This is a genomic window from Streptomyces sp. YJ-C3 (genome assembly GCF_053891275.1).
On sequence record NZ_CM132685.1, the window covers coordinates 4490621 to 4721306 of the forward strand.

At 70.1% G+C, this 230686-nt stretch carries 166 protein-coding genes, 2 tRNA genes and 11 pseudogenes (2 of these 179 cut by a window edge); 91 read left to right on the forward strand and 88 right to left on the reverse strand.

The features are described 5' to 3' along the window. Positions 1-64, reverse strand: partial view of a hypothetical protein gene (locus tag ACVHNB_RS20165; protein WP_428957347.1) — the beginning only. The gene continues 542 nt to the left of window position 1, outside the view; the window shows 64 of its 606 coding nt (coding positions 1-64); the start codon lies at positions 62-64; the stop codon falls past the left edge of the window. 1337 nt (positions 65-1401) lie between these two features. Here ACVHNB_RS20165 and ACVHNB_RS20170 point away from each other — a divergent pair. Together ACVHNB_RS20170 and ACVHNB_RS20175 are read left to right on the forward strand one after the other, a co-directional pair. Next, entirely contained in the window at positions 1402-2130 is a 729-nt protein-coding gene (locus ACVHNB_RS20170; protein WP_456228816.1) for an alpha/beta hydrolase family protein, read from the forward strand. 428 nt (positions 2131-2558) lie between these two features. Next, positions 2559-3158 (forward strand): hypothetical protein, encoded by a 600-nt coding sequence (locus tag ACVHNB_RS20175; protein WP_456228817.1) that lies wholly within the window; start codon positions 2559-2561, stop codon positions 3156-3158. A gap of 169 nt (positions 3159-3327) precedes the next feature. Here ACVHNB_RS20175 and ACVHNB_RS20180 read toward each other — a convergent pair whose 3' ends face one another. After that, entirely contained in the window at positions 3328-3831 is a 504-nt protein-coding gene (locus tag ACVHNB_RS20180) for a pyridoxamine 5'-phosphate oxidase family protein (protein WP_456228818.1), read from the reverse strand. 59 nt (positions 3832-3890) lie between these two features. Next, complete coding sequence (locus tag ACVHNB_RS20185; RefSeq protein ID WP_456228819.1) at positions 3891-5369, reverse strand: MFS transporter; 1479 nt, start codon at positions 5367-5369, stop codon at positions 3891-3893. A gap of 145 nt (positions 5370-5514) precedes the next feature. Here ACVHNB_RS20185 and ACVHNB_RS20190 point away from each other — a divergent pair, with 145 nt between their 5' ends. The 6 genes from ACVHNB_RS20190 to ACVHNB_RS20215 all read left to right on the forward strand — a co-directional run bounded on the left by ACVHNB_RS20190 (position 5515) and on the right by ACVHNB_RS20215 (position 11933). Further along, on the forward strand, positions 5515-6540 hold the full coding sequence (locus tag ACVHNB_RS20190) for a LysR family transcriptional regulator (protein WP_428957341.1): 1026 nt from the start codon (positions 5515-5517) through the stop codon (positions 6538-6540). Positions 6541-6780: 240 nt separating this feature from the next. Continuing rightward, positions 6781-7800, forward strand: a complete 1020-nt coding sequence (locus tag ACVHNB_RS20195) for a DNA-directed RNA polymerase subunit alpha (protein WP_428949820.1) — start codon at positions 6781-6783, stop codon at positions 7798-7800. A gap of 303 nt (positions 7801-8103) precedes the next feature. Continuing rightward, positions 8104-8388 (forward strand): hypothetical protein, encoded by a 285-nt coding sequence (locus ACVHNB_RS20200; protein ID WP_456228820.1) that lies wholly within the window; start codon positions 8104-8106, stop codon positions 8386-8388. A 362-nt stretch (positions 8389-8750) separates the two neighbouring features. Next, complete coding sequence (locus tag ACVHNB_RS20205; RefSeq protein ID WP_456228821.1) at positions 8751-10664, forward strand: glycoside hydrolase family 15 protein; 1914 nt, start codon at positions 8751-8753, stop codon at positions 10662-10664. Positions 10665-10967: 303 nt separating this feature from the next. Further along, on the forward strand, positions 10968-11357 hold the full coding sequence (locus ACVHNB_RS20210) for a hypothetical protein (protein WP_428957338.1): 390 nt from the start codon (positions 10968-10970) through the stop codon (positions 11355-11357). A gap of 90 nt (positions 11358-11447) precedes the next feature. After that, entirely contained in the window at positions 11448-11933 is a 486-nt protein-coding gene (locus ACVHNB_RS20215) for a hypothetical protein (RefSeq protein ID WP_456228822.1), read from the forward strand. Positions 11934-12403: 470 nt separating this feature from the next. Here ACVHNB_RS20215 and ACVHNB_RS20220 read toward each other — a convergent pair whose 3' ends face one another. Further along, positions 12404-12565 (reverse strand): hypothetical protein, encoded by a 162-nt coding sequence (locus tag ACVHNB_RS20220; RefSeq protein WP_456228823.1) that lies wholly within the window; start codon positions 12563-12565, stop codon positions 12404-12406. 117 nt (positions 12566-12682) lie between these two features. Next, positions 12683-14173, reverse strand: coding sequence for a hypothetical protein (locus ACVHNB_RS20225; protein WP_456228824.1), 1491 nt, complete (start codon positions 14171-14173; stop codon positions 12683-12685). Positions 14174-14594: 421 nt separating this feature from the next. Between ACVHNB_RS20225 and ACVHNB_RS20230 the strand changes: the two genes are divergently transcribed. Together ACVHNB_RS20230 and ACVHNB_RS20235 are read left to right on the forward strand one after the other, a co-directional pair. Next, positions 14595-18809 (forward strand): GH92 family glycosyl hydrolase, encoded by a 4215-nt coding sequence (locus ACVHNB_RS20230; RefSeq protein ID WP_456228825.1) that lies wholly within the window; start codon positions 14595-14597, stop codon positions 18807-18809. A 108-nt stretch (positions 18810-18917) separates the two neighbouring features. After that, positions 18918-22607: a discoidin domain-containing protein gene (locus ACVHNB_RS20235; protein WP_456228826.1), complete on the forward strand. Its 3690-nt coding sequence runs from the start codon at positions 18918-18920 to the stop codon at positions 22605-22607. A 1364-nt stretch (positions 22608-23971) separates the two neighbouring features. On the opposite strand, the gene ACVHNB_RS20240 is transcribed toward ACVHNB_RS20235, so the two are convergent. Continuing rightward, a complete protein-coding gene (locus tag ACVHNB_RS20240; protein ID WP_456225474.1) occupies positions 23972-24430 on the reverse strand; it encodes a hypothetical protein in 459 nt (152 codons plus the stop codon). Between the two features lie 510 nt (positions 24431-24940). On the opposite strand from ACVHNB_RS20240, the gene ACVHNB_RS20245 reads away from it, so the two are divergent. From ACVHNB_RS20245 to ACVHNB_RS20260, 4 genes and pseudogenes are all read left to right on the forward strand, one after another. Continuing rightward, entirely contained in the window at positions 24941-26575 is a 1635-nt protein-coding gene (locus ACVHNB_RS20245) for a CocE/NonD family hydrolase (RefSeq protein WP_456225475.1), read from the forward strand. An 824-nt stretch (positions 26576-27399) separates the two neighbouring features. After that, the gene (locus tag ACVHNB_RS20250) at positions 27400-28806 is read left to right on the forward strand and encodes a sulfatase family protein (protein ID WP_456225476.1); all 1407 of its coding nucleotides are present in this window, start codon (positions 27400-27402) and stop codon (positions 28804-28806) included. A 102-nt stretch (positions 28807-28908) separates the two neighbouring features. Next, positions 28909-29856 (forward strand): annotated as a pseudogene (locus ACVHNB_RS20255) (formylglycine-generating enzyme family protein); the annotation flags it as partial. A gap of 332 nt (positions 29857-30188) precedes the next feature. Beyond that, positions 30189-30461, forward strand: a pseudogene (locus ACVHNB_RS20260) (transposase); the annotation flags it as partial. A 26-nt stretch (positions 30462-30487) separates the two neighbouring features. Here the strand turns inward: ACVHNB_RS20260 and ACVHNB_RS20265 are convergent. Continuing rightward, on the reverse strand, positions 30488-30967 hold the full coding sequence (locus ACVHNB_RS20265) for a hypothetical protein (RefSeq protein WP_456225477.1): 480 nt from the start codon (positions 30965-30967) through the stop codon (positions 30488-30490). Between the two features lie 176 nt (positions 30968-31143). On the opposite strand from ACVHNB_RS20265, the gene ACVHNB_RS20270 reads away from it, so the two are divergent. The 3 genes and pseudogenes from ACVHNB_RS20270 to ACVHNB_RS20280 all read left to right on the forward strand — a co-directional run bounded on the left by ACVHNB_RS20270 (position 31144) and on the right by ACVHNB_RS20280 (position 32765). Beyond that, positions 31144-31725: a hypothetical protein gene (locus ACVHNB_RS20270; protein ID WP_456225478.1), complete on the forward strand. Its 582-nt coding sequence runs from the start codon at positions 31144-31146 to the stop codon at positions 31723-31725. 82 nt (positions 31726-31807) lie between these two features. Next, positions 31808-32150 (forward strand): annotated as a pseudogene (locus tag ACVHNB_RS20275) (transposase); the annotation flags it as partial. Positions 32151-32228: 78 nt separating this feature from the next. Next, positions 32229-32765, forward strand: coding sequence for a GNAT family N-acetyltransferase (locus ACVHNB_RS20280; protein WP_456228916.1), 537 nt, complete (start codon positions 32229-32231; stop codon positions 32763-32765). Positions 32766-32843: 78 nt separating this feature from the next. On the opposite strand, the pseudogene ACVHNB_RS20285 reads toward ACVHNB_RS20280, so the two are convergent. Beyond that, positions 32844-34069: pseudogene (locus ACVHNB_RS20285) on the reverse strand (IS110 family RNA-guided transposase); the annotation flags it as partial. A 469-nt stretch (positions 34070-34538) separates the two neighbouring features. On the opposite strand from ACVHNB_RS20285, the pseudogene ACVHNB_RS20290 reads away from it, so the two are divergent. Next, a pseudogene (locus ACVHNB_RS20290) lies at positions 34539-34912 on the forward strand (transposase); the annotation flags it as partial. 16 nt (positions 34913-34928) lie between these two features. Here ACVHNB_RS20290 and ACVHNB_RS20295 read toward each other — a convergent pair. Next, positions 34929-36590: an alpha-L-fucosidase gene (locus ACVHNB_RS20295; protein ID WP_428957322.1), complete on the reverse strand. Its 1662-nt coding sequence runs from the start codon at positions 36588-36590 to the stop codon at positions 34929-34931. 374 nt (positions 36591-36964) lie between these two features. Between ACVHNB_RS20295 and ACVHNB_RS20300 the strand changes: the two genes are divergently transcribed. The 4 genes from ACVHNB_RS20300 to ACVHNB_RS20315 all read left to right on the forward strand — a co-directional run bounded on the left by ACVHNB_RS20300 (position 36965) and on the right by ACVHNB_RS20315 (position 41519). Further along, positions 36965-38461, forward strand: coding sequence for an MFS transporter (locus ACVHNB_RS20300; protein ID WP_456225479.1), 1497 nt, complete (start codon positions 36965-36967; stop codon positions 38459-38461). A gap of 77 nt (positions 38462-38538) precedes the next feature. After that, on the forward strand, positions 38539-39747 hold the full coding sequence (locus ACVHNB_RS20305) for an FAD-dependent monooxygenase (protein WP_428957320.1): 1209 nt from the start codon (positions 38539-38541) through the stop codon (positions 39745-39747). Between the two features lie 57 nt (positions 39748-39804). After that, positions 39805-40275 (forward strand): MarR family winged helix-turn-helix transcriptional regulator, encoded by a 471-nt coding sequence (locus ACVHNB_RS20310; protein ID WP_456225480.1) that lies wholly within the window; start codon positions 39805-39807, stop codon positions 40273-40275. A gap of 341 nt (positions 40276-40616) precedes the next feature. Next, positions 40617-41519, forward strand: coding sequence for an NAD(P)H-binding protein (locus tag ACVHNB_RS20315; protein ID WP_456225481.1), 903 nt, complete (start codon positions 40617-40619; stop codon positions 41517-41519). A gap of 526 nt (positions 41520-42045) precedes the next feature. On the opposite strand, the gene ACVHNB_RS20320 is transcribed toward ACVHNB_RS20315, so the two are convergent. Together ACVHNB_RS20320 and ACVHNB_RS20325 are read right to left on the reverse strand one after the other, a co-directional pair. Next, on the reverse strand, positions 42046-42918 hold the full coding sequence (locus tag ACVHNB_RS20320; RefSeq protein ID WP_428957314.1) for a SigB/SigF/SigG family RNA polymerase sigma factor: 873 nt from the start codon (positions 42916-42918) through the stop codon (positions 42046-42048). 136 nt (positions 42919-43054) lie between these two features. Next, a complete protein-coding gene (locus tag ACVHNB_RS20325; protein ID WP_428957313.1) occupies positions 43055-43444 on the reverse strand; it encodes an ATP-binding protein in 390 nt (129 codons plus the stop codon). Positions 43445-43684: 240 nt separating this feature from the next. Here ACVHNB_RS20325 and ACVHNB_RS20330 point away from each other — a divergent pair, with 240 nt between their 5' ends. Further along, complete coding sequence (locus tag ACVHNB_RS20330; protein ID WP_428957312.1) at positions 43685-44065, forward strand: STAS domain-containing protein; 381 nt, start codon at positions 43685-43687, stop codon at positions 44063-44065. 313 nt (positions 44066-44378) lie between these two features. On the opposite strand, the gene ACVHNB_RS20335 is transcribed toward ACVHNB_RS20330, so the two are convergent. The 3 genes from ACVHNB_RS20335 to ACVHNB_RS20345 all read right to left on the reverse strand — a co-directional run bounded on the left by ACVHNB_RS20335 (position 44379) and on the right by ACVHNB_RS20345 (position 47533). Beyond that, on the reverse strand, positions 44379-45845 hold the full coding sequence (locus tag ACVHNB_RS20335; RefSeq protein ID WP_428957311.1) for a WGR domain-containing protein: 1467 nt from the start codon (positions 45843-45845) through the stop codon (positions 44379-44381). Positions 45846-46015: 170 nt separating this feature from the next. Beyond that, positions 46016-46774, reverse strand: a complete 759-nt coding sequence (locus ACVHNB_RS20340) for a DUF1838 family protein (RefSeq protein ID WP_456225482.1) — start codon at positions 46772-46774, stop codon at positions 46016-46018. Between the two features lie 132 nt (positions 46775-46906). Further along, positions 46907-47533: a maleylpyruvate isomerase family mycothiol-dependent enzyme gene (locus ACVHNB_RS20345; RefSeq protein ID WP_456225483.1), complete on the reverse strand. Its 627-nt coding sequence runs from the start codon at positions 47531-47533 to the stop codon at positions 46907-46909. Between the two features lie 321 nt (positions 47534-47854). Between ACVHNB_RS20345 and ACVHNB_RS20350 the strand changes: the two genes are divergently transcribed. Both ACVHNB_RS20350 and ACVHNB_RS20355 read left to right on the forward strand, forming a co-directional pair. Beyond that, positions 47855-48274 (forward strand): hypothetical protein, encoded by a 420-nt coding sequence (locus ACVHNB_RS20350; protein WP_428957308.1) that lies wholly within the window; start codon positions 47855-47857, stop codon positions 48272-48274. Beyond that, complete coding sequence (locus tag ACVHNB_RS20355; protein WP_456225484.1) at positions 48271-50484, forward strand: tetratricopeptide repeat protein; 2214 nt, start codon at positions 48271-48273, stop codon at positions 50482-50484. The genes ACVHNB_RS20350 and ACVHNB_RS20355 overlap by 4 nt, the downstream gene beginning before the upstream one ends. Positions 50485-50559: 75 nt before the next feature. On the opposite strand, the gene ACVHNB_RS20360 is transcribed toward ACVHNB_RS20355, so the two are convergent. The 3 genes from ACVHNB_RS20360 to ACVHNB_RS20370 form a co-directional block, all read right to left on the reverse strand. Next, positions 50560-53904: a family 78 glycoside hydrolase catalytic domain gene (locus ACVHNB_RS20360; protein ID WP_456225485.1), complete on the reverse strand. Its 3345-nt coding sequence runs from the start codon at positions 53902-53904 to the stop codon at positions 50560-50562. 495 nt (positions 53905-54399) lie between these two features. Next, positions 54400-56010 carry a DUF885 domain-containing protein gene (locus tag ACVHNB_RS20365; protein ID WP_456225486.1) on the reverse strand — a complete coding sequence of 537 codons (1611 nt, stop codon included), beginning with the start codon at positions 56008-56010 and terminating at the stop codon, positions 54400-54402. 244 nt (positions 56011-56254) lie between these two features. Then, a complete protein-coding gene (locus ACVHNB_RS20370; protein ID WP_428957304.1) occupies positions 56255-56899 on the reverse strand; it encodes a dihydrofolate reductase family protein in 645 nt (214 codons plus the stop codon). A gap of 231 nt (positions 56900-57130) precedes the next feature. Here ACVHNB_RS20370 and ACVHNB_RS20375 point away from each other — a divergent pair, with 231 nt between their 5' ends. Beyond that, entirely contained in the window at positions 57131-57862 is a 732-nt protein-coding gene (locus tag ACVHNB_RS20375; protein WP_428957303.1) for a class I SAM-dependent methyltransferase, read from the forward strand. Positions 57863-57953: 91 nt separating this feature from the next. Here the strand turns inward: ACVHNB_RS20375 and ACVHNB_RS20380 are convergent, their stop codons facing one another. From ACVHNB_RS20380 to ACVHNB_RS20400, 5 genes are all read right to left on the reverse strand, one after another. Next, on the reverse strand, positions 57954-59405 hold the full coding sequence (locus tag ACVHNB_RS20380; RefSeq protein WP_456225487.1) for an arabinose isomerase: 1452 nt from the start codon (positions 59403-59405) through the stop codon (positions 57954-57956). 439 nt (positions 59406-59844) lie between these two features. Then, the gene (locus ACVHNB_RS20385) at positions 59845-60570 is read right to left on the reverse strand and encodes a dienelactone hydrolase family protein (protein WP_428957301.1); all 726 of its coding nucleotides are present in this window, start codon (positions 60568-60570) and stop codon (positions 59845-59847) included. Between the two features lie 298 nt (positions 60571-60868). Beyond that, positions 60869-61897, reverse strand: a complete 1029-nt coding sequence (locus ACVHNB_RS20390) for a LacI family DNA-binding transcriptional regulator (RefSeq protein WP_428957300.1) — start codon at positions 61895-61897, stop codon at positions 60869-60871. Positions 61898-61951: 54 nt separating this feature from the next. Then, positions 61952-63286 (reverse strand): MFS transporter, encoded by a 1335-nt coding sequence (locus tag ACVHNB_RS20395; RefSeq protein WP_456225488.1) that lies wholly within the window; start codon positions 63284-63286, stop codon positions 61952-61954. A gap of 445 nt (positions 63287-63731) precedes the next feature. Further along, positions 63732-64763 (reverse strand): LacI family DNA-binding transcriptional regulator, encoded by a 1032-nt coding sequence (locus ACVHNB_RS20400; protein ID WP_456225489.1) that lies wholly within the window; start codon positions 64761-64763, stop codon positions 63732-63734. Positions 64764-65117: 354 nt separating this feature from the next. Between ACVHNB_RS20400 and ACVHNB_RS20405 the strand changes: the two genes are divergently transcribed. From ACVHNB_RS20405 to ACVHNB_RS20425, 5 genes are all read left to right on the forward strand, one after another. Further along, complete coding sequence (locus ACVHNB_RS20405) at positions 65118-68507, forward strand: glycosylhydrolase-like jelly roll fold domain-containing protein (RefSeq protein WP_456225490.1); 3390 nt, start codon at positions 65118-65120, stop codon at positions 68505-68507. Between the two features lie 164 nt (positions 68508-68671). Then, positions 68672-71383 carry a family 78 glycoside hydrolase catalytic domain gene (locus ACVHNB_RS20410; protein WP_456225491.1) on the forward strand — a complete coding sequence of 904 codons (2712 nt, stop codon included), beginning with the start codon at positions 68672-68674 and terminating at the stop codon, positions 71381-71383. 180 nt (positions 71384-71563) lie between these two features. Next, positions 71564-72259, forward strand: coding sequence for an LmeA family phospholipid-binding protein (locus ACVHNB_RS20415; protein ID WP_428957295.1), 696 nt, complete (start codon positions 71564-71566; stop codon positions 72257-72259). Positions 72260-72387: 128 nt separating this feature from the next. Then, on the forward strand, positions 72388-73188 hold the full coding sequence (locus ACVHNB_RS20420; RefSeq protein ID WP_456225492.1) for an SAM-dependent methyltransferase: 801 nt from the start codon (positions 72388-72390) through the stop codon (positions 73186-73188). Positions 73189-73544: 356 nt separating this feature from the next. Then, positions 73545-74999: an FG-GAP-like repeat-containing protein gene (locus tag ACVHNB_RS20425; protein ID WP_456225493.1), complete on the forward strand. Its 1455-nt coding sequence runs from the start codon at positions 73545-73547 to the stop codon at positions 74997-74999. A 104-nt stretch (positions 75000-75103) separates the two neighbouring features. Here ACVHNB_RS20425 and ACVHNB_RS20430 read toward each other — a convergent pair whose 3' ends face one another. Both ACVHNB_RS20430 and ACVHNB_RS20435 read right to left on the reverse strand, forming a co-directional pair. Then, the gene (locus tag ACVHNB_RS20430; protein WP_428957781.1) at positions 75104-76102 is read right to left on the reverse strand and encodes a D-alanyl-D-alanine carboxypeptidase family protein; all 999 of its coding nucleotides are present in this window, start codon (positions 76100-76102) and stop codon (positions 75104-75106) included. Between the two features lie 312 nt (positions 76103-76414). Next, positions 76415-77308: an NADP-dependent oxidoreductase gene (locus ACVHNB_RS20435; RefSeq protein ID WP_456225494.1), complete on the reverse strand. Its 894-nt coding sequence runs from the start codon at positions 77306-77308 to the stop codon at positions 76415-76417. A gap of 70 nt (positions 77309-77378) precedes the next feature. Here ACVHNB_RS20435 and ACVHNB_RS20440 point away from each other — a divergent pair, with 70 nt between their 5' ends. Then, on the forward strand, positions 77379-77966 hold the full coding sequence (locus ACVHNB_RS20440) for a TetR/AcrR family transcriptional regulator (protein ID WP_456225495.1): 588 nt from the start codon (positions 77379-77381) through the stop codon (positions 77964-77966). A 253-nt stretch (positions 77967-78219) separates the two neighbouring features. After that, positions 78220-78501, forward strand: a complete 282-nt coding sequence (locus tag ACVHNB_RS20445; RefSeq protein WP_428957290.1) for a hypothetical protein — start codon at positions 78220-78222, stop codon at positions 78499-78501. 144 nt (positions 78502-78645) lie between these two features. Here ACVHNB_RS20445 and ACVHNB_RS20450 read toward each other — a convergent pair whose 3' ends face one another. Both ACVHNB_RS20450 and otnK read right to left on the reverse strand, forming a co-directional pair. Then, positions 78646-79281, reverse strand: a complete 636-nt coding sequence (locus ACVHNB_RS20450) for a class II aldolase/adducin family protein (RefSeq protein WP_456225496.1) — start codon at positions 79279-79281, stop codon at positions 78646-78648. Further along, entirely contained in the window at positions 79278-80564 is a 1287-nt protein-coding gene (gene otnK, locus ACVHNB_RS20455) for a 3-oxo-tetronate kinase (RefSeq protein ID WP_456225497.1), read from the reverse strand. Before otnK ends, ACVHNB_RS20450 begins: the two co-directional genes overlap by 4 nt. Positions 80565-80768: 204 nt before the next feature. On the opposite strand from otnK, the gene ACVHNB_RS20460 reads away from it, so the two are divergent. From ACVHNB_RS20460 to ACVHNB_RS20470, 3 genes are all read left to right on the forward strand, one after another. Beyond that, positions 80769-82169 carry a homoserine dehydrogenase gene (locus ACVHNB_RS20460; RefSeq protein ID WP_456225498.1) on the forward strand — a complete coding sequence of 467 codons (1401 nt, stop codon included), beginning with the start codon at positions 80769-80771 and terminating at the stop codon, positions 82167-82169. Next, positions 82166-83524, forward strand: a complete 1359-nt coding sequence (locus ACVHNB_RS20465; protein ID WP_428957286.1) for a GntT/GntP/DsdX family permease — start codon at positions 82166-82168, stop codon at positions 83522-83524. The genes ACVHNB_RS20460 and ACVHNB_RS20465 overlap by 4 nt, the downstream gene beginning before the upstream one ends. 64 nt (positions 83525-83588) lie before the next feature. Next, on the forward strand, positions 83589-84380 hold the full coding sequence (locus ACVHNB_RS20470) for a DeoR/GlpR family DNA-binding transcription regulator (protein ID WP_428957285.1): 792 nt from the start codon (positions 83589-83591) through the stop codon (positions 84378-84380). 63 nt (positions 84381-84443) lie between these two features. Here the strand turns inward: ACVHNB_RS20470 and ACVHNB_RS20475 are convergent, their stop codons facing one another. After that, positions 84444-84785 carry a GNAT family N-acetyltransferase gene (locus ACVHNB_RS20475; protein WP_428957284.1) on the reverse strand — a complete coding sequence of 114 codons (342 nt, stop codon included), beginning with the start codon at positions 84783-84785 and terminating at the stop codon, positions 84444-84446. Positions 84786-84795: 10 nt separating this feature from the next. After that, positions 84796-85755, reverse strand: coding sequence for a pirin family protein (locus ACVHNB_RS20480; protein WP_428957283.1), 960 nt, complete (start codon positions 85753-85755; stop codon positions 84796-84798). A 109-nt stretch (positions 85756-85864) separates the two neighbouring features. On the opposite strand from ACVHNB_RS20480, the gene ACVHNB_RS20485 reads away from it, so the two are divergent. The 6 genes from ACVHNB_RS20485 (at position 85865) to ACVHNB_RS20510 (ending at position 91162) form a co-directional block, all read left to right on the forward strand. Then, a complete protein-coding gene (locus tag ACVHNB_RS20485; protein ID WP_456225499.1) occupies positions 85865-86350 on the forward strand; it encodes a carboxymuconolactone decarboxylase family protein in 486 nt (161 codons plus the stop codon). Positions 86351-86512: 162 nt separating this feature from the next. Beyond that, complete coding sequence (locus ACVHNB_RS20490) at positions 86513-87553, forward strand: LysR family transcriptional regulator (RefSeq protein ID WP_456225500.1); 1041 nt, start codon at positions 86513-86515, stop codon at positions 87551-87553. 39 nt (positions 87554-87592) lie between these two features. Then, positions 87593-87829, forward strand: a complete 237-nt coding sequence (locus tag ACVHNB_RS20495; RefSeq protein ID WP_456225501.1) for a LysR substrate-binding domain-containing protein — start codon at positions 87593-87595, stop codon at positions 87827-87829. A gap of 309 nt (positions 87830-88138) precedes the next feature. Next, positions 88139-88834, forward strand: a complete 696-nt coding sequence (locus ACVHNB_RS20500; protein WP_456225502.1) for a hypothetical protein — start codon at positions 88139-88141, stop codon at positions 88832-88834. Next, entirely contained in the window at positions 88824-89465 is a 642-nt protein-coding gene (locus ACVHNB_RS20505) for a Fic family protein (RefSeq protein WP_428957279.1), read from the forward strand. The genes ACVHNB_RS20500 and ACVHNB_RS20505 overlap by 11 nt, the downstream gene beginning before the upstream one ends. Positions 89466-89686: 221 nt before the next feature. Next, a complete protein-coding gene (locus ACVHNB_RS20510) occupies positions 89687-91162 on the forward strand; it encodes an FG-GAP and VCBS repeat-containing protein (RefSeq protein WP_456225503.1) in 1476 nt (491 codons plus the stop codon). A 71-nt stretch (positions 91163-91233) separates the two neighbouring features. Here the strand turns inward: ACVHNB_RS20510 and ACVHNB_RS20515 are convergent, their stop codons facing one another. Beyond that, a complete protein-coding gene (locus ACVHNB_RS20515; RefSeq protein WP_456225504.1) occupies positions 91234-94857 on the reverse strand; it encodes an ABC transporter ATP-binding protein in 3624 nt (1207 codons plus the stop codon). Between the two features lie 683 nt (positions 94858-95540). Next, positions 95541-96899 carry an NADP-specific glutamate dehydrogenase gene (gdhA, locus tag ACVHNB_RS20520; RefSeq protein ID WP_428957277.1) on the reverse strand — a complete coding sequence of 453 codons (1359 nt, stop codon included), beginning with the start codon at positions 96897-96899 and terminating at the stop codon, positions 95541-95543. 256 nt (positions 96900-97155) lie between these two features. Between gdhA and ACVHNB_RS20525 the strand changes: the two are divergent. Then, positions 97156-98256 (forward strand): annotated as a pseudogene (locus tag ACVHNB_RS20525) (pectate lyase family protein); the annotation flags it as partial. Positions 98257-98331: 75 nt separating this feature from the next. Here the strand turns inward: ACVHNB_RS20525 and ACVHNB_RS20530 are convergent. Both ACVHNB_RS20530 and ACVHNB_RS20535 read right to left on the reverse strand, forming a co-directional pair. Next, the gene (locus ACVHNB_RS20530) at positions 98332-99873 is read right to left on the reverse strand and encodes an N-acetylmuramoyl-L-alanine amidase (protein ID WP_456225505.1); all 1542 of its coding nucleotides are present in this window, start codon (positions 99871-99873) and stop codon (positions 98332-98334) included. A 215-nt stretch (positions 99874-100088) separates the two neighbouring features. Then, positions 100089-100829 (reverse strand): D-Ala-D-Ala carboxypeptidase family metallohydrolase, encoded by a 741-nt coding sequence (locus ACVHNB_RS20535; RefSeq protein WP_456225506.1) that lies wholly within the window; start codon positions 100827-100829, stop codon positions 100089-100091. Between the two features lie 272 nt (positions 100830-101101). Between ACVHNB_RS20535 and ACVHNB_RS20540 the strand changes: the two genes are divergently transcribed. Next, complete coding sequence (locus ACVHNB_RS20540) at positions 101102-102118, forward strand: helix-turn-helix domain-containing protein (protein ID WP_428957274.1); 1017 nt, start codon at positions 101102-101104, stop codon at positions 102116-102118. 47 nt (positions 102119-102165) lie between these two features. Here the strand turns inward: ACVHNB_RS20540 and ACVHNB_RS20545 are convergent, their stop codons facing one another. The 8 genes from ACVHNB_RS20545 to ACVHNB_RS20580 all read right to left on the reverse strand — a co-directional run bounded on the left by ACVHNB_RS20545 (position 102166) and on the right by ACVHNB_RS20580 (position 111386). Then, a complete protein-coding gene (locus ACVHNB_RS20545; RefSeq protein ID WP_428957273.1) occupies positions 102166-102828 on the reverse strand; it encodes a spherulation-specific family 4 protein in 663 nt (220 codons plus the stop codon). Then, positions 102825-103736 (reverse strand): NAD-dependent epimerase/dehydratase family protein, encoded by a 912-nt coding sequence (locus tag ACVHNB_RS20550; protein WP_428957272.1) that lies wholly within the window; start codon positions 103734-103736, stop codon positions 102825-102827. Before ACVHNB_RS20550 ends, ACVHNB_RS20545 begins: the two co-directional genes overlap by 4 nt. Before the next feature lie 7 nt (positions 103737-103743). Further along, positions 103744-104457 (reverse strand): nucleotidyltransferase family protein, encoded by a 714-nt coding sequence (locus ACVHNB_RS20555; RefSeq protein WP_428957271.1) that lies wholly within the window; start codon positions 104455-104457, stop codon positions 103744-103746. Between the two features lie 50 nt (positions 104458-104507). Next, on the reverse strand, positions 104508-105509 hold the full coding sequence (locus tag ACVHNB_RS20560; protein WP_456225507.1) for a GDP-mannose 4,6-dehydratase: 1002 nt from the start codon (positions 105507-105509) through the stop codon (positions 104508-104510). 63 nt (positions 105510-105572) lie between these two features. Beyond that, positions 105573-106934 carry a hypothetical protein gene (locus tag ACVHNB_RS20565; RefSeq protein ID WP_428957269.1) on the reverse strand — a complete coding sequence of 454 codons (1362 nt, stop codon included), beginning with the start codon at positions 106932-106934 and terminating at the stop codon, positions 105573-105575. Continuing rightward, positions 106931-108376 (reverse strand): GT4 family glycosyltransferase PelF, encoded by a 1446-nt coding sequence (gene pelF, locus ACVHNB_RS20570; RefSeq protein WP_456225508.1) that lies wholly within the window; start codon positions 108374-108376, stop codon positions 106931-106933. The genes ACVHNB_RS20565 and pelF overlap by 4 nt, the downstream gene beginning before the upstream one ends. Positions 108377-108460: 84 nt before the next feature. Continuing rightward, complete coding sequence (locus ACVHNB_RS20575; RefSeq protein WP_456225509.1) at positions 108461-110479, reverse strand: hypothetical protein; 2019 nt, start codon at positions 110477-110479, stop codon at positions 108461-108463. 433 nt (positions 110480-110912) lie between these two features. Beyond that, entirely contained in the window at positions 110913-111386 is a 474-nt protein-coding gene (locus ACVHNB_RS20580) for a hypothetical protein (RefSeq protein ID WP_456225510.1), read from the reverse strand. Between the two features lie 228 nt (positions 111387-111614). Between ACVHNB_RS20580 and ACVHNB_RS20585 the strand changes: the two are divergent. Together ACVHNB_RS20585 and ACVHNB_RS20590 are read left to right on the forward strand one after the other, a co-directional pair. Next, positions 111615-111896, forward strand: a pseudogene (locus ACVHNB_RS20585) (hypothetical protein); the annotation flags it as partial. After that, on the forward strand, positions 111893-113152 hold the full coding sequence (locus tag ACVHNB_RS20590) for an ROK family transcriptional regulator (RefSeq protein ID WP_428957265.1): 1260 nt from the start codon (positions 111893-111895) through the stop codon (positions 113150-113152). The pseudogene ACVHNB_RS20585 and the gene ACVHNB_RS20590, both read left to right, overlap by 4 nt. 36 nt (positions 113153-113188) lie before the next feature. Here the strand turns inward: ACVHNB_RS20590 and ACVHNB_RS20595 are convergent, their stop codons facing one another. From ACVHNB_RS20595 to ACVHNB_RS20620, 6 genes are all read right to left on the reverse strand, one after another. Continuing rightward, complete coding sequence (locus tag ACVHNB_RS20595) at positions 113189-114577, reverse strand: GH1 family beta-glucosidase (RefSeq protein ID WP_428957264.1); 1389 nt, start codon at positions 114575-114577, stop codon at positions 113189-113191. An 8-nt stretch (positions 114578-114585) separates the two neighbouring features. Continuing rightward, positions 114586-115422: a carbohydrate ABC transporter permease gene (locus ACVHNB_RS20600; RefSeq protein ID WP_428957263.1), complete on the reverse strand. Its 837-nt coding sequence runs from the start codon at positions 115420-115422 to the stop codon at positions 114586-114588. A 5-nt stretch (positions 115423-115427) separates the two neighbouring features. Continuing rightward, positions 115428-116375: a carbohydrate ABC transporter permease gene (locus tag ACVHNB_RS20605; RefSeq protein ID WP_428957262.1), complete on the reverse strand. Its 948-nt coding sequence runs from the start codon at positions 116373-116375 to the stop codon at positions 115428-115430. A gap of 14 nt (positions 116376-116389) precedes the next feature. After that, positions 116390-117592 carry an ABC transporter substrate-binding protein gene (locus ACVHNB_RS20610; protein ID WP_456228917.1) on the reverse strand — a complete coding sequence of 401 codons (1203 nt, stop codon included), beginning with the start codon at positions 117590-117592 and terminating at the stop codon, positions 116390-116392. A gap of 190 nt (positions 117593-117782) precedes the next feature. Next, positions 117783-118952 carry a xylose isomerase gene (xylA, locus tag ACVHNB_RS20615; protein WP_456225511.1) on the reverse strand — a complete coding sequence of 390 codons (1170 nt, stop codon included), beginning with the start codon at positions 118950-118952 and terminating at the stop codon, positions 117783-117785. Between the two features lie 274 nt (positions 118953-119226). Then, positions 119227-119388 carry a hypothetical protein gene (locus tag ACVHNB_RS20620; RefSeq protein ID WP_428957260.1) on the reverse strand — a complete coding sequence of 54 codons (162 nt, stop codon included), beginning with the start codon at positions 119386-119388 and terminating at the stop codon, positions 119227-119229. A 328-nt stretch (positions 119389-119716) separates the two neighbouring features. Here ACVHNB_RS20620 and yicI point away from each other — a divergent pair, with 328 nt between their 5' ends. After that, positions 119717-121945: an alpha-xylosidase gene (gene yicI / locus ACVHNB_RS20625; protein WP_456225512.1), complete on the forward strand. Its 2229-nt coding sequence runs from the start codon at positions 119717-119719 to the stop codon at positions 121943-121945. Between the two features lie 164 nt (positions 121946-122109). Here the strand turns inward: yicI and ACVHNB_RS20630 are convergent, their stop codons facing one another. The 6 genes from ACVHNB_RS20630 to ACVHNB_RS20655 form a co-directional block, all read right to left on the reverse strand. Further along, the gene (locus ACVHNB_RS20630) at positions 122110-122289 is read right to left on the reverse strand and encodes a DUF6480 family protein (RefSeq protein ID WP_456225513.1); all 180 of its coding nucleotides are present in this window, start codon (positions 122287-122289) and stop codon (positions 122110-122112) included. A 169-nt stretch (positions 122290-122458) separates the two neighbouring features. Next, entirely contained in the window at positions 122459-123277 is an 819-nt protein-coding gene (locus ACVHNB_RS20635; protein ID WP_456228918.1) for a Gfo/Idh/MocA family protein, read from the reverse strand. A 77-nt stretch (positions 123278-123354) separates the two neighbouring features. After that, positions 123355-124596 (reverse strand): ROK family protein, encoded by a 1242-nt coding sequence (locus tag ACVHNB_RS20640; protein WP_456225514.1) that lies wholly within the window; start codon positions 124594-124596, stop codon positions 123355-123357. Positions 124597-124612: 16 nt separating this feature from the next. Continuing rightward, a complete protein-coding gene (locus tag ACVHNB_RS20645; protein WP_428957776.1) occupies positions 124613-125479 on the reverse strand; it encodes a carbohydrate ABC transporter permease in 867 nt (288 codons plus the stop codon). 14 nt (positions 125480-125493) lie between these two features. Then, on the reverse strand, positions 125494-126519 hold the full coding sequence (locus tag ACVHNB_RS20650) for a carbohydrate ABC transporter permease (protein WP_456225515.1): 1026 nt from the start codon (positions 126517-126519) through the stop codon (positions 125494-125496). A gap of 40 nt (positions 126520-126559) precedes the next feature. Continuing rightward, complete coding sequence (locus tag ACVHNB_RS20655) at positions 126560-127963, reverse strand: ABC transporter substrate-binding protein (RefSeq protein WP_456225516.1); 1404 nt, start codon at positions 127961-127963, stop codon at positions 126560-126562. A 131-nt stretch (positions 127964-128094) separates the two neighbouring features. Here ACVHNB_RS20655 and ACVHNB_RS20660 point away from each other — a divergent pair, with 131 nt between their 5' ends. From ACVHNB_RS20660 to ACVHNB_RS20675, 4 genes are read left to right on the forward strand one after another with little or no spacing between them, the layout of a single operon-like run. Beyond that, entirely contained in the window at positions 128095-129141 is a 1047-nt protein-coding gene (locus ACVHNB_RS20660; RefSeq protein WP_428957253.1) for a zinc-dependent alcohol dehydrogenase, read from the forward strand. Positions 129142-129154: 13 nt separating this feature from the next. Next, positions 129155-129955, forward strand: a complete 801-nt coding sequence (locus ACVHNB_RS20665) for a sugar phosphate isomerase/epimerase family protein (protein ID WP_456225517.1) — start codon at positions 129155-129157, stop codon at positions 129953-129955. Then, positions 129952-131301: an MGH1-like glycoside hydrolase domain-containing protein gene (locus ACVHNB_RS20670; protein WP_456225518.1), complete on the forward strand. Its 1350-nt coding sequence runs from the start codon at positions 129952-129954 to the stop codon at positions 131299-131301. The genes ACVHNB_RS20665 and ACVHNB_RS20670 overlap by 4 nt, the downstream gene beginning before the upstream one ends. Beyond that, entirely contained in the window at positions 131298-133214 is a 1917-nt protein-coding gene (locus ACVHNB_RS20675; RefSeq protein ID WP_456225519.1) for an amylo-alpha-1,6-glucosidase, read from the forward strand. Before ACVHNB_RS20670 ends, ACVHNB_RS20675 begins: the two co-directional genes overlap by 4 nt. A gap of 287 nt (positions 133215-133501) precedes the next feature. On the opposite strand, the gene ACVHNB_RS20680 is transcribed toward ACVHNB_RS20675, so the two are convergent. Continuing rightward, positions 133502-134020, reverse strand: a complete 519-nt coding sequence (locus tag ACVHNB_RS20680; RefSeq protein WP_428957249.1) for a hypothetical protein — start codon at positions 134018-134020, stop codon at positions 133502-133504. A 325-nt stretch (positions 134021-134345) separates the two neighbouring features. Between ACVHNB_RS20680 and ACVHNB_RS20685 the strand changes: the two genes are divergently transcribed. Continuing rightward, a complete protein-coding gene (locus tag ACVHNB_RS20685; protein ID WP_456225520.1) occupies positions 134346-136802 on the forward strand; it encodes a GH92 family glycosyl hydrolase in 2457 nt (818 codons plus the stop codon). 62 nt (positions 136803-136864) lie between these two features. Here ACVHNB_RS20685 and ACVHNB_RS20690 read toward each other — a convergent pair whose 3' ends face one another. The 4 genes from ACVHNB_RS20690 to ACVHNB_RS20705 all read right to left on the reverse strand — a co-directional run bounded on the left by ACVHNB_RS20690 (position 136865) and on the right by ACVHNB_RS20705 (position 139383). Then, positions 136865-137299, reverse strand: coding sequence for a hypothetical protein (locus ACVHNB_RS20690; protein ID WP_428957247.1), 435 nt, complete (start codon positions 137297-137299; stop codon positions 136865-136867). A 476-nt stretch (positions 137300-137775) separates the two neighbouring features. Beyond that, positions 137776-138249: a hypothetical protein gene (locus ACVHNB_RS20695; protein ID WP_428957246.1), complete on the reverse strand. Its 474-nt coding sequence runs from the start codon at positions 138247-138249 to the stop codon at positions 137776-137778. 49 nt (positions 138250-138298) lie between these two features. Next, on the reverse strand, positions 138299-138556 hold the full coding sequence (locus ACVHNB_RS20700; protein ID WP_428957245.1) for a hypothetical protein: 258 nt from the start codon (positions 138554-138556) through the stop codon (positions 138299-138301). Between the two features lie 284 nt (positions 138557-138840). Beyond that, a complete protein-coding gene (locus ACVHNB_RS20705) occupies positions 138841-139383 on the reverse strand; it encodes a hypothetical protein (RefSeq protein WP_428957244.1) in 543 nt (180 codons plus the stop codon). A 550-nt stretch (positions 139384-139933) separates the two neighbouring features. On the opposite strand from ACVHNB_RS20705, the gene ACVHNB_RS20710 reads away from it, so the two are divergent. Next, the gene (locus ACVHNB_RS20710) at positions 139934-140824 is read left to right on the forward strand and encodes an endonuclease/exonuclease/phosphatase family protein (protein WP_428957243.1); all 891 of its coding nucleotides are present in this window, start codon (positions 139934-139936) and stop codon (positions 140822-140824) included. A 99-nt stretch (positions 140825-140923) separates the two neighbouring features. Here ACVHNB_RS20710 and ACVHNB_RS20715 read toward each other — a convergent pair whose 3' ends face one another. The 5 genes from ACVHNB_RS20715 to ACVHNB_RS20735 all read right to left on the reverse strand — a co-directional run bounded on the left by ACVHNB_RS20715 (position 140924) and on the right by ACVHNB_RS20735 (position 143714). After that, complete coding sequence (locus ACVHNB_RS20715) at positions 140924-141604, reverse strand: GNAT family N-acetyltransferase (protein ID WP_428957242.1); 681 nt, start codon at positions 141602-141604, stop codon at positions 140924-140926. Positions 141605-141739: 135 nt separating this feature from the next. Then, positions 141740-142192, reverse strand: coding sequence for a hypothetical protein (locus tag ACVHNB_RS20720; RefSeq protein WP_428957241.1), 453 nt, complete (start codon positions 142190-142192; stop codon positions 141740-141742). Between the two features lie 65 nt (positions 142193-142257). Beyond that, a complete protein-coding gene (locus ACVHNB_RS20725; RefSeq protein ID WP_428957240.1) occupies positions 142258-142836 on the reverse strand; it encodes a dihydrofolate reductase family protein in 579 nt (192 codons plus the stop codon). Between the two features lie 91 nt (positions 142837-142927). Next, entirely contained in the window at positions 142928-143278 is a 351-nt protein-coding gene (locus tag ACVHNB_RS20730; RefSeq protein WP_428957239.1) for a PRC-barrel domain-containing protein, read from the reverse strand. A gap of 265 nt (positions 143279-143543) precedes the next feature. Then, a complete protein-coding gene (locus ACVHNB_RS20735; RefSeq protein ID WP_428949812.1) occupies positions 143544-143714 on the reverse strand; it encodes a hydrophobic protein in 171 nt (56 codons plus the stop codon). Positions 143715-143956: 242 nt separating this feature from the next. Here ACVHNB_RS20735 and ACVHNB_RS20740 point away from each other — a divergent pair, with 242 nt between their 5' ends. Further along, positions 143957-144130, forward strand: coding sequence for a CsbD family protein (locus ACVHNB_RS20740; RefSeq protein WP_456225521.1), 174 nt, complete (start codon positions 143957-143959; stop codon positions 144128-144130). 168 nt (positions 144131-144298) lie between these two features. On the opposite strand, the gene ACVHNB_RS20745 is transcribed toward ACVHNB_RS20740, so the two are convergent. Then, positions 144299-145171, reverse strand: a complete 873-nt coding sequence (locus ACVHNB_RS20745; RefSeq protein ID WP_456225522.1) for a hypothetical protein — start codon at positions 145169-145171, stop codon at positions 144299-144301. 172 nt (positions 145172-145343) lie between these two features. Between ACVHNB_RS20745 and ACVHNB_RS20750 the strand changes: the two are divergent. Beyond that, positions 145344-146802 (forward strand): annotated as a pseudogene (locus tag ACVHNB_RS20750) (oxidoreductase). An 87-nt stretch (positions 146803-146889) separates the two neighbouring features. Here ACVHNB_RS20750 and ACVHNB_RS20755 read toward each other — a convergent pair. The 3 genes from ACVHNB_RS20755 to ACVHNB_RS20765 all read right to left on the reverse strand — a co-directional run bounded on the left by ACVHNB_RS20755 (position 146890) and on the right by ACVHNB_RS20765 (position 149056). Continuing rightward, positions 146890-147312 (reverse strand): ATP-binding protein, encoded by a 423-nt coding sequence (locus ACVHNB_RS20755; RefSeq protein ID WP_428957236.1) that lies wholly within the window; start codon positions 147310-147312, stop codon positions 146890-146892. A 143-nt stretch (positions 147313-147455) separates the two neighbouring features. Further along, positions 147456-147740, reverse strand: coding sequence for a WhiB family transcriptional regulator (locus tag ACVHNB_RS20760; RefSeq protein WP_456225523.1), 285 nt, complete (start codon positions 147738-147740; stop codon positions 147456-147458). 446 nt (positions 147741-148186) lie between these two features. Next, positions 148187-149056, reverse strand: coding sequence for an RNA polymerase sigma factor SigF (locus ACVHNB_RS20765; RefSeq protein WP_428957234.1), 870 nt, complete (start codon positions 149054-149056; stop codon positions 148187-148189). Positions 149057-149535: 479 nt separating this feature from the next. Between ACVHNB_RS20765 and ACVHNB_RS20770 the strand changes: the two are divergent. Beyond that, a pseudogene (locus ACVHNB_RS20770) lies at positions 149536-149580 on the forward strand (hypothetical protein); the annotation flags it as partial. Between the two features lie 101 nt (positions 149581-149681). Further along, positions 149682-149775 (forward strand): annotated as a pseudogene (locus ACVHNB_RS20775) (SMI1/KNR4 family protein); the annotation flags it as partial. 49 nt (positions 149776-149824) lie between these two features. Here the strand turns inward: ACVHNB_RS20775 and ACVHNB_RS20780 are convergent. Continuing rightward, entirely contained in the window at positions 149825-150826 is a 1002-nt protein-coding gene (locus ACVHNB_RS20780) for a helix-turn-helix transcriptional regulator (RefSeq protein ID WP_428957233.1), read from the reverse strand. 93 nt (positions 150827-150919) lie between these two features. On the opposite strand from ACVHNB_RS20780, the gene ACVHNB_RS20785 reads away from it, so the two are divergent. Beyond that, a complete protein-coding gene (locus ACVHNB_RS20785; protein WP_456225524.1) occupies positions 150920-151318 on the forward strand; it encodes a VOC family protein in 399 nt (132 codons plus the stop codon). Between the two features lie 89 nt (positions 151319-151407). Here the strand turns inward: ACVHNB_RS20785 and ACVHNB_RS20790 are convergent, their stop codons facing one another. Beyond that, positions 151408-152292 (reverse strand): aldo/keto reductase, encoded by an 885-nt coding sequence (locus tag ACVHNB_RS20790; protein ID WP_456225525.1) that lies wholly within the window; start codon positions 152290-152292, stop codon positions 151408-151410. Continuing rightward, complete coding sequence (locus tag ACVHNB_RS20795; RefSeq protein ID WP_456225526.1) at positions 152292-153533, reverse strand: MFS transporter; 1242 nt, start codon at positions 153531-153533, stop codon at positions 152292-152294. The genes ACVHNB_RS20790 and ACVHNB_RS20795 overlap by 1 nt, the downstream gene beginning before the upstream one ends. Positions 153534-153867: 334 nt before the next feature. On the opposite strand from ACVHNB_RS20795, the gene ACVHNB_RS20800 reads away from it, so the two are divergent. The 3 genes from ACVHNB_RS20800 to ACVHNB_RS20810 all read left to right on the forward strand — a co-directional run bounded on the left by ACVHNB_RS20800 (position 153868) and on the right by ACVHNB_RS20810 (position 156645). Next, positions 153868-154764 carry a helix-turn-helix transcriptional regulator gene (locus tag ACVHNB_RS20800; RefSeq protein WP_456225527.1) on the forward strand — a complete coding sequence of 299 codons (897 nt, stop codon included), beginning with the start codon at positions 153868-153870 and terminating at the stop codon, positions 154762-154764. Positions 154765-154787: 23 nt separating this feature from the next. Beyond that, a complete protein-coding gene (locus ACVHNB_RS20805; protein WP_428957228.1) occupies positions 154788-155807 on the forward strand; it encodes an aldo/keto reductase in 1020 nt (339 codons plus the stop codon). A 148-nt stretch (positions 155808-155955) separates the two neighbouring features. Beyond that, on the forward strand, positions 155956-156645 hold the full coding sequence (locus tag ACVHNB_RS20810; RefSeq protein WP_428957227.1) for a TetR/AcrR family transcriptional regulator: 690 nt from the start codon (positions 155956-155958) through the stop codon (positions 156643-156645). Positions 156646-156748: 103 nt separating this feature from the next. Here the strand turns inward: ACVHNB_RS20810 and ACVHNB_RS20815 are convergent, their stop codons facing one another. The 7 genes from ACVHNB_RS20815 to ACVHNB_RS20845 form a co-directional block, all read right to left on the reverse strand. Beyond that, the gene (locus ACVHNB_RS20815) at positions 156749-158356 is read right to left on the reverse strand and encodes an FAD-dependent oxidoreductase (protein WP_456225528.1); all 1608 of its coding nucleotides are present in this window, start codon (positions 158354-158356) and stop codon (positions 156749-156751) included. A 49-nt stretch (positions 158357-158405) separates the two neighbouring features. Next, positions 158406-159374 (reverse strand): AurF N-oxygenase family protein, encoded by a 969-nt coding sequence (locus ACVHNB_RS20820; RefSeq protein ID WP_428957225.1) that lies wholly within the window; start codon positions 159372-159374, stop codon positions 158406-158408. A 120-nt stretch (positions 159375-159494) separates the two neighbouring features. Then, on the reverse strand, positions 159495-161030 hold the full coding sequence (locus tag ACVHNB_RS20825; protein WP_428957224.1) for a flavin-containing monooxygenase: 1536 nt from the start codon (positions 161028-161030) through the stop codon (positions 159495-159497). Between the two features lie 240 nt (positions 161031-161270). After that, the gene (locus tag ACVHNB_RS20830; protein ID WP_456225529.1) at positions 161271-161858 is read right to left on the reverse strand and encodes a YbhB/YbcL family Raf kinase inhibitor-like protein; all 588 of its coding nucleotides are present in this window, start codon (positions 161856-161858) and stop codon (positions 161271-161273) included. A 44-nt stretch (positions 161859-161902) separates the two neighbouring features. Continuing rightward, complete coding sequence (locus ACVHNB_RS20835) at positions 161903-162367, reverse strand: MarR family winged helix-turn-helix transcriptional regulator (protein WP_456225530.1); 465 nt, start codon at positions 162365-162367, stop codon at positions 161903-161905. A gap of 847 nt (positions 162368-163214) precedes the next feature. Continuing rightward, entirely contained in the window at positions 163215-164063 is an 849-nt protein-coding gene (locus ACVHNB_RS20840) for an NmrA family NAD(P)-binding protein (RefSeq protein ID WP_456225531.1), read from the reverse strand. Continuing rightward, on the reverse strand, positions 164063-164485 hold the full coding sequence (locus tag ACVHNB_RS20845; RefSeq protein ID WP_428957220.1) for a nuclear transport factor 2 family protein: 423 nt from the start codon (positions 164483-164485) through the stop codon (positions 164063-164065). The genes ACVHNB_RS20840 and ACVHNB_RS20845 overlap by 1 nt, the downstream gene beginning before the upstream one ends. Positions 164486-164575: 90 nt before the next feature. On the opposite strand from ACVHNB_RS20845, the gene ACVHNB_RS20850 reads away from it, so the two are divergent. Continuing rightward, the gene (locus tag ACVHNB_RS20850) at positions 164576-165166 is read left to right on the forward strand and encodes a TetR family transcriptional regulator (protein ID WP_456225532.1); all 591 of its coding nucleotides are present in this window, start codon (positions 164576-164578) and stop codon (positions 165164-165166) included. Positions 165167-165372: 206 nt separating this feature from the next. Here the strand turns inward: ACVHNB_RS20850 and ACVHNB_RS20855 are convergent, their stop codons facing one another. Further along, positions 165373-166260, reverse strand: a complete 888-nt coding sequence (locus tag ACVHNB_RS20855; protein WP_456225533.1) for a hypothetical protein — start codon at positions 166258-166260, stop codon at positions 165373-165375. 316 nt (positions 166261-166576) lie between these two features. On the opposite strand from ACVHNB_RS20855, the gene ACVHNB_RS20860 reads away from it, so the two are divergent. From ACVHNB_RS20860 to ACVHNB_RS20880, 5 genes are all read left to right on the forward strand, one after another. Further along, positions 166577-167017: a VOC family protein gene (locus tag ACVHNB_RS20860; RefSeq protein ID WP_456225534.1), complete on the forward strand. Its 441-nt coding sequence runs from the start codon at positions 166577-166579 to the stop codon at positions 167015-167017. Positions 167018-167270: 253 nt separating this feature from the next. Next, positions 167271-168062, forward strand: a complete 792-nt coding sequence (locus ACVHNB_RS20865; RefSeq protein ID WP_428957216.1) for a type VII secretion system-associated protein — start codon at positions 167271-167273, stop codon at positions 168060-168062. Then, positions 168059-169225: a ricin-type beta-trefoil lectin domain protein gene (locus tag ACVHNB_RS20870; RefSeq protein ID WP_456225535.1), complete on the forward strand. Its 1167-nt coding sequence runs from the start codon at positions 168059-168061 to the stop codon at positions 169223-169225. Before ACVHNB_RS20865 ends, ACVHNB_RS20870 begins: the two co-directional genes overlap by 4 nt. Positions 169226-169357: 132 nt before the next feature. After that, complete coding sequence (locus ACVHNB_RS20875) at positions 169358-172666, forward strand: right-handed parallel beta-helix repeat-containing protein (protein ID WP_456225536.1); 3309 nt, start codon at positions 169358-169360, stop codon at positions 172664-172666. A gap of 29 nt (positions 172667-172695) precedes the next feature. Next, on the forward strand, positions 172696-173889 hold the full coding sequence (locus ACVHNB_RS20880) for a S8 family serine peptidase (protein ID WP_456225537.1): 1194 nt from the start codon (positions 172696-172698) through the stop codon (positions 173887-173889). A gap of 54 nt (positions 173890-173943) precedes the next feature. Here ACVHNB_RS20880 and eccCa read toward each other — a convergent pair whose 3' ends face one another. After that, positions 173944-177888, reverse strand: coding sequence for a type VII secretion protein EccCa (gene eccCa / locus ACVHNB_RS20885; RefSeq protein ID WP_456225538.1), 3945 nt, complete (start codon positions 177886-177888; stop codon positions 173944-173946). Positions 177889-178374: 486 nt separating this feature from the next. Between eccCa and eccD the strand changes: the two genes are divergently transcribed. The 11 genes from eccD (at position 178375) to ACVHNB_RS20940 (ending at position 204162) form a co-directional block, all read left to right on the forward strand. Beyond that, on the forward strand, positions 178375-179775 hold the full coding sequence (eccD, locus tag ACVHNB_RS20890) for a type VII secretion integral membrane protein EccD (protein ID WP_428957211.1): 1401 nt from the start codon (positions 178375-178377) through the stop codon (positions 179773-179775). A gap of 60 nt (positions 179776-179835) precedes the next feature. Then, positions 179836-181374: a type VII secretion protein EccB gene (eccB, locus tag ACVHNB_RS20895; protein WP_428957210.1), complete on the forward strand. Its 1539-nt coding sequence runs from the start codon at positions 179836-179838 to the stop codon at positions 181372-181374. A 456-nt stretch (positions 181375-181830) separates the two neighbouring features. After that, on the forward strand, positions 181831-182154 hold the full coding sequence (locus ACVHNB_RS20900; protein WP_428957209.1) for a WXG100 family type VII secretion target: 324 nt from the start codon (positions 181831-181833) through the stop codon (positions 182152-182154). Positions 182155-182263: 109 nt separating this feature from the next. Beyond that, a complete protein-coding gene (locus ACVHNB_RS20905; protein ID WP_428957208.1) occupies positions 182264-182587 on the forward strand; it encodes a WXG100 family type VII secretion target in 324 nt (107 codons plus the stop codon). Between the two features lie 104 nt (positions 182588-182691). Further along, entirely contained in the window at positions 182692-183147 is a 456-nt protein-coding gene (locus ACVHNB_RS20910) for a type VII secretion system-associated protein (RefSeq protein ID WP_456225539.1), read from the forward strand. Positions 183148-183214: 67 nt separating this feature from the next. After that, positions 183215-186580: an AAWKG family protein gene (locus ACVHNB_RS20915; protein ID WP_456225540.1), complete on the forward strand. Its 3366-nt coding sequence runs from the start codon at positions 183215-183217 to the stop codon at positions 186578-186580. A 71-nt stretch (positions 186581-186651) separates the two neighbouring features. After that, positions 186652-187101 (forward strand): YbaB/EbfC family nucleoid-associated protein, encoded by a 450-nt coding sequence (locus ACVHNB_RS20920; protein ID WP_456225541.1) that lies wholly within the window; start codon positions 186652-186654, stop codon positions 187099-187101. A 2-nt stretch (positions 187102-187103) separates the two neighbouring features. Beyond that, complete coding sequence (locus tag ACVHNB_RS20925; protein ID WP_456225542.1) at positions 187104-187460, forward strand: hypothetical protein; 357 nt, start codon at positions 187104-187106, stop codon at positions 187458-187460. A gap of 27 nt (positions 187461-187487) precedes the next feature. Next, a complete protein-coding gene (locus ACVHNB_RS20930; protein WP_456225543.1) occupies positions 187488-202799 on the forward strand; it encodes a scabin-related ADP-ribosyltransferase in 15312 nt (5103 codons plus the stop codon). Between the two features lie 175 nt (positions 202800-202974). Beyond that, positions 202975-203736 carry a polysaccharide deacetylase family protein gene (locus tag ACVHNB_RS20935; RefSeq protein ID WP_428957202.1) on the forward strand — a complete coding sequence of 254 codons (762 nt, stop codon included), beginning with the start codon at positions 202975-202977 and terminating at the stop codon, positions 203734-203736. 60 nt (positions 203737-203796) lie between these two features. Next, complete coding sequence (locus tag ACVHNB_RS20940; RefSeq protein WP_428957201.1) at positions 203797-204162, forward strand: VOC family protein; 366 nt, start codon at positions 203797-203799, stop codon at positions 204160-204162. A 92-nt stretch (positions 204163-204254) separates the two neighbouring features. Here the strand turns inward: ACVHNB_RS20940 and ACVHNB_RS20945 are convergent, their stop codons facing one another. Beyond that, positions 204255-204989 (reverse strand): D-Ala-D-Ala carboxypeptidase family metallohydrolase, encoded by a 735-nt coding sequence (locus ACVHNB_RS20945; RefSeq protein WP_456225544.1) that lies wholly within the window; start codon positions 204987-204989, stop codon positions 204255-204257. A gap of 278 nt (positions 204990-205267) precedes the next feature. On the opposite strand from ACVHNB_RS20945, the gene ACVHNB_RS20950 reads away from it, so the two are divergent. Both ACVHNB_RS20950 and ACVHNB_RS20955 read left to right on the forward strand, forming a co-directional pair. Further along, positions 205268-205792, forward strand: coding sequence for a cupin domain-containing protein (locus ACVHNB_RS20950; RefSeq protein WP_428957775.1), 525 nt, complete (start codon positions 205268-205270; stop codon positions 205790-205792). Positions 205793-205937: 145 nt separating this feature from the next. Then, positions 205938-206013, forward strand: a tRNA-Trp gene (locus tag ACVHNB_RS20955). Between the two features lie 42 nt (positions 206014-206055). On the opposite strand, the gene ACVHNB_RS20960 is transcribed toward ACVHNB_RS20955, so the two are convergent. The 4 genes from ACVHNB_RS20960 to ACVHNB_RS20975 form a co-directional block, all read right to left on the reverse strand. Further along, positions 206056-207192 carry a cobalamin B12-binding domain-containing protein gene (locus tag ACVHNB_RS20960; RefSeq protein ID WP_456225545.1) on the reverse strand — a complete coding sequence of 379 codons (1137 nt, stop codon included), beginning with the start codon at positions 207190-207192 and terminating at the stop codon, positions 206056-206058. A gap of 5 nt (positions 207193-207197) precedes the next feature. Beyond that, positions 207198-208853 (reverse strand): PP2C family protein-serine/threonine phosphatase, encoded by a 1656-nt coding sequence (locus ACVHNB_RS20965; protein ID WP_456225546.1) that lies wholly within the window; start codon positions 208851-208853, stop codon positions 207198-207200. Between the two features lie 604 nt (positions 208854-209457). Next, positions 209458-210717 (reverse strand): glycoside hydrolase family 3 protein, encoded by a 1260-nt coding sequence (locus ACVHNB_RS20970; protein WP_456225547.1) that lies wholly within the window; start codon positions 210715-210717, stop codon positions 209458-209460. Positions 210718-210766: 49 nt separating this feature from the next. Beyond that, a complete protein-coding gene (locus tag ACVHNB_RS20975; protein ID WP_456228919.1) occupies positions 210767-213808 on the reverse strand; it encodes a glycosyl hydrolase in 3042 nt (1013 codons plus the stop codon). A 336-nt stretch (positions 213809-214144) separates the two neighbouring features. Between ACVHNB_RS20975 and ACVHNB_RS20980 the strand changes: the two genes are divergently transcribed. Both ACVHNB_RS20980 and ACVHNB_RS20985 read left to right on the forward strand, forming a co-directional pair. Beyond that, on the forward strand, positions 214145-214924 hold the full coding sequence (locus ACVHNB_RS20980; protein WP_456225548.1) for a class I SAM-dependent methyltransferase: 780 nt from the start codon (positions 214145-214147) through the stop codon (positions 214922-214924). A gap of 522 nt (positions 214925-215446) precedes the next feature. Then, positions 215447-216210 (forward strand): annotated as a pseudogene (locus ACVHNB_RS20985) (IS5 family transposase). A 327-nt stretch (positions 216211-216537) separates the two neighbouring features. On the opposite strand, the gene ACVHNB_RS20990 reads toward ACVHNB_RS20985, so the two are convergent. Further along, a complete protein-coding gene (locus tag ACVHNB_RS20990; RefSeq protein ID WP_428957195.1) occupies positions 216538-218181 on the reverse strand; it encodes a GMC family oxidoreductase in 1644 nt (547 codons plus the stop codon). A gap of 888 nt (positions 218182-219069) precedes the next feature. On the opposite strand from ACVHNB_RS20990, the gene ACVHNB_RS20995 reads away from it, so the two are divergent. Further along, positions 219070-219147, forward strand: a tRNA-Ser gene (locus tag ACVHNB_RS20995). Positions 219148-219510: 363 nt separating this feature from the next. On the opposite strand, the gene ACVHNB_RS21000 is transcribed toward ACVHNB_RS20995, so the two are convergent. Next, a complete protein-coding gene (locus tag ACVHNB_RS21000; RefSeq protein WP_428957194.1) occupies positions 219511-219738 on the reverse strand; it encodes a hypothetical protein in 228 nt (75 codons plus the stop codon). Between the two features lie 304 nt (positions 219739-220042). On the opposite strand from ACVHNB_RS21000, the gene ACVHNB_RS21005 reads away from it, so the two are divergent. Beyond that, positions 220043-221071, forward strand: a complete 1029-nt coding sequence (locus tag ACVHNB_RS21005) for a hypothetical protein (RefSeq protein ID WP_428957193.1) — start codon at positions 220043-220045, stop codon at positions 221069-221071. Between the two features lie 205 nt (positions 221072-221276). Beyond that, entirely contained in the window at positions 221277-222641 is a 1365-nt protein-coding gene (locus ACVHNB_RS21010; protein WP_456225549.1) for a PucR family transcriptional regulator, read from the forward strand. Between the two features lie 7 nt (positions 222642-222648). On the opposite strand, the gene ACVHNB_RS21015 is transcribed toward ACVHNB_RS21010, so the two are convergent. Further along, positions 222649-223857, reverse strand: coding sequence for an acyl-CoA dehydrogenase family protein (locus tag ACVHNB_RS21015; protein WP_428957191.1), 1209 nt, complete (start codon positions 223855-223857; stop codon positions 222649-222651). A gap of 312 nt (positions 223858-224169) precedes the next feature. On the opposite strand from ACVHNB_RS21015, the gene ACVHNB_RS21020 reads away from it, so the two are divergent. After that, positions 224170-224730 (forward strand): flavin reductase family protein, encoded by a 561-nt coding sequence (locus ACVHNB_RS21020; protein ID WP_428957190.1) that lies wholly within the window; start codon positions 224170-224172, stop codon positions 224728-224730. A gap of 118 nt (positions 224731-224848) precedes the next feature. Here ACVHNB_RS21020 and ACVHNB_RS21025 read toward each other — a convergent pair whose 3' ends face one another. Next, positions 224849-225637: an IclR family transcriptional regulator gene (locus tag ACVHNB_RS21025; protein ID WP_456225550.1), complete on the reverse strand. Its 789-nt coding sequence runs from the start codon at positions 225635-225637 to the stop codon at positions 224849-224851. A 130-nt stretch (positions 225638-225767) separates the two neighbouring features. On the opposite strand from ACVHNB_RS21025, the gene ACVHNB_RS21030 reads away from it, so the two are divergent. From ACVHNB_RS21030 to ACVHNB_RS21040, 3 genes are all read left to right on the forward strand, one after another. After that, complete coding sequence (locus ACVHNB_RS21030) at positions 225768-226721, forward strand: amidohydrolase family protein (RefSeq protein ID WP_456225551.1); 954 nt, start codon at positions 225768-225770, stop codon at positions 226719-226721. A gap of 54 nt (positions 226722-226775) precedes the next feature. Then, complete coding sequence (locus ACVHNB_RS21035; protein ID WP_456225552.1) at positions 226776-228206, forward strand: amidohydrolase family protein; 1431 nt, start codon at positions 226776-226778, stop codon at positions 228204-228206. A 72-nt stretch (positions 228207-228278) separates the two neighbouring features. Continuing rightward, entirely contained in the window at positions 228279-228860 is a 582-nt protein-coding gene (locus tag ACVHNB_RS21040) for a nuclear transport factor 2 family protein (RefSeq protein WP_456225553.1), read from the forward strand. A gap of 17 nt (positions 228861-228877) precedes the next feature. On the opposite strand, the gene ACVHNB_RS21045 is transcribed toward ACVHNB_RS21040, so the two are convergent. Then, positions 228878-229558 carry a GntR family transcriptional regulator gene (locus ACVHNB_RS21045; protein ID WP_456225554.1) on the reverse strand — a complete coding sequence of 227 codons (681 nt, stop codon included), beginning with the start codon at positions 229556-229558 and terminating at the stop codon, positions 228878-228880. 121 nt (positions 229559-229679) lie between these two features. On the opposite strand from ACVHNB_RS21045, the gene ACVHNB_RS21050 reads away from it, so the two are divergent. Together ACVHNB_RS21050 and ACVHNB_RS21055 are read left to right on the forward strand one after the other, a co-directional pair. Further along, positions 229680-230534, forward strand: coding sequence for a fumarylacetoacetate hydrolase family protein (locus tag ACVHNB_RS21050; RefSeq protein ID WP_428957184.1), 855 nt, complete (start codon positions 229680-229682; stop codon positions 230532-230534). Positions 230535-230606: 72 nt separating this feature from the next. Then, positions 230607-230686: the 5' portion of a VOC family protein gene (locus ACVHNB_RS21055; protein ID WP_456225555.1), read on the forward strand. The gene runs 862 nt beyond the window's last position; the window shows 80 of its 942 coding nt (coding positions 1-80); its start codon is at positions 230607-230609; its stop codon lies beyond the right edge, outside the window.

Genomic DNA, 230686 nt, shown 5'->3' on the forward strand with positions numbered 1-230686 from the left:
GAGCAATCAGGTCCGCGACCAGCTGACGACTCCGGCGCGCAGGGGTTTGGGCGTAAAGACGCATGGACGGTACTCCCGTTCCGACGCTGGTATCGATGAAGGCCGACTCCGGCCCCTGTACCCGGCACAATGGCGTCCTGCACCATCGCACCGATGAATACCCGCACAACAGGCCGCCGTGCCCTCCTGCCCGAGACAGCCGTCTCGGACACAACACCATTAGCTGGATGAGGCGATGAGTGCCTCATCAAAACGGGGACATCACCCGCCGCGGCTCGGATCATCGGCTGGCGGAGCGAGCACGTGAGATGGAGCAGGCGTCATACGCCGTGGACCTCGACGAGTACCGAGCCCAACGAGACAAGACAACGCGACAGAACTGTCCCAACTTCATCAAGCGCCCGGAAACGCTCCCCGCCGACCGGATTTTCCTGCTCCCTCAAGGCGCCGCTCCTGCCTCCGGCCGCTCCACATCGGCTGCGGCGACGCTTCTCTTGGGGACTTGCACTTACGTGTCGATGTGGCCTGTCATGATCGATGCCTGCTGCCCCTTCGCGCCATCGTCCGCGCCACGACGACGGAGGTCGTCTGGTCCGGCTTCTACCCGCCCCAACGGCCGGAACGGGGAGACCTACCCCCAGGGCCCTACGTCTTCTCACGCCCGGCCTGCGACGAGACCCTGGCCGCGCCGGTCCCGCTCCCCCAGGCTCTCTCGCCCCGCCGCTGGGTAAGCGACAGCTACCAGCAGGTGGCCCGCCGTCATCGCCCCTTCACGCCGTCGACGGTTGATCCAGGACCCCTGAAGTTCCTCAACTTGCACAGCGGCACTTCTGCCAGCGGCCGCGTGGACAATCAGCGGCGCGACCTGCATTTGGACTGTGGGCAGTTGCCAACGTTGGTCACCGCTGAGCGTCCGTGGGAGACCGGCGCCCCTGTGCCACGCGCGTCTCTGCGTGGATCATGAGGGGCACCACCACCTCGTGCGGGGAGACATCCAGCTCCGCCGTCCGCTCGGTGGTCACCGGCGGATCCTCACACCCCGCCTCACTCCGCGGTCGGCTCTCCGACAGTCACGCTTCATCGTCACCGTGTGCGGCCGGACTTCGCACACAAGAGGGCTGCGCCGAGATCGACGACCGCCGCAGTGCGAGCACACCGTGCAGCCAGGCTGCTGGCCACACAACCGACCGCGAAGCAGAAGAGCGCACGCCAGGGCGGAGACCCAGCACTCAGGACAGGCGACCTCCCTACGATGCCGCTATGCCGAACTCCGAACAGACGCAGCCGCTGATACGTGTCCTGCACGACGAATCCCGACCCGACCTGCGGGATCCGACTCGTCCGCGCCCGATCCGTCTCTACCTGTGGGAGCAAAGCCGCCCACAGGATGGGCCTGCTCCGGTGGTCGTCGTCTCGCACGGCACCGGAGGTTCGGGCAGCAGCATGGAGTGGCTCGTACGGCCGCTGTACGAGGCGGGTTTCCAGGTCCTCGCCCTTGATCACCACGGCAACAATTACGTCGACGGCTACGAGCCGGAGGGCTTTCTCCACGTATGGGAACGGCCCCGGGACGTCTCCTTCGCCCTCGATGAACTGGCCCGGGAACAGGTGCTTGGTCCGGTCGGTGTGGCGGGCTTCTCCCTCGGCGGTTACACGGCGGCGGCCCTTGCCGGGGCCCGTGTCGATCTGCAGATGCTGTGGGCTGTACTGACGGGAACCCTCCCTCTGCCGGAGATCCCCGAGTTCCCCGGCGCACTGGAGGCGCTGCGGAAGAAGTATCCGCTGGACGAATCGTCACGCCATGCGCTGGATGCCGCCGCCGCGGACCTCTCCGATCCACGGGTGCGGGCGATCTTCCAGGTAGCCCCCGGAGTCGGGGGTCTCGTGACCCCGGAAAGCCTGGCAACCGTGCGAGTGCCCGTGGGCATCCGCTGGGGCGGAGCAGACACGGTCAACCCGTACGACGTCGACACCAGGCCGTACCTGGAGCACATCCCCACAGCGAGAGGCTGCTCGGCCGGCCCCGATGTCCGCCACGACGACTTCTTCGCCCCGGAACCTGCCGACCCGACCGTCCGCATTCGCGTCGGCAGAGAGGCGGCCGCCTTCTTCCAGCAGCACCTGGGCTGACCTCTCAAACCCTGCCCACAGCGTCCACAAGGTCATCTTCCGCAGCCGCCTGCAGGAAGGAGAACCCTCAGTGGACCGCGCTGCGCAAGTTCTACGGCTTCACCGCCGTCATTTGCGAGCCGGGGCTGCGCGGCTTCCAAGAGAAGGGCGAAGTGGAAGGGCTGCTTGGCTACTTCGCCGAACGGACCTTCGCCCCGCTTCACCAGTTCAAGCGCCTGTCCGTGCGATGGGAACGACGCCTCCAACTCTTCGACTCCTTCGTCTTGTTCGCCTGCAGCCGCATCAATTGGCGACGCCTCAACAGGACCCACACACGAACGGGCAGCGGGACATCACTGTGACGTCGATCCCGCGCGCCCCGCCAAAACTAGCGGGCGTACGAGGAACGGAAGATGAGAGGTTCCGGTTCGATCCGGGACAGGGGAAGCATGGGACTGATCTATAGCTACGACATCTATCTGCATCCTAGGAATGTCGCCAGAGCGCTGGTCAAACTGGCCGAGCTGTCGCCACCGGCCCGTGCTGTGCCGCCGCTTGAGATCACTTTGCCCGGTGGTGACTTGCTCGTCCTGCCGTTCACGTCCCATTGCGCGAGCGAGCCGGTGGACTGCACCACAAGCGGCACGCTGGAGCTCGACACGTCCCTCATGTTCGACCTCGATGATGCACTGCGCGAGTTCGCGCGGACGAGCGGCCCTGAACCCGAGCCGGACGGGCGCATTCAGATCGGGTACGTCTACGCGACGATCCGGTTCGAATCCTTCTTGCACCCTGGTTACGCGTCGGTGGAGTGCTGGGCAGCGACGTCAGGGATGAGCCGCCTGTTCGCGCGGTCGACCAACATCAAAGAGACGTTCATGGGCCTTGCCGCCGACAGCGGCGGAGTGTGCTGCCTGTTCGACACCGGCGACGGCGCCCCGGCACAAGTGTGCTGGCTCAACGGTGAACCCTCCCAAGAGAACGTCTCCGGTCCCCGTTTTCCAGACTTGCGCGCACTGGTGGCAACTTGGCCCGACCCCGAGAAGTAGGCACGGGTGCTGAACACACTTTCCTCCCTGGGGATCAGGCAGGAGGAGCGCCCGCTGCGGCCAGGGCGTCGGCCACCTGCTGGACGTAGGGCGCGGTGGCCCGGTCTGGAGCGCTCCGGGCCAGGGACGGCTTGACGGTGAGCCCACCGCGCCCGCCGCGTAGGCGACCTCACCCGCCGGGCACCCCCGCCGGGACCGCTCTCCAGACAGTGCTGCCCAGGTCCGAGCCCCGTACCAGCTGGATGCGCCGGGGCTCGATGTGGATCACGTGGTACTCGGGATCCTGCGGATCGTCTCTCCAGTAGTGCACCGGGTCGCATCCCACCCCGGGCGGCCCGCCCTTGAGATACAGGTCCCAGGCATGGCGCCGGGCGGCCTCATCGTCGCCCCAGGTGGAGAGAGCGTCGACGTGGACAGTGTTCTGGCGGGGGCTCCAGTAGGCATACGTGGTGTGCGGGCTGTGCGCCAGGTGGGCCGTCTTCACCGGGGTCTTGTAGGTCGCGAGCCAGCCTACGGGGCGGCCGTCGACGACCTCCCAGACCGGGAGCAGCACCCGGGCGCGGGGCCGGTTCTCGCGGTCGACGGTGATCATCGTGGCGTACTTGATGTCGCGGATGTAGCGGAAGAAGGTGTCCTGGAGGTCGGCGAACGGGGCGACTTCGGTGTTGGGCACAGCGAGTGCTCCTCTCGGCCTCTCGGCTCGTGTGTGGCAGGTCGGCGGGAAACGGGAGGTCAGTGGGGTGTGGGCAGTCCGGCGGCCGGACGGTCGGCGGAGTCCTGCTCGGCCGAGGCAATGACCGCAGTGCCGGGGCGCGTCCGCACTCCGAAGGCGGCGACGAGCACGGCGAGCAGGGCCGCGGCGAGGGGCACCCACAGGGCCGTCCGGTAGCCGTCGAGCAGCGCGGCCGGAGCACTGGACGCTGTGGCCGCGACGTTGACGGCCGTGGTCGCCGAGAGCCCGAGCGCGGCGCCGAACTGGAAGGAGGTGTAGAGGAGTCCACCGGCCAGGCCCTGCTCCGCTTCCGCGACGCCCTCGGTGGCGACGATGGTGAGCGGGCCGTAGGTGAGCGCGAACGCGAGGCCCAGAAGCAGCAGGCTGGGCAGCATCGCCAGGTACGTCCAGTCGGCGTCGACCCTCAGGAACAGGCCGTAGGACAAGGCGGTGACAAGCAGACCGGCGAGGATGAGGCGCGCGTTGCCGAAGCGGGCCACCAGCCGTGGGATCAGGACCGGCGAGAGGATCGCGTCGATGCCGATGACGAGCATCGCGAAGCTGGTCTGCAGGGTGGACCAGTCGCGCAGTTCCTGCAGGTAGAGGACGACCAGGAACTGGAAGCCGAAGAAGCCTGCGGAGAACAGGAGCGCGGCGAGGTTGGCGCGGACCAGGGCGCCGCTGCGAAGGATGCCGAGCCGGACCAGTGGGTCAGCCGAACGGCGCTCCACCATGAAGAAGGCGAGCAGTGCGGCGAGACCCGCTCCCAGGGTGAGCACGGTCTGGACGGAGCTGGTGTGAGAGGCACGTTCCACGCAGAGGACGATCAGCACGATGGCTGCGGTGACGGTGAGGCCGCCGGCCAGGTCGACCGGCCTGCCGGTCGTCCGGTCGGGCCGCGGCGATCGCGGCACGAGGACGAGGGCGGCGAGCAGGATCACAGCGGAGAGCACCACCGGGGCGAAGAACACCCAGCGCCAGCCGGCCGACGTGAGCAACCCGCCGGCGACCAGGCCGATCGAGAATCCGCCGGCCCCGGTGCCGGAGTAGATGAGCAGCGCCTTGTTGCGCTGCGGGCCCTCCGCGAAGCGCGTGGTGATGATCGACAGGCCGGCCGGTGTCATGAAGGCGGCCGCGACCCCGGTCACGAACCGGGCCACGATCAGCGTCCAGTCCTCGGAGGCGAGGCCGCCGAGCCCGGAGAAGAGCAGGAAGACCGTCAGCCAGAAGACGAACATCTGGCGGCGCCCGAACAGATCGGCGGCGCGTCCGCCCAGCAGCATGAAGCCGCCGTAGCCCAGGACGTAGGCGCTCATCACCCACTGCAGTGAGCCGGTGGACAGGCCGAGGTCGGCGCGGATGGAAGGCAGAGCCACGTTCAGCATGGCCACGTCGATGCCTTCCAGGAAGATCGCACCGCACAGGACGAGCAGGACGCCCCAGTCCCTGGCGCTCAGCGTTCGTGCTGGTCCCGGTGGGGTGTTAGGTGATGACGTCATGGCGATTCCTCGGCGGAGAGGGGGTGTTGGGGCCGCGTCTCGACGGCTGCTCCACCTTCCGTCCCGGCCGACGGGCGGAACAACGGCGATGATCGCAACGTTCGTTCAACCAGGCTTACCGATCCGCGCCGCCTGGGGGACCTTGATGGAACGCGACGAACTGGAGTGCTTTCTCCTGCTCGCCGAGGAGCTGCACTTCGGCCGCACCGCCGAGAAGATGCGGCTCTCCCGGGCGCGGGTGAGCCAGCTGGTGCAGCGACTGGAGCGGCGGGTCGGCGCACCGCTGTTCGTCCGCACCAGCCGCCGGGTCGGCCTCACCGCGCTCGGCCGGCAGCTGCGCGACGACCTGGCTCCGCACCACCGCGGCATCGAGGACGCGCTCGCGCGCGCCTCCGCCACCGCGCGCGGCGTCGACGCGGTACTGCACGTCGGCTTCGCCACTCCTTTGGCCGGCGAGATCGTCATGAAGGCCACTGAGTCCCTGCGGACCACCCATCCGGGGCTCGTCGTGGAGATCTGCGAGGTACCGCTCGGCGATCCCTACGGGCAGCTGCGAAAAGGGGAGTTCGACCTCCAGCTGCAGGAGTTCCCGGTGCGCGAGGACGATCTGGGCGGCGGGCCCGCCCTCTTCGCCGAGGAGCGGGTCCTCGTGATCAGCTCGGCGCACCCCATGTCCGCGCGGGACACGGTGACCTTGGAGGACCTGGCCGAGGTCCCGCTGCTCACCGTCGAGGGCGAACAGCCGCAGTACTGGCGCGAGCACCACGCCCCCACCAGGACACCGGCCGGCCGGCCCATCGCCCGCGGTCCCGCCGTGACCAACATGCAGGAGGCCCTGATCCTGGTAGCGGCCGGCCAGGGCGCAATACTCGCCCCCGCGCACACGGCGACGTACTACGCCCGCCCCGGTGTCGCCTACCTGCCGCTCACCGGCACAGAACCGGTCGGTTACGGCCTGGTGTGGCGAGCCGGAGCGCACACGGGTCCGGTCCAGGACTTCGCCCGCTCCGCCTTAAACGCCGCACGCCAGACGGCACAAGAAGACCCGCGCCGCACCGTGCCCGACCGAGCCGCCAGCCCGCTCCCGCCGCCACGCCGCCTGGCGCGGCGGCACGATCGGCACCAACCCGTCGGCGTCACAGCCCAGCCTGATCAGCTCCAAACTTCCTGAACGCTCCGCAGCCACGCGCAGCGTCTGAAGGGCCAGTCCTGTCTGACCGCACGGACCAGGGTTAGGGACTACTGCCCCCGGCATCTCGTCCACCCAGGACAACCCGTGCGGGGAGCTCACTGCCGGGTTTGGTGGGGTGCCAGAGGCATGGCGGGACAGGTGAGTCGGTTCCCGCCGGTTAACCTTCACCCTGTCCACGGCGTCAAATAGCGGGCGCCCCCGCAGGAAAGGCACTACTTCATGCTGATCGCTCAGCGTCCCTCGCTGACCGAAGAGGTCGTCGACGAGTTCCGCTCCCGGTTCCTGATCGAACCCCTCGAACCCGGCTTCGGCTACACCCTCGGCAACTCGCTCCGCCGCACCCTCCTGTCCTCGATCCCGGGCGCGGCCGTCACCTCGATCCGGATCGACGGCGTGCTGCACGAGTTCACCACCGTGCCGGGCGTCAAGGAAGACGTCACCGACCTCATCCTCAACATCAAGCAGCTGGTCGTCTCCTCCGAGCACGACGAGCCCGTCGTGATGTACCTGCGCAAGCAGGGCCCGGGCCTGGTCACCGCCGCCGACATCGCACCCCCGGCCGGCGTCGAGGTCCACAACCCCGACCTCGTCCTCGCCACCCTCAACGGCAAGGGCAAACTGGAGATGGAGCTGACCGTCGAGCGCGGTCGCGGCTACGTCTCCGCCGTCCAGAACAAGCAGGCCGGCCAGGAGATCGGGCGCATCCCGGTCGACTCGATCTACTCCCCGGTCCTCAAGGTCACCTACAAGGTCGAGGCCACGCGTGTCGAGCAGCGCACCGACTTCGACAAGCTGATCGTCGACGTCGAGACCAAGCAGGCCATGCGCCCCCGCGACGCCATGGCATCGGCCGGCAAGACCCTGGTCGAACTGTTCGGCCTGGCCCGCGAGCTGAACATCGACGCCGAGGGCATCGACATGGGCCCCTCCCCCACCGACACCGCCCTCGCCGCCGACCTGGCCCTGCCGATCGAGGACCTCGAGCTCACCGTCCGCTCCTACAACTGCCTCAAGCGCGAAGGCATCCACTCCGTCGGCGAACTCGTCGCCCGCTCCGAGGCGGACCTGCTCGACATCCGCAACTTCGGCGCGAAGTCCATCGACGAGATCAAGGCCAAACTCGCCGGCATGGACCTCGCCCTCAAGAACAGCCCGCCCGGCTTCGACCCCACCACCGCCGCCGACGCCTTCGGCGCCGACGACACCGACACCGGCTTCATCGAAACCGAACAGTACTAACCACCACACCCACCACAGAACCCCCGCCCAACGCCGACACCGGCCAGCGGACCACGGCCCGGACTGCACCCGCCAGAACAACCCGGCGACGCAGTCCGGGCCGCGGCCATACCGGTCGCAACGACGACTTCTCCGGCCGAAAGACAGGCAGCTCGTGCCCGGGCTCCTGACCCCGTACAGCCACGGCGCACCGGGGAGCACGGTGCGGAGTCATCGGCACCCGCACTGCCGCCCGGCTCGCAGCGCGAATAGCTGGGCACCAGCCTAAGTCTCACCCTAAAGTTGAGGTTGAGGATTCACTCGATGTGCTCTGCCGAAGGCGTGGGCCCGTCTCACCGCCGGCAGGCCCACACCCTGCTCTACGACAACGCGGTCATGGGCGACCGCCAGCGGGGCAAGCCGCTCAGCGCCGCGGAGTGGGCCGGCGTGCACGGGCCCACCCGGGTGCTGACCGGAGGCAAGAGCCCCGTCGCCTTCCAGCACGCCGCCAGCGCCCTGACAGGGCTACTACCCACAGCCGACCACCGCACCGTGGCCGGCCTCACCCACGGCGCGGTCGTCATGGCCCCCAAGAAGGTGGCCCCATAGATGTCCGAGGCTCTTCACGGCTGAGCCTTTTCCTGGCCTCCGCAGAGTCGATCGACGATCCGCGCTCGCTCGTTGGGATGGGAAATTCTCTGGTATTCGTCCTCCCAAAGGCGCGGCACGGACCGCCCGTTGGCCATCAAATGATCCGCAGGATACGGCCTGAATCCCCCGAGGCCTCGTCACCAGCGGTCATCAGGTGAACGAAAGCTTCATGAGGATCCATGCATCCCGCTCCTGAATCCCGGTTCACCCGTCATGGGTGAGGCGACGGGTGGGGCACTGCCGAATGCTGGCACGGACAGATCGCCGGCGAGCTGCTTGCCCGTGCCGCCGCAACGCGATGGACCGAACAGGGAGACCTTGTGAACCGGTACCCGCCCATTGCGGAACACGGCATGGTCGGCGATCTCCAGACTGCCGCCCTGGTGTCGTCCGACGGAACCATCGACTGGTGGTGCACGCCCCGCTTCGACTCCCCCAGCATCTTCGCCTCACTCTTGGACAGCGAACGCGGAGGCCACTGCCGTCTCGCCGCGGATTTCCCGGACGAACAGGGAATGACAGTCCGGCAGCTGTATCTGTCCGACACAGCCATCCTGGTCACACGTTTCATGACACCCGGCGGAGTCGGTGAAGTGGCCGACTTCATGGCACCCATCGACTCCTCCGCCCCGTCGGACGGACACACTTTGGTGAGGGTCGCACGTGTCGTCCGTGGCAGCCTGCCCTTCGCCCTCACGTGCCGGCCTCGCTTCGACTACGGTCGTGCCCCGCACACGCTTTCACAGATCGATGATCACTCTGTGCGCTTCAACGGCCCTGGTAGGGACCTGCATCTGCAGTCCACGACCGGCGTCACGCTTGACCGTGACGGAAGCGACATCACCGCCCGCTTCACCCTGTCCGCCGGGCAGGCGGCCGCAGTGGTGCTGACCAGCACTTCCGGCGGCGGTCCCGTCCCACCTCAGCCCACCCTCGAAGGGATCGTCGACGCACTCGAGACGTGTCGCGTCTTCTGGCAGTCGTGGCTGCGTTCCTGCACCTACCGAGGCCGCTGGCAGGACATGGTGAACCGCTCTGCGATCACGCTCAAGCTGCTCACGTACGCGCCCACCGGGGCTCCCATCGCCGCGGCCACCCTGGGACTGCCCGAGCACCCCGGCGGTGAGCGCAACTGGGACTACCGTTACACCTGGGTCCGTGACGCATCGTTGTCCGTCAGGGCATTGATCGATCTGGGTTTCAAGGAAGAGGCGCACGCTTTTCGCCGTTGGCTGCGCGAGCGCATCAACCCTGAAGGCTTCGCCTCGACAGGCCCCCTACAGATCATGTACCGCGTCGACGGCGATCCCCATCTGGTCGAAGAGCGCCTCGACCACCTGGAGGGCTACCTGGGGTCCCGCCCGGTGCGGGCGGGCAATGCGGCGGCCGACCAGTTGCAACTCGACATCTACGGCGAGGCGTCGGACGCCCTGATCGTGGGCGGTGACATAGGTGCGATCCGCGGCTGGCAGGCACTGAGCGATGTTCTGGACTGGCTCGCCGACAACTGGGACCAGCCTGACGAAGGCATCTGGGAAACCCGTGGCGGCCGTCAGAACTTCACCTACAGCCGCCTGATGACGTGGGTGGCGTTCGACCGCGGCGTCCGCGCGGCCAGTGAGTTCTCCCGTCCCGCGGACGTCGCTCGGTGGACCGCTGTCCGGGACACGGTCTTCCGCCAGATCGTCGAACGGGGCTGGCACCACAAGCGGCAGGCATTCGTGCAGCACTACGACACCGACGTACTCGACGCCTCGCTGCTGCTCATGCCCAAGGTCGGCTTCGTCTCGCCTCATGATCCTGCCTGGATCAGCACCCTGGACGCCATGGACGAGGAACTGGTCAGCGACAGCCTGGTCTACCGGTACGACCCGAAGGCATCCCCCGACGGCCTGCGCGGCTCGGAGGGGACCTTCAACCTGTGCAGCTTCTTCTACGTCGAGGCGCTCGCCCGCAGCGGCCGGCTCAACCAGGCCCGCCATGCCTTCGACAAGATGCTCACCTACGCCAATCACGTCGGACTCTTCGCCGAGGAGATCGGCCCCTCGGGCGAGCAACTCGGAAACTTTCCGCAGGCATTCACCCACCTCGCCCTGGTCACGGCGGCCATGGCGCTCGACGAAGAGATGCAGAAGGCGGAGACCGGCTCGCGGTACGTCGACTACGGGCGCCCGCCGACCCATGGCCTCACCGTGCCCGCGGAGAACTCGGGCAGTGACGACGCAGGCAGCTGAGGCATCCTGGCCCGCGCAGTCGAGAGGCCGGGACCCCGTCCTCTCGGATCGGAACGTCATCCACTCTGGGCGACCCGACATGGCGCCGCCCAGCCGACCCCTTCTGCGGCCGGGAGCTTCGCATCGTCGCTGGTCTGGCGGTCTTGCCGGAAGGGATTGCAGGCGCAGGAACAACTCGACAGTGCGCTGCGGCAAGTGGCCTCGGCCGGCACCCGCGGGTGGGCGAATCGGAGGCGAGCCGAATGATCCGCGTGGCGTGATTCGATCTACTGAGCCGAGGCTTCCGCTCACATACTTCGAGCCATGACCCTCAAGATGCAGATCGCCGCCGTGGCAACTTCCGTCGCAGCGCTCACGGGCAGTGCGATCGCCTTGGCGCCCAGCGCCTCCGCGACTTCGTACAACGGCTGCACCTACCCTCAGGTCTGCTTCTACCAGACTGAAGCCAGATGGAACGCCGGGAACCCCAACGCCAGGTATCAGGACATCACGTCCGGCTACCAGAACCTCAGCAGTGCCGCTCGCGGTGCGAACCACGTGTACAACACCCGCAACGACGACATCGCGTGGCTGCGCTACATCGACTCTGATGGCGAGACGACGTACACGTGTCTGAACCCCAACTCGGGGGACTACTTCGACGGCTTGGAAACACTCACCGGCATCAAGATCACCACAGCATCGCACTGCTGATCGGCTGGACCTGCGGGGGGGGTGCCCCTATGTCTTTGGTCAAGGGAAACGGGGGTGCGTCGAGTCGGTGAGCCGGGGCAGCATGGCGGGGTGACTGAACTGCTGTGGGATGACGTGAAGTGCCTATTCGATCCTGACTTGATGGGGTCGCTGCCGGACGTGCGTGTCCCGGATGCCTCGGTGGAGGACTGGCAGACGGTCCTTGATCTTGTCGCGGAGAAGGGCTGGAAGTGTCAGTACTCCGAGGGAGAGACGGTGCTTCCAGTGCCCCGGGCGGGGGCCGTGCTGTCCCGCCCAGCGGATGCCGCGTGCCCGGACCTGCGGGTCTGGCCGGCTGTAGATGTATTGGCGATCTTCCACTTCCATGCTGCCGATGAAGTCGACTTCGACGTCGACCTGCGGGAGTTGCAGGGCCAGGAGCGACTGGATGTGTTCTGCGACTTCCTCCGGGAGATCGGCCGACGGCTGGGCAAGCCCGTGCTGATGGACCCGGAGGGCGACGATGGTCATCCGGTGATCGGCTTCGACGTCGAGGCTGATCGAGTCGTCTTCCTCGCAGACCCGCAGGTCAGGTGACTGCGGCCGACGGCTGCGGTTCATAGAAGGTTCCGTCGCAGAGCATCATCAACAACAGGAGGGGGAAGTCATGCCGGACCCGAAGGCCGGAGGCTCCTTTGCGGAGCCACGAAAAAGGTAACGGGGGGACGACGCGCTGTTTCCGACCCCTGTTATCGCTGACTGAGGCACCGGATGTGATCGAGGCGCTGGCCGGGGTGGCGGATGGCGGCGAGGTCGAGGACCACCTGGCGTGGTGACTGCTGTCGAACTGGCTGCCCGGGTGCTGTCACGGGAGCTGTAGCGCGTCTGGGATTTGGCAGCTTGGCGGCTACTTCGTTGACCCTCTTGGTGACGGCGTCCGTGATCTCCTTCATCCCCCCTGTGCTCACGGTGGCAGTTCTTTGGGGAGGTCCGGTGTCACGGCGGTTAGTTCGATTGCTGGGCGAGGAGCCAGGCCAGGGCGGTCTCTCCGGAAGTGACGTTCTTGCTCAAGGCGAGGGTGGCGACGTGATCGACCAGATCTGATTGGCGGCCCGGTTGTCCTGGGTGAACCGTGGGATCGACGTACGGATGTCGTCCTTGGCGTAGGACGTGGTGGCATCGACGGTGCCGGTCAAGAAGCTCTTGCCGAGGGCCTGGACGACGGACACCGGTGAACGCAATGAAGATCGCCTACAAGCGGGGCGGAGTGGTGCTCAGCGCGGCAGCGCGCACACCACGAGTCGGCCGACCGGCAGCTGACCGGACTGAGCCGTCCGCCGGCCGCTCTATCTCTGCGCCGCCAGCCACAGCAGCCGCCCCACCTGGGGATGGAAGACGTGGTGATGTCCCCCCATGGGCACGTCATCGGACCGGATGACCTCGGAGCCGTCCACGCTCAGGTACGCCCCCGGCTGTGACTCCTGGGTCAGTGACTCCTGCTCCGTCGTGTCGCGCAAGGACATCGGCGCGGGACCGTCGACACCCTGGACGCCGTCGAAACCGAGCGCGCCCCATTTCCGCGAGGTGGTGACGAGTTCCGGCGAGTCGCCGATCATCTGGGCCGACAGCGGGTACATCACGCCCAGGTGAAAGTCGCGATGGGAGAGCGTACAGATCAGTGGTCCCCGTACCAGCCGTTGCAGACCCCACAGTGCCCCATGACCCGCGACCTGCTGAGGCAGGCTGCCCGCGAACGAGAAATGGGACATCTCCCCTTGGAGCAGGGTGAGGGAATCCAGCAGCACCGGTTCCGAGCGGCTCGCCTCGAGACCGCGCAGAGCGAACCCCGCGAGGCGACCGCCCAGACCGTGACCGATCACATGAAGGCGCACGTCGGAGCCCTCCACGAGCATCGGCAGGCAGGGGCCGAAGCCCTCCTGCCCCACCAACCCCGCCCGGCGGCGCAGCACATGACGCACCACCTGACGGAAGAGTTCGTAGGCCCCGTTCCACAGTTCGGCGTGGTCCTGCGCGGCGCGCCCGTACCCCGCCGTATGCGCGCCGTCGGTGGTTCCGACTTTACGCACTCGGTCACTGGGCGGTTGTGCCGGGTGCGGGCCGGTCACCTGGCTCTCCAGGAGCGTGCCCTCGTCCGATACGGCGGATTCGCCGATGCCGGACTCGTGCCGTGCGGGTTTTCCGGCCTCCTCCCCCAGTGAGCGGCGCACGTCGTGCAGCGCGCTCGCGAATTCGGCGCACATCGTCCGCGTGTCCTCGAACAGCATCAACGGATCGGTCTGGGGCACCACTTCGGCGTTGGTGTCCGACGCGAACCCGGTCAGCGGGTCCTGCAGCGGGATCTCCGCCAGACGCCGCAGGGCGGAGCCCAGGCTGTCGAACGCCGACTCGCGGGCCGGACGCTCGTCGAGCAGGGCAAGAATCTCGGTCAACTGGTCCTCGCTGTCGGGCAGTATGCGGAAGAGGTCGTCCCTCAACGCCGGCGTGACGCCCGCCCCCTCGGCACGAGACCCCGTCGCGCCTGCCTCGGCGACGGGCAGCCCTTCGTCCCTGAAGCACAACGACGGCCAGTGCACGCCGAGCACCCCCGCCTGGTCCGCGGACCGCCCCCACGCGTCCGCGAGCAGCCTCCCGAACGCCGCGTCGACGGAGCGCGTCACCGTTTCGTCGTTGTGTGCTCCGTGGATCACGACGTAGAGGTCGCGTACGTCGCTCCCGCGTAGGGCATCACGGACGCTTTCCATGGCGTCGCGCCGGATCTCGGCATGGTGTCCGAAGCGCAGGGCGCCGAAGTCATGCAATCCGTTGGTCTGCGGCATGGCCGGCCTCCGTAGGGCGCCGCGTGTGCCGCGGCTCGGGCGCGACAACGGGAGTCGTGCCGCAAGGGACTCCACGTTCCCGGTGCCGTGCGCCGCACTCGGGCAGCAGCGCGGATGTACGGCGTATCTACGTCACACCGAGGACCCACTGTCCGGGACGCTTCGCTCGGGATCCTGCGGACTTAACAGCGGGCCCGAGCGGACCCACCGCGTCGGCCCTCCGACTCGTCAGGGTTACGGGGCATGCGTCACCACACCCGTACAACTCCAACTCGGCGCTATCTGCACGCCCCTTGACTCCTCTCCTGCACCGCGTCAAGACTGATGCGTCCAAACATTGACAACGTTGTCAGATGTGCTGTGAGGGCGCACCGGTGGGGGCCTCATGTCATCGCGAGTCCTGCGGCGAAACAGACGCCGCATGCGTTCCAGATTTATGGTCGGCCTTCTGGGGCTGGCCCTCGTCGCAGGTCCGGCCGCGGGCAGTGCGGCCGCCGCCTCGTTGCCCTCGGTGGCATCGGTGGCATCGGGGACGAAGACCACCGACTGGCGCACGTCCTTCGAGGCGGGTGACTCCGTAGTGGACGGTAGACCGGCCACCGGCCCCGACGGCGAACCCGACGTCTCCGGTGTCGTCCGTCCCGGGGCCGACTCGGACGATCCGGGCCTGCGCACCGTCGTGGACGACGGACCGGACCGGGCCTACGCGGCCAAGACCAACGTTGGATTCACCGGGCAGAAGGCCCTGCACTACACGGCCAGGCACACCGCCGACGGCGCCGCCCACGCGAGTGTCGTGGTGGCCGATGTGAACGTACGGCTCGGACCGCAGAGCCAGTTGTCGTACCTGTTGTTCCCTGACTTCGATGAGAAGAAGGTCGACTACGCGGGCACGTACGTTGCCGTGGACCTGGAGTTCACCGACGGCTGGCGCCTGAACAGGCTCGATGCCGTTGACCAGAACGGAGATCATCTGAGCGCGCGCGCCCAGGGCGACGCCAAGACCGTCTCGCCGCTGCAGTGGAACCGCCGTGCGGTAGACCTGGGCAAGGTCGCTGCCGGGCGGACGGTGGACCGGATTCTGCTCACGTACGACGGGCCGAAGGGGACGGCAGATGTCGGGGGTTGGGTCGACGACATCTCTCTTGACGGTCGTCCCGCAGCAGCGCACCGTTCCTCTCCCGCCGACCGGGTCGTGACGACGCGCGGCACTCAGTCCAGCGGTGACTACTCGCGCGGCAACAACTTCCCCGCCACTGCCGTTCCCAACGGCTTCAACTTCTGGACCCCGATGACCGATGCGGGGTCTCTGGGCACGTTGTACAGCTACCACCAGCAGAACAACGCGGAGAACCTGCCGGAGATCCAGGCATTTGCCGCCAGCCACGAGACCAGCATCTGGATGGGCGATCGCCAGACCTTCCAGGTGATGCCCTCGACGGCCGAGGGCACGCCGGACGCGGGGCGGAAGGCGCGGGCGCTGGCGTTCCGGCACGAGGACGAGACGGCGCTTCCGTACCACTACGGTGTCACGTTCACCAATGGCCTGCGTGCCGACATGGCGCCCACCGACCACGCGGCGATCCTGCGTTTCACGTTCCCGGACAAGGGTGGGCGGAAGCTGGTCCTGGACAACGTCGACGACCGCGCCGGGCTGACGATCGACGCCGAGGCGGGCACGGTCTCGGGCTGGTCGGAGACCCGTACGATCTCGGCGGGCATGAGTCGCATGTACATGTACGGCACGTTCGACCGTGCGGTGACCGGCAGCGGCATGCTGGCCGACGGCAACCGGCCCTCGACCGGCTACGTCGCCTTCGACGAGGGCAAGGGCCGCACCGTCACCCTGCGCATCGCCACTTCCCTCATCGGCGTCGAACAGGCCAAGAAGAATCTTGAGCTGGAGATCGGAAGCACGGACTCCCTGGAGAAGGTCGCCGCGCGCGCCAAGGCCGTCTGGAACGAGCGGCTGGGTGTCGTGGACGTCAGGGACGGTACCGAGGACCAGCTGACGACGCTGTACTCCAATCTGTACCGGATGAGCCTGTATCCCAATTCGGGGTACGAGAACACCGGCACGAGGGGCAAGCCTCGCTACCGGCATGCCGTGCAGTCCTCCGGTTCCTGGACACCGCCCGAGAGCAGCCCGACACAGACCGGCGCGAGGATCGCCGAGGGCAAGGTGTTCGTCAACACGGGCTTCTGGGACACGTTCCGGGCTGCCTGGCCCGCGTATTCCCTGCTGTGGCCGAAGGCGGCGGGCGAGCTGGTGGACGGCTTCGTCCAGCAGTACCGGGACGGCGGGTGGATCTCTCCCTGGTCTTCGCCCGGCTATGCGCGGGTGATGACCGGCACCAGCTCCGATGCGGCGTTCGCCGACGCCTACAGCAAGGGTGTGCCGGGCATCGACGCCGAGGACACCTACTCTGCCGCTCTGAAGAACGCCACGGTCCGGCCGCCGGACAGCAGTGTCGGGCGCGACAGTCTGGACCGTTCCACGTTCCTGGGCTATGTCCCCAACGATGTCGGCGCCGGTTTCTCGTGGTCGCTGGACGGCTACGTGAACGACTTCGCGATCGCTGCGATGGCCGAGAAGATGGCGAAGGACCGCAAGATGTCGGCGAAGGAGCGAGAGCGTCTGCGCGAGGAGGCCGCCTACTTCCGCGCCCGCTCGGCCGGCTACGCCGACCTGTACGACCCGGCAACCGGCTTCTTCCAAGGCAAGTCGGCCGACGGTGAATGGACTTCGTCCAAGGCGGACTACGACCCCCTCACCTGGGGCAACGACCACGACTACACCGAGGCCGACGGCTGGAACGAGGCCTTCCCGGCGCCGGAGGACGGCCAGGGCCTGGCCGAACTCTACGGCGGGCGCAAAGGCCTCGCCGACAAGCTGGACACGTTCTTCTCCACTCCGGAGAAGGCCGACCGTCCGGGTTCGTACGGCTCTGCCATCCACGAGATGCGCGAGACCCGGGACTTGCGTCTGGGGCAGTGGAGCATCCCCAATCAGGTGTCCCACCACATCCCGTGGATGTACACCTACACCCAACAGCCCTGGAAGGGGCAGAAGTTGGTGCGGCAGGCCCTTGACCGCGGCTGGCTCGGCTCCGACATCGGACAGGGCTATCCCGGTGACGAGGACAACGGCGCCACCTCGGCATGGTGGGTGTTCGGCGCGCTGGGCCTGTATCCGCTGCAGACGTCGAGCGGCGAGTACGTCCTTGGCTCCCCGCTGTTCGAGAGGGTGACCCTGCACCTGCCCGGCGGTGACCTCGCGATCGAAGCTCCGGGCACAGGCGAAGGCATCTACGTGCAGGATCTCACCGTCGACGGCAAGCGCCACACCTCGACGACGATCACGCACCAGGACATCGCCGACGGCGGCCGGCTGCGCTTCGCCATGGGCGCGAAGCCGTCCGCGTGGGGCACCGGCAAGAACGACGTACCGCACTCGCCCACGGCGGCCGGCCAGACACCGCGTCCGCTGCACGATGTCACGGGCCAGGACCGCGGCACTGCTTCAGCGCCCGAGGGCGTGGATGTCGGCGCCCTGTTCGACGACACCTCGGCGACGTCCGCCGTCCTGACGGGCGCGGAGGCCGAGGTCGGCTATCGCGTCAACGGCGGCGGCGACACCCGCGTCACCTCCTACACGTTGACCTCGTCCGAGGGGAGCGCCGAGCAGGATCCGCGCGCATGGGTCGTGGAGGGCTCCGACGACGGGAAGCACTGGAAGGAACTGGACCATCGCAGCGGTGAGGAGTTCCGCTGGCGGAATCAGACCCGGCCCTTCCGCGTCGCGCACCCGGACTCGATGCGCGAGTACCGTGTCCGGGTCGTGCCCGGAGACGGGCAGGAGAAGGTGTCGCTCGCCGAGATGGAACTGCTCACGCCGGACTCCATCCCGAAGACTCCCGTCAAGGTGAGTGTCGGTGACGTCGCGCTGCGGCCCGGGGCGACGGCGTCCGTGGACGTGAAGCTCACCAACAGCGGTGACACACCGGCGTCCCCCGCCCTCGGCGTCACCGTGCCGGCCGGCTGGACGGCTGATCCCGAACGCGCCGATGTCGGCGACCTGGCCGCAGGCGACTCGGCCACCGTCACCGTGAAGATCACCGCGGCCGACGACGCCGCCCCGGGCACACAGAAGATCCGTGCCACCGCGCGCTGGGACGACTGGACCGTGACCGGGCAGGGCGTCGCCCGCGTCGTCGGTGACGTCACCGAGATCGAACCGGGGACCGAGTCCGAGAAGGACGTCCTGACCGGCGACGAAGGATCCCAGCTCACCGGGGACGGCGCCGACGGGCAGGCCCGCTACGCCGACGAGAAGCACTCGTTCACGTACCGCCTCCCCGTTCCCGACGCAAGCCGGGGCACGGTCACGCTCGATCTCGCCAACCAGTTCCTCGTCGAGGTCTCCGCCAACGGCGAGCAGTGGACGAGCGTGCTGCGCGAGCCGGACCCGGTGATCTTCCAGTCCAACCGCGCGCAGCGCAGCCTGGACCTGACCGATCTGCGCAAACAGGCGGGCGGCGACGGCAACGCCCTGTATCTGCGGTTCTCCGACAGCCGTCCCGAGGACGGTTGGGGCGCCTGGCTGGCCGGTGTCCGGGTGGAGACCTCCAGCTGAACCGCACGGTGGCCGGCCCGTGCGCCGAGGCCGGCCACCCCACTCCGCAAACGCTCCACCTCTGCCCCACTCAGCACCCGCAACTGAACGACCACTCAGGGAGTAGCCATGCGTGACGACCACGCAGACGCCGCCAGACCGCAAGCGGAGCACTCGCGCCGCTCCTTCCTCACCACCTCTGCCACCGTGCTCGCCAGCGTGAGTCTGACGGCGGCCCTGCCAGGGCGGGCCGCGGCAACGCCCACGGGGCCCGTCACGGACACAAAGGCGGCCGGTTCCGACCTCGCGCGCTACCGCCCCGTCGAGGTCTCCTCAACCGCGTACGCGCCCACGCCCGCGCACTTCGTCACCGACCGCATGGGGCGGGCCGGTGTCACCGGCAGCGGCTGGCGGGCTGCCGACACCGAGGGCCCGCAGTGGGTCGCGGTCGATCTGGAGGCCGTCTGCCGGGTCACGTCCGTCGTGCTCGTCTTCGAGGCGAGTGAGGGCGACACCGTGTTCAAGCCCTCCGGCGGCGACAACCCCCGTACCGACACCACCGGTTGGGAGGTCCTGTCGAGCTACGCCACCAGCTTCCGTATCGAGGTGTCGTCCGACGGCGATACCTGGGCGAAGGTGAAGGAGGGCACCACGAACACGGGCGGCACCGTCAAGGTGGCCCTGGACAAGGCGGTGGACACCCGCTGGGTCCGGATGGTCGGCACTGCTCTGTCCAACGACAACCCGCTCGGCCTCAACGCGCTTGAGGTCCACGGCACCGCCCTGCACAAGCGACCGAAGGCGACCGGGTGGACGGAGTGGACCAGCGGCGCCCGCCCGGTACCCGCCCTGAGGTTCGCCGCCGACGGTACGGTGCCGATCGAATCGGGTTGGAACGTCACGCTCGAGGAGTTCGCCGCCCCGGGCGACGGAGCCACGTTGTCCTCATCCGGTGTGAACACCGACCGTTGGCTGCGCGCCCAGGTCCCGGGCACGATCCTCGCCTCGCTCGTGGCCGAGGGACACCTGCCCGACCCGGTCAAGGGCATGAACAACCTCGAGATACCGGAGGCGCTCGGCAAGTCGGCCTGGTGGTACCGGCGTCCATTCTCTGTGCCGCACGGGCTCACCGCGCACGGCCGGGAACGTGTCTGGCTCGAGCTGGACGGCATCAACCACGCGGCCGACATCTGGCTCGACGGCACCAAGGTGGGCGAGATGTCCCACCCCACCGCCCGGGGCACCTTCGACGTGACCGAGCAGGTCGCAGGCGGCGGCGAGCATGTGCTGGCCGTCCGCATCAACCACATGCCCTACCCCGGCAGCCCCGGCGACCGCGGCTCCAACGGCGTGTCCTACGCCGATGCGGGCTCAGCCATGATGATGCGCAACGGCCCCTCCTATCTCGCGGTGTCCGGCTGGGACTGGATGCCGGCCGTGCGCGACCGGGTGATGGGCATCTGGAACCACGTCCGGCTGCGCGCCACCGCCGACGCCGTCATCGGCGACCCACGCGTGGACACCGTCCTGCCCGATCTGCCGAGCCTTGCCCGCGCAGAGGTCACGATCACGGTCCCGGTCCGCAACGCCTCCGCGCAGGCCCGCACGATCACGGTCCGCGCCGAGCTCGGCACCCTGCGCGTCACACAGGACGTGCGCATCGACGCCGGCAAGACCGCTGACGTGGTCTTCACGCCGAAGGACCACGTGGTGCTGCGCCTGAAGAATCCGGCCCTGTGGTGGCCCAACGGTTACGGCGAACCGACCCTGCACGACCTACGGATCACGGCGTCCGTCGGCAGAGAGGTCAGCGACACGCGCGACATCCGTGTCGGACTGCGCCAGTTCGACTACGCCTCCGAAAACCCGGTCGTCTTCGAACCCGGCGCCGACCGTTTCGAGCAGACGGTGACTCTCGATGGGCAGCAGGCCCGATGGGTCCGCATCCTCGCCGGCCGCCGTGCCACCGGCTACGGTGCCTCCCTGTGGCGTCTGTCCGTCACCGACAGCAGTGCCCCGGACACCGACCTCGCCCTGCGTGCCGCCGTCTCCTCGTCGTCCAACGACAACGCGACCAACACCGCGGACAAGGCCGTCGACGGCGACGACAGAACCCGCTGGTCCTCCGCGTACTCCGACGACCAGTGGATCCGCGTCGACCTCGGCGGAGCCAAAGCCTTCGACCGGATCACGCTGCTGTGGGAGTCCGCCTACGCACTGACCTTCACCGTGCAGATCTCCGACGACGGCGAGCAGTGGACGGACGTGAAAGCCGTCGACAACCGGCCGCATCAGCTCCAGATCAGCGTCAACGGCATCAAGGTGATGTGCCGGGGCGGCAACTGGGGCTGGGACGAACTGCTGCGCCGCATGGGCGAGGGCCGCATGGAAGCCGCCGTCGGCATGCACCGCGACATGAACTTCACGATGATCCGCAACTGGCTGGGCAGCAGCAACCGCGAGGAGTTCTTCGCGGCGTGCGACGAGAACGGGCTGCTGGTGTGGAACGACTTCTGGAACGCCTGGTTCCTCGACCCGCCGAACCACGCCCTCTACCTCGACCACGTGCGCGACACGGTCCGCCGCTACCGCTCGCACCCGTGCATCGTGGTGTGGTGCGGTGCCAACGAGGGGACACCGTCCGGCGAGATCGACCAGGGAGCACGTCAGGCCGTGACCGACGAGCACCCCGGCGTCAGCTACGTCAGCAACTCGGCGTCAGGTGTGGTCAGCGGCAGCGGACCCTACGCCTGGGTCGACCCGAAGCGGTACTACTCCCCCGACTTGTATGCGCAGGGCATCTTCGGCTTCCACACGGAGATCGGCATCCCCACGGTCTCGGTGGCCGAGAGCATGCGCAACCTCGTGGACGGCGAGAAGGAATGGCCGATCGGCCTGGTGTGGAACCACCACGACTGGCTGACCCGCGGCGGGCAGAACCCGCAGAGCTACCAGGCCGCCATCGACGAACGCCTGGGCGGTTCCTCGTCGTTGGAAGAGTTCTGTGCGAAGGCCCAGTTCATCAACTTCGAGTCGATGCGCGCCATATTCGAGGCGTGGAACGCCAACATCTGGAGCGACGCCAGCGGGCTGCTGCTGTGGATGTCCAACCCGGCGTGGCACAGCACGGTGTGGCAGACCTACGATTACGACCTTGACGTCAACGGAACCTACTACGGCGCCCGTTCGGGCTGCGAGCCCCACCACGTGCAGGCCGACCCGACGGACTGGAAGGTCCTCGCGATCAACCACACGGGGCAGGCCCTGCACGGTACCGAGGTCCGCGCGGATCTCTTCGACCTGTCCGGACGCCGACTGGCGAACACACAGCGCCAGAGCCTGGACGTCGACGCCTCGTCGGCAACGTCGGCGTTCACGGTGCGCACACCCGACAGCGACCACCCCCTGCACCTCGTGCGGCTCACTCTCACCGGCAGCGACGGGCGGACACTGTCGCGGAACACGTACTGGCGCTACGACCAGCCGAAGGACATGCAGGCCCTCAACAAGCTCGCCGGCGGCAAGCTGGCGGTCTCCGGCGGCCTGACGTCACAGCGCGACGGCCGGATCAGCCTGACCGTCACGGTCCGCAACAACGGGCGCGCCGTCGCTCCCATGGTCCGCCTCGCGCTGCGCGACCACCGCACGGGGCACCGGGTACTGCCTGCCCGCTACTCCGACAACTACCTGTGGCTGCTGCCGGGAGAGGAACAGGAGGTGACGCTCTCCTGCCCGCAGGGCGGGCACGACCGAGGCGACCTGGAAGTGACCGCACAGGGTTACGGCACCTCCCTGGCGTCCAGTCGCGGCCGTCGCTGAGCCTGACTCCGTTGTCCGCCCGTGGTCAGGCGCCGCATCCGCTGAGCCTGACCACGGGCGGACAACGGCCGCAAGTTGCCGGCAGGTTGCGCGGTAGGCCGAGAAGAAGCCCTCGCGCCTCCAGTGCCTCCGTGGCAGCACACCTCACGGGTATCGGTGGCGGGCCAACTGCCCGTCGGGGCACCACGTCGAGTCCGTGGGCAGGCCGAAGGAGCGGTCGTCGATGCCGTCCCGCGCGATCAGCAGCGACCAATGCGACGCCCTGTTCGAGTAAGCCGAGGATGCCGTTTTCGAGGATCGCGGGCAGGAGCGCCATCAGGTCGTGTGTGTCGGCGGCGGTGAGCATGCGGAAGGTCGACCTCGCTGGATCCCTGCATCTGAGGCCGTCTGCTGCAACGTGCGGAGTCTGTGTTCCTGGCCCTCAAGCAGTGCCCGACTTTGTTCAACCAGTGCACGAGCATCGCGCCGCAGCTCGCAAGCGATCCGCTGCAGCTCGCGAGCCCGGCTGCCAAGGATGCGGGCGCCCTCCACAGCGTGGTCCCGGGATGCGCTCAGACCCTGGAATCGAATGTCCGCTGACATGCACAGCAGTCTTCCGGAGCGCCGCCGCACGAAGCAAAGGCATACACCAACTCTTCACGGGAAACCGTTGGTCGGGGACGGCCGCCGCCGGCTTGTTCAGTCGGCGGCGGCCGTCGGGCGCAAGGAGAAGACGGCTCCCCCATCGTCTCCTCGCGCGGGTGCCCTCTGCGGCAGCGGGGCGTGAAAGCTACCCGCAGTCACGCAGATGGGCGGGGAAGCTGGAGCCGCGCTAAGTCGGCGTCGCGTGGCTCCAGCGGGCCCAAGGGGACTAACGCCGACATCGGGGTCTGGGAGCCGACAGGCGACAACGCCGCCTCGCACGGACAGTACCCCTAGGCTCGGGAGGCCCAACAGGGCGCACAGGAGCGCACGCCGCGCTTGTCAAAGCCTTCCCCCGATCAACCTCACCCGCGCGACGCGGTCGGAGAGCACCCCTGACCAGGTGTGCAGAATGGGCGGCAGCGGAGGTCAGACCGCCTCGTAGTGGTGCGCCCGGCCGCGTACCCACTTCACCCACGCCGGATCGTCGAGCAGCCCCTCGGCGTCTTCCCGGCCCGCCCGGCGCCGGTCGGACAGCGCGGACCGGCGTCGACACCGCCCGTGAGGGCCTGTCCGGCTCGGGTGGCTGTTGCCGCTCGCCTTGTTACCCCTTGGCGCTTACTGATCGGCTCGGGCGATGGCGTCACCGAGGTGCTCGCCCCACAGCGCGTGCCGGATCCGCCAGAACCCGGAGCGTAGTTGTCCATGCCGTCGAGCCGTGCTCATCGAACGCGCTACGGGCACTACAAGTCCAGACGGTAGTAGCGGTAGCCGTCATCGTCATCCAGCGCCTGTGCTTGCAGGAGGCTGGCAAGATCTTCGGCAAAGCCAGGTTCTGCGGGGAACCATTCGAGCTGGGTGTACCCCGCTTCATGGGCCTGCTTGGCCGCTTCCCTCGCAAGCGGCTCCAGCATCTGCAGTTCCGCGCGGGTACCCGGATGTTCGGTGTTATGGCCCTGAGCGATCCGCTCTCGTTCCCGCTCGACCATGATCCACTGGAGAATAGCGACGCCCTGCTCGTTCGGATGAGCGAAGAACACCACCCAAGCCAGCAGCGATTCCCCTTCGCGTGCCGCGATTGTTCCCGTTGGCGCAGGCCAGGCCACCCGGCTCAGATCCGGGATCGCCACGGGCAGTCCTACGTACAGGTGCCGATAGAGGCGCTCTTCCCCCGCGTGATCATCGATCTGTTCCAGCTGCACGCTGCCTCCCTGGACGTCATCGCCACTACCGTTGATCAGTGACCCGCCCCTCGCAACCTGGCCGGCAGGTACACAAACCTCGATGGCACACGCGCACAGGTGGCGGCACGGCACACCATGGATGCAGGTACGGACGCTCCATCGCCCGCCTCGGCATCAACCCTTGAAGCTGCTGTATCGCGTCCAACGGCGGGCGGGATGTGACTTCGCTGATCGCGCTGCATGATCCGGTGGACGACGTTGGACACGCGCCGCTTGAGCGCCCGACGCGCTTCAGCCGAGCCACCGCGTGGGGACTGGTACGGCTCGTACGCAAGGCGCAAGGGGCAAGGGGCCTTCCTGGGCTGGGCTGACGGGCACGGCAGGATGCCCTGTTTCAGTATCTACTACCCCGAATGACGGCTTCCCGGCCATTCTTCCGCAAACGTTCGGCCGCCCGCTCCTTCCGACCGCACCGCCGTAGCACGCTCGACGCATCGGAACTCGGCCCGCGACAAAGGGAGTTCAGGGATGACAGCGCAACGGAACGTGCCGGTGAGCCTGTACCCGCAGCTCGACGAGGCGGCGCTCACCCGGTTCGTGCAAGCCCTCGAAAGCGGTGACACCGCCGGACTCTCCACCGAGCGGGCGGCGCAGGCCACCGACGCCCGGGCACTGGCCGAGGTGCGGCGGGTGCAGGTGCCCGGGGCTCAGGGGGACGAGCTGGCGGGGTTCCTGTGGAAGCACGGGGGCTCCCAGGAGAGGCCCGTCGTCGTCATGCCGTCCCCGTGGACCGACCTGGGCTGGCTCGCGTACGCAGTACAGGGCACCCTCTTCGCACTGAACGGCTACCACGTACTGGCGTACACCGCCCGCGGCTTCGGCCGGTCCGGCGGCGAGGTCGACGTCGCGGGTCCCCTGGACGTCGCCGACGCCGGCCACGCGCTCGACTTCCTCCTGGAGCGGCTCGGCCGGCCGGCGACCAGGGTCGGGTTCGTCGGGGACTCGTACGGATCCGGCATCAGCCAGCTCGCCGCGGCGCACGACACCAGGGTGGACGCGGTGGCGGCCCTGAGCACCTGGGGCGACCTCGGACAGGCGTTCTACGAGAACGACACCCGCCACATCGCCTCGGTGACCGTGCTGCGCGACGCCGCCGCGAACGCCCGCCTCAGCGCACGAACCGAGCAGGCCTTCGAGGACGTACTGCACGGGCGGAACATCGAAGAGACGCTGCAGTGGGCGCAGGAGCGCTCCCCACTCACGTTCGTGGACCGGCTCAACGAGCGCGGCGTCCCCGTGTTCTTCGCGCACGCCTGGCACGAGACGCTGTTCCCCAACAACCAGACGCTGCAGATGTTCACCTCCCTGACCGGACCCAAGCGGCTCGACTTCTCCATCGGCGACCACTCGTGCCCCGAGATGAGCGGCATCATCGGACTGCCCAACCGCATCTGGCAGGACGCGCACCGCTGGATGGACCACCACCTCAAGGGCGAGAGCAACGGCATCGACAAGGAGGGGCAGTTGCTCAGCCAGATCATGTGGAGCACCGCCTTGGAGGCGTCGGCCACCTGGCAGGCGTCCCTCGGCGAACCCCAGCGCTTCTACCTCGGCGGGGGCAGCGGCGACGGCGCCCTCCTCGACAAGCCCGAGAACGGCTGGACCCGCACCATCGGGGTGGGCACCGACACCCCGGCCACCGTCGCCGACTCGATCATCAAGTCCGGGTACGCCGAGCTGGCGGGAGATCCCAAGGTGTACCCGACCGCCGACATCAGCCGCTCCGACGCGGGCGTGTGGGTGACCGCCCCGCTCGGCAGGACCACCCGGCTGCGCGGCATCCCCGAGCTGCATCTCAACTATGCGTCGAGCAGCACCGGTTCCCTGTTCATCGCCTACCTTTTCGACGTCGCCCCGGACAACAGCGCCCACATCGTCACGCAGGCTCCCTTCACCCGGCTCGACAGCACTCCCGACGACCGGTCCGGCGCCCGCGTCCTCCTCCAGGCGACCGGCTACGACGTCGCGGCGGGGCACCGCCTGATGCTGGTCGTGGACACCGTGGACCCGTTCTACGCGAAGGCCGCCGACAAGGGGAACAGCCTCACCGTCACCTCGCCGGAAGCGGACCCGTCCTATCTGGACATCCCGATCGTCGCCTGACGCCCGTCATCCGTCCGTCCACAGCCCGGCGCGGGCACGAACGCGCCGGGCACCCTACGGTGCCAGCACCCGCGCCTCCATCGCCGACAGCCCCTTCTCCCACCAGAGCCCCGTGCCTCCGCCATGACGCGATAGGCGGTTTGGCGGGTTACACCCGCGCAGCTGGCCAGATCCGCATTCCGTAACCGGGGTGGCTTTGGCCCAGCCGGAAAGGACGACGACACGTGGCGTGTGGTGTCTTCCTGCCGGAACACGCGATCGCCGGGAGCGAATCTCGTCGCTGCGCTTGGGCGAGCAGATGTTGCCTGTCGTCGCTGTTCAGTCGGGAGAGTGACAGTCCCACTGGCCTGTCACCCGTCGATCGGTTGGGCGGGTATCAGCCTCTGGAGAAACCCCTGCGTAGCGGCATCAATTGAGTGCAGGCGCGCGCTTCGACTGCCCCTGGTGGCCAGTACACGGTAGGTGTTGAGCGCGTACTGCAAGTAGCGGTGCCGCGGGAGAACGCCTAGGTGGGAGTCGTGGCTGGCCTCCGGATGGGCTGCCCATCGGTCGCCGCATCGGACGAGGTCCCCGCCGCCCCGACCACCGGCACCGCCTTGCGCCCTTTCCTGGCGTCCTCGCGCCGTGTCCGCCGAATTGCTGCGCGCACATGAATTGGCTGTGTCAGCCCACCCGCCTCCATTGCCCTGCTTCCCCGCACGCTCCTAGGTTCACTCCGGCAGACCCGGGTGTGGACGCGCCCCGGGAGCACCGCTCGTTCCTCCCTCCCTGTCGTACTTCGCGCACGCCCAGCCGGGCGCACCTTCAGAAGGGCTTCCTCCACCATGAGCCGGAACGACCAGCCGGACCTCGGCAGACGCGGATTCCTCGCCGGCGCCAGCGCCGTCGCCGCAGCCACCGCCGTTCCTTCCCTCGCCACCCGCGCCGCCGCCGCGGCGCCGGACGCGGCGGCGAACCGCCCCAACATCCTGGTGATCCTCACCGACGACCAGCCCCTGCACACCGAGTGGGCGACTCCGAACACGCTGAGCTGGCTGGTGGACGGCGGTGTCGAATTCAGGCAGGGCCATGTGGCCACCCCGCTCTGCGCTCCGTCGCGCTCGTCGATCTTCAGTGGTCAGCACGCACGCCACCACGGGGTGCGCGACAACAGCAGCCCGCACAACCTCGACCAGTCCACCACCGTCCAGCGGCACCTCCAACAGGCGGGCTACCGGACCGGGTTGTTCGGCAAGTACCTGAACGCCTGGAGCAACAAGGACATCCCGCCGTACTTCGAAGAGTGGCTGCTCTCGGCGCCGGTCACCTACAACGACGGTACGTACAACGACAACGGCACGGTGCGCACCATTGATGGTTACAGCACCAGCGTCATCCGCGACCGCGCCCTCAAGTTCCTCGACAAGTCCACCACCGACCACCGCCCCTGGTTCGCCTTCGTCGCGCCGAAAGCCCCGCACGGGCCGAACACGCCAGAGCCGAAGTACGCGAACACTCCCGTGCCCGCCTGGAACGGTCGTCCCTCGGTCACCGAGGACGACCGCAGCGACAAGCCGGAGTACATCCAGAACGCCAACCGCACTCTCGCCGACGGCCGTACCGTGCGCCGCAACCAGCTGCGCACCCTCCTGTCCGTGGACGACGCGGTGAAGGCACTGCACGACAAGCTGGCCGCCCTGGGGCAGCTCGACAACACGCTGGTCTTCTACCTCGGCGACAACGGCTACAGCTGGAGCGACCATGGCTGGGGCGCCAAGTCGGTGCCCTACCGTCCGGCCGTCGAGGTGCCGTTCTACGTGTCGTGGCCGGCCGGCGGCCTCAGCTCGGGCACCGTCGACGACCGGCTGGCCGCGAACATCGACATCGCTCCGACCATCCTCGACGCGGCCGGCATCGCCCCGAGTCCGCTGCACGACGGGCAGTCGCTCCTCGGCACCGCGCGCCGCGACCACCTGCTGATCGAATGGTGGCACCGCAACCCCGGCGACAATCCGCACACCTGGTCCTCCTACAAGAGCGCCACAGAGCAGTACATCGAGTACTACGCCCTGCACACGGACAGCACCGGGCAGGAGGTCGGCACCGGTGAGCTGCAGTTCCGGGAGTACTACGACCTGGTGAACGACCCCTACCAGCTCACCAACCTTCTGCACGGGGCCACGCCCGCGGACGAGCGGCGGCTCGGCATCCCGGCGCTGGCCGCGCAGTTGGCCGCGGACCGGGCGGCCTGACCCGGGTGTGCCGGTGCGGGAAGCCCCTCCCGTACCGGCACACGCCGCAGCCTCCCCCCTCATCTCCCCTGAATCCGTCGCCCTGCCCGAGAGGCCCCTTCCATGACCAGCGCCCCTCGTTCCTGCTGCGCCCCGGCGCACAGCACCCAGGAGCTGCGGCCCGCCCCACCGCGGCCGGAACCGAGCGATCCCGCGGCCCGGCGCGCCGGCCGAGGTCTGACCACGCTCCCGGGCGGGGCGTTTTCGATGGGGTGCGACGATGCCGACGGCGTAGTGGCCGACGGCGAGGGGCCAGTACGGGACGTGGAGATCGACGCATTCTCGATCGCCGCGACGGCCGTCAGCAACGCCGAGTTCGCATCCTTCGTGAAGGCCACCGGTCACGTCACGCAGGCAGAGAGCTTCGGCTTCTCGTATGTCTTTGCCGGTTTCCTGACTCCGGGCCTGCGGGCCTCGTCCCCGGCGGTGCCCGGCACCCCGTGGTGGCGCGCCGTCGAGGGGGCGAGCTGGCGCGCGCCCAGCGGGTCCGGCTCGCGTTTCCAGGACATCCAGCAGCACCCGGTGGTGCACGTCTCCTGGCACGACGCGATGGCGTACTGCGCTTGGTCGGGCACCCGGCTGCCCACCGAGGCGGAGTGGGAGTACGCCGCCAGGGGTGGACTGGCGCGCAAGCGCTACCCCTGGGGTGACGAACTGGCCCCGAACGGACGGGACATGCTCACCATCTGGCAAGGCGACTTCCCGAACGCGGCCCCGGGCGCCCGCAACGGCACAGCGCCGGTCCGCTCCCACCGGCCAAACGGTTTCGGCCTCTACAACACGGTGGGCAACGTGTGGGAGTGGTGCGCCGACTGGTTCAGCGCGGACTATCACCGCACGGGCCCCCGGACCGCGCCACAGGGTCCGCCTGACGGCACGGCGCGCGTCATGCGCGGAGGCTCCCATTTGTGCCACGTGTCGTACTGCAACCGCTACCGCGTCGGTGCGCGCAGCTCCAACACCCCGGACAGTTCGACGGGCAACATCGGCTTCCGGGTGGCGCGTAGCTCAGTGCGAGCCGAACCAGCTCGCGCCAGGCAGGGTCACCTATCGCATCACCCGGAGTCCACGATCGCGGGTGGGGCGGATGGACCGGCAGGCGCGGCCGGTCCGGTGCCGCCCGCGGAGCCGAGACACTCCGGGACAACAGGGCCAGTCCGGACGATCTGAAGCGGCTTGCCGCTCACGGTTCGTGGGTGGTGTTTCGAGGTAGGCCGCGGTGTCGATCACACGTATGAGAGCACCGTGGACGATGCCCTCACGTTCAGCTTCGACTGCCTCATCAAGACCGCGGATGGAGTCGTCGCGGCGCCGGCACACACTTACTGGTGGTTTCAGATCGGCACGTCCGCTCCTTCGCTGTCATGCTGACCGAGCGCCAGGGCGGGCGTCTCCCGGACTGGCTCGCCGCCGTCCGACAGGATGACCTGCCAAGTCTCCATACTCTCGCCGCGGGCATCGACCGCGACCGCGATGCCGTCATCGCCTCTCTCACTCTGCCCTGGAGCTCGGGAGCAGTCGAAAGCCATGTCAAACGGATCAAGATGCTCAAACGCCAGATGTACGGCCGGGCCGGGTTCAGTGTCTTGCGGAAACGAGTCCTGCTGGCATCTTGACGGGTCCGTCACGAGCTCTGCTGGAGTCACTCCGCAGCTTGAGTAGGGGTGTCGTAGTAACCAGGCCCTGCTAGCAGGACCGAGCTGAAGTGGTAGCCCTGTTCTTCCTCAGGCTCATCGTCGGCTGCGAACGGACGCCAGAAGCTCAGCAACAAGTCCGGGGCGATGAACGAACCATCGTCGTCAGGATCTTCCTCGATCGAGGTGAACTCACTCATGCGCTGGACAACCTCGCGGGATGGAAGTGCGAACACGTCCATACCCTGAAACAACACTCGGTCCGTCTGGGACGACGGCCTTCCCAGCTCGATGGCTTCAAGCATGTCTCGCATGCAGTGGATGCTGATCATGAGCCCGCTGGGACGGACGATGTGTTGCCCCGGTCGATCAGACTCCGAGATCACAGAGAGATCGCGGAGCGAGTCCAGCGCTGTACTGGCCGCGTGCCGAGTCATACCGATCCGCAACGGGCCAACGCCAGTCGGCGGGGCGAGGTCGAAGTCCATGCGGGCATGATCCCAAACAGATCTGTCAACGAGTCACGAGGGCCATCCAGTCCTGGCAGGTGACAGAGCGCGAGAGCTCCCCAGAAGTTGAGCCAGAACCCGTTCTCGTGAACAAAGCCAGGCGCCCTGTTCGCCCTGACGGTGACACATCAGCGGCACTCGCTATCGTCCAGGCCATGACCTCAAGTGATCGTCTGCTCGACCTGATCCAGACCACCCCAGAGATCGATCTGCTGCTGCGGTCATCGTTCGGCTTCGACATCCACCGGAAGCACTATGGCGATGGATTCAGACTTGCCTCGGGTGCACCGCTGGAGGTGATCGCCGGGGAGTCCGCTGGCGGGGCGTACTTCCTGAGCGGTGAGCACAACGGTCGCCGGCCGGTGGTGTTCGCAAGTTCCGAAGGGGAAGGCGGGCTGCTCGCCGAAGATCTGGCGGACGCGCTGGAGATCATCATCGGGCTGGAATGGCGGAACTGCCTCTCATTCTCGGGCGGTGGCGATGTGGAGATCATGCAGATCACCGCTCAACACCTTGAACGGTCCCGTGACAAGCACAACCCGGACATCGACAGCGAAGCCGTCCAGGTGGCCGCAGCCCTTTCTCTGCGGATCCTGCCTGTCACTGACCTGGTCATCCGGCTGCAGGCAGCCGTCTCGAAGACCGAACCGGACTACGTCGTGACCGACGATGACGGGCAGGAGTTCGACCCGCTCTTCGGCGAGCACGTGGAGCCTCGCCACGGTGGCTGGCACTGAGTCCGACCGCCCGCTTCCGCCAGTCGCATCAACACCGGTATCTCGGCCAGTATCTGACAACGCGTCGGGCAGACTCTCCGACGTGTCTGCTGACCTTGTTCCCGACGATCTCTGGGAGCGCATAGCTCCCTTCCTCCCGGCCCGGCCCGCCAGGCGCCATCCTCGCCCCCGGGCGACTGCCGGTATCGGACCGCGTCGCACTGGCCGGCATCATCCTTGTGCTGCGCAAAGGAGTGGCCTGGCGCGATGTGCCTCTTCAGGTCGTCGGCTGTTCAGGGGTGACCGCTTGGCGTCGGCTCCGGGACTGGACTGAGGCCGGCGTCCGGCACCGCTTGCACGAGGACCTTCTCGCTGAGCTGCGCGCGGAGGGTCTGCTGGAGACGGATGACTCGGCCATCGACGGCTCGCACGTCAGGGCGCTCAAAGACATCTCAGGGGGATAAGAAGTCAAGAGGGACCGCGAGTCTTGATCACCACTGAGGACCGCTGATTGGCTGGCCAACATGAATGATCTCGGACCCGTTGCGTGGCCGCCTGCACCGATCAAGACCGAGAGGCTCGTGCTGCGTGAGCCCGAGGCCTGGGACCGTGCGGCGTTCATCGAGCTGCACGCCTCGTCGGCGGTGCACACCTACCTCGGCGGCCCCCGCCCGCGTGACGAGCTTGAGCGCGAGATGCCCGAGGTGCCCGGGCGGCGGCCCGGGAGTTTCGTCGTCGATCTCGAAGGGGCGATGGTCGGCCAGATCCTGCTCCGGAGAGCAACGGAGCACCTTTGCCCCACTGCCGTCGGGAAGGTCGACCTCGGCTACCTGTTCCTGCCGCGGGCGTGGGGATTCGGGTACGCCGCCGAGGCGTGCGCGGCGGCACTGGTCTGGCTCGAAGACGTCCTTCCGGGTGAGCCGGTGGTGCTCGCCACCCAGACCGCCAACGTCCGTTCGATGCGCCTCGCGGCAAAGCTGGGGTTCACCGAAGCTGAGCGGTTCCGGGCCTGGGACGCCGATCAGTGGCTCGGCCTGCGGTCCCCCGGTCACGCCCTCTGATTGAGTTCGCGCTCGGCAGCGTGGCTCTGTCGAAGTGCCGTTGTTCTCGTCGACGAAGTCGGTCGGGTTGGCGGGGCATGCAGGCGCTGGAAGGGGCGGTGCAAAGGCCTGCTGTTCGTCGAAATGCTGCTGGGTCTTGAGACATGGTGGAGTTGGCCGAGAAAGCGGTTCAGCAAGTGCCGTTGCGCGGCGGCATGCCAGTCTCCGTGCTCGCGTCGGCGTCGGTAGTGCGCGTTCGCCCCCGGTGAGGCGGTGAGGGCGGCGAAGGCCCAGAGGAAGCCGGCGTTGATGAGGCGGTTGTTCTTGACGAACCGGCGGCCGACGAAACGCTTCTTGCCAGAGGCCCGGGTGATGGCGGCGGATCCGGCGTACGACTTCAGCGCCCGGGCGTCGGCGAACCGTGCCCGGTCGTCGCCCAGCTGGGCGAGTACGCGGGCGGCGAGCATGGGCCCCAGGCCTGGGAAGCTGAGCAGGATCTCGCTGTCGGCGTGCTGGTGAAAGGCGGTTGTGGCCGCCTCCGCGAGATCGTCCGCAGCCTCGCAGGCGGCGTCCAGCTGCTTGAGCAGGGCCAGGAGCTGGTGGCCGAAGGCATCCTCGACGCCGGGCAGCTGGTGGGCGTACTCGGCACGGAAGACGTCCCGCAGCCGCCCGGCTTCCACGTCGCAGCCGCGGAGGCGGCCACTGCGTTTGAGGGCGCCACGCAACTGGGCGAGGGTGAGCTTCGCGGCCTTGCTCGGGGTCGGCGCCAGAGTGAGGATGACGCGGGCGTCAGCCCTGGTCAGACCGCCTTGTTTGCTCTGGAAGGCCAGCAGAGCAGCGGGGTAGTACTCGCGTAGGAGCGAGCGGACCTGGTTGGCGACCTGCTGCCGAGTCCAGACGGCGTCCTGCTGGGCTCGGGCCAGGACCGTGATGGCTTGAGCGAGTTCGGAGTCGGCCGGCAGGGGTCGGTGGGCGTGCATGTCAGTGCGCAGGATGTTCGCGAGGACCAGGGCGTCGCCCGGGTCGGACTTCTTTCGGCTGACGCCGTGGCGGTCGCGGTAGCGGGCGGCGGCGAGCGGGTTGATCGCAACGACCCGACGGCTGCCGGTGCGCAGGCTCGCAACCAGGAGGCCGTGACTGGTCTCGATGGCCACCGGTATCGGATCGTCTGGGCTGTCACCGTGCTCGGCCAAGAGGGCCAAAAGCTTGTGGTAGCCAGCCGCGTCGTCGGTGATACGGGCTTTGGCGAGCAGACTGCCGGCTTCGTCGACGAGGGCGACGTCATGGTGACGCTCCGCCCAGTCGATACCGCAGAACACGGTCAAGGCTATCCTCCCAGATCCGTTCGTTTATGCAGGTCACGAGCACATGCGGGTCACGCGGCGCCCTAATCCAAGGACTCGTGGGTCCGCCATCTCAGTAGCCGTTCGCGACACCAGCGAACTCCAGGGACTCGATCTTTTGGCAGAGCTCGCGGGCTCGCGGATAAACAAGAGGTCGACCCTGGAGCGGGCTCGCGCCGTGACGATCAACGTCCGAGCAGTCCACGCGAGTTTCGCGGTGACCACGGAGGCGCCGGGCTGCGCCGCTCTTGACAGAAGCCTCAAGGACCCGGGGAAACGGAGGCATCAGCCCGGCGCCCGCGTCATCACCGCGAACCCCGCAACGGACAGCGATGCCGCTCTTTGAGGAGGCCTTGACGGCCAGGGGGGATCCAGGCATTCGCTGTCCTGTGCGAGCAGTTACCCGGGTCGTTGCATGCTCCCGGGCCGTCTGCTTACGCACTGGATTAGGGGGGATCACACCGGGCCTTCGCCGGTCGACCGGGGCCGGCCTGGCAGCAAGCACCACCTGATCGTCGACCGGGACGGAAACCCGCTTGCCGTCACGCTGACCGGCGGCAATCGACACGATGTCACCCAGCTCCTGCCGCTCCTCGATGCGATCCCACCCATCCGGGCCTGCGCGGACGCCCGCGAACACGGCCGCGCAGGCTGTTCGCCGACCGGGGCTACAACTTCGACAAGGACCGCCGCCTGCTCTGGAAGCGTGGGATCAAGCCGCTCATCGCCCGACGCGGCGTCGCCCACGGCTCGGGCCTGGGCAAGACCCGCTGGGTGGTCGCGCGGACCTTCGCCTGGCTCCACCAGTTCAAGCGCCTTCGCATCCACCCGATGCCGCGGCTCAGTCGGCCGCCCGGTGGAGCGTGGTGCGTCCCAGGCGGGGCTCCGCGCGGGAGGCGAGGACCTTGATGCGGACGCGGCGCGCGGTGACGGGTGCGGCGAGCGGCAGGATCCGCTGGTGACCGATGGTCGTACCGGTGGCGATCTGCTGCCAGGCCCCGCCGATCTCGGCCTCCACAGCGAATTCCTCCACCCGCTGCCCGTGCTCGATGTCCTCGCGCACCGCGACCCGGTCGAAGGTGGTGGTTCCGTCGGCGTTCTTCGCCACCGGCCGGCCGTACACCTTCCGCACCCGCTGCCCGAACGCGGTCAGTTCGGCGACATCCGCCGCGTCGATCGTCCCCGCCTTCGACGGCGGCACGTTGAGCAGGAGTGTCGCGTTGCGCCCGACGCTCTTCTCGTACAGGTCGAAGAGCTGGGCCGCCGTCTTCGGCTTCTGGTCCGGGTGGTGGAACCAGCCTGGTCGATTGGAGACGTCGGCCTCCGCGGGGAACCAGGACAGATGAGTCACGCCGGTCTCGGTGAGCCGGGCCCGGGACCCGATGTCGGCGGCAGTCGGGCCGTGCGGCAGCAGCCATTCTCCGTGGTAGGTCCACGGGTCGGCGGTGGTCGGCACCACACTCCACTCGGTCTCGCGGCCGATCCCGCTCTCGTTGCCGACCCAGCGGATGCCGGTCGGGCCGCCGAAGATGACGGTGTCCGGCGACAGCGCCTTGATCACCCGGAACCATTCGTCGAAGCGGTACTCCTGGGTGATCCCGGCGTCGGACCACGGGTTGGCGCCGTCCAGCCAGAACTCGTCCAGCGGTCCGTACTCGGTGAACAGCTCGTAGACGAGGTTCAGGTAGTAGGCGTCGTAGTCGTTGACGTGCACGGTGAACGTCGGCAGCTTCCCCGACCGCACGTCGTCGGCCCGGTCGTCGCCCTCCACGAGGGTGGGGATGGTGTGTTTCTTGACCGTGCTGCCGTTGCCGAACCGGCCGAGGCCGCCGGGGGAACGGTCGCCGTCGGCGAGCGCGGTCAGCTCCACCGAGGTCAGCGTCCCGCCCTCGGCCTGCTTCTTGCGCAGCGACTCGATCCACGTGGTGTGCCAGGCGTGCGGGAGCTCGGAGCCGTCCGAGGGCGAGAGATAGATCCCTACGCGCAGTTGGTGGGCGCGCGCTGAATCCACGTATCTGCGGACGATGTTCGGCTGCCCCGGGCTCTTGAGGATCGAGTGCGGCGTGTAGCGGCTGGGGAAGAGCGTGAACCCGTCGTGGTGCTTGGCGGTGATCATCGCCAGCTCGGCGCCCATCGCCTTGTACGTGCGGATCCACTGGTCGGCATCGACCGCGGACGGCGCGAACGTCGCCTCGTCCTCGGCGCCCGACCCCCACTCTCGGTTGGTGAAGGTGTTCATCCCGAAGTGCGTGAACGCCGTGATCTCCCGCCGCTGCCACCCCACCTGCCCTTTCCTGGGGACGACGTTCGCGGCCTTGGCGATGATCTGCTCCGGGGTGTCCTCCGCAGTGATCGGAATGATCGAGGCGGGACGGACGCGGGCCTGACCGGCCGTTGGTGCGGCCGTCGGCGCGGCGGTGGTGGCGTACGCGCCGGTGCTGCCGAGGGCGGCGATCACGGGGGCGGCTCCCAGGGCGCCGAGGATCTGGCGGCGAGACGTCATTGTTCCCTCCTGCAAGGCACATTGCTCGGATCTCTTCGCTGAACTCCAGGGCATCATGTCGCACGAAGAGACTGGCGATAAGAGATACGACAGCAGAGATCCCATGTATGCCTGTGGCGGGTGGGACCGGCCAGCGCGCATCCGCATCCGCACCTCAGTCTCCAGCGCGATCGCCCCCGCCACGGAAGGCGGATGCCGCCATTACCTCTTCCTCGCGCCGGTCCTGAGCCTCTCGGCCAGTCAGTCGCCGTAAGGCGCGTAACGAATGTCCGTCATGCCGGCGTGAGGCCGCGGCGGGGTGTGGTTGACATCCACAGGGCGCTGACTACTCTCATTATTGCTAAGAATATTGGTAATCAATGAAGTGAGGCAAAATGGATACCACCCCGACCATCGCGCCGTACCGGTGGCGATGGCTGATCCTGGTGGTGATGATCGTCGCGGAGGTCATGGATCTCCTGGATGCGTCCATCGTCAACGTCGCAGGTCCCGCGCTGGAGGAGTCCCTCGGCGCCAGCTCCGTCGGCCTGCAGTGGGTGATCGGCGGCTACGCCCTCACCTTGGGGGCCGGCCTGGTTCTGGGCGGCCGGCTCGGTGACCGCTATGGACGCCGCCGGATGTTCCTGACCGGTCTGGCGGCCTTCACACTGAGCTCTCTGCTGTGCGCGCTGGCGCCGAACATCGAGTCGCTGATCGTCTTCCGGCTGCTCCAGGGCACCGCGGGGGCGATCCTGCTCCCGCAGGGCTTGGGCCTGCTGCGCGAGAACTTCTCCGGGCCCGAACTCACCAAGGTCTTCGCGATCTTCGGTCCTGTGCTCGGCCTGGGCGGCATCATCGGCCCGGTTCTGGGCGGCTTTCTCATCGAGGGCGACATCCTCGGCCTCGGGTGGCGGTCGGTGTTCCTGGTCAACCTGCCCATCGGGCTCGCGGCCCTGGCCATCGCGGCGAAGTTCGTCCCGAAGAAGCCGGGCGACCGCACCGTGCGGGTCGACATGGGCGGCGCGGGCCTGGTCGTGGCGTCCTGCGCGCTCCTCGTGCTGCCGCTGAACCAGGGGCAGGAGGACGGCTGGCCGCTGTGGACCTGGCTGTGCATGGCCGCCTCCGTCGTCGGGTTCGGCCTGTTCGCGCTCCAGCAGCGCCGGACCGCCGCGGCGGGCCGTGAGCCCCTGGTGACCCCGGCCCTGCTGCGCAAGCCCGCCTTCACCGTCGGGCTCGGCGGTATCGCCCTGTTCTTCGGCGGGCTGATCGGCACGCAGCTCGTACTCACCCTGTTCCTGCAGATCGGCCAGCACTTCAACGCCGGGGACGCGGGCCTGGGGAACCTGCCGCTCGCCGTGGGTACGGCGACCGGCGGCGCGGTCAGCGGCGCCTTCCTCGCCGACAGGATCGGCCGCAAGGTCCTTCAGGTCGGGCCGGTGGTACAGCTCGCCGGTGCGGCGCTGCTCTGGTTCGAACTCGATGCTCTGAGCACGGGGTCGTTCTCGATCTGGGACATCGCCCCGGGGGTGGCGGTGGCCGGTGTCGGAGCGGGCATGGTCATCGCCGCCCTGTTCAGCTTCATCCTCGCCGCGGTCGACGACGACGAGATCGGCTCCGCCTCCGGCGTCCTGTCCGCGGTGCAGGCCATCGGCGGATCCATCGGGGTGGCGATCTTCGGCTCGGTGTTCTTCGCGCAGGCCGAGACCGGCGACTTCACTGCCGGCTTCCACCATGCGCTGATCGTCCAGGCATGTCTTCTTACGGCGTTCTTGGCCATCACCTTCCTGCTGCCGAAGAAGGGCCGGCCCGAGGACGAGCAGCACGGCATCATCCCCTCTGCCTCCGACGGCAGTTCTGCCGGCTGCGGTGCGAAGCAGGACGTCACTGTTTGATCCCCGGTCCGGTGCCGTCCCAGCCGCGGCACCGGACCGGCCCGCGTGGAGCTCACGTGAGGAAGGAAGGAAACGTCATGGCCCATCGACATGTCCTGGTCGCGGGAGCGGGCATCGCCGGCCCGGCCCTGGCCTACTGGCTGCACCGCCACGGCCTCGCGGCCACGGTGGTCGAGCGTGCTCCCGCTGTGAGGGAGGGCGGGCAGACGGTGGACCTGCGGGGAGCCGGACGCACCGTGGCCCGCAGGATGGGACTGGAACGGGCGCTGCAGGACCACGCCACCCGCGAGGAAGGCATCCGGTTCGTCGACCGGGCGGGCCGCGTGAAGGCCGCGTTCTCCTCAGCGTCCTTCGGCGGACAGGGGCCGGTCGCCGAACTGGAGATCCTCCGCGCCGACCTGTCCCGCCTCCTGTACGAGGAGACGCGGCCCTATACCGAATACCTGTTCTCCAATGAGATCACCGAGCTGTCGCAGAGCGGCGAGGGGGTACGGGTCACGTTCCGCAGCGGTGCCGAGCGGGCCTTCGATCTCGTCGTCGCCGCCGACGGTGCCCGCTCCCGCACCCGTGACCTTGTGTTCGGCGGTCTCGGCGACGCGGTGGACATCAGGCCCTTGGGCCTGACGACCGCCTACTTCACCATCCCGGGTGAGCCCCGTGACGGGCGCTGGGCCCGCTGGTACAACGCTCCGGAGGGACGTGTGGTGACCCTGCGCCCCGACCCCCGTGGCACCACCCGCGCCGCGCTGTCCTTCCTCTCCCCGCCCCACACAGGCGAGCAGCACGAGAAGCTGGTGCCACAAGCGCAGAAGCAGCTCCTGCACCGCGTCTTCCGCGAGGCCGGCTGGGAAACGGCCCGCGTCCTGGCGGCCATGGACACCGCGCCGGACTTCTACCTCGACCACGTCAGCCAGGTCCGCATGCCCCGCTGGTCCCACGGCCGTGTCGCCGTGCTCGGGGACGCCGGGTACTGCCCTTCGCCCCTGAGCGGCATGGGCACCAGCCTCGCCTTCGCCGGCGCCTACGTCCTGGCCGGTGAACTCGCCCGCCACGCCCACCACGAGCAGGCGTTCACCCACTACGAGAAGGTCCTGCGCCCCTACACCGAGCGGGCCCAGGACCTGCCGCCCGGCGTGCCGCGCGTCGCCCTACCGCGGACCTTGACGGGTATCCGCACCCTCCACGTGGTCCTACGGGCGGCTGCGCGGCCCCGCGTGGCCGCGCAGCTGAACCGCTTCCTCGTCCCTCCCGCCGACACCTTCGCCCTGCCCTCCTACAGCCTGTAGATCTCACGCATGATTGGTTGCCAACGCCTTCAGTGACCCAGGAGCAGCTTCCACGCCATGACTGCCAACCAGCCCACCGGTCCCCAGCCCGCAGCCCCGGCGGAGGGTCCCATCCGCGACCAGTTGCGGAACCTGACCCGCCGCCAGCAGCGGTTCGAGCGGTACCTGGGCCGTCAGATGCACGTCGACCCCGCAGGGCTCGCGGTGATGGACCGTCTCGTCAGCACCGGGCCGGCGACGCCGAGCGAACTGGCTCGCGAACTCAGTACATCGACAGCGGCGATGACCCTGGTCATCGACCGCCTGGCGGACGGCGGACACGTCAGCCGCCAGCCGCACCCCAGCGACCGGCGCAAGGTACTCGTGACGCCGGCGGAGCACTGGGAGAAAGCCGCGTTCGAGCATCTCGAGCCCCTCGTCGCGGGTATCGGCGAGATCACCGAATCCATGACGCCCCAGGAGCAGGCCACAGTGGCAGCGTTCCTGGAGCGGGCGGTGGCCGCGTACGACCGGGCGACCAAAGCGTAGGCGGCCTGACCCGATAGCGGCGTCCGGGCCCCGTGCGAATCCGGCGGTGCAGCAGCCGGTCGACGGGGGACAGCCGTCCGTACTTCAGGGCGTCCGCGGCACTGATGAGGGGGATGCAGCCGACGTTGCAACTGTGCGCGACCAGCAGCGCGGCGATCGTCACCTGCAGGTCCTTCGCGGATGTCTGTCAACCAGGACGCCTGGGGGCCGGTCGTCCTTCGGGGATGCCGGGAAAAGCCTTTGACGGGGTGGGCGTTGTTGTCCGATGGTGTGCCCGCCATCCCGGTCACCAGAGCCAGTCCTGCGGTGGCACCGACGGCCACATGGCAAGGGGGTTCCGCATGATTGTTGTGTCCGCTGCGTCGGGTGCCTTCGGCAGACTGGTCGTTGATCACCTGCTGGCCCGGCACCCTGCCGAGCACGTGGTACTTGCGGTGCGCACTCCGGATCGTGTCGCGGATCTCGCCGCGCGAGGGGTTCAGGTTCGCCCAGGCGACTACGACATCCCCAACACGCTGCTCACGGCGTTCAAGAACGCCGATCGGCTGCTCCTGATCTCCTCCCCGGAACTCGACCCGGCCCGCCGCATCCGCCAGCACCGGGCCGCCATCGACGCGGCCCGCGCCGTCGGCATCGGTGCCATCGTCTACACGAGTTTCCTGGACGCCGACACTCGGGCCGACGGCGTCACCGAGGCGCACTACGCCACCGAACACGCGTTGGAAGCCAGCGGCCTGCCGTACACGCTGCTGCGCCACCCCTTCTACAGCGAAGCCTTCCTCAACTCCAACCTGCACGCAGCCGTCGCCTCCGGCGCACTGGACGACGCAACCGGCGGACGCGGCATCAACACCGCCTCCCGCGCCGACCTGGCCGAAGCCGCCGCACGCGTCCTCGCCGAGGATGAGCACCTGGGCCGCGCCTACGACTTCACCGGCGCCCTGTGGACCTATCCCCAGCTCGCACAAGCCCTCACCCGCGTCTCCGGTACACCCGTGGTCCACCGCGTAAGGAACAGCCTCACTCCCGGTCCCCAGGGCTGGTTGGAGAGCCAGGTCCGATCCGGCGTCCTGGAACGGCAGACCGACGACCTCCACAGCGTCCTCGGCCACCCGCCCACCACGCTGGACCAGGCAGTCGCCACGCTCCTCCCCCGCCCCGTGCCGCCGAGCGACACCACCGAAGGGGCCAGCGACTCCAAGACCCGCGCCCCACTACCGCAGGAGAGGCGAGAGCCTGCCTGAGCGCACCGAAGTGATTCTCGCCCTCGCGGCCATCACGTTGATGACGCGCCGCCCTACTCGCCGGGCAGCGCGCCCCGATGCCGCTGCCACCGCAAGCAACGACGACACTTCGAGCTGCCTGGCCGATGCGGTGAGAGCGTCAACACGGTGCAGCAACGCCTGCCTGACGGGGCGTACGGGTCTTGTGAGTCATCGCTTACCCGGCCGCGAGGGCAGAGTCCCGGGCGGCCCGTGGTTCGCGGCTGTGAGCCGTGGTGGCGTGATGCACCGTCACAGCTTCACGGAGTGCCAGTGCGAATGACTCGCTGCACACCACGGCACGTTGAGCTTTGTGCTGGCCATCGGCGCCCCGGTCGGCTCCACGCGGCACCATCTGGCGGGTATCGGAACCTGTCACAAGCGTTGAAGGCGCAGGTGGCTCCGCGACACTGCGGACTTGCTCGGGACCCTCACCACGACGCCGCGCCACCGCCATCGTCGCCCAGCGACCCCTGCCGCCCTGCGCAGTCGAGCGTGCGCAGCCCGGTCAGTCGTCCTCGGCCATCAGCCCCGCGCGGAGCTTGCTCACCGCGCGGGTGATCAGGCGCGAGACATGCATCTGCGAACAGCCCAGCTCTTCACCGATGTCGGCCTGGGTGCGTTCCTCGACGAAGCGCAGGTGGAGCAGACGCCGGTCCCGCTCGTCCAGGTCCGCGATGAGCGGCGCAAGCGAGTGGAAGTTCTCGACGAGTTCGAAGCGGTCCTCGTCGATGCCGATGAAGTCGGCGAGCATCGTCTCGGACTCGTCATCGGAGCCGTTGACGGCCGCGTCGAGAGAGACGCTGTTGTAGCCGTTGGACGCCTTCTGCGCCTCCGCGACCTCGGAGGGCTCCAACTGCATCAACTCGGCGAGCTCGGCCGTGGAAGGGGAGCGCCCGAGCCGGGTACGCAGCTCCTCGGTGGCCTTGGACAGTTCGATGCGTGCTTCCTGCAGCCGGCGCGGCACGTGCACGGCCCACGAGGTGTCGCGGAAGAAACGCTTGATCTCCCCCACGATGTAGGGGATCGCGAAGGAGGTGAACTCGACCTCGCGGGACAGTTCGAACCGGTCGATCGCCTTGATCAGGCCGATCGTCCCGACCTGGACGATGTCCTCCATCTCCTCCGCGCCGCGGTGCTTGAAGCGGGAGGCCGCGTACTTGACCAGGGAGAGGTTCATCTCGATGAGCACGTTGCGCACGTCGCTGTACTCGTGCGTGCCCTCTTCGAGTTGGGCGAGCCGGTCGAAGAGGAAACGGCCTATTTCTCGGGCATCACGCGGAGCGATCGAAGCCGGGTTCGCGTAGGCGCGGTCGACCAGACTCTTCTCCACCGCCCGGGTCGTGGTGTGCGTCTGCTGGTGAACCGCCGTGGTGCTCATTGCGTCCCGTCCCTGCCTCGCCGTTTGGTTCCTGATCTCCCCGTATGCCTGCGGCTACCCGCACCCAGGGTGGGCATACATACTTTCCATCAGGCAACTTTCTCGGCTGACCCCACGAGTTCGACGCAGAAATGCGTCAGGGCAGTGCCAGCGCGGCGGTGATCGTCTTGCCGTCCGGCTCCACCTCGACGTGCACGCGCGAGCACAGGCGCTGGACCACCCTCCACCCATAGCCCCCTGGCCGACCGTGGACGGTCGCCAGGCGACGCGGCTCAGCGCGGCTGGAATCGCTGACGTGCAGCTGAAGCTCATCATCCGTCAGGCAAGCCTTGAAGCGGGTCACCCCGCCGGCGTGCAGGAGGGCATTGGCCGTCAACTCGCTCACCACGAGCAGCGCGTCGTCACGCAGGCGTTGCGCTCGAGCCAGTGGCAGGCCAGGGCACACCTCCATCAGCACCGCCCGGACCGCGGACCGGGCGTCAGCGCAACTGATGTCCTGTGCTTCCAAGGTCTCGGTACCACTCATCGTGCGTTGATCCTTTCCCCGCGCACGTGCTGTCACCGCGCTCGTATCGTCGGTTCTTCTGCGCATGCCCGACACTCCCCGCCCCACACTCCCGCCCACCTCGCCATGGCCTGCCCGGGTCGCGTCGGAACAGGTGCTGAAGCAATAAGAGGGCGTCCGAGCTGCCTTCTTCTCCAAGGAGGAGGGTTCGAAACAGGACCTCCTCGTCACACCATCAGGAACCTGTGGGAGGGTCGGAGGATGGATCCCGACAGACAGAACATCGACGTCACCCACCAGGAACGGGTGGCCGTTGTCTCGTTTCGCAACGACCTCGACCTCACCGACGAGGCCGAGGCCGCGCTGGCACTGAACACTGCGCGCACTGACACCAGCAGTGTGGGCACGGTGGTTGATCTGGCCGACCTCGACTTCGCCGACAGCTCGTTGCTCAACCTGATCCTGCGCGAGCATGCCGCGCACCAGAGCGTGCTACGCCCCTTCGTACTCGCCGGCCCGTACCACAGCGGCATACAGCGACTCCTCGAAATAACCGGCGTCAACGACGTCCTGGTCCTCACCGGCACCCGCAGTGACGGGATACGGCACGTGCACGAACTCCGAGGCCGCTCCACTGCTTGAGTCGGTTCAAGCACCGGCGCCGATCATCGCCACGTCGCCCGCACACACATCGCACTCCACGGGCGGATCCTCACATGTCTCCGGGCATGGCCCCAATCCGCCACAATGCGCGACTCGCCTCTTGCAACCCGTCAACGCAGCGCTCTAGACGTGGCGCCTGGCCCTGGCCACCGACACTCCACAGCCAGGCGCCGCCACGGTGGCGCCGGGCCACGCGGCGCGCGTCGTCTTGAGGGCGCGGGGGCCGCATGCCCGGCGGTGATCCCGTCCTCGCCACCCGCCGCGCACCACACCCGCGCTCCCCATCGCTCTCTCACACCAAGCGCCGGATTTCACCCCGCACCCTGTAGAAGCCGTTCGACGACGTGTGCAGCGCGTCCACCACATACCGCGCACCTGGCTGGCGGATGGTGCGGGGGAACTGAACGTTCCAGCTCGGCTCGTAGCCTTCGGACACCACATGCACCCGCAGGCGCCCGCCTTCCTGGACGCACTCCACCACGACTCCCGTGCCCGGCGCGGGGGCAGCCGCGATCGTGGCGACGGCCGCGGGGGTCGCCGGGGGCGTGTACGTCGGCAGGGCGGCGGCCAGCTTGATGTCCTGCGCGACCGGCACGGTGCCGGACTGGGCGGCGGAGATCGCGGCGTCGCTCGCGTCCACGCACGCGAGCGAACCGTCGGTGGAGACCAGGTACAGCTTTTCGCTGTGGTACTGCATGGAGAGCGCCGATCCTCCGCCGGTGCCCAGCTTCCACAGCCGGGTACCGTCGGCGGCGAAGCAGTAGACCGAGGAGGACGAGTCCCCCGCGAAGACGTACTGCCCGTTCGGCGAGGTGGCGCAGGAGTACACGGCGGCGTCGCAGCTGTACGTGGCCTCGACGCGGCCTGTGCTCTTGGCGAGACGCTGGACGACGCGGCGGCCCGTGCCCGCGTATACCGCGTCGTGCTCCTGCCAGCCGAAGAGAACGTTCCCCGAGGTGGCCGTGTGCCACAACTGACCGGTGCCGTCGGTCGCGTAGGCCGTGACACCCTGGGAGTGACCGTGGTAGACCGCGCGGTCGTCGGCGCGGACCATCCAGGCGTTGTCACCGGCTGAGGAGCGCGACCACTGGAATTCGTCCTCGTGGTCGATGACGGTCAGCCCACCGTCGCGGTCCGAGACGTCGAGCACACCCTCGTGAATGTCCAGCCAGAAGATGTCGACGTCATCGGAGATGGTGTAGGCGGCGAACGGCACCTTTGCGGACAGGTCGTACACCTGGCCGTCGTCACAGCCCGCGTAGATCCAGAAGTCGTCAGCCACCAGGCACTTCACCCCGTCCGGCAGGGAGTAGTGCGCGAGCACCTCGCCGTTGTGCCCCAGGGTATAGACGTCTCCGCGCTGGTTGCCCACCCAGCAGCGGTCCTCGTCCACATGGATACCGAACGCCGAGGCTCCGGTGCGGAAGCGCCACAGCACGGGTGCGGTGGAGCGGGCCGTGGAGGGGGCGGACGTCACCTGACGGCGCGTCACCGCGCGGGCCGCGCGCTGGCCGCGCACTGCTGGGGCGTACCCCTTCCGGACCTTCTCGCCTATCTTCTTGGCCGCCGCGGCCCGCGCCTTCTCCGGGGTGGGGAACGTCGAGTTCTGTCTCTGACCGTCCGCTCCGATGCGTCCGTACCGTACGAAGACGTCCGTGCCGGAGACGGTCACCTCGTAGAACTTGTGGGCGCCGGAGCCCTCCTGGGACAGCTCCAGGTACGTCGTGTCCTCTGTCTGTGGTGCCTGCGCAGCGGCCACGGCACACCTCTCCCCCACTAAGCCGGACCCTCCCCTGCGGCTGGCCCTTGGTGATTCCACATTAGGGACCGCCACTGACAATCGATCACGCGACCGCCCACGCCCCAAGGAGGGCCCGCGCCCTCCCCCTCAGCAGGTGCTGGTGACAGCGCTCGGGCCCGTCCATTCACTCAAGCCGACGACTGGTTCGGCGGGTTGAGGCGGCGGAAGTAGGTCCAGCTGGTCTCGTTCGGCGCGGTCCACTGCTCGGGGGCGTGAGCGAACTCCGGGTGCTGGTCGGCTATGTAAGCGCGCGTCCGCTCGGGTACCTCTGCATACGAGCCGAGCTTGCGCCCCCGGCAGTGGTAGGCCAGGCCGCCGGGCCGCTGGCCGCGAGCCATCCACGGAAGCCAGGGGGACATCCGGCTCCACGACATGGTGGCGGGGACGCTGGGAGCGGGTCCCGCCAGGTCGGCACGGTCGGCGAAGAACTGGAACCGTTCCAAGGCCCTGTACGTGTCGCCGGCCGAGTGGACCGGATACTCGGCGACGGGCAGCGGTGAGGGGTAGCTGAGCGGGATGTCCAGGCTGAAGCAGACCTGCCCGCCGAGCTCCGTCGTCGGGACCGGGAAGGGCCGCCACGCCTGATTCGCCGGGTCGTTCCATACGTGCACCACGGGCAGTTCCCGCCACGTCTCGAGGATCTCCCGGGTGGCGGGGTCCAGATAGAAGGCCGCCTCGCGAGTGAGGAGCCGATAGGCACCCGGCCCCGCGTCGAGGTTCGGAACCAGACGGGCGACATTGACGCCTTCGAAACCGAAGACCCGCTCGTAGGGCTCGTCGGGCGACCAGGAGTACACGTCTCCGGTCCACCAGAACGTGACCTCCTCCCCGTCCAGCGAAGCACGAGTACGAGCGAAGGAGCGGAACTGTTCTTCGGAGGTCGTCATACGAGCAGCCTGCCCGACCAAGCGGCTTCCCGCCCAACCGGCCCCCTCCCGACGGCGGCGCAGACCAAGATCCTCCGACCCAGGAGCAGGTCAGCGCCAGGCGGCCTGCGCCTTCGACGCCATCTCCATGATTCAGCGACGCGCCGCCAGTTCTCCCACGCCCCGCCCACCGAGCTCGTCCAGCGCCACCCGGCGTCCACAGACAGCGAGGAGCAGGCTGAGTACGGGACCGGTCGCCTCAGGTCCCGTACCCACCGTCAGGTCGGCGTCCGTCGCCGTGAGCCGGATGTTCCCCAGCAACTCCTTGGCCCCGCCGAACGGCGCCGGAGTACGTGCCTGTAGGCGCAGCGCCCTCACGACCGCTTCCAGAGGGTAGGCGCGGGTGATTCCGAGGGGGCGGCGGATGTCCTCTCCATGGATCACTTCCTCCACGAGCCGGCTGTCGAGAGGTGCCGGAGGCCTCGACGTCCGTGTTGCCGCGCGACGGTAACGGTCCAAGGTCTCCTGTGGTGCGCCCTTGCGTTCACGCGCCAGGCCCAGGGTGTTGTGACGGTCGAAGTCGAAGCGTGCCCGGGCCAGACGGAACACGAACCCCAGTCGCGTCGTGCGAGCCGAGTCGGAGAGGTGGGCGACCACGTCGTGGACGGTCCACCCGTCACACAGCGAGGGCGTTTCCCACTGCTCGTCGCTCAGTCCAGCGAGGTCGTCGATCAACGCCGCACGCTCCGCATGCACCAGCGGCCAGACATCACCCGTCACGGCATCTCCTTCATGGGCCCGGTGTCCGCATCTAAAAGAAGTGACCGCGTGGACAGCCGGAACTCATCGCGTATGTGCGCCTGATCTGAGACCAGTGGCAGTCTGTTCGCTTGCCGGGCGCCGCTCCCCTGCCACAACTGCCGGAGCCGAAGGCCGAGTTGCCCGGAGGACCAGGCGGGGCGACGTCTGCCTGAAGCGTCGTCGCTCCGTGCCGTGTCCCCCGACCTCACGGACCTCTTGCCGCCCGGCTCCGAGGGCGCAAGTTGTTGCGTCATGCGTGGCTCGGGGACCTAAGATCGGATGTCGGCTTTAGGGGGGACCATGGATCCGGAGATTGCCGCGCTTGCGGGAACAGCAGGCACGACCGTCATCACGCTGATGGCCACGAATGCCTGGGAATCGGCGCGGGAGGGCGTGGTCGCTCTCTGGCGCCGATTTCAGCCCGCCAGAGCCGAGAGTATTCGTGAGGAACTGGAGGCCGGCCGGGAGGATCTCCTGCTCGCGCGCGAGGCGGGTGACGCCGAGTCCGAGACCGAGTTGACCGCCGAATGGCAGAGCCGCCTGCGCCGATTTCTGCTCGCGCAGCCCGAGGCCGCCGACGCACTGCGCCAGGTCCTCGACGAGCTGAACCCGTCGCCCTCGGAAGAGCCCGGTACGCAGCAGATCCGCCTGCAGGCCCAGGCGTCGGGCAGCGCACGCGTCTATCAGGCCGGACGCGATCAGCACATCACCGAACGATGACGCCACCGGAGCCGATGCAGGGACGCGCCTCGGGGCAGGCCCGCATCTACCAGACCGGTGGCAGTCAGTACATCGAGGAACACATCCACCACTACGCCCCCGGCTCGGCCCCGCTGTTCGGGACCCAGCCGGTGGTCCCGGCCGCACCGCAGCGGCTCGCTCCCGACTCCGTCCGCCTGCCGCTGGTCGGGCGCGCGCCCGGCATTCTGCGGGACCGCACCGAGGTCATGGGCCTACTGCGGGCCGCTGTCGCCGGCCCTGGTGGCGACGTACAGGTTCTGCACGGCATGGGCGGCTGCGGGAAGACAGCGGTCGCTCGCGCGCTGTTCACCGAGGCGGTACGGGAACACGGCCGTGTCGGTCTGTGGGTCAACGCGTCCGAGCATGTGTCCCTGCGTGCCGGCATGCTGGCTGTCGCCGGCGACCGGGGCGCCACCAGCGGCGAACTGGCTGCCGCGGCCAGCGGTCAGCGCGCCGCGGCCGACCTGGTCTGGCACTACCTGGACCACTCGGCGACGAAGTGGTTGCTGGTCTTGGACAACGCCGATGATCCCGCGGTACTGGAGGAGGGCGCCTGGCTGCGCACGAGCCCGCTGGGCACCGTGCTGGTCACCAGCCGTCATGCCACCTCTGCGCTGTGGCGGAGCCCGGGCGTGAGCAGCCACCGGCTCGGTGTGCTTCCCTTGGACGACGCGGCGCTGGTCCTGCGGGATCTGGCCCCCAACGTGGGTGCCCAGGAGTCCGCACGGAAGGTCGCCGAGCGCCTGGGCTGCCTGCCCCTGGCCCTGACCTTGGCCGGGGCTCATCTGGCGCACCAGATACTGGAGTCGTGGTCGATGGACGAGTACGACCGGAAGCTGAACGAGGAGTCGACGGCCCTGGTCGACGGCGGCGCCACCAGCGGCGAGCACTCCCGCCACCTGGTGGGCCGCACGTGGCAATTGTCGCTGGACACCCTGGCGGAAGGCGGTCTACCGGAGACGACCAGCCTCTTGCGGCTGCTTTCGTTCTGGACTGCGGATCCGGTGCCGCTGTCGCTGCTGATGCCGGCAGCGCAGGGCCGCATCAGTCTTGAGCACCTCGATCCGCCGCTGCCCGCCGCGCAGGTGGAGCCGGCCTTGCGTGCGCTCCTGGATCATTCTCTGGTCGACCTCGTCGAAGCGGACGGGCACCGTTGCGTGCGCGCCCACGGCGTGCTGCTGGACAGCGTCGCGGCGCGCGTATCCGCCGCGGAGCGCGTCCGTCTCGCTGAAGCGGCCGGCCAATTGCTGCAAGCAGCGCTGACGCAGGACGGTGCCGCGCAGCCCGAGCTTCGCTCCCTCTCCCGGCTGCTGGCGCCCCACGTGGCCGGCCTGTTGCAGCAGTCGCACCGGCACGGACTGGTGACCGAGGTATCCGTGCGGGTCGCGGTGCGGGTCGCACGGCTGGTGTACGAGGCGGGTGACTGGACCGCCGCGCTGGCCCTGGCATCCACCGCAGCCACGACGGCCACGGAACACCTGGGAGCCGAACACCCGGCAGCCGTCGAGGCAAGATCGGGCCAGGGCCCCATTCTGTTCCGGCTCGGCCGGTACGCGGAAGCAGCCGACCTCTTGGGCGCGGTCCACCAGGACGCGTTGCGCACGCTCGGTCCCCACGACACCCGCACGCTGGACGCGGCGTATGAATTGCAGCGAGTTCTGCACCGCCTGGGCGAGCTGGCGCAGGCCCGTACCCTGTTGGATGCGGTTCTGGACGGCCGTCGACGAGCGCTCGGCGAAGGCAGCGTGGCCACCCTGAAGACCCGTTGCGAGATGATGGAACTGCGCTTTGCGCAGGGCGAGTTCGATGACTACATGCAAGCGGCCGGCGAGCTGGTCGCGGACTGTGAACGGCACCTCGGCGACTCTCACCTTGTGACCGTCTGGGCGCGCGACTCACTTGCGCGGGGAGCCCTGCACTTCGGTCGGGGCGCCGAGGCAGAGGACCTTTTCCGGCAGGTGCTCGCCGGGCAGAAGGCCGGGTACGGAGACGACCATCCACTGGTCCTCGGGGTGCTCATCCAACTCAGCCGTGCCCAGCACGCGGCGGGCAAACGGCAGGAGGCCGTCGACAGCGCGCGCGAGGTGGCCGAGGGGCGGGCCAGGATCCTTGGAGAAGATCACCCCGAGACCGTCGCGGCACGCGCGTGGTGCGCTGAGATCCAGGCGGCCCCACCTGCGGCAGGGTGACCGTCCAGCAGCGACAGTGATACTTCGGAACTGCGGCGCGGCTGGACGGTCGTGCCCGAAATCCAGTTCCCCCCGTCAGCTGTTCACGATGATGGAGTGTTCGCCTGACGCGGCCCGGAACCTGGCGACGCCCTCGGCTGCGGTCAAGGGTGTGACGCCGTCGGTGGCTCGGACCCGGGCGCCGTGCGGACAGGGCACGGTGACTGTCGCGGTGGTGTTCGGCGGCACAGCGACGTCGATCGTGAAGGTCCGCCCCTTGGTGCGCCAGTCGACGGAGACTCTGCCGCAGGGGGTGTCCCGGTGCGCCGAGACGGAGGTGAGGCCTCTGGGGACGTACGGGCGGATCGCGATCTCTTTGTAGCCGGGGGCCGCCGGGCGGATGCCGGCGAGGTATTTGTAGAACCAGTCGTCGACCGAGCCGAACATCGCGTGGTCGCGGGAGCGGGGGCCGGCGATCCACTGTTCCCACAGCGTGGTAGCGCCCAAGGAGACCCAGTAGCCGTAGCTCGGGTAGGTCTTCTGCGTGACCACTTGGTAAGCAAGGTCCACGTGCCCGTACTCGGTGAGTGCCGGGAACAGGGCCATGGTGCCGACGATGCCGGTGTCGAGGTGGTTGCCGTTGGCGGTGATCTGCCGCACGAGGTTGGCGACGACCGCGTCCCGGTGTGCTTCGGGGACCATTCCGAGGAACAGCGGGTAGGCGTTGGACGTCTGCCGGTACGGCGTGTCGCCGGTGCGGTAGATCCCTGCCTCGGTGTCGAGGAATTCCGCGTTGAACGCGTCGCGAATGTCCGCCGCCAGCTTCTCGTACGTCTTGTGGTCCGCGCTCTTGCCGAGGACTTCAGCGGTACGCGACAGCAGCCTGGCGCAACGGTAGTACGAACCGGTGGAGACGAGCTTCGCGCCTTCGGGCGGGGCGACGTTTCCCGGTGAGCACCAGTCGCCGTAGGTTCCGTCGAGGAGCGAGCCGGTGGCCCGGCCCTTGAGGTGGTCGACGAAGCGGACCATGCGGTCGTAGTAGGCGTCCAGAATTCCGGTGTCGCCGTACTCCTCGTACAGCATCCAGGGCAGGACCAGCCCGGCGGTGCTCCACGTCGGGTCCGCTCCCGCACCAGGGCTGATGGCCGGTGCCAGGTCGCCGAAGTTGCCGTCTCCTCCCTGGTCGTCGCCCATCACGTGGAGGAAGTTGGTCCAGAACGTCTGCGCGTCGAAGTTGTCCAGGCTGGGCGCGCAGAACAGTGCGGCGTCGCCGAGCCAGCCGCGCTTCTCGTACATGGGGGTGTCGGTGGGTATGCCCGTGAGGTTGTTCGCGAGGGTGTCGCGCGTCATCCGGTGCACGGTGTTGACCAGGTCGTCGGAGCAGCGGAAGTCGCCTGCCGCAGGCAGGTCGCTGGTCATCACCCGGGCCGTCAGCGCGTCGCGGGGCGGGGTGCCCGGATAGCCGTCGACCTGGACGTAGAGGAAGCTGCCGTAAGTGAAGGACGGCTCCCATGTCTCCAGGCCCCTGCCGGACGTGGTGTACGTGCTGTGCTGGATCTCGCCGGGTGTGATGCCAGGGTCGCCCTCGTTGTTGACGGTGCCGTCGTCGTTGAGGGTCTCGCCGTATCGCAGGTGCACGGTCGTGCCGGCCGGTGCTCGGACCTGGAGCCGGGGGCGGCCGGTGATCATCCGCGGGAAGCGGAAGACGTGAGCGCCGGAGTCCGTCCGGGTCACGGCAGAGGCCTGGAGTGTCTGTGTCACTCGCACCGGCGGCATCAGTTGGGGGCGTACTGCCGGCGGGAACTTCGCTCCCGTTCCGACCGTGACCGGGGTCCAGCCTTCCTGTGACGCGCCTGGACGGTCCCAGCCGGGCAGTTCGGCGCGTGCGTCGAACTCGTCGCCGTTGTAGACCGAGTCCTTGAGCGTCGGCCCCGGATGCGCGTACCAGCTTCGGTCGCTGACCACGGTGGTGGTGCCGTCGGCGTGTGTCACCTGAAGCAGGGCCCGGAGTGCGGGGCGCTCGGCGATCCAAGTCGCCTGGTTCCAGTAGATGTTCGGGCTGTCGATCGCGTAGAACGAGCGGCCGAGAACGGCACCGAGGACGTTGCGGCCCTGCCGTAGGTGGTCGGTGATGCCGTAGGCGCTGTACTGGCCTGCGGTGTCGTAGACGCTGGGTGCCGGGTCGAGTTCACGGTCGCCGATTCGAACGCCGTTGAGCGACGCCACGTAGTAGCCCAGGCCGCAGACATACAGGCGGGCGGAGACGACGGGCGCGCCGAGCTCGAACTCCTTGCGCAGGTACGGTGCCGGGGCACTGCTGTCCACCGAGACACCGCTCCCCCACGGGCCCGCCCCGAACTCGCCCTGGTCGAGCGGCTCTTTCCATGCCGAGTCGTCGAAGTCGGGCGTCTGCCACCCGTCCGGCGCCGAGGTGGACGTGCGCCAGGACGTGTCGGTGGGCAGGAGGTCCTCGGTTCCGCCCGTGGTGACACGCATGACCGAGAGGAGACCGGCCGGCGTCTTGCCCTCATTGGTGACGGCCACGGCGATGACGTTCGCGCCCGCGCGCAGCAGCGGACGAACATCGTGGACCTGGGCGCGCTGCCAGCCGTTCGTCTGCTGCGGGCGGGAGGCGGCGAGGGTTCCGTTGATGTACAGGTCGTAGCGGTCGTCGGCGGTGATCAGTGAGATCGCCCCGGTCACGGCCAAGGTGTCGGCCACCGTGAACGTCTTCCGGAAGAAGCGGACTCCATCCGGGAAGGAGTCCCCGGCCGCGCCCTCCGGGTACCAGATCCAGTGCGCGTGCTCCAGCGTGGGCAGGTCAGGGGCCTGCTGCTGTATCCAGTGCGCACCGTGCCAGTCGGCCTCGTCCAGCGGGCCGACCTCGAACCATGACGGTGTACTCCAGGCCGATACCGTTCCGCGCGCGTCCCAGGTCCGCACGGCCCAGTAGTAGCGCCGGCCGCTCTGCAGCGCCGTTCCGGCATAGGTGATGTCGACGCATTGGTCGGAGGCGACCCTGCCGCTGTCCCACGCGTCGCCGTGCCCGGCCCGGACCTGCTTCTCCTCGTGTCCGACCACCACCTGGTACGCCTTCTGGCTTCGGTCGGTGGAGTGGCTGGACCCGGTGGAGCGCCAACTCAGGCGTGGCCGCGCCGTGTTCAGCGCGAGTGACTTCTCTGCATGCTCGGCCCGTAGTCCGACCGGTAGCTGGCTTCCGCCTGACGCGGAGCCCTTCATCGTGGAGCCCTTCGCAGCCTCGTATGCCGAGGCGGGGCTCGGCGCGAGGAGTGGACTCGCCAGCGTTGACGCGCCGATCAGGCCGGACACCCCGAGGAGCCGCCGCCGAGGCCATCGTGTGGGTGACGCGTCGTCCGGCGTGTGCGGCTTATCTGGTGAACCTGACTCAGCGGCAGGGTAGTCCGGCACGAGCACCTCCATGCTGCTCTTAAACGTTTCAGAGCGATCGGCGCCCAAGTCTGGCCACTTGAGGCGTTGCCAGCAAGGAGTCGGACACGACGAATTCAGGCACGGTCAACACGTGCACCATTTTTCAACTCCGGCCATCCACAGCGGGGTTGACGCCGTAGCGGTTGGCACCTAGGTTGCACTTCGCTGAAACGATCCACCAATTGTCGATCTGGGCTTCCACCGTCAGACCTGCCGTGTTGGTGAACCTCTTCGTTGCAGTCGGCCACCCTGCACGGGCCCACGGGAGGAATCCAGGCCGCAAGCGCCTGATTACCGCGTAATGAAGCAGGACGCGCGGCGGCCCGAAAGGACGCGGCACCTGCCTGGAGGACAAGGACGGATGACCGGCGCCCCGAACTCCCGGCTGGAAGCGCTGGGAGTTCGGGGTGCCGGTCACGGCGCCGGCCGGCGACCGCGTGCGCTGAAGGGCAGGTGACAATGTCGCGTCATCCGTGCCGATGGACCTCAGCCGAGTTCGGCCGCCAGGCGATCCAGGCCCATCGGGCCGAGGTCCAGCGCCTTGGTGTGCCAGCGTTTCAGGTCGAAGCCGGGCTTGCGGGCTGCCGAGGCGCGGGCGGCGAGCCAGGCGCGTTCGCCGAGCTTGTAGGAGCTTGCCTGGGCGGGCCAGCCGAAGTAGCGCAGGACCTCGGGGGTGAGCCGGTGCTCCGCGGTGCGGGCGCGGTCCCGTAGCACCGTGCGGGCGGTGTCGAAGTCCCAGCGCGAGCCGTTCGGCAGGGGCAGGTCGAGGTGCACGCCGATGTCGATCACCACCCTGGCGGCGCGTCGTGCGGCCCCGATCAGCATGCCGAGGCGGGAGCCGGGTTCGGTGAACCAGCCGAGTTCGTCGGCGAGGCGTTCGGCGTAGAGGCCCCAGCCCTCGGTGTAGCCGTCGACGGCGTTCAATCTGGTGAAGCGGGACACCCGGTCGCCTGCCAGTCGCATCGCGCCGATCTGCAGGTGGTGGCCGGGGATGCCTTCGTGGAACACCGCGGTCAACTCGTTCCACACGCCGAAGCGTTGCCGCCCGGCCACCGGCCACCAGGTACTGCCGGCCCTGCTCAGGTCTTCGCTCGGTTCGGTGTAGTACGGCGAACCGAAAGAGGCGTCGCGGGCCAACTGCACGGCGAGGGTGCGTAGTTGTGGCGGGATGTCGAAGTGGGTGCCGTCGAGATCGTCCATGGTCTGCTCGTGCTTCGCGCGCAGCCAGGCCAGATACGCGTCCTCGCCTTCGACGCAGCCGGTCGTGTCGAGGATGTCGATGGCTTCGTCGATCGTCGCGCCCGCCTTGATCCGGTTGGCTTCCTCGGCCATCTCGGCTTCGATCCTGGCCAGTTCCGCCCAGCCCCAGTGGTAGGCCTCCTCGGCGTCCAGGTCCATGCCGAGGCTGAGTCTGGCTTCCACCCGGTAGCGCTCGACGCCGACACCGTCCGCTTCGGCGGCCTTCGGCGTGTACTCCTCGCGCAGGTAGCGGGCCAGATCCTGGTAGCCCTGGTACGCGGCGGCGGCGGCCGAGGCCAGTTCGCCGGCCAGCGGGCCGTCGCCGTGCTCGTCGATCAGGTGGTCGTGCGCGCCGACGTAGCCCTCCGCCTGGTCGGCCATCGCGAGGACCTGACGGCGGGCTGCTGCCATGTCACGGTGGAGGCCGAGGGCGAGGCTCTGCCGCAGGCCGGTCAGCATCGCGGGGACCGCGGCGAGCCGGGCGGCAAGATAACGCCAGTCGGATTCGTCCTTGCGAGGCAGCAACTCCGTGCTCACGCGCAGCTTGTTGACCAGGCCGAACGGCACCCGGACCATGCGCAGGGGTTCGCCGATCTCGTGCCAGGCGCGCTGAGCGTCGAGGCGTTCGCGCAGGTGCTCTGCGGCCAGCCGGTCGTCCGGCGACTGCGGGGTCAGCTCGGCAAGGCGTGCGAGAGTCGCGGTGATCAGCTCGTGGCGGGCGGCGTGGCCGTCCGGGCTGAAGTCGGTCGCCGGTTCGCCCGACTCGGGCAGGCTCACGCCGAGGAACCCGGCGTCAACCGGGTCGAGCTCGGCGGCCCGACGCACGTACTCGTCGCAAAGGTCGAAGATCTGCGTCATTCCGAGAGGCTATGGGGCCGCCCTCGACTGCCGGTCGACTCGGGGGCGGCCGTACGAGGGGATTGAGGTTCGCGTCCCCGGCGACCTGCTTCTTCACCGCGGATGGACGGCTCCGATGCCCGGATTCCGGTCGACCTCACCGTGCCCCCGGGTCCTCAGGCCCAGGACAGGACGGTCGGCTGATGCACCGTCACCCGCCCGCCCACAGCGAGGCGTTCGCAACGGGCGCAGGCGCCGAGGGGCCTCAGTCGCTCGTTCCGACACCCCTGTCGGGTGCGCTCATGTCGCCCGTGGCGGGAGTGCCGTCGGCCAGTCCGTAGCGCAGGAATACGGTGCCCTTGGGGCTGGCTGCCGGGGGGGCGAGGAGCCTGATGTTGGTGGGTACCGCGCCGTCCTCGAACACCTTCTTCCCTACGCCGAGCACGATCGGGTGCAGCCAGAGATCGAGGCGGTCGAAGAGCTTCTCGCGCAGGAGGCTCTGCACGAGGTTCAGGCTGCCGACGACCTTCACGTGCTCGTGCCGGTCGCGGATCTCTCGCACCGCGTCGGCCAGGTCGGGGCCGAGCTGTGTGGACCCGGCCCACGGGAGGTCGGGCTTGCCGCGAGAGGCCACGTACTTGGGGACGCTGTTGAACAGCGTGGCGATCTCGTTGTCCTCGCCGCCCTTCTGGTGGGGCCAGTAGGCAGCGAAGATGTCGTACGTCCGCCGCCCGAGCAGCAGGGCGTCCGTGCCTTCGTACGCGGCACCGATCTGAGCGCCGGCGACCTCGTCGATCAGGGGGGCCTGCCACCCGCCGAACGGGAAGCCCGTCGGATCCTCCTCGGGCCCTCCGGGCGCCTGACCGACGAGATCGAGGGTCGCGAACATCTCGATGTGGATCAGGCCCATGGCTTACTCCCGATGAGTTGGTTGTCTCCGTCCATAGATAGACCCGCGGACGCCCGCAGACTCATCGCCGCGCCGGTGTCCGGCTTGCCCCGGCCGATCGGCACGGCCTGAGCCCACCCCCTGGGAGAGGTTTCGCCGGGCCCTGCCGACCGAGTTCGGGAGGGCGTACCTTGTCAGATCGTTGACCACATCGAGCAGAGGCGGCTGGTAGCACGTCCCACCACCGTGGTCATGACCGAGTTCGGTGGTGGCGCCGCCAGGGAGGCAACCGCCATGTCACACCTCGACAGCCAGATTCCCTACTGGGATGCTGCCGCGGCCACGAAGACGTTCACACACCCGCTCCACCTGCCATGGCTCGACGGGATCGACCGGCACGCCGCGATTCTCGACTACGGATGCGGCTACGGCCGCACCCTGCAAGACCTCGAACAGCAGGGCTTCGACAACCTCACGGGCGTGGACACCTCACCGGGAATGATCGAACGGGCGCGCCTCCTTCATCCCACCATGCGCTTCACAGTGCTGGACGCGCCGCCGCTCTCGCCGTACCCAGATGCGGCCTTCGACGCGGCCGTGCTGTTCGCCGTGCTGACCTGTATCCCTGGCGAAGGCGCGCAGCACCGATTGATCGCTGAGCTCATGCGGGTTCTCAAGCCTGGCGGGACCTTGTACGTCAGTGACTTTCTGTTGCAGGAGGACGAGCGCAATCGCCGTCGCTACGACCGATGTGCCGCCCGCTATGACAATTACGGCGTCTTCGAAACCGACGACGGCGCGGTCTTCCGCCACCATCCCCGCTCGTGGTTCGACTCTCTGCTGTCCGGGTTCGAAGGCCTCGCCACCCGGGACATCACGGTGAACACCATGAGCGGCCATGAGTCGACGGGGATCCAGATCCTCGCCCGTAAGCCCGGGCCGGCGTCAGCTGAGCCGCTGTCCGGCCGGAGCTCGCTCTCCTGACGCGCACGTGGGGCGAGGTGCGGCTCAGCCGTTTTCTACGGTCTCAGTTGGCATCTCGCCGTCGGGCCCGGCAGGCGCCGCGCCGTATCGGTCACACCTTCACCTCGACGAACGGCAGCCCGAGCAGGTCCGCGACCGCCCGCAGATCCTTGGACCGGTGACCGACGCACAGCGCCCAGTGGTGGCCGATGCCCGACGCGCTCCACTCATCGGTCCATTCGCCGGGATCGCAGCCGAAGTCGACGCGGGAGGTGGTGTTGCCGATCTGCAGCAGCGGGCCGGGGACCACCTCGCCCTCGGAGGCGATGACGGTGTACGTGCCGTTCTCGTCCTGGCCGAGGCCGAACGTGGTGACCGGCCCGTGCTGCACGTCGAACTCCACGCTGACGCCCCAGCCGCGCTTCCCGTGGTACACGCCGAGGCCCCGCAGCAGGGGGTCCGTGCTGCTGATGGCGAGGTGGGCGGGGCCGTCGTGGCCCATCTCCACGACGTTGTCGTCGAAGTTCAGTGCTTGCAGTTCGGTGAAGGATCCGCCCGCTCCGATGCGGTCGGCGATCAGCATGGCCAGGCTGGTGCGCAGCTCGTACTCGCCGGCCGCGGGGATCCCGCGCGCCGTGAGCAGCGATGCGCCGAGGATCATGCCCGCGCCGAGCCGCTCGTGCAGTTCTCCCTCAAGTCCGCGGTGGTAGTAGGCGAGAGAGTCGAGGGCAAAGTCGTCGACCAGGCGGTCCAGGCCGACCGACACCTGTGCGCCCCAGCGCAGGTCCTCGTCGACGACGGACTCGTCGAAGGTGAACACCTTGCGGGCCACGGCCACCCGCTCGTCGACCTCCCGCTCCGTCACCTTCGCGACCCGCACCCGCAGGTCGTCCACCTCGAGGACCTCCACGTGTGACCCGAACTGGGCGGAGACCAGTGTGAGGTCGGTGGACACGTCGAGCATGCCCGGATAGAGGTGCCCCATCAGGCCGTGTCGGGCGTGGCGCATGGCGGCGCGCACGTCGGCCGCGCGGATCCACCGCTCGATGCGCGTCCAGGCGTTCTCGTCGTGCAGGTGGCCCGACACGGACCGGAAGGGGATCCGCGCGCGGCGGAAGACATTGGCGATCTCCGGGAGCGGGCACTGACCGCAGTAGGCGAGCCACTTGCCCGTGTCGAAGGCCGAGTGGTCCATGGCGGCGGTCGGCTGGAGGTCGATGACCAGCACCGGGGCCTGGCTGCGCTGCGCCACCGGCAGGATCATCGAGGAGGTCAGATAGGTCGTCAGGAACGTGACGATGAGGTCGCAGTCGGCCTGACGCAGCCGGTCCGCCGCCCGCGCGGCCTCCGGCGGATCGGAGATGAAGCCGACGTCGACGACCTCGCATCCCATACCGGTGATCCGCGCGGAGACCTCGCGGGCCGACTCCTGGAGCTGTTCCAGGAGCCCGGGAAACTGATCCCAGTAGGCGCCAAGCCCTCCGGCGACAAGGCCGATCCTCGTCTTACGAGGGTGCACGCGGGACAGCCCCGCTGCGTCGAGCACATTGAGATCCGTGGGCACGTGCGGCTCCTTCGTGTGACTGCGAACGAGTCTTTAAAACGTTTTAAGACCGTCGTCGGGGAACCGTAGGACGCGGGTGAGGAGTCGTCAAGAGGCCTTCTATGCCCTCGTCCGCTCTCAGAATCATTCGCCGCAGATTGCGCAACGGCTAGACGAGGACAATGAGTGGCTTCGAGAACGACTCGCCTCCTTGCGCCTGGAGCACCGAGAGCTCAAGGGCCGCCTCGCCACCTTCGCCAGGGTGATCCACGTCCTGGAAGTCGAGAATGCCCAGTTGCGGCAAGCACAGCCGGGCGGCGTCGTCCGGGCCCTCGCCCAGAGCCTGGGAACAAACCCCCGTCTGCGCAGCGGGTTCCAGCACGCACGCTCGCGGCGTTGCCGAAAAGCCCCCGGGACGACCGGCTTGGTTTGCGGTCCGGGATCGTGGTTGCCGACCAGATCACTCCGTGATGGGCAGGCACTCGGCGAGCAGGTCGAGGACGTCCCGCCAAGCTCGCCGCGCGTGCTGCGGGTGGTAGCCGACCCCGGGGCGCACGGTGTGGTCGACCGATGGGTGATGGAAGGCGTGCAAGGCGCCGCCGTAGACCACGAGGCGCCAGTCGACGCCCGCAGCCTGCATCTCGGCGGTGAACGCGTCCCGTTGCGCGGGCGGCATGATCGGGTCTTCCGACCCGACCCCGGCCCACACCGGGCAGTGAATGCGCGCCGTCTCGCCCGGTCGGCCCGTGGTCAGTGCGTTGACTGTCGCGATCGCGCGCAGGTCGACGCCGTCGCGCCCGAGTTCCAGCGCGATGGCGCCCCCGGTGCCGTAGCCGACGGCGGCGATCCGGCCGAGATCGGCCCGCGGCTCGGCGCGGAGCACGTCCAGCGCCGCGTGGCCGATGCCTCGCATCCGGTCGGGGTCGGCGAGCAGCGGCATGCAACGGGCCAGCATCTCCTCAGGATCGCCCAAATAACGCCCGCCGTGGAGATCGAAGGCCAGCGCCACGTACCCCAGCTCGGCAAGTGCATCGGCCCGGCGGCGCTCGACGTCGCTGAGCCCCACTCCCTCGGGCCCGACCAGGACCACGGGCCGGCGGTCGACACCGGCCGGGAGCGCGAGATGCCCGATCATCGTCAGGCCGTCGGCCGCGTATTCGACCGTGCGCGTTGTAACCGTCTTCATGAGCCTGGACTGTAGTGAGCGTCGAGTCCGGTCGGGCCGGTGTTCTGCCGCCGGCAGAAGGCAGGTCTCCGGCGTATTCCGGAACCACCCCGTCAGCGTCAGAACCAGGCAGCCACGAGCCCTCGCGCAACACGCTCGGGCTGGACACGGAAGGTGAACGGACGGATCAGCAGGAACGCTGACGAAGCCACGCCGCGCCGACCGCGACCGACCAGGCACGCTCACCTCTGCGACTGCGACTGCAACGCGGCTACGGCTACGGCTACGGCTACGGCTACGGCTACGGCTACGGCTACGGCTACGGCACGATCACGTCCGCGACCGGCCCTGTGCGCACCGCTCGGCTGGAGGAACGGATCACCAGCTCGGGCTGGAACACCACGTTGGCCCGCTCGGCCTGGGGGTCGGCCACCTGCTGCAGGAGCAGCTCGGCGGCCCGTCTGCCGATGGCGCGGGCCGGCTGCCGCACGGTGGTGAGAGCGACTCCGGCGGTCTCGGCGAAGTCGATGTCGTCGTAGCCGACGATCGTCAGCTCCTCCGGCACGGACACGCCGCGCCGTGTGGCGGCGTTCACGGCCCCGATGGCGAGCAGGTCGTTGGCGCAGAACAGCGCCTGCGGGCGGCGGTCGGCCGGGCGGTCGAGGAGTTCGTTGAGAGCGCGCGCACCGGCCCGGATGGTCATCTCGTCGAGGTGGACGGCCTCGATGTCGTGGCCGCGGAAGGTCGACCGCAGTCCGTGCAGCCGGTCGGTGACCTGCCGCAACGCAGGGGGACCGCCGATGTAGGTGACGCGTCCGTGACCGGCCGCCGTGAGGAGTTCACCGACCAGCGCGCCGCCGCGCACGTCGTCCACGGCCACCGAGGCGAACCCCGGCCCGGTCGGCACGCGGTCGACGAACACGACCGGTGGCCGGCTGCGCTGGGCGGCCAGGAGCTGGGCCGCGGCCGTCTCCTGGATCGGTGACAGCAGGATGCCCAGCACTCTCTGCTGGCCTAGATGGCGCAGGTGGGCGGTCTCCCGCTCGGGGTCGCCCGCGCTGTTGCAGACGATGACCGCGGCGTCGTGCTCGACGGCCACGTCCTCGGCGCCGGCGATGAGCTCGGCGAAGAAGGGGTTGGCGATGTCCAGGACGACCACGGCGAACGTACGGCTGTGCCCTGCGCGCAACTGCCGGGCGGGCTCGTTGCGGACGAATCCGAGGTCGGCGATGGCGGTCTCGACGCGGGCCCTCAGTTCGGGACTGACCCGGTCAGGATGGTTGAGCACATTGCTGACCGTGCCCAGGGACACGCCGGCGAGCCGCGCCACATCCTTGATATTGGCCATGCTCTCCTCCGGTCCCGCCGACCGGCCCACCCTACCGGCAGGTTGCGCCGCGTCTCAGGGCGCGGCCCGTACGGAGCGGTCGTCCTCGGTGAGGGGTGTCGAGAGGATCTCGCCGTAGCGTTCGGCCTCGATGTCCTCCAGTGTCCTGCCTTGGGTGCGGGGCGCCCAGATCGCGCCGATGACGAGCGCGAGAACCAGGAGGCCGATCATGACGAGGCCGACGGCCGGCACGCCCTGCTCGTCGAGCATGGTCGGGAAGTAGTAGCTGAGCAGGCCGATCGCCACGCGTGCGGCGAAGAAGAGCACGCCCTGGGCGCCCGCCCTGTACTGCGTGGCGAACAGTTCGCTGGTCCACACCGCGTAGAAGGCCTGCGCCCCGATGCCGGCCGAGACACCCCAGCAGACGGCGAACAGGAGCAGCACGGGCAGGGTGGCGTGGACGAAGACCAGGAGCACCCAGGCGACGACGGCGAGCGCGGCGCCGATGGTGTAGAGCAGGCGGCGGTTGATCCTGTCGCCGTACTTCATGAAGCCGAAGTAGGTGGAGAGCACGGTGACCGTCCACATCAGTACCTGGAGCAGGTTCTGCTGAGCGGCGCTCTCCACGCCGGAGGACTCGTAGACCCGCGGCATGAAGATGCCCATCTGGCCCGCGACCACGCCCCAGAATCCGTAGATGCCGAAGAGGAACAGCAGCGCCCGCACGTTGGGCCGGCGCGAGAAGAGCTCCCGCAGGCCGTCGCGGGGTCCGGCGCTCGACTTCTCCTTGCTGGCCTTCCACAGGGTGGATTCGCTCAGGCCCTGGCGTATGTACCAGACCACGAAGGCGACCACGAAGAGGTGGAGGAAGATGAGGCGGCTGCCCAGCAGTCCCAGCGGGCCGGTGAGCACGACCGCGAGCAGGAAGCCGACCACCGGGCCCATGGACCAGGCGAGTTGTGCCGCGCCGACGCGCTTCGCGCGCTGCTCCGGCGGTGCCTCCTCGGCGATGTACGTCCATGAGGCGGGGACTCCCGCCCCGACCGCGAGGCCGGTGACGAGGAAGCCGGCCAGCAGCATCCCGTAGCTGACGGCGCCCGCCGCGAGCAGCACCCCGAGCATGTAGAGGAGCAGGTCGTACGTGTAGATGAACTTGCGGCCGTAACGGTCGCAGAGGGGTCCGCCGACGACGGCTCCGATCGCCGCGCCGAACGCGTTGGCGCTGAGCGCGGCCAGCAGGCCCACCGCGAAGTCGTCCACGCCGAATCGGTCCTGCCACAGGGAGAGGCTGGTGGCGATCGCGATGATCGACCCCGCCTCGATGTAGTTGGACATGGCGACCGACACGGTCGCCTTCCAACCTCGTGTGTCCTTGCTCCCGATGCGCATCGTTGCTGCCCTCTCGGCCATGGTCGAGCGAAGGTGGATCGGCCCGGCGGGTGCGGTCCGCCGGACGGTGTGAGTCGGTGGTTGCGGGTGGTCTCGCGGTGCGGGCGCGAGGTCTCCGATGCGGCAGGCAGGACCGTGCCACCGGCGGCTGGTCCACCGCCGGGCAGAGCTGTGCCCCAGGGTGTCCGGTGCCGCCGGGCCTATGCGGTCCGCTCGGCCCGTAACGCGGGGAGGCCGCGTCGGCGCGCGAGTTCCGGAACGGAGTGTCCCGCCCGTGCGGGGCGCCGTGAACGCACGCACACGTCACCTTTCACGGCTGCCTCCTTGCGGTGCACGTCATCACCCTCCGGGGGTGAAGCGTTTCAAATGTGCGACCCGGGGACGCTGTCACGCCCTCCACGGAAAAGCAAGGGGTTGTTCCGGAACGGCACTTGCCACGACGGCGCGCCCCTCGGGCGGGGCACCGTCATGGAGCACTCTCGCGCACGACCATCGTGGGCGTCAGGATGCGGGCCAGGTGCTGGTGGCCGCCCCCCGACTCCACTTCGTCGAGCAGGAGTTCCACGGCGGTTCGCCCCAGTTCCTCCACCGGCTGGCGGACGGTGGAGAGTGGAACCGTGGAGAAGGCCGCAACATCCAGGTCGCCGAAGCCGACGACGCGGACGTCCTCGGGTACCCGTACTCCCTTCTCCACCAGCCCGCGGACGAGACCGGCGGCCAGGAAGTCGTTGGCGCAGAACACCGCGTCGGGCAGGCGGGGCCCGGTGACGAGGGTGTGGGCCGCCGCTCTGCCCGCGGCCACCGTCATCTCGTCCACCGCGATGTGCGTCAGCTCGACCGAGGGGTGTCGTCCGGCGGCGATCTCGGCGCCTGTGGCCCGGTCGGCGCACTGCTGGATGTCCGGATCGCCGTTCACGACCACGATCGACATCGCATCCGTCGAGGTGGCGGGCCTGCCGGCGATGAGGTGCTCAACGGCCTCCGCACCGCCCTGCACGTCGTCGACACTGACCGAGCAACCGTCCCCGTCGGGGTCCGCGCGGTCCGCGGTCACCAACGGCAGCCCACGTCGGCGCAGTCGGGCGAGCCGCGTGCGATCGGCGCCGAGGGGCACCACGACCGCGCCGACGGCGCGCTGGTCGGCCAGCATGTCGAAGTAGCCGCGCTCCCGTTCCGCGTCGTCGCCGCTGTGGCACAGCGTCAGGGCGTAGCCGCGCTCGTACGCGGCGTCGGCGGCGCCCGCCGCGATCCGCGCATAGAAGGAATTCACCACGTCCGGCAGCACCAGGCCCACGGCCGAGCCCCGGCCGCTGCGCAGGTTGGAGGCACCCGAGTGCGGCACGTAGTCGAGTGCGGCGACCGCGGCCATGACGCGTTCGGTGGTGGCCGCGGTGACCCGTTCGGGCCGGTTGAGCACGTTGGACACCGTGGCGACGGAGACTCCCGCGGCCGCGGCGACTTCTTGGATACGGGCCGTTCGCCGCGCTCGGTCCTTCATGCCTGCGTCTCGTCGCCTCCTCGTTGCGGCGGCCCACTTTAATGCTTCGTCCGTCGGTGTCGCCGAGGCGAGCGAGTGAACCTCTTGGCGCGAACAGAGGGGCTGTTCGACGCGTGCGGAAGGGCTCCTCGTCGCGCGCGAAGTGGCTTCTCTTCGTCGGCAGTTGACAGCGACGTAACCGTTGACGGCCCTCGCAGGTAACCCCTAGGGTGCCGTGAAACGTTTCATGGCGTTCCACGAACTGCCCCTGCGTCCCGCCTCGTTCGACCGTTGCCGACACCGAAGGCACACGGTCCGGCCGACGGACGCGACCAGGACCGCCCGCCTTCCACCCCCCACCTCCGTGGAGCAACGTTGAACGACAGACCGAACGTCGAGATCGTGACGACCCACGACGCTCCGCTGCCCTCGCGCCGTGCGGTGCTCGCTCTGGCCGGGGCCGCCGGGCTGGCCGCGGGTCTCTCCCTCACCGGCGCCGGCCGCGCGGCCGCCGCGTCGCCCGAGGACGGGTTCGACTCCGGCCGTTTCGCCGATCCCCGTGCCGACAGCATGCCGACCGTCCTGTGGTTCTGGAACGGGGCCGTCACCCCTGATCTGGTCCGTGAACAGCTCGCCGACCTACGGGACAAGGGCGTTCACGAAGTGCTGGTCTTCCCCTTCCAGACCGAGGCGCTCGAACCGGCCTTCTTCACCGAGGACTGGTTCTCCGTCATCGAGTTCACCCTGCGCGAGGCCCAGCGCCACGCCATGCATCTGTGGCTCTTCAACGACGACTACTTCCCCAGCGGCCGTGCGGCCGGGCTGGTCGTCGGCGGCGGAACGGTGGGCGGACGCACGCTGCCGCCACGGCCCGAGCACGGGCTCAAGGGGGTGGGACACACCTATGCCGACGTGTCCGGCGGCACCACCGTGCCCCTCGTCGCGGCCGCCCTGTCGGTCGACGACGGGCGCCTCCTGGTGGACGCCGGCCTGCACGACGGCGTGGTGCTGCTGCGCGACGGTTCCCGATGGACCGACTACACGGTCCACGCCACCGTCCGGCCGGAGCGCTCCACCGCCGGACTCATGCTGCGCTGTACGGACGAGGCCAACGGGCTGCTGGTCGAGCTGCGCACCGACGGTGGGGTCGACGTGTGGCGACAGCGCGACGGGCGGTTCGAGAACCTGCGCCGCGGCGATGCGGTCGACGGATTCGACGCGTCGCACGACCACGAGCTGACCGTCGCCCTCGACACCGACCACATGAAGGTGTCGCTCGACGGGACCGCGCTGCCCTCGGTCGCGGACCTGGACGCCACCGACGGGCGCATCGGTGTCCGCGCCACCGCTGACCAACGCTCCTCATGGGCCGCCCTGTCGGTGTCCGATCCCCAGGGCAAGGATCTGTATCGCCAGGACTTCGGGACACAGGCCGCCCTGGACGACTTCGACCTGCCGGATCCCCCGGCCCTCGCCGCGGCCGCGGCATGGCCTCAAGGGGCCTCCAGCACCGACGAGTTGGTCGATCTCACCTCGCAGGCCCGGGCCGGCAAGAGCTGGACGGCGCCGTCCGGTCAGTGGCGCCTGGCCCTGTTCCCGGTACGCGAACTGGCCCAAGCGAGCGGCGAGGCCCACAACTATCTCGACCTGATGGACGACACAGCGGTCGACCTCTTCCTGGACACCGTGGCGGGAGAGTACGTCCGCCGCTTCCCCTGGGCCGTCGGCACCGTGCTGCGAGGCTTCGCCGACGACGAACCGTTCCTCGCGTCGTCCACCGGGCACGGGTTGAACGCGCTCCCCTGGTCACCGACGCTGGACGACGAACTCGCACGCCTGGGCACACGTCCCGGCGCCGCGCTCGCCGCCGCCCACACCGACGGCCTCGGCGCCTCCGGCGAACGCCTGCGCGGAGTGTTCTGGCGCGCGGTGTCCAACCGTTACGCGGACGCCTACTACCGGCGGCAGGGCGCATGGATGGCGGCGCGCAAGCTGCGCTTCATCTCCAACCCGCTGTGGGACGAGTACGGCCCGGCGGAGCAACTGGGCAGTTCCGGCAACCTCCACACCACCGATCAGTGGGCCCAGGTCCCCGGGACCGACCTGATCTTCGATCACTACCAGCGCGGCTACCACCGCACCCTGTCCCGCTGGCCGGCCTCCGCCGCGCACCAACTGGGCAAGGAACGCGTCTACTTGGAGGCCATGGGCGGTACGGGATGGCCCGTCACACCCGCGCTCACTCGCGAGGTGATCGGTGCGTTCGCCGTGCGCGGTGTCAATCACACACTGCTGCACGCCCGGTTCAGCAACGACAAGGACATCGTGTACCCGCCTCCGTTCCAGTCCGTGAACCCGTGGTGGGAGTTGTCCCGGCCGCTCAACGACTGGATCGGCCGTCTGATGGAGGCGTGCCGCGCTCCGGCGCGCCCCCGTACGGCACTGCTCCAGCCTCAGCGTGCGGTCGAGTGTGTCCAGGACACGGCGGGCGCCGACCGGCTCGACGAGGACTTCGTCGCCGCCGTCCACGCTCTGGAGGACGCCCAGATCGACTTCGATCTGCTCGACGAAGGCGCCCTGGGGAACGACCCGGCGCTGCGCGCCACGGCCGAACCGAAGGGTGACGGGCTGGTCGTGGGGCGGCAGGAGTACCGGACCGTGGTCCTGCCCACCACACCCGTCCTGGCCTTGGCGACCGTGCGCACGCTGGAGCGATTCGTGCGCGGTGGCGGCGCCGTGGTCGCCGTCGGAGACCTCCCCGTCCGCGAGGCCGGCGGCAACGACGCCGACCTGGAAAGCGCCCTGCACCGCCTGTTCGCCGACGGCCGCGGCGCCCATCAGGCGGCCACCACGGCCGAGGCGGCGACAGCCGTGGTCGCCTCCGGCACAGCGGCGGCCACCGTCATCCCGCACACCTCCGACGTACGGGTGATGCGCCTGGCGCGCGGCCGCGACGCGGCGTTCGTCGTCACCAGCGAACGCGCGACGCCACTGGACCTGACCCTCACCCTGCCCGCGGCGGGGGTCCCGGAGGTCTGGGACCCCGACACCGGGCGCGTGACGGCGACCGTCCCGTGGCGTTCCGCTCCGTTCCCGGGGCAGAGCGGCTCTGGGACCACCGTCGACCTGCGGATCGAGGCGAAGGCGACGCTCGTCGTGGTGGTACGCGCGTCCGGCCGCGCTCCCCTGCACGTGACGTCGGCCTCCGCGCAGGTCCTCGCCGTGCGGGCCTCCGGACAGGGCGCGGTGGCCACCGTCCGCGCGGACAAGGCGGGCACGATCGAGGTGAGCGCGGCGCACGGATCGCGACGCTTCAAGGGGAGCGCAGAGGCGGCCGGTTCGCTCGATCCCCTTCCTCTCGACGGCCCCTGGACGTTCCGTTTCGACCGGGACGGGTCCGCCGAGCAGTCCCGCGAGCTCGGCGACTGGACCGCACTGGATCCCCGGTACTCGGGATCCGCCTCCTACGAGAAGACGGTGGAGCTAAAGCCGGACACCCTGTCCGGGCGGGTGTGGGCCCTGGATCTCGGTGACGTGCGGGACGTCGCCGAGATCACGGTCAACGGCACCCCGGTGGGCCCACGTTTGTGGGCGCCCTACCGGGCGGACGTGACGGAGTTCCTGCGGCCCGGCAGCAACGACATCCGCGTCCGTGTGACGAACACCGGCGCCAATGAACGGGGCGAGACCGTGCCGTCGGGGCTGATCGGACCGGTGCGTCTGTACCCGTCCCGCTCCGTGGAGGTGCGCCTGTCCGCTGTGTGACCGGCCGTCACAGGCGCGGCTCGCACCACATGTCGCGCGGCACCCGTCGAGGACAGGCAGCCGCGGCACGCGCGTCCGGTCCGGCGAGAGCCGCGCCGGACCGGACGCTCCCTTCCTTCCTTCCTTCCTTCCTGCCCTGCCCTGCCCTGCGAAAGGTCCTCACCGTGTTCCGACGCAGCCGTCCCACTCCTCGTCTGCGCGCCCTCACTCTGTCGTGCGCCACCACGCTGCTGGCCATGGGGCTCATCACCGGAGCCCCGTCCGCCTCTGCCCAAGGCGCCCTCGCCGTCCGCAGCACCACCGCCGACGGCCGCCCCGACCCGCTCGCCGTCGAGGCTCCCCGCCCACTGCTCAGCTGGAAACTCGCCGCCCACCAACGCGACACGGTGCAGGAGGCGTATCAGATACGTGTGGCCACGTCCTCCGGCGCACTGGCCGACGACCGTGCCGACGTCTGGGACAGCGGCAGGCAGCGCTCCGCCGAGTCCGTCGGTGTTCCGTACGGAGGTCCACAGCTCGAGCCGGGCGCACGCTACTACTGGCAGGTCCGCGTCTGGGACGCGCAGGGCCGTCCGTCCGCCTGGAGTTCGCCCTCCCACTGGGAGACGGCGCTGCGCACGAGCGGCGACTGGAAAGGGGCACGATGGATCGGCCCCTCCAAGACCGACACGGGCTCACCGCTCTTGCGCAAGGACTTCTCCCTGGGCAAGAAGGTGGCCAGAGCCCGGGCCTACGTAGCAGGTCTCGGCTTCCACGAGCTCCGCCTCAACGGCGCCAAGGTGGGCGACCACGAACTCGCTCCGGCGAACACCCCCTACGACCGCCGGGTGCTGTACGACACGTACGACGTGACCAGGACTCTGCGCGAGGGCGACAACACGGTCGGCCTGTGGCTCGGCCATGGCTACGGTGACAACTTCAGTCCGTACGGCTTCCGTTGGCGCGGCGGGCGGCAGGCCATGATGCTGCTCGACGTCACCTTCACGGACGGCAGTCGCCGCACTCTCACCACGGACTCGTCCTGGAAGTGGTCCGACAGCCCGATCACCGCGGACGATCTGTACGACGGCGAGTCCTACGACGCCCGCAAGGAGCAGCAGGGCTGGGACCGTCCCGGCTTCGACGAGGCGGGCTGGCAGCAGGTGGCGCCGGCCGACGCGCCCAAGGGCGAGCTCCACGCGAACACCATGCCGCCGGTCCGCGTCACGGACACCCTCACGCCGGTACGCGTGACCGAGCCCCGCCAGGGGACCCGCGTCTACGACTTCGGGCAGAACATCGCCGGCTGGCCGCGGCTACGCGCGAAGGGCGCGGCAGGGACGCACATCGTCATGCGCACCGCCGAGGAGCTCAAGGCCGACGGCACGCTGGACACCGCAACGAACCGGGAAGCCGCGGCGACCGACACCTTCACCCTCGCGGGCACGGGTGGCGAGGAGACGTACGAACCGCGCTTCACGTACCACGGTTTCCGGTATCTCGAGGTCAGCGCCTCCACCACCGAACCGGAGCCGGGGGACGTACGGGCTCGCGTGGTGCACGCGGACGTGCCCTCGACCGGATCGTTCGACTCATCGAACGATGTGCTCGACGGTGTCTGGCGCAACAACCGCTGGAGCATCCTCAACAATTCCATGAGCACGCCCACGGACACACCCGTTCGTGACGAGCGCACACCGCCGGCCATGGACGTGCAGGCCTATCGGGACGCGGCGACGCGCGAGTTCGGCATGGACGGCTTCTACGCGAAGTATCTGCAGGACATGCCTCCGGGCACGGCACTGCCCTCGGACGATGTGAAGGCCCAGTACCCGGACATGGCGGGTGGCCAGGTCTCCCTGGCGTGGACGTTGTACGAGCAGTACCAGGACCGCGACGCGCTCGCGGCCGCCTATCCGGACATGAAGCGGTTCGTGGACCGCAATGCCGCCGAGGCGCCCGGGCTGATCTGGCCCGACGACAAGGGCTTCGGCGACTGGTGCCCGCCCGATCACGGGCCGGAGGCCAACGACGGCATGGGCAGTCCGACGGCGGGTGACTGCACCAGCGAGGTGTCGCTCGTCAACACGGCACTGTCGTATCAGCAGGCGCAAGCGGTGGCGAAGGCCGCGGCAGCCCTCGGACACGACGAGGACGCCAGGCGATTCGCCGTCCTGGCCGGCCGGATCAAGGACGCCTTCAATGACCACTTCCTCAACGACGCCGGGGACACGTACGGCAGCGGACGTCAGGTGACCAGCATCCTGCCCCTGGCCCTCGAACTGGTTCCCGCGGACCGGGCGGACGCCGTCGGCGACCAGTTCGTGCGCACCGTCGTCGAGCACGACGACAGCCACTTGGACACCGGCATCTTCGGCACGCGCTACCTCGTCGACGCCCTGGCCCGCATCGGCCGCACCGACCTGGCCATCACCATGCTGCAGCAGCGCACCTACCCCGGATTCGGGTTCCAGCTCTCGCACGGGGCCACCACCACGTGGGAGCAGTGGCTCTACAGCTCCTCGATGGAGACGCACGACCACGCCATGTTCGCCGGCGTCAACACGTCCCTCTACACCGTCCTCGCAGGTATCCGTCCCACCTCCCCCGGCTACCGGACCATCGCCGTCGCCCCCGCCGTGCCCGATGCGCTGGACCACGTGACGGCGTCGCAGGAGACGGTGCGCGGGCGTGTCAGCAGCAGCTGGCGCAGGAGTCACGGCGCGCTGCGGCTGACCGTCACCATCCCGCCGAACAGCCGGGCCGTGGTCACCGTGCCGCGCAAGAACGGCAAGGAACGCGTCCAGGCCCCGTCCGAGGCCCGGCAGACGCACAGCGCCGAGCGTTCCGTCACGTACCGCGTCGGGTCCGGGACTTGGACGTTCGTCGCAGGGTGACAGCCATTCCGGCCATCGTGAGTGAGGAGATGCAGCCCAGGAGGAGCGGGCCGGGTCCGCCGCGGCGCCCACGGATCGAACTCCGCGGTGCGGTGGGGCCGGTCGGTCCGTGACGATAACGTTGCCAACAGCGTGACGTGCGTCACTGCCGTGGGCAAAAGCGCCTGCTGAGGTGTGCGCATGCGTACTCTCCGAAGATCCCTGATCGTCATCGCCGTCCTGGCCGCCATATTCGTCGGCGTCGACCGGCTCGCCGTCCATCTCGCCGAAGGGCAGGCCGTGGACAAGCTCCGCGCCTCGAACGGGTTCGGCGAGTCCACCCAGGTCTCCATCAAGGGCTTCCCGTTCCTCACGCAGGCCGTGGCTGGGGACCTGGACGAACTCGACGCGAGCGTGGACCATTACGAGTCGGCCATGCCGGGCGGCGCGACCGGCCGCGTGGAGAACCTCGAACTCCATCTCAATGGGGTCGAGTTCACCAACGGATACTCCAGCGCCGTCGCGCGCACGGCGACGGGAACCGCACTGGTCCCCTACGCCGAACTGCTCCACGCCGCACCGGCACAGGACAACGGGGTGCGCATCGCCGGCCTCTCGGACGGCGGCAAGGGCCGGATCAAGGTCGAGCTCGAGACTCCCGACGGAGGCACGTCCTCGATCTACAGCACGGTTTCCGTCAAGGACGACACCTTGCGCCTGCACGCGGAGACATCGCCCTCCACCACCACCGGACTGTCAGAGGACGAACTCCGCAAGGCCACCGACATCCAGCAGTCCATCACCCGGCTGCCCGGCGGCATCCGGCTCACGGCCGCCGAACCGCGCACCGACGGCCTACGGCTCACCGTGGGCGGCTCACACGTCCCCCTCACCTGACACACCCCGCGCCACCCTCAACGCGCGGATGAGCGACCTCTGCCCCCGACCCAACGGGGGCTGTTGGGCACCGAGTTACGGACGATAACCTCTGATGTACGCAACAGCTACATGGAACGGAGCGTTGAATGAGCAGCCCCGAGGCCCGGATTGACACCTCCAAGGCGCACTCCGCGCGGGTGTACGACTACATCCTCGGGGGCAAGGATCACTACCTCGTCGACGCCGAGGCGGGCGACGCGATGTGCCGGCACTGGCCTGCCCTGCCGGTGCACATGCGTGAGAACCGACGGTTCATGCATCGCGCGGGACACTACCTCGCCAAGGAACAGGGCATCCGGCAGTTCCTCGACATCGGCACGGGCCTGCCGACGGCTCCCAACCTGCACGAGATCGTGCAGGACGTGGCGCCGGAGTCGCGCGTGGTGTACGTCGACAACGACCCCATCGTCCTGGCCCACGCACGCGCCCTGCTGCAGAGTTCCCCTGAAGGCGCGACCACTTATGTGGACGCGGACATGAACGATCCGGAAGCGATCCTGGGCAGCGCCGAGTTCCGCCAACTCCTGGATCTGGAGCAGCCGGTGGGCCTCATGCTCATCGGCATCCTGCACTTCATCATGCCGCCGGAGGACCGTCGCCTGGTGCAGCGGCTCCTCGAGCCGCTGCCCTCGGGAAGCTTCCTGGCCATGACCATCGGAACCGGCGATTTCGCCCCCGAAGAGGTCGGGCGGGTGGCCCGCGAGTACGCGCAGCAGGGGATGCCCATGGAACTGCGGGACCTGGAGGTCGCCACCTCGTTCTTCGACGGCATGGAACTCGTGGAGCCCGGTGTCACGCAGGTCCACAAGTGGCGCCCCGGCGCCGAGCAGCAGGGCATCGACGACCGGACCATCGCCATGTACGGAGCCGTGGCCCGCAAGGTGTGACGCGGGAGCAGGGCCGCCCTCTCATGTACGGGGCGGCCGTGCTCGGAGCGTGAACGTGCGCGCTGAAGACGTCTGACCGGGCGTCTGGCCCGGTGGTTTGCGTTCGGTCCCAGGTCAGGTTCCGCGCCAGTTCAGGACGGCTTCGCCGGGTAGGCGGCGGGCCATGCTCCCGCGGTCGCGGGCCGAGATCGACGCCGGCCCGGCGCAGCGCTGCACACCTGAAGGTTGGGGGTCCAACTCCGGCTGACGTGAACCGCGTTCACAATCAAGCCACTTTCGCACAACCCTTCGTACGCCTCACACGTCACACAGCCCGGAAAGCTACCCCCTCATTCTCGATTTCCGGGAGAACCGCCGTGCGTGTACGAACCCTGGGTGTCACCGCGACCGTTGCGGCACTCACCGCCGCCGGGCTGGCCCTGCCCCTCGCCGGAACCGCAGCCGCCGCGACCCCGCTGCACGCCGACTTCAACGGGGACGGCTTCACCGACCTCGCGGTCGGCGTGCCCTCGGCGACCGTGAACGGCAAGGCGAAGGCCGGTTACGTCAATGTGGTCTGGGGCGGCGTCAACGGGCTCGGCCCGGACGGCTCCACCGGCATCATCAGCCAGTCCTACCGCGCCGTGCCCGGCACCCCGGAGGCCGGGGACCGCTTCGGTTCCGCGGTGGCCTCGGGCGACCTCGACGGGGACGGCATATCCGACCTCGTCATCGGCGCCAGCGGCGAGGCCCTCACCGATGCGGGCCACGGCCACGAAGGCAGCGTCACCGTGCTGTACGGCTCCCCGAGGGGCTTCGGCAACCACGACAGCGTCGGCCTCACCGCCGCCAAGGGCGAGGGCGAGTTCACCCAGCTCGGCGACCGCATCTCCGTGGGCGACTACGACCACGACGGCGACCAGGACCTCGCGCTCGGCGCGGCCGACGAGGAGAGCGGCTCGCTGCGGCTGCGGCCCGGCCCGCTCGCCCCCGGTACGCCCACCACGACCGAGGTCATCGAGCGGTACAGCATGGGCGGCCGCACCCGCGACCTCGCGACCGGCGACTTCGACGGGGACGGCAAGGACGACCTCGCGGTGACGTACAAGGAGTTGGAGGGATCGGGCACCTTCATCCTGCGCTGGGACGCCGCGGGCCAGCCCGCCCGGTACTGGAACAGCTGGGACTACGGCCAGTCGCTGGCCGCCGCGGACTTCGACCGGGACGGCAAGGACGACCTGGCCATCGGATACGACCAGCCCAACCCCGAGTCCGAACAGGCACCGCTCTGCGCGGACGAGCGGGCCGGCGGCGCGGTCGCTGTCGTGTACGGCAAGGGCGCGTTCGGGTCCGCGCACGACTGCTTCACCCAGGACAGCCCCGACGTCGCCGGGGCCTCCGAGGCAGGCGACTGGTTCGGCTTCTCGGTCGCCGCGGGCGACGTGAACGACGACGACCTCCCGGAGCTCGTGGTCGGCGTGCCCGGTGAGGACGTCGGCACCGTCAAGGACGCGGGCGCCTATGTCGTCCTGCGCGGCACCACCACTGGTCTGTCCAGCGGTGTCGCGCGCAACCAGAACACCCCCGACATGCCCGGCACCGCGGAGGCCGGCGACCAGTTCGGCGCGCAGGTGACCACCGGCCGGTACAACCCCGACCAGCTGGGCGACGTCGCCGCGAGCGCCCCTACGGAGAACGCGGGTGAGGCCCGCTCGGGGGGTGTCTGGTACGCGCAGACCACGGAGACCGCCTATCCTCTCGGGCGCTCGCTGACGCCGTACGGGCTCGCGCTGTCCACCGGCACGAAGTACGGCGAGGCCCTCGGCAAGTAGGCACCGGTGCCCGGGCGCACGTCCTCCGGGCACCGCCCCCCGTGCGTGCGCCTCACCACATCTCGAGCATGGGTTCTGAGGCTGCCCGGGGGCGGGCCGTCTACTCAGTGGGCGAAGCCCCAGTCGAGCATCTTGGTGGCGTCGTCGAAGACCTCTTGGTCGGACCCGATGATCGCGCCGACCAGGGTGCGGTTGTCCCGCTCGGCGGCGAAGACGAGGGAGTAGCCGGCCTCCGTGCCGCTGCCGGTCTTGATGCCCAGAGCGCCGTCGTAGCTGCCCAGCAGCTCATTGGTGTTGTTCCAGGTGTAGTACCTGGTGTGGCCGTTGGCCGCCGGGGCCTCGGTCTTGAACTGCTTGTTCTTCACGACGTCGGCGAACACCGGCTGCAGCATCGCGCGTTGGCCGAGCTTGGCGAGATCGCGGGCGGTGCTGTGGTTGTTGCCGTGCGAGATGCCGTCGAAGGAGTCGAAGTGCGTGCCGCTCAGGTTCAGCTGCTGCGCTTCGGCGTTCATCTGGGCCTCGAAGTCGGCGATCCGGGCGTCCATGGTGTCCCCGGAGCCGAAGTTGTCGGCCAGGGCCATGGCGGCGTCTCCTCCGGACGGGATCAGCATGGCGTGGAGCAACTGCCTGACGGTCAGCTTGTCGCCGGTCTGGAGGTCGGCCGTACTGGCGCCGTTCTCCGACACGTAGTCCCGGTACTCCTGTTGCACCGTGATCTGCCGGTCCAGCCACTCCGGGTGCTTGAGCACCACCAAGGCGGTCATGATCTTGGTGGTGCTGGCCATCGACACGCTCTCGTCGGCCTTGGCTCCGGCCCACAACTCGCGTTCCTGGCTGCCGTCTCGGGCGTCCAGGAGGAAGGCGTGGTCGGCGTTGATGTCGGGGTCGGCCTGGTCCCTGGTGTCCAGCGCCCCCTGTCTCTGGTCCGCGGGGTGGGTGGCCGCGCCGCTCTGGCCGTCGTCGTCGGCGGAGTGTGTGGCACTGGGGGTGGCCGCCTCGGCGAGGCCACCGGCGGTGATCGGCAGGACGGCCCCGACGAGCGCGACGGTCGCGATCCGGGCCCCGGTGCGGTGCAGCCGGTTGGGGCGGGCGTGGGAACCCATAGGCATACCTTTCTCCCAGCGCGGGCACGCCGGCCGGTGACGGAAACTCGGTGCATAGCGAACCTACTTCCGCGATGGCAGCCGATGTCAAGATCGCCATGTCATGGCCGGGTAACAGGACCGGCCGGCATGAAGATGCCGTGCAGACAACGGGTGGTTTCTCTGTGGCGACTTGCGCGCTGCGGCCATCCGGCCTCGCTGGAGCGGTCGGCCTGCCAGGTCAACCGAGGGGTTGCGACCGCCGGCGGGGATCGACTGCGATGTCACGCCGTTCCGGCCGGGGTTCGGGCCACCGTGGATTCCGTAGCGGCCTCAGATGATCAGGACCCGACGCCCGCGCGTGTGACCGGCCTGGCTGTCGATGTGCGCCGCCGCGGCCTCGGCGAGTGCGTACGACTTCTCGACAGGGATGTGCAGCTTCCCCTGCGCGATGAGGTCGACGGCCTCGGCGAGCGCATCCGACACGCTTCCGGCCGCACCCGAGAACCTGACACCGAACTCCGGCGCGTCCAGATCAGCGATGGACAGCACCGTCCGCGGGTCCCCGGTCAGCCCGACGAGCTCGCGCACCACGCCCGAGCCCGCCAGATCGAGGGCCGCGTCGACCTGGCCGAGCTGTCGCACGCGCTCGACCCAGCCCTCGCCGTACGTCGTCGCGAGGGCGCCCAGGCTCCGTACGTAGTCCTGGTTCGCGGCCCCGGCGGTGCCGATCACCGTGATGCCGCGGGCACGGGCGATCTGCAGCACCGCTGACCCCACTCCCCCGGACGCACCGCTGACCAGCAGCGTCTCCCCGCGCCGCACACCGACCTCACGCAGAACACGAAGCGCCGTCTCGACCACCGAGGGGTACCCGGCAGCCTCTTCGAACGTCAGCCCCTCAGGCATACGGGCCCAGGCCGACAGCACGGCCAACTCGGCGTAGGTGCTGACCCCTTCGCCGAACACGCGGTCCCCGACCTCGAACCCTTCGACGCCCGCGCCGATCTCGTCGACCACTCCGGCGGCGTCCAGCCCGACGCCGGCGGGCAGTTCGATCGGATGGGCCCCCAGGACCTGGCCTTCCCGGAGCCTCCAGTCGACGGGGTTCACACCCGCCGCCCGCACGGCGATACGAACCTGGCCCGGGCCCGCATGGGGCTCCTCGGCGTCTATGAGATGCAGAACGTCGGGACCGCCGAACTCGGCGAAGCTCACCTTCTTCATGCGGCGGACCGTAGCACTAACAGTTAGTGTTTTGGAACTGTTACGAATTTGCACCTGATAGTGTCAGCGCATGACCGTGCCGCCCGGACGCCGGGAACGCAAGAAGGCCGCGACGCGCCAGAAGATCGCCGACACCGCACTGCGACTCTTCCTGGAGCGTGGGTACGACGCGGTGGGCATCCGCGAAGTAGCCGCTGAGGCCGACGTCGCCGTCACCACGCTCTTCTCCCACTTCGCCTCCAAAGAAGCCCTGGTGTTCGAGCAGGACGAGGACTTCGAGCAACGTCTCGTCCGGGCCGTCACCGACCGGTCGACGCACGAGTCGCTCATCCCCGCACTGCGTGGCGAGATCCATGCCCTGGTGCGGCACTGCACGGCGGACGGCGCAGTGCCGATCTGGCGCATGATCGACGCGTCACCCGCCTTGCGGAGGTACGACGAGTCGATGAGGCTCCGCCACGCGGAGGCACTCGCAGCGGCCATCGCCGCGGATCCGGACCTGTCACGAACCCCGCTCGCGAGCCGGACGGTCGCGAGGTTCGCCATCGACGCCTATTCACTGGCCCGCGAGGCGGCCGATCCGCAGGCCGCGGTGGACGAGGTCTTCCGGATGATCGAGGCGGCCTGGGAGGCCACCTCCCCTTCACGGCAGGCGTGAGCGACCGACTCCGGGCGGCAGCCCGGAAGCCGGTCGGTAGCGAGGAGCCGTGTGCCCGACGTGCGAGCCGGCCCGGCTAGCCACTCCCGCACTCTGGTCCAGACCTATTCTGGTCCAGACCATTGACCCGGCCCGGACCGGCCGTGCACTATCAGCCACGACCGGTGAGCACCGCGGCGAGAACCGCTCGCTCACCAGCTGCAACTCCTTGACCTGCCTGTGCACTTGACGTACCGGAAGGACCAGACAAGCGATGCGCAATCTGATCAGAGTGGCCTCCACAGTGACCATCGGCGGCGCGCTCCTCTTCGGGGTGAGCGGGGTCGCGTCGGCCGCTGACGGCCCGGCCAACCTCACGGGCAAGGGCTGCCCGTCGAGCTACACCAACAGCGCCTCCTACGGCAGCTACAAGCAGACCCTGACCGGCACCTTCATCGCGGGCAACGGCTTCCGGTACGGCCGCTACAACGTCACCTTCATCAACCCCGCCACCGGCCCGCAGCCGGCGGGGACGAAGGAGTACCGCTGCTACTGAGCGGCGCTTCAAGGGAATGATCGACGGCCCCCTGCACCTCGCAGGGGGCCGTCGTTTCACACGTGGTGCGGCAGCAGGACGATCCGGTCGGGCGCATAGCGTCTGCGCGATCAGCGGGACATGACTTCACGCCAATTCACGGAGTCAACTGGTCCATGGCGTGCCGTACTTGTCGGCGAGCTCCTGCGCCTCCTGCGGCGTGAGCAGTCGGGCCGGGAGCTGACCGAGGGAGAGCAGGAGGGCTGCTGTTTCCTCCAGTTCCACGGCGGCGTCGATCGCTGCCGCGACCGTGGTTCCGGAGACCACCGGGCCGTGGTTCTGCAGCAGCGCGGCGCGGAACGGGAACGTCAGTCGTTCCAGTTCGGCTGCCTGCCGGACGTCTCCCGGGGGCGCGTAGGGCAAGAGGGGTGTCTGGCCCACGCGCATCACGAAATAGGGAGTCAGCGGGGGGAGCGAACTGTACGGGGACCATGCCGGGCGGCAGGAGACCGCTGCGGCGTGGCGCGAGTGCAGGTGGACGACGGCCCGGGCGTCGGGGTCGCGCCGGTAGAACGCGATGTGCAGGGGGAACTCCTTCGACGGGCGGGGCCCGTCGAGGTGTGTGCCGTTCAGGTCCAGCGCGGTCAGGTTGTCGGGGTCGATCGAGGTGAGATTGGCACCGGTGGGCGTGATCAGGACACGGTCGCCGTCGCGGATGCTGAGGTTCCCAGAGGAGCCGGGGCTCAGGCCGAGGGCGGCCAAGTGGGCTCCGGCGGCTGCGAGTTCGTGGCGGAGGCTCATGCGAGGTGGCCCCAGGCCGTGGTGAAGATGTCCGTGCCGCCGAAGTTGCCGGACTTGAGGGCGAGGTCGATGCCGTCGGGTGCCCCTCCCGCTCCCGGCTGGGTGCGGGCCCACGCGACGCCCGGGGCGATCTGCTGCCCGATGCGCAGGGTCCGGCTGTCCAGCGCGGTGGTGACGGCCCCGGAGGTCTCCCCGCCGGCGATCAGCAGGCGCCTGGCTCCGGCGCGTACGAGAGCCGTGGCGCAGTCGGCCAGTGCCTGTTCGATGAGCTCGGAAGCGGGAGTCGCGCCAGGAGGCGTGTCGTGTTCGAGGTCGGCGGGCGAGGCGACCGCATAGAGGAGCGGGGGCAGCTTCGGGTCACGGCGCCAGCAGGCTCGGGCGAAGTCGACGAGGTCGGCCACCGTCGCCGCGGGATCCGCGCGCAGCGCCGCGATGTCGAGCTTGCGGTGCGGCAGGTGCTGCTGCGCGTGGGCGACCTGGGCACGGGTGGCGGCGGACGCGCTGCCGGCCAGGACGGCCCCCGGCGCGTCGGAGGCGGAGGCCGCGGTGGCGCGGGCGGTCCCCTGGTGCGGGCCGGTCAGGCCGAGGGCGAGGCCGGCCGCGCCGGTGACCAGGCGCATGTCGCTCGTCGCGGCGGCGATGGTGCGCAGGTCGTCGTCGCAGGTGGCGTCGACGACCGTGAGCGCGTCGGAGAATTCCGGGGCCGCCAGCGTCTCGCGCAGGGCCTGGACGCCGGAGCGGACGATGTCGAGGTCGATGGCGCGCACGGGTCGGCCGGTCTGCGGCGCGAGGAGCCGTCCGACGTGGGAGTCGCGCATGGGCGTGAGGGGATGGTTGCGCATCGGGCTCTCGTCGAGCAGCTCGTCGTGGACGAACAGGCGCGATTTGTAGAGGGTGCGGCCGGTGGCCGGGAAGGCCGGGACGACGACGCTGGCGCTTTCACCCAGGGCGTCGAGGAGGGCGTCGGCGACCGGGCCGATGTTGCCCTGGGACGTCGAGTCGAAGGTCGAGCAGTACTTGAAGTAGAACCGCTGACAGCCCGCGTCCCGCAGCGCCCGCAGAGCGGCCATGGACGCGCGGACCGCCTCGTCGACCGGGACCGTACGGGTCTTGAGTGCGACCACCACGGCGTCCGCCTGGTCGACCTCGACAGCGGCGGACCCGCCGTCGGTCAGCCCGTCGGAGCCGACGGCCACCACCGTCCGGAACCCGCGGGCGACGAGCATGGTGGCGAGATCGGTGGCTCCGGTGAAGTCGTCGGCGATGGCTCCGAGCAGTGGCATCGGACCTCCATGGTGCGGTGGGTGTGGCGTCGGCGTGTGCGTCCGACCCTCTTGCATGTGAAGTTATGTTAACAACCTTTACTCCTATGGGAATGCCTGATACAAGTTGTTAACCGGTGGGAGGAGTTCCAGCCACCGTCTGTCGACCCCAGGCCCATGGCGCCGAGGTCACGTCTGCCTTTGAGCACTCATCGAGGAGGGCCCATGAACCTGCACCACCTGTTCGCCGCCACCCAGGGCCGGAGCGTGCGCTACGCACTGTCCGGAGCCGGCGGCGGATTCGCCCGCACCCTCCTCGCGCAGACCCTTCGCACCGAGGCCCTTCAGCCGTCCGTGCTGTGCGACCGCGATCTGCCCAGCCTGCGCGCCATGCTCGGCGAACTCGGCTACGACACGACCAGCCTCGTCGACTGCGCCGATACGTCAGCCGTCGCCCGCGCTCGGAGCGAGGGGCAGATCGCCCTGGTCGCCGACGGAGCCCTGCTCGGCGCGGGCGACTGGGACATCCTCGTGGAAGCCACCGGGAGCCCGGTACACGGCTGTGCCATGGCCGAGGAGGCGCTGCGCACCGGCCGTCACGTGGCGATGGTCAGCAAGGAGGTCGACTCCGTCGCGGGACTGCACCTCGCCGAACTCGCAGAGCGGGAAGGTCTCGTCTACACGACCGCCGACGGTGACCAGCCCGCCAACCTCATCGGGCTGGTCACCTGGGCCCAGCTCCTCGGCCTCGACATCGTGGCCGTCGGCAAGTCGAGCGAGTACGACCTCGTGTTCGACCCGGAGCAGGGCACCGTGACCCAGCTCGACACCACGGTTCCCGCCCCGGAACTCGGCGCGCTGCTCACCCTCGGCGACGATGTGCCGGGCACCCTGAAGGCCCGCGCCGAAGCTGTGTCCGCGCTGCCTCAGGGCGCCACAGCCGACTACTGCGAAATGGCCGTCGTCGCCACCAACACCGGCTTCAAGCCCGATACCGAGCGACTGCACTACCCCGTGGCCCGCATCGCCGAACTGGCCGACATCTACCGGCTGCGCGAGGACGGCGGTGTGCTGCGCCGCGACGGCGCGGTGGATGTCTTCAGCGCCCTGCGGCTGCCCGGCGAGGCCTCCTTCGCCGGCGGCGTCTTCGTGATCGTGCGCACCGGAGACGCCGTGACCTGGGAAACGCTGCGCGGCAAGGGCCACGTCGTCAGCCGCGACGGCGGATACGCGGCCGTCTATCTGCCCTACCACCTGATGGGCGTCGAAACGCCACTGTCCCTGCTGTCGGCCGTGCTGCACCACCGTCCCTCCGGCGGCACCGATCCGCGCGGCCACGCCGTCCTCGCGGGCCGCGCCCGCCTGGACCTGCCCGCGGGCACCGTCCTCGGCATGGGAGGGCACCATCACGACGTCACCGGCGTCCAGGCCGTGCTGCTGCGCGACGAGGACTCCCCCGACGACGTCGCCCCGCTCTACCTCGCCGCGCACACGACGCTGGCCCGCCCCGTCGCCGCCGGCGAACTCCTCCGCCTCGGCGACCTCGCCGACGCCGATCCCGACCTCACCCGGGCCTGGACCGCCGGCCGCGCCGCCCGCCCCGTCACCCCGGCGGTGCAGTCGTGAGCACCGACGTCCAGCACCTGCTGCTCGGCGCCGCGGCCGTCGCCGTGCTCGTCGTGCTCATCACCAAGTTCAAGCTCCACCCCTTCCTCGCCCTCACGCTCTCGGCCCTGGGGCTGGGTCTCGCCGCGGGCATCTCGCCGGGCGCCACCGTCGAGCACTACCAGGACGGCTTCGGCGACGCCCTGGCCGGCAGCGGTCCCACGATCGGTCTGGGCACCCTGCTCGGCGGCATCCTGCTCGGCTCGGGCGGCGCCGACCGCATCGCCACGGTCTTCATCGGCGCCCGCCCCGTGAAGTGGATCCCCACCGCGATCACCGCGGCGGCCCTGCTCATCGGCATGCCGCACCTGTTCGACGTCAGCTTCGTCATGCTCGTCCCGCTGGTCTACGCCGTCGCCAAGCGCACCGGCTCCCACCTGCTCTACATCGGCCTGCCCATGGCCGCCGGCCTGTACGTCTCGCACGGCCTGCTGCCCCCGCACCCCTCGCCGACCCTCGCCGTGTCCGCGTACGACGCGAACACCGGCCTGACCATCCTGTACGGCCTCATCATCGGCATCCCCCTGGCCGTCATCACCGGCCCCCTGCTGACCAAGTTCGCCGCCCGCTGGTTCGGGCCCGCCCCCGACCTCGACAAGGGCCCCGTGCCCCAGCCCGACCCCGCCCCGGACAACCAGCGCCGCCCGGTCTCCTTCACCCTGGCCCTGATCACGGTGCTGCTGCCGCCCGGCCTCATGCTGATCGGCACCCTGGGCACCTCCAACACGAGCGAGGGCACCCTGCCGTACGCCTTCTTCGAGGCCTGTGACTCCTCGGTGCTCTCACTCCTCGCGGCGGTCGTCTTCGCGTTCTTCGCCCTCGGCCTGCGTTCCGGCTTCGGCCTGTCGCAGTTGCAGAAGATGGCGGGCAAGGGGCTCGGTCCCGTCGGCGCGATCGTGCTGATCCTGGGTGCGGGCGGCGGTCTGAAGGCCATGCTCACCGCCACCGGCATCGACAAGATCATCTCGGACTATGCCGTGGACTGGTCCGTCCCCCCGCTGCTGCTGGCCTGGCTCGTCGCCGCGCTGCTGCGCATCTGCCTCGGCTCCGCCACGGTCGCCACCGCCGCTGCGACCGGTATCGTCGCTCCGCTGCTGGCCGCCTATCCCGGCGTCTCCCCGGAACTGATGGTGCTCGCCACCGCCTCCGGCGCCGTGATGCTCTCCCACGTCAACGACTCCGGATTCTGGCTCTTCAAGGAGTACTTCCAGCTCTCCGTCTCCCAGACCTTCCGGACCTGGACCCTGATGCTCTCGCTGCAGTCCCTGCTCAGCCTCGGCGGCGTCCTGCTGCTGAGCACGTTCGTCGGGAGCTGAGTCATCGGCCGCATCAGGATGATCATCGGCTAACGTCACGTACGAATCACAGAGGAGAGTGACGATGACCGCTCAGGAGCACCTGCCGCTCATCCCGGACCAGCGGCGCGAGCAACTCCTGCGCCACCTGCGCAGGGAAGGCGTGCTGAGCGTCCAGCAGATCACGCAGCTGTTCGGCGTCTCCCACATGACCGTGCGCCGGGACATCGCCGAACTCGAGCGGCAAGGGCTCGTCTTCTCGGTCCCCGGCGGTGTCAGGATCGCCAGCCACGTCAGCACGGAGCCGAGCTTCCAGGACAAGACCCGCGTCGAGCAGCCCGCGAAGGGGGCCATGGCGGCGGAGGCCGCCCGCCTCGTCACCGAAGGGATGACCGTCTACCTCGACGCGGGCACCACCCTCCTCGCCATGGTCCCGGCCCTGGCCCGGCTGAGCGATCTGACCGTGGTGACCAACGACTTCGCCACGGCCGAACAGCTCATGACCGCGCCGCACCTCGACGTCGTCCACACCGGCGGCCGCATCGACATGGCGAACCGCTCCAGCGTCGGCCGGCTCGGCGCCGCGACGCTGCGCCAACTCGCCCTGGACATCGCCTTCATCAGCACCAGTTCCTGGGACCTGCTGCGCGGGGTCACCACGCCGTCGGAACCCAAGGTCGACGTCAAGCAGGCGGCCATGGAATCCGCGGCCAGCTCGGTACTGGTGGCGGGCTCGTCGAAGTTCGGCACCTTCGGCAAGTACCGGGTGGCTCCGCTCACGGCGTTCGACACGGTGATCACCGACACGGCCCTGGCGGAGGGCGCCGCCACGGGAGTCCGTGACAGCGGCTGCGAACTCCGCTTGGCCCGGCCCTGAGCCGGGACCGCCGCGCCCCGTCCGTGCAGTCGGCGGATCACCCCCTGCCGCAGGTGGACGGAGTCAGTGCTTGAGCTGCGTCTCCAGCCACTCCAGGACCTCGGGAGTGACGGGGTCGGTGATGTCGGCGTACTCCTCGTGCTTCTTCAGGAACTTCGCCACGTACGGGCAGACGGGCACGATCCGCCGTCCGGCACCGCGTACGTCGTCCAGGGCTTCCCGTACGAGGATCGAGGCCAGGCCCTGCCCGGCATAGGCGTCGTCGATCTCGGTGTGGAAGAACACCCGCTGCCCGTCACGGTCGCGGTACGCGGTGAAGCCGGCGGTGCTGCCGTCGACCTGGATCACGTAGCGGTGGCGGGCGTCGAGGCGTTCGACGGCGGGCGTGGAGGCGGGCTGGGTCATGACGGGCCTTTCAGTGCCGTGGCGGGTTCTTGCGCGGGGTGATCGTGGCGTGCGGGAGTGCGGGGGCGGGGAGGCGGTCGCCGGGGTAGCCCTCGACCGCGCCGAAGCGGTCGGAGGCGTCCTGCCAGGCCTGTCGGGCTTCGACGATGTCCTGGTGGCTGCGGCCGATGAAGTTCCACCACATCACGACCTCCTCGTCGAAGGGCGGCCCGCCGAGCAGGACCGTGCGCGCGGCCGTGTCCGTCTCATTGGTGATCGTGACGGTGTCGCTGCCCGGTGCGAGGTAACCCAACTCGGCCTGCTTCAAGGGGGTGTCGCCCAGCGTGACCGCGCCTCGGTCGACGAGGAGACCGTGCTCGAAACCGCTGTCCACGGCGAGCGTGAGGCTCGCGCGCGGGGCGAGGAGGAGTTCCGCGCCGAGCAGCGGGGTGAAGGTCCGCACCGGCGAGGTCGCTCCGGCCAGCGAGCCCAGGAAGACGCTGACCTCCGCGCCGTCGTCGGTCCGGACGGGCTCGGGCACGTAGTGCTGGAAGTCCCGGCCGGTGTCCCGGTGCCGTTCCGGCAGCGCGACCCACAGTTGGACGCCGTGGAGCACGGTCGTGGCCGGGGTGGAGACCTCCGAGTGGCTGATGCCGTGGCCGCTGGTCATGAGGTTCAACTCGCCGGGCCGGACCATGGCGTGGCTGCCCAGGCTGTCCCGGTGCTCGATCTCTCCGCTGAACAGCCAGCTGACCGTCTGCAGCCCGATGTGCGGGTGCGGAGCGACGTCCATGCCGCCGCTGTCGGCCACGTCGTCGGGGCCGTAGTGGTCGATGAAGCACCAGGCCCCGATCAGCGTCCGGGCCCGCTGCGGCAGCGTGCGCCGCACCGTCATCGCGCGCGGGCCGCCCAGTGGCACGTCCCGAGCGGTGAGCACCTCGGCCCCGGGTCCGGACGCACCGTGCACCGGACCCGTCCCGGTGTCGCTCATCCCTGCCCCTCCACCCATGTAATTTGAAGTTCAACAATGATGGTGATCATAAACCCGGGCGCACCGCGCCTCGCACCGACCACCACAACCGTCCGCGAAGGAGACAAAGTTGAGCGACACGGCACCGACCCCGGACCACCGGCGCGTCTTCGTCGACAAGCAGAGCCCCAAGGCCTACCACGCCCTGGTGCAGACGTCGGAGGCGGTCAGGGCGACGGCCGCGGACGCCGGACTCGACCGCGTCCTCGTCGAACTGATCAATCTGCGGGTGTCCCAGATCAACGGCTGCGCGTTCTGCCTCGACGTGCACACCCGTGCCGCGCTCCGCGCCGGTGAATCCACCCAGCGCCTCGGCACGCTCGCCGCATGGCGCGACACCGAGCTCTTCACTCAGCGGGAGCGCGCGGCACTCGCCCTCGCGGAGGCGACGACCGTCCCCGCGGACGGCACCGCCCAGGAGAGTGCGTACGTGACTGCCCGCCGCTTCCTCAGCGACGACGAGATATCCGCGGTGATCTGGGTGGCGATCACCATCAACGCGTTCAACCGGGTCTCGATCCTCAGCAAGCACCCCGTGCGCGCAGTGACCGCCTGACCGGCCCGTTCGGCGAACCGGCCGCGGCGGCGCGTCCGTCGGGCGCGCGCGACAGTGATCGGGAACGCTCTGGACGACCGGACCTGCGAGCGCCTTTACTGTCGGCGGTGGAGCTGCGGCCCGGCGAGGAGGCGGCGCGGCTGCGGAGGGTACGGGGGCCTGGTGGAGCGGTATGAGATCGAGACGTTCCTGACCCTGGCCGAGAAGCTCCACTTCGCACGCACCGCTGAACGTCTGCTCGTCTCGCCGGGGCGGGTCAGCCAGACGATCAAGCAGCTGGAACGTCGTATCGGCGGCGCGTTGTTCGAACGCAGCAGCCGCCACGTCGCTCTCACCCCGGTCGGACAGCACCTGCACGCCGAACTACTGCCGGCGCACCAGCAGATCCAACGTGCCCTGGCGAACGCGTCGGCGGCGTGTGCCGGGTTCAGCGGTGCGATGCGGATCGGATTCACCGCCCCATGGTCCGGGACCCTCATCGTGCGGGCGGCCGAGGCCTTCACCTCGCGTCATCCCCAGTGCACCGTCGAGTTGCAGGAGGTGACGTACAACGCGGCCATCGCCGCGCTGCAGGGCGAGGACGCCGACCTGGTGGTGGCCGAGCCGCCGGTCGAGGATCCGGCCATCACCGTGGGGCCCGTCGTGTTCTCCGAACCCCGCGCTCTCCTGGTCCCCGCCGGTCATCCCTTGGCCTCACGGGAGACGGTGTCGCTGGAGGACCTCGCCGCCCTGCCTCTGATCACGGCGGTCGGGGTGTCCCGCGTCTGGCGCGATGCCTTCTTCCCCCGCCGCACCCCGCAGGGGCGGCCGATCCGGCACGGTCCGGCCGGAGCCGGTTGGCAGGAGATCCTCTCTCTGGTCGGAGCGGGCCAAGGTGCCACGGTGACGGCCGCGCGGGCCGGCCGGTACCACGGACGGCCCGACATCGTCTATGTCCGCCCAATGACTCACGGCACGTTGAGCGCAGCTAACGCATCGCCGATCCAGGCAGCCGAAGCGCTCGCCCGCGCCGAAGCGGCCGGGCACGGCACCGGCTGGCCCCTGCGGCTGGGCGTCTTCGGACACGTCGGACACGAACTGGGGCCGCTCCCGGCCGAGTTCCGCTCCCGCTACCCCGGGAGCGAGGTCCAGCTCAGCGAGATCAACGACTGCGACGCGTTCACCGCCCTGCGCGCCGGCACCACCGACGTCAACGTCCTGTGACTGCCGGTCGCCGAGCCCGATCTCACCACCGGCCCCGTCGTGTACACGGGCGGCCGCGTACTGGCCGTCGCCTCGGACCACTCGCTGGCGCAACAGGGCTCCGCTTCCCTGGAAGACCTCGCCGATCATCACGTCGTCGACCTGGGACCCGATGCCCCGGAATACTGGGGCGCCGCCATGGTGCCCCTGCGCACTCCCCTCGGCCGTCGCATTCCGCGCGGCCCGACCGCACGCACCTTCCACGCGATCCTCTTCCTGGTCGCCACCGGCGCATGAGTCCACCCACTCGGCGCGATCGCCGCTCGCTACAACAACCCTCCGGGCGTCACCTTCCTCCCCCTCCACGACGCCCCCACCCTCCAATGGGCCCTCACCTGGCGCTCCACCATCGACAACCCCGCCATCCGCGCCTTCGCCCAGACCGCGACCAGCCTCGGCCCGGCTCTCTGCGCGGGCTGGTGCCGGACGCACCTGCGTTTGCTCGTGCCCGTTGGGGTCGCCTCGACGGGCAGGGAAAGTCCCATGACAAGGGGGCGTATCCGCAGCAGACTTGCCCGGTAGCCCTGCCCGCACTTGATCTGGAGGATGTCCACGGCCATCAACTACGAGCTCGCCCCGTCGTGGCTGCCGTGGTCCGCCGTCACCGTCGGACTGGCAGGCTTCACATGGGACGACGAACGAGGCTCCGAACTCGCCACGGTGATAGGCCAGTTGGTACCTGCCGCAGACTCCGGGTGGGATGCCAGGCACCGCTTCATCACCGAGGTCACGTCCCTTCTTGCCGCCCGCTACGGCCGTTGGACGTGCGGATGGCATTGGGCGGTCGGCGAAGGCGGCTGCGGTGGCGTGGTCACCAGCTGGTGCTGCGCTTCGCATTCCATCGGTGAGCCCGCAGCGACTGCGGCCAAGGTGATCGCTTCGCTGCTGGAATGGCGCGACTGGCTGGAGGAGCTGGCCGAGCGGTTCGCGCGACTGGCACCGCCCGCCGGAGCGGATGCCGCGGATCGGAGCTGGCACGTGGAGCGCGCCGCCACCCGCCTGGTGACGGTGGTCGTCGACCGCACGGGAGCCGAGTGCGGGTGGTACGGGCTGTGCCACACGGTGCTCACCTGGTTCCTCTCCTCCACGGGCATGGGACCGGAAGCGGCGAAGGAGGCCGTGGAAGCGGCAATCGGCGGGCGGTTCGCCAGCTGGACCGAACCGCCCCGGACCCTGGTCGATGCCGTCGGAGAGGATCTCGCCGTCGGCCTGACCGGAGAGCGGCCCTTCCGTGACCGCTGACTCCTTGGCCGCCTGGCGCAGAGTCAGGCAGCAGGTCGACTGGGCCTGCGCCGTCGACGAGACACCGGGTCCCGTGCGGCCGGCCGTGGACGGTCTCGCCGCTTGGTGCGTCGCGGGTGGTCGCGCGTCCGACCCGGATCGAGGCGGACGACTGCTCGTGGCGCTGGCCTCGTCGCGCACGGCCGCTTCCCGCCAGCGCTCCCTCGACTACACGCTGCTGGCCGAGTGGCAGCGGCACGTCCTCGGTCTGCCCGAGGTGTCGTTCCGGCAGGGCGAGGCCTTCGCGAAAAGCGGCCGGGAACGCTACGGGCTCACCCCACACACCCAGCAGGACTTCGAGCACTGCCTGTATGACAGCGCTGACGCGCGAATTCCGCTGGCGTCCCGCGCCGCCAGGGCCTACCTGGACGTGGCGTTCTTCCATCCGTTCCCGGACGGCAATGCCCGCCTCGCCATGCTCGCCCTCGCCCACGTCCTGGAACTGGGCGGAGTCCGACTCGATCAGGTCCACCCCTTGCAGACCACGCGCCACGCGGACGACGCTGCCGGCGCAGCGGACCTGGCCGTCCTGGTCGCCGTACTGATCCGCTCGTCCCGGCGCCGTGCCGAAGGACGGACGGAGAGCGGCTGACCCGGCGCCCGCCGTCCCGCCCCGCGCCCGCCGTCCGGCCCCGCGGCCGGTCGAGGCCCTGCCGGGCGCACGCCTCGTGCCGCGTGGGCCGGGTCCGCAGACGGACTGCTTCCGTTCTCGTGCCGTTCAGCGCACAACCATCGGCCGTTTCCAGATGTCTCGCAGGTGAATCACATCTGCGCGCACGCGTCTCGACATCGCTCGCGCTCTAAGGAGGAACCGTGGGCATCCGCCGACCCGCCCTGTCGACCGCCGTGGCCGCCGCCCTGATCGGGTCGCTCGGCGTACCGATCGTCGCAGGGACCGCATCCGCGAAGGACGGCGCCACCACCGTGCGCGAGGACTTCGACGGCGACGGCTACCAGGACGTCGCCGTCGCCGCCCCCGGCGCGAAGGTCGGCGGCCATACGTGGGCCGGCTACATCACGATCAGCTACGGCTCGGCACACGGCCTCGACCCCGCGCGCACCACGGTCATCACCCAGGACACCCCCGGAGTGCCGGGCGTCTCCGGTGACAACCAGGTCTTCGGCTACGCGATGATCTCCCGCGACCTGGACGGCGACGGCCTGACCGACCTGGCGGTGGTCGCCCGCGACTACCGGCCGGAGGAGAACGTCAGCGGCTCGGTGATCGTTCTCTGGGGCCGCAAGACCGGCATCTCGGGTCAGGACGCCGTCCGTATCGGCGCACCGGCCAACGCCGAGGTCGGCGACGACATCACCGCGGGCGACTTCGACGACGACGGCCATGTGGACCTGTTCCTGCGCAACGGCGAGGACTACGACTTCCACGACGTGCTCTACGGCCCCTTCGGCCGGGACGGTCTTCCCGCCCGCGAGCAGCAGGTGCAGGTGTACAGCACCGACAACTCCATCAACAACACCGCCACGGGCGACTTCAACGGCGACGGCATCGAGGATCTCGCGACCTTCTACGTCTACGAGAACCACGCCGAGGGCGGCAAGCTGTGGCTCGGCACCAAGACCGGCCTGTCCACCGTCCCTCAGAGGCTGAACTCCGCGGCCGGCACCGCCGTCGCCGACTTCGACCGGGACGGCTACGCCGACCTCGCCACCCGGATCTTCCCGAACGGCGACACCGAGGCCACCGAGGAGGACCCGGGCACCGTCAAGATCTACTACGGTTCGGCGTCCGGCCCCAGCCAGACCCGTACGCAGACGATCACGCAGAACACGGCGGGTGTGCCCGGGGTGAGCGAGAAGGGCGACCAGTTCGGCGGGCGGCTGAGCGCGGGCGACGCGAACGGCGACGGATACCCGGACCTGGCGGTGGGCGTCCCCGGCGAGGCGATCGGCACGAAGGCGAAGGCCGGCGCTGTGGTGCTGCTCAAGGGTGGCAAGGGCGGGCTCACCGGCACGGGCGCGCAGGCCTTCCACCAGGACACCGCGGGCGTGCCGGGCGTCGCGGAGTCCGGCGACGTGTTCGGCGCGTCGGTACGCCTGCTCGACGTGACGGGTGACGGCAAGGCGGACCTGGTCGCGGGTGCGCCGGGCGAGAACCTGGGCAGCGTCGTGAACGGCGGCGCGGTGTGGCAGCTGCGCGGCGCCGCGTCCGGCCTGACGGCCTCGAAGTCGGTCGCGGAGAACCCGACGGACATCGGGGCACCGGCGACGCGGGCACTGTTCGGCGAGAACCTGAGCAGTGACAACGGCTCCGGAACAGTGATCCCCTAGCGCTCGGAGCACGGTCGCGGGCGGGCCTGTGACAGCCTCGCGACGGCGACAGGCCCGTCACGCAGGATCCTTCAGGCCGGGATCACCCCGTCGTCGTACGCGGACCACAGCGCCGCATAGGGTCCGCCCGCGGCGACGAGGGAGTCGTGCGGGCCGTCCTCCACGAGGCGGCCGCCGTCCAGGACGAGGACCCGGTCCGCCCGGGCGGCCGTCGTGAGCCGGTGCGCGATGACGATCGTGGTGGGCGCGGTGGCGGCGGCCGCCACCGCGCGGCCGACCGCCGCCTCCGTGGCCAGGTCGAGCGCGGCCGTCGCCTCGTCGAGCAGCAGCAGGTCGGGCCGGACCAGGCAGGCCCGGGCCAGCGCGATCAACTGCCGCTGGCCCGCGGAGAGGTTGCGGCCGCGCTCGCCGAGCCGGTAGCCGTAGCCGCCGGGCAGGCCCGCGATCATCGGCTCCGCGCCGACCTGCGAGGCCGCCGCGCGGACCTCGTCGTCCGAGGCGCCGGGGCGGCCGTACGCGATGGCATCGCGTACCGTCGCGCCGAACAGGTAGGCCTCCTGCGGAACAAGGCCGATGCGGCTGCGGTACGCGGCGCCGTCCAGGTGGCGCAGGTCGACCGAGTCGACCTCGACGGCGCCCCGGGTCGGCAGATACATCCGCGCCACCAGTTTCAGCAGGGTCGACTTGCCCGCCCCGGTCTCCCCGACGACGGCGACCGTCTGGCCCGGCTCGATCCGCGCGGTGACGCCGTCGATGGCCCGCTTCCCGCCGCCCGCGTACGCGTAGTGCAGATCGCGCAGCACCACTTCGCCGCGCATGCGTCCGCCGGTGCCGAAGGCGGGCAGTGGCGCCGGGCTGGGCGGCTCGGTGACGGTCGGCCGTTCGCGGAGCAGTTCGCGGCAGCGGCCGAGGCCGACGCGGGCCCGCTGATAGCTGTCCAGGAGCTGCGAGGCGTTGCGGATCGGGCCGAAGACCAGGCCGGCGTAGAGGAGGAAGGCGACGACGGTCCCGGTGCTGGCCTCGTGGTGGGCCACGCGCCAGGAGCCGACGCCGAGGATGAGCGCGGTGGTGGCGTCGGAGAGGAACTCCACGGTGGAGAAGAACAGCGCCATGTGATGCTGCGAGCGCAGTTGCAGGGTCCGCTGTTCCTCGGCGAGGCGGTGGAAGCGGGCGGCGCTGTGCCGCTGCCTGCGGTGGGCCTGTGTCACCCGGACCCCGTCGACGGCTTCCTGGAACGCGCTGTTGAGGCTGCCGAGTTGGGTGCGGTTGATGTCGTACTGCCGCTTGGAGATCCGCGCGTACCGCCGGCAGGCGAGGGCGAGGACGGGGGCGATCGCGAGGACGGCGAGGGACAGGCCGGGGTCGAGCGCGATCATCATGGCGAGGACACCGGCGATGAGCAGGGCGCTCACCACGGAGTCGAGCAGCCCGTGCTGCAGGAAGTCCCCGATCGAGGCGACGTCGTTGACCATGCGCGTGACGGCGGCGCCGCCGGACTCCCGCTCGAAGTAGTCGAGGCCGAGCCGCTGCAGATGGGCGAACATCTTGACACGCAGCTCGTACAGGATCCGCTCGCCGGTCCGGGCGATCGCCCTCATCTCCCCTGCGAAGACGAGCCAGTTGGCGACGGCGGTGACCAGCAGCGCGCAGGAGACGACGGTGAGCGCGCGGCCGTCGTGGCGTCGTACGCCCATGTCGATGGCGGCGCTCACCAGGCGAGGCGCGAGCATCAGCAGGGCGGTGTCGGCGAGGAGCATCGCGCCGATGGCGAGGAGCCGGGCGCGGTGCGGGCGCAGCAGGCGGCGCAGGGTGAAGCCGGGGTCTGCGGCGCGGGCGCGGGTCTCGTCGACGCCGGGGTCGAGGTCGGGCACTGGTGACACGGCCGGTGGTTCCCCGGCCGGGGCCGTCATCGGCGCGGGACCGACGGTCGGCCCCTCCGCGGGCTCGCCGAGGATCAGCTGCCGGTAGCGCGGACAGCGGGCGGTCAGCTCCTCGTGGGTGCCGGTGTCGAGGACGCGGCCGGCCTCCAGGACGGCGATGCGGTCGGCGAGGCGGAGCGTGGAGCGGCGGTGGGCGACGAGCAGCACGGTGCGGCCCGCCAGTTCGTCGCGCAGGGAGGCGTGGATGGCCGCCTCGACCTTGGGGTCCACGGCGGAGGTGGCGTCGTCGAGGACGAGGATCCGCGGGTCGGCGAGCAGGGCCCGGGCGAGCGCGAGCCGCTGCCGCTGGCCGCCGGAAAGGGTCAGGCCCTGGGCGCCGGGCACGGTGTCGTACCCCTCGGGCAGGGCCCGGACGAACCCGTCGGCGTGCGCGGTCTCGGCGGCGGCGCGCACCTCGGCGTCGGTGGCGTCGGGCCGGCCGAACCGGATGGTGTCCCGCACGCTCTCGGAGAACAACAGGCTCTCCTCGAAGGCGATGCCGACGGCGCCGCGCAACGAGTCGAGCGTCAGGTCTCGTACGTCGGTGAGTGCGCCCGGTGGGCCGACGCGGACGGCGCCGGCGTCGACGTCGTACAGCCGCGCCAGCAGGGCGGCCACCGTGGACTTGCCGGATCCGGAGGCGCCGACCAGGGCGAGGGTCTCGCCGGGCGCGACGGCGAGGTCGAGGCCGTCGAGGGCGGGCACGGCGTCGGGGTCGTGCCCGAACCGCACGCCTTCGAACGAGATGCCGAGTGCCCCGGACGACTCCATCGGGATGGGGTCTGGACGGTCCGTCACCTCTGGTGCGGCGTCGGCGAGTTCGAAGATGCGGACGAGACCGGAGCGGGCTTCCTGCGCCTCGCCGACCAGGTTGGAGAGCATCCGGACCGGCCCCATCATGGCGGCCAGGTAGGTGGTGAAGGCGACGAAGGTGCCCAGGGTGATGTCGCCGCGGACGGCGAGCCAGCCGCCGAGCAGCACGATCCCGAACCGCGCGGTACCGGGGAACAGCTCACCGAGCAGACCGGCGTAGCGGGCGGCGAGCAGGCGACGGTGGACACGGGCGGCGAACAGGGAGCGGGCCAGCCGCGCATAGCGGTCGGTCTCCGTGTCCTCCTGCGCGAAGCCTTTGACGACGCGGACACCGGCGATGTTGGACTCGACGGCCTCGGACGTCTCGCCGGTCCGCTCCTGCACGGCCCGGTCGGCGGGATAGATACGGTCCCGGGATCGGCGGGCGACGATCGCCATGGGCGGTACGGCCACCAGTGCGACGCAGGCCAGCAGCGGTGACAGGACGAACATCACGCCGAGGGCGAGCAGCAGCGTCAGGCCGTTTTGGGCCAGCACCGGGAGCGAGCCGGTGAGTTCCCGCACCACGGTGACGTCGTTGACGGCGCGGCTGAGCACGTCCCCCGCGCGCACGCGGTCGAGACGGCGCCCGTCGATCCGCTGGACGGCGTCGTGCAGCAGCAGGCGCAGATCCCGCTCGACGCCCCACTGCACCTGCCCCGCCCACCACCGCCGTGTCCAGGAGGCGCCGAACTGCGCGACGGCCACGGCCAGGAGCAGCGCGATCCAGGGCCCGGCATCGGCGCTGCCCGTGTCGATCACGTCATCGACGACCTGCCGGATGATCAGCGGCGTGGCCGTGATGAGCACCACCCCGGCAGCGGCACCGAGGCAGGCGAGGACCACGGCCCGGGGGCGAGCCCAGCACATCGCGACGAACCGCCGCAGCCACATCCCGCCGTCCTCCTCCGCGCGCCGGCCCAAACCGCAGCAATGTCCCAGCGCACGAGGTCAGGAGGCAACCGGTTTTCAGTGCCGCTGGGCGCGACGGGCGGCCGAGGCGGCCAGGGGTCGGTGGCGCGGGTGATGGCGCTCCCGACGGCGCCGACCCGGTCGGCGAGCAGCCCGAGGGCGACCGCGCGGGCCACGGGGTCGCCCTCGGGTCCGCCAGCCCGGCTCACCACCCGCGGCTGACGCCGACCGGGCGCCAGGGCTGTGCTGGGGAGATCCGGTGAGGCCGGAGCGCTCCGCATCCGGGACGACGCGCGAAGGCGCCCCGGATTCTTCAGGGGCCGGCCTTTCCAGGTGCCCCACGGATTGCATGGTTCCGGCAGTGTCGACCGGCCCGGACAACGCCAGGGCCGGCACACCGGCGGGCCGCTCGACGGCCTTCACCCGTGGTGCCACCGCGCTCGACTCAGCCCAGGAATTCCGACGGCGACAGCGAGGAAATCCCCCATGTCCCCGCCCCGCCTTCACTGCCCCGCCGGCTCCGCCCCGGCGCCGAGCCGCGCGTACGCAACCCGGCGCCGGAACGCTCCCCTGTTTCTGCGACGCCCATCCTGACACCTCGTTACCACCCGGCACATTGCCGTGTTCGGGCAATCTTCTCGCCTTCTTGATGCCGGGCGTCGACGTGCCTGTCCTCCGCCACTGACCGTGCGGCGTCAGATGATGCCCTGCGCCAGCATCGCGTCGGCGACCCGCTCGAAGCCGGCGATGTTCGCGCCTGTCACGTAGTCGCCGGGGACGCCGTAGCGTTCGGCGGTCTCGTGGCAGGTGGCGTGGATGTCGTTCATGATCCGCGTCAGCTCGTCCTCGACCCGCTGGGCGGGCCACGACAGACGGGCGTGGTTCTGCGCCATCTCCAGCGCGCTCACCGCCACGCCGCCCGCGTTCGCCGCCTTGCCGGGACCGAAGGCGACGCCCGCATCCCGGAACAGGCGGACGGCCGCGGGTGTCGAGGGCATGTTCGCGCCCTCGGAGACCGCCTTCACGCCGTTGCGGATCAGCGCGGCGGCATCGTTCTCGTCCAGCTCGTTCTGCGTGGCCGACGGCAGCGCGACGTCGGCGGGGACGTCCCAGACGCGGCCACCGGGCACGAAGCGGGCGGAGGCGCCCCGGCGCTCGGCGTACGTGTCGACGCGGCCCCGCTCGACCTCCTTGACCTGCCTGAGCAGTTCGAGGTCGATGCCCTTCTCGTCCACGACGTATCCGGAGGAGTCCGAGCAGGTCACCGGGTTCGCACCGAGGGAGCGCAGTTTCTCGATGGTGTGGACCGCGACGTTGCCGGCGCCCGACACCACCGCCGTCTGCCCTTCCAGGTCCTCGCCACGCGCGCTGAGCATCGCTTCCAGGAACAGCACGTTGCCGTACCCGGTCGCCTCCGGGCGGATCAGCGAGCCGCCCCAGCCCTGCCCCTTACCTGTGAGGACACCGGCCTCCCAGCGGTTGGTGATGCGCCGGTACTGGCCGAAGAGATAGCCGATCTCCCGTCCGCCGACGCCGATGTCGCCCGCCGGCACGTCGGTGTGCTCGCCGATGTGCCGGTACAGCTCCGTCATGAAGGACTGGCAGAAGCGCATGACCTCGGCGTCGCTGCGCCCGTGCGGGTCGAAGTCGCTGCCGCCCTTGCCGCCGCCGATGCCGAGACCGGTCAGCGCGTTCTTGAAGATCTGCTCGAAGCCCAGGAACTTGATGACTCCGAGGTTGACCGACGCGTGGAAGCGCAGGCCGCCCTTGTACGGACCCAGCGCGCTGTTGAACTCGACGCGGAAACCGCGGTTGACCTGTACCCGCCCGCGGTCGTCCTGCCAGGGCACTCGGAACATGACCTGCCGCTCGGGCTCGCACAGCCGCTCCACGAGCCCCGCCTCGGTGTACTCGGGGCGGACCGCGAGCACCGGGGCCAGGGTCTCCAGGACCTCGTGCACGGCCTGGTGGAACTCCGGCTGGGCGGGGTTGCGTTGTTCGATCTCGCCGAGGACCTTGCCGAGGGTGTTCTGCAGGTCGGATCGCGTCGTCACAAAAGGCCTTTCTGACACGTCTGCCACCGGATTCCGTGCGGGTGCGGTCCGCTCGGGCCCGGTCCATCGATGAGCGCTCGGCACCGTTGCCGCGCGCGGGGCAGGGCCAGTGTTACGCGCCTGTAAAGCTCTTGACCAGTGCCCACAGCCCGGACGGTTCATCTCCAGCCGCGACCCGGCAACCCATCGCGCCGCCGCGACGACAAGAGGCAGAACCGGCAGAAGCCGGTACGCGACGACGAACCGGGAGACCAGGATGAGACGACCCATAGCACTGCGACTCTCCGCGACACTGGCCGCGGCAGCCCTCGCCGGCGGGATCGGGACGGCGCTCTCGATGCCCGAGGCCTCAGCGGCCGCCGACGGCGCCACCGGCTACGCGAGCCAGAACGGCGGGACGACGGGCGGCGCGGGCGGGCAGACCGTACGCGCGACCACGGGCACCGCGATCCACCAGGCCCTGTGCGGTCGTGCGGCCAGTGACACCCCGATCACCATCGAGGTCGAGGGCACCATCAACCACGGCAACACCGGCAAGGTCTCCGGCGACAGCTGCAACACCGCCGACGGCGTGATCGAGCTCAAGCAGATCAGCAACGTCACGCTGATCGGCGTCGGCAACGGCGCCGTCTTCGACCAGCTGGGCATCCACATCCGCGAGTCGAGCAACATCATCATCCGTAACGTGACGGTCAAGAACGTGAAGAAGTCCGGATCTCCCACGTCCAACGGCGGCGACGCCATCGGCATGGAGAAGAACGTCCGCAACGTGTGGGTGGACCACGTCTCCCTGGAGGCGTCCGGCGGGGAGTCCGAGGGCTACGACGGCCTCTTCGACATGAAGAACAACACCCAGTACGTGACCCTGTCCTACAGCACGCTGCGCAACTCGGGCCGCGGCGGCCTGATCGGCTCCAGCGAGAGCGACCTCTCGAACGGCTTCGTCACGTTCCACCACAACCTGTACTCGAACCTCGACTCACGCGCCCCGCTGCTCCGCGGCGGCACGGCCCACATCTACAACAACTCCTACGTGAGCCTGAACGAGTCCGGCATCAACTCCCGCGCCGGGGCCAAGGCCAAGGTCGACAACAACTACTTCAAGAACTCCAAGGACGTGCTCGGCACCTTCTACACCGACGCCGTCGGCTACTGGCAGGTCAGCGGCAACGTCTTCGACAACGTGACGTGGTCCGCGCCCGGGGACGAGAACAACCCGGCCGGGCCCGACCCGAAATCCACCACCACCGTCTCCGTCCCGTACGCGTACACCCTCGACAAGGCGAGCTGCGTACCGGACATCGTCGGCCGGACGGCGGGCGCCGGGAAGGGCCTGAAGGTGTCGGACGGCACCTGCTGACCACGGAGCAGAGCCGCATGCGCGGGCGTGGCCGGGCGCCATGGGGCCCGGCCACGCCGACTGCACGAGCCGTCAGCGTCCGGCTTGCAGGGCACTCCAGGTCGCGGGTCCGACCTGGCCGTCGACGCCCAGGGATCGACTGCTCTGGAAGTCCCGGACGGCCTGGGCGGTACCCGCTCCGAAGGCGCCGTCGGCGGAGACGGTGCGTCCCAGGGCCGCCGTGAGTGCCCGTTGCAGTCGCTCGACGGCTGCGCCCGTGCTGCCCTGGCCGAGCACCGGCGTGTCACCGGCCGAGAGCAGCGCGGTCCAGGTGCGGGCGCCCACGATTCCGTCGGTGCCGAGGTCACGGGCCTTCTGGAAGGCGGTCACGGCGGCGGCTGTCGTCGTGCCGAAGCTGCCGTCCACGGTGCCCGCGTCGAATCCCTGCTGATCGAGGAGCGACTGAACGGCGGACACCTGCGCGCCGGAGGAGCCGGACCGCAGAGCATCGTAGGACGTGAAGGTCAGCTGGACGGCGCCGCCTCCGGTGCTGCCGCCCACCAGTCGCATGTAGTAGGTCCAGTTCCAGTACCGCCCGGGGTCGGTGTGGTTGTTGCCGGGGACCTCGGAGTGCCCGACGACGTGGGCGCGGTTCTTGGGGATCCCGTACCGGTTGCAGAGGTACGCGGTCAGCGCCGCCGAGGAGCGGTACATCGCGTCGGTGAACCAGGTGGGGTTGTCGATGTATCCCTCGTGCTCGATGCCGATGCCGGACGCGTTGCCCGAGCGGGCGTGCCAGGCGGTGTTCTTGTCGCGCACCATCTGGGTGATCTGGCCGTCGGAGGAGCGCACCACATAGTGGGCGCTGGCCTTGGCCGAGGGGTTCCGGAACCAGTTGACGGTCCCCGCGTACGAGCCCTGCGTGACGTGGATGACGATCTTCCTGATCGAGGCCGAGCGGCCGACGGAGTAGTTGGCTGAGCTGGCCGGGACCCAGAGGGCCGACGGGTAGTCCGGGCTCTGGGCCGCCGGTGCCGCGGCGGTCTCGTAACGGCCGCGTTCGGGGGCGACGGAGCGGGCGCGGACGGTCAGCGTCTCACCGTCGGGGGTGCGGGCCGTGAGTCCTTCGGCCAGGAAGGTGTAGACGGTGTCGGCGTAGAGCCGCGCGCCGGAGGGATCGGCGGCGCCCCCGTACCGGGCGACGAGGGGGTACCAGGCGTCGGTGTCGCGCCGTTCGGCCCGGCCGAGTCCGGCGTCGTCGGCGTAGGCGCGCAGCACGGCCGCGCCGCCGCGGATGTTCGCGGTGGTGTCGGTGCGCAGCTCGCGTGCCGACTCGCCGGTGAGCCGGGAGGCGAGTTCGAGGGTGTGCCGGTCGGGGTTGCTGACCAGGTGCATCACGCCGTAGCCGCCTGCCTGGCTCGGCTGTCCGGCGTGGTCGTCGAGGTGGGTCTCGCCGTATCCGAGCGCGATCAGGAGGTCGCGCGGCACCCCGAACTCGGCGGCCGCGGCGCTGAAGGCATGACGGACGGGGCCGGGGTCCGGGGAATCGCCGGTGGGGGGCGCGGCGAGGGCGGGCTGTACGGCGGTGACCAGCGCGGCCAGGGAGCCCAGGCCGGACAGGGTTGCGCGTCTCATGGGTGTGCGGGCAAGGCTGCGGAACATCGTGGGGCCTCCGGTGGGGACTGGGCCGTGGCTTCGGCTTTCGGGTTGTCGGGTGATGGGTTTCGGATTTCGGGCGTGAGGTGGCCCGGGCCGGGCCATGTGGGAAGGGCCGATCGACGGATGCCGGGCGACGAGGGCCGAGGCCTCGCCGCCCGACTCCGGATACGGACCCGAGGGATGACGATCTGTCAGATGGTGCCGCTCTCCCACCACCAGGCGCGGCCGAGGTCGGCTCGGCTGTCGACGTGCTGGTGGTCGACGGTGTACCGCTCCAGGCCGGAGAACCCGCAGGTCTCCGCCTTCTGGTAGACCGTGCGGTTGCTGACGCCGGGCACGGTGAGGTCGGCCGCGGTGCCGTAGAGGTGCATGCTGTCGCTCGCCCCGCCGATCTCGGCGTTGTGGGCGATGCTGCGGAAGCCCGAGTTGACGGTGATGGCGGTGTTGCCGAGCTTCTTGCGCAGGGCTTCCAGCTTGTACATGGCCCGGCGGGCGTTCTCCTTGGTGGCTGCGGCGCTCACCTTGCCGCCGCTGAAGGTGCCGCTGGACCGGTCGGTGAACTCGCTCCAGTTGAAGTGCGCCGTCGAACCGTCCGACTGCTCGAGGGCGTTGAGCTGTGCCTGGGTCGCGGGCCCGGCACTGCCGTCGGCCGACAGTCCGTAGGCGGCCTGGAATCTGCGGACCGCGGCCGCCGTTCCGGGGCCGAAGTCACCGTCGATGCCCACCCGCGCGTGGGAGGCCGAGTCCGCCGCCCAGCCCGCGACCCGTATCTGAAGCTCCGTCACATCGGCGCCGGTCGCGCCCTGGTTCATGGTGCGCGTCCAGTTGTAGGCGTGCGCGGTGCCCGACAGCAGGACGGGGCCGACGAAGGCGCCCGCCGTCACGGCGAGGCTTCCACGCAGGATCGCGCGGCGGTTCGGGGAGAAGGTCACGGTGGCTCCTTGAGGGGGGCGGACGAGTCTGCGTGTACACGCCTACGACACCGATGCCCAGATCACCCCTCCGGCTCGCCTCCTGACGACATCCAGCCGGAACGGCGACGGCCCTCCACAGGAAGCGTCGCTGTAGTGCCGTACGTGGTCCTTGGGAGCGGAGATGCTGCAGGGGCCGGTGCGGCTGGCCGAGTTCATGCTCCGGTGCGCGCCCATTGCTGTCATGCTCATTCGAACAGCGTGAAATATCGCAGGTGGAAAGGGTGTTGGCCGTGCTTCGCTTCCACTTCTCGGCTGAGGACCTGGCCAGGACGCGGGTGGCTGCCGCGCCGCATCCGCTGTGGGAGATCGCCGGCAGCCTGCACCGCTTCCAGACGCCAGCCGGTCGCTGGGCGTACGCGTACTGGTATCGCACCGCACGTGAGCGACTGCGTGCAGCGGGTCTCGAAAGCGCAGTGCGCCAACTTCTGCTGCCCCTCTTCCCGCGCGCTTCCTACTGGCCCGACTTCCTTACCCCCCTGCAGGGAGCGGCCGGGCTGGAAGCCGGACTGGAGGCGATCATGGCCACGCCCGCGGAACAGGTGACGGCCGAACTCACCATCCTGGCCCGGTTCGTGCGGGTACCGGCGCCGCTCGGCCGGCTGCCGGAGAAGGAGGCGCGCAGCGAACTGGTGGACCTTCTGCGCGCCTACCACCGGACCGCGATCGCACCCCACGAGGAGTGGGTGCACGAGAGTGTGCACGCCGAACGGATCCGCCTGGCCCGGCACCTCCTCAACGGAGGCACCGAGGGCCTGTTCGAGGAGCTCGGGCCGACCGTCCAGTGGCGGTATCCGCGCCTGGAGATCGCGAGGTACCCCAGGGAACACGACATCCATCTGGAGGGCCGCGGACTGCTGCTCATTCCGTCGTACTTCTGCTGGAAGGGACCGGTCTCCCTCGCGGATCCGGGCTTACCCCCCGTCCTCAGCTACTCGCTGCACCGCGAACTGCCCATCGGGCAGTCCCGATCCACCGCGGAGGCCACCGGCGCGCCGTCCCTGGACATCCTGCTCGGCCGGGCCAGGGCCGCCGTTCTGCGGGCTGCGGCCGCCGGAGCGACCACCACCGAAGCCGCCCGCCGGGCCGGGGTCACCCCGGCGACCGCGACCCACCACACCACGGCTCTGCGCGATGCCGGCCTGATCACCAGCCGACGCCACGGCAACACCGTCATCCACACCCTGACGCTGCTGGGAGCGACGATGCTGAACAGGAATCTGGGACAGGCCACCCCGGGAATCGGCTAGGAGACTCCCGGCGAGGTGTGCGGAGAGCCGGGCTCGGTCCGCCCCGGTCAGGCCCCGTCGTCCCCCGCCAGTCCGGGCGGCCGCGTCCAGGGGTTGGCACCCACGCCCGGGACCGCGCAGTGCACCCCCGCGCCGCGCCGCAGCGCCGTGCGGGCCGCGAGCGACGCCAGTGTGGGCGGCACCCCGTACACCAGATGGCAGAAGTGCTCGGGAGCATGCCGGGAGGTCCACGACGGCGCATCGAACGAACGCAGATACGTCGACCAGTGCCCCTCGAACGTGACCAGCAGATCGGCGACGCGGACGTACCCGGGCGCCGGATGCACACCCGGGTTGAGGACCACGGTCGCCGCGCCGCTGTCCCGGGCGGCGTGGACCAGGCGCCGGGTGCCGCGCAGATCGTGACGGCCGGGGGCGACCTGGTCGAAGAAGCAGCCGTCGACGCCGTACCAGTCGCGGTGCCGCTGCACGTCGGTGACGACGGCCCGCGCCGCGCGCGCCCCGTAGGCCGTGTCGACGTAGCCGAGCACCCGCACCCCGGCCGCACGCAGCGCCCGGGAGGCGTCGGCGAAGGCCGGGTCGGGGGCCGTACCGGGGCCGTCCGCCGCGTTCAGGACCACCCCGTACAGCTGCGGCGCGGCCCGCACCAGTGCCTGCCAGGCAGCCGGGTTCTCGGCCGGGTGGACGTAGAGCGGCACGAGTACGCTCATCGCCGCTCCCCCACGCTGCCGTCCGCAGCCCATAGTGCGTCCAGGGAGGCGACCAGAGCGTGCTGCGGCTGCCACCCCAACTCCGAGGTCGCGAGGGCGACTTCGGCGCACTGCCAGGGGACCGCGGCGGACCGGCCGACGGCGCCCAGCGACTCCTCCACCCGGCCGCGGAAGCCGGACGCGCGGACCAGTCCGTGCACGAGCTCGCGGACCCGGACGGCCCGGCCGCTGCCGATGTTCAGGACCGGCGGCAGCGGTCGTGATGCGGTCAGGGCGAGCGCGGCGGCCTGCGCCACGTCCCGGACGTCGACGAAGTCGCGGTGCGCGGACAGGTCGCCGACCTGCACCGACGCGTCCTGCCGGGGGCGGGTGAGTGCCGCGGACAGCTCCGCGGTCAGGCGGCCGGGCAGGCCCGCGCGCGGGGCGCCCGGGCCGACGGGGTTGGTCACGCGCAGCACCACCGCGTCCAGGCCGGAGCCGGTGACCGCGAGGGTGCCCGCGAGCTTGCTCGCCCCGTACAGGGCGACCGGCCGGGCCGGCGCGTCCTCCCCGGTCCGCGCGCCGAGCGCCGTCGGGCCGTACTCGGCGGCGGAGCCGAGATGGACGAGCCGGGCCGTCGGCACCGCGTGGTTCATCGCCTCGCACAACACCGCCGGGCCGCGTGAGTTGACCTCGGTCAGGGTGAGTGCGCCGCCGCCGACGGCGCCCGCGCAGTTGACCACGGCGTCCGGCGCGGCCCGCTCCAGCACGCCCGCCAGAACACCGGGCTCCACTGTCGCGAGGTCGACCGGCAGATCGTCGGCGGGACGGCGGCCGCCGGTGAGCAGCCGCACGCCCGGCAGGGCGCGCAGCCGTTCGGCGATGTGCCCGCCCAGGTATCCCGAGGAGCCCAGGACGAGGATGCGCACGATCCGCTCACGCCCCCTTCAGGAGCAGGGAACGATGGGTGGTGAACTCGGCGTTGGCCCGGTCGTAGTCGTCGGGCCGGCCGATGTCGAGCCAGTAGCCGTCGAACTCGTGGGCGCGCGGTGGCGTCCCGCCCTGGAGCAGGTCGAGCACCAGCTCGTCGAAGCCGAGCGGCAGCCCCGGGGTGTAGCCGGTCAGGGTCTCGCGTGAGACGCCGTACACACCCATCGAGACGCGATAGTCCACCTTGGGCTTCTCGGTGAAGGCCACCACGTTCGCATCGTTCGTGGTCAGCACCCCGAAGTCGATGTGCACCTCACGGGCGTACGTCGCGATCGTCAGCGGCGCCCCCGACATCTGGTGACCGCGGAGCACCTCGGCGAAGTCCAGGTCGGTGAGGATGTCGCCGTTCATGACGAGGAAGTGCTCGGGCAGCCGGTCCATCATCGTCAGGAGCGGGCCCATGGTGCCCAGCGGACTCTCCTCCGTGGAGTAGCCGACGCGCAGGCCCCAGCGGGCCCCGTTGCCGACGTAGGCACGGATGATGTGGCCCAGGTGGCCGATGGCGATGGTGACCGTGGTGAAGCCGGACGCGGCGAGCTGACGCAGCACGATCTCCAGGATCGCGTGCTGATCGCCGATCGGGACGAGCGGTTTGGGCAGAGCGGTGGTGTACGGCCGCAGCCGTACGCCTTTTCCTCCGGCGAGGATGACGGCATGCATGGTCGGCTCCCTTGGGTGTGTGCGGCGCGGTCCTGCGTGGCGGCGCCGGGTCAGATGTTGTAGATGTCCGTCTTGTAGCGGGCCAGGTTGCCCGGGTCGCGGAAGAACGCGACCGTCTTCGCCAGGCCCTGTTCCAGGTCGTGGGCCGGGGACCAGCCGGTCGCCGCGTGCAGCCGGGAGGCGTCGGCCACCAGACGCATCACCTCGGAGTTCGCCGGACGGACGCGCCGCTCGTCCTCGCGGACGTCCAGGTCGGCGTCCATGACCTTGCCGATGAACCGGACCAGGTCGCCGACCGAGATCTCGCCCCCCGTACCGGCGTTGAACGTGAGGCCGGCCACCTGCTCCAGCGGCGCCGTACCCACTGCGAGGAAGGCGCGGGCGGTGTCCTCGACGTAGGTGAAGTCGCGCGTCGGACGCAGATCGCCGATCGTGATCTCCCGTGAGCCTGCGGCTACTTGGCCGATCACGGTGGGGATCACGGCCCGCATCGACTGACGCGGACCGAACGTGTTGAAGGGGCGCAGCGTGACGACCGGCGTGCCGAAGGACGCATGGTAGCTGTCCGCGAGCCGGTCACCGCCCGCCTTCGAAGCGGCGTACGGGGACTGGGTGTTGATGGGGTGGTCCTCGGTGATCGGGACCGTCCGCGCGGTGCCGTACGTCTCGCTCGTCGAGGTGTGGACGAGGCGCGGCGTGCCCAACTGACGTACTGCTTCGAGGACGTTGAGGGTGCCGGTGACGTTCGTGTCGACGTAGCTGTGCGGCGCCTGGTACGAGTACGGGATCGCGATCAGGGCCGCCAAGTGGTACGCCGCCTCGGCGCCCTCCAGAAGGCCGCGCACCGAGCCGGGGTCACGAACGTCGCCGAGGACGATCTCCACCTCCGCGAGGACGTCGGTGGACAGGGTCTCCAGCCATCCGTAGCTGGAGAAGGAGTTGTACTGGGCCATCGCGCGGACGCGGTGCCCGGTGGCGACGAGCGCCTCGGTGAGGTGCGAGCCGATGAAGCCCTCGGCTCCGGTCACGGCGACAAGGGGTGCCGATGTCATGGGTGCTCCCAGGAAGTGGCGGTAACGAGTGGGACACGTGTGCCGTCGGTCCGCGGCGCGGACTCAGGCGTGTGCGATCGGGCTGCTCAGCCGGAGTACGGCGAGGACGAGCAGGAGGCCGGCCGCGACGGCGGTGCAGAGCGCGGCGGGCAGGACGAGCGTGGTGGTGGCGGCGACAAGGGTGATCACGGCCGGCAGCCAGGCGGTGCCGAACGCCTGCAGGAGCAGGGCGGTCCACAACACCGCACCGACGCCGAGGAGTTCGGCCGGAGGGCCGGACACGGCGAGCGCGCCGCCGGCCAGCAGGGCCAGATACACCGCCGCGCACACCACCAGCGCACGCGTGGCCCGCAGCAGGAACCCTCCGGGGGTGGTGGAGGCGTGCAGTGCGGTGACGGCGAGCCCGCGGAAGCGGTACAGCAGCCACTCGGCCAGCCCCATGCTGAGGGTCAGGGCCACGACCGAGTACGGGTGCTGCCGGCCGAGGTAGAACGTCATCGCGCCCGCGGCAAAGCCGAAGAGCGCGTACGGGAGTGAGTGCAGCAGGGACGGTTTCGGCCCGGGCGAGGGCTCGGCGCGCAGGGCCCTGACCAGGACCAGCGCCGCGGCGGCCACCGCGAGTTCGAGGCTGACCACCAGCACGCCCACCCGCACGGCGGACGGCGGCTGCCACCAGAGCAGGGTCGCCGCAACCGCCGTCATGGGTGTCAGGGCCGCGGCAAGCAGCCACTCCCGGCCGAGGATCAGCAGCACTCCGCCCGCGGCAAGGTATGCCGACTGTCCGACGGCGAAGGACGCGCCCGGGCCCGGTCCGGCCACCATCACCCCGGCACCGGCCGCCACGAGGGCTCCCAGCGGCGCCCCCACGGCCAGCGTCCGCGCCGCCTCCCGCCGTCCGACGGCGAGGCGCACGTAGGCCCGGTGGCTCAGGCCCTGCATCCACGCCCAGGACACCAGCGCCGCCACGACCAGGCCGCGCAGCCCGGACGCGCCGCCCCACATCCCCGCCGCCAGCAGATAGGCCGTGCCCGGCAGCGCGAACAGCAGTCCGCGCAGCGCGCACCGCGCGTGGTCGGGCCGCCAGGGGTTGGCCGGCACGGGCGGATCCGGATAGAGCCGGGGCACCCGCCGGTAGACGGCCTCGGCCAGCGAGAACAGATCGGGATGCAGATACGTCTCCCGGATCCGCTCGCCGCTCATGCCCTGTGCCTCCAGGAGCGCCGCGACCTCGTACGGATGCACGGCGGCACCCACGTCGTCGGCGAGCTCGGCGGCCAGGGTGTCGACCGGGTCATCGGCGCGGGCCGGGCGCAAGGCGGCTGTGCGGGCCTCCCGCTCCGACCGCATCCGCACCGGACGTCCGCGGCGAGCGGCGAGCGCGTCACCCGTGGAACCGCGCGGCGGCACGGCGATCGGGCCGCTCATCCGGCCACCTCGACCGGCTCGCGCCCGACGGCCGTGACGCCGCCCAGCTCGCGGTAGATGGCGCAGAACGCGTCCACGGTCTGCCGCAGCGTGAACTGCTCGATCACCCGCAGCCGTGCCGCCTCGCCCATCGCCGCCCGCCGCCCGGGATCGGACAGCAGGTCGAGGGCGGCCCGCGCCATCGCCTCGGGGGAGCGCGGCGGCACCACCAAGCCCGTCGGGCCGACGGCCTCGCGCACCCCGCCGACGTCCGTGGACACCGTGGCCCGGCCGCACGACATCGCCTCGATCAAAGTGAACGGGAAGCCCTCGCTGATGCTCGACAGCATCACGACATTCCCTGCCGCGTACGCGTCCTTGATGTGCTCGACCCGGCCCTCGAACCGCACCGCGTCCCCGACACCGAGCTGCGCGGCGAGTGCCTCACAGCGCTCCCGGTAGGCCTCGCCACCACGCGGGGTACCCCCGAACAACCGCAACCGGGCGTCGGGGATCTCCTGTTGGACCAGGGCGAAGGCGCGGATCAGCGTCTCCAGGTCCTTGATCGGATCGACCCGGCCGGCCCAGCTGAGCGTGGGCCGCTCCGGCTCCGGCCCGGCCGACGGGAACGCCGCCGGGTCCACGCCGTTGTAGACGGTGCGGATCAGCTCCGGATCGGCGCCGCCGCGCTCCTCCCACAGCCGGTTGTACCGGTTGCCCGGCGTGATCAGGGCGGCCCTGCGGTACGTCTCCTCGGCCAGCAGCCGGAAGAAGCCCAGCATCACCGCCTTCACCGGCCAGCTGTACGGGCCCGTGCGGTAGCCGAGGTAGCGCTCGCGCAGATACACCCCGTGCTCCGTCAACAACAGCGGCACACCGTGCTCATGACGGGCCATCAGCCCCGGCAGCACCGCGATGCCGCCGCTCACCGCGTGGGCCACCCCGCGCTCGGGCGGCCGCGCCGCGAGCGGCCGCAGCGCGTGCTCCAGCAGACTCGTCGCGGTCAGCGCGTCGTGCAGGCTCGGCCGGGCGGCGGCCACGTCCAGACCTGGCCGCCGCCACACGGAGGTGAGGACCCGCACGGCGCCGTTCCCCCGCAGCACCGCCGAGAGCGCACCCGCGCGGGCGTGCCGGCCCAGCTCGTACAGCGCCGGACCGAAACCGTCCTCGGCCGCCGGGTCCAGCAGTGCGGTCACGAACGTTTCGAAGGCCGCCAGCAGGGCGCGAGCGATGCGGCCGCGCGGGGCCCGACCGGCCGGAGCCGGCCCCCACATCGGCAGCGACACCGGTTCCGACACGTGCGGGGGCAGCTTCCAGGCGAGCGGCTCGCGCCCGGTGCCGGTGACCGCGAGGACGTCGAAGCGGACCTCCGGCATGCCGCGCACGAGCTGGTCGCACCAGACACTGACGCCGCCGTGACTGTGCGGATAGGTGCCCTCCGTCAGCAGGGTGACGTGCGGCACGGAACGTAGAGGAATAGGAGACACGGGAGAGTCCGAGACTTCCAACACTGTGAGGCTCCGGTTGACTCACTCGGTACGGGCGGTTCAGTTCGGCAGCTTCAGCGACACCTGGCTCTGGAGCGTGCCGGGGGACGCCCAGCCGGAGACTCTCCCGGCGTATGCGGTTCCGAACTTCTGCGTTCCGAGGACGAGTTGCTGCACAGTTCCGCTCGGCGCCGTAGCGGTGACCGCCACTCCCGAGGGGGCCTGGACCGTCACCGCCGTGCCGATGCGGTACGCCGTCACCTTGTTGGCGTCGATGGCCGCGCTCCAGGCAGCACGCTGCTTCATCTCCGTACCGAGCTGTGCCATCGGCAGGTTCACGATCGGCGCGGAGGAGGTGAAGAGCGAGGAATACGTGTCGAGGACGCGGTCGAGCACCGGGTAGGCGATGCGGTCCTCGGCGAGGTTCGACTGGTGGATGTAGTGCGGGTCCGGGTCGTTGTTGAGCACGTGTCCGAACGCGGTGCGTGCCTCCTGCGGCACGATGTACGACGTGTAGCCGTCGGCCGGGAGCGGTGCGGACAGGCAGGTCGTGGTGGCGGAACCCTCACAGATGCCGCTGCCGCCGTCGGCCTTCGAGGTGTAGATCCAGTTGTACTCGTCGACCATCTCGGCGGCCCGGCCCGCGTTGTAGTACACGTTCATCGGGTGGCGCGGCACGGTCAGCGCCGGGCCGGCCTTGCGCTGGTCGGTCTCACGGGAGGCGTCCGAGGCCAGCCAGGTGACCCCGTTCTGGCTCAGGGCGCCCGCCAGGTTCGGGTTGTCGTCGGGCTGCTGCGGCAGCACCTTCAGACCCGAGTGCTCACCGGTGACCAACTCGCCCTTGTTCAGGGACAGTCCGTTGCGCTGACCCCACGCGTGATTGTCGGAGACCTCCTGGGAGATCTTCGCCTGCGTCACGTACTGCGTCGTCCCGTTCGCATTCTTCGCGCACTTCCAGGGCACCGCGCTGACATCTTGCACACAGCCCAGGAACGGGTGGTCGTAGGTGTGGTTCACCCAGCGGTACGTGCCCTTGTCGGCGAGGAGCTGGGCGGCGAGGGCGTCGGTGCCGCCGTTGTCCGCCTTGAACATCTCGCTGCCGCCGCCGTTGAACACCATGTCGAGCGTGAAGCCGCGCTGCTTCGACCACTGCGCCGCGTACTGCGCGTCGGCCGCCGTCATCCGGATCTCGTCCGGGGTGCCGCCGCCGCCCGCGCAGTCGACGTCGCCCGGCGTGCAGTTGAGGTCGGAGTTCCACCGGTCGTCGGCGAGGAACACGTCGTCGACGTGGACCGAGAAGTAGTTCCGCGAGGCCCCCAGGTGCACCCCTTGCGTCATCCAGTCGACGATGCCGCGCACCAGCAGCCGGAACTGCTTCTGGTACTGGTTGTAGACGAAGTTCACGACCAGCTCACGGCGCCCGTCGTGCTTGTACTCGCCCACCAGCGAGCCACGTTGGTCGGTGCCCGGGATCGGCGCCTCCACGTAGGGCGTGAAGTCGGCACCCTCGGCGGGCCGCGCGAGATAGCCATAACTCTCGGCCACGTCCGGGGAGTTGTTCTCGAACGGCAGCGAGCCGGACAGATACCCGAACGCGCCGGCCTTGCCCGCATCGGTCACCTGGGCCTCGATGCCGTCGAGGATTCCGGCGAACTGCGGCGGCTGCAGGCCCACCTCGGCGCGGGCATAGGTGTACGCGTCCACCTGAGGGATCGAGAACTTCTTCTCGTAGTCGGCGAGCGCGGTCGACTCCGCCGAGCCGGCACCGAACGGGTTGTCGTCCGGCAGCACGACCGCCTGGAACTTGGCTCGAGGCCGGCCGCTGACGGTGTCCGCGAGGAACGCGGCATCGATCTTGGGACGGTTGGACTGCCTGAGGTCGACGGTGGTGTACGGCGTGCCCTCGCTGTCGAGTTCGGCGGCGATGGCCGCGGTGGCCGGGCCGCCGTCGGTCACGACCAGGACGCGCAGGTCGATCCTGGGCTGGGTCTCGGCGGCCGAGGCCGGCGCCGTGGGCAGTGCGAGCGCGAGGAACAGGGCGCCGGCGCCGACGGCCGCCGCTCCCGAAGAGCGATTCATGTGGTGGTGGTCCCCTCCCTGACCGAACGCAGGACGGCCCCCGCCGCCGTGCGTCCGCCCCCCAGCGACACGCCCCGGCTGTAGTCCGTGGCCGTGCCGCTCTGACGCGTCACATGGTGCGGCTTCGCTGGACTTGGTGTGCGGATTCTGTGAATCGCGACAGAGGAAAGAGAGCGCCGGTGAGGTGCGTGTTCGGGAGCGCGCGCCTTCGCCGGATGGAAGTGTCTCGCAAAGAAGTGGCCGGTCAGGAGCGTGTATGCCGTGCGCATGTATTACTGGATGACTGTCGCAATTGACGAGTTCTCATCAGATCCAATTCATCCGTGTGGGTGGGGTGACCGAAGAGACGCGTGTGCGATAGCAAGCGCTGTCGGAAAGCGCTTTTCTCCAATTCGACCGCATCGGGGAATGCGACTGCGGCTGCACGGAACGGCTACCGAAGAGGTCCCTGCTCGTCGACGTGGAACGTCGGAGTCCCGAGGAACACGTCGTCGGCCACCGGCCCGTACGCGATGTTGAACGTGTCCAGCCAGTACGACCAGTCCTGCATGCCGGCCGCGCTGCTGAAGCGGTAGTTCAGCTGCCATCGCACCCACTGGCCCGGAAGCAGCCGCACCGCCGGCGGCCGACGCGACCGGGGAGGCAGGGCGAACAGCGGCTGCACCCGGGGAAGAATCCGCAACCGGCCGTCGGCTTCGCGGAGCTGCACATCGACGTTGCGGCGTTCCGCTCGACCGTCGTGCGGCGCGAAGTCGTCCCGCTCGTGCATGCGGACCGTGTGCGCGAGGGGCGCAAGCTCATGCGGCAGCTCGAACCCGACCGGGGCGGCATTCCTGCGGGCGGCGCCCTCGCCCCCGCGCGACTGCTTGGTCCAGGACGTCCGGACCCACTGCACGGTGACATCCATGACCTCTCCCCTTCACTTCCCCCACGGCTGCATCACGGGAGAGCGTGCCCGCGCGAGCGGACGACGTCAAAGGAAATTCACCAGAAGCTGCTGATCAGCGCGCCGGCAGCTGCGCACGAGGAGGGACGAGCCGTCTCGAGTGGGCTCGGCCCAGGGGTGCCCGACACCTTCGGAGGACCGCAGCCGCCGCTACTGTCGGGCCATGCCCGAGGGATCAGTGAGAGTGGGCACGACGACGGCGAGCCCTACGACCTGGAGCACTTCCAGCTCCTTCCCGCGGGCGCGGACTGGCGCGTCCAGGTCCGCCGGACCGCCTACTGGGCGCTCGGCCAGGACCGACTGACCGGCTTCGCAGGCGAGGCCGGGTTCACCGGCCCCGCGTGGCACCCGCCGCAGGAGTCGGGCTTCTTCCAGCCCCTGCTGGTGGCTCGGGTTCCCGGGCAGGGACGCCGCGCACACACCGCAGCCGTCGTCGCGCAGCCCCGTCCCATAGGCTCGTCACCACGATGAACAGCAACAATCCGTCCGCGACCCCGCCCAAGGCGGACAAGGCGACCGTGCGTCGGCACAATCTCAGCCTCGTTCTGACCACCGTCCACGAGGAGGGCGAGACGACCCGGTCGGGTGTCGCCTCGCGGGTCGGGCTGACCCGGGCCGCGGTCTCCTCCCTCGTGGACCAGCTCCTCACCGACGGGTTTCTCTCCGAGTGGGGCAAGACGTTCAGCGGGCAGGCGGGGCGCCCGGGAACAGCGCTCAAGGTGGCGCGGAGCGGACCCGCCGGGCTCGGGGTGGAGATCAACATCGACTACATCACCGTGTGCGTGGTCGACCTGGCGGGCACCGATCGCGTCCGTCTGGTGGAGCGGATGGACAATCGGAGCGCCTCGCCCGCCTCCGTGCTCTCGCAGGCGGCACGGATCGCGGCTCGTGCCATCGAGTCGGCCGCCGAGCAGGATCTGCGTCCGGTGGCCGCCGAGCTGGCGCTGCCCGGCCTGGTGTCCGGCGGCGCGGTGCGCCAGGCACCGAATCTCGGCTGGAACCGGGTACCGGTCGAGGGCCTGTTCGCGCAGGCGTTGACGGCGCTGCGCCCCACGCACCGCGCCCTCCCGGTCAGCGCCGACAACGAGGCGAATCTCGCGGCCATGGCGGAGCTCTGGTTCGGCGGAGGCACGGGCGGCGACGGCACGGGCCGCGTGAGGAGCTTCATCTATCTGACCGGCGAGATCGGCATCGGCGGCGCGCTGGTCCTGCACGGTCAACTACTGCGTGGCGCCCACGGGTTCGCCGGTGAGATCGGGCACGTGGTGGTGGAGCCGGACGGGCCCGAGTGCCGGTGCGGAGCGCGCGGATGCCTGGAGCAGTACGCGGGGCAGGCGGCCCTGCTGCGGACGGCGGGGCTCGACGAGGCGGCGGGCGCGGCCGGCGTCGCGGAGCTGGAGAGCCGGGCCCGCGCGGGCGACACGGCGGCCCTGGCCGCGCTGGAAGACGCCGGGCGGCGCCTTGGCCGGGTGCTGTCGGGCGCCGTGAACCTCGTCGATCCGGACGCGGTGGTCCTCGGCGGTGTCTTCCGCGGGCTCATGCCGTGGCTGGCTCCCGCCGCGGACCGGGAGCTGACGGCGCGGGTGGTGTCGGGGCTGTGGACACCCGGCAACGGGCGGCTGCGGGCCTCCTCCTCGTCCGGTGACGCGGCGCGCGGCGCGGCCGTCCGCATGGTCCGTGAGGTGCTGGCCGACCCGGCGGCGTACGCGGAGCGCGAGACGGGCTGACGTGTCCGTTCCGCGCTCCGGGTCCTGCGGGGCCGGTCAGTGCCGGTGCGCGGCGATCAGCCGCCGGTACCAGTGGTAGCTGTCCTTGGGCGTGCGCTTCTGGGTGTCGTAGTCGACGCGGACGATTCCGAACCGCTTGGCGTAGCCCAGCGCCCACTCGAAGTTGTCCAGGAGCGACCACACGTAGTAGCCGCGCACGTCGACGCCCTTGTCCATGGCGTCGCGCAGCGCCGTGAGGTGACTGTGCAGGTAGGTGACGCGGTCGTCGTCGTGCACGGCGCCGTCGTCGGCCACCGCGTCGTGTTCGGCGGAACCGTTCTCCGTGATGTGGACGGGCGGCAGGGCGTCGCCGTACGTGGCCTTCAGGTCGGTCAGCAGGTCCGTGAAGGTCTCCGGGACGACCGGCCAGCCCATGGCCGTTTTCCGGACGCCCGGGTAGTCCACCTCGGCGTACCGGTTGTCGGTGGCGACGCGGAGCGCCGGGTCGGGCTCGCGGTGGGGGGCGTCGGCGACGACGATGGGCCGGTAGTAGTTGATGCCGAGGAAATCCAGTGGCTGCGCGATCAGTTCGAGGTCGCCCTCGCGGCGGAAGTCCTGGCGGGTGATCAGTTCGCCCCAGGTGTCCTCGTCGGAGGCCGGGTAGCGGCCGGCGAGGATCGGTTCGGTCCACACGAGGTTGTGCTGGGTATCGGCGCGCAGGGCGGCGGCCCGGTCGGCAGCGGAGTCCGTCGCGGGGACGTTCCGGTCGAGGTTGAGGGTGATGCCCGCCTCGCGGACGCCCGCGGCGCGCAGCGCCTTCATCGCCAGGCCGTGTCCGACGAGCAGGTGGTGCGCGGCGGCGAGTGCGCCGCGGCCCTCCTTCGCGCCGGGTGCGTGGCGGCCCACCGAGTAGCCCAGGAAGGCGCTGCACCAGGGCTCATTGAGGGTGATCCAGCGCGGGACGCGGTCGGCGAGGTGCTCGGCGACGATCGCGGTGTACTCGCCGAACCGCTCGGCGGTCTCGCGGACCCGCCAGCCTCCTTCGTCCTCCAGGGCCTGCGGGAGGTCCCAGTGGTAGAGCGTGGCGGCCGGCTCGATGCCGGCTTCCAGCAGCTCGTCGACCAGCCGGGAGTAGAAGTCGAGGCCCTTCTGGTTCGCCGGGCCCTTGCCGGTGGGCTGGATGCGCGGCCAGGCGATCGAGAAGCGGTACGAGTGGACGCCGAGGCCGCGCAGCAGCGCCACGTCCTCGGGGTAGCGGTGGTAGTGGTCGCAGGCCACGTCGCCGGTGTCACCGCCGTCCGTGCGGCCGGGCGTGTGGCTGTAGGTGTCCCAGATGGAGGGGCCGCGCCCGTCCTCGTACGCGGCGCCCTCGATCTGGTACGAGGCGGTGGCGGCGCCGAACACGAAGCCCGGCGGGAACGTGGGGAACGCGGTGAAGTCGCTCATGAGTGACCTTACTTGACGGATCCGCCGGTGATGCCGGCGGCGATGTACTTCTGGGCGAGGACGAGCAGGACGGCCGCCGGGATCGCCGACAGGACGGATGCGGCCATGACCGAGCCCCAGTCGCCGACGTGGGCGCCGATGTACTGGTAGATGCCGAGGGTGACCGGCTTGACGTCGTCGGTGGTGTTGAGCGTGAGCGCGAACATGAAGTCGCTCCACGCGTACAGGAAGGAGAACAGGCCCGCGGTGATGAGGGAGTTGCGGCTCATCGGCAGCACGACCTGGATGAACGTGCGCAGCTTGCCCGCGCCGTCGACCTCGGCGGCCTCGATGACCTCCTTGGGGATGGCCACCATGAACGAGCGCATCAGGACGATGGCGAAGGGGATGCCGAGCGAGGCGTCGGCGAGCATCAGGCCGAAGTAGGAGTTGACCAGGCCGAGATCGACGTACGCACTGTACAGGGCGTTGGCGATGACGATGCCCGGCACCATCTGGGTGATGAGGGTGCCGAAGACGATGGACTTGGTGCCGGGCAGCCGGAACTGGGCGAGGCCGTACGCGGCGGGCGCGGCGATCGCGAGGCAGATGACGACGGCGCCGAGCGCGACGGCGAGCGACGTCAACAGGTGACCGCCCTGCTCGCTGATCGCGGAGGTGAATCCGGACAGATCGACCGAGTGCGGTACAGGCGAGACCTCGAGGAGCCCGGACTCGGGCTGCAGTGCCGTGTTGATCATCCAGTACAGCGGGAACAGCATCACGCACAGGAAGACCACGCCGGCGACGGTGGCGCCCCAGCGGCGCCTCGGCTTCTGCACGACAGACGGGTGAGTGGTCGCCATGCCGGTCACTTCCCCTCGGAGCGGTTGGCCCGCAGGTAGAACACCGCGAAGACGGCGGAGATCAGGATCAGGACGTTGCCGACGACGGCGCCCGCGCCGAAGTCGAGCTGCACGAAGGAGTTCTGGTAGGTGAGCGTGCCGAGCGTCTGGGTGGAGTCGGCCGGGCCGCCGTCGGTCAGGGCGAGGATCAGGTCGAGGATCTTCACCGTCGACATGAAGCCCAGCACGAGGACGACCGTGATCACCGGCTTGAGCAGGGGCAGCGTGATGGATCGGAAAGTCCGCCAGGCGGAGGCGCCGTCGAGGGAGGCGGCCTCGTACAGCTCCTTGGGGATCTCCTGCAGTCCGCCGTAGAGGATCACCATGTTGAACGGGATGCCGATCCAGATGTTCACCATGATCACGGAGAACAGGGCCATGCCGGGGCTGGTCAGCCACGGGGTGTGGCCGCCGAGGCCGAGGGTGTCGAAGAAGGAGTTGAGGACTCCGGTGTCCTGGTCGAGGATGCGGCGCCACACGATGCCGGAGACGACCATCGGCACGAGCCAGGGCAGCAGGATCAGCGAGCGCAGGAAGCCGTTGAGCGCGAACTTCTTGGTGAAGAAAACGGCGAGCGCGAGGCCGATGCCGAACTGGCCGATCAGCGAGCCGATCGTGAAGACGATGGTGTGCCACAGCGCCTTGCCGAAGAGGTCGTCGTGGAAGACCTTGCTCCAGTTGTCGGTGCCGTTGAAGGGGGACTTGCCGTCGAAGAACGTGGACGGGGAGAAGTCCTGGAAGCTCATCACGACGTTGCGGACGAGCGGGTAGCCGAAGAACAGCAGCATGAAGACGACGGCGGGCGCGATGAAGCCCCACTGGGAGAGTCTGCGGCGCCGTCGCGGGTCGCGCTTGTTCACCGTGGCGGCGGGGGCCGGCCGGGTGGCGGTGGCGGAAGCCGTGGTGGTCGACATGTTCGTGAGTCCCCTCAGTTCCCGCTCGTGGCGCGGCTCTGCGCCTTCTTCAGGGCGGCCTCGCTGGACTGCCCGGTCAGCGCCGACTGGAAGGCGCTCTGCAGGGCCAGCGACACGGACGACCAGCGGGCCCCGACCTTCGCGGTGCGGGAGCGGGCGGTGGCCACCTGGTCGGCGAGGGCGTCGAGTTCGGGCACTTCCTTGCGCCAGATCGCGGCGGCCTTCTCGTTGGCCGGGACCATCCAGCTGTTGCGCGCGTAGGAGATCTGCTCCTTCTCGCTCGCCATACAGCCGATGATCTTCGCGGCGGTCTTCTCGCGCGCGGTGTCTCCGGTCTTCGGCACGGTCAGTACGGCGCCGCCGAGCGGGCCGACGGACTTGTCACCCGTCTTCGGGACCGGGATCCGGGCGATGCCCCAGTGCAGGTTCTTCTTGGTGTTGAGGGTCTCGACCTGCCAGGGACCGTTGATCATCATCGCGGCGTTGCCCGCCATGAACTGGTCGTTGACGTCGGCCTGCGTCCAGTTGACGGTCGACTTGGACAGCGAGCCGTCCTTCAGGAGGCCCTTCCAGTAGTCGAGCGCCTGCGCGACGTTCTGGGTGGCGAGGTCCGTCTCGTCACCGCCGTTGGACCACATGAACGGGGTGAACTGGAAGACCCCGTCCTCGGCTCCGCCCGCGCTCAGGGCGATGCCGTACTGCTTGCCCTGGGTGAGCTTCTTCGCCGTGTCCTGCATCTCGGCCCAGGTGGTGGGGACTTCGAGGCCGGCCTTGTTCAGGATGTCCTTGTTGTAGAAGAGCGCGAGGGTGTTCACCGTGCGCGCCGCGCCGTAGTACGTGCCCTTGTACGAGCCGAAGTCGACGATGCCCTCGGGGATGTCCTGCGTGGACAGACCCAGGGAGCGCAGGTCGACCAGGCCGCCGGCCTCGGCGAACGTCGGCATCTCGGAGGCGTCGAACTGGATGACGTCCGGGAGCGACTTCGACGACGCCATGCGCAGCGACTTCGTCATGACCTGCGCCGCGGGCACGCTCTGCTGCTCGATGGTGATCCCGAGCTGCTTGCTGCAGCGGGCGAGCGTGGCGGCGTCCCAGCCGTGGTACGAGTCGTCGGTCGAGGAGTTGAGGACGGTGTAGACGTCGTCGTCGCGCTGCTGGCCGCAGCCGGCGAGCGCCGCGGCGGCGACGAGTGCGGAGACAACGGTGAGCGGGACCATGGCCCGGCGGCCGGTACGACGGCGCCTGGTGCGCGTCGCGTCCGGTGGAGGAACTGCTGTCACGGTGGTTGCCCTTGCCTGGGAGGGGTGGCCGGCCCTTGTGGAACTCCGGTGTTCCGCAGGGGTGTTCGCGCATCCCGGTACGGCTCCGACCCGCGCCGTAGGGACTGCATCGCGAAAGGGGCCGGCGTCAGCGGACGCCGAGCAGATGCTCCAGGGCGAGCTGGTCCAGGCGCTCGAACGCCATCGACCGCTGGGCGGCGGCATCGACGTCGAAGTCCTCGAACGCGCCCTTGTCCGCGAGGAGTCCGGCGAGGCCCTCCACGGCGGTGGGCTGTGCGAGCTGGTCGAGGCGGGAGGTGAGCAGTGCCTCCCGCACCTCGGGGTCGGCGCGGAAGGCGGCCGCCCGCTCCTTGAGGATCAGGTAGTTGCGCATGCAGTTCTTCGCGGACTCCCACACACCGTCGAAGCCGTCAGTGCGCACCGGCTTGAAGTCGAAGTGGCGCGGCCCCTCGTAACCGGCGCTCTCCAGCAGGTCGACGAGCCAGAACGCCTGGCGTACGTCGCCGGCGCCGAAGCGGAAGTCCTGGTCGTACTTGATGCCGGTCTGACCGTTGAGGTCGATGTGGAACAGCTTGCCCGCCCACAGGGCCTGGGCGATGCCGTGCGGGAAGTTCAGGCCCGCCATCTGTTCGTGGCCGACCTCCGGGTTGACGCCCACGAGTTCCGGGCGCTCCAGGCGCTCGATGAACGCCAGCGCGTGGCCGATGGTCGGCAGGAGGATGTCGCCGCGCGGTTCGTTCGGCTTGGGCTCGATGGCGAACTTGAGGTCGTAGCCCTTCTCGATGACGTATGCGCCGAGGAGGTCGAAGGCCTCCTTCATCCGGTCGAGCGCGTGCCGGACGTCCTTGGCACCGCCGGATTCGGCCCCTTCGCGGCCGCCCCACGCGACGTAGGTCTGCGCGCCCAGCTCGGCCGCGAGGTCGATGTTGCGCATGGTCTTGCGCAGTGCGTAGCGGCGCACGTCGCGGTCGTTGGCGGTGAAGCCGCCGTCCTTGAAGACCGGGTGCGTGAAGAGGTTCGTGGTGGCCATCGGGACGACCAGGCCGGTCTCGTCGAGGGCGGTGCGGAACCGCTTGACGATGGTCTCGCGCTCGGCGTCGGAGGCACCGAACGGGATCAGGTCGTCGTCGTGGAACGTGACGCCGTAGGCGCCGAGTTCGGCCAGGCGACGCACCGACTCGACCGGGTCCAGAGCCGGCCTGGTGGCGTCACCGAACGGGTCGTTCCCCCGCCAGCCGACGGTCCACAGGCCGAAGGTGAACTTGCTGTCAGGGGTGGGAGTGAAGCGATCGGACATGGTGCGGCCCTTTGCTGCTGCGCGACGTCCGGCGTCCACCGGACGTTTGTTTTCTGACATGACTAATACGCCATGCTGCGTCGAAGCGCTAGACCCTTCGATGCGACCAACGCACGATCCACCCAGTTTTACCTGGCCATAGGCCGTTCGAAGCGCTTCGACAAATCTTCCCCTTGCGACCCTTGCCCTTTTGTTTTGTGTACGGTCAAATGGCGTCGGCAGAACCTTTGCTTTCAAGATCGCAAGTGAGTTGAGAGGCGCCATGGCACCGTCGTCACCGTCGGCCGGAATCGTGCTCGGCGTGGTCCGTGCCACGCGGGTTACGGAAACGGCCGTCATCGACGCCACCACTCGCCGCCTCCTCACCGAGAGCCGGGCCCCACGCCTGGTCACCGAGCGGCACATCGACGGCGAACGCGGCCTCGGCCTGCCGCACGCCACCGCGCTCCTTCGGCCTCCGCCCCGACGCCACGCAAGCGGTCACACGCTCTGTCCGACTCCCCGGTGGCGCGGCGAGAGGCCGTGCCGGACGGCGACGGGAGGCCCACCGTCCGGCCTGCCGGTCCCCGCTGCCCGAGGCCGACGATCCGGTCGCGCTCGGCGCCGCGACCGGCCGCGGTCCCGTCACCAGCGCCCCCGGATGACGCACCCGCCACGGCACACTGCCGCCCGCACTCCCCCGCGACCTCACCGCCCGCCCCACGTCCTCGACCGGGCGACGCCCGCCCCGCTGACCTGAACCACCTCTGCTCCCAGGGAAGATCATGAAGTTCACCGACGGCTTCTGGCTGATGCGCGACGGGGTCCAGGCCTCGTACGCCACCGAGGTCCGCGACGTCCGTACGGACGTCGGCCGCTTCACCGCCTACGCCGCCGTCAAGCGCGTCGAGCGCCGCGGCGACACCCTCAACTCCCCCCTCCTGACCACCGAGTGCTTCTCCCCCGCCGAGGGAGTGATCGGCGTCCGTACGACTCACCTGGCGGGCGCCCGGCGGCCGGGCCCCGATTTCGCGCTCACGGGCGCGGACACCTCCGTAGGTGAGGTGCGCAGGGACGGCGACGTCGTCGAGCTCGCGAGCGGCCCCCTGACGGTGCGCCTGGACACGGGCCGGCCCTGGACGCTGTCCTTCCGCGACACGGAGGGGCGCGAGGTCGCCTCGGCGGGCCGCAAGGGCACGGCGTTCTTCACCACCGGCGACGGCGCCCATCACATGGCCGGCCAGCTGACGCTCGGCGTCGGCGAACAGGTCTACGGCCTCGGCGAACGCTTCACCCCGTTCGTCAAGAACGGCCAGGTCGTCGACATGTGGCAGGCCGACGGCGGCACCAGCAGCGATCAGGCCTACAAGAACGTCCCGTTCAGCCTGCACGTCTCCCCCGCCGGCGCGTACGGCGTCTTCGTCGATCACCCGGGCCGGGTCAGCTACGAGATCGGTTCCGAATCGGTCGGCCAGATGCAGTTCAGCGTCGAGGACCAGACGCTGGCGTACTACGTCGTGGCCGGTCCCACCCCGAAGGACGTGCTGCGCCGCTACACCGCGCTGACCGGCCGCCCGGCCCTGCCGCCCGCCTGGTCGTTCGGCCTGTGGCTGACGACCTCGTTCACCACGCAGTACGACGAGGAGACGGTGACGTCGTTCGTCGACGGCATGGCCGAGCGCGACATTCCGCTGAGCGTCTTCCACTTCGACTGCTTCTGGATGCGCGAGTACCAGTGGTCGGACTTCACCTGGGACCCGGACGTCTTCCCGGACCCGGAGGGCATGCTGGCCCGCCTCAAGGCGCGCGGTCTGCGGATCTCCGTGTGGATCAACCCGTACATCGCGCAGAAGTCGGCCCTGTTCGACGAGGCCGCCGCCAGCGGGTACCTGGTGAAGAAGCCCGACGGCGGCATCTGGCAGTGGGATCTGTGGCAGGCCGGCATGGGGCTCGTCGACTTCACGAACCCCGACGCCTGCGCCTGGTTCCAGGCCAAGCTGAAGGTCCTCCTCGACCAGGGTGTCGACTGCTTCAAGACCGACTTCGGCGAGCGCATCCCCACCGACGTGGTGTGGCACGACGGCTCCGACCCGGAGCGCATGCACAACTACTACACGCACCTCTACAACCAGGTCGTCTTCGAACTCCTGGAGAAGGAGCGCGCCATCGGCGAGGCGGTCCTGTTCGCCCGCTCGGCGACGGCGGGCGGCCAGCAGTTCCCGGTGCACTGGGGCGGCGACTGCTGGTCGTCGTTCGGCGCCATGGCCGAATCCCTGCGCGGCGGTCTCTCGCTGTCCCTGTCGGGCTTCGGGTTCTGGTCGCACGACATCGGCGGCTTCGAGGGGACGCCCGATCCCGCGGTCTTCAAGCGGTGGCTCGCCTTCGGCCTGCTCTCCTCGCACAGCCGCCTGCACGGCTCGAGCTCGTACCGGGTGCCGTGGGAGTTCGGTGACGAGGCGGTCGACGTGGCGAGGAAGTTCACCAAGCTCAAGCACCGACTCATGCCGTACCTGTACGGGGTCGCGGCCGAGGCCCACGCCGCCGGTGTGCCCCTGATGCGGCCGATGCTCCTGGAGTTCCCGGACGATCCGACCGCCCGCACCCTGGACCGTCAGTACATGCTCGGCCCCGACCTGCTGGTCGCGCCCGTCTTCTCCGACCACGGCGACGTCGAGTTCTACGTGCCGGAAGGCACCTGGACCCACCTGCTGACCGGCGAACGGGTCCAGGGCCCGGCCTGGCGCCGCGAGACCCACGGGTTCGACAGCCTGCCCCTGTACGTGCGCCCCGGCGCGGTGCTCCCGTGGGGCGCGGACGAGCAGCGTCCCGACGGCGACTGGACCGACGGCCTCGCTCTGCTCGTCGCCCCAGACGCGCACGACGTGACTGTCACGGTCCCCGATCATCACGGCCGCCAGGCTGCCGCGTACCGGGTGACGCGGGACGCGAGCAGCGCTGCCGTGACGGTCTCGACCCCCGACGGCACTCCGGCGCCCGCGATCACGGAGCTGTGACGGCGGGTCCCTCCGCCGCGAGGGGCCTCGTCCGTCGAACCCGCCTGCCCGCTGTGATCATTCCGGTCACACGGGCAGGCGGCCTGGCTCGCTGGACGCCTGAGCGCGTACGTGGGCCGGGGCGGCCTCCATCGCACTCAGGAGCCGGCTACAGCTCCCTTCGGTCACATCCCGGCGATCCGCGCGACGAAGAAACCGGCCACCAGGATGGAACCGATCACGATGAGCCAGAGCCACCAACCGGGGTGTTCCCACAGGCCGCCGTCGGGACGCTCCCGATGGGCAGCCGAGACAGATCCCTCCGCCGGCGGCGTCTCCGTCGGCGGGACACGTGAATCGTTCATACCTCCACCGTCCCGCTGACCTGCCGCCCCCGCATCTCGGGTGAGACCGCCGTCCAGCCCCTCGCCGCGCAGGTCGCGCCGCCGCCCCGGCCCGCGCAAGGCACTACGGGACTCATATCTGTCGAGTCGGCTGCCGGGCGCCCAGGGAACCGGCGTGGATCCCCGCCGATCAGCTCCCGAGCGCGGCCCTCTCCAGCAACCGCTGCAGCCGCAGGCCCCGGCGCGCGTCGAGGTCGCCGGCCCGGCCGGACCGGACGGCTGTGGCGAACTCGTGGCGGAGGATCGGCCAGCACTCCTCGTGGTCGATCTCCGCGGTGTCGTAGACGAGTTCGCCCTGCCGGCCGAACAACTCGACCCGGGTCAGCGCCCGTTCCCGCGGGACCGCGCCGGACAGCGACGCCTGGCTCACGGCTCCGTTCTCGTGTTCGCAGGTCAGCTCGGTCCAGCGGCGGGCGTCGCCGGTGCTGCGGATGTCGACGACGGGGCCAGCGGCGGCGTCGAGGAGGTCGAGCAGGTGTGGGCCCAGGTCGAGGAGTACGCCGTGCTCGAGGCGCCAGGACGTGGCGAAGTCGCCGCCGAGGAAGGCCCCGTGGAGGTAGCACGAGCGCGCGCCGATGACGTCGAGCCGCTGCGCTTCCTCGATGAAGCGGCGTGTCACGGGGTGGTACCGCTTGGTGAGGACGAGCTGGGTGACCACGCCCGCCTCGTCGACCGCGTCCACGAGCCGCTCGGCGGACGGCAGGTCCAGGGCCAGCGGCTTCTCGAGGAGGAGGGCTTTGCCGCGCTTGGCCGCGAGCGGCGCGAGTTCGGCCTGGACGGACGGCGGCACGGCGAAGGCGACGGCCTCGCAGTGGTCGAGCAACTCCTCGAAGCTCGCCGCCACCCGTGCGCCGTACGGCGCGGCGGTCTCCTGGGCCGCCTCGGTGCGGCGTGCCCAGACGGCGGTGAGCTGGGTCTCGGGTCCCGCGGCGAGCATCCGGGCGTGCATCGCGCGGGCCCACGGGCCGGCGCCGACGAGTCCCACGCGGACGGGCTGCCGGGTCCAGGGGGTGATGGCCGTTTCGGTCACGAGTTGTCCTGTATTTCTTGTGCGGTGCGGGCGGGGGCCGCCGCCAGGGCCCGGAGCCGGGCGTCGGCCCGTTCCGGCGCGTAGAGCACGTCGACGACCATCGCGGCGGCGCCGATCAGGCCCGCGTGTTCGCCGAGGCGAGAGGTCACGACGTTCAGGTGGGCGGTGGTGCGGGGCATGGCCCGCTGGTAGAGGAGTTCACGGACGCCTGTCATGAAGGGGATGCCCGACAGGTCCCCGGCGAGCATGAGCACGCCGGGGTTGAGCAGCGTCACGACGGTGACCAGGACCTCTCCGACGCGCTTGCCGGCCTCGCGGGCCAGACGGACGGCGTCGGGGTGGCCCTGGTCGAGGAGTGCCTTGACGTCGGTGCCGGAGGAGACGTCGAGGCCCAGGCCGCTGAGGTCCTTGACCAGGGCGCGGCCGCTCGCCACGGCCGCGAGGCAGCCGTAGGAGCCGCACATGCACAGGGCGTCGGGCCGGTCGTGCAGCCGGATGTGGCCGATGTCGCCCGCGCCTCCGTCGATGCCGCGGAAGACCTCGTCGTTGACGACGACGCCGGCGCCGATGCCGGTGGAGACCTTCACGAGGACGAACGCGGAGCAGTCGGGGTGACCTGTGCGCTGTTCGGCGAACGCCATCAGGTTGGCGTCGTTGTCGACGAAGACGGGGACGGTCGCGCCCTCCATGCAGACGCCGACGTGCTGCGCGTACGCCTCCTGCATCCGCTCCCGGATCGGGAACCGGTCCCAGCCGGGCATGATCGGCGGCTGCACGACCTGCCCCGTCTCCCAGTCCACGGGGCCCGGGACGGACAGGCCGATGCCGCACACCCGACTGGCCGGCGCCCCGGCCGCGGTCAACAACTCCGGGAACCAGCAGGCCAGTTGGTCGAGGACCCGGTCGGGTCCGTCACCGATGTCCAGCTCGGCGGTGTGTTCCGCCAGGACGGTGCCCGCGAGGTCGAGGACGGCCGCACGGGCGTACCGGGTCTCCAGGTCGATCGCGATGACGGCGGCGTGTCCGGGGTCGAAGACGAGCCGGTGGGAGGGACGGCCCCCGGTCGAGGTGCCGGTGTCCTGACGCAGCCAGCCGGCCCGGTTGAGCTCGTCGAGGCGGTGCCCCACGGTCGACCGGGACATGCCGGTCGCGCGCTGGAGGTCGGCGCGGGTGTTGGCCTGGCCGCCGCGGATGAGTTGCAGCAGTCGGCCCGAGCTCGCCGGACTCGGCGTCGTCATCGCAGTTTCCCCTCGTTCAGCTCTTGTCGGCACCGCTGGTGAGGCCCTCGGTGAGCAGGCGTTCCGCGGCGAAGAACAGAATTACCACGGGAATCGTCAGCACCACGGAACCTGCCATGAGTACGGTCTTGGAGACTTCGATGCCGTTGGACAGCTGGGCGAGGCCCAGCGAGACGGTCCACTTGCCGGGGTCGGCGGCGAGGAACAGCAGGGCGAAGAGGAACTCGTTCCACGCGATCATCAGCACGTACAGGCCGGTTGCCATCAAGGACGGCAGGGCCAGCGGCAGGATCACCTTGCGCACGGTCTGCAGGCGGCTGCAGCCGTCGAGGGCGGCGGCCTCCTCGATGGAGTACGGGATGGTGACGAGGTAGTTCTTCAGCATGTAGATCGCCACGGGGACCGTCTGCGCGACGTAGACGATGGCGAGGCCGACGAGGCTCGACGACAGGCCCATCTTCGCGAACATCACGAAGAGCGGGACGGCGAGGAGCGTCGAGGGGAACAGGTAGACGGCGAGGAAGAGCGCGCTGACCTGGCGGCTGCCGAAGAACTTCAGGCGGCTGATCGCGTACGCGCCGGGTACGGCGGCGAGCAGGGTCAGTGCGACGGTGCCGAGCGACACCAGGGCGGAGTTGCGCAGGAGTTGGAGGAATCCCTGGCCGCCGTCGTCGGTGGAGCGCAGCACCTCGCTGTACGTGTCGAGGGTGAACTGCTTGGCCGACACCCACAGGGAGCCGGGGTCGAGCAGCAGCGAGTCGATGGGCTTCACCGACAGGAGCAGCATGTAGTAGAAGGGCACGCAGGTGATCAGCACGAGGAACGCGATGACCACCCATCGCGCGACGCCGAAGAACGTCTCCTCGAACTGGGCTCGTGTCATGGCCGCCTTACGGGTCACGACTCCTCCTGCATCTTGTTGCCGAAGAACTTGAAGTACAGGCCCAGCAGGACCATGAGGGCGACGGCCAGGACGAGGGCCTGGGCGGCCGCCGCGCCGACGTCGTAGCGCGAGGTGAGGAAGTCGTAGACGCGGACGGCGGCGACGTCGGTGCCCGCTCCGCCGCCGGTCAGCAGGTAGACGTCGTCGAACTTGTTGAAGGTCATGATGAAGCGCAGCACGCACAGCAGCGCGATCACCGGCATGAGCTGCGGGAGCAGGACGTGCCGGAACTGCTGGGTGGGCGTGGCGCCGTCGACCTTCGCGGCTTCCTCCAGGCCGTCCGGCACCGCCTGCAGGCGGGCGAGGATGAACAGGAACGCGAAGGGGAAGTAGCGCCAGCACTCGAAGGCGATGACCGTGAGCAGCGCCAGCGGGATGTCGAAGTGCACGCCGAGCAGGTGGACTTCGTAACTGCGGGCCGACAGGAACGCGATGGGGTCGTCCCAGCCGAAGAGCTTCTGCCCCCATTCGTTGACGATGCCGTACTGCGGGCTGAGCGCGACCTCCCAGACGAACGCGACGGCGACGACGGGCGCCACGTACGGCAGGAGCATCGCGGCGCGCAGCAGCCCGCGGCCGCGGAAGGGCCGGCGCAGTGCGAGGGCGGCGACGAGGCCGAGGGCGACGGAGCCGAAGGTGCCGCCCACGGTGTAGAGGACGGTGGTGCCGAGGCTGGACCAGAATCCGGCGGAGTCGAAGACCTGCTCGAAGTTGCGCAGGCTCCAGTTGCCGAAGAGGCCCATGCCCTGGATGTCGACGAGTTTTGCGTGCTGGAAGGCGAGCAGGACCGTCCACAGGATCGGCAGCACCACGACGACGAGGACGACGAGGAAGGTGGGGCTCACGAAGGCGAGTCCCGCGCGGTTGGTCCGGCGGCTCGCGGTCATGGGCTTGCGGCCGCGGCGGCCGTCGGCGGGCGGTGTCGGAGATCCGTCCGGGGGGTTGTGGCGCTGGGGTGCGCTGGAGGTGGCGGTAGTCATGACGAGGCTTTCGACGAGTCGTTCACGAGGTACGGGGGCGCTACTGCAGGGACTTCTTGAGGGCGGCGACCTCTTCCTCGGCCTCCCGGGCGGCTTCGGAGGGCGAGGTCTGGCCGCTGGTCATGGCGCCGATGGCCTTGGGCACCGGAAGTTCGCCGTTGGTGGCGCCGACGAGCGCGCCTTCGCCCTGTTCGATGCCCCAGCGGCGGATGTGGCCGACGCCGGCGGCCAGTTGCTCGAGAAGTCCGGGCGAGTACACCTCGTCGAGCGGCTTGCGGGTGCCGACGCCGAGCTTGCTGTGCTGCCAGGCGGTCACGTACTTGTCGGGCTGCGCGGCCGTGCCGTGGCGGACCGGGATCTTGCCCTCGGGGGCCATGCCGAACCAGGACTCGTAGCCACTGCCCATCATGTACTCGATGAACTCGCGGGAGGCGGCCGTCTCTGCGGTCTTCGTGGTCACCCAGGACGTGACCTCACCGAACTGGGCGGCCCGGTCCGAGTCCGCGCCCTTGAGCGCGGTGACGATGCCGGTGTTGTCGGAGAGGAACCGCGGGTCCTTGCCGCACTCCTTGCAGCTGGGCAGGGCGTCCTTGCGCAGCCCCGCCAGTTCGTCGAGGAGGAACGACGACCAGATCATCATCGACGACCGGCCCGAGAAGTAGGTGGCGCGGGTCGAGTCGACGGTCTGGGTGCCGGGTGCGCCGTACTCGCGCGCCAGTTGGTCGTAGGTGTGGAACGCCTTGACGCACTGCGGCGAGTCGAGCGTGACGTCTCCCTGCCCGTCGACGAGCTGGCAGTTGTCGGCCAGGGCCAGGCTCTCGAAGCTCTGTGACGTGAAGACGTCCGAGGGGTCGGTCGCGGCGGACATGCCGTCGTGGCCCTTGGTGGTGAGCTTCTTGGCGGCCTCGAGCGCCTTGGCGTAGGTGTCCGGCGCATCGAGGCCCGCCTTGGCGAACTGGTCCTTGCGGTAGACCAGAAGCTGCAGCCAGGCGTCGGAGGGCACGCCGAGGCTCTTGGTGCCGTCGGTGGTCAGGTCGAGGGCGTTCTTGTCGAAGGTGCCGCGCCCCAGTTCCTTGACGATCCGGCCGGGGATGTCGGTGTTGAGCAGCCCGTTGGTGTACATCTGCCAGGTCTGGCCCATGGGGGCGGCGCCGATCACGTCCGGGAGGTGCCCGGAGGCCGCGGCGGACATGATCAGTTGGGGCATCTGCCCCTCGTCGACGCCGACGAGATGGACCTTGATGCCCGTCTTCTTCTCGAACCCGTCGACGATCTTCTGCGTCGCGGCGACACGGTCCGGGAGGTTCTCCTGGGACCACACCGTGATCTCGCGGTCCGGTGTGCCCGGGCCTGTGCTGCTGGAGCAGCCCGTGAGCAGTCCGATGCCCAGAGCTGCCGTGACGCCGGCCGCGGTCATCTTCGACCGCCGGGTCCTGGTGCGCATTGCCTGTCCTCATCGCCGACTTACGTCTATCTGTGACGCATCTCAGCACTACTTTTGCATGTTGACAAGACATAAGTTGAGGATATTGTCGACGGAACCAACACCCGCACCACCCTTTTTCGGAGTCGTCCGTGGAACGCGTCGTTCAATTCACAGGTCCCCGCCAGGTGGAGGTGGCCGAGCATGACAGCGCCGAGCTGCCGCTCGGACACCTGCGCGTCCGCACCCGCTACTCCGGCATCTCCGCGGGCACCGAGCTGACCGCCTACCGCGGCACGAACCCCTATCTGACCCGCACCTGGGACGCCGAGGCCCGGCTGTTCCGCGACGACGAGGCGGGCATCAGCTACCCCGTCGTCGGCTGGGGCTACTCGGAGGTCGGTGAAGTCACCGAGGTCTCCCCGGAGCTGACCGGCACCCCGGACATGCCCGCCGTCGGCGACCTTGTGTGGGGTATCTGGGGCCACCGCAGCGAGGGCATCGTCCCGGCCGAGCGCATGATCGGCCACACGCTGCCCGCCGGGCTCGAGCCGCTGGCCGGCGCGTTCGCCCGCGTCGGCGCCATCGCCTACAACGCGGTCCTGGCCGCCGGGATCAACCTCGGCGAGGACGTCGCCGTCTTCGGCCAGGGCGTCATCGGCCTCATCGCCACCCGCCTCGCGCAGCTCAGCGGCGCCCGCGTCACCGCCGTCGACGCGCTGGACAACCGCTTGGAGAAGGCGAAGAGCTACGGCGCGCACCGCACCCTGAACGCCCGCTCCGGATCCGTCGCCGAGACCATCCGTGAGGCGACCGCGGGCCGCGGCACCGACCTCGCCATCGAGATCAGCGGCGCCTACCCGGCGCTGCACGAGGCCGTCCGCTCGGTCACCGTCGGCGGCCGCGTCGTGGCGTCCGGCTTCTACCAGGGCGACGCCGTGGGCCTCCGCCTCGGCGACGAGTTCCACCACAACCGCGTGGAGATCGTCTGCTCGCAGATCGGCGGAGTACCGGCCCCGCTGTCCGGCCGCTGGACCGTGGAGCGCCTCCAGCAGACGTTCCTGCGCCTGGTCGCCGAGGGGCAGGTGGACGTGGACTCCCTCGTCAGCCACGTCGTGCCCGTGGCGGACGCCGCCGACGCGTACGTCCTGCTCGACGAGCGCCCCGCCGACGCCCTCCAGGTCGTCCTGGAATTCTGAGAGGTACCCCGACATGCTCAAGATCGCTGCCCAGGAACAGCTGCTGCCCGGCGAGACCCTCCAGCAGAAGTGGGACTTCGCGCAGGACGCCGGCTACGACGCCATCGAACTGCGCGCCAAGGGAGACCTCCACTTCGCCTCGCGGCTCCCGGAGCTGAAGCAGGCGCTCAAGGACGGCGTCGTCATGCCGACCGTGTGCGTCGAGATGCTGCACTTCTTCGGCGCCTTCGACGCCGAGCTGCGCCGTGACGCCATCGAGCAGATGAAGTCGCAGCTCACGGTCATCGCGGAGATCGGCGGACTCGGCGCCCAGACCCCGGCCTCGTACGGCATGTTCTCCAGCCGGCTCCCCCCGTTCGAGCCCCCGCGCTCGGCGGAGCAGGACCGCGAGATCCTGCTGTCGGGCCTGACCGAACTCGGCGAGCACGCCTCCGCCGAGGGCGTCACGCTCTACCTCGAACCGCTCAACCGGTACGAGGACCACATGGTCAACCGCCTGGAGCAGGCGGCCGAGCTGATCAAGGAGGTCGGTCTCGACTCGGTCCGGATCGGCATCGACAGCTACCACATGAACATCGAGGAGACCGACCCGGCGCGGGCGATCATCGACAACGCCTCCTTCATCGGGCACGCCCAGGTCTCGGACTCCAACCGCTTCCAGGCCGGCGCCGGGCACCTCGACTGGCCGGCCTGGCTGGGCGCCCTGCACACCATCGGCTACGACGGCTATCTCGCGGCCGAGTGCCGACTGACCGGTGACCCCGTCGAGGCGATCCGTTCCGTGCCCGCGTTCCTCAAGGGGTCCGGCGCGTGACCGCACTCCTCGACGGGACCGCCCGCACCGACGCCGCAGACCTGACCCTGCGGCGCGGTGCGGCGCGCGTCCTCCTCGACAACTGGGTGGGGACCGGTACCGTCCCCTCCCGCACCCTGTACCCGCACCAGTGGAGCTGGGACTCCGCGTTCATCGCGATCGGACTGCGGCACCTGTCCGCGCGCCGCGCACAGCGCGAGCTGGAATCGCTGTTCGCCGCCCAGTGGGGCGACGGACGGGTCCCGCACATCGTCTTCAACTCCTCCGTGCCGAACGACGCCTACTTCCCCAGCCCCGACTTCTGGCGGTCCTCGACCGCGGGCGCCGCGGCCGGTGCTCCCGCGGCGCACGAGACGTCCGGCATCGTCCAGCCGCCCGTGCACGCCCTCGCCGCCTGGCTGACCCACGAGGCCGACCCCGGGGAGTCACGGCGCCGCGGATTCCTGCCCCGGTTGTACCCGCGGCTCATGGCCTGGCACGACTACCTGCTGACGGCGCGCGATCTGGGCCGCGGCGGACTCGCCGCCGTCGTCCACCCCTGGGAACCCGGCATGGACAACAGCCCTTGCTGGGATACCCCGCTGGCCCGCGTCACCCCGGCCGCCCCCGACAGCTTCCGGCGCGCCGACCTCGACCACGGGCACCCCGCGGACCGCCCCACCGACCTCGACTACGGCCGCTACGTCCGACTCGCCGTCACCTACCGCGACTCCGGTTACGACGACCGCGTGGCCCGCCCGCACTTCGCCCTGGAAGACCCGTGCGTCAACGCCCTGTTGATCGCCAGCGAGACAGCCCTCGCGAAGATCGCGACGCAGGTGGGCGCGAACGCGGCATCCCACACGAAGCGTGCCGCCCGCCTCACCGAGGCCCTGGTGACCCGTCTGTGGGACGACGAAGCGGGGATGTTCCTCGCCCGCGACCTGACCACCGACACCCTGGTCCGCGAACACAGCGTCGCCGGGCTCGCCCCCCTCCTCGCCCCCGGACTGCCCGCGGACATCGTGGAACGCCTGACGGCAACGCTCACCGGGCCGCGCTTCCGGGCCGACTCCACCGATCTGGTGCCCAGCTACGACCTGACGGGACCGGCCTTCGACCCCACCCGTTACTGGCGCGGCCCCGCGTGGTTCAACACCGCCTGGCTGCTCGAGCGCGGACTGCGCACCCACGACCGGCGCGCCCACGCCGACCGCATCCGCAGGGCGATCCTGGAGACGGCCGGCGCCACCCAGTTCGCCGAGTACGTCGATCCCACCACGGGCGAGGGCCGCGGCGCCCGGGCGTTCTCCTGGACGGCCGCGCTCACGCTCGACCTGCTCACCACCCAGGAGGCACGCCGATGAGCAACGGCGCCCCACGCGCCCAACTGGTGCGCGACGCCACGTTCGTGCACGTCGACGCCGACGGCGGCATCACCGGCACGCGCGGCACATCACCGGACGGCCTGTTCGTCCGCGACGGCCGTCACCTGAGCCTGTGGCAGCTCACCGTCGACGGAAGCGCGCCCGTCGTCCTGTCCCCCCTCACCCCCACCGGCAACGGCGCCGGGGAATGCGTCCTGACCCCGGAGGGCACCCGCGACGCCCCGCCCGCCTATACGGTGCTGCGCCGCCAGACGGTCACGGCGGGCGAGTTCACCGATGTCCTGCGCCTGGTCAGCAACAGCCCGGACCCGGTCGTCGCCGAGGTCGTCCTGACCGTGGACGCCGACTTCGCCGACACCTTCGAACTGCGCGCGGACGACCGCCACTACCCCAAGCCCGACGCGACCCGCGCGGCTCACCGTACGGACACGGGCCTCGAGTTCACCTACCGCAGGGCCGACTGGCACGTACGCACCACCGTGAGTGCCGCGCCCGCACCCGACGGCGTACGCACCGAGGACGCGGGGCCGCACACGCTCTCCTGGCGCCTCGCCCTGGAACCGCACGGCACGGCCGAGATCCGCCTGGGTGTCACGGCACACCCGCACGGCGATCACCGACTCCCGCTCCCCACAGGCGCAGCGGACGCACAGGACATCGATCTGTCCGACGCATCCGACGACCTGGACCGGGCCTGCCGCCAAGGACTCGCCGACCTGGACCTGTTGACGATCCCCGCCACCGGCGTCGACGGCGAACCTGTCGCCGTGCCCGCGGCCGGAGTGCCCTGGTTCCTGACCCTGTTCGGCCGGGACTCTCTCCTCACCTCGTACTTCATGCTCCCTTACCGGCCCGGCACGGCCGCCGGCACCCTCAGCGCGCTCGCCGCGACCCAGGGGCAGGGCCACGACGCGTTCCGCGGCGAACAGCCCGGCCGCATCGTGCACGAGATACGGCACGGGGAACTGGCCCACTTCCGGCAGATTCCCTACGGCCGCTACTACGGGACGATCGACGCCACTCCCCTCTTCCTCGTCCTGCTGCACGCGCACTACGAGACGACCAAGGACGCGACGCTCGCCGCCCGTCTCGAGCGGCACGCCCGGTCCGCGGTCGACTGGCTCCTGGGCGACGGCGGACTGACCGAGCACGGGTACCTGGTGTACACGCCCGACCCGGGCGGCCTGGTCAACCAGAACTGGAAGGACTCCGCGGGCGCCGTCTGCCACAAGGACGGCACTCAGGCGACAGGCCCCATCGCCGTCTGCGAGGCCCAGGGTTACGCCTACGACGCGCTGCGCCGAACGGCCCGCCTGGCGGAACTGGTCTGGCAGGACCCGGACTACGCGCGGGAGTTGGACGGCCTGGCCGACGATCTGCGTGCCCGTTTCCGCGAGGACTTCTGGATGGACGGGGACGACTTCCCGGCCCTCGCCCTGGACGGCCGGGGGCGCCAGGTCGATGCGCTCGCCTCGGACGCGGGACACCTGCTCTGGTCGGGCATCCTCGACGACGAACAGGCCCGGCGCGTGGGGCGGCGCCTGCTGGAACCGGACTTCTTCTCCGGCTGGGCGATCCGCACACTGGCCGCGGGACAGCGCCCCTACCATCCGCTGTCCTACCACCGCGGCAGCGCCTGGCCGCACGACAACGGCGTCATCGCTCTCGGTCTGGCCCGTTACGGCCTGGCCGACGAGGTCGCCCAGGTGGTCGCGGGGCTTACGGCAGCTGCCGCTCATCACGGCCACCGCCTGCCCGAGGTCCTCGGCGGCTACGACCGTACGGCTTCCTCACGCCCGGTGCCCTACCCGCACTCCTGCTCTCCCCAGGCCTGGGCAGCCGCGACGCCCTGGGCATTGCGCACCGCGTTGCGTGCGGTACGGGTCCCTTGACCGGGCTCGCGCGCCGGCTCTCGATCCCATAGGGAACGGCGCGCTCGTCGCGGCTGTGGATGCGGCCGGTCGGTTCCGGACCCGGATCCTGGTGCGGCCGCACCTCAGATCGCGCGTCGTGGTGCAACGGTCACCACCGGGGCCACGAACCGCGTCGTCGTCCGGGACGTCCCGGACGACGACGCGGCGGGCCGTGCTTCAGCCGGCCCGGGCAGGCGACCCCGCTCCCGCTGGGATTCCGTACATCCCGGGCTCGACCGGCGGCGGTGTCGAGGGTCGCCGGGTCGTCAGAGCGCGGCGTGCGCCGCGGGCAGGGCGCGGGTGGCTTCGGCCTGGCTCACACCGGTGGCGTACCAGTGGCCCTCGGCGTCCTGGCGAGCAAGACCGTAGCCGGCCAGCCCCTTGAGGTGCTTGGTGATGGTGCGCGGCGTGTAGCCGACCTTCTCGCTCAACTCCTCGGCACGGACGGCGCCTTGCACCGACCGAAGACGCAGCCACGTGCGGTGGGCGTTCACGCCCAGGCCTCCGTCGCGGGCCGGGACGGTGAACAGCGGCCCCGCCTCGTCGTCCGAGTCCGCCTCGACGCTGAGCGCCTGCGCGGGCGCGCTCTCACGCGGGGCGGCCGGGGCGGGTACGCGCGCGGGCGTGAAGCCGAGCTGGGCGATCACTTTGCCGAGGTCCGGCGCGGTTGCGGGCGCATGGGCGGGCGGCGCGGTCCGCTGACGCGGCGGGCGGCCGGCCGAACCGACCGGGCGCGGTGTCCGGTTGACGCTGCGGTGCCGACGGCCCTTCTTCTTCTGGCTCATGCATTCGCCTCTCTTGTGTTCGAAAGCGGGTCAATCCCCCTAACGAGACATCGACGATCACGACGCGCTCTGGCGTCCATTTCGGTGACACCACGCCGGACCAGCAGGGCCAAACGGCGGTCATCCGGACATCCGCTCGGCCTCTGGGCCCGGCAGGACTCCCCGCCGTCACGGGAAGTCGTCCGGTCCGACAACGAGTCGTCCAACAACGAGTCGGTGCAGGGATCTTGACGAGCACCGCGCACGTGGGAAACATCGACGGCGCCCCTTTGACATCGTTATCAACACTTCCCCCAACCCTCTCAGGGGCGTGAGAAGGCAGCGCATGACAACGTTTCCCCCCACTCTGCCTGTTGTCCGCCGCAGAGGCCGCCTGCTGGCCGGTGTGTTCGCGACCGTGCTCACCGGCGGGCTGCTCGCCGCGGTCCCCGCCGCAGCTCAGGCGTCGCCTGCCGAGTTGGTGGCCGACCCGGTGAGCAAGGTCGACCCGTTGATCGGCACCAGCAATGCGGGCAACACCTACCCTGGCGCCGTACGCCCGTACGGCATGCTCTCCTGGAGCCCGCAGACCACGACCGGCACCCAGGCGAAGAACCCGGCCCCCGGCGGCTATCGCTACGACGCCACGCGCATCCGCGGCTTCTCGCTCACGCATCTCAGCGGCGTGGGCTGTTCCGGCGCCGCGGGCGACATTCCGGTGATGCCGTACGTCGGCGACGTGACGTCCTCACCGTCCGCCGACACCAAGGACGCCACCTACGCGTCCGACTTCAGCCACGCGAACGAGAAGGCCGAACCCGGCCGTTACCGCGTGTCCCTGAACAGCGGGGCGACCGCGGATCTGACCGCTACCACCCGCACGGGTACCGGTCGGTTCGGATTCCCCGCGGACAAGCCGGCCTCGATGCTGTTCCGCACGTCGAACTCGGAGAGCGGCAGCACCGACGCGCACGTCGAGGTGGACGCCCAGCACCGCACCGTGAGCGGCTCCGTCGAGGCGGGCAACTTCTGCGGCCCGCAGAGCGAGAACAACCGGCACAAGCTGTACACGCTCCACTTCACGGCCCACTTCGACACCCCCTTCGCCGCCACAGGCACCTGGCAGGACGACGAGGTGCGCCCCGGTTCGACCGAGGCGTCCGGCGGCACCGGCTACGACAAGGACGGCAACGCCCAGGCAGGAAAGGGCTCCGGGGCCTATGTGACGTTCGGCAAGAACGTGCGCCAGGTCCGGATGAAGGTCGGCATCTCCTACGTGGACGCGGCCGGCGCCGAGGCGAACCTGCGCGCGGAGAACCCGCCGTCGGCCTCCCTGGAGCACACCGCGGCCGACGCCGCCGCGCAGTGGCGCACGGAGCTGAGCCGGATAGGCATCGGCGGCGGCACCGACGCCCAGCAGCGCACGTTCTACACCGCCCTGTACCACTCGATGCTGGAACCGACCGTCGCCAACGACGTGGACGGCCGGTACACGGGCGCCGACGACCGCACCCACCACCTGTCCGAGGGACAGCACGCCCAGTACGGAACGTTCTCGGGCTGGGACCAGTACCGCGCGCAGGTCCAGCTGATGGCGTGGCTGTCACCGAGGGCGGCGAGCGACTACGCCCAGTCCCTGTATTCCTACGCCTCCCAGCGCGGTGGCGAGTGGGACCGCTGGCTGCTGCAGCAGGGCAAGACGAGCGTGATGTCGGGCGACCCCTCGGCCGTGGCGCTGGCCGGCATGTACGCCTTCGGCGCGCGGGACTTCGACGTACGCGGCGCGGTGGACTCGCTGGTCCACGCGGCCACCGTACCGACCGCCAACGATTCCTCCGACGCGGGCTGCCAGGTCGAGTGCGTGGGACAACGCCCCTCGCTGGACTACTACTTGACCCATGGCTACGTGCCCGCCGACGACTGCCACTGCTGGGGCGGCGCCGCGGAGACCTTGGAGGACGCGGCGGCCGACTACGGCCTGTCCGAGCTGACCGCGGCGGTCGGGGACCGTGACGCGCAGCGTGACTTCCTTCGGCGTTCGGGCGCCTGGCGCCATGTGTTCGACACGGACGCGACGGCGCAGGGCGGCTGGATGAGGGACCGCAAGCGGGACGGCAGTTGGGCCGGCGACTCCTTCGACCCGGCGACGGGCGACGGCTTCGTGGAGGGCAGCAGCGCCCGGTACACATGGATGGTGTACTCGGACGTGGCCGGCCTCGCCCGGGCCATGGGCGGCCGCGACAAGGCGGTGCAACGTCTCGACGCGTTCTTCCGCACTCCGGACGGGACGTTCGACTTCTCGGCGAAGGACGACACCCGCTACGACCCGACGAACGAGCCGGACATCAACTCGCCCTACCTCTACAACTACTTGGGGAAGCCTGAGCGCACCCAGGAGACGGTGGCGGCCGAGCGGGACCAGCTCTGGACCGACACCCCCGGCGGCATCCCGGGCAACGACGACGCGGGCACCATGTCGGCGTGGTACGTCTTCTCCGCGCTGGGCGTGTACCCCCAGGTCCCGGCCCGTGCCGACCTGGTGCTGACCTCGCCGCTGTTCCCGCGGGCGGAGATCCGCGGCGGGCACGGCCATACGCTCCGCATCCAGGCGCCCGGGGCCGGGAAGTCCGCGCCCTACATCCGCGGTGTCCGGGTCAATGGCGAGTCCTCGCAGCGCACGTGGGTGTCGGCGGCGACCGTCCGACGCGGCGGCAGCCTCGACTTCACGCTCGGGGCCACACCCGGTGGCGACTGGGGCACGGACGCGCAGGACGCGCCCCCGTCGTTCCCCGCGCAGAACTGAGTGCCGTGGGGCTCGGCATCAGGATGCCGAGCCCCACGGCGCCGGGGCCCACTCCGATCCATTCACGACAGATCGGTCCGCCCCCACCAGGACGGCCGCACCGGAACACCGTCGTCGTACCGCGCCTCGTTCTCCGGTGCCGGGGGCGGTGGAACGGTGTCCTCCGGGGCGGCGGGTGCGGGCTCCGATACGGGCTCGGAGGTGGGCTCGGGTGACGGAGGGTGCTCCGAGTCGTAGAGGAGCTCGGCGAGGGTGAACCTTGTGGTGAAGGACTGCCAGGCACCATCCACGACAAGCAGGAACCCGTCTCCGTGGCGGTACAGGCGGCGGCGCTTGGGGCTGAGAGGGTGCGTGGGCTGATAGGCCGAGGCACGCCGCTCGAGCTCGGACAGCGCGTCCTCGCGCGCACCTTCCATGTGACCGATGACGCGGCCCTCGAGATGCTTGCGCTCCCCCGTCCCCACCGTCGTCTCGACCACCATTCCCCAGGTCGTCATACGTCCCCCGCTTCCTCTCGATCCGGCTCCGCCCACCTTAGGACCGGGTCCGATCGCCGTGCGATGCGCCCGATGGGCGGGCCAAGTGCACTCCTCCCATACCGGCCCTGTACTCCATCCTGACCCACAACCCTGGCGAACCTGGCGCGCACTGGCGAATCACCGCCAGACCATGCCTCGTACAGCGCGCAAGCGTTGGGCCGGGCATGCAGCACAACGACAGCGACACAGCGGATATGGCACAGCTGACCGACGCCTACTGGCTCACCACCCCTCCCAGCCTCCACACCCACAAGGCGTGCCGACAGTGCACCCTCACCTCCAGCAACCAAGGCCCGGCCTCGCGGCCTCTGCTGTGTCGGCACGGACGCACGGTGATGACAGCCGTGTCGGTCCTGACCGTGGCCAGCGCGGTCGTCTCGACGACGCGGTAGCGCCAGCGCGGATTGGGTGTCGGCGCGCCGCGGACCAGTCGGCTATGGGGCTGGGACCAATACCTTGATGGTGTCGGCGTGCAGTAGTGGTGCCGTGGTCGAACCTCCTACCTGAGTGTCGTAGGTGAGGGAGCCGGTCACCTCCACCTGCGCGGTGAACATGTCGTCCTCCACGATCTTCGCGAAGTCCGACTCGTCGCCGGCCACGAGAGTGTTGGTCGGATAGGCATAGGCGTCGCTGTGACGTACACCGTCGACGTGCGCCAGCAACATGTCGGGGCCCGTGGCGGCGTCCGACTGTGTCACGACCCCGAAGACGACGTAGTGCTCCCCCGCATGAGCATCGGGGTCCTTGGCTATCAGCGCCCACTGGCGGGCGGTGAGGCGCTCGTACGTCGCGGTGGAGGCGGGTGCAGGCCGGGGTTCCTGTCCGGGCTGCGCCGTGGCAACCCCCGGGGCGATCGTGAAGCATACGACCGCGGCGAGAGAACCGGCGATCCTGATGCGCTTCTTCATCGGAACTCCCTGCACTGAGTGCCCTGCACAGCGCGCCGCACGCATGAGCTCAACGGCGGCGTGCCAGTCGGACCACGGCGTACGTGATGCCGAGGATGATGTCGACGACAGCCCAGAGGACGATGACGAGCCCGACGCCGATCGCTGTTCCCGTGTTCGCGGCGTCATTGCAGGTCTGGGCGTCCAGATCGCCGCAGTCCGCGGGAGTGCCGGCGCCGGAGCGTACCCCGACGACAACCCACAGTACGAAGAGCAGTTGCACCGCGAGGAAGAACCACACGAACCATCCGAAGCGGCGTCTTCGCACGCCTTCTCGCCGCGGGGGCGAGGGTCGAGACTCTGGCGCCCGTCCAGGGGAAGCACCGGCCTGGCCGGGGCTGTCGGACCACTGGGGGCCGGCCCATTGCCTATGGGAATCCGCGTGAGGCTTCATGACGCCGCACCTTTGAAAATCGCCTGTAGCCCACCCCTGGGGCTGCGGACGTAGCCGCCGCCGTCACCCGGACCTGGCACGCCACTGACGCGCGATGGGGCCAATTTTATGCCCCTTTTATGCCGGTTTCCAGCCTCCGGTCGAAGTTCCTCGACCGATCACCACTCGTAGGTGAATTCCGCGGTGTCGTCACCCAGGAACATCTTGAAGTCGAAGTTCACATACGACGGTTTCGACTCGGCACTGAAGCCGTACTCGAGAGTGGAGCTCTGCCCCGGGGCCAAGCGGCCGGCCTCGATTGACATACCCACGTCGTTGGCCGAGTCGGTGATGGTGTTGGTCGCTCCACCGTCGGTATTGACCTCCGTCATCACATTTCCGAGGTCAACGCTCTTGTCGCCCTTGTTCGTGAACTTCACCGTCACCAGATAGTTGAAGTTGTCACTGCCCATGGAGGTATCGGCGGGCGTCCATGCCTTCGGCGCCGACGGCGTGATCTGGAGCCCTCCCAAAGACTGGGAGTCCTCTCCGAGGACAGCAGTATCGTCGGCGTCACCCGGCATGCCGGTCACGGCAAAGGGCGCACGCTGTTCTGCGGCGGCGTAAGCCTGGCTCGGCCCGAGGGCCGTGAGCGTTGCGCCGACAACGAGAGCTCCGATTGCCGTGGCGACTGTGCGTGCGTAACAGGTCTTGATGTCCATGTCGGACTCCTTGACGGAGAGGGCTGAGCGACTGCCTGAGACAGTCCTGCTGCAGATGGCCCTACCTCCAGAGTCACCCCGGATCCAGCCGCCCTCAACACGGGCCTCTGTCTTCCACAGCACGGTGACCGTCGCGGCACAACCAGCACGTCCCCTGCGAAACAACAAGCCTCAGCGTCGATCAGTCGGGCGCCACGCACCAGGCCACGGAAGAGCCACCCCACGCAACCCACCGAACAGGGTCTTGCCGCATCAGCCCCATCGTGACGCGTACTGCCGAGACGGGCTGGCCACTCTGCGGAAAGCGGCGATACCTCGATCTCTCCGTCCCCTTCAGAACCACTTCAACTGCCCTCGCCGATGGTCACGGAGTACCACGACACCTGCCCCGCTCCGGAATCCCGTACATCGACCGCCCACCACTCGCCGAATTGTGCGATGACACGTCACAACTGCCGGCGCATTGTCGATTCTGACTGCGCGAAACATTCACTGCCTTGTCAGTGCGACAGCCTGCTCCAACTGGCCGGCAGCCGGTACAAATTCACTCATGATCTCTTCCCGCGTGCCCACCGCTCTCGTTTCCGTCGCCTGCCTGGCGACGCTGACCGTCATACCCGGATCCGTCGCCGCAGCTGCCGACAACGCGGACAGCTCGACCGCTGAGGCGGCGAACACGTTGAAGGTGCTGACGTTCAACACCTGGAACGGCGGCTCACATGTCAGCAACGGCATCGACAAGATCGCCTCCGCGATCACCTCGTCCGGCGCCGACGTGGTCGCTCTGCAGGAGAGCAATGGCGATGTCGCCCAGAAGGTCGCGGATGCTCTGGGTTGGTACACCACCGCGACCGGCACCCACGTGGACATCGTCTCGCGCTACCCGCTCGAGAAGACCGACTGGTCCGACAGCGGCAACGGTGTGGTCGCGGCCAAGATCAAGGGATTCTGGATCTACTCCGTCCACCTGAACTACACCAAGTACGGCCCCTACAACGCCTGCTGGGACAACGACTCCTACGACACCATCTACGCCGATGAGTCGCTGCGCGGGCAGCAGGCCAAGGAAGTCGTCACCTGGGCGGGATCGTCCCCCGCCATCGTCGCGGGAGACTTCAACTCGCCGTCCCATCTGGACTGGACCGACAAGACGAAGACCGTGCACTGCAATTCCGTGGTGCAGTGGCCGGCCACGAAGGCGTTCGGGGACGGCGGCTACGGGGACTCCTACCGCGAGGTCCACCCCGACGAGGCCTCGACTCCCGGGACCACGTGGTCCCCCGTGGTCAAGGAGACCGGCGGCAAGCCAGAGCCGCAGGACCGTATCGACTTCATCCAGTACAAGGGATCCACGCTCGACGCGACCGCCTCCACGGTCATCGGCGGTGGTGCGAACTGGCCCAGCGACCACCTCGCCGTTCTCACCACCTTCAGCTACTGACCTGTGTCGGGCCGGCAGCGCAGGCAGGTGCGCTGCCGGGTCCACGATGTCGGCGCCCAGGAGCCCTGCTCGTACGACGGCCATGCCCCAGGACCAGCATTACGACACTGCAGGCGGCACACCCTGAGCTCCGCACCCTGACCGCAGCGTCCATCCCGCCGGGGTCTTCGTCGACCTGCCCAGATACCAGACAGGCCCCGGATCGGGGACCGCCAGCTGCTCGAATCCCAGGCGGTCGTAGAACGCCCGTGCCGGTGTGTTCGCCTGCACCATGCACAGATGAACGGCGTCCACTCCCCTGCCATGCAACGCGTCCAGGAGGGTCCACATCAAGGTGCGGCCGTATCCCTTGCCCTGCCATCGCGGAAGCAGGTCGATGTGCAAGTGGGCCGGAAACGCGGCGAGTTCCTCCAGAACCATGCGCTCCGGATTGTGCAGGAGCCCGATCATCTCCTCGGTGGGCGTCCGAGCCGGCCCGGCGGGAGCGGGGTACCGGCCGGCGACGCGTGGCAGCCACTCGGTGCGGTACCGGTCGGCGAAATCCGCCGTGTCCGCTACACCCAGGACGTATCCGACGGCATGCCCTTCCCCATCGTCCAGTACGAAGGCCAACTCCGGCTCCAACTGCGCGTACGGGAAGGCGAAGATCGACGGCATCAGGTCCGGATCGGGATAGACCGACGTCGAGTCCTGGCCCTGATGAGCCGTCTTCACGCAGATCTCGGCGAGCCGGTCGTGGTCGGACACGTCGTAGCGTCGTACGAAAGGGCGAGTCGTCATGTCTCCCACAATTTCAGGGTGGGAGCGCTCCCGCATCAGGTTTGGCGAGCCGGACAACGACCAGAACCGGCTGCGTCAAAGCGCCAACCGCGTGATGCGGGGCAGGACTTGCCGAATGCCCGGCGCGTGGCAGATCTACAGGTCGGTGCAGATCCCACGTGCCCGATCCAGTTCCTTCTTCACCGTCGCGTCGAACTCGAAGACGCGGGCGTGGCGATCCTGAGACCGCCTTACGGCCTCGGCGAGCGGCTTGTACTTCGCATCACCCGCGGCGGCCGACGCGGAGAACGCGCCCGCGGCCGCATAGCGGTTGACCGCGATCTCGCCGGCCGAGCCCTTCTGCGTGTACTTCGCCTCGTCGAATCCGTCGAGTGCCTGGCAGGCGGCGCGCGCGTCCCCTGCGGGAGTGCTTTCAGCTGAGGAGCTGTTGTCGCCGCTCAGCGCCCATGCAGCCCCTACTCCCCCAGCGCCGAGAGCGAGCCCGATGACGAGTGCGACTGCCATGATCACCGTGCGGCTGCGGGGCTGCGCGGACGCCGTCGGGGCGGGAACCTGGGCCGGGGAGGTGTGGGGCTGCTGTGGCTGCATCCGGCCAAAGGTAGTGCGGCCCGCTCACGGGCTCGTCACCGGGTCGCCTGACCCCGTGCGTCGACTCAGGCATGCAGGGTCGGCCGGTAGACGAGCTCTTGGATGTGGCCGTCGAGCGTCCGATGCTCGATCAGCTCGAGGTCGAAGTCCGCCGCGCCCCCGAAGATGGGGTCCAGCCCGGTCCGACCGGTGATCACAGGGAAGAGCGTGACCTGGACACGGTCGACCAGACCCGCCGCCATCAACGCCCGGTTCATCGACAGGCTGCCGTGCGAGCGCAGCGGTACGTCGGACTTCTCCTTGAGCCGAGCGACGACGTCGACGGCATCGCCGCTCACCACCTCCGCGTCGGGCCAGTCGAGGGGACCTTCCAGCGTGGTCGACACCACCGTGGCGGGCAGGTTCCGCATCCGCGTGACCCACGGGTCACGGACATCGGACTCCTCGGTGCTGGAGGCCAGCATCTGCGCGAACGCCCGATACGTGTTGGCACCGAAGACCATCCGCTGCTCACCGTCGTACAGGGCGAGGCGGTGGTCGAGGAGCTCGGGGCCTTGCTTGCCCCAGTAACCGGTCCAGTCGCCGCCGGCGGCGCCGAAGCCGTCGAGGCTGGAGAAGACGTCGAACGTATAGGTAGCAGCCATGGTGCTCTCCTCAAGCGCGGTCGATCGCGTGTCAGAGATACAGACTGCCGACCAAGACGAAACTCATCGCAGCCCACACCCGACCCGGGTGTCAGCGCCGCGCGAGGCGCCGGGCCTCCCCCGCCCCATAGTCCAAGCTGTAGTGATCGAAAATCGCTCGCTCCTGCTCGACCAGGAGCTCACCGTCCGTGTCGATGGACGGCGCGTCCTTCACGAGCTGCTTGGGCCACGCCACCTTCACGTACGCGGGCGCCACGACTGCCTTCTCCAACGGGACGAAGGTGATGCGCTTACGGGTCGGCAGCCCGGTCGTGACGGCGGCGAAGGCCGGCTGGTCGGTCGCGGTGTCCACATAGACCGACTCCAGCGAACCGATCTTGCGCCCCTCCACATCGACGACATCCTTGTCCCGCCAGTCACGGATGTTTTCAGCTTCAAACATGCGGCCCTCCTCGACGAATCCACCGGAACTTGGGCGCAGTTCCGGATGCGTAACACCTGATGCCCCGTACGGGCCGCGTCGATGCGAGGACTCTCGCCGCGACGTCCCTGGAGACGGGCGTTCGCCCGGCCCCGCACACGCACACGTGACACCGCACGCGGGCAAAAGGGTTGGGCCCCGGCCGTCCCAGGCCGGGGCCCAACCCTCAGGCACCTACGCCACCGCCCGTGGCGTCGTGCCGCTCTCCGGCGCACTCAGGTGCGCATCACCACCGGTACCAGCGACCCTTGCGGCCGCCACTTGCAGCGGGCCGGATCACGAAGCCGAGCAGCCACACCACCAGCACGACGACCGCGATCCACCACAGCGCCTTCAGGGCGAAACCCGCACCGAAAAGAATCAGAGCCAGAAGAAGAACCACAAGCAGGGGAACCATTGTTATTACCTCCTGGCGACCGTGTGCTCTTATTGCGCACACACAAACACACAAACAGTGCGTTTCTTTCACGAGTTGCAGGGCACGCGCCGCACGCTGGAGTGCCCCCTTCCGCACCGTCCATGCACGCGAAGCCGCAGGACAACCGCCCGATCCGATGGCGGTGATGATGTTTGCCGGGCAGCCCAACGGCCACCCGCACTCGGAGCACATGACGTCGATGCCAAGGAGTGTGAGCGGACATGACCGCCAACAAGAAGGCCAAGGCGAAGACGGAGCAGGCCACCGGCGCCGCCAAGGAGGCCGCCGGCCGCACCGTCGGCAACGAGCGGCTCACCGCGGAAGGTCGCGTGCAGCGGATGAAGGGCGACGCCCGCCAGGCCAAGGAGAAGATCAAGGACATCGGCAAGCGCTGATCACACGGCCAACCGGTGCCGAGGGGCTGCCGCACTCGTTCGTCGAGTGCGGCAGCCCTTTCCTTGTCCGGGTGCGGCGAACCACGTGTGAGTGGTCCGCCGCGCCCGGAGGAACAGAACGATCGGGTACGCGCCTCCTGTGCCACGTACCCGGTCGTTCATGGCGGGTCAGGCGTTCTGCTTGCTCTGCTTGATGACCTTGCTCGTCATGTCCACCGTGTCGGCAGCCGCGGGGGCGTCGACGTCGACGTCCGTCCCGAAGTCGCTGAAGTCCATGACGACCTTCGCCTTGGTCGCGGACCCCTTCGGCGTTCCGCCGCTGCTCTTGCCCTGCGTCGTCAGCTCGATCTGCTGGCGGCGGGTCAGCCCCTTGTCGTCGATCCACAGATCCATCGGCAGGGTGTCACCGAGCTGCTCACGGAGCTTCTTGCTCTGGTCGGCACTGCCCTTGGCCAGCTTGTCGATGTCCACGACGACCCGGTAGTGCGTCGTGCGTACGCCGCCGACCTGCTCGGATCCGACCTTCTTCACGTCCTTCTCGGACAGGGACTTCGAGTAGGCGAAGGAGTCGGAGGGATCACTGACCTGGGCGCCCCCTGAAACGCCCGAGTCGCGCAGCCGCTCCAGATCGATCTTCATCCAGGACTTGCCGTCCGGGAGTTCACCCGTGCCCTTCGTCGGGCTCTGATACAGAGCCTGGTCCACCACCCGCTGCTCGATCCGCTGTCCCGCCCGGCCCAGCTCGATGCGGCTCGCTCCGTCCTCGAAGTCCATCACTCCGGCGCCCCTGACCGTCTCGCTCCGGCCTCCGGAGCTGGCCGTGGAGGTGAGCTTCACCCGTGCCGAACCCGCCTGCGAGGTCTTCTCGTTCGTCGCCTGGACCACCTGTGTCGGGGACTGCTCCCGGCTCTCGGCCGTCGGCCCGGCACTGTCCTTGCCTTCGCCGTCACTGGAGCCGCAGCCCGCCAGCACACCTGTCGCCAACAGACCGGCCGCCCCTAAAGTCACCATGCGCGGCATCCGGGAAGTCGCCCTCATCATCAAAACCGCCCTTAGCTCCATGTACTGACCTTGTGTCCGGAAGTGACCAAGTGCCCTACGACTCGTCCGCCATGCGCTGTGTCGATCTTTCTACGTCGTCTGAGGTAGACACGGGGAGCGGCCGAGACCCTCGGCTATCGGCAGGGCGCAGGAAGATCACTACGCTGTATGAGTGCTTTCCTACGACGAGTTGACTTCGCCTGAGCGTGCACTGTGGGGCGCATTTCCCGAGGGACGGCGGGTGGACCGCGTACGGGTACGCCGGAGGAGGACCGGGTCGCCGGCGGAGGCCGGTGGGGAGCCGAGCGGACGGTGCGCGCGGCGGTGATCACGGCACTGCTGCTGGGCGCGAACCCCGGGCAGGCGGGTGCGGTGGCGCGGCTGAGCCTCACCGGGGCCCGGATCTCCGGTCGGCTCGACCTGGCCGGCACACAGTTCGACCACGCCCTCTGGCTGGAGGCATGTTGGTTCGAGGAGGCGGTGAATCTCCTCGGTTCGTCGACCCGGGCGCTCGTCTTCACGGACAGCCGGATACCTGGCATCGAGGCCGATTCGGCCCGCATTGAGGGCAACTTCCCGGATGCCGCGCATGGTGACTTTAGGGGCGGCTGGGCCCTGTCGGCCGGTGGTCTGGCCATGGAAGGGGGCGTCTTCTGCCGTAACGGGTTCGTCGCGCACGGCGAAGTCCGGCTCATGGGGGCGCAGTTACCGGGCACGCTCGCCATGCAGGGCGCCCGGTTGCAAGGACCCGGTCCAGGCGGAGTGGCTCTCGCCCTCGACAACGCCCGGGCTTCGTCGCTCAAGTTCTCCGAGGGATTCACCGCGCACGGAACGGTACGACTGCGCGGCGCCCAGGTCACGGACAACGTGACCTTCGGCGGAGCAGTCCTGAACGGCCCGCCCGCCGGCAGCGGGAACGTTCCGGCCCTGATCGCCACACACCTGCAAGCCGTCGACCTCGATCTCGCCCTCGCCCGGCCCCCGTCCGGAACCGTCGATCTGCGGGGCGCCCAGGTGTCGTACCTCCATGAGAACCAGCACAGTTGGCCGAAGACAGTGGAGCTGGCTTCGTCTACGGTTCCATCAAGACGGTGGGCGCGAACGACGAGCGTCACGAGGCCGTGGGCGACCGGGAGTCCGTGGCCCGGCGCGTGGCATGGATACGCAGCGGCCCGGGCTACAACCCGCAACCGTACGAGCAGTTGGCGGCCTGGTACCGCAAGGCCGGTCACGACGACGATGCCCGCCGTGTCCTCCTCGCCAAGCAGCGTCACCGGCGCCGCACCCTGTCCCCGGCCGCCCGCGCATGGGGGCATCTCCTCGACGGGACCGTCGGCTACGGCTACCGCCCCTGGCTGGCCGGCGTCTGGCTCCTCGCGCTGACACTGCTGGGCACGTCGGCCTTCGGCCTCGACTCACCCACCCCGGCCGAACAAGGTGAAGGCGCCCCGTTCCAGCCCCTCGTCTACACACTCGATCTCTTGATCCCCATCGGCGGCCTGGGTCAGCGCACGGCCTGGTACTGGCCGAACGACGGCCTCCAGTGGCTGGCCTACCTGTTGATCGCCTTCGGCTGGCTGCTGACGACGGCCGTCATCGCGGGTGTCACCCGGGCCCTGCAGAAGAACTAGCGAAGAAGAAGTACTGCGCCGGGCCTGTTCTCTCGACGGCGCCCGAAGCTGTCGGCTTGCGTGGTCCGTACGTCGATCCGGGCGGGACTACGACACGGGCGTCGTCGGATCGGGCGGGCAGAAGCAGGCCGTGACGTCCTTGCCCCTCGGGCACTGATGGGCCTGCCAGGTGTCCGCGAGTGCGTCGATCAGCAGCAGGCCGCGCCCGCCCACGGCATCCTCGTCCGGCTCACGGGCCTTCGGCGGGTCCGTACTGGAGTCGTGCACCGTCACGTGCAGACACTCGCCGTCCAAGGTGAGCACCAGTTGGGCGGTGCTGCGGGCATGTACGTGCGCGTTGGTGACCAGCTCCGAGACGGTCAACAACACGGCATCGACGGTCTCCGGAGCGCTGCGCGACCAGCCCAGATCTTCCAGATGCTCACGGGTCCAGTCCCGGGCTGCCTTCACCCCGCTGCTGACCGGCAAGGAACGCGCCCACCCCACAGCTCTGAGTGAGGAATCCTGCATGACAAGCCGCCTTTCTTCGCAAGCTGCCTTGTGTCTTCTTTCTCTTCCCTGCGTTCTTGTGCCCGCGATGAAGGAGCCCACGTGCCCAGGAGACGCTTGTCTCACCCTGCGGCATTAGCCGATAGTCGAAGCCGAAGGACCGGCTACCGCTGACCGTGAGCGGTCCGTGCCGTCTCCAGCAGCTGGTGCCAAGAGGTGACGGTGGGACGGCGGCGCAACAACGAGCGCCGTTCCCGCTCCGTCATGCCGCCCCAGATGCCGTGCGTGATCCGTTCGTCCAGGGCGTGCGCCAGGCACTCGGTCCGTACCGGGCACGGAGTGCAGATGTGCTTTCCGGCCGACTGGGCGGCTCCCTTGCCGAAGAGCTCATCAGGGTCGACCGATCGGCAGGCTGCCCGGCCCGACCACGGCGTAGAGGTGTCCGTCATGCGCTCCCCATCCACAACGGCCGAGCGAGAAGGTGGTACCCGTTCCGGGCAAGTGCGGCCGCACCGACCACGAGCGACATCCCATGGCTCGGCACTGCCCTCGACACCCTTTTCTCGTCACCGGCGCTGTCAGCTTCGTCCGACAACCGGCCGAGTACCCGGCATATGCACGGATAGGCAAGTCCGTCTCCACATCACCACCGCGCCTCGGCTACGTGACGTCCGCACGCTCGCCCGCCGCCTGAAGGCGGGCACCCCGCACACTCGCCTTCATCGCCGCCTCCCCACGGCCTCGGCGCGCTCGCCGGCCTTTCCAGCGGCCGAAGACTGCCGGACGCTTCGCGGTACGCGCACGGCAGCCCCATCAACGCACTGGACAGCCCAAGCAAAGCGCCCTGCGGCCCGGTGCGGGCCGCAGGGCGCGGAGAGTCACCAGCGTGCGGTCTCTACTCGTCCGTCATCAGACCGTCGCGCAGCCTGGTCACCACACGAGTGATCAGCCGGGAAACGTGCATCTGCGAGCAGCCCAGCTCCTCGCCGATCTCCGACTGGGTCCGCTCCTCGACGAAGCGCAGGTGAATAAGGCGCCGGTCACGCTCGTCAAGGTCGGCGATCAGCGGGGCCAGGGAGTTGAAGTTCTCCACAAGCTCGAAGCGGCCCTCGTCCATGCCGATGAACTCGGCCAGGACCGTGTCGGACTCGTCGTCCTTGCCGGTCACGGCCGCGTCCAGGGAGACACTGCTGTAGCCGTTGGACGCCTTCTGCGCTTCGGCGACCTCCGCCGGATCCAACTGCATCAGCTCGGCGAGCTCGGCAGTGGAAGGCATACGTCCCAGACGGGTGCGCAACTCCTCGGTGGCCTTGGACAGTTCGATGCGCGCCTCCTGCAGACGGCGCGGCACGTGCACGGCCCAAGAGGTGTCGCGGAAGAAGCGCTTGATCTCGCCGGTGATGTACGGGACGGCGAAAGAGGTGAACTCGACCTCGCGGCTCAGTTCGAACCGGTCGATCGCCTTGATCAGGCCGATCGTGCCGACCTGGACGATGTCCTCCATCTCCTGGGGTCCACGGTGCCGGAACCGGGACGCCGCGTAGTGCACCAGGGAGAGGTTCATCTCGATCAGCGCATTGCGCACGTACTGGTACTCGTGCGTGCCTTCCTCGAGCTGCGTGAGGCGAGCGAAGAAGTGCCGGCCGACCTGACGGGCGTCCTTGGGCGCAACTGAGGCCGGGTTCTCATAGGCGCGCTCGACCAGCCCGTGCGCAACCGGCTCGTCAGTGTGCTGGTCCAGTTCCTGCGACACGACGGTGGCCATGCTGTACCCCTTCGATCTCTGCTCGTATGCAAGCCTTCGCGGCAGTCAGGTACCCCACGCCAAGGCATACATACGCACAAGCTGTTGAGCCGTCAATTCCGCGAACCTCGTCCGCGGAGCTGTCGTCATCGTGCGATCAAGCAACCGACCGTCTCACGCCTCGATGCTCCGGGTCCAACTCGTCGCCCTCACTCCGGCTGCGGCTCTGGCCACGATTCCGTGCCCGTCAAGGGCAGCCGGCCCGCCGCTGTCGCAGGTGGGGCACGCTGCGAAAATCGCTGTCTGATTGTCAAATTGCGGTGATAGGGATCCCCGGTGACCACGACACCTGAGTTCGCCGCTCTGCTGCGGCTGATCGACGAACGGTCGACTGCTTCCACGCCACCGAGGGCCACTCTTGGCGCCTCTCGGTGTCCGCCGACGGCGCCCGGGTCACCCGCCTCCGCACCCCCGCCGCTGTTCACGAAGAGGCACCGGACGTGGCCGTCGCCTCCGCCCGGGGTACGGCCGCTGAGCTGGTCCTCACCCTGTACGGCCGCATTTCGGTGGACTCCCTGAAGCTCGACGGCGACCGGGATCTCTTCGGCCTGCTTCAGGCGTGGGAGCCCCAGCAGGAAAGGGCAATCAGCCCGTTGTTTTCCTCGGCTCCGAGGGGGAGACCGGTGTCGTGGCGCGCGACTTGAGCGATTTCCTGTGGCTGCTGGCTGCCGGGTTCGGCGGCCCTGGGAAGCAGCAACCTCGTACGCGACGGCTCGTTCTGAATCCGCGTCACGGGGACGCCGCGCTCACCCGGGCGCAGGACGCGAGGCGATCGGCGAGCGCGGTGACGAGTTCGCGCAGTTCATCGGGGCGCTCGATGACGAACGGCCGGTCGAGTGAGGCGAGTACCGGAGGCAGCCAGTCGAGTCGCTCCACTCGCATCTCGACACGCAGCCAGCGCTCGGTCGCCTGGTCGCCGCCCGGCGCGGGCGCGCTCTCGTCCAGGCTCGCGACGCCGGCGGGAAGGCGGGCGCGGATCTGTTCAACTGTGCCGTGGATCCGCAAGGTCACCTCGTGCCGGTACTCGGCCGTGGCGAATCCTGACAGCACGCGCTGGGCCGGATCGATGCCCGCGGGCGCTTCGAATGAGCCGGGCAGGGTCCGCACGTCGGCGATGCGGTCGAGGCGGAAGGTCCGGTCTTCGCCGAGCAGCGCGTCCTTGCCTGTGACGTACCACCGGCCCGCATGGGCGACGACCCCGTACGCGTGCAGCGTGCGTTCGCTGCGGCGGCCGTCACGGTCGGTGTAGCGGATCGAGACCGGTCGGCGATGGCGCACCGCGTCGGCGACGGTGAGCAGGGCCTCGGCGTCCGGGGTGTCGACGTCACCGGGCTGGTCCGTGAAGGCGAGAGCCTGCAGGAGTGTGTCGAGGCGACGGGCGATGCGCTTGGGCAGCACGCGCCGGATCTTCGCCGACGCCGTCTCGCTCGCTGTGCGTTCCGTCGTCGTCAGCCCTGTCCGGCGGCCGGCGATCAGGCCGAGCAGCACGGCCAGCGCCTCGTCGTCGCTGAGCATGAGCGGAGGCAAGCGGTACCCGGGAGCGAGCCGGTACCCGCCGTAGCGGCCGCGCACCGATTCCACGGGCACGTCCAGGTCGATCAGCTGGTTCACGTACCGCCGCACGGTGCGCCCTTCGACGCCGAGGCGGTCGGCGAGTTCGGCCACCGTCCGGGTGCCGCCCGACTGCAGGAGCTCCAGGAGTGTCAGCACGCGGCCGGTGGGTCGAGGCATGTTCGCAGCCTACTGCGGATACAGGACCGATTCTGTCCCCTATTTCTCCTAGCCTGCGACGTGCACGCCTTCAGCACAGTCAAGGAGATTCCGATGGACTTCGTCTCGATCCGCATCATCACCGGCGACGTGGCACGCCTCGTCGAGTTCTACGAGCACGCCACAGGGGTGCGGGCGGCGTGGGCCACCGAGGACTTCGCCGAGCTCAAGACCGCGGGCGCCACGCTCGCGATCGCCGGCACCCGCACCGTCCCGCTGTTCGCCCCCGGCTCCGCCCGTCCGGCGGACAACCACAGCGTGATCACCGAGTTCCTCGTCGACGACGTGGACCGCGTTCACGAGAACCTGGCCGCCTTCGTCACCGACTTCGTCACGGAGCCCACCACGATGCCCTGGGGCAACCGGTCGCTGCTGTTGCGTGACCCCGACGGCAACCTGGTCAACTTCTTCACCCCCGTCACCCAGGCTGCCATCGAGAAGTTCGCACGCTGACGCCACGCACGACGCTCACTCGGGCTGTTCGGTGGCGGCGCATCCGTTGCCCTGATCGGCGGAGCGGGTCCCGTTGGCAGCCTGGGGTGTCAGGCTTCGGGGATGACGCGGCCGTAGTCCGCGAGGGTGACGGCCTCCGGCTCGGGGCCGCCGCGCCGGCCGGTCTCCAGAGCGTCGAGGGCCTTCATTTCGTCGGCTGTGAGGACGAAGTCGAAGACGTCGATGTTCTCGGCGATCCGCTGGCGCTTGGTCGACTTGGGGATCACGGAGCGGCCCTGCTGGAGGCCCCAGCGGAGCAGCACCTGGGCCGGGCTCTTTCCATGGTTCTCGGCGATCGCGGTGACGACGGAGTCCTGGAGGACGCTTCGGCGGTTCTCGCCGTAGCCCGGGTAGAAGGTGATCCCACCGATCGGCGACCACGCCTGGTTGAGGATGCCGTGCTGGTCGTCGAAGTCGAGGACGGTGCGCTGCTGGAAGTAGGGGTGGATCTCCAGCTGGTTGACGGCGGGGACGACGGTGGTGGCGTCGAGCAGCGCGGTCAGGTGGTCGACCATGAAGTTGCTGACGCCGATGGCACGGACTTTGCCGTCGGCCAGGAGCTTTTCCAGGGCCCTGTATGCCGCGAGGGTCTTGTCGGACTCCGAGGGCAGCGCCTGGTGAAGGATGAGCAGATCGATCTGGTCGACGCCGAGCTTCGAGGCGCTCTTGTCGAAGCCGTGCAGGGTCTCGTCGTAGCCGTAGTCGCTGATCCAGATCTTCGTCTCGATGAAGATCTCCTGCCGGGGGACCCCGGAGTCGCGCAGGGCTTGGCCGACCTCGCGCTCGTTGCCGTAGGCGGCCGCGGTGTCGATGTGCCGGTAGCCGAGGTCGAGCGCGGCCGTGACGGCGGCCCGGGTCTCGTCGGGCGGGGTCTGGAAGACACCGAGTCCGAGGGCGGGCATCTGGACGCCGTTGTTGAGGGTGAGGGTCTGCATCAGAAGGTCCTTTCGTGACGAGTGCCCCGTGCGGGCAGGATGAGGGCCAGGACGGCTACGGCCGCGAAGGCGAGCAGGACGGCGGAGCCGGTCAGGGCCACGCCCGAGCGGGCCGCGACATCGGCGGCCCCGTGGCCGGTGGAGACGTCGGCGGCGCCGGCGGTCAAGATGCTCAGACTCAGCGCGCTGCCGATCTGGTGCACAGCGTTGACCAGGCCCGATCCGGCTCCCGCGTCCGCGGGGGCGACGCCCTCCATGCCGCTGGAGGTCAAGGGCGCCAGTGCGAGCCCCTGGCCGGCACCGATCAGCACCATCGGCGGCGCCACTCCGGTCAGGTAGGTCGTGTGCAGGCCGAGGCGGCTCGGCCACAGCATGCCCACCGCGGTCAGGGTGACCCCGGTAAGCAGCACTGTCGGTCTGCTCACTCGCTCCAGCAACCGCGGCACCTGAACGGCGAAGGCGAAATTGACCAGCGTCATCGGCAGGAAAGCGAGCCCGGCCTGCAGGGGTGTCCAGTGATAGACGCTCTGCACGAATTGGGCGGTGAAAAAGAAGAATCCCATCATCGCGCCCGTGTAGAGCATCCGGGTGAGATAGGCGCCGCTGCGCTCCCGGCTGGCGAACAGGCGCAGCGGCACGATCGGCTGTGCGGCCCGCCGCTCGACCCGGACGAACAGCCCCAGCATCGCGGCGCCGCCCGCCAGGGGTATCACCGTGGCCGGAGCGCTCCAGCCGCCGTCGGCCGCGTCGACGATGCCCAGAACCAGAGCGGTCGAGCCCAGCGTCGCCAGCAGCGCCCCCGCCACGTCGAAGCGACCCTTGTGAGGGGTTGTCTCGGGCAGGAACCGCACCGCCAGCACCATCATCACCGCCGCTCCGACGCCCTGGAGCGCGCGTGCTCCGATCAGCCACCACTGGCTCTGCGCGGCGCCGACCAGGAGCGAGGCGAGGGAGAAGACGGTCAGGGAGAACAGGAAGACCCTGCGGTGCCCGAACACGTCACCGGCCCGGGCTCCGAGGAGCAGCAGCCCTCCGAAGACCAGGACATAGGCATTGGTGATCCATGACAGGCCCGTCTCGGAGAACCCCATGGCGGTCCGGATCTGCGGCAGCCCGGTGAACACGATCGAGTTGTCCAGGATGACCATGAAGTAGCTGACGCAGATGATCGCGGGGATCAGAGTCGCGTGGACCGGGGGTCCTGGCGGCTTCGCCTTCCCTTGCGGGGTGGTCGTGGACATCTGATCACCAGGCGCATCGACGACTGCCGGAGCGGTCGGACGGACGGCACGCAGAGCCCCGGGATCGCCGGGCCTGCGTGGGGGTGCTGCGCGCACGGTGCTCCTTCAGGTCGGTTTCCGGTCCGGGCCCGGTCGCATGACGTCGGGTCCTTGGCCGTCTCCACGAAACCGCGCGTCGTCGCGTCGGTGGGAGTCACTGCTCTTCCAGGTAATGGCAGTACCTCGCAGGCACTCGCCGGCAGATCTACGGTGAAAAGACCGGCACAGGATGCACGTCGATCAAAAGGAGCCGCCGCATGCCCGCCCGCGCCGCCGAGAATTCCGGGCCCTGAAGATGGCCGACAGCAACAGGAAGCCCCTGGCCGCCGAAGTACGCGAGTTCCTGAGCACCCGCCGCGCCCGGATCACTCCGCAGCAGGCAGGGCTGCCCACCTACGGAGGGAACCGGCGCGTCGCCGGGCTGCGCCGCGAGGAGGTCGCGCTGCTCGCGGGCATGAGCGTGGACTACTACGTGCGGCTCGAGCGCGGGAACCTCACTGGCGCGTCGGACTCGGTGCTCGAGTCCCTCGCGCACGCGCTGCAACTCGACGAGGCGGAGCGCACCCACCTGTACGACCTGGCCCGGGCGGCGACACCGTCGGGCAGGCGCCGCATGGTGACCGCGTCCAGGGTGCGGCCCACGATCCTGCGCCTGCTCGACTCGATGACCGGCGTTCCGGCCTATGTGCGCAACGCGCGCTTCGACATCCTGGCCTCCAACGCGCTGGGCCGGGCCCTGTACGCCCCGGTCTTCGACTCGCCGCTGTTCGCCCGGCGCGGCCCGGTCAACAGCGCCCGCTTCATGTTCCTGGACCCGGCGAGCCAGGAGTTCTGGTGCGACTGGGACAAGGGAGCCGACGACGCGGTCGCCTTCCTGCGCACCGAGACGGGCCGGGCACCCCACGACAAGGCGCTCACCGATCTGATCGGGGAGCTGACGACGAAGAGCGACGACTTCGCCCGCCGATGGGCCCGTCACGACGTCAAGTTCCACCGCTCCAGCGTGAAGAACCTGCACCACCCGCTGGTCGGCGATCTCGCGCTGCCCTATGAAGCCATGGATCTGCCGGGCGACCCGGGCCTGCGGCTGAACTTCTACACGCCCGAGCCGGACTCCCGCGAGCAGGAGGCTTTGGGCCTCCTCGCCAGCTGGGTCCACCCCGACAAGGTCGCTCCTTTCCGGAACGACTGATCCCATCCGAGGAGAACCATCTGATGCAGTACCGACCGCTCGGCCGCACCGGCGTCCAGGTCAGTCCGCTGTGCCTGGGCGCGATGATGTTCGGCCCCTGGGGCAACGACGATGAAGCCGACTCGATCCGCATCATCCACCGCGCCCTCGACGCCGGCATCAACTTCGTCGACACCGCCGACGTGTACTCCGCCGGCGTATCGGAGGAGATCGTCGGCAAGGCCCTGAAAGACCGCCGCGACAACGTGTTCCTGGCGACCAAGTTCTTCATGCCCATGGACCCGGACGACCCCAACCAGCGCGGGGGCTCGCGGCGCTGGATCATCCGTGAGGTCGAGAACTCCCTGCAGCGGCTCGGGACCGATCACATCGACCTGTACCAGGTCCACCGCCCGAGCCCCGACACGGACGTCGCGGAGACCCTGGGCGCGCTGTCCGATCTCGTGCACCAGGGCAAGATCCGCTACATCGGGTCCTCCTCCTACTCGGGCTCCCAGATCGTCGAGGCCCAGTGGACTGCGCGGGAGCGCCGCCTGGAGCGGTTCGTGACCGAGCAGCCGCCGTACTCGATCCTGGTCCGCGGTATCGAGGAGGACGTGCTCCCCACCGTGCGCCGCCACGGCATGGGCACGCTCACCTACAGTCCGCTCTCCGGCGGCTGGCTCTCCGGCCGCTACCGCAAGGACGCCACCACGGGCCCCGCCTCGGCAGCCCGTCCGCAGGCCCGCTTCGACATGAACTCCCCTGCCAATCAGCGCAAGCTCGACGCCGTCGAACAGCTCGCCGTCCTGGCCGAGAAGGCGGGCCTCACTCTGATCGAGCTCGCCGTCGCCTTCACCGTCAACCACCCCGGCGTCACCTCGGCGATCATCGGCCCGCGCACCATGGAACAGCTGGAGGCGTTCCTGCCCGCCGCCGACGTCACGCTCCCGGCGGACGTACTCGACGCCATCGACGACATCGTGGCTCCCGGCGTCACGGTCAACCCGGTCGACAACAGCTACGGCGACTTCGAACTGCGCGCCGACCAGCGGCGTCGCTGACGCCGCCCCCGCGGGGCGGAGCCGCAAGGCGCCGCCCCGCCTGGTGCGTTGCCGGCGTCGACGCAGCAGGGTGTCGGAAGGGGGTGCCCGTCTTCGGAGCCGGCGGCTCGGGCGCCGTGTGCGCCGAGGTGGCCGATATCCTGGCGGGATGGCGGACAGAACCGGCGGCGAGCCGCAGATCGACGGGCGCTCCACCCGGTGGGACGAGCACAAGGCGCAGCGTCAGGTCGAGTTGGTGGACGCGGCGGTCGCGCTCATCGAGGAGGAGGGCGCGCGCTTTCGGGTGCAGCGACTGGCGGAGCGTGTGGGGTTGCCGCGGTCGGTGCTGTACCGGCATTTCAAGGACCGTGCCACGTTGGACGAGTTGATCCGCCGGCGGGTGGTGGAGTCGTTCATGCGGCGGATGGAGCCGACGCTCACCTTCGACGGGACGATCGAGGAGTCCGTGCAGCGCGTGGTGGGGGCGCATCTGGACTGGGTGGCCCAGCATCCGCGCCTGTACGCCTACATGGGTGTCGGCGAGCACGCGATGGGTGACGGGTCGTTGGTGGCGGACACCAAGACGGCCATCGCGCTGATGCTGAGCGAGCGGTTCAGTGACGTACTCAAGGCGCTCGGGGTGCGGGAGGCGCCGATCCGTTCGGTCGCGGTGGGGATCGTCGGGTTCGTGGACACCTCGGTCAACCAGTGGGTGCGCGACGCCCAGCGTGAGGTGTCCGAGGAGGAGTTGCGGGCCATGCTGTGCCGTTCGGTCTGGGCGGTGCTGGACGCGACGTTGCGGGACCTGGGGGTGGAGCTGTCGCCGCGGCAGCGGGTGGCGGATCTGGAGCGGGCTTGAGCGTGCTCCCGGGCTCCGAGGGCCAGCCCCGGGGCTGCTCCCCCACCACGTGACCACGCGCCTCGGCAGTAGCGGTCGACTGCCGAGGCTTAGGGTGTAGATGTCAGCCGCGTGCCGCCGGGACGGCCTGCGCGGCTCGGTGCAGGGACTCGGTGTCGGTGAGCTTGACGCGAGGGCGGCCCTGGGCCTCTCCTGCCGCGCGTTCCGTGCGGTCGATCGCACGCCAGGCGTCCAGGCCCAGCGCGTCCACCGCCGTGCTGACGCCGCTGACCGGCTGGGTGAGACGGCCGGCGCTGAAGTCACTCAGTAGGGACTCGACCGTCTCGTGGGCGCAGGTCTTGTTCGTGCCGATGAATCCGGTCGGTCCGCGCTTGATCCAGCCCGCGACGTACACGCCGGGCTCGACCCGGCCGGCCTCGTGGGGGACGGTCGCGGTGTCTTCGTCGAAGGGCAGGCCGGGTACGGGCCGGGCGCGGTAGCCGACGGAGCGGAGGACGAGGCCGGTCTCCAGGCTCTGCGTGTCGCCGGTGGGCCGGGCGCGGACGGTGCCGTCTTCGTCCGTGTGCAGTGTGGTGGGGGTGATCTCCAGGGCTCGTACGGCGGCCTCTCCGATGATCCGCACCGGGCTGGTCAGGAAGCGCAGCACGATACGGCGGCGGCCCTCGACCGGTGTACGGGCGGCCAGTTGTGACAGAAGCCGGGTCTTCTCCGTTGCGTCGGGGTCGAGGTCGTCGGGCCAGCCCTCGACGCTCACGTCCACGTCCTCGAGGGCGGAGAGCGCGAGGAGTTCGGGCACGGTGAACGCGGCCTGGGCGGGTCCGCGCCGCCCCAGGAGGACGACTTCGCGGACCTTGCTGCTGCGCAGTGCGGCCAGCGCGCGGTCGGAGATGTCGGTGCGGGCCAGGGTGTCGGGGTCGGCGGTGAGGATGCGGGCGACGTCGAGGGCGACGTTGCCGTTGCCGATGACGACGGCGCGCTCGGTGTCCAGGGTGTAGTGGTCGTGGGCGCGGTCGGGGTGGCCGTTGTACCAGGCGACGAAGTCCGTTGCGGAGGCGCTGCCTTGCAGGTCCTCGCCGTCGATGTCGAGGCGCTTGTCGGTCGCGGCGCCGACGGCGTAGATCACCGCGTGGTGCTCCCGCAGGAGGTCGGTGTGGGTGAGGTGGGCGCCGATCTCGACGCCGAGGCGGTAGGTGAATCCGGGCTGGGACTCGATGGTCCGGAAGAGTTCGGTGACCTGCTTGGTGTCCTGGTGGTCCGGTGCGACGCCGGCCCGCGCGAGGCCGTACGGGGTCGGGAGCCGGTCGAAGACGGTGACGCGGACGCCCGGATGGCGCAGCAGTTCGTCGGCGGCGAAGAGACCGGCGGGGCCGGCGCCGATGACCGCGACGGACAACTCGCCCGCAGGGAGGCCGCGTTGCTTGGGCACGACATACATGGGTGTGCGGTCGGCGTGCGGATTCTGCTTGTAGTAGGCGGCGTTCAGCTCCAGGAACGGCACCTCCCCCTGGCTGAGAGCCGTATGGGGCTTGAGCGCGTCGACCGGGCAGGCCGTCATGCAGGCGCCGCAGTCCACGCAGGTGCGCGGATCGACGTAGAGCATCTCGGCGGTTCCGAAGCCGGGCTCCCCCGGCGCCGGGTGGATGCAGTTGACCGGGCAGGCCAGCACGCAGGAGGCGTCGGCGCAGCAGGATCGGGTGACGACGTACGGCACGGCGGGCTGGTCTCCGTTCGGGGAAAGGCAGTGCGGAGCTGGCGGGCTCTCAGTCGGTGTGCAGCGCGGGTTCGCCGCGGAAGCGCGCCGGGCGGCCGTCGATGCGCAGGGCCTTCCACAGCGGGCGGGACACCTTGTTCATCAGGCCGATGTCCTGGGCGAGCATCCGCACGTCGGAGAAGAGCTCGTGGAGCATCTTCTGGCCTGCCTCCGACTTCCAGAAGACGTCCTTGATCACCCAGGCCGGGATGCCGACCTGCGCGGCGGACTTCCGGTCGGGGATCATGATGACGTCGCACAGGATCCGCATGATCAACGGGAAGAGGACGGACAGGGCGCCGCGGCGGGCCTTGCCGAAGCGCGGGACGCGCAGGCGCAGGAACTCGTGGGCGAAGGAGATGTGGCGGGCTTCCTCGGCGATGTGGATCTGCATGATCCGCTGCGGGAGGGGGTGCACCGGCTCCCCGCTGCGCAGGGCCCCCTTCTGCAGGTGGTCGATGGGCTCCTCGCCGGCCAGGATGCCGGTGAAGAACGCCTCGGGGTAGAGGGAGCCGGCCAGCGGCAGGACGCGGCTGAGCTGGCGGAACCAGCGCTTGCCGCCGGCGGTGTCCACGCCGGTGCGGTTGACGAGCTCCTGGAACATCTGGGTGTGGTGGGTCTCTTCGGTGATCTCGTGGGTGAGATACCTGAACTCCAGGTTCTGGTTGCCCAGTTGGTAGATGTAGTCCAGCGCTCCGCGCATGAGGAGGTTCTCGAACTGCATCCCCACCTTGGCGATGACCGCCCAGCGCCAGATCCCGATACGGATCTGGGCCTCGAGCGGCTGTTCCTGGTACCAGGGGTGGGCGCCGAGGGCGTCGGCGCTGGTGAGTACCCAGCGCGGGTCGTCGACGTCCACGGCGAACTCGGGGTCGTCCCACTTGATGTCGATGAAGGCGTTGAAGTTGACGTTGACGGAGCCCTCGGACAGGGTCCGCAGGCGCTCGTCGTAGAGCTTCCTGGTCAGGTTCGCAGTCATCTTCGTCCTCGGTTGTCTGCTCGGCCGCCAGGGGGGAGGCGGGTGCGCGGGCCGGTGCGGTGGTGCGATGGTGAGGTGTGCGGCGCTGGTTGTGAGGTACGGAATGCGTGGGCCGAACGGTCAGGCGACGCGGGGCGCTTCCTGGGCGTCGGCCGCCGCGTCCGTCGCGGACGTGCGTGCGGAGCCCGGGTTGCTCGCCGTGTCGAAGCGCAGGGCGCTGTCGCCGATGGGGGCGTCCTGGAGCAGGGCGCGGTCGCGGTAGTAGTTGTTCCACAGCCGCCACGGGTCGCGGGTGCCCTGGCGCGGCATGACCTCGTTGGCCCGGGCGATGTAGCCGGAGGTCAGCGCCTCGCCCATGACGGAGAACTCGGAGCGGTCACTGCTGGAGGCCATCGGGGTGGCGATGTCATGCCCGTGGCGCCGCATGTGCGCGAGCAGACGGGCGGTGTAGCCGGCCGCCAGGTCCGCCTTCAGGGTCCAGGAGGCGTTGGTGTAGCCGATGACGAGGGACATGTTGGGGACACCCTCGAGCAGGACGGCCTTGTAGAGGACGCGGTTCGTGATGTCCACCGGGCGGCCGTCGACGGTGAGTGCCATGCCGCCCAGGAGGCGGACGTTCAGGCCCGTGGCGGTGATGACGATGTCGGCCTGCAGCTCCTCGCCGGACTTCAGGCGGATGCCGTCGGCGGTGAAGGTGTCGATGTGGTCGGTGGCGATCGATGCCTTGCCGCTCTTGAGGACCTTGAACAGGTCGCCACCGGGGACGACGCACAGGCGCTGGTCCCACGGCTTGTAGTTCGGGCTGAAGTGGCGCATGTCGACGCCTTTGCCGGCCCTGGCTCGCACCAGGCCGAGGAGCGCCTTTCGGGCGAGGCGGGGGTACTTGCGACAGAAGGCGTAACTCCCGCGCTGCAGAGCGATGTTGCGGGTGCGGGCGATCTTGTGCGTCAGCCGGGCGGGGGCTCGCAGCTTCTGCAGGACGGAGGTGACCGGGTCGACCTCGGGCAGCGCGAGGATGTAGGTGGGCGAGCGCTGCAACATGGTGACGTGCGCGGCCTCGTCGGCCATCGCGGGCAGCAAGGTGATGGCGGTGGCACCGGAACCGATGACGACCACGCGCTTGCCCGTGTGGTCGAGGTCGTCCGGCCAGTGCTGCGGATGAACGAGAGTCCCCTGAAAGTCCGCCTCGCCGGGGAACTGTGGGCGGTAGGGGTTGTCGTAGTCGTAGTAGCCGGTCGCTCCGACGACGTAGCCCGCGTTGTACGACTCGCGCTCGCCGGTGCTCTCGTCCTCGACCTCTACGGTCCAGCGGCCGGTGGCGTGCGAGAAGTCGGCGCTGGTCGCTCGGCGACGGAAGCGGATGCGCTCCAGTACGCCGTGGTCGACCGCGGCGTCCTCGACGTACTGCCGGATCTCTGCGCCGCCGGCGAGGATGCGCGCATCGCGCCAGGGACGGAAGCCGAATCCGAAGGTGGGCATGTCCGAGTCGGACCGGATGCCGGGGTAGCGGAAGAGATCCCAGGTGCCCCCTACGCGGGAGCGACGCTCGAGCACGACGAGCGAAGCGCCAGGATTGTCCCGCAGTACGTGGCTCGCGGCGCTGATGCCGGATATTCCGGCACCGATGACCAGGACGTCGACGTGCTGCTGCTCCATGGCGGAGGGTCCTCACTCTCACTCGCGGGCCCCTGGACGGCAGGGACGGAGGGTCGCCGCCGCCGCGTGGGGCGCCGACGGTGGCTCAGACACGTGCTTCCACTTCTCTGTGGTATCGGCAATTTACCTGCGACACAGTGTTTCAGATACCCTCGGTAACATGATGTAAGTCACACTCAGGTGGAAGTGGATCGACGCGAGAACCATGCACCCGACGGAGAGCTGACCGACCGTTAGCGGTCAGCGTTCGCTGATGCCAGTGATGCGGTCGCGGGCGAGTACGGGTACGTCCAGGGAGTCAAGGAGGCGGCGGGGCCGGGCCTTGATGAGCGCGTCGCGATCCGGGCGGCCGAGCAGGCTCTCGCCCAGTGCGTAGAGCTCGAAGACATAGCGGTGCGGGCCGTGGCCTTTGAGCGGCTCGGGTCCGTGGTAGCCACGGCCGATGAACGAGCGGAGCAGTGTCACGCCGGGCGCGGGGGCGTTCTTGCCGAGAGCACCGGCCGCGAGCTCGTGCGGCTTCGCGCGGCGGGCGTCGTCGATGACGGCGAGACAGTGGACGGCGGGGCGGGACCCGAGGGGAACGTCGACGTCCTCGACCAGGAGCAGGAGTTCAGCGGCCCCCTCAGGGGGTGTGCTCCATGCGAGGTGAGGGGAGATGTTCTCGCCGCCGACGCGCGTGCCGCTGTGCCGGGTGGGCAGGGTGCCGGCGTCGGTGAAGTCCTGGCTGGTGAGGGTGAGGGTCTCCGGGCCGGTCAGGTTGGCCTGGTTCCAGGCGTACGCGCTCTCGGCGGGGCGCCGATTGCGCAGGAGGGTGCCGAGTATGGGCATGATGTGTCTTCTTTCTTGCTCTCTTGCTACCTGGTGCTACCTGGTCAGCGGCCTTCAGCGGACGGTGCCGAATCGGTCGTCGAGTTCAGTGCGGTGAAGATGCGGGCGACAGCGGCCAAGTCGCCGGCGTCGAGTTCGTTGAACCCGCGTGGCGCCTCGGTGAGGATGCGGCGGGCAGCCTCGGCGGTCTGCCGCCCGAGGTCGGTGAGGTGGACGACCTTGCGGCGCTTGTCGTCGGGGTGACTCTCTCGCCGTACCAGGCCACGACGCTCCAGACGGTCGATCGCGACGGTGGCTGCGGAGGGGTCGACGGCAGCGGCCCCCGCGATCTCGCGCATCGTCATCGGCGCCCGCGTGAGGTTGATCAGCTGCTCGGCATTACCCGGGCCGAGGTCCAGTTCCCGGCGCAGCGCGCGGCGGCGGTCCTGGCCGGTGATGAACGTATGCAGGGCGGCCCACGCCTGTGCGGCCGGGGCGCTGTTCGGCTCGGGATTCAGGGCGTCCTCCATGGGTGCGAGGAGGCCATGGCGGACCTCCGAAAAGATTGTTACATGTCAACTACTTTCTTGTCAGGTTCCATGTCGGGCTGCCACCTGAGCGACCCACTTGGCACGGGGCAGCACTGCCGTGTCGAAGCGGGACGGTGTCACTGGGTTCGGCCCAGCCGTGTCGAGGCCTCGGGAAGGTCTGGCGCAGCGCGATCGGTCGCGCAGGTCGAGCCTTGAGAACTGTCCTGGCGCGCCACCACCGGCCCGCATCCCGCACCCACCACACAGACTGAAGGCCCCTGACCAGCACCATCGGTCAGGGGCCTTCAGTCCTGTACGTTGCCTGCCGGTGACCGCGATTCCCGGTGAGATCCGGCCTATCGGGCACCACTGCGGCGCGGCCGCGCACAGGTGTTGAGTTCAGCCGGCACTCCGATCTGCCTGCGTGCTTCTGCGAATCGGAGTGCCAGGGCTGAGGCGGAAGGCCGGCGGGGTCTGGGCGCGGCATCCCTTCCTCTCCACCGAGTGGGGGCGGAGTGGCGGTGTCGTAGGAATGAGCTCGTTCCCAGCTGATTTCTACAGCAAGAGAGCGATTTCAGCGCAGGCCCAACTGTCCATTAAACGCGGCGCTTTGCGGATTGCGTTCCCGCAATCACACGCCCCTCTCGCTGCTGCACTCGCCGCTCTCCCCTGCTCCCGCCCCGTCGACTCACGCCTCTGTGGAGCGAGCATGGCTCACGACACCTAGGTGAAGAAGACCGCTGCACGAACGACTGCCGATTTTTCGGACGGCATGAAGGCTGAGAGGTCCTCGGCTTCTGCTGGTACGCGCCGGACTGGGCCCGCACGCTGCTGGCCGCCCGGAAGCTCAGCCGCTTCGTCGCGCCTCGCCCTCCAGGAGGGCGCGAAAGGAACGTGGCGGCCGGCCGGTCAGGCGCCGGACCGTGTCTGTGAGCCGGTCCTCCGCTCCGCCGGCGATGGCGCGGTCCATGCCTGCCAGCAGTTCGGCGAACTCGACCGGCATCTGTTCCGCGTGACGATCACGCAACTGCTCGTAGGACAGTCGGCGGTGGCTCACGCCGCGGCCGGCGACCTCTGTGATGATCGCGGCGATGTCGTCGTAGCTGAGCGCCTGCGGTCCCGTGAGGACGAGATCGGCATTGGGAGCTTGCTCATCTGTCAGCGCATGGACGGCGACCGCCGCGATGTCCTCGGCGTCGATGAAGCCGACCCGGCCGCTTTCGGTGGCCGACCAGATGGCGCCGTTCTCTCGGACACTCAGGGCCTGCGGATGAGCGCCGGTGAAGTTCTGCATGAACCACGAGGGCCGCAGAACGGCCCACTGGTCGAACAGACGGGGCAGCGCCTGGTGCACCCTTCCCACCGCCGGGCCACCCGCGGGGACGGCTGAAGAACTGAGCAGCACGGCACGGTGCACGCCGGCGGTGCGGGCCTGCTGGAGGAACGGCAGCATGGTCGCCGCGGGGTCCAGGTCGCCGACGGGTGGAACGAGGTAGACGCTGTCGACCCCGCTGAGGGCGGCTGCGTGGGTGGCGGAGTCGTACCAGTCGAAGGTGACCGGCTCCGCTCCGGTGACCGGAGCGGCACGGCGACTGGCGGCTTTGACCCTGTGCCCCGCGCTCACCAGTTGTGTGACGGTCCGGCTGCCGGTGGTTCCGGTCGCACCGATGACCAGGATGGTGTCGGTGGTGGTCATCAGTTACTCCTGGTGAAGTCGGCGCCGGATCCCGGGAGGCCGGACGGATTCCAGTAGTCGCGGTAGGAGGTGATGCGCCCGTCCCGAACGGTCACGACCGCGATGTAGGTCATGTCGTAAGGAGCGCCCGTCTCCACCAGGCGGCCGACGGCACGCATCTCGACGACGATCGTCCCCGGATCGCTGGTCTCATGAATTCGCAGTTCCGGGATGTCCTGGAGATCGATGTGATCGGGGTAGGGCTGCATGTAGGCCGCCACGGCCTCCTTGCCCTCCAGCCGCGTCGGCCAGCCCTCGGGGGCGAAGGGGAACTCCATGATGCCGTTCTCGGCCCACAGGTCGACCCACGCGGGAATGTTCTTGTCGAGCAGCAGTCGCAGGCTGTGGCGGTACAGATCCGCCGGAGCAGTCGGTGCGGGCACGGGTATCCTCCCACTCATAGAATACGGACTGTCGGTCCGCTTTGAAATATACGGACCGACGGTCCGCTTTGCAAAAGAGGGAGAGGCACCGTGCCCGAACACAGGACCCGCAAGGACGCCGCCCGCAACCGGGAGTCCCTGCTCGCGGCGGCCGACGCCCTTTTCGCCCGCCATGAGAGCCCCGAGGACGTCACCATGGCCCACGTCGCAGCAGCGGCCGGCGTCGGCAAGGGCACACTCTTCCGGGCCTTCGGTGACCGCGACGGGCTGCTCCGCGCGCTGTACGAGGCCCGGCTCGAACCCGTCAGGGAAGCCATTGAGACGGGCCCACCCCCCTTGGGCCCCTCAACGCCGCCGAAGGATCGCGTGCTCGCCCTGCTGGACGCCGTCCTCTGCTTCAAACTGGACAACCGGCGCCTCGCGCTGGCCCTTGAGGCAAGCGGAAACAGCAGCCCGTACCAGGCACCGCACTACGAGCGATGGCACAGCATGCTCCGAGCGGTACTGGATCAGATCCCCGGCCTGCCCGACACCGACTTCACCGCCCACGCCCTGCTGGCAGCCACCCGAGCCGACCTTGTCGAGCACCTCGCCGAAGCAGAGCGCGTGCCAAGGGAGGAGATGCGGAATCAGCTCGCGAACTTCGCCTCCAGGCTCCTGGCCACCGGCAAGGCTCGCTAGAGGACTCATCTCACGTGCCGTCCTCACAGCCGCGATAGCGACCTCTTGGCCCCAACAGGAGCCGTCACCTCGCTGCAGACGTCTCGTTCGGACGCGTCAAGCGGTGGCGGAGGCTTCCGTGTTGCCCCCGGCCCTTCCACGAGAGGAACGAGTCGACCGCAGCTGGTCATAGAGGGCCGCGAGAGCGGTGAACGTGACGGGGAGGATCACGGCCGCAGTGACCAGGATGCCGACGACGACGGGGCGAGGATGCCGGCGTAGTACGCGGCGAAGAAGTTGCCCGTGGCCTGTTCGAGGAGGGATCGCACGAGGGGCCGCAGCGGCAGGGCGAGCTGTACCACCAGCCGCAGCAGTCCGGCGGTCAGCGCGGCCAGCACCAGCCCGAGGGCAAGAACGCGGCCCGCTCCGGCGCGCGACCACGTCAACGACCAGGACCGAAGCAGAGCCGCGCGGGGACCGAGCCCGTCAGCCGCGGCGGCCGGGGCGAGGTTGAGGGCGAGGCGCAGCAGCACAGCGACGCATACGGCGATTGCGGGGGCGGCCGAGACGAGTGCGTAGGGCCAGGATCCGCGTTCCAGTGGCAACGGGGTGTCGAGTTGGTCGCCGGTGAGACGGTACGCAACTTCCTGGGCGACCAGCGGCAGGGGCCATACGATCAGGCTGCGCAGCGCGTACCCGGCGAATACGGATCGCAGCCGCGCGGCGCCGCCTTGCGAGGGCTCGCCGGACTCCGCCGCCACCGCCCGCGAGCACACGGTCTGCAGGGCCGCACTGCCGATACCGAAGACAAGCAGGAAGAGCGGGAGCGTCCAGAGGGCGACCAGTGTCAGGTCTGTGTGGTCGTGCAGGTAGGGGTCCTCAAGCTGGTGGTAGTAAGTACGTTGGTTCCGCATGTGGGTGAAGAGGGGCCAGGCGAGCGCGAATATCGCGGCCGTCAACAGCAGCCCGGCCAGTCCGGACAGGCCGACGATGCGTACCGTGGCGCTTGCCAGTGCGCCCCGGTGCCGCCGCAGAACGGCGAACGTCGTGGCGGCGAAGCCACGTTGCGGGCTTCCGCTCGTCGGTGGCGCCGTGCGGTCGTGCTGTGTGGGCATGGAGACGAGCCTTCTTTACGTTCCGGTTCCGTTCGTTCCTGCTCAGGACGCCGGGCGGACGGGGCACGGTTCTGCGGACGTGTGAGCGCGAGCGACGGAATCAGGTGCGGCGCGCGGCGACCGCGGTGTGGGCCTTCGTGGGAGCCGTTCTCGTCGTGTAGGCGGTGGGTTGGTCCATGCGGCTGAATCTCACCTGAGGCGCGATCCGGATGTTTTCGAGTTCGGCAGTCTTCGGATGTCGAGAACGTGCCACCGGCTCCGTCCCAGGGACATCAGCGGCCACCACCGGCCGCGCGAGGAAGAAGGAGAAGCCAGCATGGCGATTCAGCGGATGGACAACGTCGGCATCGTCGTCGAGGACATGGAGGCCGCCATCGCGTTCTTCGTGGAACTCGGTATGGAGCTGGAGGGCAGGGCCGAGGTCGAGGGCCTCGTCGCCGACCAGTGCACCGGGCTCGACGGCGTCCACTGTGACATCGCGATGGTCCGGACCCCGGACGGTCACAGCCGGCTCGAGCTGGCGAAGTACCGCAGCCCCGCGGCGATCAGCACCGGGCCGCGCAACCGGCCGCACAACATTCTCGGCACGCACCGCGTCATGTTCGCCGTCGACGACCTCGAGGACACCGTTGCCCGGCTGCGCCCTCACGGCGCCGAACTCGTCGGCGAGATCGCCCGGTTCGAGGACAGCTATCTGCTCTGCTACCTCCGCGGCCCGGAGGGCATCATCGTCGGACTGGCCGAGCAGCTCCACTGAGGAGCCGTACAGCCTCACTGCCGGCCGTCCCGACCACCGCGTCCACCACCACACCCCGTGCCGGCTGTGCGGCCAGTGCGCCGACGGCCGGCCAGGGCAGGGACGTGCGGCCTCGCCCCTTGGGGCCTGGCGCCACGAAGCGGGCAGGAAACGGACACCTGATTGACTGAATCGGATCACCTGGTGATCGCCTAAGACGTAGGTTCCCGTGGCATCCTGTTGGCTTGCGTGAATCAAGTGTCTGCTGCGGTCGATGATGTGCGACGAACGGTCAAAGAGTCAGGTGGAGATGCGGCCCGAGGAACGACAACCGGACCTGCCGCACGACCCGTCTGCCCTTCCGCATCAGGACGGCTCGGTCGAGGACCCGTTGTCCGACATACCCGATGCGGTGCGAACCGCCGCGCTGCAAGCGCCCGGACATTGGATCGGTGCCGTCGACCCCGCTTGGCCGGGCGATCGGACTCCCCCTGACTGGGCGGTCGTCGGCGAGTGGCGTTCCGAGGACGGGGACGTACGGGAGTACCGCGCGAATCCTCATTACCGCCCCTCCCCCGCCGTCCTCGGCTGGCCCGAACCCACGGATCCCGTGGACGCCGCCGCCCAACTCGCGGCCACCGGCTATGGAACGGACGACGATGCTCTGGCCGCGCTGGCGCAGGCCGACGTCACGGTCCTGCGCGGTATCGACGGTGAGCCACTCGTCGCCGCAGGGGCCGACGGACATCCCGTGGTGATGGTCTTCTCCGCTCCGGCTCACCAGCTCATGGCGTCGACGCTGAGCCACGACACCCTGCCGGTCAGCGAGTTGGCAGACAGCCTTCGTGGCTCCGAGGCTTTCCTTGCCGTCAATGCGGGCGCCGCGGCTCCCCTCCTCGTCCCGGTGGAGAGCCTGCGCGCCGCTTACCCGTCCCGTCCGGGATCGGAGCAGGCGTCCGCCCCCGAGCACGTTCCGACCCGCACCACATCGTCACCGACATCTGTTCCGCATTCCGACAGTCCCCGCCCCACCCCTTGGCCCCACACCACAGGGAGGACCCAGTGACGCGCTCGGCCCAGTCTCCGGCGCAGCCGCCCACAGCGACGCGCGAGGAGAGCGAGACCACGCAGGCATCAACTCAGGTGCCTGAGGCTCAGGTTGAGAAGCCTCTTACGGAGGGCGAAGCCGCAGCCTCGGCTCCCGCCGCGGGCGAAACCGCCGACTCCTCCGGCGAAACCGCACCCCTCAAAAAGCCGTCCGAGGACGACGACGGCGACCCGCAAGCCGAGCACTCCCCCGGCACGGACTCCGCGAGCGAAAAAGCCGAGGCGACGGAGGGCTCCGCCGAGTCCGATCCGGGCGCCGCGGCCGCTGCGAAGAGCCGGCTGCCCGCGCTCGTACGGACGATGACCGCCACCGCGATCGGCGAGAAGGAACCGGCGTCCAAGCCCGTCGGCCGTCCGGGCAAGGCCGCCCTGGCGGGCGCCGCTGTGGTCGGAGCGCTGTTGGTGTCCGTGCCCTTCATGCTCCTCGGAGGCGGCGACGACGAGCATCCGTCGAAGTCGGCCAATGCCGCGGGAACCGTTCTCGGCGGCGACGATCCGGACCAGCCCGGGGACTTTGCGGCCGCCGCTCCCGAGGCGAGCAAGGAGGAGAGCAACCCCCCCGAGAAGAAGGTCGAGAAGAAGACCCCTCCCAGTAACGGCGGTTCGGGCGAGAAGGCCGCGCAAGACGCCAAGGGCGACGAGAAGCCGAGTGGCAAGTCCTCCGGGGACGGCGAGAAGAAGAAGTCCTCGAGCGCCGACAAGAAGAAGGCCGCTGCACCGCCCGCTGTCACGTTGGGCAATCCGGTGTTGATCCGGGGGCACGCGTCGGGACGCTGCCTCGAGGTTCCGGCGGCCCGGTTCCAGGACGGGATGCCACTGCAGATCTGGGACTGCAACGGTTCGAGCGCCCAGCGGTGGCAGACCGCGTCGGACGGCACGCTGCGCATCGGCGGGAAGTGCCTCGATGTGGCGAACGCCGACTTCAACGACGGCACACCGATCCAACTGGCCAACTGCACCGACAACATCGCGCAGAAGTTCGTCGTCAACGAGCGCAACGACCTGGTCAACACCGTCGTCGGCAAGTGCGTCGACGTGAAGGACAACAACACCGGTAACCGCGCCACGCTGCAGCTGTGGACGTGCACCGGCGCCGACAACCAGAAGTGGAGCTACGCCTGACCGTCGCACGGCGGTGCACGCGCGAGCGGTCTCACTCGAACAGCAGGACGACGGGCTGGCATCATTGATCACTGTGCTCCCGGAAGACAGGTGTCATCGCGCAAGGTGCCACCCAGGCAAGGAGGTTCGTGCGTGTCGCGCCAGGTACTGACGGTCGGCTCCGACGGGCAGGACCGGTACCGGACGATCGGTGAGGCGTTGGCGGCGGCGCGCAGCGGCGCCCTCGTCAGCGTCCGTCCGGGAACGTACGCCGAGAACCTGGTGATCCACACGAGGGTCACCATCGCGGCGGCCGAGGGGCGGGGCACGGTGGAGATCCGGCCGCGGTCGGGCAGTGTGCTGTCGCTGCGGGCCGATGCCGTGATGCTCACCGAGGTGTCGCTGCGCGGCGCGGACGCCGAGGAGCCCGCGGTGGACGTGCGGCGCGGGCAGGCCGCGCTCGACGGCTGCGACGTCAGCGGTTCCGCGTGGACGGCGCTGCTGGCCGGGGGCACCGGCTCGCTCGCGCTGCGGGACTGCCGGGTCAGCAACCCGCGCGGCGCCGGCATCGTGATCACGTCGACCACGCCGAGTTCCGTGGAGTCCTGCACGGTGGAGCACCTCGCCACCAGTGGTGTGGTGCTGGCCGAGCAGGGGGACGCGACCGTGCGCGGCTGCACGATCCGTGACGCCCGCGGCAACGGCCTGCTGGCGAACGGTGAAGCCCGCGGCACTGTAGAGGACTGCGACATCTCCTCCACGGACAAGCCGTCGGTGGCGCTGGAGGAACGCTGCACGACCACGGTCGTACGGACCGTGGTCCACGACACCAGTACGGGCGTGCACATCACCAGCGCGGGGCGCACCACGCTGGAGGACGTCCGGGTCACCGGGGCCTCGGCCACCGGCATCGTGCTCGCCGCGGGCACCGACCCGGTGCTGCGGCGCTGCCGCACCTCGCGGACCCGGGGCAGCGGGCTCCTGGTCACGGACCGGGCGCGCGGCTCGTTCGAGGACTGCTGGATCGACACGGCCCAAGGGCCCGCTCTCAAGGTGAACGGCGCGGCGTCCCCGGCGCTGACCGGCCTCACGGTGCGCGACTGCGAGGAGACGGGGCTGCTGCTGGAGGAGGACTCGGCGGCCGAGCTCGACCGGACCGAGGTCATCGGCGGCTCCCCCGCTCTGCTGCTGCGCAGCGGCGCCAATCCGCTCGTGCGCCGCGCCCGGCTCGTCGAGTCGGCCGGTGACGGCATCGCGGCGACGAAGGACGCACGCGGGCGCGTGGAGGACTGCGAGATCCTGCGGCCGCGCGGGGCAGGTGTGCGGGTCGCGGCCGGGAGCACCCTGTATGTCGCCGGGGGCGGTGTCTCCGGGAGCGAGGGCGACGCCGTTCTCGTCGAGGAGGGTGGCAGCGTCACTGTGCGGGACTTCCGGGTGGAGACGTCCGGGGGCGGCGGGGTCGTCGTGGCGAGCGGCGCGGAGCTGACCGCCAACCGCACGACGGTGCACGCCGCCACGGGCCACGGTTTCCTGCTGCGCGAGGGCAGCCAGGCCTCGCTCAGCGGCTGCGAGGTGAGCGGCGGCGAGCAGGACGGCTTCCGGGTGGAGTCGACCGCGCCGGTCTCACTGGTGAACTGCATCGCGCGGGAGAACGCGGGCGGCGGTCTCGTGCAGACGGCGCCCGGCGAGCGGCTGGCCGTGGAAGGGCTGAGCAGCAACGGCAACGGCAAGCGGGACGCCTGGGGCACCGGCAGCGCAGAGAACACCGATCCGGCTGGTTCCGGGGCCGCCGAGGCCTCACCGGCCACCCGTGACGGTGGTCCACTGGGCGCGCTCAACGACTTGATCGGCCTCGACAACGTCAAGGAGCAGGTCCGCACGCTGGTGAATCTCACCCAGCTCGCGCAGCGCCGTGAACAGCTCGGCATGTCGGCGCCGCCGATGAGCCGGCACCTCGTCTTCGCGGGCCCGCCCGGCACCGGCAAGACCACGGTGGCCCGGCTGTACGGGGCGATCCTCGCCGAGCTGGGTTCGCTGCGCAGCGGTCACCTCGTGGAGGTGTCTCGGGCCGATCTGGTGGCGCAGATCGTGGGCGGTACGGCGATCAAGACCACGGAGACGTTCAACCGGGCGCTGGGCGGGGTGCTGTTCGTCGACGAGGCGTACACGCTCACCGCCGACAGCGGGAACGGCGGCGCCGACTTCGGCCGCGAGGCGGTGGACACACTGCTGAAGCTGATGGAGGACCACCGCGACGACGTGGTGGTGGTCGCGGCCGGCTACTCCCGGGAGATGGATTCGTTCCTGGGCTCGAACCCCGGCCTGGCGTCGCGGTTCTCGCGGACCGTCGAGTTCGAGAACTACTCGGTGCCCGAACTCGTCGCGATCATGGACAGTATGTGCGGGCAGCACCAGTACGAGCTGGGCGAAGGCACGGCGGAGGCGCTGGCGGCGCACTTCGAGCGGATGCCACGTGATGCCACGTTCGGCAACGGACGTGCGGCGCGCGGTGTGTTCGAGGAGATGGTGGACCGGCAGGCGGTGCGGCTCGCGTCCCTGGAGCGGGTCGACGAGCAGGATCTGCGGACACTGCTGCCGCAGGACGTGTCGGCGACCGCCGCCGCGCCCGTCGCGGGGCAGCCGGCCGACGATCCGCTGACCAAGCTCGGCGACATGGTGGGCCTGGCCGAGGTGAAGCGGGATGTCACCGATCTCGTCAACCTGATCACCACCGCCCGGCACCGGGCCGCGGCGGGGCTGCCCGTTCCGTCGATCAGTCACCATCTGGTGTTCACGGGGCCGCCCGGCACCGGCAAGACGACGGTGGCCCGGCTGTACGGCGAGGTCCTGGTGCAGCTCGGCATCCTCAGCGGCGGGCAACTCGTCGAGGTGGCCCGCGCCGATCTCGTCGGCCGCTACATCGGCCACACGGCTCAGTTGACCCGGGATGTGTTCGAACGGGCCCGCGGCGGTGTGCTGTTCATCGACGAGGCGTACACGCTCACACCCGCGGGCGGCGGCGCCGACTTCGGCCAGGAGGCCGTGGACACGCTGCTGAAGCTGATGGAGGACCACCGCGACGACGTGGTGGTGATCGTCGCCGGATACACGGACGAGATGGAACGCTTCCTGGCCTCCAACCCCGGCCTGTCGTCCCGCTTCTCGCGCCGTGTCGCGTTCGCCGACTACTCCTCCGAGGAACTGGTCACGATCGTACGGACGCAGGCATCGGCCATGGGCTACGAGTGCGGGCCCGGCACCGGCCCGGTCCTCAAGGAACACTTCGACTCGCTGCCCCGCGACCGGACGTTCGGCAATGCGCGCCTCGCACGGCAGGTGGTGGAGTCGATGGTCACGCGGCAGGCCGGGCGGCTCAGTTCGCTGTCCTCCCCCACTCTCGATGATCTCCGCATCCTGGTGCCGGACGACGTGACGGCCGCGCGGAAGGCGGCGCAGCGATGACGGTGCGCGGCGGAGCTGCAGCGCGGCGGATGTCCGTGCTGGGGACGGCGCTGCTGCTGGCCATGGCCGTTCCGGGCGGCGCCGTCGTCGCGTCCCCCGCGCAGGCGCCGGCAGCGGCAGGCCGGCAGAAGCTGCCGGCCATGCCCTCGGCTCTGCCGTCGGATCCGCAGCAGTCGCCGTGCACACCCGCCTCCAAGACAGAGGCGCAGAAGCAGGACTGGTCGCGTCAGCGTCTCGATCTCGGGCGTGTGCACCAGCACGGTACGGGTGCCGGGGTGACCGTCGCGGTCGTCGACACCGGAGTGGTGACGGGTGCGGCCGGTCTCAAGGGGCGGGTGAAGGCCGAGGGCGAGGCGGGTCAGGACTGTGTCGGGCACGGCACGTTCGTCGCCGGGTTGGTGGCGGGCGCCGCGGGCGGCAAGCCCGATCTGGGTGGTGTGGCGCCGCAGGCCGACGTCCTCGCGCTGCGCGGTACGGACACCCGGGGGATGCCGAGCGCCGCGCGGGTCACTGCCGCGGTACGGGCCGCCGTCGCGGCGAAGGCGGACGTGATCACGGTCTCGGTGGCCCTGCCGCGCCGGGATGCCGCTCTCACCCGCGCCGTCCAGGACGCGCGGAAGGCGGGGATCGTGGTCGTGGCGGCGGCGACGCCGGACGCCCCGGCGGCCAGCGAGGACCCGGTGCCGAGCAAGGCGTACTGGCCGGCCTCCGAACCCGGGGTGCTGTCGGTCGCGGACATGCTGCCGAACGGCACACGGCCGGAGAATGCCCTGCGGACCCAAGGCATCGACCTCGCCGCGCCCGGCGCCGGTGTCGTGTCCGTCGGGCCGCGCGGCACGGGCCACTACCTGGGCGCCGGGCCCTCGTTGGGCGCCGCGTACACCGCGGGCGCGGCCGCTCTGGTGCGGGCCGCTCATCCCGATGCCTCCGCCGACGACGTCGTACGGCGTCTGGTGTCGACCGCCTACCCGGGTGATCTGCCGCAGCTCGATCCCTACGCCGCCGTCACGGCGGTCACCGACGACGCGCAGCGGTCCGACGCTCCGGGGCGCACCGAGGCGGTGGCGCTGCGGGACACCGGCGACGCGGACCGGGCCGGTGGCCGGGCGACGCTGCTGGCGCTGGCGGGCGGCGGGGGTGTGCTGGCCGTGCTGTGGGCGGCGTTCGTGCTGCCCCGGGCGCGGGCCCGCGGGTGGCGGCCGGCCGCGCGGGATGAGACGTAGCGGGATGAGACACATACGAGGGGCCCCGCCGGTTCTCGGCGGGGCCCCTCGCTGTCACTGGTGAGATCGGTCGATGCCCTCGGCGAGTGCCGTCTGTACGAGCCTCGCCTTGCGGCGCACGATGTGGAAGGCGCGGCCGGGCGGCAGGTTCCGCGGCTTGATGTTGCCGAAGAGGTAGCCCTCGGTGGGCGGGCAGGACATCAGCAGTGCCGGTGTGTTGGTCTCGTCGAGGCGGCGCAACAGCGCTTCGTTGAGGCCACGGCCCGCGCCCATCGCGCTGCGGGCGACGACCAGGTGCAGGCCCACCTCGAAGCCGAGCGCCAAGTGGTCGAAGAGCGGCTCGAAGGGGCTCTGGAAGGAGTTCCCGGCGACCATGTCGTAGTCGTCGACCAGTACGAACAGACGCGGTCCGGTCCACCAGTCGCACTGGCGCATCTGCCCGGGCGCGATGTCGGGACCGGGCTGGCGGGTCTGCATCGCGCGCGCGGCGCCGTCGACGGTCTCCTTGAGGTTGTCCAGGGAGACCACGTGCCCGATGCGGTACTCCTCCGGCACGGCGTCGACGAGGGTGCGCCGGTAGTCGACCACGATGATCTTCGCTTCGGCCGGGGTGTAGCGGGCGGTGATGCCCGCGGCGACCCGGCGCAGCAGGTTGGTCTTGCCGCTTTCGGTGTCGCCGACGGCGAGCAGGTGCGGGGTGCGGCTGAAGTCGTGCCAGACCGGTTCGAGGGCCTCCTGGTCGAGGCCGAGGGCGAGTCGCATGCCGCCGCCCTCGGTCGCGGTCGGCTCCGGCAGGTCGGTGACCGGAAGGCGGTGCGGCAGCATGCGGACCTTGGGCGCGGGGTCGCCGGGCCAGGCCTCGGCGATCCGGGCGACCAGGTGGGCGACGCCGTCGCCGAGGTCGTCGAGGTCGCTGCCGGCGTCGATGCGGGGCAGGCCCGCGAGGAAGTGGAGCTTGCTGTCGGCGGTGAGGCCGCGGCCGCCGCTGCGCGGCACGGAGCGGGCCTTGCGCATGTCGACCTCGGAGTCCATCGGGTCACCCATGCGCAGTTCGAGGCGGGTGGCCGCCTGGTCGCGCACCTGCGCGGAGAGTTCGACCCAGCGGGCGGTGGTGACGATGAGGTGGATGCCGTAGTTCAGGCCCCGGGCCGCCAGTTCGTTGAACTTGGGGATCAGGTCGTCGTAGTCCTGGCGGACCGTGGACCAGCCGTCCACGACGAGGAACACGTCGCCGAAGCGTTCGTCGGGAAACTCTCCGGCGGCGCGCCTCCTGCGGAAGGAGGCCATCGAGTCCACGGTGTGGTCGATGAAGAACTGCTCGCGCCGGGCCAGCAGGGTCATGACCTCGGCGACGGTGCGGTTGACGCGCTCGGGGTCCAGTCGCGCCGCGACGCCGGACACGTGCGGCAGTCCGCCGAGCTGGGAGAGTCCGCCGCCGCCGAAGTCGAGGCAGAAGAACTGTGTTTCGGCCGGTGTGTGGGTGAGGGCGAGGGAGCAGACGAGCGTGCGGACGAGGGTCGACTTGCCGCTCTGCGAGCCGCCGGCCACGGCGACGTGGCCGCCGGCCGCCGACAGGTCGACCACCAGCGGGTCACGGCGCTGCTCGAACGGCTTGTCGACGAGGCCGACCGGCACGCGCAGCTTTCCCTTCCCGGACCAGCCGGCGGCGGTCAGTCCGCGTTCGGCGTCCACCGTGACGCCGGACAGCAGCGCGTCCAGCGGGGCGGGGGTGTCCAGCGGCGGCAGCCATACCTGGTGCGCGGCCGGCCCCGAATCCCGCAGCCGGTCGAGCGCCACGTCGATCAGGCTCTCCTCCTGCTCCTGCGCCTCCTTCTCCGGTTCCGGGTCGGGGGTGGGGTCCGGGGTGACGGCGCGGGGGACGACCCAGCCGCTCGTCCACGGCACGACCTGGTTGGCGACGCGTGCGCGGACGACGGCGCCGGTGCGGCGCCGGTAGGTGCCCGAGGAGTAGGCGGCGCGGAAGCGCACGAGGGACTCGACGCCGGACTTCAGGTAGCCGCTGCCCGGCTGTGCGGGCAGTTGGTAGGCGTCGGGGACGCCGAGGACGCCGCGGCTCTCCATGGCGGAGAAGGTGCGCAGGCCCACCCGGTAGGACAGGTGGCTCTCCAGCTGGTGCATGCGGCCTTCGTCGAGGCGCTGGGAGGCGAGCAAGAGATGGACGCCGAGGGAGCGGCCGAGGCGTCCGATCATGACGAACAGGTCCATGAACTCGCGGTGGGCGGCGAGCAGTTCGCTGAACTCGTCGACGACGACGAACAGGCTGGGCAGCGGCGCGAGGTCGGCGCCCTGGGCGCGGGCCCGTTCGTACTCCAGGGCCGAGGTGTAGTTGCCGGCGGCGCGCAACAGCTCCTGTCGGCGCAGGAGTTCACCGTGGAGGGCGTCCTGCATGCGTTCCACGAGGGCGACTTCGTCGGCGAGGTTCGTGATGACCGCGGAGGTGTGCGGGAGTTCGTCGAGGCCGAGGAAGGTGGCGCCGCCCTTGAAGTCGACGAGGACGAAGTTGAGGGTCTCGGAGGAGTTCGTCAGCGCGAGGCCGAGGACGAGGGTGCGCAGCAGTTCGCTCTTGCCGGAGCCGGTGGCGCCGATGAGCATGCCGTGCGGGCCCATGCCGCCCTGCGCGGACTCCTTGATGTCGAGCTCGACGGGCCGCCCGTCGACACCGACCGCGACGGGCACGCGCAGCCGCGAGGCTCCGGTGTGCTTGGCCCACAGGCTCTGCGGGGTGTGCCGGTGCAGGTCGGGGATACCGAGCAGGGTGGTCAGTTCGACGTCGGTGTCCAGCGGCTGCGTGCTGTCGCTGCCCAGGCTCATCCGGGACGCGGACAGCAGGCGGGCCAGGGCCTCGGCGCCGCGGACGCCGAGGCGGTCGGGGCGGCCCAGCGGCGTGGTGCGTTCCTTGCGGCTGCGGTCGGTGCGCACCAGGCCCACCTCGTCCTGCTCGACGGTGAGGCGCAGCGTGTTGCGGCCGGGCCGCCAGCGCAGGGACTCGGCTAGGTCGATGACGACGGCGTTGCGGTAGCCGGGCCCGTCCCAGCGGTGTCCCTCGGGCACGGTGACGCCGTCCACGATGACGACGGTGTACGGCTCCTCGCGGCCGGGGACGGCGTCGGGCTCGAACCCGGGCCGTTCGGCGAACTCGGCGCCGAGCAGGTCGTCGAGTTCGGTGAGGTCGGAGGTGATGCGCCGTACGGGCCCGGCGCCGTCCTCCTCGTGGGGATGCAGGACGTGGGGCAGCCATTTCACCCACTCCCACTCGCCGCGCCGCTCGTCGGTGGTGCACACGGCGATCCACAGCTCTTCCGGGGCGTGGAAGACGGCGAGCTGGCCGAGGGCCGCGCGCACCAGTCCGCGAACCGCGTCGTCGTCGCCGCGCAGCAGAACCCGGGCCGATGAGCGCAGGTACAGGCCGATGGGCTGCTCGGGCACGGTCGAGTAGGCGCGGATGAAGCGACGCAGGGCATGCGCGCACAGCGGTTCGAGATCCTCGACGGGCCGGGTGGAGACGGGAGTGAGGGTGAGGGCGAGCTGCTGCTCGCCGACGGCGAGGCGGACCTCGCCGAAGTCCTCGTCCGCGGGGCGCCGTTCCCACAGCCGGGTGGTGCGCACGAGGGAGCGCAGCGATGTGGGCTCCGGGTGGCGCCAGGCGAGCGCCCGCTGCTGTTCGGCGATGGTCTGGCGGACGCGTTTGCGGGTCTGGGCCAGGTAGCGCAGATAGTCGCGGCGTTCGCCCTTCAGGCGCTGTTTGCGTTCGCCGGAGCGGCGCATCATCTGGCCGACGAGCATGGCCACCGCGGCGAGCATCATCATGCCGAGCGCGATGTACATGAAGACGCCGTGCGAGCCTCCGGGGCGGAGGAACATCAGCATCATCGACACCGACATCATCGCCATCGGCAGATAGGTCCAGATCGCCGTGGTGTCGGGCACTGTCTCGGCGAGGACGGGTGGTTCCTGGAGCGTCAGCTCGCCCTCTGGCATGTCCGGGCCGCTGCGCCGCGCGGGCCGACGAAACAGAACCACACTCAAGGGACAGATCCTCCCGGGTTGTTGGACTGTGTGCACCGGGGTCCGGTCCACACGGCCCCGAAACATCCGTGCATCATGCATGCGCCGCCGCGTCACCGAATTCGGGCGCGGCCGTGAAAACCCGGTGAACAGTCCGGACGCACAGCGGCGGAATCGGCCGTCGGTGTCGTGGAAGAAGGAGATCCCCGCGACAATCACGCCTCCAGCGGCAGTAGTCTGCACTCGGAGATCGCTCATGTCCACGTGGGCCCTGCCATTGCGTGCTCTCTCACGTGGAAAGACGGATCCGGACAACCCCCGCACACCATAACGCTCTTGGCAAAACCTGCTTCGGATACCCGTCTTCGAAGTTTCCAAACACGCGACCGGAGGCCGCTGTTCAGGCGACCCCTGCCATTCCCCCGTCGAACTTCATAATGGGAGACGAGAGTTCACATCATGACCGACAGTGCGGTGGCCGAACTGTGCCGCCTGACCGTACGCGCACCGGCCGTCTCCGTCGATCTGGCCGTGCCCACCGATGTCCCCGTCGCAGACCTGTTGCCGACGCTGCTGCGTTATGCCGGCGCGGAGGCCGAGGAGGCCGGCCTCGACCATGCGGGCTGGGTGCTCCAGCGGCTCGGTGACGCCCCGCTCGACGAGGAGTCGACGCTCGCCCAGGCCGGTCTGACCGACGGGACCGTTCTGCATCTGCGCCCGCACACCGAGGCGCTGCCCGAGGCGCGCCTGGACGACCTGGTGGACGGGATCGCCGACACCGCGGGCAAGCGGCTGCACAACTGGACTCCGCAGGCCGCGAGGAATCTCCTGGTGGGCGGCGCGGTCGTCGCCGTGACGGCGGCTCTGGTGCTGCTGTTCTGGCCCGGGGCGTCCGCGTCGGCGCGGCCGGTGTGCGCGAGTGTGGCGGGGCTGTTGCTGCTGGCGGGCGCCGGTTCGGCGAGCCGGGCGGTGGGGGACCGGGTGTCGGCGACGGCGCTCGGGCTGCTGGTGGTGCCGTGCCTGGCCCTCGCCGGCTGGGTACTGCCCGGCGGCGACGTGACGGGGCCGGACGCGACGCGGGTCGTCGGCGCGCGGCTGCTGGCCGCCGGGGCGGCGGGCGCGGGCGGTGCCGTCCTGGCGCTGGCCGCCACCGCGGTCGGCGCCCCGATGCTGCTGGCCACGGCCGTGGTGTCGGTGGCGGCCGCGATCGCGGGGACGCTGATGGGTTTCAGCGGACTCGACGCCCAGGCCTCCACGGCGATCGTGGCGACGGTGGTGGCGCTGGCCGCCGGGACGGTGCCCGCGCTGGCGTTCAAGCTGGCCGGCATGCGGATGCCGGCGCTGCCCTCGTCGGCCCGTGAACTCCAGGAAGGCATCGAGCCGTTCCGCAGCGAGGAGGTGGCCGAACGCACCGAGCTCGCCGGACGCTGGATCACCGCGCTGTTCGGCGCGACCGGGGTGATCGCGGCCGCGGCCCTGGTGCCGCTGACGCACCGGCCCGGCCTGGCCGAGGTCCTGACGTCCCTGGTCCTGACGCTGCTGCTCCTGCTGCATGCGCGGGGCCTGGTCCACATCGGACAGCGGCTCACGCTGGCGCTGCCCGCGGCCTGGGGCCTGGTCCTGCTCGCCCGCGCCTGGGCCGTGGCGGCCGAACCGGGCGGCCGGGCCGTCGTGTTCGCCGTGCTGCTGGCGGTGGCCGCGGCGCTCGTCGTCGCGGCGTGGACGGTGCCGGGCCGCCGCATGCTGCCGTACTGGGGCCGGGCCGCGGAGATCGCGCACACCGCGAGCGCGGTCGCGCTGCTGCCGCTGAGCCTGTGGGTGGCCGGGCTGTTCGGCTGGCTGCGCGGGCTGTTCGGCTGACCCCCGAGCCCACCTCGGGCGCCGCGGCGCCGTCATCACCGAGAACGAGAAGGAGAGGCAGTGCAGTCGAAACGGGACCAGGTGCAGGCCCACAGTTTCGTGATGGGCAGGCTCAGTTCGGGGCTGCTCCTGGCCGATCCGGACGCACCGGAGAGCCCTCTCGGGCGGACCACGCGCGGCGTCCTGTTCGGTCTGCTCGTGACGGTGCTCGTCGCCGCAGGCGCGACGGTGTACGGGCTGCTGCGCCCCGGCGGGAACGACAGCTGGCGCTCCGGCGAGAGCCTCGTCGTGAACCGGGACACCGGGGCCCGCTACCTCTACACCGGCGGCACGCTGCATCCCGTGCGCAACTACGCCTCCGCGCGGCTCATCGGCGGCGCCGAGCTGACCTCGGTGGATGTCGGCACGGCCTCGCTGCGCGGCACCCCGGTGGGCGCTCCGGTGGGGATACCCGGGGCGCCGGACACCCTGCCAGGCGCGGGTGAACTCGACGGCGGGGCCTGGCACATGTGCGTGACCGGCGCGGCGGGCGCGCTGCCGAGCACGGGCGGCGGCACCGAGGCCGGGGTGAACAAGCCCGGCGCGACCACGGTCGTGGCGGGGGCGTCGTTGGCCACGCGCGCCCTCGCCGGTGACCGCGCGGTGCTGGTGCAGGGACCGGATCGCAAGGAGTACCTGGTGTGGCGCGGCAGCCGGCTGCCGCTCGACGAGACGTCCGACGCGCGGGGCGCGCTCGGCTACGGCTCCGAGTCGCCGATGCCGGTGTCCGCGGCGTTCCTGGACGCGCTCGCGCCGGGCGCCGAGCTGGCGCCGCCCGAGGTGCCCGGTCGCGGTGAGAAGGGCCCCGACCTGGGCGGCGAGCCCACCCGGGTGGGCCAGGTGTTCAAGGTGACGGTGCCGGGCGGCAGCAGCACGTACCAACTGCTGCGCTCCGACGGTCTGGTCCCCCTCTCCCGTACCGGGGCCGCGCTCGTCCTCGGGGACCCGGCCACGCAGAAGGAGGCGTACGAAGGGCAGTCTCCGACCGCGCGGACGGTGGGCGCGGACGCACTGCGCCAGCACCGGGCGGCGTCGGCCGCCCGGTCCTCGGACGCCTCGGGGCTTCCGGCGACGCCGCCCGAGCCGCAGTCGACGCCGCGCGGCTCGGCGCTGTGCGCGGAGGTCGACGGCGGGGCGCAGGGGGCGCGGATCAGCTCGGTGCTGGTGTCGCTCGACGCGCTGGCTCCGCTCGCCGTGTCGGCGGGCACCGCGGGCCCGCCGCAGCCGGCCTGCGTGGCACCGGACGCGACGGTCGTCCGGCCCGGACACGGCGCTCTCGTACGAGCCCTGAACGCCTCCGGAGCCGCGCACGCGGGCACGACGTACCTGGTCGCGGACAACGGAGTGAAGTACCGGATCGCCTCGAAGGAGGCGCTCGCCGCGCTGGGGTACGGCGCCGACGACATCACGTCGGTTCCGGCTCCGCTGCTGTCGACGCTGCCCACCGGTTCGGACCTGGACGAGCGGGCCGCGTCGGGGGCCACGGCCCCGCGGGTGACCGCACCGGATTGCGGGAACGGGCAAAAGGGAAAAGAACGCAATGAACAAAACTCCGTATGAACGGAGTTGAGGCCGAGCGGGGATCAATTTCCGGCCAGATTCAAGGAGACACAGCTCTCCCACAGGCTGAAGTGAATATGCCACCGAGAAAGCTCAGAGAAACCTCAAGAAGCCTGTACGTGCGGGGCCGCCAACACATCGATGCCCGAAACGAGCAGGGAACGGGCGGCTCTCTCCCGCGCGTTGCCCGTTTCACCGGACGCCGTGCCCGCATGGGGCCCGAATTCCCGTCGCGCGCGGTCAGTTGCGGTTCCGCCACGCCGCGTCGATGAATCGGTGCGCCCGCCTCACCTCGGCCATCCGCGAGAAACCTTGACGTAACTCTGTTCAGACCAGGTGGATTTGAGGCCGGTCCTCGGGCGGAGATTCACTGGATTCGTTGCGCGGAGGGCCGGATTCTCTTTAGCCTCAGCAGGCACGATCGCCACAGCGAAGCTCGACCGAAGGGAGTGCTCCATGGCCGACAACCGGTTGGTGGACGACAAGGCAGTACAGAACGGGGTGCACGCGCTGGGGATGGCCAAGGACGGCGTCGAGCGCATCCGGGGCAACGTGAGGTCGCTGGCGCTCGGCGTCGGCGGTGACGAGGGCCGCGCCTTCATGAACCTCTTCGAGAAGTGGGACGAGCAGGCCCAGCGCATCATCGGCCAGATCAACCGCATGACGGACGCGCTGGAGGACAACCGCTCCTCCGCCCAGAAGACGTCGGCGCACCACCAGAGCAACATCGGCCAGCAGGCCGGCAAGGTCTCCTCCGGTGTCTTCGAGGCGCTGACCTGACCTGCCCGCTGCCGGGGGCGCCCCCCGGCGTCGGCCCCTCCCCCTCGGGCCGAACCCCCACCACGAGACGCCTCGGACCACCGGTCCGACGACCAGAGAGGCATCCGTCATGCCCGCCGAGAACCTCACAGACGGCATCATCGATGTCCAGTACAACGCGGCCGCCAACGCCGCCGTGGACATCCAGCAGCAGACCAAGGCGATCCAGGGCACCCTCCAGTCCCTCGAGCAGGAGCTGCAGGCCCTGATGCGCGGCTGGAGCGGTGACGACCAGCAGGAGTACACCAAGGTCCAGCAGCAGTGGAACAACGCGGTCGGCAAGATGCAGCAGCTGCTCTCCGAGAACGGCACGCTCCTCGAGGACGTGGCGGACGGCCACAAGAAGGACGAGCGGCGCAGCAGTCAGATGTGGCAGTCGGTCACCCCGCGCTGACCCCCTGAGACGTCCGCGTCCCGGCCTTCCCCGCAAGGGGCACTCCCCCACGGGCCGGGACGCGGACCCCACCGTTTCCGGCACCGAGCGAAGGAGGGTGACCCGTGGCCGATCTGACCCATCTCGATCTCAAGCAGCTCCAGAAGTTCCGTGACGAGGACGTGGAGCAGGCCCTGAAATCCGCAGGCACCTACCGTGACAAGGAAGTCGACGGCATCCGCCCGCTCCGCGACCTCACCGACGGTCACACCACGGAGGGGAATCCGGACAAGGGTCAACAGATCCTGCACATCGGCAAGATGACCACCGAGGATCTGGTCTCGGGCCCGTCACTGATCAAGGACATCACGACAGCGGCGACGACCATCGACAAGTTGCTCGGAGACCAGGAGACGCTCTTCAAGGACTTGAAGGACGCGCTCCAGGACACCCTCGACAAGATGAGCAAGACCCACCAGAGCAACCTGGACTCGATCGACGCCCAGACCCTGCTCCAGCTGTTCGAGGACGTCGACACCGATGTGGCCGGCACGAACAGCGGCGGGGACGACGAGAGCTGAGTACCGCGCGCGGCGGTGACACCGTCGCGGGCATGGAAGACCAGCACCAGACCAGGAAGGGCACTCGGTGGCCGGGGAACGCTACGACCCAGACTCGAAGGCGAACGTCGACAAGTACGGGGACGGTGTCGCCTCGGGCGACGGGGACGACGCATGGGCCAAGCTCGTCGCGCACCTCACCGGCTATCCCGTCCCGAAACGGTCGACGATCTTCGAGAAGCTCACCTCCGATCACGGCGGCCCGCTCTTCCGGATGGACATCAAGAACCGCTCCCTGCAGGAGGTTCTCGACAAGTCCGGCTTCGAGATGCAGGACGGCCAGGACTACGAGATCTGGTTCTTCGACGCGAGCGGCGGCGGCAGCCCGCAGCTCAAGCAGGCCCGCATCGTCTTCGAGGGCAGCGTCCACGACAAGGACGACAACCTCCAGTTCGCCGACACCTCGGGCGGCTCGGCGGGCGAGGTCGCCGTCAGTCACGGCAACGAGTTCACGGACTACAACGACGACACGTTCACGACGGTCGACCTGGCCCAGTACATGAACGGCCCCCGCGACGCCCTGCTGGCCCTGTTCAACGGCAACACCGAAGGCATGTCGTTCAACGGGCTCGCCGTGCCCGGCAACGGAGCGGTCGTCCTCGACTCCTTCCGCACGACAGGTGAGTCCTTCGACCGTGCGGCGAAGTTCTTCCGGGACCACGCCGTCACGATCAAGGGCTGGGAGGACGCCCTCGGCAGGGACGACGCGGCCTGGAAGGGCGAGTCGGCGGACATCTTCCGCGAACTGCTCAAGAAGGTCCGGGAGAACTACGAGGGCTACGTCGACACCTTCACCGGTTCCGGCGGCGGCACCGCCGACGGCGCCACCGTGTACTCCCAGGCCCTCGCACAGGGGCGCGACGCGCTGGAGGACGCGGCGAAGACGCTGCTGGACGCCTGGTACAAGTGGTCGCAGTCGGACTACTACGACCCGCACCGGGTGCTGAGGTACGTCCTGGACAGGCTGGCGGCCTGGGCCGAAGCCGAGAACATCAGCAAGACCGAGATCTACTCGACGACCTCCTCCGGGTACGGCGGCTCCCCTGTCACGACGACGAGCGCGCGGACGAAGGAGGGCTTCAGCCAGAGCCCGGAGAAGTACGGCGACCTCGCCAACATCGAGACGTGGAAGAAGGTCGGCGAGGAGGCTGTCCGCATCTGGAGCAAGGGCGTCGACGAGTACCTCGGCGAGGCCGCCACGCGGGTGCAGTCCACGCTGAACAACAAGTTCCTCGACCTGGGACGGGAGTTCACCGACAACCAGCCCAAGCCCAAGACGACCAGCACGGCGGCCGAGGACTACGCGGACGATCAGGCCGAGAAGGAGAAGGAAGAAGCGGAGAAGGAGAAGGAGGAGGCGGAGGCCGAGGCGAAGAAGGAGAAGGAGGAGTACGAGAAGGACAAGGCGGACGCCAAGGCCGAGGCGGAGAAGGAGAAAGAAGAGGCCAAGGCCGAGAAGGAGAAGCAGGAAGCGGAGTACGAGAAGGAGAAGGAAGAGGCCGAGCGCAAGGCCGAGGAGGACCGCAAGAAGCTGGAGGAGAGCCTCGGTGATCTCAACAACCCCGGCGGTTCGAACGGCGATCTCGGCGACCTGGGCGATCTCGGTGGGCTCGGCGACCTCGGCGGTGCGGGGAACAACACCCCGATCACCACGAGCCTCGGCGACCTCGGTGGGATCAACGGTGACGGTTCACTCACCGACCCCGGGAACGGGAACACCCTGAACACTCCGCCGGGAACGGACGGCCTCGGTGACTCCGGCCCCGCCCCGGGCCCGGTGACCACCAGCCTGGGCAGTCTGGGCGGCCTGAACGGCAGCGGCGACCGTGACCGCGCGACGGGTCCGGTGACGCAGGACCTGGGGAACCTGGGCGGCCTCAACGGGACACCAGGTGAAGGCAGTTCGAGCTTGGACACGCCGACGGGCGGCACCACCTCGCTCTCGGGAGCCGGCGACTTCAGCACCACGTTCCCGGACGGCAGCAGCACCAGCTTCGATCCGAGGACCGGCGCCCTCACCACGACGAACCCCGACGGCACCGTCACCACGACCGACCTCACCCACGGCGCCACCAGCACCAACCCCGACGGCTCCGTGACCCGCCTCGACGGCGGCAAGCTCACCACCGACTTCCCCGACGGCACCACGCAGAGCATCGACCCCGACACCGGTCAGGCCCTCACCACGCATCCGGACGGCACCACCACCGAGACCGACCTCGGCACCCTCGACGGGCTGAACACCCAGAACGGCACCGGCGACACCGGGAACCCCGGCGACCTCGGCGACCTCGGTGACCTGGGCAAGCAGATCACCACCCAGTCGCTCGGCGACCTGGGCGGCCTCAACGGGACGACCGACACGACGGGTGGCCTCACCACGCCCACCGGCGGTCACACGTCCCTGACGGGTGGCGATTTCACCACCAGTTTCCCGGACGGCAGCAGCACCAGCTTCGATCCCGACACCGGGTCCCTCACCACGACGAACCCCGACGGCACCGTCACCACGACCGACCTCACCCACGGCGCCACCAGCACCAACCCCGACGGCTCCGTGACCCGCCTCGACGGCGGCAAGCTCACCACCGACTTCCCCGACGGCAGCAAGCAGGTCATCGACCCCGACAGCGGCGTCGCCACGACGACCGATCCGCAGGGTCACACCAGCCGCGTGGACCTGGACGGGCTCAACTCCCGTACGGGCGGCGGCGCGTCGGACACCATCGGCGACCTGACCGGCCTCGGCGACGGGCTCTCCCTCGACAGTCCGTCCTTCGACAGCCCCTCGCTCGGCGACGGAGGTGGCGGAGGAGATGGCGGAGGCGGCACCACCAGCGAGAGCCTCGGCACCCTGGGCGGCGGTGCGGGCGGTGCCACGTCCGACCTGGGCGGCGGCTCGGCGCTCACCGGCTACGACGGCACATCGACGACGGGCGTCCCCCACTCCGTCGACCCGCTCTCGGACCAGACGTCCGCGATCGGCTCCGGCGGCGGTTCCGGAGCGGGTTCCGGCACCGGAGCAGCGGCTGCCGGCAGCGGGCAAGGAAGTCCCGGCATGCCGATGATGCCGATGAGCGGCATGGGAGGCATGGGAGGCGGCGACAAGGGCTCGCACGGTGAGCGCGTCCGAGCCGTCCTCACCGACGCCGTGGAGGAGAGCCGGCGCCGCAACCGTCGCAGGCGCAGCCCCTGGGGCCGCTCCGAGGACGAGGACACCTTCCTCGTCCCGGCCGCACGTCCCGCCACCACCAGCGGCGGCCAAGGCTCCGGCCAGGACACGGCCGCGGACGAGACGACGCGCCGGCCGGTCACCTCGTCCGACTACCTGGAGGAGGACGCGGACGTGTGGGGCACCGACGAGGGCGGGGCGCCGGCGGTCATCGGACGGTGAACCCCGGCCCGGCACCGGTCCAGGGGCGGCAGGCGCGCCGCGCACGTCGTACGGCAGGAGAGGGAAGAGAAGTGACGGATTCGCTGGAGCAGCGCATCGACCGGGCAATGGCCGAACTCAAGGCCACGCAGGAGGCGGTCGCGCGGACGGAGCAGGAGCTGCGCGACGCCTCGTTCGGCGCCGTCTCCTCCGACCGCGCCGTACGCGTCACCGTCGGCGCCCAGGGCGAGCTGGCGGACCTGGAGTTCCTCGACGGCAAGTACCGCTCGATGTCGGCCCAGGAGCTGGCGGCGAGTGTGCTGGAGGCCGCGCAGGAGGCGCGGGTCCGGGTGGGCCGGCACGTCATGCGGGCCATGGCGCCGTTCACCGAGGCCAGCACGGGCGTGCCGGAGCTGCGGGGACTTGACGTGGACTGGGAGAAGATGTTCGGCCCGGAGGTGGTGCGCGAGCGGGACGGGGCGGCCGGCCGGCCGGCTGACGCGCCGTGGCGGGACGCGCTCGGCGAGGACGGTGAGGAGTAGCCATGTCGGACCGCTACTACGGCGACCCGCAACGCATTCAGGCCGGGGTGCGGCAACTGGAGGAGATCGCGGAGGCCGCGCGCAGTATGACCGCGGACTTCCTCGACGAGATCAGCGGGACCGTCTCCTGGCCCGGTACCAGTGACGACTTCGCCCAGAAGGTGAAGCCTCAGGAGCGCAAGGAGCGGCAGACCACCAAGGACACGAGCATGGCCATCCGTGATGCGGTCGTCGCCATCACGGAGGGCACTCTCACCAACCTCGACACCATGAAGGCGATCAAGAACCAGGCGCTGGAGGACATCTCCAAGCAGAGCAGCCGGATCAGCGACGTGAACGGCGGTCATGCGCGCCACTGACAGCCGCTCCGGGCGAGGAGCGTCCCGATGAGCATGCAGGCGTCGCCCGAGGTGAACGCCATGCTGTTCATCCTCACCGGGGAACGTCTCCTCCAGGCCGACGAGGACATGGCGTACGCGAGCCGCCAGCCGTACGGGCGGCTGGGCAAGCGTGTGCGCGATCTGTCGGGGCTGATCGAGAAGTCCGTACGGGACATCTCCACGGCCATGCCGGACGACGTCGGCCGTGAGTACGTCCGGGCCATGAGCATGCTCATCGACGACGGCGGCAAGAACTATCTGCGCGAGTTCGGCGACCAGCTCGACAAGATCGCCGACGGCCGGGTCAAGGCCTCCATGGACATCCTGGAGTCCAAGTGGCAGGTGATCGCGGAGGTCATCCGGCTCCTCATCGAGATCGCCTTCTACCTCGCGCTGTCGTACTTCACCGGCGGTGCCTCGCTCACCCAGATCGCCCTGGCCAAGGCGCGCAGCCGCCTGCTCATCCTCACCACGCTCAGCCATCTGCTGGAGCGGATGCATCTGCTGCCGTCGCTGACCGAGGCGCTGGAGGAGGCGTTCACCACCTTCGTCGTGCGCCTCGGCATGATGCTGGCCGGTCCCGACGGCCGCAGGCCGGACGGGTTCGACTGGGGGCAGATCCTCAAGGACGGGGCGTTCGGCGCGCTCGCCGGCGGCTTCGCCAGCATCTTCCACGGCGCCGCCAAGAACATCCTCAACGGGTACGACAACAATTTCCTCAAGGGCGGCCCGGACCTCAACTTCAAGAACGGCGGACCGGATCTCCCCAAGAACGGCCCCGACCTCCCGAAGCACGGGCCCGACACCCCGAAGGGGAACGGTCCCGACGCCCCGAAGCCCGGCCCCGACACGCCCAAGGGGAACGGTCCCGACGCCCCGAGGCCCGACCCTGACGCTCCCAAGGGAGACGGCCCGGATCTGCCCGGCGACGGGCCCGGCAAGGGCGCGATCACCGGACACCATGTCGTCAAGGAGACCTCCGACTTCATCGCCTCCGGAGGCGCCGAGTCCCTCGCGGAGATCATCGCGGGCGGGCTCTTCTACGGTGACTGGTCGACGAGTTGGTCCACGTTCGTGGGCGCGGGCGTCAGCGACCGGGTCGGCTCGGCGCTCAACACGGGTGCCATCAACACGGGCAACGGTCTGCGCGACTTCGTGGCCGACCTGCGCAACCAGCCGCCGCCCACGGTGTCGGGCACAGGTCCGGTCGGCGGCGCCAGCACCGACGGCAACGACCACGGCACCGACAACGCCCCGCACGGCGAGGACAGTCGCGACAGCGCGACATCCACAGGTCCTCAAGACGGCCTGGGTGAGCGGGACTTCAACGACCAGTACGCCGCCCCGCCGACTTCGACTCGTACGGTGCCGGAGACCGAGAGCGACTTGTGGCGTGACGTCCACACCGGCTCCCCCGAAGCGCGGAACGCCGCCCTCGAAGCCATCGGGGAGTCGCGGGGCACGCCCCCTCCCGGTGTCGACGAGATCGGCGTACGCGACGCGCTCCACCATCAGCTGTCGGACGTTCCCGAGATCCGGGTCGTGTCCGGCGGAACGGGCCCGGCGGCGGCAGCCGACATCGCCGACGTCCGCCATGCCCTGCAGGGGCTCGGCCCGCAGGTGACCGTCACCGGGCCGCCCGGCGCGGCCACCGTGGACTCGTCCCCGACCGCAGGGCCTACGCAGGTCTCCTCCTCCCCCGACGGGATCACGCAAGCACCCTCCAGCACGACCACCGGTCCGGGAACCGCTCCTGCCCCGCCGTCTTCCGCACCGACGCCCTCCGCCAACCGTGCACCGGAGACGACCCAGAACACGGCGCCCCCGGCGGCCGACGCGGCGCACGACGAGACGGCACAGGCACAGGCACAGGCACAGGCACATCAGCCGACCACCACACCACCGGCCGGGGACACGTCACCCACGCCTGTCGCAGACCCTGCTTCTGGACCTGCTTCAGACCCTGCTTCAAGCACTGCTCCTGGACCTTCTTCAGCAGCAGAGCCGAGCGGCTCCGCCACCAGTCAGGACACCGGCACCGTGGAGCCCGAGCCCAACAGCACGCCGGAGCCGACGCTCCTCGAGTCGTCCAACACCGTCGCCCCGCTGGCAGAGCCCGGTCGTCCCCTGACCGTCATGGTCTCGGACACGCCCCTCTCCCTCGACGCCCCGGCCTCCGCGACGCGCCTGCTCGACGCGTCCGGCGCCGACCACGCCGTGGTCCTCGGCCCGCCACCCACTGCTTCCCCTGCGCCGGGAACCCCGGCACCACCGCGCGAGGCCGCCGTCCTGTCCCGGGACGTGCCGAGCGGGCCGGTGCAGGTCCGCCCGCTGCCCACCTCTCCCCCGGCCCAGGGCCCATCGGAGTTCCCCGGTTCGGACGTGTTGCGTCCCGTGACCCAGGCCCTCGGCGCGACCTCTTCGGCCGCCCCGGTCGACTCGGACGCCCCGGCGGCGCGTCCTGTCACCGAGAGCTCCGCAACGGTGGGCACGGACCGGACCCTCACGCCCCCACCCACCACCTCCACGCCTTCCCCGACCACAGAATCCACAGCGGATCCGCAGCCCGCCACGACCAGCACGACCAGCACGACAGCGCCTCTCGCGGCCGAGCCCCAACCGTCCACGAGCACAAACACCGGCGCAGACGCGCACTCGGGCTCGGACACTGATACAGACACGGACACAGACACGGCGGACGTGGCCACCGACCTGCACCTGGAGTCGGGCAGCGTCGCTCCCACCACGACGCCACCACCGGTCACCCCCGTGGCCACGACGCCCGTCGGCACACCGCAGCACCAAGGACCGGTCACACCCAAGCCCCCGCAGCCCGCGCCCCAGAGTCGCCTCGTCGTCACCCGGCCGATCGACGCCCCCGGCGCCCCCTCTCCGGCCACCACCCCGTCGGTCACCACTCTCGACGGACACACGCTCCCTCTGGATCAGATCCGCAAGCGGGTCGTCGGAGATCCGGCTCGCGCCCAACAGGGCGGAGCTGTGCGGACGTTGACCGTCTCGCAGAGCACGGTCGAGGACGGCACTTCGCGCGCCACCGGCCGGGAGCGCCTGCTCGATCAGGACACCTATCGCACCGCCCGCGCGACACTTCCGTCCCACGGCGGGACGCCACCTCGGCAGAACGGCGCGCCCCGGGCCGTCTTCACCGGCCCGCCGCGGCCGCTGCCCGGCTCGGGCACGGAACACGGTGCGGACTACTTCGTGGCTCACGGCACCCCTCGTACGGTCACGCTGGGCACCGGCGACACCGGCCGTCCGTCCGTCGTGGTAAGCGGCGTGCAGTTGGGGAACGTGCTGCGCGCGTGGAACAAGGACGGCGCCACCGAGCGGCCATTGGTGCTGTACTCGTGCGAGACCGGCCGCCGGCCCGAAGTCGCCGGACTTCCGGTCGCCCAGCATGTGGCGAACCGTACGGGCCGTCGCGTCTACGCCCCCACGAGCGAAGCCGGTACGGCCAAGGACCGGGACGGCGAGGTGCGTGCCGTTCTCACCGAGGGTCCCGAAGGTCCGGGCGCATGGCGCCTGTTCACTCCGGAGCCGTCGGGACGGGACCTGGACGCACTCGCCCGGACCAGCGGTCTGCACACCGGCCCGGGGCCGGCCGATCCGTTCGCCCGCGCCCGGACCCTGCAACACGTGCGAACGCTGCGCGGTGTGCTCGGCCACGATGCCGAACAGCGCCCGGACGCGGCCGAGTTGCTGAGCGGTCTGGCCTACGTGGACGGCCTGCGCTGGCGCTCTCCCGACCCGGAAGGCCGGTTCACCGACGGGCGCATGACCCCCGGTCTGCTGCAGCGCATGGTCAGCCACGGGGACACCGCGGCCTCCCCCACAGCACCCACTCCGGACGCGCACATCGCCTTCCTGCGCGACGCCGCGCGACTGGCTTCCAGCGGCGACACCGACACGACGCTGGCCCGTCTGCTGCACTCCCCCGCCCCGCAACTGCCGCCGGACACGCTGGTGTCCCCCGAGGACGTACAGGGTCTGCAATACGCTCCCGCGGCCCGTATCACCTGGCAACTGTCCGATGCTCCGCTGCCGTTGTCCGAGCTGGCGCTGAGCCCCGAGGACACGGCCACTCTGCTCGCCCGCCGGCCCGACCTGGCTGCCGCGTCCTCCCCGCCCACCGTACGCACCGACGTCACGCCCCTGGACGACCTGGAGGTCCTCGGGCTGAAGGCCGGAGGCTTTCGGGGCGCGGTGCAGGTCGAAGGCCGCTCCTTCCGGACGGTGCCGACCGCCGCGGACGGCGACTGCTTCTTCCGTGCCGTGCTCACCGGGGCCCGCGCTCAGGGTGTCGCGCCGCAGTGGGCGCAGACGGACGTCGCGGGGCTGCGCACACTGCTGCACACCGGTCTCAACGGTTCCGAACTCGCCGACGCGCTCACGGAGTCGGCGCCGGACCCGGTGCGGACCGTCGTCGACGATCTGCGCGAGCGGTTCCTGGCCGGCTCGCATCTCGACGACGCCGCTACCCGGCGGGCGGCCGAGTCCGCCTGGGACGCTCTCTCTCAGGCCGCGCTGGCCGGCGATGTGACGACCTGGCAGCGGCTGCTCCGCGAGAGTTCCTACCCTGGCCTCCTCGATGTCGCTCCCACGCCCGAGGCCGCGCGGCGGACGGGCAGTGGCGGTCTGCTCGCCGCGACGGCGGCCCGTACCGGTCTGTGGTCGTCGCCGTTCGGGGACCTCGTGCCGACCGCGCTGGCACGTGCGGCGGACCTGGACCTGCGGGTGGTGCGCAACGGCGCCGTCACCGCGCTGCACCCCGGAGGCCGTGGCGGGACGCTGTACGTCGCGTACAACGGCCGCGACCACTACGAGGGCCTCGCCGCACCGGCCCCGACGACCACCCCGGCGCCTGCCCCGCCGCCCGTCAAGACGGTCCCGGAACCCGCCCGGACGCAGGACCTGTTCCAGGACTGGCTGGACAGCATGCGGTCGCTGGACGAGGCGTTGCGCGACGAGCCGTCGGCGGCGGCCCGTCTGCGCAGCGCCCCGGTCCTCCCGGACACCACACTGCCGTCCGCCGCCGACGACGTCGTGGCGGACGCCCAGCGTCGCGCCGAGGAGACCGAGCAGCGGCTGTCCGACGCGCTCGACGGGGCCACGAAGAGCTCGGGGAGCACGCAAGGCGCCCCGTCCGTCGTCGACGACGGCGTCTCGACGGCGGACGGCGCGGACCCGGCCGAGCCGGCCACCGGCGAGAAGGTACCGCTGGAAACGCAGCTCGAACGGCATCGCCCCACACGCCTGTTGACCGGAGCGGACGCGCCCCCGCCCGGCCCGCCTCCCTCGACGGTCACCTTCGACGACGGCAGCCGCCTTCCGACCGCCCTCATCGGGCCCGACGCGGACGACGCCCGTGGCCCCTCGGGCGGCCTGATGTCCGGGCTGGGCAGGGCGACGCTGCGCGATCCGGATCAGGTGGCCGACGAGATCGTCCGCGGACTGCCGCAGCAGGTGCGCGACCGCTTCGACGACGCGGAACTGCGGCGGTTGCTGGCCGAGGAGCCCGGCGCGTTCACCGGGCCGCGCGGCGCCGGATTCGTGGCGCGCGAACGTTCCGAGGTGGGGTACGAGATCACGGTCGAGGCCGTCCCGTACCACCGGTGGGAGCGGTTCGCCGACGCCGACGGGGCGACGACGAAGGTCGACACCCTGCGTCGCGGCCAGGCGTCGACCGGGGTCTCCCGCAGTGTCGCCACGCTGCGCCGGGCCGCCGGAGCGATCAGTCTGGGCCCGCCGCTGGAATGGCTGCTGAAGCTCGGTGCCTCCATCGGCCGGTCGCGGCGCACCGACTACTCCACGGGAAGCCAGGCGTTCAGCCAGTCCGAGTGGCGGGCGATGGACGGCTCGCACCTGCATGTGGACGACGTGTACTACCGGGTGCGCGTCGACCGGGTCACCCCCGGGCCCGACACCACCCCGCGAGGGCCCGGCGCGATGTCGCCGGGGTGGCACCGGCAGCCGGTGCACGAGGGCGGCTTCGCGGTGCGGGGCGGCCTGACCTGGCGGCTCCCGGACAGCCTGACCGAGCCGTACACGGGTCCCACCCGCGCGCCGGAGACGATCACCTTCCGCGACGGTGCCGCGCCGCGCGTCGCGGACACGACGGCGCTGCACCTGCGGGACTCGCCGGAGGATCTCGCGCTCGCCATGTCCGGTGCGCGGCCCGGGAGTTCGGCGCACCGCACGCTCGTTTCGTTCCTGCGCCCGGGCAGCCTGCTCGGGCTGTTCCCGCGGCTGTCGGGGCAGGTCGTCGGTCCCGAACTGACGCGCGGTCGCTCGCAGCACCCGCTGGGCCACCTGATCGTGGAACGCGCCGTGTCGCACAAGGGCACACGGGTGACCGAGGCGACGAAGGTGGAGCTCCGCAACGTCGACCAGATCACGCAGCAGAACGAGCGCACCCACACCCGTGAGACGCGCTTCGGCGCGCAGATCACTGCCGGGCCCAACCACATGTACCAGGGTGCGGCGGCGGACGTGCGGGTCCAGGGCGGCCCGATGGCCCGCCTCGATCTCGGCGCGGGCCGTGCCCACTACATCGGCGGTTCGGCGGCTCGGAAGATCACCGGCCGGGTCAAGGGCACCCCGGTGGCGCTGTACCAGGTCGAGAAGACGCTCTACGTCCGCCGGCCCGGTGAACCGGCTTCCGCGGCACGACCGTTCCGCGTCGTCACCCTGGACTGGATCCCCACCTCCGAGGCGCAACGGCTCGCCGAGTGGGACACGCGGACTCCCGGGCAGACCGGCCCGCAGCCCGCTCCGGAGCCCGCGGCGCCGCCGTACCTCGCCGCGGACGATCCCTCGCACCTGGGTCACACCCGAGCGGAGGGCTTCGTCCCCGAACAGCTCCCGCCTGCCGACGGCGAGCCCGGCCCTGTGGCGGCGCCGGACCCGATGGCGACGTTCGCCGACGCAGCCCTGGACGCGCTCCATCAGTCGTACCCGGCGCTCTTCCCCGCCCCGTGGGAGCGCCGTCACCCGCGCCTGGCACGCCTGCTGTACGGCGACGGACGTACGCGGGTCGCGCTGCACAACGACCGTCAGGTCCGCGACGCGCTCAGCCGCCCCACGCTCGCGCAGAGCCTGGAGGTCCTGACGACCACGGGTGTGCCGGTGAGTCTCACCGAGGACGGTCCGGTGCGGCGCGGTCACCACACCCTCACGCTGACGGCCCGGCTGACGGACCGACGCTACGAGACGTCGCTGAGCGAGCGGTCGTTGCGCAATTCCGTGAGCGCCACGCAGCAGCTCGGCCAGGCACGGCAGGCCTCCAGTACGCAGTCCGTGGGGGCCGAGCTCGGGATCTCGCCCCGTGACAAGGCGAAGGCGCCGGAGACCGGCTGGGCGCGCCGCATCGGCGGTCTGACCCTCGGCGTCCGGCACGCCTGGGGGCGTCAGCACGCCACGCGCACCACGGTCGCGGTCACCAACGACCACCTCACGGCGCAGACGGCAGCCCATCTGTTCAGCTACCGCGTCGAGTTGAACGCGACGTTCGACGGGCATCGGCGTCCGCGCGGCTGGGCCCGGCTGGCGACGGTCGGCGCTCTGGGCGCCGGAGTCTTCGTCAGTACGGTCCGGCCGCGGCCCCTGTTCGACGGTGGCGCGGCCCCCGTGGGCCGGGTCGAGCTGGCCGCGCCGGCCGCCCACAGTTCACCCCGCTACGCGCCGAGCACAGGCACCCCGTCTCAGGACACCGAACACCCGTCCCCCGAAGGGAACTTGACGCCCGAGGAGGCGGAGCGCCTCGTCGACGGCACCGGCCCCTCTTCCGATCCGGACGCCACGGACGTCACGTGGACCCGGGATGTGCTAAGCCGCCCCTTCGCCGTGCTCAGCGCGGAGGGAGCTCAGCAGCGGCAGCAGGTGGCCGAACGGACGGCCGCGCAAGCGACCGGCAGTTCCTGGCACGTCACCACACCCGGCACCCCCGTGCGGGGCGCCCTGCGCCGCGCCATGGAGAACCTGTCCGTGGCGGGCCACATCGGCCAGATCCTGGGCCCGTTCGGGCAACGTGTCACCGGGCTGCACGCGGCGGGCCCGCTGCAGACCCACCACATCAAGGCGACGCTCCACGCCCGGTTGCGACGGCTGCGCGTGACCGGAGACCCGAACCAGGGCAGTTTCGAGGTCACCACCGGCGCCGACCACCGCACGACCGGCAGCTCGGGCACCTCCTCCCGCACGACGGTCGGCCTGCAGGGCTCCCTGTCGCCGCAGCACGTGGACGGCCACCACCCGGTGCACGGCAGCTACGCGGCCGGCGGGCAGCTCGCGTGGGGCAAGGGCGCCTCCGCCAGTGAGACGCTCGGCAGCGGCCGCAACACGATCCTGACCTACACCGGCCGCACGTACCCGGTGTCCGCCGACCTCACCGAGACCGTCGCCGTACGGGACCGCTGGAGCGCCGCGCTGGGTCTCGCGGGCACGCGGGCGGCGACGTCGCTGCGCTCGTGGGCCGGTCGGGTGTCGCCGTGGGCGGCGGACCACCTGGTGCCCCGGCAGCGCCCCGCGGCGGCCCGCACCCACGAGGTGCGGGACGCCGTGCTGCTGCACCTGCCGATGCAGGACGCCATCGAGACCGGGCTCGCGCCGGACGGCCTGAGCACGAGCACCCCGCACCACCTGGCGGGCGGCTACCGCGTTCCGCCGTTCCTGCGAAACCGCCGGTTCGCCACGCATCCGACGGGCCTGCTCGACGCGAGCCACCACGCACGCGAACTCCTGCCGCGCCTTGAGGCGCTGGGCGTGCCCTCGCACGACCGGGAACAGGTGCTGCAGATGCTGTCCCCGGACTTCCTGCGCGGACAGCTCCACGAACTCAGCACCGAGGGCGTGACGTTGCCCGTGCAGTACCGGGCCTGGGCCAGGCCAGGCGATCTGCCGACGGGCGGCAGCCCCGGGCAGCTCCGGTTCCGGCTGCGCCCGGTGACCACGACCGTCGACCGGCTGCGTACCGGCTATGAGGTGGAGGACTACCGGCCCACCGCCCGCGACACCAGCGGCGGCACGTCCCAGGACCGGGGCGGCGACGTGACGCTCGCCGCCTCCGAGTCCCCGGCCGTGGCCCGCGACGGCGGGCTGCTCGGCATCGGCCCCACCCTCCAGGGCAGCGCGGCGGAACAGCAGCAGTCCGGCCGCTCCCGGGCCGTCGGCACCAGCGCGAGCCCCAACATCGCCACCACGCAGTCCCATGCCGAACTCGTCACCGGCTACGAGCTGGAGGTGACGGCGACGGACAGCACGGGCGACGCGCTGTTCGACACGGTCTCCGGCAACGTCGGCACCCTGCGCGAACTCCTGCCCGTCAGCCTGCTCACACCCGACGGCGACACCGGCGAAGTGGCTGATGTACCCGAACCGCCGCGCACTGTGCGTCTGTTGACGGCCCTTCAGGCGAAGGCGGACGCGGTGTCCGACTGGCGGGCGGAGGACTCCGACCTCGTGCTGGACGACAAGGTCGGGACCGGGTTCCTGCCCGTCGACATCCTGGGCGCGCCCACCGTCCACGACGCCCTCACGCTCGCGACGGCTCGGGCCGACGGCACCGGCGACCGGGACCTCGGCACCACCCTCGACGGCGACGCCCTCACCGAAGCCGTACGCAAGGCGCGGCGCACCCCGCTCACCGCGCTCGGCACCGCCCCTGCGCAGGCGCAGCAAGAGGCGGCGGGGCAGACCGGGTTGACGGCCGGACTGCGCGAGGCGCTCTCGGCGCAGGGCCTCGGGCTGCCGCAGCTGTCGTCCGCCCGGCTGCTGGGCCAGTCGCACACGGCGGACGTGCGCATGTACGCCAAGCTGAGCCGGCGCGGCGCGCGGCTGCTGGCCGTGGAGAACAAGCCCCGTATGGAGGGTGCGGTCCGCGGCAAGACCTCCGACACCCTCGACGCGGGTTCCGCCACCACCACCGAGGCGGCCGTCGGCACCTCCCCGATGGCGGGCACCAGCCAGGCCGGTGTGATCACCCCCGGTGCCTCCGCGACCGTGGGGGGTGCCACCGACGGCACGCAGCTGAAGGGTTCGGTCGAATCGGGCCTCGGTACCCACCTCAAGGTGGCGACCCCGCGCAGCATGCTCTTCGCCCTGCCGGTGCGCTGGCTGTCCGTCGTCGAGGCCGACCACCACCTCACCGACAGCCGCGCCCTGCAAGCCCTGGGGCGGGCCCGGCGCGGGCCGCGCGCGGCCGAGGCCGGGACGACGGCTCTGGTGTGGGTGCGCGAGGACATCGCCGCGGACCTGGGCCTGCTGGACGACACCACGTTCCCCGAGACGACACGGCAGGCCTGGGACGACCTCACCCAGGCGCAGGCGGACCTCACCGAGGCCGACAAGCGCTACTACGACGCCCGGGCGCAGGCCCGCACGGCATGGCTCGACATGACGGACGAGGAACGTGCGTCGGCCGCCGGCGGATTCGAGACGCAGCCCGGGGCGAGCAGTGACAACGCCTCGCCCGCGGTGCGGAGCTGGCGCGCCGCGCGCGAGGAGGCGGCCACGTGGGAGGGCCACGCGGCAGCGGCGGCCGAGCAGGCCCACCGTCTCCACGCGGCCGCGTTCCGCGTCACCCACCCGACACCCGGCACAACGACACCCGACTCCACCGCTGCGGAAGGCGAGGAGGCGACCAAGTCCGCCTACCAGGAGCCGGACTGGCGCTCCGCGGCACCCGCCACCTACACGGTCACGGACGGCGCGGGATCCGGTCCGCGCACCCTCACCTCACCCGACGGCTCGACGGTGTGGGACGTGCACGACGTCCCCAAGGACGGGGCGTCCTTCTTCCATGCGCTGCTCGCCGCGGCGCACCACCACGGCGTACAGGCCCCGCTGGGCGACGGCACACCGACCGGCACCGATCCGATCGAAGAGGCGCGCACCCGAATCGTCGACGCCTTGGGGCAGCGTGGCAACGAGGACCTGCTGTCGGCACTGGCTCCCGAGGCCAATGAGGCCTTCACCGCCGAGGAACTGGCCGCGGCCGAAGTCGAGTTGGACGGCCCACATCAGGCGGAGTTCAGCGCCCGCGGCGCGCTGCCCCAGCCGCGCTGGCTGAGCGAGGGCGAGCGGCTGCGTCTCGCGTCCGAAGCTCTGTCCCGTCCGTTCGGCACGGACGACCGGGCGTGGAACCACGGCGCGGCCGATCTGCTGCCGGCCCTGGCCGCGCGCGTCCTGCGCACGCCGGTCACCGTGGTCACCGCGGACGGACACCATCAGCGGTTCGTGCCGACCGGATCGGATCCCGACGCTTCCGGCCCCGAACTGACCCTGTTCGTCACGGACGATCATTTCCAGGTCGCCCTCCCAGCGGGCTCACCGCCTCCGCCGCCCGCAGTACCGCGCCCGGCCACGTCGACCGACACCACGCCGGTCGACACTCCGGCGCAGGTCTCCGGCCACCGCACGCACACCACGCCTCCATGGTCGCCACCCACAGCGGGCGAGGCGTCCGGGCGTCCCGGCTTCCGGCTCGCCGCCACAGGAGTCCTGACGGCTCCGGACGGCAGCACCTACCGCCAGGGCACGCCGAGCGAACGGGGCAACGGGTTCTTCGGAGCGCTGTCCCAGGCCATGCGGCACGCCTCCCGTCTCCCGGGCACCTCCCGCAGCGATGCCGCGCGTCTGCGGGTGCGGGCGGGCTCGTCACCGGCCCAGTTGATGCGGCTGCACGGGCTGCCGGGCCGGGCCGCGGACCGCGACGCGCTGTTCCGGCCGCCGCCGGTTCGGCCCCGGCGCGGCGCACCGGCACCGAGCGACTTCGAGCGGGCCCGCATCCTGCGCGAGCATCTCGCCACGGCGGCCTGGGGGCAGGAAGCGGACCAGGCGATGGCCCGGTGGGCGGCTCGCGCGTCCGGCGCCCGGGTCACGCTGGTCGAGGAGAACGGCACCGCCCACACCTTCGGCTCGGGCGACACGCAGCTCGTACTGCGCCGTCGGGGCGGCGACTTCGTCCCGCTGCTCCAGCACACACCGCCGTCGGCGTCCGCGCGCGAGGACATCCCGTCGCCCGATCCCGCGAGCACACCCCCGGGCGAGGAGGGCGCGTTCGAGCTCCACACGCTGTCGGGCGCCCGCTCCGGTTCCGCACCACCACAGCACCCGCAGATCACGCAGTTCCCGCGCGACGACGAAGGGGACACGCTCGCCTCGGGCGAGTTCCCGGTCCTGCACGAAGGACAGGGCTGGACCGTACGGGGACAGGTCGACGCCGATCCGCACTCCACCGAACTCGCTGCGGAGAACGCCTCGTTGGGGCTGCGCGGCCGGTTCAGCGCCGAGGGTCCTGGCGCGGGCCGGGTCACGGACGACACGGGCCGGATCCACGACGAGGGGCCCGCCTGGGACTGGTTCCATCGCACACGGGGCCTGATCGCCTCGTCGCGCTTCCGTACCGCACCGGGTGACACACCGGGTTCGCTCGTACCCCTGTCGTGGGAGGACGCGCCGACCGCCGATCAACCGCCGGTGCCGCCGCGCCGGACCGCGGCCCAGGCCTCACCGGCTCTCGACGACCTGCCGCACCCGATGCGCTGGCGCACCGACGACGCGCCCCTGCACCGCTTCACGGCGGAGGCCCCCGACGAGGTGTTCCTCAACGGTCTGCGCGCGCCCGGCACCGGCCTCGCGCACGTCCTGGACCACGCCTACAACGGCGCCTCCGACAGCAGCGGCTACGTGAGCACGACGCGCGACACGGACTACGCGCGCCGGTCCCTCGACCTGGCACCGGCGGCGTCCGCCGCCCTCGACGCCCGCCACCACTGGCGCTACGACCTGGACCTGCCGGGCGGCATCGACGTCAACGGCACCCTGGGCCTCGCCTCTCCCTTCCCCGACCAGCGGGAGGTCCTCTTCCCGGGCGGGATCGCACCGCGCTTCGTGCGCGGTGCCCAACGCCTGCTGGACGGGCGGCCGTTCGGGCCCTACGCCCCGAACCCCGGACACCGCCCGCTGCCGCCGCGCGCACCACGGGACCACCGCCCGCGGCACGTCGTGCGCTCCGGTTTCGACGTCCGCAGATTCACGTACGCCGGCGAACCGGTGACCGACCTGACGGTGCGTGTCGCCGTACGCGGTGGCAATGCCGGCGAGGCATCGCACGTGCTGGATCAACTGCACGCAGGCGTGGCGGAGTTCTTCAACGCACCGGCACACCGCCTCCCGGGCGGCGACCGTCTGCACGTCACCGTCGAGCGGGCCGATCCCTCCGACGACGCGCACCTGACGGTCACGCTCGCCGGCCGCGACCGTCCGATGGACCAGCACACGTGGTGGCGCGACGCGTCCCCCGTGGAGCTGGCGCACGAACTGGCACACCAGCTGGGCCTGCGTGACGAGTACCGGGATCAGGGCTCCGCTCACCGGGCGCAGGTCCCTGGCAGTCTCCTCGGCGCGTACGACCAGGCGCCCCCGGACTCCGCGCTGGCGGCGGCCGGGCTGCGGCCCAGGCACCTGGCCCTGCTGTCCGCCGTGATCGGCGACGTGCCGCTCCACACGCGTACCGACCCGGACGGAGGACCGCTCAGCGACCCGAGCGGGGATGAGGACGACCTGCGCTCCGCACGTGCGGCGGCGCCGCCGGCCGCGCGCCGCGCGATCTGGGTGGACCCGGTGGCCCTTCCCCGGCCTTCGTCACCAGCCACGACCGACGTCGCTCCACGGGCACCGCAGCAGGCGGACGGGAACCCGGCCTCGGCACCTCATCTCGCCGACCTGGAGCAGCACTTCGCGGCCCAGGTGGCGGGCCTGCTCGGACACTCGCCCGTCGACGTCCCGGCGCTCCTCGGCGTCCTGCACCGCCGCACCTCCCTGCTGGGCACCCCGCCGCAGGCATCCTTCGACGACGCCTTCCGGCTACGCGCGGGAACCAGCCTCGCCGAGGTCCTCGACAACGCCGTGGAGCAGGGGCGCCTTCGGCCGCAGGACCACGAACTCGTCCTGACCGGCCTCGGCCTCGTCACGCAGTTCCCCGCCACGTCACAGCCGTTGAGCCCCGTCGCCGTGGCGCCCGGGGCCCACCCCCGCCATCTGCCGCAGGCCATCGGCTTCGCGCAGCGGCTCTCCGAACTCCTGCGGGAGGACGCAGACGCCCCCGGCGCACTCGCCCTCCTGGCCGGCCTGGACCGCGACCTGCCCCGCATCTGGGCGGTCTCCGACGCCTTCCACGAGCTGACGGGCACCGATCTGCGCGAGGCGCTCAACTGGTACGCGCACGACGACGCGGCTCGCGTCCAGGACGTCCTGGGCGACCCCTACACCGCTCCCGCCACCCCGCAGCAGGTCGCCCAGTGGTACGACCGCATGGCACAACTCCGCTACCACCACTACCGCTACGACACGCTCCCGCTCCCCCACAACCACCCCGAGGACGGCTGCTATCTGCGCGCCCACCTGATGGCGCTCCAACTGCAGCGCTGGGGCGCGTCCGTACGCAAGATCACGGTGGCGGGCCCGCGCCTCGGAGTCGTCTCGTCCAACGCCCACAACGCCACCACGCACAACCCGCTGGCCATCACCTGGCGCTACCACATCGCCCCCGCTGTCCTGGCGACCCGGCCGGACGGCACGACCGGCTACCTGGTGATCGACCCGGCACTGGAACAGGGCCCGCTGTCCGACGAACAGTGGCTCACGACGATCGGCGCCCCTCCCGCGGCCGACGACCTCCGCCTGATCGACATGCCGGTCGACGCGGCGCAGGGAAGTCTCCTGCTCGACCAGATCCTCAACCCGGACCAGTGGGACGGCGACCAGCCACGCGGCCGCAACGTCGTCCTGATCACCGACGCGCACGCGCTGTGGTTCCCCTGGCCGAACAGCATCCAGCCCAGCGACCTGAAGAGCGCCGACGACCGGTTCCGCGGCTACGTCGACGAACTCGCCCGGCACAGCTGGGAAGCCCTGGCACGAGCGGTGATCCGCGACATCGAGGACGGCCTGCGGGCACGCGAACACGCCCCGGCGACGCCGGAGAACGCAGCTGCGCACGCGAGCTGGGCGGAGGAACGCTGGACCTGGATGGAACGCGAGGGCCGACTGCTGACCCACCCCGCCCTGGCGGAACGCGTCCGCGCGCTGCTCCCGCCCGGCCACGCGGCCCACGCCTTCGTACTGCTCGACCCGGCAGCCTCGCTCTTCGACCCCGTACCCGGCTTCCAACAACTGGCGTGGACGATGCCGGTCCTGCCCGACCTGGACGCCTTCCTCCCGGCCGACCTGACACTGCCGCAACTCGACCTGGACGACGTGAACTTCGCGGACTTCCTGAACTTCCCGCAGTCGGACTGACCGCCCCACAGAACGCACGCGGTGGCCTGCCGGAATCGGCGTGCGTTGTCCGCGATCTTTCCCGGAATTGTCCGTGATCGGTAACGGACGCATCCCCTGGCCTGTGCGGCTCGTCATCCCTGGTGGTCGCAAGGTGACCGGGGATCGGCAAGGAACTGCGCGCAAAGGGGCGGACATGGCACTGCACAGCGGTGGGCGGGGCTGGTACGGCAAGGTGGTCGGGGCCGCGCTCGGGGTGACGCTGCTGACCACGGGTGCCTCGATGTGGACCGCGCAGGCCGGCCCCGTGGACTCGCCCGAGGCGAACGCCCCGGCCGCGCCGCACGCCAAGCCGGTGGCGACGACCATCGCCCATGCCTCACAGGCCGGGAAGCACGGCGTCAACATCACCATCGACGACGGCCCCGACCCGGTGTGGACCCCCCAAGTGCTCGACGTGCTGAAGAAGTACGGGGTGAAGGCCACGTTCTGCATGGTCGGGACGCAGGCCGAGGCCCACCCGGACCTCGTGAAGAAGGTGGTCGCGGCCGGACACCGGCTGTGCGACCACTCGGTGTCGCACAACACCGCCATGGACAAAGCCGCCACCACATACCAGTCGCAGCAGATCCTCGACGCGGAACGCATGATCACCAAGGCGTCCGGGGGCGTACGCCCCCTGTACTACCGGGCACCCGGTGGGGCCTTCACTCCCTACAGCCGCAAGCTCGCCGCCTCCCGGGGCATGCGCCCTCTCGGCTGGAACGTGGACACCAAGGACTTCGAGCGTCCGGGGACGGACGCCATCGTCGCCACCGTCGAGCGCGAACTGCCCAACGGACCGACACTCCTCTTCCACGACGCGGGCGGAGACCGTGGCCAGACCGTCGAAGCCCTGGACCAGCTCCTCCCTCAGCTCAAGGAGCAGGGCTACTCCTTCGGCTTCCCGGTGCGCTGAGCCCCGGCCGGCGTGGCCGAGGCCGGACTGCCGAGAGCGATCAGTGCTTGCATGGTGCGCATGGCAGACAACGAGGGAGCCCCCGCCCGCTTCAAGGACTTGGCGCTCGATGCCGTCGATCACCAGGCACTGGCCGACTGGTGGTGCGCGGCGATCGGATACGTGCGCAGTGCGACGACTGACGGGAGCACGCGTCCGGTCGACTGGCCGGTCCCGATCGTGGACCCGACGGGGAGCGGGCCGCTCATCTGGATCAATCCGGTACCGGAGAAGAAGACGACCAAGAACCGCATGCACCTCGACGTGTACGGGGACCCCGACCGGCTCGTGTCCATGGGCGCGACCGTGGTCCGAGTACGTGACGAAGGGATCGCGTGGCATGTGATGGCCGACCCGGAAGGGAACGAGTTCTGCGTCTTCGTCTGATCCAGCCGGAAACCGGCCGGCCGCGCCCCGGTTCAGGATCCCCGGCGCCTGCGGGAATCCTGAACCGGGTCACGCGCCCGACAGGCCTTCGGTCAGATACCGCAGGAGGACGCCGACCAGTAGCGCGAGCTCTGGCTGCCGAGGTGGGCGTGCGTGCTGTGACCGGGGTAGCCGGGCCCGAGGATCTCGTTGAAGCCGTGATTGCGGGCCTGCTTGACGATCTCGCAGTACGACGGTGCGCCGACGAGGTCGATGCCGCGGCCGGAGAGATGGTTACTGGTCGCCGCGCCGCCGACCGCGTTGTTGCAGGCGTAGGAGCGGAAGCCGCTGCTGGTGGTCAGCGGGCGGTCGCCGAGGGCGTGCCGCAGAGCCTCCAGCTTCCACATCTGCTGCAGCGCGTTCGCCTTCGCGGCGGCCGCGGACACGGCGCCGCCGGACCAGTCGGAGTTGCAGCGGTTCATCTCGGCATAGGTGAAGTGCACCGGGGTGCAGTCACCGTCCTGAAGGGCGTAGAGCTTGCTGAACGTCTGCGCACCCGCGACGCCGTCCGCCGACAGGCCGTACGCCTGCTGGAAACGGGTGACCGCGGCCTTGGTGGCCGGTCCGAACTGTCCGTCCACCGCGATGACTCCGCCGTAGCCGGGGTATCCGGCCACCCGGATCTGCAGTTGCCGGACGTCCTCGCCGCTGGCGCCCTGACTGAGGGTCCGGTTCCAGGTGTAGCAGTCGTCGGCGTGGGCGGTACCTGTGGTGACCACGACGCCGAGCATCGAAGCTGAGGCGAGCATGACAAGCGCGAGAAGGGTGCGAAGGTGCCGTCTGAGCACAGTGCCTCCCAAGGGGAAGGATGCGGAAAGAAGCAAGGAACCCCGACACTGCCCGGCACGGGCTACGCGCGTCAATAGGGCCCGCGCATGGGCGACTTGACGCGACGACGGAGCCGTGACCGGGCCCTGCCGCTCTCTCCTGCGCGTTCGTTCGGCACCGCCGGTCCTAGGTCCCGAGCCCCGGCCGGAGGACTGTCCCTGATCATGCTCGCGCCCGATGCCGGGCCCCGTGGGCGAAGGACACGATGCAGGCAGACCTCAACGACAAGGAGCGCACGATGTCGTACCCGGAGCACCTGCAGTACCCCGCGCCCCGCTACCACGGAGACAGGGGCGTCGTGAACGCGTCCTTCCGTCCCGCCGACACCCCGGCGGACCTCACCTCGCCCGACGGCGGCGCCACCCATTACCTCGCCACGCACGAGTCGACCGGCGGGGAGTTCGGGCTGTACAAGGTGGATCTGGCAGCGCGGTCCGCCGGCGCCCGGACCCACTTCCACAAGGCGATGTCGGAGTCCTTCTACGTCCTCTCCGGCGAACTGGAGCTCTTCAACGGCGAGAAGTGGGTGACGGGCCGCGCCGGTGACTTCCTGTACGTTCCGGTCGGCGGTCTGCACGCCTTCAAGAACGTGACGGACGAGCCCCTGTCGATGCTCATGCTCTTCTCCCCCGGCGCCCCGCGCGAGGAGTACTTCGAAAGAGTCGCCGAGATGTCACGGCGCGGCAGCGAGGAACTCAAGGAATTCCGCGTGCGACACGACAGCTACTTCGAGGAGGACTTCGGACCAGGGGCAGTGCGGTGAACGACACGGCAGGCCGGACCGCCCGCGCCGACGCGGAACCATCGCGGCTACACCGTCCCGCCGGTCACGCCGACGTCGGCGCACGTCCACGGGCGATATTCCGTGGCCGAAGAGCTGGTGAACATGCCAAGCTGACGCCCGTCGAAGGGGTGTAGCTCAGAGGCCAGAGCGCCGGTCTCCAAAACCGGATGCCGCAGGTTCGACTCCTGCCACCCCTGCCACTCCGTACCCGGCAGATTCCGCCCCCGCTTCCCTGGTGAACGTCATCCCGGTGACGCCGTCGGCTGGGCGGGCGGTGGGTAGACGAGGCGGTTGCGGGCCGCGGTGAGAATGCCGACCACCCGGGGGAAATCCTTGAGCTGGCTCAGCAGCGAGTTCAGGGCAGGGAGCAGGCACCGCGGCGGGACGTCGCGGGCGGCCAGGATGTCCGCGGCCCACGTGATGAAACGCGCGAACAGGTCGGGGTCGTCGACGTAGAGGGCGGTGGCGAGGTAGCTGACGATGTACTCGATGTCCTCGACGGTGCGCTCCAGCTGGTACTCGTTGTACCGGCCCATGTCGGGAAATCCGGTCGCGACGTCGGCGAGGGTCTGCTTGACCAACTGCCGTTTGGACCGCCGGACCATGGTGTATTCCTGGTCGGCGAGGTGCGGCAGGTCCACATCGGGCAGGCGGGCCGTGCGCGCACCCGGTCGCGTCGGGTTCCGGGCGAGGAGGGTGGCCGCTCCGGGTGCGTCCCTGGCCCACTCGGCCTGCATCAGCCGGGCATGGCGGCCCTGCGGACCGAATGCGGCTCCTCCGGCAAGTACCCGGATACCGGCGCCCTGGCACGAGATGATCGCGTTGTGCGCGTCGGGCAGATGTGTCGGGATGGACGAGGACAGCAGCACCGCCTGTGCCCGGGTGCGGTCCGCGTGGACGACCAAGTGCTCGGTGGGGACCTGCGCGCCGAGATAGTCGACACGCCAGCCCCGCAGCCGCAGTACCTCGCTGACCAGGCGTGCGGGCAGCGCGTGCCACTCGCCGTCGACACACGCCACGAGAACCCTTCCCACGAAGCTGCCGGTGAGGGCGGGCGCGGTGGCATCGACAATGGCTGCGATGCACCGCTCGCTGATCGCGGTGGCAACGTGTTCCTGTGCCACCGTGAGGTCGTTGGCCGCCCAGGCCATGCCGACCCGTTCCTGGGCGGGTGCGATCAGTTCGAGCAGGATCCGCTCGCCGACGGCGGACAGCTGTTCAGCGGGCGGACGGTCCACGGCGTTCGGCTGCCGGGGATCCGCTGTGGCGAGCGCGCGTCGCACGATGGCGACGGCGCGGGTCTCGTCCCCGTCGCCGAGTGCCTCCCACAGTTGGTCACGCGGCTCGTTGAGGGAGTCGGTGTCGTTGGCAGCGGTCACGCCGTTCACCTTCCCAGGGTTCGCTCGTGCTCCGTCGTCGGACGGTTGTCGAGATCGCGGGGAGCGCTGATCGCGAGGACGGCCATGTCGTCGCGTCGACCCTCGCCCACCCACTGGGTCATGGTCATCTGTACGTGTTCGGTGACTGCCTCGGCCGGCATCCCGGCGCAGTGGGACAGCACGGTGCGCAGCCTGTCCTCGCTGAACATCACGTCGCCCAGCGGCCCGCCGCGGGCTTCGGTGATCCCGTCGGAGTACAGCAGGCAGGACTCGCCCGGTTGCAGGGCGACTTCGGCGGTCTTGAACTCGAGGTCGGCGAACGCGCCGATCAGTGTGCCGCTGGTCGGGGTCTCTTCGACACGGCCGGTGGTGCGCACGATGAGCGGGGCGGGATGGCCCGCGCTCGAGATGCGCAGCCGTACGCGTGCGCCCTGGCGTACCGCGGACACCAGGGCCAGTGTCACGAAGGGTGTCTGGTGCCAGGCGAGCAGAGCGCTGTTGAGGAGGGTGAGCAAGCGGGTGTGGTCGGCGGCGAGTGGCACCAGGGCCTGGAGTGCGTTGCGGATCCGGCCGGCTATGACCCCGGCTTCCAGTCCTTTGCCGCAGACGTCCCCCAGTACCGCGAGGGTCTCGGCTTCCGGTGTGTCGGCGGGGTACAGGTCGTAGAAGTCGCCGCCGACGCGTTCACCGGCCACCGAGGCGCGGTAGCGGCCGGAGAAGGAGATGCCGTGGACCCGGCCGAGGGCGGGCGGCAGCAGGTCGCGCATCAGGAGTTCCGTGATGCGCGCCTGGCGGGAGTGGCTGCGGGCGACGGAGAGGGCGGCGCCTGCGCGTGCGGCGAAGTGCTGGGCGAAGGATTCCTCGGCGGGGGTGAACGCCGCTTCCTGGCGCCGACGCAGCAGGATGAGGCATCCGACCGGCTCGCCGTGTCCCGGCAACGGCACCACGATGACCGAGCCGATGTCGGAGGGGTCGCCCACGAAGCTGTCGGGCATCGCCCAGGGCGGCACCTGGTGGGGATCGATCCAGCTGGAGGACACCGCGGGAAACCCCAGCAACGCCTCTGCCAGACCCGGCAGTTGCCCCGGGTCCACGGCGATACGCTCCTGCACCACCGGCCCGCCGGTGGTGCACCGCGTCACAGGGAAGCTGTGTCCGTCGCCCATGGCGACGATGACCGCCGCACTCGCCAGATGGCGCGCCGCTCGCTGCACGGTCACCGCCATGCAGCGTTCGACGTTCAGCGAGGCGAGCAGTTCTGAGGAGAGTTCCTGCAGCAGTGCGGCTGTGGCTCGCTCACGCGCGAGCTCCTGTGCGGCGCCCGCCGAAAGGCTTTCACGGATCAGCCACCAGGTCACCGCACCGTCCGCGCCCGGTCCGGCGAGCGCCTTCACGCGGTGCCGGCCGATCCAGCCGCCCGCCCAGGTCGGCAGTTGCTCCCGCGCGCCGCTGACACGCTGCAGGTGTGCCTCGACCAGCCATGCGGGGGCGATCTCTCCGAAGGCGACACCGACACCGACTCGTGCCAGTAGAACGCGGGCCTGCTCGTTATGTGACAGCACGACGCCGGCCGCGTCCACTGTGACCACCGGATACGGGTCACAGGGCTGCGCTGCAGCTTCTACACCACAAGAGCTTTTCTGCTCCGGCAAGGAGACCATTGATCTGGAACCCGCTGACGCGGATCTCCACCACCCATCCACTCGAAGGCAGGTACCCCAACGTTACCGACGGCATATGACTACCGCCCGTACTTCGCAATACCCCGGACATCCTCACCCCGAGTACTGAACAATCCGCCCAGCACAACACCACCGGCGCCCACCTCGAGTTCCCCACCACCCCCGCACGCCCCAGCAGGGCCCCGCTCCGCCGTCCTTCTCCACGGAGTCCGCGGATCTCGCGCCCGTACCCTGCGGCAACGGCCGACACCGGGCAAGGACTTCGGTGCGGGCGATGTGTTCGAAACTGCCGCGATCGACGGTGCAGTGGTACTGCCCCCGTCGGGGATCCGGCCCGGTGCTTTCCAGCCGGGCCGGCACAACTCCGGCCGCAGTACGGCCGTTCGGACTTGCAGTATGAACATGCCAACGTCATGAGTCGGCACCGCTGCGGGAGGACCTCGCAGTCTGTCAGAACGCGCCGGATCTGTTGGGCCTTTGCCGGGCCGTCATCACGCCGGCCCGGAACGCGACGTCGCGGTCGCATTCCGGGCCGGTCGGGTGAGGGGCCTGGATCCCGGCCCTCGTCGTACGAGAGCCGGGGTCACCACTTCCCGGTCAGCGGCAGGATGCCGTCGGCGACGCTCACCACGGAGTCCGGGTCGGGCGTGACGTGCGAGCTGCCGCCGCCTCCGGTGACGGGGGTCTTGTCCGCCGCCTCTCCGATGACGGCGATCGACCCGGTCCTGTCGTCGTCCAGCGGCAACAGCGCTTTGCCGTGATCCTGGTCGTTCTTCATCAGGACCGTACCCTGGGCCGCGATGTCCCGCGCCGCCCGGACGTGCTCGGATGTGGTGGCGGTGGCGTCCGGCGTGCCGGGGGCCGTGTCGAAGAGGCCGTACTCGAACTCCTTGGTGAGCAGCCGGAGGACCTTGTCGTCGATCACATCGACGCTGACCTTGCCCTGCTGGACCGCGTCGGTCAGCGCCTGTCCGAAGTTTCCCGCGGACGGCATGGTCAGGTCGAGACCCGCGTTGGCCGCTTGCACGGTGCTGCGTGCCCCGTCCCAGTCGGTGACGACGAACCCGTCGAATCCCCAGCCGTCCTTGGCGGTGCGCTGGAGGAGTTCGGCGTTCTCGTTGGCGTGGGTGCCGTTGACGAGGCTGGTCGCGGCCATGATGGAGGCGGCGTCGCCTTCCTGGACGGCCTGCTCGAACGGCGGGTAGTAGATCTCGTTGAGGGTGCGTTCGTCGACGACGGAGTCGGCGTTGTTCCGGTTCTGCTCGACGTCGTTGACCGCGATGTGCTTCAGGTCGGCCATCACGCCGTGCTTCTGCACCCCCTTGATGTACGCGGTCGCCATCTCGCCGGTGAGGTACGGGTCTTCGCCCGATCCCTCGAAGATGCGCCCGCCGCGTGGATCACGGGCCAGATTGACGTTGGGGCCGAGATTGACGCTGATGCCCTTGGTATGGGCTTCCTGCCCGACGACGGACCCATAGCGTTCCTCCGCGGCCGGGTCGAAGGTCGCGGCCGCGGCGATCGGTGCGGGCAGTGCCGTGGTGCCGCCCATAGTGACGCCGGCGCCGCCGTCGTGGAGGTTCAGGGCAGGGACGCACAGGCGTGAGATGGGCGCGACGACACCTGCGTATCCGGGGAGTTGGCTGCCGTGCGTCATGGACAGTTTCTCGTCGAGCGTCATCTGCGCCAGCACCTGGCGGGCTCGGGCCCGCGGTGACGCGTCCGAGTACGTCCACGGGCACGAGGGGGCGTCGTCGGCCGCGGCCGGGAGACTGCCGAGTGCGGTGGTCATGCCCGTCACCGCGAGCAGGGCGGCGGCGAGAGCGAGCGAACGTGATCGCACGGTCGTTCCAATCGTGTGGGGGGATGTGCAGGGGGTCAGGCGGCGGGAGTCACGTGTCCTGCGGGTGGACGGTCGTGATGGCCAGTGGGGTGACCATGACCGGTCCGCGCAGGCCGTAGGACGACGTGCGGGTGCTCGTCTTGTTGTAGTGCGTGACGGCGTTGCGCAGCGTCGTCCGCACGATCACCTTGATCTCGTTGCTGCCGGTCTTGAGATGGTCGGTGACGTCCCAGGGGACGTCGGAGACGATCTGCGTCCCTACTTGTTCGCCGTTGACGTGGATCTCGGCCGTGCCCTCCACGGTGCCGAGGTCCAGGCGGATGCCCCTGCCGCGACCGATCCAGTGGTCCGGCACGGTGAGGGTGCCCGTGTACGTGCCCACGCCGGAGGCGCCCGCGGTCTGCTCGCGGTCTCGCCAGTCCCACAGCGGGAAGGTGCCCGACAGCGTGGGGATGTCGATCGTCTTCGGGCCGTCGGGCGTCTCGGCCTCGACGGACAGGCCCCAGGCGTACGGTCCTTGCCGCGCGGCGTCCATCCGCGCGGGCTGCGCCTTCACTGTCGTACGACGTCCATTGCTGAGGGTGAAGGTGCGACTGCCGCCCGCGGCGGTGCGGAGTTCGATTCTGCCGTCCGCCACCACGAGGTCGTCGTGGACGGTGTCGGTGTCGGTGACGTGCACCGGGACCGGCCCGCGGGAGTCCACTGCCAGCACCCGGGTCTCCTGGGCACGCAGCCGGGTGGGCACGAGGGTGCGGCCGTGCTCGAACGTGTACTGGGCGGCCGCTCCGACTCTCCCGTTCCACAGGTCCATCACCGAGACGGCCCCGGTGCCCTCGATGGCGGGTGTGAACTCCACCAGGTCGTTCGTCGGGTTGTACAGGTACACGTACCGCACGCCGTGGGCGTAGCGGAGCTGCGTGAGGACGTGAGCCTCGCTCCACGACACACGCGGAAGCACCTTGCGCCCCCGCAGGGCCTGCAGGGCATCGGCCTGTGTGGCGGCTCGGACCGCGTGGGGGCTGCGGAGCGCTCGTGCGATGGACTCGGCGACCTGCTCGTCCGCGTCGTGGCCGCCGCGATAGGCGGTGTCGCGGCGCGGAGGATCACCGACGAAGACGACGGTCACGCCGGCCTCGACGGCCCGCTCGATGGCCCGGGCCGCCTCGACGGGCACGGCACGCTCGTCGACGATCAACGCCCGGTACTGCGGCCCGGACGGACACAGCACGCCCTTGCCGACGGCGTCCTCCTCCGCGAGACCGACCGGGTCGATGTACTGCACGGAGTACCCGTTGCGCTCCAGCGCGAGCGTGTCGAACAGGGCGGCCGGCTGGGTGCCTTCGTCCGAGGACAGGCGGGCCGCGGTGGTCAGGAACCCGTCACGGTAGACGGCGACATCGCAGCGGGGCGAGCCGGACTCCAGGATCATGGCGCCGCGCGCCCAGTACTCGGTGGTCCGGGCAAGGGCCGGCCACTGCGGGTTGTGCCGGTCGTTGAAGCTGTCCAGGCTGTCCCCGAAGCGGTACTTGCCAGGCCAGGCCGCCCCGGCGCTCATGTACTGGAAGCCGTGCAGGAAGGGCTGGGTGATCCCCGCGGCCCACTCCTTGTCGATCATCGCCTTGTAGTCGCCGGGGTCGACCTGGTGGCACTGTTCCGGCTGGGCCCCCAACTCGGTCGACACCCGCACGGCCCCGCCCTGGTGGGCGCCCCCGACCACGGCACGCTGCCAGTCCAGGGCATAACGCCATCCGTAGAACCGGATGTCCGTGGGGAAGCGGTCCCCGGAGTTGTACGACTCACCCTCCACCCGGCCGCCGGCGCGGGCCAGTTCACGGTTGCTGCGGATCGGCTCCAGGTCCTGCCCGTAGGCCGCCTGCGACTTGTACGTCATCCCGTATCCGCGGGCCCAGTCCTGGAAGGGCTTGAGGTGGTTCTCGATGTACAGGTCGGTCAGCAGCCGGTAGTAGTCCGCCCGGATCTTGGCCGCCTGCCCGTCGGACGACTCGAAGTCGGCGCGAGGCGGCTCGGTGGGAACCCAGTAGCGGCTCATGCCGTGCTGGAACGCCAACGGCAGGAAGGGTACGAGGTCGTAGCCGCGCAGCTTCTTGAACTCCTCGGCGAATGCCGGCGCCCAGAACAGCGAGTCCGCGTCGAGTTCGAGGGAGTCCTCGAAGAAGTCACCGCCGCACCGCTTCAAGGCGTCCACGTTGTCCTTGCCGACCTGGTTGTCGTCCAGGTACTCGGTGGCTTTGCGGGCTGCCGCGGCGTCGAAGACGCTGGTCACGCCACGCTCTCCGTCGCGGCGCCAGAAGCCGAAGACGATCCAGTCACCGGCCTCCGGGGCCTTCCACGTGAGCTTGCCGTCGACGACTTCGCCGGTGACGTCGCTCAGTGAACCGGCTTCCAGGACCGTGGACTTGGACGGGATCTTGACGGGGGTGCCGTACAGGGGCCGATCGTTCTCCGGTAGCAGCTCTGCCGCCGGGCCGCGTTCGACCACCCGCGCCACGGTGGCGGCGACCAGGGTGGCCTTCCGCTTCTTGCCCGGGTCGTCGAAGGGCCAGGGCACGTCGCCCGAGAAGCGGCCCTGCTCGGCGTCCGCCCGGCCGTACTGGAGTTCTTGCTGCGCATAGCCGGACCCGGCGCCCGTGTTGGGTGTCTGGACCGGCCAGTTCGCGCCCATCGTCATGCTGACCCGCATGTCGAGCGAGGCCGCGGCGTCGAGGACGGCCCGCAGATTCTTGCGCTGATCCTCGTTGGCCCAGGAGTCCGACGAGTAGGCGATCTCGACCTCTCCGAAGCCGGCCTCGGCGATCGCGGTGACCTCCCGCACGCTCTCCTCGACCGACAACGGCGCCGCCCACCACCACCGCACCGCGGGCCGGTAGCGGGAGTTCGGTGACTTGAACGCAGCCGCCGACAGGGGCGCGGGCAGGCTTGCGGCGTTGGCCGCCTCCACCTGTTCGGCACGCGCGACCGACGCGTTCGCGGCGCGCTCCGCCGCCCGGGCCTGCTCGGCATCGGGCGTTGCCATGGCTGCGGTGGTGGCGGTGGCGGCTCCGGCCGCGAACAACGATCTGCGGGACAGCATGGCCACGCGTCTCGCCTCCTTCCCGTTCGGCATCGGGGCAGACGGCGCCCACGAAGTGACTGATACGTTTCATTGAGGCCACGACGCTAACGACTTGTTCCCGCTAAGCCAATAGCCGTGCAGGCAACGGAATTTCACCTTCTCGCATTGAACGATTCAACGAAGACGCAGATCTAGCGGGAGCCCCCGGCGATCGGTTCATCTGCTGCCGGCCACGTCGGGACTGCCGCGCGGCCGGCCCGCCGTCGCGGGTCGCCCGTACGCAGCGCGGCTCACGCCCCGTGTCAGGAGTGAGGCGGCATGGCCGACCGCGGGCAGCGCCGATAGCGTCGTCGTATGGACCGAGACGAACGGCTGCTTCACGCCTCATCGTTCGGCGCGGCGGCGGTCGCGTACGCCGAGCACCGTCCTGACTATGCGCAGGCCGCGGCACGTTGGGCGCTTCGGCCCGCGCCCGGCCTGCGCGTGCTGGACCTCGGCGCCGGAACCGGCAAGCTCACCGGCACTCTGGTCTCACTGGGCGCCGAGGTCATCGCGGTCGAGCCCGACCGGGCGATGCTGACCGAGTTGCGTCGCTCGCTTCCGGCGGTCCGCGCCCTGTCGGGCAGTGCCGAGTCGATCCCGCTGCCGGACGCGTCCGTCGATGCCGTGCTGGCCGGGAACGCCATGCACTGGTTCGACATGGCGGTCGCGGGGCCCGAGATCGCCAGGGTCCTGTCCCCCGGCGGCATCCTGGCCGGGCTGTGGAACGTCATGGACGACCGAACCGAGTGGGTTGCCGGGCTCGCGCAGGTCAGCGGGAGCGCGGCCATCGGTCCGCGGGACACGCCCGCCAGTTGGCGCGCCGAGACGGCGGACATGCACCTTCCGCGGACGGGTGCGACCGCCCGGTTCGGCGCACCGGAGCAGGCCGAGTTCCCGCACGGGCAGCAGCGCACCGCCGACTCGCTCGTGGAGACCATCGCGACGCGCGCGGGAATACTGGTCATGCCGGAACGAGAACAAGAGGCCACGCTGGCCCGGATCCGCGCTTTCCTGGCGAGCAGGCCGGAGACCGCCCACGGCGGGTTCACCCTCCCTCTGCTGACCAGCGTGCTGCGCGTCCGGCGACTGTGAGACATCACGTCGACACCGCTCGGTGACTCATCGCATCCCGACCCGCGAGGACCGCCCTTTCGCGCTGCTCGTGGCGCGTGTGCGTCACACCGTCGGCCGGACCGTGTCCAAAGAGGGTGAGCGGCAGGCAGACCGACGGCGCGGATGATGATGAGGAACCACGAGCTGATGGTGCGAGCACGGCACTTGGCATGGACGGTGTGCTCGGTGTCCGCGGGAGTTGTTCTGGGACTGTTCGTCGCCGGTATGGCTCTGCCCGGTGCGGGAGCGTGGGTGGACGCGGCGTGTGCGGCCGCCCTCGGTGGCGTGGGCTGGGCTGCGGCGCCGCCGACGCGCGCGAGACGCATTCACCGGGCGTGAGGCGGTCCGGCGGGTTCTCTGGCGTCGAGCGCTTCGGCGGCGCGGCAAGCGGCTAGGTCGTGTCCGCAAAGTCGTTGGCTCGTTGGTCTGTTCATGGTGCGTCGTCATGAACTGACCGATGAATCCTGGGCGGTGATCGAGCCGTTACTGGCTCCGCCCCGGATGGGCCGTCCGGTGCGGGACCGACGTCAGGTCGTCAACGGAATCCTGTGGAAGCTGTCGACCGGGGCGGCCTGGCGGGACCTGCCGGAACGCTATGGCCCGTGGAAGACGGTCTACGAACGCTTCCGCCGCTGGTCGGCCGATGGAACCTGGGACCGCCTGCTGGCCCACGTCCAGCAGCATTCCGACGCCGTGGGCGCTGTCGACTGGTCGATCGTGTGTGTCGACTCCACGACGGTGCGAGCCCATCAGCATGCGGCCGGGGCACGAAAAGGGGGCTCTGGCCGGGCGAGGCGATCGGCCGCTCCCGCGGCGGACTGACCACGAAGATCCACCTTGCCTGCGACGGACTCGGCCGGCCCCTGGCCTTCACCCTGACCGCTGGGAACGTCAACGACTGCACCCAGTTCGAGGCGGTGATGGCCCGCATCCGGGTCGCCCGATGCGGTCCGGGCCGCCCACGCACCAGACCGGAGCGGGTGGCCGCAGACAAGGGTTACTCGTCCGTCAAGATCCGCGCCTACCTGCGCGGACGCGGCATCAAAGCAGCGATCCCGGAACGAATCGACCAGATCAACGGCCGCATCCGCAGAGGCCAGAGCCGATGCAGACTCAACCGGGCCGCCTACCGGCGCCGCAACCTCGTCGAACGCTGCTTCAACAAGCTCAAGCACCACAAGGCCCTGGCCACCCGCTACGACAAACGAGCCCGCCACTACCAAGCCATGGTCACCCTCGCCTGCCTACAACTCTGGCTCCCATGACTTTGCGGACACGACCTAGTGCCGCTCGTCCCGGAGCGCCGCTCCCTGGATCGGACCGGAGCGGTAGAGGGTGAACGTTGCCACCGCGCCGACGGCCGCGGCCCACCAGTAGGCGGTGCTGTAGCCGTGGATGCAGGCCTGGGCGAGCGTCCGGGGCCCTCCCGAGGGGAACCGGCCGTGGATGCTGGCCTAGGGGACGGCAAGTTCGACGCTTCCTCGAAGGACGTGCTGCCCGATCGGGTGCGCGGCGCAGTCCTGTCGATGCTCGCCGCCTCCCCGACTGAGCCCGCGCCGACGGCTCCGTAGCACCCTCCCTCGGCTGGATGATCAGGCTTGCCCGATCATCAACTCCGCGCAGCGTTCGCCGATCAGCATGGCGGGGGCATTGGTGTTGCCTCCGGTGACCGACGGCATCACGGCGGCATCGGCGACGCGCAGCCCCTCGATCCCGCGCACCTTCAACTGCGGATCGACGACAGCGGTCGGGTCGTCGTGCCCGCCCATCTTGCAGGTGCCGACCGGGTGATAGACGGAGTGGATGCGCTGCGGCAGCTCGCGCGCGAGCGCAGCGTCGTCGGCGAGGGCAGGTCCCGGATGGAGCTCGCCGGTGACGACCTCGTCGAGCCGCTTGTGCGCCATGACCTCGCGAACGAGCTTCATTCCCTCGATCAGGAAACGGCCGTCGTCCGGATCGGACAGATACCCGGGATCGATCAGCGGAGCCTCGGCCGGGTCGGCCGAAGCCAGGCGCAACTCTCCCCGACTCTTGGGATAGATGAGCGTCGGCATCACGGTCAGTGCAGGCCGGCTGTCGACGTTGTGGCGGACGGGCGCGTCCTGGTTCGGGCTCGGGTACGACCAGGGCAGGGCGTGCAGTTGCAGATCGGGCTGATCCGACGGCGTCCGCGCATCCGAAGTGCGCAGGAAGGCCATGGCCTCGAAGACGGTACGCCCCAGCCAACTGCCCCCGCGGAGCGTCTCGGCGAGCATGCCGCCGAAGAAGTGCCCGGCCGTCCCCCGGTGCTGCGCCGATGGCGCGAGGAACGTCATGGGTACGAAGAGGTGGTCGTGCAGGTTCTGCCCGACCGGCAGATCGGCGGCGACATCGATACCCAGCCCGCGCAACTGCTCGGCCGGGCCGATGCCGGACAGCAGCAGAATCTGTGCCGACCCCACCACCCCTGCCGACAGAACGACTTCACGTCCGGCGCGCAGGACCTGGCGCCGCCCGCCCTCGGCGATCTCCACGCCTACGGCCCGGCCGCCTTCGACGACGACGCGGTTGACCTGAGCGGCGGACCGTATCGTGAGGCCGGAGGGCCGGTCGTCGCCGAGGTAGGCGTGTGCCGCGCTGTAGCGGACACCGTCGCGGGCGCTCATCTGCACGATGCCGACGCCGGTCTGCTCCGCGCCGTTGTAGTCCTCGTTGCGGGGTGCGTCCAGGGCCTCGCAGAGGGCTTCCATCAGGGCGTTCGAGGCCGGGGTGAGACCGCCGTGCCGGGTGACCGCCACCGGCCCGCCGGCACCGCGCAGTGGACCCGCGCCGCCTTCCCAGTCCTCCATCCGCCGATAGGACGGCAGGATGTCGTCGAAGCCCCAGCCGGTGCAGCCGGCGGCGGCCCAGTCGTCGTAGTTGCGGCGGTGACCGCGCACGAACAGCATGCCGTTGATCGCGCTGGAGCCGCCGAGCAGCTTCCCGCGGGTGAACGGGATCCTGCGGTCGGCCGCATGCTTCTGCGGCACCGTGTAGTAGCCCCAGTCGAAGCGCTTCTTGACCTGGGGCACGGAATGCATGATCGAGATCATGCCGGGGACCCGGATGACCCTCGATCGCTCCAGGCGCCTCGCTCCCGCTTCCAGCAGCAGCACGCTCGCGCCCGTATCCGCGAGTCTCCGTGCCACGATGCAGCCGGCGCTGCCGGCACCCACGACGATGTAGTCCGCCTCAACAACTGATGGTGTGTCAGTCACGCGGCGCAGTGAAACACGTTCTCGTTCAAGGGGCAATATCCGAGGACGGAGGCGTTACGACTGCCCTCGCAAGGGATGCCCCACGTCACGCAGGGCACGCGAGTAGGGCCTGTCCGGGAGGTCGGATCCTGCCGGACAGGCCCTACTCGGAAGCACTCAATACGAAGCCTGCAGGGCTCAGTCGGTCCGGCCGCGCAAGTATCCGCACCGCACAGCGGACCGGCCCCTGACCAGCACCGGCACGGGCGCCCACCGGCCTCGGTGCGGGCGATGCGGCGGTGGTCCGTACGGTGACTGCCAGGCCGGCCGCCGGGTTCGACCCGAGCCTCCTGCGTCACGGCAACGCCGTACGACCCGGCTCTGGAGCAACTCGGCCACCGGGTGAGGGTGGTTGACGTGCAGCAGGTTCAGGACAGTGAGCTCAGGGGTGCCCCCGTACGCGACGCCCAGGGCGAGGAGCCGGGCGTCGAGGAGCTTGTGGTCCGCGGTGACGCGGGACTTGCCGTTCGCCCGGAAGCGCCCGGAGGCGGCGCCGTGGCAACGGCAGGGAAGGGTCTGGAGGCAGGTGGGCACGTCCACCCAGATTTCGGACACAGAGATACACCGGTTTCAGTGAGAAGACCGCAGCGAAAAGGAGCGCGGCGCGCAGGTGCGCCGCGCGACGGATCAGCGCTCGGGAAATCTCACGTGGTGTACAACGGCAGGTCCTTCACAGTGCGAGCGTGTGCGGCAGCACGGTAGCGCCGGACGGGATCGGGGCTCCACCGATTTTCGGGCGGGTGGCTATGCCGCCTGGCATGGGCAGCCCTGCTGCGGCGCGTAGATCACGTGCCGGTCTCTGCTGCGGCGCGTAATTCACGTGCCGGTTTCCGATGCGGCACATAGAGTGACCGCGTTCAGGTGCGCAGGTTGCGGCTACTTCTCCTGCTAAGAGAGCAACGCGGGTTCGAATCCCGCCGCCGGCCTCGGCTGGTGTCGTCCAGCGGCCCAGGACGCTTACGTCGCCGCCACCGGACTTGACCTCTGAACGCCTACGACGCGAGCCGTCCGCCACGGGAAACCAGGCGGACGGCTCCGTCATCTCGTCGCTCACCGAGCGACGTTGCCGCCTGTCGCAGCGAAGCCGCGCCGCCAGCAACGCAGTTGGCGCCGCCGCGTGACTCACCGGGCTCCGGCCGCGTTACGGAGCCGTGAACCTCGAACAGGGCGACGTGCGGCATGACCGCGTGCGATGACATACGAAAGTGGGGCTCGGGCAGCGTGCGCGGTGCTTCCCCCCACGGGTCCCGTGCGCGCTGTCCGAGCCCCGGACAGGTGGCTGTTGGGCGTCTACCAGACGGAGTCCTGCGGCTGCACGGTGCCCGGCTGGTCGGGCTCGCTCGCCGGAACGGCTTCCTGGTTCGGCTCGTTGGCCGGCTGCGAGTCGACAGGTGTCATCCACACGCTGTCCGCACGCTTCACTGTGCCGGCGTCCGAATTCTGGGTCATGGCCAGCGCGGCGAGGGCTGCCGCGGTGATGGCCATCAGGACGCCGATCCGGCGGGCTGTCACGGTCATGTGGTGGTTCCTTTCAGTTCTCGCTGCTCACAGTGCGGTGAGCCGAGGATCGGGGCCTCCCGGCCGTGTGGGTGCCGTGGTTCCCGAAGGTCGTCTCCTGCGGTTCCCCCCTGATGGGCAAGCAGGCCATGACCTGCCAGCCACCTGTGAGGAGACGGTTCGGAGGGGCCAGGAGGAGCCCCGCAGATAGACTTTGGCGTACGCGACGGCATCGCTTCAATCGAAACAGCTGTCGTCTTGATGCCTGGCGTAGGTACGCCAACGGACGTACCGACAAGCGGCATTGATCATCGTGGAGGGATTGGTGGGAGAGCGCACTACGCGCGCGGACTCGCAGGGCCGGGCTTTACCCGGGGCGCTGTCGCCGGCCGCGGTCGACCTGTACGCGAGGCTGACGAAGGGCGAGCAGCCCGGCCCCGCGGACGGTGAGACGCTCGAGCAGTTGCGGGCGTGGGGGTTGGCCGGGGATGCCGAGGAGGCGGGGCACACGATCGCGCTGCCGCCGACCCCGGCCGCCTGGGCGGTCGCGAAGGACGCGCTGGCGCATCTGCAGGAGCAGACACGGCAGTTGATGGAGTTGCCGGGCGCTGTCGAGCAGATGAATGTCCTCTTCGCTCAGTCGCGTCATCGGGCGGGAGCGGGCAGCGAGTTCCTTGCCGACCGGGCGGAGATCAACGAGCGGATCGGTTCGATCCTGGCAGGTGCCCAGCACGAACTCCTCGGCGCGCACCCGCACGGGCCGCGGACGCGGGAGCAGATGGAGCTCGGTGTCCCCCGCGACACCGCGGCGCTCGAGCGAGGGGTGCGGTATCGGACGCTCTACCAGGACGCGGTGCGTGACGACGGTGTGACGTGCGAGTGGGCGTCGGTGATGGCGCCGCGCGGTGTCCACTTCCGTACGCTGGCCGACCCGTTCGAACGGGTGATCATCGTCGACGAACGGGTCGCCGTCATCTCCAACTACGTCATCCCGGACGCCCCCGACGGCGCCGCCTGGATCATCACGGACCGGGCCATGGTCGCGTTCGCCAAGCATGCGTTCGAGCAGGAGTGGCGGCGCGCCCAGCCGTGGCACGGGCAGCGTCGTGAGCGCGGCCGGGAAGCGGCGGCCGGGCTGCTGTCGGAGCTGCAGAAGGCGGTCCTGCGGTGCCTGTCGGAGGGTGCGACGCAGAAGGGTGCGGCGCGCGCCCTGCACATCTCGGTGCGGTCCCTGCAACGGGAGCTGGATCAGATCCGGACCCTGTGGGCGCTGCCGCAGGCGACGAACGCCCAGCTGTGCTTCCGATGGGGGACGTCGCCGGAGCGGGACACGACGCTCGAGCGGGCGGCCTGACGTCAGGGCGGGTCAGCGGCCGGTGAGTCCTTGGCGTCAACCACGAAAGAAATTATCGTTAATCGCCGCTGTTGTCGTTTTGCTGTTACGGTGTGTGGCCATGGCGGGCGAGACGGCGATCAGCCGCGATCGCGCGTGAGTCCGCCTTGGTCTCCGCCGGTGTCGCACACGCGGATGCTGCTCTCACGACGGCAAGGACGGCGTCATGACCGCTCACGAGCCCTCCGGCACGGTCGGCTGGATCCGCCGGGTCGCTCCCGGACCCGCCGACGTCCCGCGCTCGCCCGCGAGTTCGCGGCGCACCATCACGGAAGCCACGGAGCGCCTGGGCCCCGGACCCGTGGCCTGGGCTGTCGGCGTCGGGCACGGACTGGCCGAGGTCGTCATCCGCGAAGTGCCCGAACTGGGCGGCGGACCGGCCCCGTTCGAGATCCTCCGCATGGGTACCGAGGCCGCGACGCTGAACACCCTGCTTCTGCTGGCCGATCCCGCGGCCGACTGGAAGGTCCCCGAGGAGTCCCTCCTCGGGGACCGGGAGTTCGCCCGGCGCCGCCTCGGCCTGGACAAGGTGCTGCACGGTATCCGCGTCGCGCACGCCGCCCTGGCGCAGGCGTTGATGGGCGCGTGCGCGGAGCTCGCCGCACCGGCCGAGCGCGCGGAACAGTTCCGTCGCATCTCGGAGCTGCTCTTCGGTTTCATCGACGCGTTCTCCTCCCGGATGACGGACGAGTACCGGGCCGAGCACGACCGCTGGGTCGCCCGTGGCGACGCGGCCCGGGAGGACACGGTCCGCGCCCTCCTCGACGACCGGCCCGTCAGTGAGGACATGGCGCGCGACGTCCTCGGCTACCGGCTGCGCGGCCGCCACCTGGCCGTCGTCGCCTGGTACGACGGACCGCCCGCGGCCGTCAACGGCGACCTGCGGCGGACGGCGGCCGAACTTCTGTCCCTGCGCGGCTGCGTCTCGACCCTCGTGCTCCCCCTGGACCGGACCACTGTCTGGGCCTGGGGCGAGCCGGGCGCCGATGTCCCGGTGGCCCCCGGACCCGACGACGTCCCGCAGGCCGAGGGGATCCGTGTCGCCTGCGGCTCGGTGCGCTCCGGGCCGCAGGGGTTCCGCCAGTCGCACGAGGACGCTCAGCACACGGCCCGCGTGATGCGGCTCAACCCCGGCGGCACCGGTCCGGTCGCCGACCACCGGGACGTGGAACTGGCGGCCTTGCTCTCCGCCGATCTGCCCGCCCTGCGCCGCTTCGTCGGGGACGAACTGGGGGCGCTCGCGGCGGACAGCCGGCACGCGGACCAGCTGCGCCGCACCCTGCACCTGTATCTGCGCAACGAGCGCAGCCTGGCGGTCGCGGCGGCGCAACTGCACGTGGCGCGCAACACCATCACGTACCGCGTCAAGCGTGCCCAACAGCTCATCGGACGTGATGTGACGCCCCGGCTGCCCGAGGTGCTGACAGCCCTGGAAGCCGCCAGGACGCTGGGTCCCGCCGTGCTGCGCGCCGCGGAGTGCGGCGATCGCGACGGCGTGCGTGACAGGCCGTCCCGCCGTGCCCGATTCTGAGAACCTCTCAGATCAGCGGCGTGACCTGCTCCTCGATGCCCAGGAGCACCCGCCCGTACAACTCCCCCGCGATGGCCGGGTTGATCACCGCGTGCCGGCTGCCCGTCTCCTGGTCCCGCCAGATCCGCTGCAGCGGGTTCGCCTCGGCGAAGCTTCCGGCGCCCTGGATGCTCAACAGCAGGTCGAGCGCCTCACGCGAACGGCGCGCCACGTATCCGGTGTCCATCCGCACCCGGGCCCGTGTCCCGAACGGCATCTGCTCCCCGCGGGCCGCCCAGGTGTCGATGTCGTCGGCCGCGCGCATCAGATGCAGCCGCGCCGTGTCGATGAGCTGCGCCGCCTCCGCCATCTGGATCTGCGTCGACGGGGCTTCGCTAGCCCGTTCGTAGAACGTGTACGAGATCCCCTTGCCCTTGGCCAGCGAGGCCAGCACCGTGTCCATCCCGGCCTGCGCCAGGCCGACTTGGGGGCCGGCCAGGACCAGTGCGAGCACCGGCACCAGCGCCGAGCGGTACAGCGCCTCGTCGTCGTGTTCGGTCGGGTGGGCGCCCTGCACGCCACGCGTCACCGACAGGACGCGGTGCTCGGGCACGAACACCCCGTCGGCGACCAGGGTGTTGCTGCCGGTGCCGCGCATGCCGGCCACGTACCAGGTGTCCTCGATGCTCAGGTCGGTCATCGGGATCAGCGCGACGCCCTGATCCACCTGCTGTCCGGAGGCGTCGACCACGGGGATGCCCACCGCGGCCCACTGGGAGTGCAGGCTGCCCGACGCGAACCCCCAGCGGCCGGTGACGACGAAACCGCCGTCGACCACCCGGCTGGTCGCGCTCGGCGCCAGCACTCCGCACACCCGCGCGTCCGGATTCTCGCCCCAGACCTCCTGCTGGACCCGGTCGGGGTACAGGCCGACCATCCAGTTGCAGACGTTGATCAGGGTCGTCACCCAGGCCGTCGACCCGCATCCGCGCGCGAGTTCGGACGTGACCTCCAGGAAGGTACGGAAGTCCGCCTCGTGACCGCCCAGCCGTCGCGGCACGGTGAGCCGGAGCAGCCCCGCCTCGGTCAGGGCCGCGATGTTCTCCTTGGCGACCTTGCGGTCCGCCTCCGTACGGGCCGCGTTCTCCCGCAGCAGGGGAACCAGTGCGGCGGCACTTTCCTTGAGGGCCGCGGCGGACGCGGCAGTTGCGTGCGGAGTGGGCGTGATCGTAGTCATGGGGATCCTTCCGGCGGCTCGGCCGGCACCTCGGGGGACGAGGTGCCGCTACCGGGATTCCACGCCGCTCCCGCACCGCTGTCCTGTGGCCCGGACCGCAGAGTCGGCGGCGCGGATTGGGCCGGCGGACCAGTTCGGCGGCGGCTTGCGCCACGGGCTCAAGAAGCCTGGCCCGGCTTGGCCGCCCGGACCAATGCCCCGGCCGACGGGTGTGGTTTCACTGGGCCCACACCGTGCCGTCGACTGCACACGGCGCACGGTCCGGCTCCCGCTCCCTTGGAGGTCGCTGTGCTCCCGTCTCCACCTGCCGCAATGGATCTGCCCGCTTCAACGGATCTGCCCGTCACGACCGCCGCCCCGGCCGTGTTCCGTCGTGTCCTCGGCCATGTGCCGACCTCGGTGAGCGTGGTGGCGGCCAGGACACCGCGCGGCCCGGTCGGCGTCACCGTCGGCAGCTTCACTTCGGTGTCCCTCGAACCGCCGCTGGTCGTCTTCTACTGCGGCCGGGGCTCGGCGAGCGCCCTGGCGATCGTCGAGACCGGCGCGTTCTGCGTGAACGTGCTGGCCGAGGACCAGCAGCAGGTGTGCGCGGCGTTCGCCGGCCGGACGGCCGACCGGTTCGCCACGGGAGAGTGGGACGTCACCGGCGCCGCGGGACCACGGCTGGGTGGGGCGGCCGCCTGGATCGAGTGCGAGGTCGAGGACAGCTTTCCCGCCGGTGACCACATGGCCGTCGTCGGCCGGGTGCGAGGGCTGGCCGCCGCCGATCACAGCCGGGGGCCCCTGATCTTCCATCGCGGCCAACTGGTCCGTCTCGACCGCGCCCGCGGTGTGCACGTCCCCACCCGGTCCTTCGGCTGGTGGGACATCTGACGGAGGGCGCCTGGTGCAACGGCTGATGCGGTGCCTGACCGGTGTGGACGTCCCGTGCGGGATCTGACGGGTGTGGGCGCCCGGTGCGGCTTACGACGAAGGGCACGCCGTCCGGCACTCACTCCGAGAGGCGTCGCGAGACCGCCCGCGCCGCCGCCCGCACGGCCGGACCGTACCCGGGGTCCGAGCCGCTGGTCCCGGGGACGACGACCGACAGGGCCGCCACGACGTCGTCGCCGTCGCGCACCGGCGCGGCCACCGTGCTCCTGGGCCACGGGCGGTTCTGATGTCCCCGGGCGAAGTCGGCGCGCCGTACCTCGGCGAGGACGCGCCGCAGGTCCTCGCCGGAAAGGATGTCCTCGCCGCCGTGCCCGGGGTCGTACGCCGCGATGGCCCGTTCCTGCACGGCGAGCGGCGCGAACGCCAGCAGCACCAGGCCCACCCCCGTGGACGCCAGCGGCAGCCTGCCTCCCACGCGGTAGCGCACGGGACTGGCATCCAGCGCCGAGAGCCGCTCGACAAGCAGAGCCTCGTCGTCGTTCCGCACCGCGAGCAGCACATGCTGCCGCGTGACATGGAAGAGGTCCTCCATGAACGGCATGGCCACCGCGCGCAGCCCGTGCCCGCGCGGCGCCAAAGACGCCGTCTCCAGCAGCCGCAGCCCCACCACGAACCGGCCGTCGTCGAGCCGCTCCAGGGCACCCACCTGGACGAGCGACCGGGCGAGGCGAAGCGCGCTGCTGCGCGGCGTGCCGCTGCGCCGTGCGAGGTCCGCGAGGGACAGCGCGCGGTGGTCGCTGTCGAACGCGCCGAGCAGGGCGAATGCCCGCTCGATGACCGGCTGCCCCTCGGCGGGCCGGCCCCCGCGTCGGCGTCCGGCACCGCCCGGGACCGGCGTTTCATTCATCGGAACCACCCATGCCAATGTACGGGCGTCCTTCTTACGGTGCACCCATAGGGACCGACAGGCAACGACAGGTCCGCCGGTCCGACACGTTCGACAGGTTCGACGCGTTCGACAGCCAGGGAGTACTTGCATGACCTCGACCGGACTCGTGGACGTCCACGCGCACTTCGTCACCGACGGCTACGTCGCCGCCGCCCGCGCCTTCGGCATCGCGCACCCCGACGGGATGCCGGGCTGGCCGGAGTGGAGCGTCGAGCAGCACCTGGATGTGATGGCCCGTTCGGGCATCGACAAGTCCTACCTGTCGGTGTCCTCCCCCGGCGTGCACTTCGGTGACGACACGGCGGCTCGCGCGCTGGCGCGCGAGGTCAACGAGTTCGGCGCCCGGGTCCGCGCCGAGCGGCCGGAGCGCTTCGGGCACTTCGCCGCCCTGCCCCTGCCCGACGTCGACGGCGCGCTCGCCGAGGCGACCCACAGCCTCGACGTGCTCGGCGCCGACGGCGTGGCGGTGGAGACCAACCACCACGGCCTCTACCTCGGCGACCCACGTCTGGAGCCGCTGTGGCAGGAACTGGACCGTCGCGGCGCCGTCGTCTTCGTCCATCCCACGTCCCCTCCGCACGCCGACGAGGTCGGTCTGGGCCGACCTCGGCCGATGCTGGAGTTCCTCTTCGACTCGGCCCGCGCCGCGAGCGACCTCCTCTTCCGCGGCGTCCTCACCCGCCATCCCCGCATCCGCTGGGTGCTCACGCACGGCGGCGGCGCCCTCCCCCTGCTCGCGGACCGCATGGAATTGTTCCGCCCCCTCCTGGGCGACGGCTCCGAGGAATCCGTCGTGGAGCAGCTCGGCCGCCTCTGGTACGACCTGGCGGGCACCCCCTTCCCGCGCCAAGTCCCCGCCCTTCGGGCCGCGTTCGGCACCGAACGCCTTCTGTACGGCAGCGACTACTGCTGGACCCCCGCCGGGTCGGTCCTCGACCAGGTCGCGTCCGTCGACGCCGCGGAGCAGCCGGGCACCGGCGACACCTGGCGGGATCTCACCACCCGCAACGCGCACCGGCTGTTCACCCCCGACGCTCCTTGACCGCCACGCTCCGCCCCCTCCCCTCGTGTCCGAAGGATCGAAGGATCGAAGACCATGGCTCCTGTTCCCCCAGCCCTCCTCCTGCGCCGCGCCACCGTCGTCGACACCCGAGACGGAGCGCTGAGCCGCGACACCGACGTACTGGTCCAGGACGGCGTCATCACCGCCGTCGGCCCGGAGCTGGCCGAGCCGGACGGCGCGGAGGTGGTGGACGCCGAGGGCCGGTACGTGGTGCCGGGCTACAACGACATGCACGCCCACCCGCTCGGCCGCGGCGGCGACGTCGATGCCGCCCACGCGCTGATGCTCGCCCACGGCATCACCGGCTACCGGCAGATGTCCGGGGATCTCGACCTGCTGCGCGCCCGCGCTTCCGGCTCGCTGCGGTTCCCCGAGGCCGCACCGGCGCTGCTCGCTCTGCCGGGCCCGCTCCTGACCATGCTGAACACCGGCACGGCCGACGAGGCCACCGCGGCGGTGCGTGAACAGGTGCGGGCCGGGGCCGATTTCGTGAAGTCCGCCGCCATGACCAAGGAGCGGTTCTTCGACGCCCAGGCGGAGGCCCTGCGCCTCGGCGTGCCGATCGTGGGCCATCTGCCCGCCGGCATCGACGTCCTCAAGGCCTCGGCGCTCGGCATGAAGTCCATCGAACACTTCGGAGCCGGGCTCGGTGTCCTCGCCTGCTGCTCCACCGACGAGCACTCCATCCAACGGGCCTCGGGCGCCCGGCAGAGACTGTCCCTGCCGAAGGTCCGGCTGCCGTTCATGGACCGTGTCGTGAACGCCGTCATGAGGCGGGTGGTCCTCAACCCTGTCGCCCTCAACAAGTCCGAGGACGTGGACATCCTCGACCACGCCGTCCGTACCTACGACGAGGGACGCACGCGCGAACTGGCCGAGCGCTTCGCGGCGGACGGAACGTGGCACGTGCCGACCCTCATCCGGCAGCGGACCAGCAAGCTCTGCGACGACCCGGCCTTCGCCGACGACCCGGACCTGCGCTACATGTCACCGGCCACCGTGCGTACCTGGAAGGGCGCGGCGACGAAGTTCCGCAAGCGGTTCACGCCGGAGCAGCGTGCCACGTTCGCCGCCTCGCACCGCCTGGAGTACGACATGGCCCGCGTCTTCGACCGGGCAGGCGTGAGGATGCTCGTCGGCACGGACTCGTCCGGGGCGGTCTGGGTCGTGCCCGGTGCCGCGCTCCACGACGAGATCGACCTGCTGGCGCAGGCGGGGCTCGGGCCGCTGCGTCTGCTGCAGATGCTGACCCTGTCCGCCGCCGAGTTCCTCGGGACCACGGACACGATGGGCACGGTCGAGCCGGGCAAGATCGCCGATCTCGTCCTCTTGGACGCCGATCCCGTCGAGAGCGCGGCCCATCTGCACGGCGTAGGCGGCGTGGTGCGCGCCGGCCGGTACTACGGCGCGTCCGACCTCACCGCTCTCAAGGACCGGCTCGCCACGGCCCGCCGCGTCGACTGACCCCACGCACGGCGGGCCCACGCACGGCGGGCCCGAGCGCCGCATCAACGGCCTTGCAGCAGGGAGCACTTCATGACGGACATCGATCGCGTCGCGCAGACCGTGCTGCGCGAGCGCCAAGGACGTGACCGCGGCTGGTGGGACCAGATGCGGTCCTGCTACTGGCCCGATTCCACGGTGACCCTCAGCTGGTACCGGGGTGACGGGCCGGGGTTCGTGGCCGCCTCCGAGGCCATGGCGGGCCGTGGTGACTCCAGCGTCCACCGGCTGTCCCCGCCGACCGTCCAGATCGTCGGGGACCGGGCGTTCGCCGAGACACCCGCCGCCATCGAGGTACGCACCGACATGGACGGCGTGCTCGTCGACCTCGTCTCCTGCACCCGCATCGTGAACCGCCTCGAACGCCGCGACGGCCGCTGGGGCATCCTCGCGCTGGACTGCGTCTACGAACGGGACACCATTGCCCCGGTCGTGCCCGGCCGGCCGATCGCCCTGCGCCCGCAGGACCTCGCCGACTTCCGCGCGCCGTACGCCATCCTCGCCCTGCACCTGTCCCGCCGCGGCTACGAGGTGGCGGACGACCTGCTCGGCGACGATCAGCCGGAGCGCACGGCGGCGTTCTATGCCGATACCTTCGCGTGGCTGCGGGGATGACGTGATCGCCGCCGGAGTCAGACGGCGGGCTCCGCCCCCTCCTCGACGACGGCGCGCAGCGCGGAGGCCGTGCGGTCGAGGTGGGCGGCGAGCAGCCCGGCGGCCTTGTCGGCGTCGCGGGCGAGCGCGGCTTCCATCAGCGCACGGTGCTCGCCGGCGACATCGCGCGTCACGTCGTGGGCGACCGGGACCGACCAGCGGCGGTAGACGGTCGCGGCGTCGCGCAGGGACATCGCGACGGAGAGCAGCCGGTCGTTGCCGCAGCCTTCGAGCAGCGCCTGGTGGAAGCGCTCGTGGGCCGCGAACCAGTCGTCGTTCTGGAGGCCGTCCGCACGCAGGGGCAGGGTGGCGCTGAGGCGGTGATGGGCGGCGACGACTTCGGACTCCCACTGGATGTCGCCGCGAGTGATCGAGCGGCGCAGGACCAGGGATTCGATCTCGATCCGGGCGTCGGTGAGCTCGTCGAGGTGGGCGCGGGAGAGGGTGACGACGCGGAAGCCCTGCTGCGGCGCGGCCACGACCAGGTCCTGCTCGGACAGCCGGGTGAGTGCCTCGCGCACGACGGACTGGCTGACGCCGAAGCGTCCTGCGAGCTCGACCAGGCGCAGTCGCTGCCCGGGGCGGAGCGTGCCTTGGAAGATCTCCTCGCGGATCGCCGCGTAGACCGCCCCTGCCCGTGTCTGTTTCGCCTGCGCCATGACCACGGAGAGTACCAGCTTGGCGCCAGGTTGAGAAAATATCGTTAATCTCTTGCCCTACCGAGAAAACAGTCCGAGACTGACGGAGCACTCACCGCACCGAACCCCCTCGGGAGACTCCATGCGCCTGGCCAACATCGACGGACGACTCGTGCTGCGGGGCCCGGACGGTCCCGTGGACGTCGCCGAGGCGAGCGGGGGCCGCTTCGGCCCCGATCCGCAGGAGGTGTACGCGAACTGGGACGCCTTCCTCGCCTGGGCCGGGGAACAGGGGCTCGGCGGGAGGGCCGGGACCGCTCCGGTGGCAGGGGACGGTGCGGCGTGGGGGCCGCCCGCGCCGAGCCCTGCGCAGATCTTCGCGATCGGGCTCAACTACCGCGACCACGCTGCCGAGTCGGGGTTCGGCGCGCCGGAATCCGCGACGGTGTTCACCAAGTTCGCCACCTCCGTCGCCGGACACGACGCCCCTGTGACCCTGCCGCAGGGGAACGTCGACTGGGAGGCCGAGCTGGTCGCCGTGATCGGCCGACGCTGCCACCGCGCGACGCGCGAGGAGGCCTGGTCGTACGTGGCAGGCCTCACCGTCGGCCAGGACCTCTCCGAGCGCGTCCTTCAACTCGCCGGTCCCGCGCCTCAGTTCTCGCTCGGCAAGTCCTACCCTGGATTCGCGCCGATCGGCCCGGAGCTGGTCACACCGGACGAGTTCGACGACCCCGACGATCTGGAGATCTCCTGCGCGCTGGAGGGCGGCGAAGTTCTGCAGAAGAGCCGCACGTCCAACATGATCTTCGATGTGCCGGAGCTGATCGTGCAGCTCTCGGCCGTCTGCCCGCTCCTGCCGGGCGATCTCGTCTTCACCGGCACCCCGGCCGGCGTCGGCATGGCCCGCTCGCCCCAGCGTTTTCTGACCCCCGGCGACGTTCTGGTGACCACCGTCGAAGGCATCGGCACCCTGCGGACACCCCTCACCGCCTGAGACGCCCCGCCTTCCCGCTCAGTCCAGCAGCACAACGCAGTCCGCCGTTTCTCGACGAAGAGAGCCGCACACATGTCACTGCACCGTCTGACCCAGATCGTCATGGGTGTCCCCGACCCTGTGGGCACCGCCGCCTACTACGAGGAGTTCGG

Excerpts from the sequence above, each read along its gene's own strand:
- ACVHNB_RS21025 (WP_456225550.1), bottom strand. The coding sequence starts at position 225,637 with ATGAATGAAACGCCGGTCCCGGGCGGTGCCGGACGCCGACGCGGGGGC.
- ACVHNB_RS20805 (WP_428957228.1), top strand. The coding sequence starts at position 154,788 with ATGCAGTACCGACCGCTCGGCCGCACCGGCGTCCAGGTCAGTCCGCTG.
- yicI (WP_456225512.1), top strand. The coding sequence starts at position 119,717 with ATGAAGTTCACCGACGGCTTCTGGCTGATGCGCGACGGGGTCCAGGCC.
- ACVHNB_RS20830 (WP_456225529.1), bottom strand. The coding sequence starts at position 161,858 with ATGCCCATACTCGGCACCCTCCTGCGCAATCGGCGCCCCGCCGAGAGC.
- ACVHNB_RS20185 (WP_456228819.1), bottom strand. The coding sequence starts at position 5,369 with ATGACGTCATCACCTAACACCCCACCGGGACCAGCACGAACGCTGAGC.
- ACVHNB_RS20415 (WP_428957295.1), top strand. The coding sequence starts at position 71,564 with ATGCGTACTCTCCGAAGATCCCTGATCGTCATCGCCGTCCTGGCCGCC.
- ACVHNB_RS20825 (WP_428957224.1), bottom strand. The coding sequence starts at position 161,030 with ATGGAGCAGCAGCACGTCGACGTCCTGGTCATCGGTGCCGGAATATCC.
- ACVHNB_RS20355 (WP_456225484.1), top strand. The coding sequence starts at position 48,271 with ATGACGCCACCGGAGCCGATGCAGGGACGCGCCTCGGGGCAGGCCCGC.
- ACVHNB_RS20360 (WP_456225485.1), bottom strand. The coding sequence starts at position 53,904 with ATGGAGGTGCTCGTGCCGGACTACCCTGCCGCTGAGTCAGGTTCACCA.
- ACVHNB_RS20460 (WP_456225498.1), top strand. The coding sequence starts at position 80,769 with ATGAACCTGCACCACCTGTTCGCCGCCACCCAGGGCCGGAGCGTGCGC.
- ACVHNB_RS20725 (WP_428957240.1), bottom strand. The coding sequence starts at position 142,836 with ATGGCTGCTACCTATACGTTCGACGTCTTCTCCAGCCTCGACGGCTTC.
- ACVHNB_RS21000 (WP_428957194.1), bottom strand. The coding sequence starts at position 219,738 with ATGACCGTGACAGCCCGCCGGATCGGCGTCCTGATGGCCATCACCGCG.
- ACVHNB_RS21050 (WP_428957184.1), top strand. The coding sequence starts at position 229,680 with ATGCGCCTGGCCAACATCGACGGACGACTCGTGCTGCGGGGCCCGGAC.
- ACVHNB_RS20650 (WP_456225515.1), bottom strand. The coding sequence starts at position 126,519 with ATGACTACCGCCACCTCCAGCGCACCCCAGCGCCACAACCCCCCGGAC.
- ACVHNB_RS20280 (WP_456228916.1), top strand. The coding sequence starts at position 32,229 with ATGAATGATCTCGGACCCGTTGCGTGGCCGCCTGCACCGATCAAGACC.
- ACVHNB_RS20900 (WP_428957209.1), top strand. The coding sequence starts at position 181,831 with ATGGCCGACAACCGGTTGGTGGACGACAAGGCAGTACAGAACGGGGTG.
- ACVHNB_RS20695 (WP_428957246.1), bottom strand. The coding sequence starts at position 138,249 with ATGAAGAAGCGCATCAGGATCGCCGGTTCTCTCGCCGCGGTCGTATGC.
- ACVHNB_RS20685 (WP_456225520.1), top strand. The coding sequence starts at position 134,346 with ATGACAACGTTTCCCCCCACTCTGCCTGTTGTCCGCCGCAGAGGCCGC.
- ACVHNB_RS20765 (WP_428957234.1), bottom strand. The coding sequence starts at position 149,056 with ATGGCCACCGTCGTGTCGCAGGAACTGGACCAGCACACTGACGAGCCG.
- ACVHNB_RS20860 (WP_456225534.1), top strand. The coding sequence starts at position 166,577 with ATGGCGATTCAGCGGATGGACAACGTCGGCATCGTCGTCGAGGACATG.
- ACVHNB_RS20235 (WP_456228826.1), top strand. The coding sequence starts at position 18,918 with ATGCGTGACGACCACGCAGACGCCGCCAGACCGCAAGCGGAGCACTCG.
- ACVHNB_RS20740 (WP_456225521.1), top strand. The coding sequence starts at position 143,957 with ATGACCGCCAACAAGAAGGCCAAGGCGAAGACGGAGCAGGCCACCGGC.
- ACVHNB_RS20635 (WP_456228918.1), bottom strand. The coding sequence starts at position 123,277 with ATGCACGCCCGGATGCTCGCCGCGGGACCCGAGACCCAGCTCACCGCC.
- ACVHNB_RS21045 (WP_456225554.1), bottom strand. The coding sequence starts at position 229,558 with ATGGCGCAGGCGAAACAGACACGGGCAGGGGCGGTCTACGCGGCGATC.
- ACVHNB_RS20375 (WP_428957303.1), top strand. The coding sequence starts at position 57,131 with ATGACCGAGTTCGGTGGTGGCGCCGCCAGGGAGGCAACCGCCATGTCA.
- ACVHNB_RS20950 (WP_428957775.1), top strand. The coding sequence starts at position 205,268 with ATGTCGTACCCGGAGCACCTGCAGTACCCCGCGCCCCGCTACCACGGA.
- ACVHNB_RS20320 (WP_428957314.1), bottom strand. The coding sequence starts at position 42,918 with ATGAGCACCACGGCGGTTCACCAGCAGACGCACACCACGACCCGGGCG.
- ACVHNB_RS20935 (WP_428957202.1), top strand. The coding sequence starts at position 202,975 with ATGGCACTGCACAGCGGTGGGCGGGGCTGGTACGGCAAGGTGGTCGGG.
- ACVHNB_RS20305 (WP_428957320.1), top strand. The coding sequence starts at position 38,539 with ATGGCCCATCGACATGTCCTGGTCGCGGGAGCGGGCATCGCCGGCCCG.
- ACVHNB_RS20565 (WP_428957269.1), bottom strand. The coding sequence starts at position 106,934 with ATGAGCGGCCCGATCGCCGTGCCGCCGCGCGGTTCCACGGGTGACGCG.
- ACVHNB_RS20430 (WP_428957781.1), bottom strand. The coding sequence starts at position 76,102 with ATGGGTTCCCACGCCCGCCCCAACCGGCTGCACCGCACCGGGGCCCGG.
- ACVHNB_RS20225 (WP_456228824.1), bottom strand. The coding sequence starts at position 14,173 with ATGCCGCAGACCAACGGATTGCATGACTTCGGCGCCCTGCGCTTCGGA.
- ACVHNB_RS20175 (WP_456228817.1), top strand. The coding sequence starts at position 2,559 with ATGGGACTGATCTATAGCTACGACATCTATCTGCATCCTAGGAATGTC.
- ACVHNB_RS20930 (WP_456225543.1), top strand. The coding sequence starts at position 187,488 with ATGAGCATGCAGGCGTCGCCCGAGGTGAACGCCATGCTGTTCATCCTC.
- ACVHNB_RS20230 (WP_456228825.1), top strand. The coding sequence starts at position 14,595 with ATGCGTTCCAGATTTATGGTCGGCCTTCTGGGGCTGGCCCTCGTCGCA.
- ACVHNB_RS20330 (WP_428957312.1), top strand. The coding sequence starts at position 43,685 with ATGGATCCCGACAGACAGAACATCGACGTCACCCACCAGGAACGGGTG.
- ACVHNB_RS20865 (WP_428957216.1), top strand. The coding sequence starts at position 167,271 with ATGATGTGCGACGAACGGTCAAAGAGTCAGGTGGAGATGCGGCCCGAG.
- ACVHNB_RS20445 (WP_428957290.1), top strand. The coding sequence starts at position 78,220 with ATGCGCAATCTGATCAGAGTGGCCTCCACAGTGACCATCGGCGGCGCG.
- ACVHNB_RS20195 (WP_428949820.1), top strand. The coding sequence starts at position 6,781 with ATGCTGATCGCTCAGCGTCCCTCGCTGACCGAAGAGGTCGTCGACGAG.
- ACVHNB_RS20745 (WP_456225522.1), bottom strand. The coding sequence starts at position 145,171 with ATGATGAGGGCGACTTCCCGGATGCCGCGCATGGTGACTTTAGGGGCG.
- ACVHNB_RS20370 (WP_428957304.1), bottom strand. The coding sequence starts at position 56,899 with ATGGGCCTGATCCACATCGAGATGTTCGCGACCCTCGATCTCGTCGGT.
- ACVHNB_RS20530 (WP_456225505.1), bottom strand. The coding sequence starts at position 99,873 with ATGAGACGCGCAACCCTGTCCGGCCTGGGCTCCCTGGCCGCGCTGGTC.
- ACVHNB_RS20605 (WP_428957262.1), bottom strand. The coding sequence starts at position 116,375 with ATGTCGACCACCACGGCTTCCGCCACCGCCACCCGGCCGGCCCCCGCC.
- ACVHNB_RS20295 (WP_428957322.1), bottom strand. The coding sequence starts at position 36,590 with ATGACGTCTCGCCGCCAGATCCTCGGCGCCCTGGGAGCCGCCCCCGTG.
- ACVHNB_RS20755 (WP_428957236.1), bottom strand. The coding sequence starts at position 147,312 with ATGCAGGATTCCTCACTCAGAGCTGTGGGGTGGGCGCGTTCCTTGCCG.
- ACVHNB_RS20790 (WP_456225525.1), bottom strand. The coding sequence starts at position 152,292 with ATGCAGACCCTCACCCTCAACAACGGCGTCCAGATGCCCGCCCTCGGA.
- xylA (WP_456225511.1), bottom strand. The coding sequence starts at position 118,952 with ATGTCCGATCGCTTCACTCCCACCCCTGACAGCAAGTTCACCTTCGGC.
- ACVHNB_RS20940 (WP_428957201.1), top strand. The coding sequence starts at position 203,797 with ATGGCAGACAACGAGGGAGCCCCCGCCCGCTTCAAGGACTTGGCGCTC.
- ACVHNB_RS20610 (WP_456228917.1), bottom strand. The coding sequence starts at position 117,592 with ATGGTCCCGCTCACCGTTGTCTCCGCACTCGTCGCCGCCGCGGCGCTC.
- ACVHNB_RS20200 (WP_456228820.1), top strand. The coding sequence starts at position 8,104 with ATGTGCTCTGCCGAAGGCGTGGGCCCGTCTCACCGCCGGCAGGCCCAC.
- ACVHNB_RS20395 (WP_456225488.1), bottom strand. The coding sequence starts at position 63,286 with ATGGCCGAGAGGGCAGCAACGATGCGCATCGGGAGCAAGGACACACGA.
- ACVHNB_RS20575 (WP_456225509.1), bottom strand. The coding sequence starts at position 110,479 with ATGAATCGCTCTTCGGGAGCGGCGGCCGTCGGCGCCGGCGCCCTGTTC.
- ACVHNB_RS21010 (WP_456225549.1), top strand. The coding sequence starts at position 221,277 with ATGACCGCTCACGAGCCCTCCGGCACGGTCGGCTGGATCCGCCGGGTC.
- ACVHNB_RS21020 (WP_428957190.1), top strand. The coding sequence starts at position 224,170 with ATGGATCTGCCCGCTTCAACGGATCTGCCCGTCACGACCGCCGCCCCG.
- ACVHNB_RS20690 (WP_428957247.1), bottom strand. The coding sequence starts at position 137,299 with ATGACGACCTGGGGAATGGTGGTCGAGACGACGGTGGGGACGGGGGAG.
- ACVHNB_RS20310 (WP_456225480.1), top strand. The coding sequence starts at position 39,805 with ATGACTGCCAACCAGCCCACCGGTCCCCAGCCCGCAGCCCCGGCGGAG.
- ACVHNB_RS20735 (WP_428949812.1), bottom strand. The coding sequence starts at position 143,714 with ATGGTTCCCCTGCTTGTGGTTCTTCTTCTGGCTCTGATTCTTTTCGGT.
- ACVHNB_RS20250 (WP_456225476.1), top strand. The coding sequence starts at position 27,400 with ATGAGCCGGAACGACCAGCCGGACCTCGGCAGACGCGGATTCCTCGCC.
- ACVHNB_RS20720 (WP_428957241.1), bottom strand. The coding sequence starts at position 142,192 with ATGCAGCCACAGCAGCCCCACACCTCCCCGGCCCAGGTTCCCGCCCCG.
- ACVHNB_RS20680 (WP_428957249.1), bottom strand. The coding sequence starts at position 134,020 with ATGAGCCAGAAGAAGAAGGGCCGTCGGCACCGCAGCGTCAACCGGACA.
- ACVHNB_RS20300 (WP_456225479.1), top strand. The coding sequence starts at position 36,965 with ATGGATACCACCCCGACCATCGCGCCGTACCGGTGGCGATGGCTGATC.
- ACVHNB_RS20730 (WP_428957239.1), bottom strand. The coding sequence starts at position 143,278 with ATGTTTGAAGCTGAAAACATCCGTGACTGGCGGGACAAGGATGTCGTC.
- ACVHNB_RS20645 (WP_428957776.1), bottom strand. The coding sequence starts at position 125,479 with ATGACACGAGCCCAGTTCGAGGAGACGTTCTTCGGCGTCGCGCGATGG.
- ACVHNB_RS20440 (WP_456225495.1), top strand. The coding sequence starts at position 77,379 with ATGACCGTGCCGCCCGGACGCCGGGAACGCAAGAAGGCCGCGACGCGC.
- ACVHNB_RS20350 (WP_428957308.1), top strand. The coding sequence starts at position 47,855 with ATGGATCCGGAGATTGCCGCGCTTGCGGGAACAGCAGGCACGACCGTC.
- ACVHNB_RS20470 (WP_428957285.1), top strand. The coding sequence starts at position 83,589 with ATGACCGCTCAGGAGCACCTGCCGCTCATCCCGGACCAGCGGCGCGAG.
- ACVHNB_RS20780 (WP_428957233.1), bottom strand. The coding sequence starts at position 150,826 with ATGCCTCGACCCACCGGCCGCGTGCTGACACTCCTGGAGCTCCTGCAG.
- ACVHNB_RS20710 (WP_428957243.1), top strand. The coding sequence starts at position 139,934 with ATGATCTCTTCCCGCGTGCCCACCGCTCTCGTTTCCGTCGCCTGCCTG.
- ACVHNB_RS20905 (WP_428957208.1), top strand. The coding sequence starts at position 182,264 with ATGCCCGCCGAGAACCTCACAGACGGCATCATCGATGTCCAGTACAAC.
- ACVHNB_RS20820 (WP_428957225.1), bottom strand. The coding sequence starts at position 159,374 with ATGACTGCGAACCTGACCAGGAAGCTCTACGACGAGCGCCTGCGGACC.
- ACVHNB_RS20640 (WP_456225514.1), bottom strand. The coding sequence starts at position 124,596 with ATGACGACGCCGAGTCCGGCGAGCTCGGGCCGACTGCTGCAACTCATC.
- ACVHNB_RS20475 (WP_428957284.1), bottom strand. The coding sequence starts at position 84,785 with ATGACCCAGCCCGCCTCCACGCCCGCCGTCGAACGCCTCGACGCCCGC.
- ACVHNB_RS20840 (WP_456225531.1), bottom strand. The coding sequence starts at position 164,063 with ATGACCACCACCGACACCATCCTGGTCATCGGTGCGACCGGAACCACC.
- ACVHNB_RS20785 (WP_456225524.1), top strand. The coding sequence starts at position 150,920 with ATGGACTTCGTCTCGATCCGCATCATCACCGGCGACGTGGCACGCCTC.
- ACVHNB_RS20545 (WP_428957273.1), bottom strand. The coding sequence starts at position 102,828 with ATGAGCGTACTCGTGCCGCTCTACGTCCACCCGGCCGAGAACCCGGCT.
- ACVHNB_RS20400 (WP_456225489.1), bottom strand. The coding sequence starts at position 64,763 with ATGAAGGACCGAGCGCGGCGAACGGCCCGTATCCAAGAAGTCGCCGCG.
- ACVHNB_RS20800 (WP_456225527.1), top strand. The coding sequence starts at position 153,868 with ATGGCCGACAGCAACAGGAAGCCCCTGGCCGCCGAAGTACGCGAGTTC.
- ACVHNB_RS21015 (WP_428957191.1), bottom strand. The coding sequence starts at position 223,857 with ATGACTACGATCACGCCCACTCCGCACGCAACTGCCGCGTCCGCCGCG.
- ACVHNB_RS20760 (WP_456225523.1), bottom strand. The coding sequence starts at position 147,740 with ATGACGGACACCTCTACGCCGTGGTCGGGCCGGGCAGCCTGCCGATCG.
- ACVHNB_RS20675 (WP_456225519.1), top strand. The coding sequence starts at position 131,298 with ATGAGCAACGGCGCCCCACGCGCCCAACTGGTGCGCGACGCCACGTTC.
- ACVHNB_RS20340 (WP_456225482.1), bottom strand. The coding sequence starts at position 46,774 with ATGACGACCTCCGAAGAACAGTTCCGCTCCTTCGCTCGTACTCGTGCT.
- ACVHNB_RS21030 (WP_456225551.1), top strand. The coding sequence starts at position 225,768 with ATGACCTCGACCGGACTCGTGGACGTCCACGCGCACTTCGTCACCGAC.
- ACVHNB_RS20835 (WP_456225530.1), bottom strand. The coding sequence starts at position 162,367 with ATGGAGGACGCCCTGAATCCCGAGCCGAACAGCGCCCCGGCCGCACAG.
- ACVHNB_RS20630 (WP_456225513.1), bottom strand. The coding sequence starts at position 122,289 with ATGAACGATTCACGTGTCCCGCCGACGGAGACGCCGCCGGCGGAGGGA.
- ACVHNB_RS20655 (WP_456225516.1), bottom strand. The coding sequence starts at position 127,963 with ATGCGCACCAGGACCCGGCGGTCGAAGATGACCGCGGCCGGCGTCACG.
- ACVHNB_RS20665 (WP_456225517.1), top strand. The coding sequence starts at position 129,155 with ATGCTCAAGATCGCTGCCCAGGAACAGCTGCTGCCCGGCGAGACCCTC.
- ACVHNB_RS20925 (WP_456225542.1), top strand. The coding sequence starts at position 187,104 with ATGTCGGACCGCTACTACGGCGACCCGCAACGCATTCAGGCCGGGGTG.
- ACVHNB_RS20420 (WP_456225492.1), top strand. The coding sequence starts at position 72,388 with ATGAGCAGCCCCGAGGCCCGGATTGACACCTCCAAGGCGCACTCCGCG.
- ACVHNB_RS20975 (WP_456228919.1), bottom strand. The coding sequence starts at position 213,808 with ATGCTGTCCCGCAGATCGTTGTTCGCGGCCGGAGCCGCCACCGCCACC.
- ACVHNB_RS20590 (WP_428957265.1), top strand. The coding sequence starts at position 111,893 with ATGAACAGCAACAATCCGTCCGCGACCCCGCCCAAGGCGGACAAGGCG.
- ACVHNB_RS20580 (WP_456225510.1), bottom strand. The coding sequence starts at position 111,386 with ATGGATGTCACCGTGCAGTGGGTCCGGACGTCCTGGACCAAGCAGTCG.
- ACVHNB_RS20705 (WP_428957244.1), bottom strand. The coding sequence starts at position 139,383 with ATGGACATCAAGACCTGTTACGCACGCACAGTCGCCACGGCAATCGGA.
- ACVHNB_RS20965 (WP_456225546.1), bottom strand. The coding sequence starts at position 208,853 with ATGGTCTCCTTGCCGGAGCAGAAAAGCTCTTGTGGTGTAGAAGCTGCA.
- ACVHNB_RS20555 (WP_428957271.1), bottom strand. The coding sequence starts at position 104,457 with ATGCATGCCGTCATCCTCGCCGGAGGAAAAGGCGTACGGCTGCGGCCG.
- ACVHNB_RS21040 (WP_456225553.1), top strand. The coding sequence starts at position 228,279 with ATGACGGACATCGATCGCGTCGCGCAGACCGTGCTGCGCGAGCGCCAA.
- eccCa (WP_456225538.1), bottom strand. The coding sequence starts at position 177,888 with ATGCCAGAGGGCGAGCTGACGCTCCAGGAACCACCCGTCCTCGCCGAG.
- ACVHNB_RS20600 (WP_428957263.1), bottom strand. The coding sequence starts at position 115,422 with ATGGCGACCACTCACCCGTCTGTCGTGCAGAAGCCGAGGCGCCGCTGG.
- ACVHNB_RS20365 (WP_456225486.1), bottom strand. The coding sequence starts at position 56,010 with ATGACGCAGATCTTCGACCTTTGCGACGAGTACGTGCGTCGGGCCGCC.
- ACVHNB_RS20595 (WP_428957264.1), bottom strand. The coding sequence starts at position 114,577 with ATGAGCGACTTCACCGCGTTCCCCACGTTCCCGCCGGGCTTCGTGTTC.
- ACVHNB_RS20980 (WP_456225548.1), top strand. The coding sequence starts at position 214,145 with ATGGACCGAGACGAACGGCTGCTTCACGCCTCATCGTTCGGCGCGGCG.
- eccD (WP_428957211.1), top strand. The coding sequence starts at position 178,375 with ATGACCGACAGTGCGGTGGCCGAACTGTGCCGCCTGACCGTACGCGCA.
- ACVHNB_RS20435 (WP_456225494.1), bottom strand. The coding sequence starts at position 77,308 with ATGAAGAAGGTGAGCTTCGCCGAGTTCGGCGGTCCCGACGTTCTGCAT.
- ACVHNB_RS20210 (WP_428957338.1), top strand. The coding sequence starts at position 10,968 with ATGACCCTCAAGATGCAGATCGCCGCCGTGGCAACTTCCGTCGCAGCG.
- ACVHNB_RS20315 (WP_456225481.1), top strand. The coding sequence starts at position 40,617 with ATGATTGTTGTGTCCGCTGCGTCGGGTGCCTTCGGCAGACTGGTCGTT.
- ACVHNB_RS20855 (WP_456225533.1), bottom strand. The coding sequence starts at position 166,260 with ATGCCCACACAGCACGACCGCACGGCGCCACCGACGAGCGGAAGCCCG.
- ACVHNB_RS20450 (WP_456225496.1), bottom strand. The coding sequence starts at position 79,281 with ATGAGCCTCCGCCACGAACTCGCAGCCGCCGGAGCCCACTTGGCCGCC.
- ACVHNB_RS20810 (WP_428957227.1), top strand. The coding sequence starts at position 155,956 with ATGGCGGACAGAACCGGCGGCGAGCCGCAGATCGACGGGCGCTCCACC.
- ACVHNB_RS20715 (WP_428957242.1), bottom strand. The coding sequence starts at position 141,604 with ATGACGACTCGCCCTTTCGTACGACGCTACGACGTGTCCGACCACGAC.
- ACVHNB_RS20190 (WP_428957341.1), top strand. The coding sequence starts at position 5,515 with ATGGAACGCGACGAACTGGAGTGCTTTCTCCTGCTCGCCGAGGAGCTG.
- ACVHNB_RS20385 (WP_428957301.1), bottom strand. The coding sequence starts at position 60,570 with ATGAAGACGGTTACAACGCGCACGGTCGAATACGCGGCCGACGGCCTG.
- ACVHNB_RS20500 (WP_456225502.1), top strand. The coding sequence starts at position 88,139 with ATGTCCACGGCCATCAACTACGAGCTCGCCCCGTCGTGGCTGCCGTGG.
- ACVHNB_RS20265 (WP_456225477.1), bottom strand. The coding sequence starts at position 30,967 with ATGGACTTCGACCTCGCCCCGCCGACTGGCGTTGGCCCGTTGCGGATC.
- ACVHNB_RS20270 (WP_456225478.1), top strand. The coding sequence starts at position 31,144 with ATGACCTCAAGTGATCGTCTGCTCGACCTGATCCAGACCACCCCAGAG.
- ACVHNB_RS20795 (WP_456225526.1), bottom strand. The coding sequence starts at position 153,533 with ATGTCCACGACCACCCCGCAAGGGAAGGCGAAGCCGCCAGGACCCCCG.
- otnK (WP_456225497.1), bottom strand. The coding sequence starts at position 80,564 with ATGCCACTGCTCGGAGCCATCGCCGACGACTTCACCGGAGCCACCGAT.
- ACVHNB_RS20880 (WP_456225537.1), top strand. The coding sequence starts at position 172,696 with ATGTCCGTGCTGGGGACGGCGCTGCTGCTGGCCATGGCCGTTCCGGGC.
- ACVHNB_RS20245 (WP_456225475.1), top strand. The coding sequence starts at position 24,941 with ATGACAGCGCAACGGAACGTGCCGGTGAGCCTGTACCCGCAGCTCGAC.
- ACVHNB_RS20480 (WP_428957283.1), bottom strand. The coding sequence starts at position 85,755 with ATGAGCGACACCGGGACGGGTCCGGTGCACGGTGCGTCCGGACCCGGG.
- ACVHNB_RS20560 (WP_456225507.1), bottom strand. The coding sequence starts at position 105,509 with ATGACATCGGCACCCCTTGTCGCCGTGACCGGAGCCGAGGGCTTCATC.
- ACVHNB_RS20325 (WP_428957313.1), bottom strand. The coding sequence starts at position 43,444 with ATGAGTGGTACCGAGACCTTGGAAGCACAGGACATCAGTTGCGCTGAC.
- ACVHNB_RS20390 (WP_428957300.1), bottom strand. The coding sequence starts at position 61,897 with ATGGCCAATATCAAGGATGTGGCGCGGCTCGCCGGCGTGTCCCTGGGC.
- ACVHNB_RS21035 (WP_456225552.1), top strand. The coding sequence starts at position 226,776 with ATGGCTCCTGTTCCCCCAGCCCTCCTCCTGCGCCGCGCCACCGTCGTC.